Genomic DNA, 221,233 nt, shown 5'->3' on the forward strand with positions numbered 1-221,233 from the left:
TCCCCAAGGGCTACGTCTACGCCGCCATGGGCTTCTCCACGGCCATCGAAGGCCTGAACATGCTGGTCCGCCGCCGCCGCACGGCCGGCGCAGGGCACTGAGCCGGGAAGGTCCCATGCAAGACGGGGCGCGCGCCGCGCCATCCGGTCGCGCCACCGCATTCCAACGCGCCGCGGGCATGGTTATGCTCGCGGGGCGGGCGGATCGGCCCGCGACTCAAAGGGGCGTCGCCGGCAGTCCGCCGCCCCGCATCCTGTGGCCGAGGTCGAGAATGGCTCATTTTTCCGCGTCCCGTTTCGCCGTCGCGCTGGTGCCGGCGCTGGTGCTGATCGCGTCTGCCGCCCCGGCGCGCGCGCAGGCCTGCCTGGAGCAGATCGTTACGGTTCAGGCAGCGCTCAAGGAGCGCCTGCCCCACCCCAAGAAGCCGCCGGAGCAGGACCAGTCCATCGCGGCGCAGACCGACCGCCAGGCCACGCCGGGCTCGCTCGCCGCGGCGGGCCTGACCCAGCCGGACTCCGGCGCCCTCGGCGCGCTCAACCAGGCCATCAACCTGCAGGCGGCGGGCGACGAGGCCGGCTGCCTCAAGGCGCTCGCCGAGGCCAAGCGGCTGGGTGGCCTGAACTGAGGCCTCGCGGGCTCAGAGCCGGTCGCGCAGAGCGTAGTAGCTGAGACCCGCCATCATCAGCGGGGTGCGCAGCAGGGTGCCGCCGGGGAAGGGCGGCACCGGCAGGCGGCCGAGCAGATCAAAGCGCGAGAGCTGGCCCTGCACCGCCTCGGCGAGGATCTTGCCGAACAGCGGCGCCAGCGCCACGCCCTGGCCGCTGTAGCCGGCCGAGACGAGGACGTTCGGGGAAACCCGCCGCACGAAGGGCAGGCGCGTCATGGTGATGGCCAGCACGCCGCCCCAGGCATAGTCGATGCGCGCTTCGCCGAGCTGCGGGAAGATGCGCAGCATGAAGGGCCGCACGAAGTCCGCCACGTCCGGCCGCAGCCCGCGGCGATAGCTTTCGCCGCCGCCGAACAGCAGCCGGCCGTCCGCCGACAGACGGAAATAGTTGATGACGAACCGGCTGTCCGCCACGGCCGCGTCGTTGGCGATGATCTCCTGCGCCAACTCTCCGAGGGGCTCTGTGGCGGCGATATAGTTGCAGATGGGCATGACATGGGCATCCACCCGCCGGTCGAGCCCGTCCATCAGTCCGTTGCCGCATTCCAGCAGGAAGTCGGCGACCACGCTGCCGCCGCCGTCGGTGGAGACGGTCACGCCGGCCTCGTCCCTCACCTTGACCACCCGCGTCCCCTCGTGAATCTCGACCCCGGCCGCGATGGCGGCGGAGCCGAGGCCGAGGGCGAAGTTGAGCGGGTGCAAGTGGCCCGCGCCCTTGTCCAGCAGGCCGCCATAATAGGCCGAGGTGCCGACAAGCGCCCGGATTTCGTCGCGCGAAAGCGGCACGAGGGCGTCGTAGCCGTAGTCCGCCGCGAGCGAGCGGGCATAGTCGTAGCTGTCCGGGACGTAGCGAGCCTTGTGGTCGGCGAGGATCAGGCCGTCGCGCAAGTCGCAGGGGATGTCGTGCCGGGCGATGAGGTTGCGCACCAGCGCCTTGCCCTCCTCTGCGAGGTCCCACAGCTTGCGGGCGTCCTCAAGCCCGACGGCCTTTTCCAGGAAGTCCTGCCCGCGGCGCTGGCCGCTGTGGAGCTGCCCGCCGTTGCGCCCCGAGGCGCCGGAGCCCACCCGCGCGGCCTCCAGCACCACCACCTTGAACCCCGACTCAGCCAGATGCAGTGCGGCGGACAGGCCCGTATAGCCGGCACCGATGATGCACACGTCGGCCCGCACCGCGCCCTTCAAGGGCGAGAAGGCGGGGAACGCGGTGGCCGTCGCGGTATACCAGGACCGGGCGTGGCCGGCCGGATTGAGTGGTGCGGCGACCCGGTGCATGGCGCTTTCCTTCTTCTTGTTCTCTTGGTGCACCGGGACGGCCTCACACGTTGAGCAGAAGGTACTCCCGCTCCCAGGGCGAGATCACCCTCATGAAGGTTTCGAACTCGGCCTGCTTCACCGCCGCGAAGGCGGAGACGAACCGCGCCCCCAGCACCTCGGCCAGGGCCTCGTTGTCCTGGAACGCTGCAACCGCCTCGAGCAGTCCGCGGGGCAGATCGAAATCGAGATTCTTCGCGTCGCCCTCGATCGGGTCCGTGGCGCGCAGGTTCTCGGTCAGGCCGAGATAGCCGCAGGCGAGGGAGGCGGCGATGGCAAGGTAGGGATTGGCGTCCGACGACGGCACCCGGTTCTCCAGCCGCCGCGCCTCGGGGGTGGACGGCGGCACGCGCAGCCCGGCGGTGCGGTTGTCGTAGCCCCATTGCAGGTTGATGGGCGCCATGGAGTCGCGCGTCAGCCGGCGATAGGAGTTCACATAGGGCGCCATGATGCACATGACCGCCGGCAGGTACTTCTGGTGGCCGGCGATGAAGGAGAAGAATTCCGGCGTCGGGTCGCCGTCCTCGTCCGAGAACAAATTGCCCCCGGTGGCGGTGTTGAGGATCGACTGGTGGATGTGCATGGCGCTGCCCGGCTCGTTGGCGATGGGCTTGGCCATGAAGGTCGCATAGATCTTGTGCGCGAGCGCCGCCTCGCGGATGGTGCGCTTGAACAGGAACACCTGGTCCGCCAGCACCAGCGGATCGCCATGGCGCAGGTTGATTTCCATCTGCGCCGCGCCGTCCTCGTGGATCAGCGTGTCGATCTCCAGCCCCTGGGCCTCGGAATAGTCGTAGATGTCCTCGAACAGGGCATCGAACTCGTTGACCGCCTGGATGGAATAGGACTGGCGGCCGATCTCCGGCCGGCCCGAGCGGCCCACCGGCGGCTTCAGGGGGTAATCGGGATCGGTGTTGGGCTCGACGAGATAGAACTCGATCTCCGGCGCCACCACCGGCTTCCAGCCCTTCTTCTCGTAGAGCGAGATGACGTGCCGCAGCACCTGCCGGGGGGCGAGCTCCACCGGGCGCCCGTCGCGGTGATAGGCATCGTGGATCACCTGGGCGGTGGGGTCCTGCGCCCACGGCACCGAGCACAAGGTGGCGAGGTCCGGCTCCAGCACGAGGTCGCTGTCGGCGATCACCGAATCGACCAGCCCTTCGTAATCGGGATACTCGCCGGAAATGGTCTGGAAGAAGACCGATAGCGGCAGGTTCATCACGGGCGAGGAGAAGAACTTGGAGGCAGGCATGATCTTGCCGCGGGCGACGCCGGCCAGATCGGGAACGGTGCATTCGATCTCGGTGATGCCCCGGCTGGCCATCCAGGCCTTGGCTTCCGTCAGCGATGTCACCCCCCGCGGGGCCGTTGCCTGAGCCTTCTGCGCACCCTTGCTGCGTTTCGACATGATGTCCTCGGGCGTGAACCGCTCACGCCCGATCAGGGAACACCTGCGCCGCCGTCAGTGTCAACGCGACGCGGTAGCGGCAAGGCTCACGTTCGGGAAAGATGCAGGTGCGGCGGCGATGTTCCGGTCCGGGACAGGCGCGCGGGCGGCCTCGGAACAGCCATCGAACGAATCACGATCGAATCGCAGCGCCGGCCGTGTTCCCGCTTCTCCCCCTACGAGATGTTGGGCCTCGGCCTCAGTGGTAGCGGATTCGGGGACCGCTCAGCGCGGCGCGTTCACCGGCACCGTGCCGGCCTTCGCCTCGGTCTCCAGCGAGGTGGCTTCCAGCAGGGCGGTGCCGATCATGGTCGCAACGGACACCCTGAACGGCGCCATCAGGCGCGTGCCAGCGATGGGCACCAGCCAGACGTAGATATCTTTGTTTTCTGCCATGTACTTGACCGTGTAGCGGGTGGGCCGGTGGCCGGCGACCGGCTGGTAGCGCACGGAACACACCACGGCCGAGCCGGCGTATCCCGCCACCTTCACCGTCTCGGTGCGCTGATAGGTCAAGACAAGATCGTAGCGCTGGCGGCCATCGAACACGGGGACCGAGCGGGCGCAGGCCGCGGCGGACACCATGTCGCCGGTGCCGGGCACATAGACGAAGGCGCCGCTCATGGGGTCGAGAATGTTCTGCAGCACCGCCTGCTCGATGGGGACGCGGTCGGCGGCCGGCTTGAACGGCGGCTCCACCTCCATCTCCTTCACCGCTCCGGAGGCCATGGCGAGGCGCGCGGTCTCCGCCTTGCCGTCGGCCTCGGCGTTGAGCGCGTAGACCTTCGGCACCAGCTTGCCGCCGGAGATGGTGCCGCGCGAGGCGGCGACGCCCTTACCGGACGACACGGCACGCAGCACGCCCGTGACGCGGGCGGAGCCGGAAATCTCGTAGGTCTGGTCCCCGGCCTCGACCTTGATGGACCCGCGGCCAAGCTCGACCCCGCCCACGGAGAGCACATATTTGGCATTGAACTGTCCGTCCGCACGGGCGGGACCGGCAAGGCCAGCGGCAAGGAAAAGGCCGGCCATGGCGGCACCGGCGCGGCGCCGGAAACGGGGCAAAGGAGCGGTCATCGGGGGCGTCGTCATTGCAGAATCCGGAAGGAGACGTCCGGGGGGCCGGCGGACCCGTGTCCCAGAGGCATGCACAGGGAAGGCGGCTGAACTGTGGCCCATCGCCGGACCGGCTGGCAGCCCCGCCGGACCGCCCGCGGGCGGAACCCGCCGGCAGCCGCCTCGGCAATGCCGCGCGAATCCGCATGGGTCATTGACTTTACGGCGGTTTGTCACGATCTTTCCAGCCTACCCTGAGAGGCGGGTTGCGCAGACGACGGCAAGGACCGGCGCCGCGGCCTGTCTACCTCGGGGGATCGTGTTGATTGCCAAGGAGCTGAAGCCATTCGCCGCCCTATGAGACCCGTCGCGCCGGAGAAGGATGGACCGCGCGTCAATGAGGAAATCCGCATCCGCGAAGTCCAGCTGATCGACCAGGACGGTCAGAACCGCGGCGTGGTAGCAATCCGCGATGCGCTGACATTGGCGCAGGAAGCCGGGCTTGATCTCGTGGAGATCTCCCCCAATTCCGCGCCCCCCGTCTGCAAGATCCTCGATTACGGCCGCTTCAAGTACCAGAACCAGAAGAAGGCCAGCGAGGCGCGCAAGAAGCAGAAGGTGGTCGAGGTCAAGGAGATCAAGCTCCGTCCCGGCATCGACGATCACGACTACGACGTGAAGATGCGGGCGATGCAGCGCTTCTTCGAGGAAGGCGACAAGGTGAAGGTCACCCTGCGCTTCCGCGGTCGCGAGATGGCGCACCAGGACATCGGCTACAAGCTGCTGCAGAAGCTCAAGGAAGAAGTTTCGACCGTCGCCAAGGTCGAGGCCGAGCCCATGCTCGAAGGCCGGCAGATGATTATGATTCTCGCCCCGCGTTGATGCGGGATCGGGGGCATTAAAGAAAAAGCCCGGCGCAGCGCGCCGGGCTTTTCTCGTTTAGGCACCGGGTTTGCGACCCTTGGGCCGTCGGGATCGCGGCCGACAGTGCGGCCGCGCGTCCCTCACGGACAGGGGTGCTGGTACCCGTCGTAGCCGGTGTAGGTGCCGGTCGCCGGGTTGTACGAACGGAACCGCGACATGCAGTAGGCCACCGCATCGTTGGTGTAGACCGGCTCCGCATTGGCCGCCGCCACGGCGCCCAGGGCCAGACCGCTGGCGACGCCGAGTGCGATCCACGCGCCGGTATTGTTGTAGTAGCCCCAACCCCAGCCGGGACGATACCAGCCCCAGCCCGGACGCCACGGACCCGGACCCCAGGCGCCCGGCGGCGGGCGCCAGCCCGGATGACCCCAGCCCGGACCACCGGGACCCCAACCGGGACGGCCGGGACCCCAGCCGGGACGGCCCGGTCCCCAACCGCCGGCGTAAGCGGGACGACCGACATAGCCGGGACGGCCCACGTAACCCGGGCGCCCCACGTAGCCGGGACGTCCCACGTAACCGGGACGACCCACGTAACCGGGGCGGCCCACGAAGCCGGGGCGGCCGACATAACCCCGACCACCATAGCCGACGCGGGGCCCGCCCATGCGCACGGCGCCCACGCGCGGGCCACCGCCGCCGCGCCAAGCCACCTGTTCCACGGTGCCCACATTGGCCATCGCGGGATTGGCAAGGCCAAGGCGCAGCGCTTGTGCATTCGCGACGGGAACCGAAAGCGAAAGCATGCCTCCCGCGACAGCCGCCGCGGCAAACAATGCCACCCTTCTTGTGCCGAACATGATCTTCACTCCCTCAACACTTTTTATCTTCAGCGGTCTTTGTGTCGAATGTTTCGCGGACGTAGCGGAACTTGCGGCTGGAAAGCGGCGAACTGGTGCATTTCCACGCACATCTGCCGTCGACGATCACGCGTGCGTGACGGAAGGCATCCCTCCGTCCTCTGGGGCGTTGACCTGACATCACAAGGAGTTCGGTATGCCCCATCTGTTACGCAAGACCTTCCGGCGGATCACCGTCGGCCTCACCTCCGCGGCCCTCGTCGCTTCCAGCGTCGGTGTGGCCGCCGTGGCGACGGCACCGGCCGCTTCTGCCCAGGCGTTGCGGGCCGGTGCCGCATCGATGAACGTTCAGGCCGCCGCACCGGACGAAGTCCAGGCGCGACGCGGTGGACCCCACCGGGGCCCGGTTGTGCGTGGCCCCGGGCGCGGTCCGGGACACGCCGTGCGCGGCCCGGTTCGGGGGCCTGGCTATGGTCGGCCCGGTTACGGCCGGCCCGGCTGGCATGGCCCCCAGCCCGGCTATCACGCCCGCTGGGGACGGCCCTATTGGCGCAACGGCGGCTGGTACTATCGCAACAACAACGGCGCGTGGATCGCGGCCGGCATCGCGGGCCTCGCGATCGGTGCGGCGGCCGGCGCGGCAGCGGCGAATTCCGGCGGCAATGACGCGGTGTCCTACTGCGCCCAGCGATTCCGCTCCTACAACCCCGCCACCGGCACCTACACCGGCTATGACGGGCTTCAGCACCCCTGCCCCTGAGGCGATAGGCATGTGATAGAGAAGGTCGCCGCCCAGCGCGGCGGCCTTTTTCATGCGCGGCCGGCCTTTCAGGGCTCCCCTCCCCCCGCTTGGGCGGCCTGGCCCTTGCCTTTATGCTCCCGCTCCTGTAACGACTGCCGCCTTCGAACTCGCCGGCGATTAAGGGCTGCCGCGCGGGTCCATACCGCTCAACAGCAACAAGAGGCTGAGCGTCCACCGCCCTCGCGGGCGAGGACCCATGCCACGGAGAGCCAAATGCCCAAGATGAAGACCAAGTCGGGAGCGAAGAAACGCTTCCGTCTGACGGGTACGGGAAAAGTGATCGCGGGTCAGGCCGGCAAGCGCCATGGCATGATCAAGCGGACCAACAACCAGATCCGCAACCAGCGCGGCACGACCATCCTCGCCGAGTGCGACGGCAAGGTCATCCGCAAGTCGTTCCTGCCGAACGGCTGACGCCACTGCGATCTGAAGGAGCTTTTCCATGGCCCGCGTGAAACGTGGCGTTACCTCACACGCCAAGCACAAGAAGGTCTACAAAGCCGCAAAGGGCTTTTACGGCCGCCGCAAGAATACCATCCGCGCTGCGAAGTCGGCCGTCGAACGGTCGATGCAGTATGCCTACCGCGATCGCAAGGTGAAGAAGCGCAACTTCCGCGCGCTCTGGATCCAGCGCATCAACGCCGGTGTGCGCGCGCTCGATCTCGACCTGACCTATTCGCGATTTATCGATGGTCTCGGCAAGGCCGGGGTCGAGGTCGATCGCAAGGTTCTCTCGGATATCGCCATCCACGAGCCCGACGCGTTCAAGGCCCTGGTGGAGAAGGCCAAGGCCGCTCTCGTCTGAGAGGCGGCACTCGCCTGAAAAGCTGCCCTCGCCGGATCGGCGACAGCGCAGCGCTTTCTCCTCCCGTCTTTTCCGAGACCTTCAAGAGCCCCGTGCGGATCATCCGTCCGGGGCTTTTGCCATTGGGCGCGGCCCGTCTATAAGCGGCGCGACCCGACGCCGGCCACCCCGCCGGCCTTTTCGTTTTCCGGGATAGGCCCATGTCCGCGACACCATCCGCCACCGATCCGAGCGCCCTCGAAGACCTTCAGGAGAGCCTCTCCGCCGCCATCCTGCGCGCCCAGGACGAGGCCGGCCTTGAGGAGGTGCGCATCGCCGCCCTCGGCAAGAAGGGATCGGTTTCCGAACTGCTGAAGTCGCTGGGCGGCATGAGCCCGGACGAGCGCAAGGTGATGGGCCCCGCCATCAATGGCCTGCGCGACGCGGTGCAGGGCCTGCTCTCCCACCGCCGCGCGGCGCTGAAGAGTGCTGCTCTGGAGGCGCGCCTCGCCACCGAGCGGGTTGACGTGACCCTTCCCGTGCGCGAGGCCGCCGCCGAGACCGGCCGCGTCCACCCTATCGCGCAGGTGACCGAGGAACTGGTCGCCATCTTCGCCGACATGGGCTTCTCGGTGGCGGAAGGCCCGGACATCGAGGACGACTTCCACAACTTCACCGCGCTGAACTTCCCCGCCGGCCATCCGGCCCGCGAGATGCACGACACCTTCTTCCTGCCCCCCGGCGCGGACGGCGAGCGCAAGGTGCTGCGCACCCACACCTCGCCCGTGCAGGTGCGGACCATGCAGGCGAAGAAGCCGCCCATCCGCGTCATCTGCCCTGGCCGCACCTATCGCTGCGATTCGGACCAGACCCACACGCCCATGTTCCATCAGGTGGAGGGGCTGGTAATCGACAAGGGCGCGCACCTCGGCCACCTCAAGTGGGTGCTGGAGGAGTTCTGCAAGTCCTTCTTCGAGGTTGAAGGCGTGAAGATGCGCTTCCGCCCCTCCTTCTTCCCATTCACCGAGCCCAGCATGGAAGTGGACATCCAGTGCGACCGCTCCCGCCCCGGCGAGATCCGCTTCGGCGAGGGCTCGGACTGGCTGGAAATCCTCGGCTGCGGGATGGTTCATCCCAACGTGCTGAGGAATTGCGGCATCGACCCGGACGAGTACCAGGGCTTCGCCTGGGGCATGGGCATCGATCGCATCGCCATGCTCAAGTACGGCATGAGCGACCTTCGCGCCTTCTTCGAGGCGGACGTGCGCTGGCTCTCCCACTACGGCTTCCGCCCGCTGGACTTCCCCACCCTCGCCGGCGGCCTGAGCGCGTAAGGAGCAGGACCCATGAAATTCACCTACTCCTGGCTCAAGGATCACCTCGAGCCCACCGCCAGCTTCGACCAGATCGTGGAGCGCCTCTCCCTCATCGGCCTTGAGGTCGAGGGCGTTGAGGACAAGGCGAAGCAGCTCGCGCCCTTCGTGGTGGGCGAGGTGCTGACCGCCGAGAAGCATCCGAACGCCGACAAGCTGCGCGTCTGCACCGTCTCAATCGGCAAGGGCGACCCCATCCAGGTGGTGTGCGGCGCGCCGAATGCACGGGCGGGGCTGAAGACCGTCTTTGCCGCGCCGGGCACGGTCATTCCCACGTCGGGGCTGGAACTGAAGATCGGCAAGATCCGCGATGTGGAAAGCCGCGGCATGCTCTGCTCGGCCCGCGAGATGGGGCTTTCGGAGGAGCATGACGGCATCCTGGAGCTGCCGGAGGACGCCCCCGTAGGCGCGCCCTTCGCGGAGGTGCTGGGGCTGAACGACCCGGTGATCGAGATTGCCGTGACGCCCAACCGCGCCGACTGCCTTGGTGTCTCCGGCGTTGCCCGCGACCTCGCCGCCGCCGATCTCGGCGAGCTGATGGCGCCGCGGGTGAAGCCCGTCGAGGGCACCTTCCCCGCCCCGCTGAAGGTGACGCTGGAGTTCGGCGAGACCTCGCCGCTCTGCCCGGCTTTTGCCCTTCGGGTGGTGAAGGGCGTGAAGAACGGCCCCTCCCCCCAGTGGCTGCAGGACCGCCTGCGCGCCATCGGCCTGCGCCCCATCAACGCGCTGGTGGACGTCACCAATTTCATGACGTTCGACCGCAACCGCCCGCTCCACGTGTTCGACCTGAAGAAGGTGACGGGCAACCTCGTGGTGCGCCGGGCCAAGGGCGGCGAGACGCTGCTGGCGCTCGACGGCAAGAGCTACACGCTCGACGAGAGCATGTGCGTCATCGCCGACGACAGGGGCGTGGAGAGCCTCGCTGGCATCATGGGCGGCGAAGACTCGGGCTGCGATGAGAGCACCACGGACGTGGTGGTCGAATCGGCGCTCTGGGATGCGATCAACATCGCTCAGACCGGCCGCAAGCTCGGCATCAATTCCGATGCCCGCTTCCGCTTCGAGCGCGGCGTGGACCCGGCCTTCACCCTGCCGGGCCTCGACCTCGCCACCCACCTCATCCTTGAGCTGTGCGGCGGCGAGCCGTCCGAGATGGTGCTGGCCGGCACCATCCCCGACACCGCCCGTACCATCGCCTTCCCCCTCACCGAGGTGAAGCGGCTGACCGGGCTGGAAGCCTCCGAGGACGAGATTCGCGGCGTGCTGGAGAAGCTCGGCTTCGCCGTCTCCGGCGCGGCGCCGGTGCTCGATGTGGTGCCGCCGTCCTGGCGCGGCGACATCGAGGGCAAGGCGGACCTCGTGGAAGAGGTGGTGCGCATTCTCGGCCTCGAGCGCGTGCCCTCCACCGAGCTGCCGCGCGGGGCGGATGCCCGCAAGGCGGTGCTGACCACGCTCCAGCTGCGCAGCCGCAAGGCCCGCCGCTCGCTGGCTGCGCGCGGCATGGTGGAAGCGGTCACCTGGTCCTTCGTGTCCAAGGAGGCCGCGAGGCTGTTCGGCGGCGGCGCGGATGCCCTCGCCTTGTCGAATCCCATCGCCTCCGACCTCTCTGACATGCGCCCGAGCCTCCTCCCCGGCCTCATCCGGTCAGCCGGCGCCAATGCGGCGCGTGGGGCGGGCGACGTGGCCCTGTTCGAGGTGGGACAGGTCTTCCTCGGCGACGGCCCCGGCGACCAGCGCCAGGCCGCCTCCGGCGTCCGCCGTGGCACGGCCAAGCCCTCGGGCGGCGGCCGCCACTGGGCGGGCAATGCGGCGGCGGTGGATGCCTTCGACGCCAAGGCGGATGCGCTCGCCGCGCTTGCCGCCTGTGGCGCTCCGGTGGCGAATCTGCAGGTCACCACCGATGCCCCCGGCTGGTACCACCCCGGCCGGTCCGGCACGCTGCGCCTCGGCTCCAACGCCATGGCCCATTTCGGTGAGATCCATCCCGCCGTGCTGGAGGCCCTGGACGTGACCGGGCCGCTGGTCGCCTTCGAGATCGTGCTCGACAAGATCCCGGAGCCCAAGGCCAAGGCGACGCGGGTGAAGCCGAATCTCGACCTCTCGCCGTTCCAGGCGGTGAAGCGCGACTTCGCCTTCCTCGTGGACCGGGACGTTGCCGCCGCTGATATCCTCAAGGCCGCACAGGGGGCGGACAAGAAGCTCGTCACCGGCGTCGGCGTGTTCGACCTCTACGAGGGCAAGGGCATAGATCCCGACAAGAAGTCGGTGGCCGTGGAAGTCACGCTCCAGCCGCGGGAGCGCACGCTCACCGACAAGGAGATCGAGGAGGTCGCCGGCCGCATCGTCGCGGAAGTGGCGAAGAAGACGGGCGCCACGCTGCGCGCCTGACGAGAAGCGCCGGCGGCGCGTGTTGTCCCCATGCTTTGGATTGACGCGCGCCGCCGCTGCCCCTATAAGCCGAGCCCGAACTCAGGCGGCTGCGGCGGCCGGAGCCCAGCCTTCATTGCCGCGTGATCCTTAGGGATCGGGCCGCAAGCCGGGCAGCAGCGAACCATCGCCGTCGCAGCGCCGCTGCTGGGGTCCGATCCGCAAGACGGCCTCAAGACATCTGGAGATTTGACCGTGAAGCGCACCTATCAACCCAGCAAGCTCGTGCGCAAGCGCCGCCACGGCTTCCGTGCGCGCATGGAGACCCGCAACGGCCGCAAGATCATTGCCGCCCGCCGCGCCCACGGCCGCAAGCGCCTGTCCGCCTGAGGGTGGACCCTCGCGGAGCTGCCCGACTTCGGGAGCCGTCCAACGTGGAACGCCCCTCGGACTTCAATCCGGATCGTCTCCGCCGGCTGGACCGTCTCAAGAAACGCCGTGATTTCCTCGCTGCGGCCAAGGCCGAGCGTGCCGGCGTCGCCTCCTTCCTCATGCAGGGCCGCGATCGCGGCGATGGGGCAGGTGTGCGCGTCGGCTTCACCGTGACCAAGAAGACCGGCAATTCCGTCGTGCGAAATCGCATCCGCCGCCGCCTCCGCGAGGCCGTGCGGCAGGTGCTGCCGGAAGCCGGGCGACCCGGCTTCGACTATGTGCTGGTGGCCCGCGAGGCCTCGCTGCGCACCCCCTTCGACAGCCTCGTGTCCGAGATGGAGCGCGCCGTGCGCAAGCTGCACGCGCCCAAGGCCCCCAAAGAGAGGGCTCCCAAGGACCGGGCTTCCAAGGATACCCTCCCGAAAGACAAGGCGCGGTCCCGACAGGGCGCGCCGCGGGTCTTAAAAGAGTCGCTGCCGGCGTCTAAGGACGCGGCACGCTCCGCTGGCGATGCCGGCTTGCACACTCCCGATTTGACGATGCCGCCGACGGAGACCCTCCGGCATGAGTGAAAACCGCAACATGTTCATCGCCATCGGCCTGTCGATGGCGATCCTCATCGGCTGGCAGTTCTTCTTCGGCATTCCGCAGGCGGAAAAGCAGCGGCAGGCCGCCGAGCAGCAGCGAATCGTCCAGCAGGCGCAGCAGCAGGCCCAGTCCGACACCACGCCGGCACCGGGTGCCGCTCCGGGAACGACCCCCGCGGGCCTGCCCCAGACGGGCGCGCCGGGCGCCGGCCGGGCGCTGACCCGGGCCGAGGCCATTGCCGCCTCTCCCCGCGCGCCCATCGCCACCCAGCGCCTCAGCGGTTCGATCTCGCTGCGCGGCGCTCGCGCGGACGACCTGCTCCTGACCGAGTATCACGAGACGGTGGACCCCAAGAGCCCGAACATCGTGCTCCTGTCGCCGTCCGGCGGTCCCAATCCCTTCTATGCGGAATTCGGCTGGACCTCGGCCGCCGGCGCCGGCGTCGCCGTGCCCGGCCCGGACACGCTCTGGACCGCCCAGCCCGGCGCCACCCTGACCGAGAAGACCCCCCTCGTCCTCACCTGGGACAACGGGCAGGGCCTGACCTTCCGCCGTACCTTCACCATCGACGACCACTACATGTTCGCGGTGAAGGACGAGGTGGAGAACAAGGGTTCCGCCTCGGCCACCCTCTATCCCTACGCCCTCGTCTCGCGGCACGGCGTGCCGCACGTGGCCGGCTTCTACATCCTGCATGAGGGCCTGATCGGTGTCCTCGGCGACAACGGCCTGCAGGAAGTCACCTACGCCAAGATGGACAAGGAGAAGCCGCTCGCCTTCTCCGCCACCGGCGGCTGGCTCGGCATCACCGACAAATACTGGGCGGCGACCGTCATTCCCGACCAGAGCGTGAAGGTGGACGCCAAGTTCTCCTCCGCCATGATCAACGGCGTTCAGACCTTCCAGACCGACTATCTCGCCCAGCCCCTCACGGTGGAGCCGGGCAGCAAGATCGCCTCCTCCGGCCAGCTCTTCGCTGGCGCCAAGGTGGTTCAGGTGGTGGACGGCTACGCCGAGTCCTACAAGATCGACCGCTTCGACCGGCTGATCGACTGGGGCTGGTTCTATTTCATCACCAAGCCGCTGTTCCTCGTCATCGACTGGATCTATCGCGTCGTCGGCAATTTCGGCGTCGCCATCCTGGTGGTGACGGTGCTGCTGAAGGGCATCTTCTTCCCGCTCGCCAACAAGTCCTACGCCTCCATGGCGAAGATGAAGGCGGTGCAGCCGGAACTCACCTCCATCCGCGAGCGCTACGCCGACGACAAGGTGAAGCAGCAGCAGGCGATGATGGAGCTGTACAAGAAGGAGAAGATCAATCCGGTGGCGGGGTGCCTTCCCATCCTGATCCAGATCCCGGTGTTCTTCGCCCTCTACAAGGTGCTGTTCGTCACCATCGAGATGCGGCATGCGCCGTTCTTCGGCTGGATCCGCGACCTCTCGGCACCCGACCCGACCACGGTGTTCAACCTGTTCGGCCTCATCCCGTGGGATCCGGGCTCCGTGCCGGTCATCGGCAGCTATCTCCTGCTCGGCGCCTGGCCGCTCATCATGGGCGTGACCATGTGGGTGCAGATGAAGCTGAACCCGGCCCCGCCGGACCCGACCCAGCAGATGATCTTCAACTGGATGCCCATCATCTTCACCTTCATGCTGGCGCACTTCGCCGCCGGCCTGGTGATCTACTGGGCCTGGAACAACACGCTCTCCGTCACCCAGCAGGCCGTCATCATGCGGCGCAACGGGGTGAAGATCGAGCTGTGGGACAACATCAAGGGCGCCCTCGGCTTCGGCAAGAAATCGGCGGCCAAGGGATAGCCTCCCGTCACCGCCCGGACGTCAGGACGCCGCGCCCCGCAAGGAGCGCGGCGTCTTTCGTTTCGGGGCGCACTCAGACCGGATCGCGGGCTACAGCCTTCGCAGGGGTGCTGCCGGAGACGTGGTCCGGCAGATAGCAGCGGCCGCCCTCCCCGCCCGGCATCTGCGGCAGGAAGCTCGCGCCTTCGCGCTCGAGAAAGTCCATCAGCGCCTGTCCGGCCGGCAGCAGGCGCTTGTCGCGGGCGCGCACCGCCAGCCACTGGCGCACCACCGGCAGCCCCTCCACCTCCAGCACCCGAAGCCGACCGTCCGCCACCTCCGCCGCCACCGTGTGGGCGGAGATGAATGCGAGGCCGAGGCCGGCCATCACCGACTGCTTGATGGTCTCGTTGGAGCCGATCTCCATGGCGATGGGCGGGTTGGGCGCCCCCGCCTCCTCGAACACCCGCTCCATGAGGATGCGCGTGCCCGATCCCGGCTCGCGCACCAGCAGCGATTCGCGGGTGAGATCGGCCGGGGTGATTCGCTTGCGCCGCTTGAACAGGGGATGGTCCACGGGCGCCACGACGATGTGCGGATGGTCGCCGATCAGCCGCGTCTCCGCCTCCAGCGACGGCGGCGGACGGCCCATGATGGCCACGTCGAAATCAAGGCTCACAATGCCCCGGATGATGTCTTCGCGGTTGCCGATGATAAGCCGCAGCTCGATTTCCGGCCGACGTCGGCGGAAGGCGGCGAGGGCCATGGGGGCGAAGTATTTGGCGGTGGAGACCACCCCCACCACCACCGAACCGCGCTCGGGGCTCTTCAGTGCCGCAATGGCCCGCTCCGCCTCCGACAAGGCACGCGCGATGCGCTCCTGAGCGGAAAGAAGCTCCTGTCCAGCGGCGGTCGGTCGCAGACGGCCGTCCACCCGCTCGAACACCGGGACGCCGATGTCCTCCTCCAGCGCCTTCATCTGAGCAGTGACGGCGGGCGGGCTCAAACCCATGTCCTGCGCGGCTTTGGCATAGGAGCCGGAGGCCGCGGCGAGAGCCACGAGGCGGAGCTGTCGAAGGGTCCAGTGAGGCGCCACTTCAGATTTCCTGAATGCCTACTTCATATCATTTAAATTTACCTGAAATCGGCGCGGGGGCAAGGTCACCTCAACAAACAGGAGGGCCGCCATCATGGGTGCCGACGCCGCCATCGGGCAGATCAAGGACGCCAAGAAGAGGTACGCCGCAGGCGTGCTGAAATATGCCCAGATGGGCTATTGGGATGGCGACTACCAGCCCAAGGACACCGACATCCTCGCGCTGTTCCGCGTCACCCCCCAGGACGGCGTGGACCCGGTCGAGGCCGCCGCCGCCGTCGCCGGTGAAAGCTCCACCGCCACCTGGACCGTGGTGTGGACCGACCGCCTCACCGCCGCCGACATGTACCGCGCCAAGGCCTACAAGGTGGAGCCGGTGCCGGGGCAGCCGGGTCAGTATTTCTGCTGGGTCGCCTATGAGCTCGACCTGTTCGAGGAAGGCTCCATCGCCAACCTCACCGCCTCGATCATCGGCAACGTCTTCTCCTTCAAGCCGCTGAAGGCCTGCCGCCTAGAGGACATGCGCCTCCCCGTCGCCTATGTGAAGACCTTCCGCGGCCCGCCCACCGGTATCGTCGTGGAGCGCGAGCGCCTCGACAAGTTCGGCCGCCCCCTTCTGGGCGCCACCACCAAGCCGAAGCTGGGTCTTTCTGGCAAGAACTACGGCCGCGTGGTCTACGAAGGCCTCAAGGGCGGCCTCGATTTCGTGAAGGATGACGAGAACATCAATTCTCAGCCCTTCATGCACTGGCGTGACCGCTTCCTTTACTGCATGGAAGCCGTCAACAAGGCGCAGGCCGAGACCGGCGAGGTGAAGGGGCACTACCTCAACATCACCGCCGGCACCATGGAAGAGATGTACCGCCGCGCCGACTTCGCCAAGGAGCTGGGCTCCGTGGTGGTGATGGTGGACCTCATCGTCGGCTGGACCGCCATCCAGTCCATCTCCAACTGGTGCCGCGAAAACGACATGCTGCTGCACATGCACCGTGCGGGCCATGGCACCTATACGCGCCAGAAGGGCCACGGCATCTCGTTCCGCGTCATCGCCAAGTGGCTGCGCCTCGCCGGCGTCGACCACCTCCACACCGGCACCGCGGTGGGCAAGCTGGAAGGCGACCCCATGACCGTGCAGGGCTACTACAACGTCTGCCGCGAGGACGTGACCAAGACCGACTACACCCGCGGCATCTTCTTCGATCAGGACTGGGCGGGCCTGCGCAAGGTCATGCCGGTGGCCTCGGGCGGCATCCATGCCGGCCAGATGCACCAGCTCATCGACCTGTTCGGCGAGGACGTGGTGCTTCAGTTCGGCGGCGGCACCATCGGCCATCCCGACGGCATCCAGGCCGGCGCCATCGCCAACCGCGTCGCGCTGGAAACCATGATCCTTGCCCGCAACGAGGGCCGGGACATCAAGAACGAAGGCCCGGAAATCCTGGTCGAGGCCGCCAAGTGGTGCCAGCCGCTGCGCGCCGCCCTCGATACCTGGGGCGAGGTGACCTTCAACTACGCCTCCACCGACACGTCCGACTTCGTGCCCACCGCGTCCGTCGCCTGAGGAGAAGAGACATGCGCATCACCCAAGGCACCTTCTCCTTCCTGCCCGACCTCACGGCGGCCCAGGTCAAGGCCCAGATCCAGTATGCGCTGGACCAGAACTGGGCGGTCTCGGTCGAGTACACGGACGATCCCCATCCCCGGAACACCTATTGGGAGATGTGGGGCCTGCCCATGTTCGACCTGCGCGATGCCGCCGGCGTCTATGGCGAGGTCGAGGCCTGCCGCACCGCCCATCCCGGCAAGTATGTGCGGGTGAACGCCTTCGACTCCAATCGCGGGTGGGAGACGGTGCGCCTCTCCTTCATCGTCCAGCGTCCGGAGAAGGAAGACGGCTTCCGCCTCGACCGCACCGAAGGGCCGGGCCGCACCCAGCGCTACGCACTCCAGCACCGGTCCTACGCGGCCGGCTGATCTGACCACCCATTTCGAGCTTCACCAGCGCGGCCGTTCCCACCGCGCCACTTAACGCCGAGGTTCGAGTCATGCTCGATGTTGCCACATCCGCACCGTCCGCCGCGTTGCCGGCTGAGGCTGCCGAGGGCAGGCTCGACCTCGGCGCTCTCTTCACCGAGAGCGAAGTCCCCGAATTTCTCGCCGAGCTGGACGAGGGCCTGATCGGGCTCAAGCCCGTCAAGCGGCGCATCCGCGAGATCGCCGCCCACCTCGTCATCGGCCGGGCCCGCGAAAAGCTGGGCCTCACCTCCGGCGCGCCGACGCTGCACATGGCGTTCACCGGCAATCCCGGCACCGGCAAGACCACGGTCGCGCTGAAAATGGCGCAGATCCTCCACCGCCTTGGATATGTGCGGCGGGGTCATCTTGTCTCGGTGACGCGGGACGATCTCGTGGGCCAATATATCGGCCACACGGCACCGAAGACCAAAGAGATTCTTAAGAAGGCCATGGGCGGCGTCCTGTTCATAGACGAGGCTTATTATCTGTACCGGCCCGAGAACGAGCGGGATTACGGTCAGGAAGCCATCGAGATTCTGCTCCAGGTGATGGAAAACCAGCGGGACGATCTCGTGGTGATCCTCGCGGGCTACAAGGACCGCATGGACCGCTTCTTCGAGAGCAATCCCGGCTTCCGCTCCCGCATCGCCCACCACATCGACTTCCCGGACTATGAGGACGCCGAGCTGGTGGAGATCGCCAAGACCATGGCGGCCGATGCCGACTACACCTTCAGCCCGGAGGCCGAGGTCGCGATCGAGGAATATGTGGCCAAGCGCCGGCTCCAGCCGAACTTCGCCAACGCGCGCTCGATCCGCAACGCTTTGGACCGCATGCGGCTGCGCCAGTCGCTGCGGCTGTTCGAGAGCGGCGGGCTCGCCGACCGCGCTGCCCTGTCGACCATTTCCGAGGGGGATGTTCGCGCCAGCCGGGTGTTTGCCGGCGGCATCGACGCCCCGGACTACAAACCCCAGACGGAATAATCCGCTTCGGGACCGGAAGACGACCAAAAATAAAACCTGTGACGGCCCGCCGAACGGGCCGCGCGGAGGAGCCCTCAGGGAGATCTGCCATGTTGGAGCCGAACGCAGACCATCGGGCCGCAGTTGCCCAGGCTGCAGGTGTCGCAGCCTCGCGTATCACGCTCACCGTCATGCTCGACGAGTGGGCGGGTGCGGATGCCCGCCGCCGTGCCGTCGCTGATACCGTCTGCGCCCTCGCCACCGGTTGCGCGTCGCTGGCCGCAGCCATCGCCGAGGGGCCGCTCGCCGGCGATCTCGCCCGCACCCTCTCCTCCGGCGAGGCCGGCGAAGGCCAGAAGGCGCTGGACGTCATCTCCAACGACATCGTCATCGGCGCACTGAAGGCGGCGCCGGTCGCGGCGGTGGCGTCCGAGGAGAATGACGCCCCGGTCCTGCTCGATGCCACCGCGCCGCTGCTCGTCGCCATCGATCCGCTGGACGGCTCGTCCAACATCGATACCGACATCTCGGTCGGCACCATCTTCGCCGTCTTCCCGCGTCCCGAAGGCGCCGACGCGTCCGAACCCTCTGCCTTCCTGCAGAACGGGCGGGACATGCTGGCCGCCGGCTATGTGATCTACGGCCCCCACACCGCGATGATGCTGACGCTCGGCGCCGGCACCTGGCACTTCGCCCTCGACCGCGCCGGCCTCTTCCGCCTGGTCAATGCAGAGGTGAAGGTGAAGGAGGGCGCGGCCGAGTTCGCCATCAACATGTCCAACTACCACCACTGGGACGTGCCGGTGCGTGACTATGTGGATGACTGCCTCGCCGGCAAGAAGGGGCCGCGGGAGCGCGACTTCAACATGCGCTGGGTGGCCTCCATGGTGGCGGACGCGCATCGCATCTTCCAGCGCGGCGGTATCTATCTTTATCCGGGCGATGGCCGGAAGGGCTACACCCACGGCCGCCTGCGCCTTCTCTATGAGGCCTTCCCGGTCGCCTTCCTGATGGAGCAGGCGAGCGGTTCGGCCACCGACGGCCGGGGCGCCATCCTGGACCTTTCCGCCACCGGCCTGCACCAGCGCGTGCCGTTCATCTTCGGCTCCCGCGACGAGGTGGCCCGGGTCTCCCGCTATCACCTGGAGCCGAACGGCCATGGCGAGCGCTCGCCGCTGTTCGCGCGGCGCGGACTGTTCATCTGAACCGCGCCCCCTGATCTCCGAGATTCGAGCACACCATGTCCATCAAGCACCCCATCATTGTCGTCACCGGTTCGTCGGGCGCGGGAACGACCTCCGTGAAGCGGACCTTCGAGCAGATCTTCTATCGCGAGAAGGTCAAGGCGGCCTTCGTGGAAGGCGACAGCTTCCACCGCTACGACCGCTATGAGATGCGCGAGCTGATGGCCGCCGAGGCGGCCAAGGGCAACAAGCACTTCAGCCACTTCTCGCCCGAGACCAACCGGCTCGACGATCTGGCCCAGCTGTTCAAGGACTACGGGGCGACCGGCTCCGGCCGCTTCCGGCACTATGTCCACGATGCCGGCGAAGCCAAGCTGTACAATACCGAGCCCGGCCGCTTCACCGACTGGGAAGATCTGGAGCAGGGCACCGACATCCTCTTCTACGAGGGGCTGCACGGGGCGGTCGTCACCGACGAACTGAATCTTGCCCAGCATGCCGACCTGAAGATCGGCGTGGTGCCCGTGATCAACCTGGAGTGGATCCAGAAGATCCACCGCGACAAGGCCACCCGCGGCTACACCACCGAGGACGTGACCGACACCATCATGCGGCGCATGCCCGATTACGTGCGCTACATCTGTCCGCAGTTCACCGAGACCGACATCAACTTCCAGCGCGTGCCGACGGTGGACACCTCCAACCCGTTCGTCGCCCGCTGGATCCCGACGCCGGACGAATCCATGGTCGTGATCCGCTTCCGCGACCCGCACGGCATCGATTTCCCCTATCTGCTGTCGATGATCCACAACAGCTTCATGTCGCGGGCGAATTCCATCGTCATCCCGGGCAACAAGCAGGATCTCGCCATGCAGCTCCTGCTGACCCCGCTCATCATGAAGCTGATGGACAGGAAGCGCCGCGCCGGCTGAGCCGGGCGCGAAGCTCCCCTCCCCCGCGCCGGGGGGAGGGTGAGGGGGGAGGGCGGCACGTTCTTGAGCCCCGAAGCCCGGGCGACCTTGGACGCGTGGCTGCTGCCCTCCCCCCACCCTTTCCGGACCGGAGCCGAGCGCTTCTTCCGGCAAGAGATGGCGCGCGTTTTGCGTAACTGACAATTGGCAGGCCCTTCCGACCACCCGGCGACGCCCGGGGTGTTGCGCGGGGTCACGAGCCGGAGGGAGAAAACAATGACCGCCCACGCCGCTGCACTCGCCGCTGCCGACGCTCCGGCGCCTGTCGACCGTTCTCCCGGCGCGCTCGGCTGGCCGGTGACGGCGGCCCTGCGCGCCCTCGCCATGGACGGCGTGGAGCAGGCGAAATCGGGCCATCCCGGCGCCCCCATGGGCATGGCCGAGATCGCCGCCGTGCTCTGGCGCGAGCATCTGCGGCATAATCCGGCAGACCCCTCCTGGCCCGACCGCGACCGCTTCGTGCTCTCCAACGGGCACGGCTCCATGCTGATCTATGCCCTGCTTCACCTCACCGGCTACGATCTGCCCATCGCCGAGCTGAAGCGCTTCCGCCAGCTGCATTCGCGCACCCCCGGCCATCCCGAACTCGGCATGACGCCGGGCGTGGAGACCACCACCGGTCCGCTCGGCCAGGGCCTTGCCAATGCGGTGGGCATGGCCATCGCCGAGAAGACGCTGGCCGCCCAGTTCAACCGGCCGGGCCTCTCCATCGTCGATCACCGCACCTTCGTCTTCCTCGGCGACGGCTGCCTGATGGAGGGCGTGAGCCACGAGGCGTGCTCGCTGGCCGGGCGCCTCGGCCTCGGCAAGCTCGTCGCCTTCTATGACGACAACGGCATCTCCATCGACGGCAAGGTCGAAGAGTGGTTCCCGGACGACACCCCGGCCCGCTTCGCCGCCTACGGCTGGCAGGTGATCCGCAACGTGGACGGCCACGATCCCGCCATGCTGCGCGATGCGGTCGAGGCGGCGCTGTCCGAGACCGGCAAGCCGACGCTGATCTGCTGCAAGACCACCATCGGCCGCGGCGCGCCCACCAAGGAAGGCCACCAGGACACCCACGGCGCCCCGCTCGGCGCCGAGGAGATCGCCCGCACCCGCGCCGCCATGGGCTGGGACCACGCGCCCTTCGAGGTGCCCGAGGACATCTACGCCTTGTGGGATGCCCGCCGCTCCGGCGCGGCCCGCCAGTCGGCCTGGGACGCGCGCATGGAAGCCTATGAGCGCGCCTATCCGGCGGAAGCGGCCGAATTCCGCCGCCGGCTCAAAGGCGACCTCTCCCCCGCCTTCGCTGAGACCTACGCGGCGGCCCTGAAGGCCACCGTGGAGAAGGCGGAGACGGTGGCCACCCGCAAGGCTAGCCAGCTGGCCCTTGCCGCCCTCGCCCCGGCGGTGCCGGAATTCCTGGGCGGCTCGGCGGACCTCGCCCATTCCAACCTCACCACCTTCCCCGGCGCCGTGCCGATCACCCGCGATCCCGCCGGCAACCAGATCTTCTACGGCGTGCGCGAGTTCGGCATGTCGGCGATCGCCAACGGCATCGCGCTGCACGGCGGGTTCATCCCCTTCGTCGCCACCTTCCTCGTGTTCTCGGATTACGCCCGCAACGCCATGCGCATGAGCGCGCTCATGGGCCAGCGGGTCATCTACATCCTCACCCACGATTCCATCGGCCTCGGCGAGGACGGCCCCACCCACCAGCCGGTGGAGCATGTGGAGAGCCTGCGCCTCATCCCCAACCTCGACGTGTGGCGGCCCGCCGACACGGTGGAGACGCTGGCCGCCTGGCACGCCGCCCTGACCCGCACGAATGGCCCGAGCGCCTTCATCCTGTCGCGGCAGAACCTGCCGTGCTGGCCGCGTGACGCGGCGCAGATCGAAGGTATCGAGGCCGGTGCCTACGTGCTGCGCGAGAGCGAGGGCCTCGCCCGTGCCGTGCTCGTCGCCACCGGCTCGGAAGTGAAGCTGGCAGCGGCGGCGGCGGACCTGCTCGATACCGCGGGCATTCCCACCCGCATCGTCTCCATGCCCTGCCGTGAGCGCTTCGAGGCGCTGACCGAGACCGAGCGCGCGGCCCTCTTCCCCAAGGGCGTGCCGGTGGTGGCGGTGGAAGCGGGCGTCACCCGCGGCTGGCGCGGCCTCTCCGGCACCCGCGCCGACGGCATCATCGCCATCGGCATCGACCGCTTCGGCGAATCGGCACCGGAAAAGGACCTGTGGCCGCTGTTCGGCTTTACACCGGAAGCTGTGGCCGACGCGGTGCGCCGCGCGGTAGGGTAAGCGCCAATGAAGGCCTCTCCCCTGCGGGGGACGGCTGGGCGGGGGCGCCACCGGACGAAACGATCGACCCGGCCCGCGCCGGGTCCGCCGGACCGGTGAAGGCGACGGACAGCAGCCAAGCAGCACCGTGAACCCGGCACAGGCCGGGGATGACGGTGCGGACGGAACCATGGCGCGCGCATCGCGGCGCCGACCTGAACTTTGAAGAGGAGAGGACTATGGCCCTCGTTTCCATGCGCCAGCTGCTCGACCATGCGGCGGAGCATTCCTACGGACTGCCGGCCTTCAACGTGAACAACATGGAGCAGGTGAAGGCGATCATGGACGCCGCCCGCGCCACCGCGTCGCCGGTCATCCTCCAGGGCTCGGCCGGCGCCCGCAAATACGCCGGCGAAGCCTTCCTGCGCCACCTCATCGCCGCTGCCGTGGAAGCCTATCCCGAGATCCCGGTGGTGATGCACCAGGACCATGGCGCCTCCCCGGCCGTCTGCATGGGCGCCATCAAGTCCGGCTTCTCCTCCGTGATGATGGACGGCTCCCTGAAGGAAGACGGCAAGACCCCGGCGGACTACGACTACAACGTCTCCGTCACCGCCAAGGTGGTGGAGCTGGCCCATGCGGTGGGCGTGTCGGTGGAAGGCGAACTCGGCTGCCTCGGCTCGCTGGAGACCGGCAAGGGCGAGGCCGAGGACGGCCATGGCGCCGAGGAGGCCCTCGACCATTCCAAGCTGCTCACCGATCCGGACGAGGCGGCCCAGTTCGTGAAGGCGACCCAGTGCGATGCGCTGGCCATCGCCATCGGCACCTCCCACGGCGCCTACAAGTTCACCCGCAAGCCCACCGGCGACATCCTCGCCATCGACCGCATCAAGGCGATCCACCAGCGCATCCCCACCACCCATCTGGTGATGCACGGCTCGTCCTCGGTGCCGCAGGAGCTGCTTGAGGAAATCCGCACCTATGGCGGCGACATCAAGGAGACCTACGGCGTGCCGGTGGAAGAAATCCAGGAAGGCATCCGCTACGGCGTGCGCAAGGTGAACATCGATACCGATATCCGCCTCGCCATGACCGCCGCCATCCGCCGCGTCGGCGCCAAGAACAAGAGCGAGTTCGATCCGCGCAAGTTCATGGCCGCCGCCATGGAAGAGGCGAAGAAGGTCTGCATCGCCCGCTTCGAGGCCTTCGGCTCCGCCGGCAAGGCCGAGAAGATCCGGGCCATCGAACTGGACGAGATGGCCAAGCGCTATGCGTCCGGCGAGCTGGCGCAGGTGGTGCACTGAGGGGACGGCTGGCGCCCACCCGGCGCCGTGCCTATAGAAGTGCCTGAGGCAGCCACGGCTGCCTCATTCCCCGGACAAGCGACAGCGCAGTTGGAGCGCTGATCCGGGGTCCAGGGAAAGGTCCTGCGCAGCAGGCTCACGTCTGCGAGGGTCATGAAGGGAGCCGCCTTCGGCGCAATATTGCGCTGGGCCCCGGCTCTCCTTCCACTGACGCTCCAGTCGGCCAGGGCACGAGACCGCGCCCCGCCTATCCAGTCGTTAAGGAGAGATCCCCATGGCCCGCGCCTATCCCATCATCGCCCCCTCCATCCTCTCGGCGGACTTCACCCGCCTCGGCGCCGAGGTGGATGCGGTGCTCGAGGGCGGCGCCGAGTGGATCCATTTCGACGTGATGGACAACCATTACGTCCCCAACCTCACCATCGGCCCGCTGATCCTCCAGTCCCTGCGCAAGGCGACCAAGGCGTTCGTGGACGTGCATCTGATGGTGAAGCCGGTGGACGGCATGATCGAGGCGTTCGCAGGCGCCGGCGCCGACCTCATCTCCTTCCACCCGGAAGCGTCCGAGCATGTGGACCGCTCGCTCCAGCTCATCCGCTCCAAGGGCGCGAAGGCCGGCCTGGTGCTGAACCCGGCCACTCCCCTCTCGGTGCTGGACTACACGCTGGATGCGCTGGACCTCGTGCTCGTCATGTCGGTGAACCCCGGCTTCGGCGGGCAGGCCTTCATTCCCTCGGCGCTGGACAAGCTGAAGGCCATCCGCGAGCGCATCGACGCCTCGGGTAAGGACATCCGGCTGGAGATCGACGGCGGGGTGAAGGTGGACAATATCGGCGCCATCGCCGCGGCCGGGGCGGACACCTTCGTCGCCGGCAGCGCCATCTACGGCGCCAAGGACTATGCCGCGACCATCGCCGCCATGAAGCGCGAAATCGCCGCCGCCACGGGCACCGCCGCTGCGGCCTGAGGCTGGCTCAAGCCCGCGCGGCGCCTGAGCGAAGCAATCGGCACCGGTCCAAGACCGGGACCGTCGGTATCAGTGCCCCGGCCGGCGCGGCGCGACGATCTCGCCCCGCGCCCGCTCTGCCCGCTCGATCAGATATTTCGCCACCAGCGTGAACAGGGCGACGCCCGCCAGCACCGTCGCGGCGGCAAAGGCGGCGACGGCGTGGCTGTCCTGATAGAGCAGCTCGATCTGCAACGGCAGGGTGGAGGTCTGGCCGCGGATGTTGCCGGAGACGATGGAGACGGCGCCGAACTCGCCCATCACCCGCGCATTGCACAGGGCAGCGCCGTAGAGCAGCGCGAACTTCACGTTGGGCAGGGTGACGAGCCGCAGCACGTCGAAGCCCGAGGCGCCGAGACTGACCGCCGCCTCCTCCTCGTCCCGCCCCTGCGCCATCATCAGCGGCACCAGTTCGCGCAGCACGAACGGCGCGGTGACGAACAGGCTGGCGAGAATGATGGCCGGCACGGCGAACATGATCTTGATGTCGTGTGCCTGCAGAAACGGCCCGAACAGCCCCTGCGCCCCATAGACGAAGAGATAGGCGACGCCCGCCACGATGGGCGAGATGGAGAAGGGCAGCTCCGCCACCGCCAGCAGCAGGTTGCGCCCGCGGAAGGAGAATTTCGTCACCGCCCAGGCGGCGGCGATGCCGAAGGCGGTGTTGAGCGGCACGCAGATGAGGGCCGTCAGCAGCGTCAGCCCCACCGCGTGCAGCGTATCCGGCCGGGCGAGCGCTTCGAGATAGGTGGGCACGCCGCGCGCGAACGCCTCGGCGAAGATGACGGCCAGCGGCGCGATGAGCGCCAGACCGGTGGTCGCCAGCACCAGCGTGAGAATCACCGCGCGCGTCACCGCGCCGTCGCCGACGCGCAGGCGGTGGCGGTTCACGGGACGGGCCATCAGGCATCCCCCATCGCAAACTTCTGATGCCACGCCTGCACGGCGTTCACGATCAGAAGCATGATGAAGGCGAGGCCCAGCATGGTGACGGCGATCGCCGCGGCGGCGGCGTAGTCATATTCCTCCAGCCGGATGAAGGTGAGCAGCGCCACGATCTCGGTGCGGAACGGCTGGTTGCCGGCGATGAACACCACCGCGCCGAACTCCCCGAGCGAGCGGGCAAAGGCCAGCGACGTGCCGGCGAGGAAGGCCGGGAAGATGGTGGGGAAGATGATGCGGCGGAAAATGGTGAGGTCGCTCGCGCCCAGCGTCGCGCCCGCCTCCTCCAGTTCCGGCTCCATGTCCTCCAGCACCGGCTGCACCGTGCGCACCACGAAGGGGATGGAGGTGAAGGCCATGGCACAGACGATGCCGGCCGGGGCGTAGGCCACCTGTATCCCCCACTGCGCCAGCGGCGCGCCGAACCAGCCGTTCTTGGCGAACAGCGCCGTCAGCGCGAGGCCCGCCACCGCCGTGGGCAGGGCGAAAGGCACGTCCACCATGGCATCCAGCAGGCGCTTGCCGGGGAATTCGTAGCGCACCAGCACCCAGGCGAGGGCGAGGCCATAGATGGCATTGAACAGCGCCGCCAGCGCCGCTGTGGTGAGCGTCACCTGGAAGGAGGCGAGCGTGCGCGGCGAGGTGATGATGGCGATGTAACGCTCGAAGCCCACGTCCGCCGCCTTCAGCAGCAGCGCGCCGATGGGCAGGAGCACAATGAGGCCGAGATAGAGCAGTGCGAGGCCGAGCGAGAGCCGAAAGCCCGGAATGACGCTGCGGCGGGGCTGGCGGCTCAGCATCGGCAGCGCGAAGCGAGGGCGGGGCATGGGCTCTTAAGGGGCATCTTGCGCTGGAAGGTCGGGCCGACGGCGCGGCATAGGGCCGTTATGGCGCGCACAAGCGGAAATGTCATGCTTGGCCGGGATAAAAATTAAACACCGATAAATCGCTGTGATTTCGCCGCACAAAAAAGGGCCGCGAGGCGGCCCCTTCCGTCTTCTCCTTCGGCCGAGGCTCAGAAGCCCGGCAGGTCGAAGGCGCCCGGCAGCGGCCAGCGCAGGCCGGTGATGGGGCCGGGGCCGGCGGCGGTGGGCCCATAGGTCGGGTAGAAATAGCCGGGCGGCAGCGCGTAATCGAGGTACGACTTGGAGCCGGGCTTCACCACCGTGCCGGCATCGAGATAGGAGCGGCGCTCCACCACGATGCGGTTGCGCTTCTTCACCGTCTGCGCCTCGGCGCTGTCGGCGGACGCGATGGAAAAGGCACCGGTGGTCGCCGCAATGGCTGCCGCCGCCAGCGACACCGAGAGCGCCGTCTTCAGGCCCGAACGGGCGAAAGCAGCGAAGGTGGTGAACGACGCGAAACCCATGGCATCCTCCCAGATCGGCGCAGGGCCGACCTTGACTGGATTAATAGACGTTTGTCCCCTGCGCAAGGAAACCCGCCTCCTCGGTGCCATGTTCCCGCCTTCTCGACGCCGGCGCGTTGCGTTGACGCAACAGTTCAATGCGCCGATGCCGTGCCCGATCGCGAATCTTCGATTTGCAAGGCCAGGGGGTTCGGCCTAAAAGCACGGTCTTCGGCCGCATGGGCCGAGACATCCGAGGAACATCATGGGTTACAAGGTCGCCGTCGTCGGCGCCACGGGCAACGTGGGCCGGGAGATTCTCTCGATCCTCGACGAGCGGGGTTTCCCCGCGGACGAGGTCGTCGCGCTCGCCTCGCGAAAGTCGCAGGGCGTGGAAGTCTCCTACGGCGATAAAACCCTGAAGGTGAAGGCGCTTGAGACTTACGACTTCTCCGACACCGACATCTGCCTGATGTCGGCCGGTGGAGCCGTGTCCAAGGAGTGGTCGCCGAAGATCGGCGCGCAGGGCTGCGTCGTCATCGACAATTCCTCCCAGTGGCGCATGGACCCGGACGTGCCGCTGATCGTTCCCGAGGTGAATGCGGACGCCATCGTCGGCTTCACCAAGAAGAACATCATCGCCAATCCGAACTGCTCCACGGCGCAGCTCGTGGTCGCGCTGAAGCCGCTGCATGATGCCGCGACCATCAAGCGCGTGGTGGTCTCCACCTACCAGTCCGTCTCCGGCGCCGGCAAGGATGCCATGGACGAGCTGTTCTCGCAGACCCGCGCCGTCTTCGTCTCCGATCCGGTGGAGCCGAAGAAGTTCCCGAAGCGCATCGCCTTCAATCTCATCCCGCAGATCGACGTCTTCATGGACGACGGTTTCACCAAGGAAGAGTGGAAGATGGTGGCCGAGACCAAGAAGATTCTCGACCCCAAGATCAAGCTCACGGCCACCTGCGTCCGCGTGCCGGTCTTCATCTCCCACTCCGAGGCGGTGAACGTGGAGTTCGAGAAGGAGCTGTCCGCGGACGACGCGCGCAAGATCCTGCGCGAGGCGCCCGGCATCCTCGTCATCGACACCCGTGAGCCGGGCGGCTATGCCACCCCCCACGAGGCGGCCGGCGAGGACGCGACCTACATCTCCCGCCTGCGCGACGACCCGACCGTGGACAACGGCATCGCCTTCTGGTGCGTGTCGGACAATCTGCGCAAGGGTGCCGCTCTGAACGCGGTGCAGATCGCCGAGGTGCTGGTGAACCGCAAGCTCATCACCGCCCGTTCCAAGGCGGCCTGAGCCTTCCGGCATTCTGGAAACTGACGAACGGCCCGCTTCGGCGGGCCGTTTGCTTTTGCGGGATCAGCGCGGCCGGGAGCGGGTCCGCTGCGCCACCGCGACCACCAGCGCCACGCCCGCGGCGAAGGCCACGGTTTCTGCGTCCGGCACCTCGCCATTGATGGGCCAGGCGAGTCCCACCGTCACGAAGGTCTGAAGGAGCTGCATCTGGCCGACGCGGGCGATGCCGCCCATGGCGAGCCCGGCATTCCAGAAGAAGAAGCCGATGAGCTGGCTGAAGAGGCCGAGATAGACCAGTGCCGCCCAGGAGGCGCCTGCCACAGTGCCCGCCCCACCCCATGGAAAGGTGAGGAGCGCGAGCGGCAGCGTCACCGGCAGGCAGAGGATCAGCATGAACGCGATCACCTCCCAGCCCGACATGGTGCGCGCGAGGCCGCCGGAGACCGCGTAGCCGATGGCGCAGGCGATGACGCCGAGGAACAAGAGGCTGTCGCCCATCCCCAGCGCGCCGCCCGCGCCGTTGCGCAAGGCGAAGGCCACCACCAGCCCGGCCCCCACCGCGCTCGCGGCAAACAGGCCGAGGCCCGGCCGCTCGCCGGCCAGCAGCATGGCCGCGATGGCCGTGCACAGGGGCAGAAGGCCGAGCACGATGCCGCCATGGGCCGCCGGCACCGTCTGGGTGGCGACGCCGATGGCCAGCGGGAACACGAAGATCAGGCAGGCGGAGGACACGGCGAGGCGCCACAGCACCTTGGGCTGGCCGAACGGCCACGGCCGGCGCAGCGCCAGCACCAGCCCGAGCGCCGCAAAGCCCGCCAAGGCGGCGCGGCCGAAGCTGATGAACCAGGGGCTGAAATCGTGCAGCGCGAAGCGGGTGAGCGGCAGCGTCGCGCCGAACATCACGACCGCGACGAAGCCGAGAAGAAGCCCGAGGGCCAAGCGTCGATCCATTGGGCTCCCGAGGGCGCGATTCCAAGGCCGCTTCATTAGGGGCTGCGGGGGCGGAAAGACAGCGAAACCGCGTGATATGCCCATCAGCGGCCGTGATGTCGCGAAAATCACTGGTGAAAGGCCACCCCGCCGCCGCTATGGTGGCGCGCCGCGGACCCTTTGCCCTCGAAACGCGCGGCACCAAAGAGCGAGAACATGATCCAGTCCCAGCGTCCCGGCCACGACGTCGACCCCAAGCTGCTCGAAATCCTGGTCTGCCCCCTCACCAAGGGGCCGCTGGAATATGACCGCGAGCGCCAGGAGCTGATCTCCCGCGCCGCCCGCCTCGCCTATCCCATCCGCGACGGCATCCCGATCATGCTCGCCGACGAGGCGCGCCAGTTGGACGAAAGCGAACTCAACCGCTGAGGTCCGCCTCGTCCCGGGCGCTCCGCCTCTTGCAGTTCTGCGGCCGGCATGAATAAATAACAGACACGGCCTGGGGTGCCGCGCATCATGCGCGGCTGAGATCACACCCATCGAACCTGTCTGGATCATGCCAGCGTAGGGAGATGCCGATGAGCGAGAGCTTGTCGCAGTTTACATTCGCACCTTCATCGCAAGCCGGCTCTGCACCGGCGGGAAAGGCGAAACCGCGTGTGGCCCGTCCCCATGTGGCCATCGTGGGCGGCGGCGTCATCGGCCTCGCCCTCGCGTGGCGCCTCGCCGAGGCGGGTTGCCCGGTGGACCTGTTCGACGCCGGTGAGACCGGGCAAGGCGCGAGCCGCGCCGCCGCGGGCATGCTGGCCGCCTGCGCCGAGGCCGAGCCCGGCGAGGAAGGGCTGCTCACCCTCAACCGCGCCAGCCAGACCCTGTGGCCCGCCTTCGCGGCGGAGCTGGAGCATGCCTCCGGACAAGAGGTGGACCTGCGCACCGAAGGCACCATCACCATCGCCCTCACGGCGGACGATCTCGCTAAGCTGCGCCACCTATTCGCCTTCCAGCAGGGCCTCGGCCTGCCCGTCCAGTGGCTCACCGCCGCCGAGGTGCGTCGGCGCGAGCCCTATCTCGCCCCCCGCCTCGCCGGCGGCGTGCTGAGCCCGGAGGATCATCAGGTCGACAACCGCAAGGTTGCCGCCGCGCTGAAGATCGCCGCGCTGAAGGCCGGCGCGACGCTTCACGAACACACCCCGGTCAGCCGGGTTGAGACCGCCGGCGGCCGGGCCACCGGCGTCGTCACCGGCGAGACCCACCATGCCGCCGACGTGGTGGTGCTGGCCGCCGGCGCCTGGAGCCGGGGTGTGGACATTACCCCGGCGACGCCGTTGCCGGTGCGCCCCATCAAGGGGCAGATGCTTTCGCTGCGCATGGACCCGGCGGCACCCATCCTCTCCCACGTGCTGTGGGCGCCGGGCTCCTATCTCGTGCCGCGGCGCGATGGGCGGCTGATCCTCGGCGCCACCACCGAGGAGAAGGGGTTCGACACCGACCTCACGGCCGGCGGCCAGCTCGCGCTCCTCACCCATGCGTGGCGGGCGCTGCCGACGCTGGAAGAGCTGAGCATCGTCGAGCAATGGGTCGGCTTCCGCCCCGGCAGCCGGGACGATGCGCCCATCCTCGGCCCGAGCCCGGAGGTGGACGGCCTCGTCTACGCCACCGGCCACCACCGCAACGGCATCCTCCTTCTGCCGGTGACGACGCAGGTGATCGCCGACCACATTCTCAGCGGCACCATTGCGGACGTGGCCCGGCCCTTCGGCGCGGAGCGCTTCGGCCCGCCGCGCGCGGCGGCGGAGTGAGCGCCATGCTGGCCCTGAAGGTGAACGGCGCCGAGGAAGCGCATCCCGTCGCCACCGTTGCCGACCTGCTCGTCGCCAAGGGGCTTGAGCCGGAGCGCAAGGGCATCGCGGTGGCGGTGAACGGCGCGGTGGTGCCTCGCCGCACTTGGACCGACGCGCGCCTTTCCGCAGGCGACGCCGTGGAAATCATCGAGGCCAAGCAGGGCGGCTGAGCCCCGGCCGAACAGAACAGAGCGCTCGTGCGCGGGCGCCGGGAAGAAGCACCATGAGCGCGTTCGAAAATCCCAACGCCGATCCCCTCGTCATCGCCGGCCGCACCTTCTCGTCGCGGCTGTTCCTGGGCACGGCGGGCTATCCCAACCAGAAGGTCTTCCTCGATGCGCTGGCCGCCTCGGGCAGCGAGATGGCCACGGCCTCCATCCGCCGCATCAGCCTCGCCGGCTACGAGGAGAGCCTGACGGACCTCCTCACCGGCCGCGTGCACATCCTGCCCAACACCGCCGGCTGCCAGACCGCCAAGGATGCGGTGCTCACCGCCGAACTCGCCCGCGAGGCGCTGGAGACGGACTGGGTGAAGCTGGAGGTCATCGGCGACCGCGAGCTGCTCTATCCCAATGTGGAGGAGCTGCTGAAGGCCACCGAGGAGCTGGTCTCGCGCGGCTTCGTCGTCCTGCCCTATTGCAACGACGATCCCGTCACCTGCCAGAAGCTCGCGGACCTCGGCGCCGCAACCGTCATGCCGCTCGGCTCCATGATCGGCACCGGCCTCGGCATCGCCAATCCGCACATGATCGAGCTGATCTGCTCCCGCTCGCCCGTGCCGGTGGTGCTGGACGCGGGCATCGGCACGGCGTCCGACGCGGCACTTGCCATGGAGCTGGGCTGCTCGGCAGTGCTGCTCAACACCGCGGTCTCCAAGGCGCTCGATCCGGTGCGCATGGCGACCGCCTTCCGCCACGCGGTGGACGCCGGCCGCCTCGCCCGCCTCGCCGGCCGCATCCCGCGCAAGCTGCACGCGGAGGCCTCCAGCCCCGAGTTCGGTCTGGTCGGGAGCTGACCCCTGCCCCATCTGCCGACGCCGCCGCTGCTCCTCATCACCGACCGCACGCTGGCGCGGGGCGATCTGGCGGACGTGGTGGCCGCAGCCTGCGCCGGCGGGTGCAGATGGGTGAGCCTGCGGGAGAAGGACCTGCCGGCCGCAGCGCAGATCGCCCTCTTCGCCCGCCTGCGCGCCGTGACAGCCCCCTTCGATGCCCGCCTGACGCTGCATGGCCCGCCCGCGCTGGCGCAGGCCGCCGCTGCGGACGGCGTGCACCTCTCCGGCGGCGGGGATGCGAAGGCCGCACGGGCGCTCCTTGGGCCGGGGGCCTTGATCGGCCTGTCCACCCACACCCTGGCGGAGGCCACCGCCGCCGATCCGGCCGCGCTCGACTACATCACGGCGAGCCCCGTCTTCCTCACAAGATCCAAGCCGGGATACGGACCGGCGCTGGGGCTTGAAGGGCTCTCGGCCTTCGCCCGCACGAGCGCCGTGCCGGTGGTCGCGCTCGCCGGCATCGACGCAGAGACGGCGCCGGCCTGCCTCACCGCGGGGGCCAAGGGCGTCGCGGTCATGGGGGGAATCATGCGCGCGGACGATCCGCGAGCCGCCTTCGCCGCCCTGGCAGCAGCCGCGTCAGCCGCAATCTGATCCATCCCGGAACAGTATCGGCTTTTGCGAGTATCCCCAGCGCTGGTAAGCTTGGCCGCAGCGGAGGAACCGCCATACAAGGGGCAATTCAATGACCATCAATCGTCGCACGCTGCTTGCGGGCCTTGTCGCCTGCCCGGTCTGCGCCAACGCCGCCCGCGCTTCCGAGGGAGCGCACTGGACCTATGAAGGCCACGGCGGACCGCAGGAATGGGGTTCGCTCGAAAAGGGATTTTCGGCCTGCTCGGTGGGCAGCCAGCAATCGCCGATCAATCTCGAAGGCGCCGTCAAGGCGGAGAGCGCCGGCCCGGTGCTTGCCTGGAAGCCGTTCGCCTACAAGGTGGTGAACAACGGCCATACCATCCAGGCCGACGTGACCGGCGACGGGGGCACCGCCACCATGGGCGGCAAGACCTACGCGCTCAAGCAGTTCCACTTCCACGCGCCGAGCGAGCACGCGATCGACGGCAAGCGCACCGCCATGGAAGCCCATTTCGTCCATGCAGCGCCTGAAGGCGGGCTGCTGGTGGCCGGTGTGTTCATGGTGCCCGGCGCCGCCAATGCCGGCTTCTCCTCGATCATGGCTGCCGCGCCGCGCAAGACCGGGGACAAGACGCTGGCTGCGCCGCTTGATCCGGCCGGCTTCCTGCCGTCGGCGCGCGGCACCTATCGCTACGAGGGGTCGCTGACCACGCCGCCCTGCTCGGAAATCGTGGACTGGAACGTGTTCGGGGCGCCCATCGAGGTGGCGCAGGCGGACATCGACGCCTTCCGCGCCATCTTCCCCATGAACGCCCGCCCGCTGCAGGCGGTGAACCGGCGCTTCCTGCTGCGTCTCAACTGAAGCAGCGACTGGGACAAGGAGCGCCGCCACAGCGGCGCGCCTACACGCTTTTCACTGGGGGAGGACGCCACGCCCTCCCCAGCCGCATCAGGCGCGGCGTGCCGTCAGCTTCACTTGGCGATGAGCAGCAGAAGCTGCTGGCCGGCGGGGGAATCCAGCTCGGCCTCGGTCAGCTTGCCGTCCTTGTTGGCATCGGCATCGTTGAAGCGCTTGCGCACGATGATGAGCCACTCGTCCAGCTCCAGGGTCTTGTCGCCGTCCTTGTTCACGGCGGCCCAATCCTCGTCGGTCAGCCGGCCCTTGGTCTCGGCGGCCTCAAGGGTCTTGTCCTTGTCCGGATTGATGGCCTTGAAGACCTTGGTGCCGAGGTCGATGGCCTCGACGATCTCGACGGTGCTGTCCTTGTCCTTGTTGTACTTGCGAAGGAACTCCTTGCCGGTGAGGGCGAAGGCCGAACCCGTGGCGGCGAGCGAGACCGCGGCGACGACGCCGAGGGAAATCATCCTGCGCTTCATGGCAAACCTCCCATTGACAACCAGACTTGGATACTTCTGCGCTGATCCCAGCACAAGGATGCCAGTCGGCGTCTGAATGGCGCATGGGTTGAAAAAAAGGCCGGTGCAATGCACCGGCCCTTCGTTCTTCAGAGAAATCCGATCGCGTGGAGCGATCAGTCTTCCTTGTCCGCCTCCTCGGCGGTGTCAGCCGTGTCGGCGGCGCGCTGCTTCAGCGCGGCACCCAGGATATCGCCGAGCGAAGCGCCCGAATCCTGCGAGCCGAACTGGGCCACGGCCTCACGCTCTTCCGCGATCTCCATCGCCTTGATGGAGACCTGCACCTTGCGCGCCTTGCGGTCGAACAGGGTGACGCGGGCGTCGAGCTTGTCGCCGACCGAGAAGCGCTCGGGGCGCTGGTCGTTGCGGTCGCGAGCGAGCTCGGAGCGCTTGATGAAGGCGGAGAGGTCGGTGCCGGTGAGCTTCACCTCGATGCCGCCGTCCTTCACGTCGGTGACTTCGCAGGTCACGACAGCGCCCTTCTTCACCTCGCCCGCGTCGGCGAAGGGATCGCCGGCCAGCTGCTTGATGCCGAGGGAGATGCGCTCCTTCTCGACGTCCACGTCGAGCACCACGGCCTTTACCATGTCGCCCTTGCGGTATTCGTCGATCACCTGCTCGCCCGGACGGTTCCAGTCGAGGTCGGAGAGGTGGACCATGCCGTCCACATCGCCATCGAGGCCGAGGAACAGGCCGAACTCGGTCTTGTTCTTGACCTCGCCTTCCACCACGGCGCCGGGCGCATACTTCTCGGCGAAGGCCTCCCAGGGGTTCTGGAGGGTCTGCTTGAGGCCGAGGGAGATGCGGCGCTTGGCCGAATCCACTTCCAGCACCTGAACCTCGACCTCCTGGGAGGTGGAGACGATCTTGCCGGGGTGGACGTTCTTCTTGGTCCAGCTCATCTCGGAGACGTGGATGAGGCCCTCGATGCCGGGCTCCAGCTCCACGAACGCGCCGTAGTCGGTGATGTTGGTGACGCGACCCTTGAAGCGGGCCTCCACCGGATACTTGGCCTCGATGCCCTCCCAGGGATCGCCCAGAAGCTGCTTCATGCCGAGCGAGATGCGGTGGGTCTCGTGGTTGATCTTGATGATCTTGACCTTCACCGTCTGGCCGATGTTGAGCACCTCGGTCGGGTGGTTCACGCGGCGCCAGGCGATATCGGTGACGTGCAGCAGGCCGTCGATGCCGCCGAGGTCAACGAACGCACCGTAATCGGTGATGTTCTTGACCACGCCGTCGATGGCCTGACCCTCTTCGAGGTTCTGCACCAGCTCGTGGCGCTGCTCGGCGCGGGTCTCTTCCAGCACGGTACGGCGGGAGACGACGATGTTGCCGCGACGGCGATCCATCTTGAGGATCTGGAAGGGCTGCTGGTTGTGCATCAGCGGGCCGACGTCGCGGATCGGGCGGATGTCCACCTGGGAGCGCGGCAGGAAGGCCACGGCGCCGTCGAGATCGACGGTGAAGCCGCCCTTAACCTGATTGAAGATCACGCCGAAGACCTTCTCGTTGGCCGTGAAGGCCTTCTCGAGCTTGACCCAGCTCTCCTCGCGGCGCGCCTTGTCGCGCGAGAGGACGGCTTCGCCCATGGCGTTCTCGACGCGCTCGAGATAGACCTCGACCTCGTCACCCACCTTGATGGCGTTCTCGCGGCCGGGGCCGGCGAACTCGCGCAGGGCGACACGCCCTTCCGTCTTCAGGCCGATATCGATGATCGCCAGATCCTTCTCGATGGCGACCACGATGCCCTTGACCACCGAACCTTCATTGGTGTCGGCGCGGCCGAAGCTCTCGTCGAGCAGGGCGGCAAAATCCTCACGGGTGGTTTCTACGGCGGACATTCACGCTCCAGACTTGCTGCGCCGGCATCTCGTGTTGCGAGGCCCGAACCGCTCGGATGCCCGCCATTCCGAGGGAATGACGAACGGCCGCCGCAAAAGCGGCGGGCCGGCGCGAAGGCCGGGCGGCACAGGCGATGAATTGAGTGTCGATGCGCGCTCACAGAAAGCCAGGGCGGGCTGCCTCCGACGATCAGGACCGCGTATACCGCCGGTCCCTGCCCACCCGGGCGGCTCCCCGCTTGAGGGAGCGCGGCCACGAACCGGGCTCACATAGGGCAAAAACCCCGCTGGCGCAAGGGCTCGCGCAATCCTGCTCCCACAAGGCTGGCCGTCCGGAAGGCGCGCTCAGCGGCCGGGGGCGAGGAAGGCCGGGCTGGGCTCGGGCCACTCTACGCTGCCCGCGGGCTTGGCCTGGACGGCAGGGGCCACCTCCTCCCGCACCACCAGCACGGGAAGGCCGGAGTGGGTGAGCACCTTGGTGGTCTCGCTGCCCAGGACGACGGCCGACAGGCCCCGGCGGCCATGGGAAGCCATTACGATCAGGTCGCAGCCCTCGGCTTCGGCGGTGGTGATGATGCCGTGGAAGGGCTGGTCGTCCTCCACATGCACCTGCTTCGCCTCGACGCCCGCTGCGGCGGCGGTGGCGGCGGCCCGGGAGAGCACCGCCTCGGCCTTTCGCCCGGTCTGGCGCCGATATTCGGCTTCCGTATCGGCGATCTGGTCGGCTTCGGTGCTGAAGAGGTGGAAGCGCTCACTGGCGGTGACGATCACAAGCGCCGCGTGGAGCGCCGCGGCGAGCGCGACGGCGTGGGAGACCGCAAGGTCCGACAGCGCCGAGCAGTCGGTGGCGACGAGAATCTTCTTGTACATGGCTCCCTCCCGCAACGAGAGCCGAGATCATAGCAGCGGGGGGCGGCATAGCGGCTTGCGCGCCATCAAATCGCCGGGAGCGGAGAATGGGGCACCCGCCCCTCAGTCGGCTATGATCTTGACCTTCTCGCCATACTTCAGCCGGGCATTGGCATCGAGCCCGTTGAGGATGAGGAAGCGCTCCACCGGGCGGTCGGGCACCTGCATCTTGCCGGCGATCTTCTCCACATTGTCGCCGAGCCCCACCTGGACGATTCGCACGCGCAGCGGCTTCACCGTGTCCGCCTCTCCCGAGGAGACGCGGCGGAAGGTATCGGCGGCGGCGCGGAACTGCTTGTCCAGCTCCGGCGTCAGCTCGCGGGCGGCGAAGATGAGGCGGTAGACGTCCGAGCCGAAGCGGATGGCGAACATGCGGAACGACCACTGGTCGCCGCGCGCCACCGCCGTCGCCGCGCTGAAGCCGTTCACGGTGAGCGATTCGACCGTGTTGATCTCCACCCCGTCGATCCAGCCGGAGGAGAGATATTGCCCCAGGGACTGGTCGGCGGGGATGCGCACCGCATCGAGCCGCAGCGCCTCGCGCCCGGTCTGGGTGGCGCCGAGCACCGCCTGGGAGGTGTTCTCCAGCGAGAAGCCTTCCGGCGCCATGAAAGTGAAGCCGAGCTTGGGGTGCAGGAACTTGCGGCCGCGGACGAAGCCTTCCTTGGGATCGTCGCCGTAGACCATGCCGTTGATGACGCTGAAATAGGCGCTGCGGTCCCGCTCGCCGTCCGACGGCCCCGCCGCCGGGGCATATTGGCGGGCATTGGCGATGGCGATGGAGATACGCTCCGGCGTCGCCGGGTGGGACGACAGGAAGTCCATGTCCGGCGTGGTGGAGGACGAGCCGGAGAAGGCCGTGCTCTTCATCTCCGAGAAGCGACCCATATCGGTCAGGAAGCGCGAGGCGCCATAAGGGTCAAATCCCGCGCGCGCGGCGATGCCGACGCCGATGGCGTCCGCCTCCAGCTCCTGCCCGCGATTGAACGAGGCGAGCGTGCGCCGGCTCTTCTGCATGGCGAGGGCGCCGAGATCGGGATCGTTCACCACGTCGGAGATGACGCGGCTCACCAGCACCGCCTGCTTCACCTGGTCCTCGCGGATGGTGGCGTGGCGGGCGATGACATGAGCCATCTCGTGGGCGAGCACCGAAGACAGCTCGGACGTATCGTTGGCCAGCGCCAGCAGGCCGCGCGTCACGTAGAGCGAGCCGTCCGGCAGGGCGAAGGCGTTGATGGCCGGCGAGTTCAGAACGGTGACGCGGTATTTCAGGTCCGGCCGCTCGGAGGCCGCGACAAGGCGCTCCACCACCTTCTGGATCAGCGCCTTGAGCTCGGGATCGTCATAGGCCCCGCCATAGCTCGCCACGAGCTTTTCATGCTCGCGCCGCTGGCTGGGCGACATATCGGCGAATTCGGATGCCGCGCCGGTGGAGGCGAGCGGCACGCTCACCTGATCGAGGTCGATGCCAGCGCACCCGGTGAGCCACAGAGGGAGCGCGACGGCGGCACAGGCGAACAGCGCGCGCAGGCCGGAGCGCCGGGCAAGCGCGCGCGCAGGCGCTTCCGCCCGAACCCGCCTCGCCGCACCCTGCCCTCTCAGCGCCTCACGCACCCAGCACCTCATGCTTCCGTTCACCGCTCCCGGCGCCTCGACGGCAGCGCCTGTGCATCGGGCAGGTTTTCGACCTTGCCCTCGATGCGCAGCACCTCGCCCCGCCGCCGCGGCGCCATGGCCGGCCCACCTTCCTCGCGGACGACGCCCCTTACCTGGATAAGGGCTCCGCGCAAGATGGCAGGATCGAGCCTATCGCCCAAGATTGTGGCGAAATCCTCCCTCGTCAGCATGACAGTGAAATCTTGCTTCCAGCTTGCCCCGAAATTCAGAAAAATCCGGTCGCGTCCGCCGACGGCGAGCACCGTTCCTTCTGTAACGGAAAAAAGGCCGCGCCGTTCCGCCATGGCCTTTTCATCGCCGGCCGGGGCGACCGCCGAGGCCAGGCTCCAGATGCCCCGGCGGGCGATGCGCGCCTCTGCTTCGGCAGAAAGGCGCTGGGCGGCACAGAAGGTATCCCCTTCCGCCGTGGCATAGCCTGCCCCGGCCCGAACCAGCGCCGTGGCAAGATCCTCCCGCCGGGCGTCTCCCGCCGCCGGACAGACGAGCCGCGCCGTCCCGGCAAGACGGCCGTGACGATCGAGCGTGGCCGTGGCCGGCGTAACCGCGCAGCCATCGAGCACCGAAGCCGCCGCATCCGCGGCGACCGCGAGCATCTGCGGGTCGGGCGAGAGCCGGGTCGGCAAGGCGACGCCTTCCGGGGCGAGGCTCCGGCCGTCGGCAAGTGCGAGCGCCCCCGCATCGCTCCAGCGCGCCACGCTCCCGGCCGCATCCGTCCCGCCGCCTGCGCAATCGGTGGCCGCCGGGACGGCAGCCCTCTGCGCCGGGCGGGCGGCGGCAGGAGAGATGGTTTCGAGGATCAGCCCACCGGCAAGGGCCAGACCGCCCACCGCCAGAAGACGCGCCAGCGCCCGCAATGAATGCGTGTGGCTGCGCCCCCCTGCGCGCGCTGATGAATGGCCTAGCGTCATGCGGCAACGATAGCGGCAACCGCCCTCCGGATTGAAGGCCGGCCCGATCAACTGTCCTTACGCCGCCTTACGCCGGCGTCCGGCTCCCGCCTCGGACGGGGGAAGCCGCCATCCGGCCCCTTCCCTCCCGGCGTGCCGCGATTTAGAAGGAGGGCGTGTCCCGGTAGCTCAGCAGGATAGAGCAGCGGTTTCCTAAACCGCAGGTCAGGGGTTCGAATCCCTTCCGGGACACCATAGTTTTCAATGAATTAACCATGCTCTGCGCATCAGCGAACAGGTCGGCCTCGGCATGGCCTATGTCGGCCAGTGCGCAGACAGCGTGACGGTCAATGCCTTCCGGGCCAACCTGGCGCACCGCATCCAGCTGACGATCTGCGCCCTTGCGTCATGCTACTTGGTCGCATAGCTCGCAACGTGCATACCGCTCTGGTTGCAGAGACAAGGTTGGGGGCAAGAATGGGCAGGATCGGGCGCGTGGTGATCATGGCCGTGGTGCTGGCGGCTGTCGGCGGGTGTCAGCTCTCGAACCCGAGAATGATCGTGACTCCGCATGACCGGCCGTCGGGGCCGTTCCCCCAGCCGTGAACTGACGGCCGGGCGCGCCCTCAGAAGGCGACCGTCGTGCGCAGGCCCACCACCCAGGCGTTTTCATTGACGGGCGAGGTGTAGCCGCCGGGATCGATGACGTATTGCAGCGAGGCCTTCAGGTTCAGCCAGCCCGTTGCCTGAAACCCGTAATAGGCTTCCAGCACGTATTCGTTGTGCTGCACATAGCCCGGGCCGAGCCCCAGCCAGTTGGCCTCGGCCTGCGCGGTTGCGAGCCGCGGATTGATGCCGGTCGTTCCGATGGCGAAGCCGATGTCGTCATCGGGGCGGCCTGCGAACGTGCCGTGCTGCTGAAGGCCCCACGCCACCTGATAGAGTTGTGTGGAGGTCCGCGGGTCGGCATAGGTGAAGTTGAAGAAGCTCCACAATCCCTGCTTCGGGTTCGGCCCCTGGGCATTGCCGGTCAGCTGCTGGATGAAGGAAACATAGAAGCCGTAGCGCCCATAATCCTGGGCATAGGGCAGCCCCGAGATAAGCTGGGGCTGCCCGTTGATGCTCGTGACGGCGTTATCCGCGGTCGCGGTATCGAACCATCCCCCGATCTTGTAGGTGCCCGACAGATTCCAGAGCGTCGGCGTCCATTTCAGCTCCAGGGGCACCAGGGCCCCCTCGGAACCGGACGGCCAGCTGGGCAGCAGCGCCCACTTCGCCTGAACCGACAAATAGGTCTGGTTTTCGTCGTAGACGGCGGCTGAAAAGGTCAGGTCATCGGTGAGATGAACCTTCAGGACGCCACCCCACTGGCTCACCGGCCAGTTGAAGATGTAGTTCCCGGCTATATTTCCGGGAACCGAGCCGCAGAAGGTCAGATTGATGAAATCGCAGCGCTCGAAGCCGAAATCGGCGCCGACGGCGAGGCGGCCGACCTTGATGTCAACGGCGCCGTCGAACAAGGCCTGATTGTAGTGGAAGTCCACGAGGCGGACGATGTTGCCGCGGCCATAGACCTCGTTCATCAGCATCAGCGCCGGAATGTTGGCGACTTCCGCGAGGTTGTCGCCCCAGCGGCCCACGAGCGTGATGCCGAAGGTACCGCCGGTGATGTTGGCCAGCTTCTCCATGTCGAAGAGGGCCTGGATGGAGGCCTGGCCCGCATTGGCGCCCGTCTGCTGCGTACCGCCCGACAGGTTTCCGACCGTCTCGTTGACCAGCCCGCCGGAGATGTCGATTCCCTGCTCCTTCAGCCGGCTCCGCCCCAGATCCCCGAAGAGATAGGGTCGGGTCAGGAAATCGTCCGACGCGACAGAGGACGGTGCCGCCGTGCCGGCCGCTGCAAGATCGCCCGCGAGAGCCGGAGCCGCAGCGGATACCAAAAGCGCGGGAATGAGCGCGAGCCGTGTCTGCGCCGTCCGGCCGCAGGCACGGCGGCGTCGATCGTCAGATCGCCTCGGTCGCCTCATCCGCCCTATTCCCATCCAGAGAGCCTACAGAAAACGCAGAATCGCCTGCGTAGAATGCACGTTTCCGCGCCTGTCGGACCTGTCTGAACGAAAAGAAGAGCTAAATACCAACGAAGTCGCCGTCCCGTTACCACTCCGGCCAAGCTTCGATGGTCGACCGCGGGTTCATGCCGCCAAAATCACGGCGAACGGTCCGTCACGCGCCCGTCCGGGGGCATCGTTTCACAGCCGCCTGAGGCTCACCTCGGCCACTTCGTGGCGGCCGGCCTTGCGCAGGATGAGGTCGGCGCGCTGGCGGGTGGGCAGGATGTTGTCCTGCAGGTTGACGAGGTTGATCCGCCGCCAGATGGAGAGTGCGGTCGCCTGCGCCTCGTCGTCGGAGAGCTGCGAGTAGCGGTGGAAGTAGGAGAGCGGGTCAGTAAAGGCGGTCTCGCGCAGGCGCATGAAGCGCTCCACGTACCAGCGCTCGATCACGTCCTCGTCCCCGTCGATATAAACCGAGAAGTCAAAGAAGTCGGAGACGAAGGGGATCGCCTTGCCATCCTTCGGCGGGCGCGTGGTCTGGAGCACGTTCAGCCCCTCCACGATAAGGATGTCCGGCCGGTCGATCTCCACATACTGGTCGGGCATCACGTCGTAGAAGAAGTGCGAGTAGAGCGGCGCGCGCACCGGCCGGCGACCGGCCTTGATGTCGGTGAGGAAGCGCAGCAGCAGCGCGACGTCGTAGCTCTCGGGAAAGCCCTTCTTCTCCATCAGCCCCTCGCGCTCGAGGATGGCGTTGGGCAAAAGAAAGCCGTCGGTGGTCACGAGGTCCACCTTGGGCGTGTTGGGCCAGCGGGCGAGCAGCGCCTGCAGCACGCGCGCTGTGGTGGACTTGCCCACCGCCACCGAGCCGGCGACGCCGATGATATAGGGCATCTTCTGCTCGCCCGCCGCCTCGCCCTCACGGTGGTCGAGGAAGTGGCTCATGGCGCGGTAGAGCTTCTGCGTCGCCGCCACATAGAGCGAGAGCAGGCGCGAGAGCGGGAGGTAGATCTCCTCCACCTCCTTCATGGAGAGGCGGACGCCGAGGCCTTCCAGCCGTGCGATCTCGTCCGGCCGCAACGTCATGGGCGTGTCGCGGCGCAGCTTCGCCCACTCCTCGCGGGAGAAGGAGCGATACGGGGAGAGGCCGGGGTCGATGGGCCGGTCCATGATCGCGATGTCTCTGTCAGGCGGTGGGACGGGCGGCTTTTTCGGCGAGACCGGACTGGGCGGTCCTCCGCGCAAGCTCGGCATGAATGTCGGCGAGGCTCACGCCACGGGCCTTGAGCACCACCATCAGGTGGTAAAGCAGGTCGCTCGCCTCTCCGACGAGGTCCTTCTCGCTGCCAGAGACGGCGGCGATCACGGTCTCCACCGCCTCCTCACCCAGCTTCTGGGCGCATTTGGCGACGCCCTTGTCGAGCAGGGAGCGGGTGTAGGAGGAGCCGGCGTCCGCCGAGGCCCGCGCCGCGACGATGGCTTCGAGGTCGGCGAGGGAGAAGCTGTCGCTCATCGGGTCGGCCCCACAAAAAGGGTCAGGAACGAAGGCACTGAAGCATTTTCAGCGACTTGGGGAGCGGTTCGCATCAAGAAAATGCGAGAAACGGGTTAACCGGAAGCGCTGCGGCACCGCCGTTCCCGGCGCGGCTCAATCGAGCCGTACCGGAAGACCGGCCTCGGCCAGCCGGTCCTTGGCCTCGCGCACCGTGAAGGTGCCGAAGTGGAAGATCGAGGCAGCGAGCACCGCCGAGGCGCCGCCATCCCGGATGCCCTCCACCAGATGGTCGAGGATGCCGACGCCGCCGGAGGCGATGACCGGCACATGCACCGCATCCGCCACCGCCCGGGTCAGCGCGCAGTCGAAGCCCTGTCCGGTGCCGTCGCGATCCATGGAGGTGAGCAGGATCTCCCCGGCACCGAGGTCCACCACCTCACGGGCATACTGGATGGCGTCGATGCCGGTGGGATTGCGGCCGCCATGGGTGAAAATCTCCCAGCGGTCCGTCTCGCCCGGCAGCGACACCTTCTTGGCGTCGATGGCGACGACGATGCACTGCTCGCCGAACTTCTCCGCCGCCTCGCCCACGAAGGCGCGGCGGTTCACGGCAGCGGTGTTGATGGAGACCTTGTCCGCCCCGGCATGGAGCAGGGTGCGCACATCGTCCACCGTGCGCACGCCGCCACCCACCGTGAGCGGCATGAAGCACTGCTCGGCGGTGCGGCGCACCACGTCGAGGATGGTGCCCCGGTTCTCGTGGCTGGCGGTGATGTCGAGGAAGGTGAGTTCGTCGGCCCCGGCGGCGTCATAGGCGCGCGCGGCCTCCACCGGATCACCGGCGTCGCGCAGATCCACGAACTGGACGCCCTTGACCACGCGGCCGTCCTTCACGTCGAGACAGGGGATGACGCGGACCTTCAGCATGGCGCACCTATCGTCCCGCCACCAGCGCGAGGGCCTCGCGCGGGTCCAGTCGCCCGTCATAGAGGGCCCGGCCGGTGATGGCGCCTTCGAGCTTCTTCGCGCCCGGCGCGAGCAGTCCCTCGATATCCGCCAGGGAGGCGAGGCCGCCGGAGGCGATCACCGGCAGCGAGATGGCCTCGGCCAGCGCGATGGTGGCTTCGAGGTTGAGGCCCTTCAGCAGGCCGTCGCGGGCGATGTCGGTGTAGATGATGGCGGCGACGCCCGCATCCTCGAAGCGCCGGGCGATGTCCACGGCGGCAAGCTCGGACGTCTCCGCCCAGCCTTCCACCGCGACGTGCCCGTCGCGGGCGTCGAGGCCCACCACGATGCGGCCGGGATGGGCTTTCGCAGCTGCCTTCACGAAGTCCGGGTCGCGCACTGCGGCGGTGCCGAGGATGACGCGGGTGACGCCCTTCTCCAGCCAGCCTTCCACCGTGCGCATGTCGCGGATGCCGCCGCCGAGCTGCACCGGGATGGAGACCGTCTCGAGGATTCGGTCCACCGCCGCCGCGTTCACCGGCTTGCCGGCGAAGGCGCCGTCGAGGTCGACGAGATGCAGGTAGCGGAAGCCGAGGCTCTCGAACTCCTCCGCCTGGGCGGCAGGGTCGCGGTTGAAAACGGTGGCCCGCGCCATGTCGCCCTGTTCGAGGCGCACGGCGAGGCCGTCCTTGAGGTCGATGGCCGGAAAGAGGATCACGGATGCCACTTCAGGAAATTGGCGAGGAGCGCGAGGCCGAGGGTCTGGCTCTTCTCGGGATGGAACTGGGTGCCGGCGACATTGTCCCGCGCCACCGCGGCGGTGATGGTGCCGCCATAATCGGTGGTGGCGAGGAGGTCGATGCCGTCCGCCGGCTTGAGGTGGTAGGAGTGGACGAAATAGGCATGGAGCCCGGACGCGCCGGTGGGAATGCCGGCGAGCAAAGGGTGCTCGCGCGCGATTTCCAGCGTGTTCCAGCCCATGTGCGGGATCTTGAGGGTCGGATCGTTGGGGGTGATGCGGTCCACCTCGCCGCGGATCCAGCCGAGGCCCTCGGTGACGCCGTGCTCCAGCCCGCGCTCGGCGAGAAGCTGGAGGCCCACGCAGATGCCGAGGAAGGGACGGCCCCTGCCCTTCACCGCCTCGGTCATCGCCTCCACCATGCCCGGCACGGCATCCAGGCCCGCCCGGCAGTCGGCGAAGGCGCCGACGCCCGGCAGCACGACGCGATCGGCGGTGCGCACTACCTCGGGGTCGCTGGTGACGACGACGCTCTGGCCGGCATCATGGGCGAGGCTCTGCGCCGCACGCTCCATGGCCTTGGCGGCGGAATGCAGGTTGCCGGAATTGTAGTCGATGATGGCGACGGTCACGCCTCAGGCTCCCGGAAAGGCGCCGATGACGCCGGATGAGCCGCCCGGAACCGGGAAGGACGGGCGAATGGCCGGAAGGGCGGAGGCGGCGCGGGCCGCGGGAAACAGGCCGTCCCACTCGGCAAAGAAGCGATGTTCCGCCTCGTCCCGGTCGGCGGCGACCACCACGGCGGTCTCCTCATAGCCGAGGCGCTCCAGCTTGCGCTGCCGCAGGCGCGGCAATTCCAGGGCGAGGAGGACATGGAAGCCGATCATCACCGCGTTGCCGACCCCATCGGCGACGCCGACCCAAACTTCCGCGAGGCCCATGAGGACCATCACCGCCACATAGGCGGCGAACACCAGCCACAGGCGGAAGCGCAGCAGCACGATGGGGGCGAAGAACAGCGTCACCCAGGAGAATTTCTCGCGCACGAACACGGTGCGCCCCGCCGCCTGCTCGGCGGTGTCGCCGGGGACGGTGCGGGTCAGAACGGTCCAGCTGGCCATGGCTGCCTCGTCTCCTGCCTCGGTTCCTGCCTCGTCTCAGCCCGCCTCAGGTGCCCAGCGCGCCCTTGGTGGAAGGGATCTCCCCCGCCGCCGCCGGGTCCACCGCCACAGCCGCGCGCAGCACCCGGGCGAGGCCCTTGAAGCAGCTTTCCGCGATGTGGTGCGCGTTCACCCCGTACAGCGTCTCCACATGCAGGGTGACGCCGGCATTGGAGGCGAAGGCCTGGAAGAACTCCCGCACCAGCTCGGTGTCGAACTCGCCGATCTTCGGCACCGCGAACTCGGTGCGGAAGACAAGGAACGGCCGGCCGGAAATGTCGATGGCGACGCGGGTCAGCGTCTCGTCCATGGGCAGGAGCACGTCGGCATAGCGCGTGATGCCGCGCATGTCGCCGAGCGCCTTCTTGACCGCCTGGCCGAGCACGATGCCCACGTCCTCGGTGGTGTGGTGGAAATCGATGTGGAGGTCGCCCACCGCCTTGATATCGAGATCGAAACGGGCGTGGCGGCCGAGCAGGTCCAGCATGTGGTCGAGGAAACCGACACCGGTGGCGACAGACGTCCGCCCCGTCCCGTCGAGGTCGACGGCGAGCGTGACGCTGGTCTCCTTGGTCTCGCGGACGATTTCGGCCTTGCGCATGGAACTCCTCCAAGGCTGCGGCTTCTATCAGCAACCTCGCTGCAACGCCATATGGCGATGAGATGACGGCGCGCGCGACGGAATGCTACGCCTTTCCCAGCGTCACCCGCCTCGCGCCGACGCGCCAACTATGGCATAGCGCACCCGTCAACCCGACGGGGATCGCCGATGCCGACGACGCACAATGACGGGCTGGAGCTTGCGTATCAGGTCAGCGGCGAAGGCCCGCCCCTGCTCATCATCTCCGGCCTTTCGGCCGAGCGCTCCTTCTGGGCCCTGTCGCGCCCGCTGCTGAAGGGCTTCACCCTCATCGAGTTCGACAACCGCGACATCGGCAAGAGCCAGCGGGCCAAGGCGGCCTACACCGCAGCCGACATGGCCCGCGACGCCCTCGCCGTGCTCGATGCCTCGGGCTTCGAGAAGGCCCATGTCATCGGCCATTCCATGGGCGGCATGATCGCGCAGGAACTCGCCATCGCCGCGCCGCAGCGGGTGAACCGGCTGGTGCTCTCCAACACCATCGCCCGCAACGATCTCTACACCACCGAAATCATGCGGCTGTTCAAGGAGCTGCGGCTCCAGCTCGACAACGAGCTGACGTTCGGCGCGGCGCTCACGACCTTCGTGCTCGGCATGCGCACGCTGAACAAGATCCCGCTTTTTGCGGCGGTCCAGCAGTCGCTGGACGCCGGCCTCTACCAGGAGAAGGACGCCTTCATCCGCCAGGTGGGAGTCTGCGTCGGCTTCGACAGCCTTGCCCGCATCGGCACGATCACCGCGCCCACCCTCGCCATCTATTGCGACGACGACCGCCTGTTCTCCCCGGCCATGGTGCGCGAGGTGGCGAACGGCATTCCCGGCGCGAAGCTCGACGAGATCATCGACAGCGGCCACTGCCCCATGGTGGAGGCGCCGGAGAACTTCTGCACCACCGTGCGCACCTTCCTTGACGGAAACTGAGCGGGAAGCGAGTTGCGTCAGCCGCGGAAGCGCATAAGTAAGCCCCAAGCGGAGCACTTCATGCATTCCCCTGATACCATTTACGGCACCACCATCGTCACCGTCCGCAAGGGCAACCGCGTCGCCATCGCCGGCGACGGGCAGGTCACGCTCGGCCAGACCGTCCTCAAGGCCAATGCGCGCAAGGTGCGCCGGCTGGGCCGGGGTGACGTGATCGGCGGCTTCGCCGGCGCCACAGCCGACGCCTTCACGCTATTCGAGCGGCTGGAAGCGAAGCTGGAGCAGTATCCCGGCCAGCTGCAGCGCGCCGCCGTGGAACTCGCCAAGGACTGGCGGACCGACCGCTACCTGCGCCGGCTGGAGGCCATGATGATCGTGGCCGACGCCTCGGTGTCCCTCGTCCTCACCGGCACGGGCGACGTGCTGGAGCCGGATGCGGGCGTGGCCGGCATCGGTTCGGGGGGCATGTATGCCCTCGCCGCCGCCCGCGCCCTCCTCGACCGCGAGGAAGACCCGGAAGCGATCGTGCGCCGCTCGCTGGAGATCGCGGCGGACATCTGTGTCTACACCAACCGGAACATCGTCGTGGAAACCATCGGGTCCTGAGCGCCCCCGGCCCCCGCGATAAGGACTGCTGATTCCATGAGCGACTTTTCCCCCCGCGAGATCGTTTCCGAGCTGGACCGCCACATCGTCGGCCAGGCCAAGGCCAAGCGCGCGGTGGCCATCGCCCTGCGCAACCGCTGGCGCCGGCAGCAGCTGGACGAGAAGCTGCGCGAGGAGGTTCTGCCCAAGAACATCCTGATGATCGGCCCCACCGGCGTCGGCAAGACCGAGATCTCCCGCCGCCTCGCCCGCCTTGCCGGTGCGCCCTTCCTGAAGGTGGAGGCCACCAAGTTCACCGAGGTCGGCTATGTCGGCCGCGACGTGGAGCAGATCGTGCGCGATCTCGTGGAGGTCGGCATCGGCCTGACCCGTGAGGCCAAGCGCAAGGACGTGCAGGCGAAAGCCCACCTCAATGCCGAGAACCGCGTGCTGGACGCCCTCGTCGGCGCCACCGCCTCGCAGGCGACCCGCGACGCCTTCCGCAAGAAGCTCCGTGCCGGCGAGCTGGACGACAAGGAAGTCGAGATCGAGGTACAGCAGGGCGCGCAGGGCATGCCCATGTTCGAGATTCCCGGCATGCCCGGTGCGCAGATGGGCGCCATCTCGCTGGGCGACATGCTGGGCAAGGCCTTCGGCGGCCGCGCCAAGCCGCGCCGCGTCACGGTGAAGGAGGCTCACCCCCTTCTCCTCACCGAGGAGGCGGACAAGCTGCTCGACCAGGACGCCATCACGCAGGAAGCCATCCACGCGGTGGAGAACAACGGCATCGTCTTCCTCGACGAGATCGACAAGATCGCCGGGCGCGAGGGCCGGTCCGGGGCTGACGTCTCCCGCGAGGGCGTGCAGCGCGACCTGCTGCCGCTCATCGAGGGCACCACGGTCTCCACCAAGCACGGGTCGGTGAAGACCGACCACATCCTGTTCATCGCCTCCGGCGCCTTCCACGTCTCCAAGCCGTCCGACCTGCTGCCGGAGCTTCAGGGCCGCCTGCCCATCCGCGTGGAGCTGGAGGCACTGACCCGCGCGGATTTCGTGCGCATCCTCACCGAGACCGAGGCAAGCCTCGTCAAGCAGTCGGTGGCGCTCATGGGGACGGAAGGGGTCACGCTCGACGTCACGGCGGACGCGGTGGAGGCCATCGCCGATGCCGCGGTGGAGGTGAATTCCAATGTGGAGAACATCGGCGCCCGTCGCCTGCAGACGGTGATCGAGCGCGTGCTCGACGACCTCTCCTTCTCCGCGCCCGACCGCTCCGGCGAGACGGTGGTGGTGGATGCGGAGTATGTGCGCTCGCGCGTCGCCGACCTCGCGAAGAACGCCGATCTCAGCCGCTTCATCCTCTAAAGGCGGCTCACGACAGGCGGGTGCGCTCGCCCCAGGCCAGTTTCTTGCGGTAGAGGGTCGAGGGACTGAGGTCGAGAGCGGCGGCGGCAAGGGAGATGTTGCCGTCGAAGGCGGCGATGGCGGCCTCGATGGCGCGCCGCTCGATCACCGCCAGCGGCTCCACCCGGCCGTGCCACGCAAGGCTATCGGACCAGCCCTGGATGAACACCTCGGGGCTCCGGCCGGGGGTGTCTGCCTCGGGCGCGGCAGGCTCGGCGAGGAACCCGGGCGGAATGGTGCCGCCTTCGCTCAGGATCACCACCTGACGCATCAGGTTCTGCAATTCGCGCACATTGCCGGGGAAACGGCGGGCACGCAGCGCCTCCACCACCTCGGGCGTGAAGCGCGGCATGGGCCGGCCCTCCTCTCCGGCGAAGCGGGCCAGGAACGTCTCGGCCAGAAGCAGCACGTCGTCGCCGCGCGCCCTGAGCGGGGGCAGCGCCAGCGGCAGCACCGCCAGCCGGTAATAGAGATCTTCCCGCAGGCGGCCGGCGCGCACCTCCTCCAGCGGATCGCGGCTGGTGGCGCAGACGAGGCGCACGTCGGCCTCCCGCTCCGCCACCTCGCCCACGGGGCTGAACCGGCCGGTCTCGACGAAGTGCATCAGCCGGGCCTGACAGGCCGGGTCCATCTGGGTGATCTCGTCCAGGTGGAGCGTGCCGCTCTGGGCGCGGTCCATGGCGCCGGCGTCCTCGCGGCCGAACAGGGCGATTTCCATCAGTTCGGGGGGAATGACGGCGCAGTTGAGAGCGACGAACGGCGCATCGCGCCGCGAGGACGCGGCATGGACCGCCGCCGCCACCAGATCCTTGCCGGTTCCGCTCTCGCCGGTCACGAACACCGCCGCGCGCGAGGCGGCAAGGCGCTCGATCTGGGCGTAGACCGCCTGCATGGCCGGCGAACGCCCGGAGAGACCGCAGAAATCGCCCCCGCGCGGCAGGGGACGGGCCGCCCGGCGGCGGCGCTCGGGGCGGCGCGCCGGTGTCGCGGCGAGCAGGCGGTCCATCACCTCCTCAATCACGAGCGGCTTCTGCACCACGTCGTCGGCCCCCGCCCGCATGGCGGCGACAGCGTCTGTCACCGAACTTTCGCTCAGCGCCACCACGAGCGTGCCGGCATATCCGCTGGCGCGCACCCGCCGCACCACATCTTCCGGATCCTCCGTCCCGAGGAGGACGGAGGTGCAGCGGGGCAGCAGGGTCAGCGCCGAGGCGATGTCGGTCGCCTCGATCAGATCGAGGGAATCACGTCGGGCAAGCGCCGCACGCACGGCCGCACGTGCGGTCGGGTCAGGATCGCAGATCAGAAGGCGGGCCGGCCCGCCGGTACGCCGGGCGATGGAAAACTGGGACATGGACTGCGGATCGCGGGAAAAGAACATCCCTGGAAGTAGACGCCCGGCAGCGTAAAGGAAGCCTTGCCGCCCGCACAACCCATTCTCACGGTGTCACTTCCGCCCACCCGATCAGGCAGGCTCGCCGGTCAGCCCCGCGGCGGTTTGCCCGCACCAGCATCGGCGGAGAGGCCCGCGCTTTCCAGCGCCGCGAGTGCACGCGAGGCGTGATCCTTGGACGGCAGCAGGCGCGTCACCAGCCGGCGCACGCCATCGGCTCCGTCGGAGGCCTGATGAACCATGAGGTTGACCACCTCCCGCTCCTCGCTGTGGCGCCCGAGGGCGTGAAGGCTGAGGGCGAGCGCGATGCGGTTTTCCACCGTCGGATGCAACGTCAGCTGGGGCAGCATGGCCTGCGCCGCGATCAGGTCGCCGCGCAGGAAGGCGGCGAGCGCCAGATAGGAATCCCGGAACGGGGTCGCCACCGCCCCCTCGCGGCGGGCGTTGGCGAGCAGGGCCTCGCCCTCCGCGATCCGCCCGGCGCCGATGAACACCACGCCCACCGTGGCCGCCACGTCGAAATCGAGCGGATTGAGGCGCAAGGCGCGCTCCGCGGTGGTTACCGCCTCGTCCGGCTCCCCGGCGAAAAGCTGCACCAAAGCGAGCGCGCGGGCGGCATAGGCGCTGGCGGGGGCCAGTTCCACGGCGCGCTCGGCCTCGTCCAGCATCACCTCGAGTTCGGCCTCGGACGGGGCCGGCGTGTCGTCATGCAGCGTGCGCTGGAGCTGGGTCTCGGCGCGCACCGCGTGGCCGAGAGCGAAGGCGGGGTCGCGGCGGGTGAGTTCGGCGAGGCACTCGTCCACATTGATGCCGCGCGTCTCCTGCCGGGTCTCGGCCTTCATTTCCGGCCGCGTCTCCTGGCTGTCGCTGCGTCGCTGGGCGGCCGCGGCGGCGACGCAGCCGTAGCCGGAGGCCGGAGCACGGGCGAGGGCCTGCGCCCGTGCGCGGACCTGCACCACGCCATAGCCTTCCATCACCGCGACGGCCACGTCATGGATCACCCGCTGCTCGCTCTCCGCGAGCTTTCCGGCGCCGGACAGGCCGTCCATCATGGTGGACCAGACGATGGAGCCGTCGCAGCGGTCGGTGAGGCGAACGGCGAGGGAGAAGGTGCCATCCGGCCGGCCTTCGGCGAGGCCGGCGAGGGAGAAGACCGAGCGCGGCACCTTGGCCGCGCACGCTTCGGCGACAGCACTCTCATGGATATCGGCGCCGGCGGCGCGCACCTGGGTGAAATCGAAGCGGGCGAAGGCGTCGCGCATCCGCTCCTCGATGGCGCGCAGCTCGGTCATCGGCGGCGCACCGTCGCCGGACGCCTCGAAGGTGCGGACCTCGACCAGCGGAAGCCGGATGCGGTCCGCTGTCGCGGCGGCGGTTGCCGCATCGCGCGGCGCCTTGATGTCGGCGTCCCACAGGGCGAAGCCTAGGCCGGCCGTCACCACCACCGCGAGCCCTGCCGCCAGGGCCGGCAGCAGCCGGCGGGGGCGGGTGATCTCGGCGGGGACCTCGGTCGATCCCGGCGGCACGGCGGATGTGTCGGGATCGGCCAGCGCCGCATCGTCCGGCCCACGGGCGCGGAACTGAGGCACATAGCCGCCCTTCGGAACATCGATGATGACGGGATCATCGGCGCCGACGGTCGCGTAATACCGATCAAGCGCGCGCCGAAGCCGGGTCGCCTCCACCCGGACGATGGGATCGGACTGGGGATCGAACGATGGCGGGCGGCCCAGGGCCTCGACCGCAATGGTGTAGCCCTTCAGCGCGTCCGCGCGCCCGTCCAGCGTCGATTCGACAACGAACCGCAGAAAGGCGGCGAGGCGGGGCGAGGAGGCGAAATCGGCCGAGGCAAGCACGCGATCGAGAGCGGCGCGCACGCTAGCAGAGGCATCGACCGTCTCGGCCACACCTTCCACGCCGGCTTCCACCGCGCTCTCTTCGCCTGCGTCTGCAGCGCTGCTTACCACGATACCGTCCTAACCTACGGTCACGACCTTTGTCGATCAGAACCCATGCACAAGCAAGAGGGCGGGATCAAGGTGAGCCCGCTCCCTGCGGCAAGCTTCCCGCGACGGTTCCCACCGGCAATGCGGGCTGCTAGCCTTGCCGCGACGCGACCGCACCCGAGGCCGCCGGCCGGCATGTGCCGGCGGCGCGCGACCCGCACTGTGCGCGCTGGCGCGTTGCAAATCGGCGCCAAAGACAAGGCGCGCGGGAGAGGAACCATCATGGCTCTGGACGATCTGGTGACGGACGGCGTGCGCGCGGACAGTGTTCCGAACGACCTCGAAGCCTTCTGGATGCCGTTTACCTCCAACCGGTCGTTCAAGAAGCGACCGCGGCTCGTGTCCCGCGCCAAGGACATGCACTATTACACGCCGGAGGGCCGCCCCATCCTCGACGGCTGCGCCGGCCTGTGGTGCGTCAACCCCGGCCACAACCGCGAGCCCATCGTCGAGGCCATCCGCGATGGCGCCGCCGAGATGGATTTCGGCCCGACCTTCCAGTACGGCCACCCGAGTGCGTTCCGCCTCGCCACCAAGATCGCCGACCTCGCGCCCGGCGACCTCGACCATGTGTTCTTCTGCAACTCGGGCTCCGAGGCTGTGGACACGGCGCTGAAGATCGCCCTCGCCTACCAGCAGACCATCGGCCAGGGCACCCGCACCCGCCTCATCGGCCGCGAACGCGGCTATCACGGCGTCGGCTTCGGCGGCATTTCCGTGGGCGGCATGGTGGCGAACCGTCGCACCTTCGGCACCATGCTGGCCGGCGTCGACCACCTGCGCACCACCTACGACCGGGAGAACCAGGCTTTCTCCAAGGGCGAGCCGGAATATGGCGCGCATTTCGCCGACGAGCTGGAGCGCATTGTCGGCCTGCATGACGCCTCCACCATCGCTGCCGTCATCGTCGAGCCCATGGGCGGCTCCACCGGCGTGCTGCCGCCGCCGAAGGGCTATCTCAAGCGCCTGCGCGAGATCTGCGACAAGTACGGCATCCTGCTGATCTTCGACGAGGTCATCACCGGCTACGGCCGCCTCGGCTATGCCTTCGCCGCCGAGCGCTACGGCGTCATCCCGGACATGATCTGCTTCGCCAAGGGCATCACGGCCGGCGCCGTGCCCATGGGCGGCGTCATCGCCCGCAAGCCCATCCACGATGCGTTCATGAAGGGGCCGGAGCACATGGTGGAGCTGTTCCACGGCTACACCTACTCGGCGCATCCGCTGGCCTGCGCCGCCGGCCTCGCGACGCTCGACCTCTACGCGAAGGAGAACACCTTCACGCACGCCTTGGCGCTGGAGCCCTTCTTCGCCGATGCGGTCATGTCGCTGAAGGACAAGCCCGGCGTGCTCGACATCCGCACCGTGGGCATCACCGGTGCGGTGGACCTCGCCCCGCGCGCCGGCTCGCCCGGCCTGCGCGGATACGAGGCGCTGGAGAAGGCCTTCCACGAGGAAGGCTTCATGATGCGTATCGCCGGCGACACGCTCGTCATCACCCCGCCCCTCATCATCTCGAAGGATCAGGTGGGCGAGCTGGTGGAGAAGCTCGGACGGGTGATCGAAAAGACCGCCTGAAGAACGCCGCGCGCGTCCGCCGCCCCCTGGTGAGCGGCGGACGCCGACGGGCAACGCACACACCCTGGCCGCCGGTCCGCAGCGGGGTGCGGCCGACGGCCAGGCCGTGCGGGCCGCGAAGCAGGGGCGTCAAGCTCGCGGGCCGCACGTTCGCGGTCTCGATATGGAAGCGACTGGACGTGGAGATTTGCGCGCGCCTTACGCGGCCGGCACCGACCGGCCCAGCCAGCCGGCGCCAGCCGGCGCCAGCCGCGAGGCCGCTAGAGCCGTCCCGTGAGTGCCAGCACGATCACGATGATCAGCAGCACACCCACGATGCCGCCGGGCCCATACCCCCACCCGGAGCTGTAGCCCCACCTCGGCAGCGCGCCGATGAGCAGCAGCACGAGAATGATGATGAGGATCGTGGACATCAGCGGCCTCCCAGTCTGTCGGGCGGAGCCACGCTCCGCCTCGCGCATCTGGTAACGCCCACGAGGCCTTGCAGTTCCTTGGCTTGTGGAGGAACGACCGAAGCTCTGGGGGCGGTCCGGCCAACTTGTAGAGCGCGATCCGAGCGGATTGAATCAATCCGCGCGGTAAATCCCCCTCTCACTCTTAGAAGAACGCGTGACCCCATCAGATTGCGATGCAATCTGATGGGCGCGTGCTCTAGAGCGGCGCCGTGGCTCCGGCGAGCCAGTCGACGCTGCCTTCGTCCACCAGCGGCGCGAGGGTCGCGCGGACTTCGGCGTGATAGGCATCCACCTGCGCCCGCTCGGCACCGGTGAGGAGACGAAGATCGATCAGCCGCCGGTCGTAGGGGACCAGCGTGAGGGTCGAGAAGCCGAAGCACGGCCGCTCGCCGGCCTCCACCGGGCGGTCCTCCACCAGGATCAGGTTCTCGATGCGGATGCCGTAGGCGCCGGTGCGGTAGAAGCCCGGTTCGTTGGAGAGGATCATCCCCGCGGCCAGCGACAAGTGGCCGAGCTGGGAGATGCGTGCCGGCCCCTCGTGCACGGAAAGCCCCGCGCCAACACCGTGGCCGGTGCCGTGATCGAAATCGAGCCCGTTCTCCCACAGGAACTGCCGCGCCAGCGGATCGAGCTGGGCCCCCGTGATCCCCTTGGGAAATACCGCGCGGGTGAGGGCCAGATGGCCCTTCAGCACCAGCGTGTAGTGGCGGCACATGTCTTCCGTCGGCGTGCCGACGGCGAGGGTGCGGGTGATGTCCGTGGTGCCGTCAGGATATTGCGCGCCGGAATCGAGGAGGAACAGCTCGCCCGGATGGATCGCCCGGTTGGTCTTGCGGGTGACCCGATAATGCACGATGGCGCCGTTCTCCCCTGCGCCCGCAATGGTCGGGAAGGAGATGTCGGTAAGGCAGCCGGTGGCGCGCCGGAACGTCTCCAGCGCCTCCACCGCGTCGATCTCGGTGAGCTTGCCGGTCGGCGCCTCCCGGTCGAACCAGGCGAGGAAGCGCACCAGCGCCGCGCCGTCGCGCACATGGGCCGCGCGCATCCCCGCGATCTCGGCCGGGTTCTTCGAGGCCTTGATGAGGGAGATGGGGTCGGCGCCCTTGTCGGCGATGCCGCCTGCCGTCTCGATGAGCGTGGCGAGCCGCACAGGCGCGGTGGCCTGATCGACGCGGATGCGCCGGCCCTTCCCGTCGCCCTTGCCCTCGCCTTTGGCGAAGGCGGCGAGCACGCGGTCGAGGTCGCCCACGCCGTGCAGACGGGCATGCCCCGCGAGGGCGGCGCGCACCTCGTGGGAGAGCTTCAGCGCCTCAAGGAAAAGGTCGGGCAATCCCTCGCGCGGGATGATGCACCAGGCGAGCGGCAGCGGCGTGTGCGCCACGTCCCCGCCGCGCATGTTGAACAGCCACGCCGCCCCGTGCGGATCGGAGACGAGCACGCCGTCGAGCTTCTCCTCGGCGAGCTTCTCCTGCACCCGCCGGAGCTTGGTGGCGGTGTCCTCGCCGGCGACGGAGAGGTCGAGCAGGCGCACGGGTTCACGGGGCGGTGCGGGCCGATCGGGCCAGATGGGATCGAACGGATCGGCATCCAGCGGCGCAAGGATGCCGCCCGCTGCCGCCACCGCCTTCACCAGCCGCTCGCGACCATCGATGGTGGTGCGCCACGGATCGAAGCCGAGCCGGGCGCCACGGGGCAGATGGTCCTCGATCCACTTGTCCGGCCGCGTCTGCGACAGGGGCACCACGGTGAAGGCCGCCTCGTCCACCTGCGCCGGGGCCTGGAGGGTGTAGCGCCCGTCCACGAACAACGCCGCCTCCGTCGGCAGCACCACGCAGGTGCCGGCCGAGCCGGTGAAGCCGGTAAGGTAGGCCAGCCGCTCCTCGCAGGCCGGCACATATTCGTTCTGGTGCGCATCCGCGCGCGGGATCACATAGCCGTCGAAGCCGAGGCGGGCGAGTTCCGCCCGAAGCGCCGCCAGCCGCGCCGGCCCCTCGGCGCCGTCAGCGAGATCGTCGAAGGTCTGGAAGTGCGCCTTGAACGGGGGATGGCCGTGGGAGGCCGGATGAACCGGGGAATGGGCGGAAGAAGGGGACGTCATGGGCGGGGCGCCGGGCAATCGTTGAAATCCCTCCGACCATAGGAGCCCCGCCGGGCGACGGCAACGCAGTGGGTATTTCGCGAAACGCCCTTGATGGGCAACCCCGCATCCGATTATGGTCGGCGCCTGCGCGGGCGTAGTTCAGTGGTAGAACGACAGCTTCCCAAGCTGTATGTCGTGGGTTCGATTCCCATCGCCCGCTCCAGTTTCGCGAGCTGTGACAAGAGCTTGTCGGCATACCGTTGAACTCGGCGCTCCCCGTGGAGGTCTACCGCTTGTTCCGGTGAGCTGACCGCATTTGGATCGGCGCCCGTCCTGGCGGTCTCCTTCACCATAAGAAGGTCGCCCGGGATGTGCGACCACGTGAGGCCCCCGGTCCAGCATCGGCCGCAGGGTGCAGCTCCAGCTTCGACCTGCGCCGACCAGGTCGCTTGAATCGGATCTCATCGAGGATGCGGGCCAGCCGTCCGCACTCTGGGGGCTCGGCCATGACGCCATATCCCGGTAGCCGGCGCATCATCGAGACGATGCCCTGCGCCTTTCGGACTCTTTTCGTGCCCCCGGCCTTCTTCGGTCTATTCGCCTTATCGTACCCCCCGGAAGCACACACGCGGCATATGCTGTCGCCAATCGAGTTCGAACGGCAGTACAATGCCAAAGCTGAAGGCGTCTGGAAACTCGGGGCAACTCAGAGACCTGAACGGCAAAGCGCTGGCTCCATCTCGGATGTTTAGCGCAAGTTGACGTGAATCAAGCCTGTTGATTTGGGTTCCGTTGTATCAACTTAAATAAAAATTCGCTGCGATTGGGCGCGCCGCCTCGGGCGGCACGAGGTGATTTCAAGAATCATCGATTCTCGGAGTTTGGTGCAGACCTTGGACCAAATCAGCCCGAATACTTGCCGAACTTCACGAAGTTTGACCGTTACTGAATCGATGAGATCGTAACCATGAGACAAAAACTGAAGCTAGTCCTGTCTTCGCTGACGTTGATTGCGCTTTCGGCGATGCCCGGCGCCGCCCAGCAGTACAAATATGAAACCCCGATTGCGCCCGGCGTTTCCGTACCCGATAAGGTCGACACATCAATCGGCGAACTCAACTTGTCGCATGGCTACCCCGATGCGCCAACCATTCAGACGATCTACGACAATTTGGACCGCTCGCGCGCCCTGCAAGCCTATCTGCTTGGCCTACCCATAGTAAATCAAGTCGGAATGAGAGATGCGCTGCGCGGATTTGGGCCGGTCAACCAGACGAACGTCATCTGGGAGAATTTGGTCGACTCTCGGACCGTGGAACTGACCGCAAACGACAACACCGTCTACAGTTTCATTTGGCTTGACACACACAAGGGCCCGTTAGTCGTCGAAATTCCACCCAAGGTCTTGGGGGCTATCGATGACTTTTGGTATCGCTGGGTTGCCGACGTCGGCATCACCGGTGACGACAAAGGCAAGGGTGGCAAGTACCTTGTATTGCCGCCGGGATATCAGGGCGAAATTCCACCCGGCTATTTTGTCGTACGGCCCAGCACATACGGCAACTGGATGCCGTTCCGATCGTTCCTTGTCGACGGCTCACCCCAGCCCGGGGTCGAATCCGTGAAGAAACATCTGAAGATTTATCAGCTCGCAGACGCCGCCAATCCGCCCGCAATGAATTTTGTCAATGTATCGGGCGTTCCGTCCAATTTTGTTGCCCCTGGTGACTATTCTTTCTGGAGTCTGCTGAACCAAGCGATCCAGGAAGAACCGAGCGAAGGAAGTGATCCAACCACGCTGGGCCTTTTTGCTTCCATCGGGATCGTTAAGGGAAAGCCGTTTGATCCCGATGCGCGGATGAAGAGGATTCTGGAGGACGCTGCGAATATCGGCGCCGTGACCGCGCGCACGATCGCCTTTAAGATTCGCAGCGAAGACGCCTACTTCTATCCGAACAGTTCCTGGCGACTGCCCTTCTTCGGTGGCTACAAATTCGAAGTCGCACCGGGGGTTGCCAACCTGGATGGGGCCGCCTTCTTCTACTATATCGCCACAGGCGTGACACCGGCGATGGCATTGAAGATGGTCGGCCAGGGGTCTCAGTACCCGTGGGCAGCCCAGGACTCGAAAGGCAACCCGTTCGACGGTGCCAAAACCTACAAACTGCACCTGCCTCCAAACATTCCGGTCAAGGATTTCTGGTCGGTCATCGTTTACGACAATCAGACGCGCTCCATGGTGCAGAGCGACCAGCAATTCCCCAGCGTGAGCAGTCAGAACAAAGGCGTCAAGGTCAATGATGATGGCTCCGTGGATGTCTATTTTGGGCCACAAGCTCCCGCTGGCTTTGAACAAAACTGGGTGCAGACGCTTCCTGGCAAAGGCTGGTTTATGATCCTTCGCCTCTATGGACCGTTGGAGCCATGGTTCGACAAAACATGGCGTCCCGGAGAAATCGAGCTGCAACAATAAAATCCAGCACTGCCAAGCCCCGGCCTCAACGCCGGGGCTTTTTGCTGCAGCGCGCGAGTTTGGCGACGCCCGACATGATGCGCGCGCTCCGAGAAAGCGTGGAACTCGGCGAATTCGCGGCCACCCGTGAGGCCATGCGAGATGCTGGTCGCGTGTGACAGCGGCAACATCTGGTATTCGCCGGGCGCCTCAAGGACGTCCGACGCGTCACCACACGATACGCTCCCGCCTTCAGCTTTCTCGCGGCCGTCTGCACCGCTTCGACCGTCAGCGACTGGCCATGAACATCGACCCCAGGATTTTCTGGATCGCGGCCGGGACGGGCTCGACGATCCGGTCGGGAAAACGCAGGCGCAGTCTTGCGGCGGCGGCGCTGAGCGGGCCACCTCCGATCACCACGGTGTCCGCGCCGTCCTGCTCGATGCAGGCGGTCGCCGCCGCGGCCAGGGCCTGGTCCTGCGCGGGAGGATCCGCCGCGAGCGAGAGGGGATCACCATCCGGCACGCGAACCCCCGTAAACTGGCCATGAAGGCCAAGGTCGCGGACGCCGGCCTCGATGGAGCGCACGAGATCCGGCGTCGTTGTGGCGATCCCGAAGCGGTATCCTTTCGCCGCGGCCTTGAGGATGGCCGCTTCACCGATACCAACCACGGGAACCCGCAGGAGCGCACGCAGTGCCCCCACTCCCGGATTGCCGAAGGCCGATACGATGATGGCATCTACGCGCGATGCCTCCGCGAGCCCGATGCGGACGACCTCATCGGCAGCCTCGGCAAGGGCGGCCTCGTCCACGATCATGGCGGCCCCGCTCTTGGCCGTCACCCCTCGCAGGGTGACGGCATCGGGCAGGAGGGGCCCCGCGACCGAGAGCATCATCTCGGTCGAGCGGGTCGAGGTATTGGGATTGATGAGGAGGATCGTTGTCACGGCAAGTTCCTGATACCCGGGCCGGACTTCGGCCCAGGGGAGAGGCGTCAGGCGGTCTGAAGCGGACGTTCGGCCGGCGCCGTCTCCGGCACGGCTTCCATGGACTTTCCGAAGGTCTCCGGTGCGAACTGCACGGCGATGGCGAAGATCGCGTACATGCCCGCCATCATGGTGAACATGCCGGCGACACCGGCCATGTCGAACACCCGGCCGGCAAGCAGTGGCATCCACGCGCCCGCCATGGTCCCGAGCGCGAGGATGAACGCCGTGCCGAAGCCGCGAACCCGGGTGGGGTAGTTTTCCGGCGCGAAAATCCAGATGGTCGTGTTCAGGAGCAGCACGAAAAACTGAAATGCGGCGCCGAACGCGAGGATCAGCGCGTCGGTGGTGGCCAGGAAGCCGAAGCCCAGCCCCGCCGCCACGGCGCACAGAGCACCCGTCGTCAGCACGATCTTGCGCGGGACGCGCGCTGCCAGCACCGCCGCCGTGAGCGCGCCGAACAGGCTGCCGCTCTGCAGGATGATCGTGTACAGGAAGCTCCGCGTGATCGTATGGCCCTGCGAGACGAGGATCGTCGGCATAAGGGTCAGCACGGTGAGCTGCGCGCCGAACGTCATCCAGGACGCGATCCCCACGGCAAGGGTGCGGCGAAGAAGGCCGCGGCGGAAGATATCGGCCACGATCGCGCCGAGCCTGGGTGTCTCGATCACCGGCTGCGAGGTGACGTGATCGGTCACCCTGACGTTCTTGGTCGAGAAGGACCCGGTCGCAAGCTGCGACAACACGCGATTGGCTTCTGCCACCCGGCCTCGTGTGACCAGGAAGCGTGGCGTCTCCGGCACGAAGCGCCGATAGAACACGACGAGGACCGCCGGCAGCACGAGCGCGCCGAACAGCCACCTCCAGCCGTCCCCGCCCGGGAACAGGGTGAAGATCAGGAGGGCGAAGGCCGGGGCCAGCATGTTGCCGAGGCCGCCGCCTCCCACATTGATGAGCCCGACCGCCGTGCCGCGGAACTTGGAGGAGCAGAACTCGGCGAGCAGGGTGACTGCCGTCACGATCTCGCCGCCGAGCCCGAGGCCGACGATGAAACGGCCGATGGCCATCGTGGTATAGCCCGGCGCGAGCGCGCAGATCGCGGCGCCGACCGTGAACAACAGCAGGTTGACGTTCAGCATGAAACGGCGGCCCACCCTGTCGGCCAGGACGCCGGAGCCGAGCCGCCCCATGGCGGCCGCGACGAAGGTCATCGTGTTGAGAAACCCGATATCGGCCGCGGAGAGATGCCACTGTTCTCGCAGGAACGGGGCGATCAGCCCCACGGTATTCTGCTCGAAGACGTCGAACATCACCCCGAACAGCACCAGCAGCACGATGAGCTTGTGCGCGGTGGTCACGCCGATCTTGTCGAGCGCCGTCTCGACCTGCACCGCCGCCTCGGACGCGGGGGCGGAAAGCTGCACGTTTTCCCCAGCCATGGTCAGTCCCTTCGTTGGTCCCCAAACCCGCAGGACGGCTGCGATTGAATTTTCAATATACCCGTTCTGCAAAATTTTTTTCAGCAACTTCCATGCCAGCGCAACGATCCGCATGGTGCCGCGCGGCGCTTTGGGTCATACAGGAGGTGGATCGCATGCCCGCGGCAGGCGGGCCGAACCGCGGTTCGGCTGACGGCACAAGATGATAGGAACAGGTGAGGCGCGGTGAGCACGACGATTTCGGCCAAGGACTCGCTGGTGGCGCGCATCACCCGCCACAGGGATGATCTGTCTCCCACCGAGAGGCGGCTCGCCGAATTCTTGATCGATTTCCCGGGCAATCTGCCTGCTTATACAGCAACCGAGCTTGCCACTGCCGCACGGGTCTCCAATGCGGCGGTGACCCGTTTTTTTCACCGGCTCGGGTATGAAAGCTATAACGACGCGCGGCGGCAGGTGCGGCTGGAGCAGAAGGCCGGCTCGCCGCTGATGCTGCTGAGCGGCGAGAGCCATGCCAGCGACACGCTGCGCGCCCACCTCGAACTCAGTGTCCAGAACCTGTCCGAGACCTACGGCGGATTGTCCGAAGAGATGATCGACCGGATCGCGCGGGCCATGCTCGCGGCAAAGCGGGTCTGGTTCGTGGGCTTCCGCAACAACCAGTCCTTCGCGGCCTATCTGCGCTGGCAGGTCTTCCGCGTCATCGAGACCAGCATCCTGCTGCCGGTTGCGGGGGAGACCATCGCCGAATATGCGGTAACCCTGAACAAGGGCGACGTCCTCATCGTCTTCGCCCTGCGACGTTCGACGCCCGCCTCCTCCCACCTGATCACGCGGGCAGTCGAGGCCGGCGCGCAGGTCCTGTGCGTGGTGGACTCGGCCACGGAGAACCCGGGCCCGGCCACATGGCTCATCACCTGCCAGGCGCGGGCGGCCGGCCCGCTGGACAACCATGTGGCGGTGATCGGGCTTTCGCATTTTCTGGCCACCCGCGTCCTGGAACTAAGCGGCCGTGAAGGCCGGCGCCGCATGGCCGCGATCGAGGCAGCCCACGATGCCTTCGACGAGGAGCCCTAGGGCATTTGAAAGGCAGAAGGCCGGAGAAGGTCCACATGGCCTGACATGGCATCAACATGGCGCCCAACGCACACCAGAACCAGGCGTAGAAATGCTGCCAAGGGCGGACATTCACCTGGATAGAGCCGACAGGAGCACGAGATGCTCCCCCGTGTTCATTGCGGAGGCAGCCCCGGCGGTGATCGAAGCGCCTCAACCAGGCGCATGGCGCGTCGGAATACCGTGATGGCCGAACCGATCGCAATGATCCAGAGCGCCGCTGTCAGCACGTCATCTCGGCCTTTCCAGAGGGGCTCCAACAGACTGAGGAGGCCCGCCGCCGTGATTGTCGCCATGCGATGCTGCTTGGCCAATGGTCCGGAAAAGTCGGCGGCCGCGCCGCAAGCACGACCAAGTTCCCGCGTATAGGCGGTCAGAATGGCAAGAGCTGCCGCTGCCCAGCCGAGCCCGGGCATGCCAATGCCGTATCCCGCACCCACGAAGATCGCGAGATCCGCAATGCGATCGGGAAACTCATTCCAGAAGGCGCCATCGCGCGATTGCTTGCCTCCCTCGATCGCCACCATCCCGTCGAAAAGATTGCAGAGCAGCCGCAATTGGCAAAAGAGCGCCGCTGCAATTAACAGGGGAATGCGCAGCCAACCATCCGCGAGGCCCGCCCCCCAGAACGACGCTCCGGCAAGCACACCCATCGCGATGCTCGCGATGGAGATCTGGTTCGGGGTGATGCCGGCGGAGGTCAGCCGGCGTGCGGCGGCACGTGCCCAGCCCGTGTTGCGGCTTGCAAGGGGACGGCGATCGCTTCCAGTCGTCATGGCTCGCGTTTCCGGCGCTCAGGTGTCGGGGCCGCCCCACGCAGAGAGTACCGCGTGCAGATTTATGAAACCGACCACCAGAAGCGCGTGATGTGAAAGAAGATCGGAGCGGAGAAAAGCACGGAATCAAGCCGGTCGAGGAAGCCGCCTTGACCCGCGATGAGGTGACCCCAATCCTTGACGCCGCGGTCGCGCTTGATCGCCGACATGACGAGGCCGCCGAAGAAGCCCATGACGACAATCACGAACGAGATTCCCGCGGCTTCGATCGGGGAGAACGGCGTTATCCAGAAGAGGGCTGCACCGACCGCGGTTGCGCTCAGCGCGCCCCCAAGGAACCCCTCCAGCGTCTTTGATGGTGAGAGCTTCGGAGCGATCTTCCTGCGGCCGATCAGCTTGCCCCAGACATATTGCAGCACGTCGCTCGACTGGACGACGATAACCAGGAAGGCGATGAGCATCACATTGCGTCCGCCGAAGCCGGCAATGTCGAGGCTGAGCAGGGCCGGCACGTGGGAGGTGCAGAAGACGCAGATCATCAGTGCCCACTGGGTCTCCGCGATGCGCGCGAGAAAATGGTCTGTGTCGCCACGCCATGCGGCAACGATGGGCATCAACAGGAAGGCATAGACCGGAATGAAAATGGCGTAGAGGCCGTACCAGTCGATCCAGATCAGATAGTATTGAACCGGCAGGACGATGAAGAAGGCGATCGCAAGAGCCCAGTGATCGGCCCGGCGGGTGTCGGTCAGCGTGATGAATTCACGCAACGCCGCGAAGGAGCAGAGGGCGAAGAACACGATTACGCCGGCTCTTCCCGTGGCCAGAGCGATCCCCATCAGGATGACCATCATCCACCAGGACCGGACGCGGTCATTCAGGTTTTCAATGACACTGTTGGACCCGTCGGCGGAAAAACGCCGTTTCAGCGCATAGCCGATGATTGACGCGACGCCGAGAAAACCGAGGAGCCCGGCAAGGACCGTCACGAGTTCTGAGGGAGGCATTGTCACGTCAGGGGTGCTTTCGCGGACAGGGCCAACAGGGCGGCTTCGGCCCGGGCGAGGAAGGCCGTCTTGGTCTCGCCGTCGCCAATTCGCAGCGGAGGCCCGAACGTGACGGTGCAGATGAGTGGGATGGGAATGACCTCGCCTTTCGGCAGAACACGGTTGAGGTTGTCGATCCAGGTGGGAACGAGGCTGACGTCGGGGCGCGCTCGGGCGAGATGATAGAGCCCGCTCTTGAACGGCAAAAGAGGCGCGTCACTCAGATTGCGTGTGCCTTCCGGGAAAAGAATGAGCGAACTGCCGTCGTCGAGGGCCTGCACCATCTGCGTGATGGGATTTTCCGATTGCGTGAGCCGGTCGCGGGCAATGAGAACGGCATTGAACACGTCGCAGCCGATGAAACGCCGGATGGCGGATTTGAGCCAGTAGTCGGCACCCGCGACCGGTCGCGTCCGCGCCCGCATCCGGGTCGGCAGAACCGCCCAGATGAGCACGAAGTCTCCATGACTGGCGTGGTTGGCGAAATAGATCCGCTGTTCGTCGATGGGCGCCACGCCTTCCCATTTGGCGCGAACGGCGGTTATGGCGTGGGCGAACAGAAGGACGACCGCGCCGGCCACTCTCGCGAGGGCGCGGTTCGCCGTCGCGCCTTGCGGACGCTTCGGCGCTGTCAGGTTGGACGCTGATTCTGCCACGGGCGCATCTTCCGCAGTCATGTCATCAACGCTGTTCTATCGCAGTGGAGGTCTCTGTCCACGGTGCGGCCGATCGCTCCTCCCTCATGCTCTTCGATCCGATCGACTGGGTCACACCTTTTCGGGTCATCGGGCGACCGGCCGGTCAATGGCGTGTAAAGACGGAGGGAACGTCCCCGACATCGCCCCGAGCTTCTGCGCAGTCCATGGTGATCTTTCGAGACCATCGCGTTCGCGACGCTCACCGGCGTCGGCTGGTTCAGGCATCGCCGGCTGTGCTGGAGCCCATCGGCACCACGGCGCCGGCCGCAGTCGCGGAACCGGGAGCCGCCTGCCAGCGGATCAGCGCCTCGCGCCCCGCCGGCGTGAGGCCGTAGATGCCGCGATCCACGCGGGCAAACCAGCCATAGACATTGTCCAGAAGGATTTTTCCGGCGTTGGGCGCGAACGCACGCAGATCGCGCGGGCGTTTGGGGGCCTCCGCCATGGCCAGGGCACAGGCGAGCGCCTGCTGCCGATAGGCGGTCATGATGGGTGTACGAGAGCCGCCCCCCACCGCCGGATCGCCCAGCCGGCGCCGGTGCTCCTCCACGAGCCGCGACCTGCGGCGCGGATCCTTGCGCGGCATGGGAGACGTGGGGCTGACGAGGACCGTCACCTCGCCCCCAGACGAGACGCCGAGCATGCCGAAGCCGAGGCGCCGACACAGGTTGCGGAAGCGCGCGTCGCTTTCCCGTCCGTTTCCGCGCACCGATGTGCGCGCTGCGAGCCAGACCTCGTCACAGGCGGAGGCACGGTCCACGGCCTGAAGGACGAGCTCCAGATTGAAGCTGAGCTTCAATTCCCCAATGACCACGATCGGGATTCCGTCTCCCGCGAGCGCAACCAGGTCGCAGCCGCCGACCTCGCCTTTGACGGCAAAGCCGAGGCCTTCCAGAAACGCCTTCACGGGCAGATAAAGGGATGTCTCCAGGATCCGCCTCCGTCAGGCCGGCCTGTGCCGGGCGGGGCCGGGAGGGCGGACCTCCGGATTGGTGGCGATCCAGATGATGTGGCGCGCCCCTCCGCGCCCGCCATTGGCCCGCACGCGCGCCTCTTCGACGCCGAACCCGGCCTTGCGAACCCGCTGGGTGAAATTCCGGTCCGGCCTCGACGACCAGACGGCCAGCACGCCGCCAGGCCGCAGCGCGGCCCTGGCCGTGTTGAGGCCGGCACTATCGTAAAGCTGGTCGTTGGCCGCGCGTGTCAGCCCCTCGGGTCCGTTGTCGACATCAAGCAGGATCGCGTCGAAAGCCGCCCGGCCGGCACGGATCAGGCCGACCACGTCCTCTTCGCGGATGCTGACGCGCGGATCGGTCAGGCAACCCGCGAAGATCCCCGCCATGGGGCCCCGCGCCCACGCGACCACCGCCGGCACCAGTTCCGCCACGGTGACACGGGCATCGGGCCCGAGTTCGGCGAGCGCCGCGCGAAGGGTGAAACCCATTCCCAGCCCACCGATCAGCACATGCGGCCTGGGGCGGTCCCGAAGTCTGGCGCAGACCATCGTGGCGAGCGCCTCTTCCGACCCGCTGAGGCGGCTGTTCATCAGCTCGATGGACCCGGCCATGATCGAGAATTCCGCGCCGCGCTGCATCAGGCGGAGGCGGCCGCCGCCATCGGGCACGTCCGCGGTGTCGAGCTGCGACCAGGGGATCACGGGTCACTCTTCGGTTGAGGATCGCGTTTTGCGAGCGGCCTTATATAGGCCAAACCTCCGTCCCCTCGCTACCGGCCAGCAGACGACCCCGTGCCGCCGCGCGACGAGAAGGCTCGTGTCTCAAGTTGAGGGGCAAGGCGGATCTGCCGATAGCGGACACTCGACCTGGCGGCCTTGATCTCAGCCATTGACTGCATGTTTCAATTCAACGGCTTGCACCGAACTCCCTGACTGTATGTCGCGGGTTCGTTTCCCATCGTTCGGTTCGGGCAATCCCGCAGGCAAGCCGTGCGTCAGTCGTCCGCGCCGTCGCCGGAATCGGGAAGGGTGGCTTGCAGCCGTTCCGCCGCTTCCTTGAGGTTGGGCACCAGCGCCCGCGCCTTCTCCAGCGAGAAGCGCGGCAACGGGCCGTGGCAGGCCACCGCTGCCACCACCGTGCCGCGCCGGTCCTTCACCGGGACGGCAATGGCGACGAGGCCCTCCAGAAACTCCTGATCGTCCGTGCTGTAGCCATTCTTCGCGATGCGCTCCAGCTCGGCGTCGAGCGCCTCGACGGTGGTGATGGTGTTCGGCGTCTGCGCCTTCAGGTGCAGCGTTTCCAGAATGCGCCGGCGCTGGACGGGGCGCATGGCGGAAAGGAACAGCTTGCCGGAGGCGGTGCAATGCATGGGCACGCGCGAGCCCACCTCCAGATGCAGGCGCAGGGGCCAGGCCGCCTCCACGCGGTCGAGATAGATCGCTTCCGAGCCCACGCGGGTGACGAAATTGCAGGTCTCGCCCGCCACGTCCACCAGCGCTTCAAGGATGCCGCGCCGCTCGGTGCTCACCGAATTGCGCAGCATGTCGAAGCCCATGCGCAGGAAACGCGGACCCACCGCAAAGCGCCGGCCGTCCGGCTCGCGCAGCAGATAGGATTCCGCCTCCAGCTTCTGGCACAGGCGATGGACGGTGGGTTTGGGCAGCGAGAGCCGCACGCACAGCTCGGGCACGCCGAGGGGCGTTTCGGAGCGGGCGATCTCGCCCAGAAGATCGAGCGCGCGGAGCATGGCCGAGGCGTTGTCCCGCTCCTCGGGCTTCTCCGGCTTCTCCACGCTCTCCAGCTGCTGCTTCGCTGCCTTGGCCATCTGAATCGCCAGCCTCTCGCTGCGTGCAGCCTTAGCGGCTGGCGGCGGGGTGTCAAACGGAACGCAGGTGCACACAGCGCCCCTCGCACTGCACAACATAAATCTCATTAAATGAGACGTTTCAGTTCAAAAAATGCATTGACTCATCTCATCCCTTCGTCGCATCGTCCGTTTCGCAGAGAGGAAACTGCCAATGCAAGGCGAGGAAAACTTCGACTTCGTCGTCATCGGCGCCGGGTCGTCGGGGTGTGTTCTGGCCAATCGGCTGAGCGAAGACGGCAAGAGCCGCGTCGCCCTGCTGGAAGCCGGACCGAAGGACACGAACCCCTGGATTCACGTGCCCATCGGCTATGGGAAGACCATGTGGAATGATCGCCTCAACTGGCGCTTCCACACCGAGCCGGAACCCACCATGGGCGACCGGCGCATCTACTGGCCGCGCGGCCGCGTGCTGGGTGGCTGCTCCTCCATCAACGGCCTCATCGTCATCCGCGGCCAGCAGGAGGATTACGACGGCTGGGCGGCGCGCGGCGCCACCGGCTGGGGCTTCGACGACGTGCTGCCCTATTTCCGCAAGCTGGAGGACAACCCTGCCTTCGCCGGTGATCCGCTCCACGGCACCGATGGCCCTGTGCGCATCAGCTCCATCCCGCGAAAGCACGAGCTGATCGAGGTCATCAAGGAGACCGGCCGCAAGCTGGGCGTGCCGGAGACGGCGGATTTCAACGGCGCCCGGCAGGAAGGCGTCGGCTATTACCAGCTGACCACCCGCAGCGGCTTCCGCATGAGCGCGGCAAAGGCCTATCTTGCCCCTGCCAAGGGCCGCGCCAATCTCTCCATCCTCACCGAGACGCAGGCCCGCCGGGTGCTGTTCGAGAACGGCCGCGCCGTGGGCGTGGAAGTGAGCGTCGCCGGGCGGGTGAAGGTCATCCGGGCGCGGCGGGGGGTGGTGCTGTCGGCGGGCGCGGTGCAATCGCCGCACCTGCTCATGCTCTCGGGCATCGGGCCGGCGGAGCACCTCAAGGCCAACGGCATCGGCGTCCATGTGGACAGCCCCGGCGTGGGCGGCAACCTGCAGGATCACCTCCAGCTGCGCCTGCTCTATCGCTGCACCAAGCCCATCACCACCAACGATGCGCTGAACTCCCTGTTCGGCCGTCTCAGGATGGGGCTGGAATATCTCCTGTTCCGGGGCGGCCCGCTGGCCATCGGCATCAACCAGGGTGGCCTGTTCACCCGCGTGCTGCCGGAATCGAAGACCCCCGACATCCAGTTCCACATCGGCACCCTCTCGGCGGACATGGCCGGCGGCAAGGTGCATGACTATTCCGGCTTCACCCTCTCGGTGTGCCAGCTCAGGCCGGAGAGCACGGGCTGGGTGCGGCTCGGCTCGGGCGATCCGCTCCAGCCGCCGAAAATCACCGCCAATTATCTGGCCACCGACACCGACCGGCGCTGCGCCGTCGCCGCCATGAAATTCGCCCGCAAGCTCGCCGCCACCGAGCCGCTGAAGAGCTATGTGGCGGAAGAGAAGATGCCCGGCCCGGGCGTCACCGACGACGAGGGCCTGCTCGCCTTCGCCCGCGAATATGGCGCCACCATCTTCCACCCCGCCGGCACCTGCCGGATGGGCCCCGACACCGACCGCGATGCGGTGGTGGACCCGCGCCTACGGGTCCGTGGCGTCGATGGCCTGTGGGTGGTGGATTGCTCCGTGATGCCGAGCCTCGTGTCCGGCAACACCAATATTCCCGCGATCATGATCGGAGAAAAAGCCGCCGACATGATCCGCGAGGACGTGATGAACAACAGGAATGGGCGAGACAACGCCCCAAATCAAATCAATGACGGGAGGACACAACAATGGCTGGGCAAGCAGGAGCTTCAAGTCGCGAGCTGAGGCGCGTGGTCGGCGCCAGCGTCATCGGCGCGACCATCGAGTGGTATGACTTCTTCCTGTACGGCATCGTCGCCGGCATCGTCTTCAACAAGCTGTTCTTTCCGGGCGACGATCCGGTCGTCTCCATCCTGCTCGCCTACACCACCTTCGCGGTGGGCTTCGTGGCGCGGCCGGTGGGCGGGCTCATCTTCGGCCATTTCGGCGACAAGCTGGGCCGCAAGAGCATGCTCATCATCACGCTGATGATCATGGGCGTGGCGACGGTGGCCATCGGCCTCCTGCCCACCTATGCGCAGATCGGCGTCGCCGCGCCCATCCTGCTGCTGCTCCTGCGCATCGCCCAGGGCATCGGCATCGGCGGCGAATGGGGCGGCGCGGTGCTGATGGCGTATGAATACGCGCCGGAGGACAAGCGCGGCTTCTTCGCCTCCATCCCGCAGATCGGCCTTGCGCTCGGCCTGTGCCTCGCCTCGGGCGTCACCGCCATCGTCTCCATGCTGCCGGACGAGCAGTTCATGGCCTGGGGCTGGCGCGTGGGCTTCATCGGTTCCATCGTGCTCATCATCGTCGGCATGTATATCCGGCTGAAGGTGCACGAGACGCCGGAATTCGAGCAGGTGAAGGCGGCCAACAAGGCGGAGGCAATCCCCTTCCTCACCATGCTGCGGGAGTATCCGCGCAACGTGTTGCTGGGCATGGGCGTGCGCTATATCGACGGCGTGTTCTTCAACGTCTTCGCGGTGTTCTCCATCGTCTATCTCGCGAACTACGTGAAGGTACCCCGCACGACGGCGCTCTGGCTGGTGACGCTCGCGGCGTTCGTGATGGTGTTCACCATCCCCATGTTCGGCAAGCTGTCCGACAAGTGGGGACGCCCGCGCACCTATGCGATCGGCTCGGCGCTGCTGGCGCTGGTGGCATATCCGGCCTTCTGGCTGTTCTCCACCGGCTCGCTGCCGCTGATCGCCCTCGGCATCGTGTTCCCGTTCGGCGTGCTCTACGCCATGTGCTACGGGCCTGAAGCCGCGCTGTTCTCGGACCTGTTCGACGCCCGGGTGCGCTACACCGGCATCTCGTTCGTCTACCAGTTCTCCGGCATCGTCGCGAGCGGCATCACCCCCATCATCGCCACCTATCTGCTCGCCCGCGGCGACGGACAGCCCTGGCAGGTGTGCGCCTACGTGGTGTTCGCGGCGCTGGTCTCCATGCTCTCGGCGCTGGCGATCCGGGTGCCGGCCCCCGGCGCCCAGTTATCGAAGGCCACGCGCGCCTCGACCGAAACGGTACGCCAGCCAGCGCGCTGACGGGTTCCCGATCCGGAGGCGGCGCGCGGCCGCCGCCTCCCTCCCCCGAATTGCAAGATCTCCAAGGTTCCAAGAGGATTTTTTCGTCATGAAGATGACCACCGAAGAGGCGTTCATCAAAGTCCTGCAGGCGCACGGCATCAACGAGGCCTTCGGCATCATCGGCTCGGCCATGATGCCGGTCTCCGACCTCTTCCCCAAGGCCGGCATCCGCTTCTGGGATTGCGCCCACGAGACCAATGCGGGCCTGATCTGCGACGGCTACACCCGCGCCACCGGCCGCATGGCCATGGCCATCGCCCAGAACGGGCCGGGCGTGACGGGCTTCGTCACCGCCATGAAGACCGCCTACTGGAACCACACCCCCATGCTGCTGGTGACGCCGCAGGCGGCCAACAAGACCATCGGGCAGGGCGGGTTCCAGGAAGTCTCCCAGATGGCCATGTTCCAGGACATGGTGTGCTACCAGGAGGAGGTGCGCGACCCCTCCCGCGTCGCCGAGGTGCTCAACCGCGTGATCGAGAAGGCCTGGCGCGCCTGCGCCCCGGCGCAGATCAACGTGCCCCGTGATTTCTGGACCCAGGTGATCGACATCGAGCTGCCGCAGATCGTGCGCCTCGAGCGTCCCGCCGGCGGCCGCAACGCCATCGCCGAGGCCGCGCAAATCCTGTCCGAGGCGAAGTTCCCGGTGATCCTCAACGGCGCGGGCGTCGTCATCGGCAATGCCATCGGCGAGGCCATGACACTGGCCGAGCGGCTCGATGCGCCCGTGTGCGCCGGCTACCAGCACAACGACGCCGCCCCCGGCAGCCATCCCCTCGCCGTCGGCCCGCTCGGCTACAACGGCTCCAAGGCCGCCATGGAGCTGATCGCACAGGCTGACGTGGTGCTGGCGCTCGGCACCCGGCTCAACCCCTTCTCCACTTTGCCCGGCTACGGCATCGACTACTGGCCGAAGCAGGCGAAGATCATCCAGGTGGACATCAACCCGGACCGCATCGGCCTCACCAAGAAGATCACGGTGGGCATCTGCGGCGACGCCAAGGAAGTGGCCGGCCAGCTGCTCGGCCAGCTCGCCCCCGGCGCCGGCGATGCCGGACGGGCGGAGCGCCGCGCGCTGATCCACCAGACGCGCTCGCGCTGGCTCCAGCAGCTCGCCTCCATGGACCACGAGGACGACGATCCCGGCACCCGCTGGAACGAAGACGCCCGCGCCCGCGACGCCGGCCGTATGTCGCCCCGTCAGGCGTGGCGGGCGATCCAGTCGGCGCTGCCGAAGGACGTCATCATGTCCACGGACATCGGCAACAACTGCGCCATCGGCAATGCCTATCCGAGCTTCGAGATCGGGCGGAAATATCTCGCGCCCGGCATGTTCGGTCCGTGCGGCTACGCCTTCCCGGCCATCATCGGCGCGAAGATCGGCTGCCCGGACGTGCCGGTGTTCGGCTTTGCCGGCGACGGCGCCTTCGGCATCTCCATCAACGAGATGACCTCCATCGGCCGCGAGGAATGGCCGCCGGTGACCATGGTGGTGTTCCGCAATTTCCAGTGGGGCGCCGAGAAGCGCAACACGACGCTCTGGTACGACAACAACTTCGTCGGCACCGAGCTGGACCCCAAGCTCTCCTACGCGAAGATCGCCGAGGGCTGCGGCTTCAAGGGGGTGCGCGTGGACACGCCGGAGAGCCTCAGGGAGGCCATCCACACCGCCGCCGAGGAGCAGAAGAAGGGCATCACCACCTTCATCGAAGTGGTGCTGAACCAGGAGCTCGGCGAACCCTTCCGCCGGGATGCCATGAAGAAGCCGGTGCCGGTGGCCGGCATCGCCCGCGCCGACATGCGCGAGCAGATCGCGCGCTGACCGAGATCCGGGCGGGCACGCTCCTCAGCACGCCCGCCCGGCCTTTTCTGCCCTCGAGCGCGATCCGAGCGGATCGCTCTCTGACGTTTGGAACGAGAACGCGTTATCCGATCTGATTGCGATGCAATCAGATCGGCGCGTGCTCTAGCCCGAGATGACGGCCATGCTCGCCCTCGACCGCATCATCGACGCCGCGCGTGCCGCCCCCCGCAGCATCGTCCTGCCGGAGGGGAGCGACCCGCGCATTGCCGCCGGCGCCCGACGCGCCGCGCGCGAAGGCATTGCCCGGCCGATCCTCCTCGGCCCCAACGAGGAGGTGATGGCGGCCCTCGGTGGTGATGCGCGGGGCATCGCCATCGAGGATCCCGCCACATCGCCGCGTTTCCAGGCCTATGCAGAGGCGCTGCACCTGCTGCGCCACGCCAAGGGCATGGACCTCGCCGCCGCACGGCGGCGCATGCGCGAGCCCCTCGCCTTCGCCGCCATGATGGTGCGGCAGGGGGATGCCGACGGCACGGTCGGCGGCGCGGTGGCCACCACGGCCGAAACGGTGCGCGCCGCGCTCCAGATCATCGGCCTCGCGCCGGGAGCGAAGATCGTCTCCAGCTTCTTCCTGATGATCCTGTGTGAGGACTATCACGAGCAGAAGGGGGCCTATGTGTTCTCCGACTGCGGCCTCGTCATCGATCCCGACGCGGCGGAACTCGCGGACATCGCCCGTGCCGCCGCCCATTCCTACACCGCCATGACCGGCGAGGCGCCCCGGGTGGCCATGCTCTCCTTCTCCACCAACGGCAGCGCCCGGCACCAGCGGGTGGACAAGGTGGTGGAGGCGGTGCGCCTTGTGCGGCAGGCGGAGCCGGATCTGGTGATCGAGGGGGAATTGCAGTTCGACGCCGCCTTCGTCGCCACGGTCGGCGCGGCCAAGACTGCGCCGGGATCGAAGATCCGGGGGGATGCGAACGTCTTCATCTTCCCCAATCTTGATGCCGCCAATATCGGCTACAAGATCGCCCAGCGCATCGGCGGGGCGAAGGCCATCGGGCCGGTGCTTCAGGGGCTGGCCAAACCCGCCAACGATCTTTCCCGCGGCTGCTCGCAGGACGACGTGTTCCACATGATCGCGCTCACCTGCGCCCAGGCCGGACGCACGCTCCCGGTCGCGATGTCTGGAAAGATTGAGGGCGTCTGGCAGAACTCACGGCCCGCCGCAGCCAGCCTCGGCGAGACGCGGGCCGGCTGAAAGGGCGGATCAGTTGCCCATCTGGAGCATGGACTCGGACGCCGCATAGGCCTCGCCCCACTGGGCGAGCGTCTTGGAGACGGCCGACAGCGAGATCGGCTGCCCGGCCGCGCGCGGTGCCGCGGCCGCGAACAGCGCCGCCACCAGCACGAGCGGCAGGAAGACCTTTCGCAGTTCGTCTTGGGTGTTCATCTGGGTCACGAGCGTGGTTTCAAGTGCCCATTATATCCCCAGCCGTGCCCCTCGCCAAATGCGGCGCAACATCGCGCTCTGCTGCGCCGCACAATAACGGAGAAAATCGAGCGGTGCCAAGCCGTAAGGTGGCGCCACCTCTCCCATTTGACGTCACGTCAGCTTCCGGGCTTGCCGTGCACGTTGGGCAGGAAGAGGTCCTTCCAGCTCTGCGCCGTGGCGGCGATCATGCCGGTGCGGGTCATGAAATCCGCATATTTCTGGATCGCCTGCGGCGTGGTGGTGAAGGTCACCTGCGGGTCGTTCAGGATGCCCTCGATAAGCGCCACTTCGCTGCCGTCGGCGGCGAGGCGAACATAGTCCCGTGCGGCAGCCGACTTGTCGCGGTTGATGATGGCGATGGCCTCTTCGAGCGCTGCGAAGAAGGCGGCATAGATTTTCGGATTGTCATTGGCGAAGCGGGTGGTGGTCCACACCACGTTGAAGGTGGAAGGCTGGCCCAGCACATCGAAGGTGTTGAGCACCGTGTGCACGCCGGGCTTCCTGAGTTCCAGTTCCTGGATCGGCGCGGCGGTGAAATGGGCCGTCACCTCATTGCCGGCCAAGAGCGCCGCCATGCCATCGGGATGGGAGAGCGTGACGGTCAACTTGTCGAGGTCGTTGCGGTGGTCCGGACCCAGCTCCTTCTCCGCCGCCATCTGCAGGAACATGGCCTGCACCGACACCTTCACCGCCGGCAGGGCAATCTTGTCCTTCGCGGTGAAGTCCTTCAGCGAGCGCACATTGGGATTGGACGTATTGAGCAGCAGCGGCATGGAATTCATGGCCGCCGCCGCCTTGATCGGATTCGCGCTATCCTTGGTCTTGGCCCACAGCAGCACCAGAGGCGGCACGCCGCCGGCGGCGAACTGGATGGCGCCGGACAGCAGGGCATCATTCATCGCCGCGCCACCGGCGAGCTTGATGTAGCGGGTTTTCAGGTTCGGCACGCCACGCGCCGCCGCCTCCTTTTCCAGCAGGCCACGGTCTTCCATGATCATCAGCGGCAGATGGCCGAGGCTCGGCTGGCGGGCGATGGTCACGTTGTCCACTTCCGCCACCGCAGCTGACGTCATTGCGGCGAGCATCACGAGCGCGCCCGCCAGCTTCCGTTTGAATGCGATCATCCTTGAGCCCTCCGTCTGCGTTTCCTCACCCGTCTTAAGGGCGTCGCCGGGTCTGATGCCCGGATTGGGTCTTGGGCGGCTTCAAGTTCAGCCGCGACGGATCACCGGAGCGGGGACGCCCTCGATCATCACGTTGATCGCTGCGGGAAGCCCGCTCGCGTGGGCCTCGGCGAGGGCATCCGGCAGGTCGGCGGCGTCGGTGACGAGGGCGCCATATCCGCCCAGCGCCCGCACCACCTCGTCATAGCGAGTGGGGAGCAGGTCGCAGTAGCGGGTCCGCCCGGCGCCATAGGTGCGCAGCTGGATCTGGTGCTCGGCGTTCCAGCGGGCGTCGTTTCCGATGACCGCGATGAAGGGCGCCCCAACGCGTAGGGCGGTGTCGAACTCCGCCATGTGGAAGCCGAAGGTGCCGTCCCCCATCACCGCCACCACCGGCGCCTCCGGCCGCGCGAGCCGGGCCGCGATGGCGAAGGGAATGGAGGCGCCGATGGTGCCGGACACGCCGTTGATGATGCGGTTCTGCGTCTTGACGATGGCTTGCGGCCACTGGCCGATCTCGCCGCCGTCGCACACCAGCGTCCCGTCGGGATGGCCGGCGAGGAAATCGCGCACCGCGACGCACAGCTCCACCGGATGGATACGACCCGAGGCAGCCCGCGCATTCGCCCAGGCCGCCGGCAGAAAGGCCAGCGCCTCCCGCGCCCGCGCCAGCCAGGATGCACGGGCCGCTGTGGCGGCGGGCGGGGATACGGCGAGGGCGGCGAGCACCCTGCCGGCCTCTCGTTCCACGCGCTCCACAAGGAGCGGACCTTTCGCCTTGGCGGCACGCGCCAGAAGGTCCGGGTCCGGGTCCACCACCGCGAAACGGCAGGACGTCGCCACCGCGGGCGGCGCGCCGAACTTGAGGGTGAAATCCAGCGCCTTGCCAAGCAGCACCACGAGATCCGCCTCGGCCAGAAGCTCGGCAAAAGCGCCAAGGCCGGGATCGTTCACCCCGCGCGGGCTCTCCATACCGATCACCGGAACGCCCGTGGCGGCTTCCAGCCGCGCCATGGCGCCCCGCCCGCGCGGCGTGCACAAGGCGGGACCGCACAGGATGAGCGGCCGGTCCGCGCTCTCAAGCAGCGCCGCGAGGCGCCCTGCGATGACCTGCGCGTCCGGCGTGGCGGTCGGCTCTCCGATCGTCACGGCCGGCTCCGGCGCGATCAGCCGCTGCTCCAGAAGATCCACCGGCAGCGCGAGATGAACGGGGCCGGGCCGCCCCTCCCGCGCGATGCGAATGGCCCGGGCGATGTCGGTGCCGAGCGCTTCGGCGCTCTCCACCATCCACGAGGCCTTGGTCATGGGCCGCGCGACGGCCGCCTGATCCATCTCCTGAAAGGCGCCCCGGCCCAACTCGCCGATGCCGGCCTGACCGGACAGCAGAAGCACCGGGGATTCCGCCCCCAGCGCCGTGAACAAGGCGGCCGCGCCGTTGGATAGGCCCTGCCCGCCGGTGACGAGCGCCACGCCGATCTCACCGGTCAGGCGCGCATGGGCATCCGCCATGTGCACCGCCGCCGCTTCCTGGCGCACGTGCACAAGGGCGATGTCGGTCTCCAGCAGCGCATCATAGATGGGCATGATGTGGTTGCCGGACAGGGAAAAGATCCGCTTAACCCCATGCGCCTCAAGCGCGCGGACAACGAGGTCCGCACCGCGCGGGGCGAGGTCCCGCTGCACGTTGGGGGGCACGGCGGCATTGGGTGCGGGGCTCATGCGACGTCCTTCAGCAGGCTCTGGCCGGGCGCGACGCGGGTGAAGGCCACCGCGGCCGTGGAGATGTCGAGGCGGCCCGCCGCCTGCCGCACCAGCGTGTAGCGCGAGGTATCAAGGTCCGACGTCTCGGGGAAGTCCTCGCGGAAATGGGCGCCCCGGCTGTCCTCGCGGGCAAGCGCTGCGGCAGTGATGGCCTGGCTGACCAGCACCAGATTTTCGAGATTCAGCCGGTCCATCCAGGTGAGGTTGTAGCGGCGGTCGCCATCCGGCGCGCCGGCGCGGGAGACGGCATCGCCGAGGGCACCCAGCGTCTCCTGGGCGCGCTTCAGCCCCTGCGCCGTGCGCAGGATGCCCACGTCGTTCCACATGGCTTCGTAGAGCGCCTCGCGGATGGCGGGCAGGTCCCGCGCGTCGCGGCCCAGCGGAGAAAAGGCGCGCTCCAGCGCGTGTTCCATGGCCGCCGGGTCAGGATCGGCCAAGGTACGCCCGCGCTCCACCTCCCGCGCCATGGCATCACCCGCAATGCCGCCGAACACGGTGGAGTTGGCGACGCCGTTGCCGCCGAGGCGGTTGGCGCCGTGCACGCCGCCCGTATCCTCGCCGGCCGCGTAGAGACGGGGCATGGCGGTGCCGCAATTGCCGCCGAACACCACGCCGCCCATCATGTAGTGGGCGGTCGGGATCACCTCCACCCGCCCTCCGGCGAGGTCGAAGCCGCAATCGGCGCAGCGCTCCACCATGCCCTTGAAGGTCTTGCGCACATGATCGGGGCCGAGATGCCCCATCTCGATGTGCACGCCGCCATGGGCGGTGGCATAGCCGTCGCGGATGCGGCGCATGATGGAGCGGCTGACGATGTCGCGGGTGGCCCGCTCGCCGCGCGGGTCATAAAGGTGCATGAACCGCGAACCGGTGCGGTCGGTGAGCCAGCCGCCGGCGCCGCGCAGCCCCTCCTCCAGCACGGTGCCCGTCATGCGCGTGCCGGGGCCGGCGAGGAGGCCGGTGGGGTGAAACTGCACCATCTCCATGTCGCGCAGGGCGAGGCCGGCACGCAGGGCCATGGCGAGCCCGTCGCAGGACTTGTCGCCGGAAGGGGTGTGGTACTTGTACATGGTCGGGCCGCCGCCGGTGGCGAGCAGCACCGCGCGCGCCTTGACCAGCACCGGAACGCCGGTGCGCATGTCCAGCATGAGCACCCCGGCGAGGCCGGAGCCGTCCGCGGCGGGGATGAGGTCGAGGGCGCGATGGTCCTCCATGCGGTTCACGTCACGCCGCCACACCTGTTCCATGAGGCGGTTGATGATCTCGATGCCGGTGAGGTCGCCCTTGTGCACCGTGCGGTCGAAGGTCTGGCCGGCGAAGGCCTTCTGGTGGACGCTGCCATCCGGGTTGCGGTCGAAGAAGCAGCCGAATTCCGTCTCCAGCTCGCGGATGCGCACCTGCGCCTCGGTCACCAGCGTCCAGGCGAGGTCCTGGTCGTTGAGCCACTTGCCGCCTTCCACCGTGTCCATGAAATGGCGCTCGACACTGTCGCCGGGGGCAAGAGCCACGTTGTAGCCGCCCTGCACCATGCGCGTGCAGCCGCATTTGCCAATGAGGCCCTTCACCGCCACCGTCACGTCGAGGTCGGGCGCCGCCTTCTTGGTGTGGAGCGCGGCGAACAGGCCGGCTCCACCCGAGCCGAGGATGAGGACGTCCGTCTCGCGGACCGCGACCGAGGGAGTCATTCGGAGGCTCCGATGCCGGCGAGCACAGCGTCGCGGCGACTGGCGACATCCGCCTGCACTTGGGCGAAGAGCGAGCCGCCGTGGGCGTCCATACCCACCAGCAGTGGCCCGAAATCACGGATGCGGAATTTCCAGAGGCTCTCGGGGTGGAGATCGTCCATGTCCACGTCCTCGATCTCCTCGATCCACGTGGTCTCCAGCGCTGCCGCGCCGCCGACGATGGCGAGATAGGCGCCGCCCAGATCGCGGAAGGCCTCCAGCGTCGCCGGACCCATGCCGCCCTTTCCGACGATGAGGCGCACCCCTTCGCGCTCCATGAGCGGGCGGGTGAAGCGCTCCATGCGCATGGAGGTGGTGGTGCCGATGCAGAAGGGGGTGTAGCCGGCGGGCGCGGCGGGGGATTTCTCCACCCGGTGCACGTTGGGCGCGGTGTGGATCACCGCATGGCCCTTGAGATCGAGCCGCGTGGTGCGGCCGCGGTCGAACATGTGGATCTGCGTGGCGTCGCGGATGCCGAACAGGGTGCGCTGGAGCGTCACCGTATCGCCGACCTTCAGGGCGCGGACCTGATCGGCATCAACCGGCATTTCAAGGACATGGTGGGCCATCGGGGCGCTCCGGATCAGCTGAAGGCGATGCCGCCGGGGGTGAAGGTGGCCCGCGCGCGGCGGGCGGAATGGCACTGGATGTTCACCGCCACCGGGTTCTGGGTGATGTGGGTGGCGGCCACTTCCACATGAACGGCGAAGGCCGTAGACCGCCCGCCGAGGCCCTGCGGCCCGATGCCCAGCTCGTTCACCGCGCGGGACAGCTCGGCCTCGATCTTCGCGCCTTCGGCATCCTCGCACACCGTGCGCAGGGGCCGCGTGGCGGCGATCTTCGCGAGGTGCATGCACAGGTCCGAGGTGCCGCCGATGCCGACGCCGACGATGGTGGGCGGGCACACCCGGCCGCCCAGCTCGATCACCCGGTCCACCACGAAGCGCTTCACGGCTGTGATGCCGTCCGAGGGCAGCAGCATCTTGAGGAACGAGCCGTTTTCCGAGCCCGAGCCCTTGGGGATCATCTCGATGGAGACGGTCTCCTCCCGGTCGTCGAAGTCGATATGGATCACCGGCACGCGGATGCCGCAGGAATTCTGGTCGTTCTTGCGGGTGATGGGATGCACCACCGACGAGCGCAGGGAGTTTTCCTTGGTCGAGCGCGCCGCGCCGCGACGCACCGCCGCCTTCAGCCCGGCCCCGTCGAAGGCCACGTTGCGGCCGATGGTGATGTTGTAGATGGGAATGCCCGTGTCCTGGCACAGGATGTTGCGGGTGCGCTCGGCGACCTTGATGTTCTCCACCATGGTGCCGAGGATGGCCTGGCCGGTCGCGTCCGTCTCCGTGCGCTGGAGTTCCGAGAAGCCGGCCTTGATGTCTGGCGGCAGCAATTGGAGCGCGCGCAGATAGAGGTCGGCGCAGATCTTTTCGACTTCGTCGAGGTTGAGGTCCATGGGGTGCTCCTAGAAGACCAGCGCCAGACCCGAGAGCAGGATCATCAGCGACAGCATCTGCTTGAATGCCTTCTCGTTCAGTCGGCCGTAGATCTGGAGGCCGAGCACGGCGCCGATGGCGAGCGGCGGCAAGGCGAGGATGATGAGCAGCCAGGAGCGCCCGTCGATGCCCACCACCCCCACGGCTGCCAGCGTCACCACATGCGCGAACAGGATGAAGGGCTGGTACACCCCGCGCGCCACCTCCTTCGGCCAGCCGCGCAGCTGGGTCCAGATGGTGGGAACGACCCCCGAATAGCCGCCGAGGCCGCCGAGGATGCCGCCCACGAAGCCGATGCCCGCATTGGCCCACCGGCCGCCTCCGCCGATCACCGGAAGGCGCGGGGCGAGGAGCGCGTAGAGGGCATAGGCCGCCATACCGAGGCCCAAGGCGAGCTTCAGCGGGGCGGGGTTCACCGCCGTGAGGACCAGGACGCCCAGCGGCACCCCCACCAGCGCACCGACGAGGAAGGGCGCAAGACGCACACCGTCGATGGACCGGCGGATGGGCCAGACCAGCGTGAGATGCAGGATGCTGCCGCAGGCGACGATCAGAGCGGTGGTCTGGATCGGATCGAGCGCGTGCAGCCAGATGGCGGAGGCGGCGAGGGCGAAGGCAAACCCTGCCCCGCCCGCCGCCAGCGCACCCAGAAAGGCGCCGGCCCAGAGAATGGAAAGGGTCGCGAGCGGAATGCCGAGCATGCTCACCACCCGCTCAGCAGGAAGAGCAGCCCCACGGCGAGCCCTGTCGCGATGGCACCCGCCACCACCCCGGCGGTGTGGCCACGGAAGGAGAACCACTCGATGGCCAGCACCCGGAGGCCGAGGGCCATGTGCACGGCAAGGGCGCTCACGAGGCCCCATTCGGCGATCTTCACCAGCGGGTTGTGGGTGACGGCCAGAAAGCTGTCGAGCGCACCAGCCCCCGAGAGTGCGGTGCCTAGCGCGATGAAATGCATGGGCAAGAACACCGCCAGCGCCACGCCCGACAGGCGATGGAGCAGCGCCGCGATGAAGCCCGGTTTCAGGTGGGCAGCCTCGCGCAGGCCGGGGCGGGTCGTGGAGGTGAGGGTGGACGGCTTCACGGCACCAGTCCTCCCGGCTGATAGACCGCCAGCGCAGCACGCAGCCCCAGCACCAGGATGGCGGCAGCGAAGGCGAGCATGGCCATGTCGAGGGAGCGCGAGCGCCAGCCGGTCCATTCACGGATCACGCTGCGCAGGCCGATGGGGGCATGAATGGCGGCGGCGCAGACGAACACACAGTAGAACGCGAGGAACCAGCCGTTGCCCGCCGTCCGCGACAGGATTTCCGCCGCGCTGAGCCCGCCGCGAACGGCGTGCACCATGGTGGCGAGGTGCAGCGCCACCGCGAGCGCCAGCACCGCGGCCGTGCCGCGCTGGGCCATGTAGAGAAGGGGATTCATGACTTCACCAGCAGCGCGAGGAGGCGGCCGAGGGGCGAGGGCGCGGTGGCGCGCTTGAGGCCCGCGATGGCGTAGGTGGGCGCCAGATCCTTGGGGCAGAACTCGGTGCAGCTCATGTGGCTGTGGCAGGAGTGGCAGCCCACGTCCCCGGACACGGCGGCGAGCCGCGCCGCATTGCCCCGGTCGCGCTCGTCATTCACCAGAGTCCAGGCGCGGTTGAGGGCGGCGGGGCCGAGATAGTCCTTGTTCCAGGCCACCACGTCGCACGCGGAATAGCACACGCCGCAATTGATGCATTCGACGCCGGCGTCGGCGGCCCTCCGCTTCGGGCTGTCGGGCCGCACCGGCGCGAAATCCGCAGGCGGGGCCTCGCCCGGCTCGAAGGCGCCGTGGGCGTCGCGCCATTTCTCGAAGAAGGGGACCATGTCGACGGTCAAATCTTTCACGATCGGCAGGTTGCGCAGGGGCTCCAGCACAAGGATGTCGCCGTCCAGAGCCTCGGAAACCCGGGTGCGGCAGGTCCAGCGCGGCCGCCCGTTCACCACCATCGCGCAGGAGCCGCACATGCCGACCCGGCAGGCGAAGCGATAGGAGAGCGTCGGGTCCTGCGCGCGCTGGATCTCCGTCACCACGTCGAGAACGGTCTGGCTGGCGCGGCGCGGCACCGCGAAGTCCTCGAAGGCGCCGTCGGCCTGGCCGCGCCACACGCGGACGCGCAGGGTCTCCTCGGCCGGCGCTGCCGCCGGCCGCCCGTTCTGGCTCGTGCTCGTCATGTCGTTCGTCCTGAAGGCTTCTTGAGACGCCGCAGGCTGCCGCCCGCGACGGGAAGGCACGCGATGGCCGCGCGCCGGCCAAGGAGATGTTCAGCCCCCCGGCGCACCGTGGATGGCGGGGAAGAAGATGTCCTTCCAGTCCTTGGTGGTGGCCCCGACGAGGCCGGCCCGGTGCATGTAATCGAGATAGGACAGCACCTTCTTCGGGGTGGTGGTCCACTCGTTCTCCGGCGACTTGATGATGGCCACCGCCTCGTCCACGCTCATCTTGGAGCCCTCGGCCTTGATCCACAGCGCCGCCATGGCGGCAGGATCCTTGCGGATCAGGGCATTGGCCTCCTCCAGCGCGGCGAGGACGGCGGCGAGGGCCTTGGGGTTCTCGGTGGCGAACTTCTCGGTGGCCCAGATGACGTTGAAGGTGTGCGGCCCGCCGAGCACCTGATAGCTGTCCAGCACCTTGTGGGCGCGCGGGTCCTTCAGCTCCAGCTCCTGGAAGGGGGAGGAGCCGAAATGCGCGGTGACCTCGGACTTGCCGCCCATCATGGTGAGCTGGGCGTCCGGGTGGCCCATCGAGACGGTCAGGGAATCCAGCTTGTTCTGCTGACCCGCGCCGAAGGCCTGCTCGGCGGCCATCTGCAGCGTCACCGCCTGGATGGAGGTCTTCACCGCCGGCAGGGCGATCTTGTCGGCGGAGGTGAAGTCCTTGATGGTCTTCACGTTCGGGTTCACCGAGACGAGGTAGAGCGGCATGGCGTTCAGCGCCGCGATGCCCTTCACCTTGAGATTGCTGCGGGTGCGAGCCCAGATGGTGAGCATCGGCCCGACGCCGCCGGCGGCGATATCCAGATTGCCCGAGATGAGGGCCTCGTTCATGCCCGAGCCGCCGGTGAAGCGCAGCCATTCGGTCTTCAGGGCAAAGCCCTTGGCGCTCGCCTGCTTCTCGATGAGGTTCAGTTCCTCCATCACCGTCATCGGCAGATAGGAGATGCCGAACTGCTTGGCGAGGCGGACCGTTCCGGTTTCCGCGCGCGCCGTCCCTGCGGCGAGCGACAGCGGAACGAGGGCAAGCGCTGCGGCGGCGAACACAGCCGCGCGTTTGAAGAAGAGACCCATTGCGTTCTCCCTGGTGGCAGACTCCCTGGCGCCTTGCAGCCGGCACGCCTGGGGCTGCCTTTGCCGCGCGCTCAAGGCGTGCGGTCTTGTTTTCGTTTCGGGATCAAAGGCCGATGGACATGTCCGCTCGGCTTCGATCCGGCGCGCGACCATTTTCCGATTGAGTGTCGGCAGGGGCAGAGTACCCTCGGCAAGACAGGTGTCAATAGTCTTAGGTCATATATATGACATCGGAATCTATCACCCCCACGAACGCCCGGGCGGCCGCCATCGAGGCGCGGCCGCTCTACCAGCAGACGCGCGACCTGCTGCTGAAGCGCATCATCGATGGCGTCTGGAAGCCCGGCGGCTACCTGCCGAGCGAGCAGCAGCTCTGCGGCGAGCTGGGCGTGTCCATCGGCACCATCCGCAAGGCCACCGAGGAATTGGTGATCCACGGGCTTCTGGAGCGCCAGCACGGACGCGGCACGCGGGTGGTGCCCCACTCCAGCGCCAAGTCGCGCTTCCGCTTCCTGCGCTTCGTGCATGGGGATGGACGCCCGCTCGATCCGGTTGCGCATCTCCTCACCCAGACCGTTCGCGCGGCGAGCGCCGAAGAGCGCCGGCAGCTCGATCTCGATGCCAACGGCAAGGTGCTGGCGCTCACGCGCATCCGCAGCGAGAAGGACCAGCCGCTGGTCTACGAGCGCCTGGCGCTGCCGGCGCAGACCTTCGCCGCGCTGGGGCTGGAGACCGGCGAGGATATCGTGGAGGAGGTCTACGTCTTCTATCAGGAGCGCTGCGGCGTCACCATCATGCGCACCGAGGACGAGGTGGGCATGGCGGTGGCGGATGCCACCATGGCGCAGCATCTCGGCATCGCGACGGGCGCCCCGGTTCTGGAGGTGCGGCGCGTCGCCCACGCCCTCGATGGGCGGCGCGTGGAATATCGCGAGAGCTTCACCGCCCACCTCAAATACAGGACCGCCCTCGAGTGAGGGCGGTCCGTGCTTCGCACGTCGCGGCGCCGCTCAGGCCTGCATGCCCCAGCGCTGGATGGTGTGGCGCTCGATGGTCTGGAAAATCAGGTTTTCCACCACGAGGCCGATGAGGATGACTGTGAGCAGACCGGCGAACACGTTGGCGATATCCAGCATGTTCTTGTTCTCGAAGATGAACCAGCCGAGACCGCCGGACCCCGACGACACGCCGAACACCAGTTCCGCCGCGATCAGCGTGCGCCATGCAAACGCCCAGCCGATCTTCAACCCGGTGAGGATGGAGGGAAACGCCGCCGGGATGAGGATGGTGGCGATGAAGCGCGGCCCCCTCAGCCCGTAGTTCCGGCCCACCATCTTCAGCGTCCGGCTCACCGAGAGAAAGCCGGAATGGGTGTTGAGGGCGATGGCCCATGTCACCGAATGCACCAGAACGAAGACGAGGCTGGCAGTGCCGAGCCCGAACCAGATCAACGCCAGCGGCAGCAGCGCGATGGCCGGCAGCGGATTGAACATGGAGGTCATGGTCTCCAGGAAGTCCGTGCCGATGCGCGAGGCGATGGCGAGCGCGGTCAGCACCGCCGCCAGCGTGATGCCGATGGCGTAGCCCATCAGCAGCACCCGGAGCGATCCCCACGCGCGTTCCGGCAGCACGCCGTTCATCACGTTGGCGAAGAAGGCGGAGACTGTGGCGCTGAAGGTGGGAAAGAGCAGGTCGTTGTTGAGGACGCGCCCGTAGATTTCCCAGGCCAATGCCAGCGCGGCGAGAATGATGAGCTTGCGGAAGAAGCTCCAGTTGTAGAGCAGCTCCCAGGTGGAAAGCGGCTTTTCCACCACCGTCATGGCGTCGGCCGGCATGTCCTCGCGATAGATTTCCGGACGCGGCTCGGTGATGGGAATGACCTTCAGGGTGGCGACCTCAGGCATCGATGATCTCCTTCGCCTCGTCGGCGAACAGCATGTGCTGGATGCGCTGCTCGAGGAGCGCGGCGTCCTTGGGATCGGTGGTGCTGTTGATCTCGGCCTTCACCCGGCCGGGATGGGGCGAGAGCAGGAGGATGCGGTTGCCGATCTTGATGGCCTCGGCAATGGAATGGGTGACGAACAGCACGGTGAAGCGCGTGTCCGCCCACAATTGCAGCAGCTCGTCCTGCATCTTCCGGCGCGTCAGCGCATCCAGCGCAGCGAAGGGCTCGTCCATCAAGAGGATGTCCGGTTCCATGGCCATGCCGCGGGCGATGGCCACGCGCTGCTTCATGCCGCCGGAGAGCATGTGCGGATAGGTGTCCGCGAACTTGGTGAGGTTGACCTTCTCGATGTAGTGCATGGCCCGCTCGTCCGCCTCCTTGCCCTTCAGCTTGCGGGCGGCGGTGAGGGCGAAGGCCACGTTCTGGCGCACGGTCTTCCAGGGCAGCAGCTGGTCGAATTCCTGGAACACCATCATGCGGTCCGGCCCGGGGGCGCGGATCACCTGCCCCTTGAGGCGCATCTCGCCCTCCGTGGGCGTGATGTAGCCGCCGACGGCCTTCTGCAGGGTGGATTTCCCGCAGCCGGACGGCCCCAAGAGGATGAAGCGGTCGCCCTCGAGAACGTTGAAATCCACCCTGTAGGTGGCGGTGACGAGTAGATTCGGCGTCTTGTACTGCAGCGTTACGCCACTCACCTCCAGAAGAGGTTTCTGCGAACCCATGCATCCCTCCCTTGGGACCTGTCGCCGCGGCCTTTATTGGCCGTTCTGGCGAGGCGTCGTTTCTGCTCCCGGTCTTCATGGGGCCTGACCACCCTTGGCGGGGCGGCAGGCCTTGTCGTGTCTGTTGGGATCCCGCGGTCGGGGCGAGCGAAATGGCGCATCCGCCCCGCCGTTCTTCGGCTCTTCCTGCTGGCCGCGGACGCCTGTCGCGCCGCCTCAGGTGTGATGACGATAGACAAGGCCGGTAGGCCTGTAAAGGTCATCTACTATCATATATAAGACATAAGTTTTGTCGCGCCACGCCCACGGCCGCCTCACGCCGCAAGATCCAACAGGATCAATGATTTGTGAAAATCAGGTCAGGTCGGAGAGATAGTGGAAACCGGCTGTCAGGCAGAAGCTGATGCGCCATTCCACCGGCGTGCCGTCGAGCGAATAGGCGAGGCGGTCGATCAGCAGCACCGGCGCGCCGGGCTCCACATTGAGCATCGCCGCAGTGTCGGAATCCGCGCCGACGGCCTTCAGCTGCTCCCGCGCCCGCGCCACGGTGATGCCGTAGCGCTGCGCGTAGAGGCCGTAGAGATTGTTCGGCACGGGCGCATCGGCGAGGCCTGGGAACATCTGGTCGGGCAGGATCAGGCTCTCGATGATGAGCGGCGCGCCGTCGAACGTGCGCAGGCGGCGGATGCGCAGGACGCGCCCGTTGCGCGGCAAGGCAAGGGCGCCGCATTCGGCGGCCGTGCCCTTGGCCCTCTCGATGCCGAGCACACGGCTTTCGGGAAAGTGGCGCTCCCCGTCATCCCCCACCAGCTTGAAGAACTGGAACAGGATGCGCTCCTCGTCGTGGCGGGCGACGAAGGTGCCCCGGCCCTGCCGGCGCACCACGATGTTCTCCGCCGCCATCTCGTCCAGCGCCTTGCGCACCGTGCCCTGGCTGACCCCAAGTTCCGCGGCGAGCTGGATCTCGCTGGGCAGGGGCTCTCCGGGGGCCCACACGCCATCCACCATGCGGCGGATCAGGGTCTCGCGGACCTGCCGGTAGAGCGGCTTGGATTCGAGTCCTTCGCCCTCGCCGCGATGGGCGGCGCCGGCCGGGCTTCTCTCCTGCGCCCTGCGGGGCTCGGCCCCGGCGGCAATGCTTGGCTTGCTCACGATGGTCTTGCCCCCTGGTCCGGCGCGTCCGTCTCCGACGCTTATAGGTGCGGCTGGCCTGGCTTGCATCTCTCCCCGTGGAGCTTGCAACGCCCGTCAGTCTCATATCTTATATATGATAACGGAATAGAAGCGCACGCAATGCCCTCGTTCCGCGCCCAGAACGACAATATCCGAAAACGACAACCGGAAACGCCCATGCCCGACATCGTCGTCACCGAGTTCATGGACGAGGCGGCGCTCGCCGCGCTGCGCGGCCGTCACAAGGTCCATTACGACCCGGCACTGGTGGACCAGCCGGACGCCCTCCACGCCCTTCTCAAGGACGCGCGCGCCCTCATCGTCCGCAACCGCACGCAGGTGCGCGGGGCGCTGCTCACGGCGGCGCCCCGGCTGGAGGTGGTGGGGCGGCTCGGTGTCGGCCTCGACAATATCGACGTGGAGGCCTGCCGCGCCCGCGGCATCGCCGTGCGTCCGGCCACTGGCGCCAACGATCTGGCAGTGGCCGAATATGTCATCTGCGGCGTGATGATGCTGCTGCGCGGCGCCTACCATGCCTCCGCCGAGGTGGCGGGCGGCGCCTGGCCGCGCACGCGCCTCATGGGGCGGGAAACGTCCGGCCGCATCCTCGGGCTCGTCGGCTTCGGCGCCATCGCGCGGGAGACGGCGCGGCGCGCCGTGGCCCTGGGCATGGACGTGATCGCGAACGATCCCTTCCTCGATGCCGACAATCCCGCCTTCGCCGCGAACGGCGCGCGCCCCGCTTCGCTCGACGCAGTGCTGCGGGACGCCGATGCGGTGAGCCTTCACGTGCCGCTGACCGCCGAAACGCGCGGCCTCATCGGCGCCGACGCCCTCGCCCGCATGCGGCCAGACGCGGTGCTCATCAATGCCGCGCGCGGCGGCGTGGTCGACGAGGCGGCTTTGGCCGAGGCGCTGAAGGCGGGCCGGCTCGCCGGCGCCATGCTGGACGTGTTCGAGACGGAGCCCCTGCCCGGCGGCGGCCCGCTCGAGGGGGTGCCGAACCTCATCCTCACGCCGCACATTGCGGGCGTCACCGTGGAATCCAACGTGCGTGTCAGCGAGGCGGTGGCCATCGCGGTGGCGCAGGTGCTTCAGGAGAAGGCGGCATGAGCGAGCAACTTTACCTCCACGCGGCCCGCGCCCTCGCCCGCGCGGTGCTGATCGCGGCCGGCGCCAGTCGAGCGGCGGCCGAGGCCACCGCCGAGGCCCTGGTCGCGGCAGACGCGGACGGCATCGCCAGCCACGGCCTCTCCCGCCTGCCGGCCTATGCGGACCAGATCCGCTCCGGCAAGGTGAAGGGACAGGCGGAGCCGACGCTCGAATGGACCTCCGTCTCCACCCTGCGGGTGGATGCGCGCGAGGGCCTCGCCTTTCCCGCCATCGCCGCCGGGCTCGATGCCGCCGCAGGCCGCATCGCCGAAAGCGGCATCGTCGCGGTTTCGGTGTTCGCCTCGCACCATGCGGGCGTCATGGGTCATCATGTGGAGCAGATGGCGGAACGGGGGCTGGCCTCCCTCGCCTTCTCCAACTCACCGCAGGCCATCGCCCCGTGGGGCGGGCAGGCCGGGGTGTTCGGCACCAATCCCATCGCCTTCGCCACCCCGCGCAAGGATGCCGCGCCCCTCGTCATCGACGCCTCCCTGAGCAAGGTGGCGCGGGGCAAGATCATGGTGGCCGCCCAGCGCGGCAACCCCATTCCCGACGACTGGGCGCTCGATGCGCAGGGCAACCCCACCACCGATCCCAAGGCGGCGCTGGCCGGCACCATGCTGCCCATCGGCGATGCCAAGGGCGCGGCGCTGGTGCTGATGGTGGAGATCCTCGCCGCCGCCCTCACCGGCGGCCAGTTCGGCTTCGAGGCGGCGTCCTTCTTCACCGCGGAGGGCCCCTCCCCCGCCATCGGCCACCTGTTCCTGGTGATGGACCCGGTGCGGTTGGGCGGGCCGGACTATCTCGTCCGGCTCGAACGGCTGCTCGGTGCCATCCTGGGGCAGGACGGCACGCGCCTGCCCGGCGAGCGGCGGCTGAAGGCGCGAGCGGTGAGCGAGGCCGAGGGCATCACCATCCCCGCCGACCTGCTGGAAGACCTGCAGCGCCGTTCCGCCGCTTGAGACCGGAAACAGAAAAGGGCCGCCGGCAAATCCTGCCGGCGGCCCTTTTTGTGAGCGGAGAAGGCGGCCGCTCCCGGCCGCCCTGCCCTCACGCGCTGCGGTAGAGCTTGGTCATCACGAACTCGCGGTGGCCGAGGGATTCAGCCGCCGTGAGGCGTCCGTTGGCGGTGCGCACGATCATGTCGATGAGCGCGTCGCCGGCCTCCGGAATGGTCATCTCCCGGCGCAGCACGCCCGACACGTCCACGTCGATATGCTCGCCCATGGTGCGGATCGTGCGCGGGTTGCCCGAGATCTTGATGACCGGGACGATGGGATTGCCGATCACGTTGCCCTGCCCGGTGGGGAAGGTGTGGATCACATAGCCCGCCGCCGCCATCAGCGTCACGCATTCGGCCGCCGCGGAGGAGGTGTCCATGTAGTAGAGGCCGGGGCCCTTGGCCGGAGCCTCGGCCGGCTCGAGGGCGTCGATGTAGCGGCACTCGCGGCCGATCTTCTCGAGATTGCCCAGCGCCTTCTCCTCGATGGTGGTGAGGCCGCCGGCGATGTTGCCCTTGGTGGGCTGGCTGTCCGAGAGATCGTCGGTCTTGTGGGCCTCGATCACGTCGTCCTGGTAGGACTTCCACATCTTGAACCACTTCTCGGCCACTTCCGGCGTGGCCGCGCGCTCCTTGCACAGGTGCTCGGCGCCGGTGATTTCCGAGGTTTCGCCGAACACGCCGTAGATGCCGTGCGGGATCAGCTTGTCGTACATGTTGCCCACGGTGGGGCAGGAGGACAGGCCCGTGGTGGTGTCGCTCTCACCGCACTTGGTGGAGATCCACAGGTCGGAGATGGGACAATCCTCCTGCGGCAGCTCGTTGGCCCACTGCACGAAGCGCTTGGCTTCGTAGGAGGCCTTGGCCACGGTGGCGATGTCGCCGTTGAGCTCGATGCCGAAGCCCACCACCGGCTTGCCGGTCTTGGCGATGCCCTCGACCACGCGGTTGGTCCACTGGTCCTCGATGCCGATCACCACCACGGCGGCGACGTTCGGGTTGGAGCCGATGCCGATGAGGGTGCGGAAGTGGATTTCCAGATCCTCACCGAACTGCAGGCGGCCATAGGCATGGGGCAGCGCCATGGTGCCCTTCACATGGGCGGCCACCGCCTCGCAGGCGGCGTTGGAGAGGTCGTCGAGGGGCAGGATGACGACGTGATTGCGCACGCCCACCCGGCCGTTCTCGCGGCGCCAGCCGCGGACGGTGGCGTTGGCATAGTCGGCCGAGGCGAGCGCCTTGGGAGTCGCCTTGGTGATGAGCTGGTCGGGCGCGCCGCCGCGGAAGGGGTTGGGCGCGGTCTGGGCGTGGAACATGGCGATGTTGGACATTTCTTCCCTCACCAGCGCTTGGTCTTGGCATTGTGGATGTGGACGTGCTCGCCCTTGGCGATGTCGGCCTTGGCGATGCCGATGTCCTGGCCGTACTTCCAGATGGTGTCCCCGGCCTTGATGTCCGTGAGGGCGACCTTGTGGCCGATGGGCACGTCCATCTTGGAAGTGAGGTGGAACGCCGAATTGTCGTGCGTCACCACGCACAGCATGTCGGTGCCGGCCTTCAGGCCTTCCACCACGACGACACCCACGGTGTCCTTCTTCTCGTGAACCAACAGTTGCGGCGCACTCACGCTTGCCTCCTCCTTGTCGTCTCGGCCGGCTTGTGTCGGCCAAGTCTTATATAAGATATAGTACATAAAACTGCGAACAAAACCCTGTCAAGCGGCCCGTCGGGTCCCGGCGTTCTTTCTGGTTTTTCGAATGAAGAGCGGGCCTGAATGAAGGGCGGGGCTTGGCCGCGCGGCACCGACGCCTGCACCGGAGCCGCAGACGGGGACAGCATCGAGGGATGAGGAAAGCGCCCCGGACCGGCCGGGGCGCGTCGGCGGTCAGAGCCGCAGGACGATCTTCGCCGCGCCGGTGCGGCCGGCATCGATGTCGGCGAAGGCGGAAATGGCCTCCGCGAATCCGCGCTCCTCGATCCAGCCGAGGGAACCGAGGCGCCCAGAGGCGAGCGCGTCCACCGTCGCCCGGAAGTCGGCGGGCGTGTAGCAATAGGTGCCGGAGACGATGATCTCCTGAAGCGTGATGCGGCGGATGTCGAGCCCCTCCGTGCCGGGCAGAAGTCCGGCATGGACGATGACGCCCCCCGGCCGCACGAGCCGGCAGGCCGCGGCGCGGGTCGCGACCGCGCCCACTGCGTCGATCACAAGATCGATGCTGCCGTCCTTCGGCTCTCCGCCCTCCTCCGGCGCGTAGCAGCGGAAACGGCCGGCGCGCTCCACCGTGGCCCGCCGCGCCGCGTTGGGCTCGGCGACGAAGATCTCGGCGGCTCCCTGCATGGCCATCACTAGCGCCGCAGCAAGGCCGATGGCCCCACCCCCGAGCACGAGGCAGCGGGCGGCGGACAGGGGCATGCCCAGAAGGCGCGCGCCCTGGTTCACCGCGTGGTAGCTCACCGCCACCGGCTCGGCGAGCGCGGCATGGGCGACGGGGAAATCGTCCGGGATGGGCACCAGATTGCGCTCCGGCACCCGCACCAGCTCGGCGAAAGCGCCGGGGCGCGGCGGCATGGAGAGGATCTGCCGGTCGGGGCACAAATGCGCGCGCCCCGCCTCGCAGGCCGGGCAGGTGCCGCAGGTGACAAGCGGATTGACGGTGACACGCTGTCCCGCCCGTGGCCCGGAGGCGATGCGCCCCGCCGCCTCGTGGCCCAGCACCAGCGGCGCCGGGCGCCGCGTGTCGTGCCCGTGATAGGCGTGCATGTCCGAGCCACAGATTCCCACCGCCTCCACCCGCACCAGCACTTCGTCGTTGGCAGGAAGGGGCTCGGGCTCGCTGCGGAACTCCAGCCGGTGCGGGCCGGTATAGACCAGAGCTTTCATGGATGGGGCTTTCATCTTGCGGCGCGCTACTTGGCGGTGAAGCCGCCGTCCACCGCCAGCACCTGGCCGGTGACGTAGGCCCCGGCGTCGGAAGCGAGGAAAACGGCGGGACCCACCAGATCCTCCAGCCGCCCATTGCGGCCAATGGCGGTCTGGGCCGCATTGTGGGCGGCGCGCGCCTCATCCTCGAACACCGCCTGGGTGAGGGCGGTGGGGAAGAAGCCCGGAGCGATGGCATTGGCGGTGATGCCATGCCGGGACCATTCCTCCGCCATGGCCCGCGTGAGCTGGGCGACGGCCCCCTTCGCCGCGCCATAGGGCGCGGAATTGGGAAAGGCACGGAAGGATTGCAGCGACGCGATGTTGAGAACGCGTCCCCACCCCCGCCCCGCCATGGCCGGCGCGAGCTTCTGCACCAGCATGAACGGCGCGCGCACATGCACCGCCATGTGCAGATCGAAGGCCTCCCGCGTCACGGCGCCAAAGGGCTGGCGCAGGTTCATGCCGGCGGCATTGACGAGGATGTCGATGCCGTCGCCGGCCGCTTCAGCCAGACGCTCGGCCCCGTCGTCCGCCGCAAGGTCGGCGACGATGGCCCGGGCGGCGATGCCGTTGCGGGCGAGGTCGGCGCAGGCGGCATCCAGCTCCGCCGCGCGGCGGGCGGCGAGGACCACGCCGGCCCCCGCCTGCCCCAGCCCCGCAGCGATGGCGAGGCCGATGCCGGAGCTTCCGCCCGTCACCAGCGCGGTGCGGCCGGAAAGGTCGAACAGGGAAGACAGATTGAACATGGCTCAGGCGTCCACCGGCACGCCCATGTCGAAATTGTGCCCGGGGAAGTATTTGGCGAGACGGTAATCCCCGGTGCGGGCGTGCGCCTCCATGCCTTCCAGCCGCGAGATGCGGGCCGTGACCTGGGCGATGGTCTTGCAGGCGTCCCGGCTCATCTGCTGCCAGGTGAGCGGCTTCAGGAATTTGTGCACCGACAGCCCGGCCGAATAGCGGGCCGCGAACTTGGTGGGCAGGATGTGGTTGGGGCCGGATGTCTTGTCGCCGAACGCCACCGTGGTCTCCTCGCCGAGGAAGAGCGAGCCGTAATTGGTGAGGGCCTCGCGCCACCAGCCGAGGTCGGCGGCGTGGACCTCCAGATGCTCGGAGGCGTAGCGGTCGGACACCTCCACCAGCTCCTCGCGGGTGTCGCAGACGATCACCTCGCCATAGTCCCGCCAAGCGGCGGCGGCTGCATCACGCGCGGTGGGCGGCAAATCGGCGATGAGGCCGGGCACGCTGCGCATCACCTCATCCGCCAGCGCGCGGGACGAGGTGAAGAGCCATGCGGGGCTCTCGTGACCGTGCTCGGCCTGGCCCACGAGGTCCACCGCCACCATCAGGGGATCGGCGGTCTCGTCGGCGATCACCGCCACCTCGGAGGGGCCGGCGAACACGTCGATGCCCACCTTGCCGAACAGCATGCGCTTCGCCTCGGCGACGAACTTGTTGCCGGGGCCGACGATGATGTCCGCCGGCTTGCCGGTGAACAGGCCGTAGGCCATGGCGGCGATGGCCTGCACGCCGCCCAGCGTCATCACCACATCCGCCCCGGCCACCATCATGGCATAGAGCACGTAAGGGTGGATGCCGCCGCCCCGGTAGGGCGTGGAGCAGGCGACCACGGTGCCGACGCCCGCTGCCTTCGCCGTGGCGACGGACATGTAGGCGGACGCGATGTGAGCATAGCGCCCGGTGGGCACGTAGCAGCCGGCGACATTGCAGGGCACCAGCTTCTGTCCCGCGGTGAGGCCGGGCAGAAGCTCCACCGAGAAGTCCTTCACGCTCTCGCGCTGGGCGTCGGCGAAGCGGCGAACCTGATCGGCGGCGAAGGCGATGTCGCGGCGCACCTGATCGGGCACCTCGCGGGCGCGGCGCTCCATCTCCTCGCGGGTGACGAGGATGGGGCCGTCCCACTTGTCCAGCTTGAGGGCATACTCGCGGACCGCCTCCTCGCCTCGGCGCTCGATCTCGCCCAGCATGGCGGTGACGACCTCGCGGGCCGTTCCCGTCTCGGTCTCGGGGGTCTTGCTCGCGCGCTTCAGGTATTCGATGGCCATTTCAATGCTCCATGGCGCCGGGGAGGAGACGTCCTGCCGTCCGGGCTCTAGTTGGTCGTGTCGAATTCGGTGGCGAAGGCCTTGAGCTTGGGGTCGGCCGCGACCCTCCGCATGAAGCTGTCGTCCACGTAGGACTTGGCCTCGGGCGCCGCGGGAATGGTGCCGACTTCCGCCATGAAGGCGCCGATCCGGCCGAGCCAGCCGTCGAGGGCGGACGGTCCCTTGGCGCGATCCATGAGGCGGAGCTGTTCGGTGAGCGCGAAGGTCGGCCGCAGGGCGAACTCCTGGTCGATGGCGGAATCCGAGGCCTCGACGCCGCCGATGGCATAGAAGGCCTTGGTCATGGCGTGCGCTTCCTTCGGATGCGCCTTGGCCCAGCCCCAGGCCCGCAGATAGACGGCGGCCACCTTGGCCACGAGGTCCGGATGCTCCTTGGCGAAGGCGGGACGCACCACCAGCGCGCCGGGCACGATGGCGCCGGCATCCGCGCCGGAGCACAGCACCTTGGCGCCGGCCTTTTCTTCCAGCGTGTAGGTGTAGGGCGCCCATACCCCCACCACCTCGGAAGTGTTGGCCATGGCGGCGGAGATGATCTGCGCCTGACCGAGATTGACGAACTGCATGTCGGAAGATTTCAGCCCCCATTTCGCGAGGCAGTTGCGCGCCGCATAGTCCGCCGTGGAATTGGTGGTGAGCAGCAGCTTCAGGCCCTTCAGGGCGGACGGATCCTTCTGCAGCGCCGCCACCTTGTCGGCGCGGGTCATCAGCGCGTTGGTCTTGGATTCGTCATTGGTGATACCCACCGTGACGAGCCCGAAGCGCGCCGCGCCCAGCACGGCCGGGACCGAGCCGGTGCCGCCCACATCCCACGAGCCCGCCTGCGCCGCCGCCACCTGCGGCGCACCCGCCGGGAAGGTGACGAAGGTCGCGTCGAGCCCGACCTCCTTCCACCAGCCCTTCTCGGTGGCGATGTAGAAGGGCAGAGCCCAGTAGAGCGAGGGCTGGTAGGAGATGCTGATCTTGGTCAGCCCCTCGGCCCGTGCCGGTGCGGCCGGAGCGACCAGGGTTGCCGAGAGGGCGGCGAACGCCGCCGCGAGGAAGGTGTGCCTGCGCGCGGGGCGTTCGAACGGCGTGTCCTTGACCTTGGTCATGCGTGTCTCTCCCTGGTGCTGCCGGTGGTCCGGCCTGTTCTGGAGCGCGCGCCGGGGCGCCCTGCTCCCTTTTTCGACGCCGTCAGTGCGCGGCACCGGTCTTTTCCTCGCGGAGCGATCGCCAGATGTGGGTGCGCAGGTGGACGAAGGATTCGAGGTCCATCACGTCCTCGATGCGGCTGTAGCGCTCCCAGCCCTCGGCCTCGCGGATCGACTTCACGTCCACGATCTCCTTCAGGCGGCCGGGGCGGCGGGTCATGATCGCCACCCGGTCGGCGAGATAGACCGCCTCTTCCACGCCGTGGGTGATGAACAGCACCGTGCGCGGATTGCGCCGGGCGAGGCGCACCAGCTCTTCCTGCATCACCACACGGGTCTGCGCGTCGAGGGCGCCGAAGGGCTCGTCCATCAGCAGCACCTGGGGATCGAGCACATAGGCGCGGGCGATGGCCACGCGCTGCTGCATGCCGCCCGAGAGCTGGTGCGGATAGGCGCCCTCATAGCCATTGAGGCCGATCAGCTCGACCGCCTCCATGACGCGGATGCGCCGCTCCTCGCGGGGCATGTTCCGGTTGCGCAGGCCCAGCTCGATGTTCTCGACCACCGTCTTCCAGGGGAAGAGGGCGAACTGCTGGAACACCACCGCCCGGTCCGGCCCCGGTTCGCGCACCTCGGCATTGCCCACCAGCACGCGGCCGGAGGTGGGAAACTCGAAGCCCGCGGCGAGCCTCAGGCAGGTGGTCTTGCCGCAGCCGGAGGGGCCGACGATGGCGAGGAATTCCTTGTCGGCGATGGCAAGGTCCACGTCGTCCAGCGCCTTCACCTGGCCGGCGCCGAAACTCTTGCTCACGGCATCGAAGCGGATGGAGCTCATCTTGTCCTCTCAGGCTCGCGCGAGGCGGTTGTGGATGCGCGCCTCGAGGGCACGAAGGGCGATGTCGATGAGGACGCCGACGAGGCCGATGGCCGCCATGCCGACCATCACCGTCGCGGTGGCGACGCCGCTCTGGGCCTGCACCATCATGTAGCCGACGCCGGTGGAGGCCACGATCAGCTCGGCGCCCACCAGAGACTGCCAGCCGAGACCGGCGCCGATCCTGAGGCCCGCCACGATGGAGGGGGTGGCGGCGGGCAGCAGCACTTCCAGGATCAGGCGATGGGTCGGCGTGCCCAGCATCTCGGCGGCCTCGATATAGCGCGGGTCAACCTGGCGGGCGCCGCGATAGGCGTTGAGCAGGCAGGGCGGAAAGGCGCCGGAGAAGATGATCAGGACGGGCCCGCCGAAGCCGGTGCCGAACCACAAGGCGGCGAACGGCACCCACGCGATCGGGGCGATGAAGCGCAGGGCGTCGAACAGCGGCGAGACGATGTCGTCGAGCAGCCGGAAGCGCCCCATCAGCAGGCCCAGCGGCACGCCCACCGCCGCCGCCAGCAGGTAGCCGGCGGAAAAGCGCTGGAGGCTGGAGGCGAGGTGCTGCGGCAGCGTGCCCCCCGCGAACGAGGTGTGGAGCAACGTCACCAGCCGCTCGGCCACTTCCAGCGGGCCGGGAAGGAAGGCCTTGCCCACAAGCCCGCTCGCCGCAACCAGCGCCCACAGGCCGAAGAAGCCGACGAGACCGGCGAGGCCCAGCACCATGCGCCGGGCAGGGTCCAGCGCGCCGGTCATGCCGTCTCTCCCTTGATGCGGACCCAGGTCAGGGTGCGGCGCTCGACAAGGCCCAAGAGAGCGGTGGTGAGCGCGCCGAAGATGGCGACGCAGATCATGCCCACGAGGATCATGCCGGGATAAAGGTCCTGCTGGGCGAGGTTGAGCAGGTGCCCGAGCCCGGCGAGGGCACCCACCAGTTCGGCCGCCACCAGCGTGGTCCAGCTCGCCTGCAACGACAGGCGCAGGCCGGTGAAGATCATCGGCGCCGCGCCGGGCACCACCACCTCGCGGATGAAGCGGCCGTGCGGCGTGCCGAGCATGCGCGCCGCCTCGATGAGGGGACGCTCGATGGTGCGCACGCCGGCCTGGGTGTTGATGACCGACGGAACGAAGGCGGCGAAGAAGATGACCATGATCTTGGCCGTGTCCCCGAGCCCGAACCACAGGATGGCGAGGGGGATCCAGGCCAAAGGTGGAATGGGGCGCAGCAGCATGAACACCGGGTTCAGCACTGCCTCGGCCGTGGCGCTCGTGCCCATCAGGAGGCCCAGCGGCACCCCCACCGCCACCGACACCACGAAGCCCAGCGCCACCAGCTTCAGCGATTGCAGCACATGCACGACCAGCGTCGCGTCGCCGTAGCCCCGCCCCATGGCCTGGAGGCCGGCGGCCCACGTATCGGCCGGCGTCGGGAAGCGTCCCGGTGAGATCAGCCCGTTGGCGCCGGTGGCCATGAACCACGCGAGCACCAGCAAGCCGAGCGTCGTCACGCCGATGGCGGACCTGCGCCCGAGCGGCATTCGTCTCCTCCCGTCATTGCGTGCTCCATCTGCGGGAGCATCGGCACGCTGCTGGTCCGCCTCGTCGGCGGCTTATGCAAGCGCTTACATAAAAGCTATCATCGAGCGTTCGAGTGTCAAGCAGCGATCGGCCAAGATCTGGACTTTCACTGCTGCACTGCGGTGGCTGTCTTGCGCGCACAGGCTGCAAGCGCATTCATCCCTGTTCATCACGACCGCCTGCTGGCATGATGACAACCATGAATCGCAAGGCGCGGGCGACGCTTCAGGATGTGGCTCAGTTGGCCGGGGTCTCCACGGCCACGGTCTCGCGCGCCCTCTCGCGCCCGGATCTGGTGCAGGAGGAAACCCTGGCGCGCGTGAGCGACGCCATCGCGCGGCTGAACTACGTGCCGGGCGGCGCGGCGCGCGCCCTCGCCTCGGGCAAGACGCTGACCATCGGCGCCGTGGTGCCCACCCTCGATCACGCCATCTTCGCCCGCGCCATCCAGGCCATGCAGACCGAGCTTGCGGGCAACGGCTATCAGCTCCTCGTCGCTGCCCACGATTATGCCCCGGCGCAGGAGGCCGCGGCGGTGCGGGCGATGCTGGCGCGCGGCGTCGACGCGCTGATGGTGGTGGGTGCCGACCATCTGGAGGAGACCTGGGCGCTGCTCACCACGGCGTCCGTTCCGGTGGTTCTGTCCTGGTCGTTCGACGCGCGCCTGCCCGCCATCGGCTTCGACAACGAGAAGGCGGGGCGGCTCATCGCCGATCACCTGCTCGACCTCGGCCACCGCCGTTTCGGGATGATCTCCGGCTTCACCCACGCCAACGACCGCGCCCGTTCCCGCGTCGCGGGGGTGCGCGCCGCCCTCGCCGCACGCGGGATCGAGCTGCCCTCGTCCTGCGTGGTGGAGGCCCCCTTCACCCTTGCCGGCGGCCGCGCGGGGTTGGCCGAGCTGATGGCGCGGGCGACGCCGCCGACGGCCGTGGTCTGCGGCAACGATCTTCTGGCGGCCGGCGCGTTGTTCGAGGCCCAGGCGAGCGGCATCGCCGTGCCCGGCGCGCTGTCGGTCGTAGGCATCGACAATCTGGAAGTCGCCGCCCACCTCGCGCCGCCGCTGACCACGGTGCATCTGCCCACCACCGAGCTGGGACGCACGGTGGCGCGCCATCTGCTCGCCCGCCTTCGCGGCGAAGCGCAGCCGCAGCGCGTGGAGCTGCCCATCGAGCTGGTGATCCGCCGTTCGGCCACGGCGCCGGCCATAAGCCCGGCTCTCGCCCGGGAACCGTCATAGAGCCAGCCGGCGGTCCGCGCGCCTAACCGGCCGGTTCGGTCTCTCCCGGCGCGCGGGACGAACATGCGGCCCGCAGTGCCGCGCGCAGCCACCGGTGGGCGGGGTCGGCATCGAAGCGGGGATGCCAGGCAAGAGACACGGCGAGCGCATCCGTCTTCACCGGTAGGTCGAAGGTGTGGAGGCCGGCACGCCCCGGCTCCGTCAGCCGCGCCGGCACCGCGGCAACGTGATCCGAGGTGCGCACGATGGCGAGCGCATCACTGAAATTGGCCACCGCAATGGCCACGAAGCGCTTCAATCCCAGTGCTGCCAGCGCCACGTCAATGGGGCCCGAGAACCGGCCCCTTCGCGAGACGGAGACATGGGGAAAGGCGGCGAACCGCTCCGGCGTCACCTCCCCGGCGAGCGGATGGCCGGGGCGCACCACCCCCACGAAACGATCGTGGAACAGCGCCTGCAAACGGATCTCCGGCCCCATGGCGCCGATGACGCCCACATCGGCGTCGATACGCCCCTCCCGCAGGGCCTCCACATCCTCCTTGTCCTGGTGGGCGAAGCGCAGCCGGACCAGGGGCGCCTCCTGCGCGGCCAATGAGGCCAGCGCCGCGCCGAAGGTGCCGACGAACCCGTCATTGGCGCGGATGACGAAGGTGCGCTCCAGCCTCAACAAATCGATCTCGTCGTCGCCGCGCACCAGCGCCTCGGCCTCGACCACGAGACCGCGCAGCCGCTCGCGCAGGCCCTCGGCACGCGGGGTCGGCACGAGCCCGCGTCCCGCCCGCACCAGCACCGGGTCACCCAGCAGGTGACGGATGCGCGCGAGCTGGCGGCTCATGGCCGGCGCGGAGAGGTTCAGCCGCTGCGCGGCACCCACGACGCTGCCCTCCGAAAGAAGCGCATCGAGCGTCACCAGCAGGTTCATGTCGAGCGGCGGCAAGTGGCGCGGCAAGTGGCGCGCAACTTGGCGCGTAACTTGGCGTCGCGTCGGTTTGGCAGGCAAGGGAGGCGCCTCCGCATCAGTGCATCCGATGCAATCATATAATAGCGACATTGCACTGTATGCAAACAAGTCCGGCCCCTATCGAAAGACCAGTTCAACGCGCCTGCGCGCCGCTTTCGACAGGACCCCACATGACACGACAAACCTCTTCCCCCACCGCCCAGCCGCACGCCGCGGCCGCGCACCGGCCCATCCGGTCCGGCATGGTGCTCACCGGGCTTTCCCTTGCCATCCTGCTGTCGCAGCTCGGCACCAACATCATCAACGTCGCCCTGCCCACCTTGGTGAAGAGCCTCGGCGTGGACTTCGGGGCCGTCCAATGGGTGGTGGTGAGCTATCTGCTCGTCGTCACCGCCCTCATCGTCGGCGTCGGGCGTTTCGGCGACCAGCTCGGCAAGAAGCGGCTTTATCTGTGGGGGCTCGCCGTCTTCATGGCGGCCTCGGTGCTGTGCGCCCTCTCCACCAGCCTGCCGCTGCTGATCGCCGGCCGCGCCGGCCAGGGGCTTGGCGGCGCGATCCTGATGGCGCTCTCCTTCGCCTTCGTCGGCGAGGTGTTCCCCAAGGAGCGCACCGGCTTCGCCATGGGCGTGCTCTCCACCATGGTGTCCTTCGGCATCGCCCTCGGCCCGTCCCTCGGCTCGCTGGCGCTGGCCGCCTTCGGCTGGCAGGCGGTGTTCTGGGTCAACCTGCCGTTCGGGCTTCTCGCCTTCCTTCTGGTCTCGCGCTATCTGCCCAACGCCGTCGATGCACCGAAGCATCCCGTCCCCGCGGCGCGGTTCGACTGGCTCGGCACCATCCTCCTCGCCCTGACGCTGGGCGCCTATGCGCTGGCCATGACGTTGGCCGGCAAGCAGGGCTTCGATGCCCCGCTCGTGCTGCAGCTCGGGCTCGGCGCGCTCGTCGGCCTCGCATTGTTCCTCGCGGTGCAGGTGAAGGCGCGGGCGCCGCTGCTGAAGCTCTCCATGTTCGGCAACGCGCTGCTCTCCACCAGCATGGTCATGAGCGTGCTGGTCTATGCGGTGATGATGGCCACCCTGGTGCTGGGGCCGTTCTTCCTCTCGAAGGCGCTCGGCCTCGACACCCGCATGGTCGGCCTTGTGATGACGGTCGGTCCCCTCGCCGCTGCCATCATGGGCGTGCCGGCCGGCACCCTTGCCGACCGCATCGGCGCGAGGCTCGCCATGGTCATCGGGCTGGCGCTGTTCACCATCGGGGCCTTCGTGATGTCCTGGGTGTCGCGCGATGGCGGTGTCGCCATCTACATCGTCGCCATCCTGTTCATCAGCGTCGGGCTCGCCTTCTTCCAGACGCCGAACAACACCGCCGTCATGACCGATGCGCGCCCCGAACAGCGCGGCCTCGTTTCCGGCCTGCTGGCCCTTGCCCGCAATCTCGGTCTCATCACCGGCGCCTCCCTCATGGGCGCGCTCTTCGCCAGCGTCGCCGGCGATACGGCCACCGCCACCCCGGACCTCGTGACGGAGGCCATGCGCTTCGCCTTCCGCATCGCCGCGTCCATGGCGGCCGCCGCCTTCCTCCTCTCCCTCACCACGCTGCGCCGGCGTCGCGCCTGACCCGGCTGCCAAGGATCCTTACGATGAAACAGCACAACGCACCCCTCGCGGGCGCCGAACGCCCGGTCCCGCCCGAACGCCGCCTGAGGATCGCCGAGGTCCGCAAGGTCATCGAGGTGAGCCCGCACATGCGACGCATCACCCTCGCCTCGGCGGCGCTCATGGATTTTCCCGTCCGCCGCCCCGCGCAATGGGTCAAGGTCTTCGTGCCGACCGCCGACGGCGAGAAACCGAGCGGACGCGCCTACACCATCCGCCATTTCCGCGAGGCGCGGTGCGAGATGGACATCGATTTCGTCCTGCACGGAGACGGCCCCTGCTCCACATGGGCGCAGAACGCGGCACTTGGCGACGTGGTCCAGATCGCCGGCCCGCGCGGCGGCTTCCGGCTCGATCCCGACGTCTCGCATTTGCTGATCGGAGGCGACGAGACCGCGCTTCCGGCCATCGCGTCCATCCTCGAATCCTTGCCGGCCGGACTTCCCGTCGATGCCTTCGTGGAAGTTCCCTGGGATGACGACGCCCAGATCCTCACCTCGACAGCCGACGTGGAAATCACCTGGCTCCCCCGCAATGGCCGGAACGCCGGCACCCGGCTCGCCGAGGCGATGATGGGGGCGGAACTGCCGCCGGATACAGGTGCGGTCTGGTTCGCTGCGGAAGCCTCGATCGTCCGCACGGTCCGCCGACACTTCCAGCTCGACCGCGCCTTCCCGCGCGGCAGGCTCGTGATGTCCGGGTACTGGAAGCGGGGAGAAACCGACTTCAGGGACAGCGAAGGGGATCAATGAGGGCACCGCGCGTGCCGGTGCCGAGATCGACAAGACAGATGTTGACCACTTCGGCGGTTCGGTGAAGTTTGAGTCAGGTCGCCGGCGCAAGGGTGGCGGCCTGTATCGGTGCCAGGAGCGATCTGCCGCCCGTCGGGCTGGACGGAAAAGCTCGGATAACGCCGGACAAAAGCAGATCCCGGACCAACCGGGCTGCAAGGGAAGGGAAACGGGGAATGATCACAAGGCGGCAGGCGTTGCGTTCGGTCGGAGGCATGGCCCTCGGGGCCGGGGCGGGGCTCATGGCGGGGTCCCGTTTCGCGGCACTGGCTGCGGAAACGATCACGCTTCCCTTTGGCAATGGCGAGCGCCCGCTCGTGGTCTATCCCGGCAAACGCGCCCTGATTGGCCTGACCGCGCGCCCCCCGCAGCTCGAAACCCCGTTCTCCGTGTTCAACGACGGCATCCTGACGCCGAACGATGCCTTCTTCGTGCGCTATCACCTTGCCGACATTCCGCTCGACATCGACCCCACCACCTTCCGCGTGGAGGTCAAGGGCAAGGTCGCGACGCCCCTTTCGCTTTCTCTCGATGATTTGAAGACCAAGTTCGAGCCGGTGGAATTCGTCGCCGTGCATCAATGCTCGGGTAACAGCCGGGGCATCTTCCAGCCGCGCGTGGGCGGAGGACAGGCGGGCAACGGACTGATGGGAAATGCCCGCTGGAAGGGCGTGCCGCTGAAGGCCGTGCTGGAAAAGGCGGGCATCGCAAGCGGCGCCGTCGAGGTCGCCTTCAGCGGGCTCGACCGTCCCGCCATGCCGCAGACGCCGGCCTTCGCCAAGTCCCTGAAGCTTGATCATGCGCTCGATGGCGAGGTGATCCTGGCCTACCAGATGAACGGCACCGACCTGCCCTGGCTGAACGGCTTTCCCCTGCGCCTCGTCGTGCCCGGCTACTTCGGCACCTACTGGGTGAAGCACCTCAACCAGATCACCGTGCTCGACAAGCCGCTCGACAATTTCTGGATGGCCACGGCCTATCGCATTCCCGACAACGAATGCGCCTGCGTGCCCCCCGGCGGGAAGCCGGAAAAGACCGTGCCGATCGGCCGCTTCGTCGTGCGGTCCTTTCTCACGAACGTTCTCGACGGCGCGAAGGTCGCGGCGGGCAAGCCCCTGCCCTTGCGCGGCATCGCCTTCGATGGCGGCTCGGGCATCGCGCGCGTCGAAGTCTCCGCCGATGGCGGCAAGTCCTTCGCGCCGGCGACGCTGGGCGAGGATCTCGGCAAGTACTCGTTCCGTGAATGGCGGACGAGCGTGACCGTGCCGCCGGGAGACCACGCGATCCTGGTGCGGGCCACCAATGTGCTCGGCAAGAGCCAGCCCATGGAGGCGACCTGGAACCCCTCCGGCTATATGCGCAACGTCGTCGAAACCACCCGTATCGTGGCCGCGTGAGGGAGATTCCGATGACCAGCCATCCCAAGACCCTCGCCGCCGCCCTCGTCACCACCGCCGCCCTGGCCTGTGCCGGCACCTTCGCCGGCTTCGCTGTGGCGCAGCCCATGTCTTATGTGCTTCCGCCGGAGACCGCCGTCTTCAAGCCGGGGCCGGGGGTCGAGGCCGCGGAGAACAATTGTGCCGCGTGCCATTCGGCCGACTACATCCTCACGCAGCCACCCAAGATGGGGCGGCCGTTCTGGGATGCCGAGGTTCACAAGATGATTTCCGTCTACGGCGCCCCGATCGACGAGAAGGACGCCAAGGCGATCGTCGACTATCTGGCGGCGACCTACTAGCAGGCGAAGCCGCGGGCCTCTTGCGCCTGCGGCCGCCTCGCGCCCCGGTGCACCGCTTTGCAGCAGTCGGTGGCCCGCCGGATCCTTCGGGAGCCCGGGCCATTCATTGACAATGGCAGATCATGTCAATCGGACGTGTCCGGCAAAGACGTGCCCGGCACCGACTGGCGTTTCAGGTTTGGCCGACGCAGCCACGCTGATCCCGGCCCCTTCCGTTCAGGCAAACCATCCGGCGGGGCGAGGCCCCCGCCGGATGGTCTCAGGTTTCATCGCTTCCCGGATGAGCCTCCCGAAGTCGCCCGGATCCGCATGGGCTTCATCACAAACAGAATGATGAAAGCCGCGGCGATCATCCGCGTTGCGTCGGCCGAGGATGCGATCGCCCACGCCAACGACACCGAGTTTGGCCTCGGCGCGGCGATCTGGACGCGGGACGTGGCGAAGGCCGCCGTCTACGCCCGCCAGATCGAGGCCGGCGCGGTCTTCATCAACGGCATGGTCGCCTCGGACCCGCGCCTGCCGTTCGGCGGCATCAAGCGTTCGGGATACGGCCGGGAACTGGGATCCTACGGCATCCGCGAGTTCACCAACACCAAGACGGTGTGGACCGGCCCCGCCCGCTAGGGCCCGACGTTACAGACGTCTACATGCCATCCTGGCGCAGGGCCGCGCGGACCAGCCGCGCGGTCAGCCGGAAATGCTCCATCAGCAGTTCGACGGCCTCGTTCTCGCGCCGGGCGATAGCGGCCTGCGCGATGGCCCGGTGCTCGTCCTGCTCGTTGCGGCCGGCGCGCGGGACGGTCCGCGCCGCATGGCGGTAGCGTTGCGCCGCGACATACAATTGCGTGCAGAAATCGTTGATCCAGGACGATCCCGACGCCGCCACCAGCGCCGCATGGAAGGCGCCGTGGGCCTGCTCCCATGCGGGATTGCGCTCGGTGGTGTCGTCGGAGAGATAGCGCGGGATGGCTTCCAGCCGCTGGAGTGCCGCGGTCACGCCCTCTTCCCAGGCGAGCCCCCCGCTGCGGATCGAATTGCGCAGCCCGACCTCGTTGGCCCAGCACCGCGCAAGGATCAGCTCGTCGAGGTCCTGGAGGGTGACCGAGTGGACCCGGAACCCGCGCTGGTCGCGATGATCGAGCAGCCCTTCGCTGGCGAGCCGGTTCAGCGCCTCGCGGACCGGGCTGGCACCGATGCCATACTGATCGCAGATGGTGCGAATCTTCAGCTTGGCGCCCGGCTTGATCGCCCCATCGATGATGTCGCTCCGCAGCCGTCCATAGGCCTCGCTGGCCAGGGTTGCGCTCTTCGTCATCAACAGTGCCGCGCTCCGTTCTTCGCCTGCGAACCTTGGATGATCATAGCCGCTTCGTAAAGCCTGAATGATCGATAATATTGCAATGCACAATCAAAAAATCGATATTTAAGTTGACCGACTCGGAAAATCGATATTTTTTGACGGCAGGAGAACTGCCGATGAAACTGGTCACCTTTGTTCGCAAGCCGTCCGCCGATCAGCACCTGGGTGTGGTGCTCGATGACGCCGTGTTCGACCTCACGGCAACCGGCAAGCCGGAATTCGAGAGCATGCTCTCGCTGATCCGCGCCGGCGCCGTCGATGCCGCGAAGGCTCTGGCCGAGGCCGCCCGGGGGGCGGGTAGCGGCGGGCCTGGTCTCGTGCCGCTGGAAGACGTCACGCTGCTGGCGCCGATCCCGCGCCCGGCCAAGAACATCTTCTGCGTCGGCCGCAACTACATCGATCACGTCACCGAGGGCTACAAGGCGCGCGGGCTGGACCTGAAGCTGCCGGAATTTCCCCAGTTCTTCTCCAAGCCGCCGACGACCGTCATCGCCACCGGCGACACCATTCCGCTTCACGAGGGCATCACCAACCTGCTCGACTACGAGATCGAGCTGGCGATCGTGATCGGCCGCGACGGCCGCGATATTCCGGCTGCCGACTGGCGCAAGTACGTGTTCGGCTACACGGTGCTCAACGACATTACCGGCCGCGACCTGCAGCGGCGCCACGATCAGTGGTTCAAGGGCAAGGGCCTCGACGGCAGCTGCCCCATCGGCCCCTGCATCGTCACCGACGACGCCATCGCCGATCCGCAGAAGCTCGACCTGTGGCTGGAGGTGAACGGCGAGCGCCGCCAGGCCGCCAACACCTCGCAGATGATCTTTGACCTGCCCCGCATCATCGAGGACCTCTCGCGCGGGATGACGCTGGAAGCGGGCGACATCATCGCCACCGGCACGCCCTCCGGTGTCGGCTATGCCATGACGCCGCCCCACCCGCTTCAGCGGGGCGACCTCGTGACCTGCCACATCGAGGGCATCGGCACGCTCCAGAACCGTATCGGCTGAACGAACCGCGACACTTGAAAGGGCGCGCCGCATGACCGCAGCAACCTCCACCCCCGTCGCCTGGCCCCTGGACCGTCCGCTTGCCCTTTCGGTCAGCGTGATGCTCGAAGCCTGGAGCGACGATTCCGCGCCGGGCATCGGCCCCATGGGCAACCCGCTCAAGGCCGGCGTGCTCGACCTGCAGGGCCGCTCCTGGGCGGACTACGGCCCCAAGGTGGGCACCTGGCGCATCCTCGACGCGCTCGCAGCCGCCGACGTGAAGGCGGTGTTCTACGTCAGCGGCATCCTCGCCGAGCGCTATCCGGACCTGATGAAGGCCATCGTCACGGCCGGGCACGACATAGCCGCCCATGCCTGGGCGCAGAACATCGTGCCGGCCTACCAGACCGAGGCCGAGGAGCGCGCCGACCTCCTGCGCTGCATCTCCACCATCGAGGCGACCTCGGGCCGCCGCCCGGCGGGCTGGATCAGCCCACGCTGCACCCCCAGCGCCGTCACCTCCGCTTTGCTGGCGGAGCAGGGCTTTGCCTGGCATTCGGACATCTTCGACACGGACGTGCCCTACAAGCTGGAAACGCCGCGGGGCAGCGTCGTCGGCGTCCCGTTCACCATGGAGGTGAACGACATGCCCCTCTACATCCGCTACGGCAACGAGCCGCGCGCCTTCACCCAGATCCTGGAGCGCCTGCTCGCGAACTGGCCGGACGCCCCCAAGCGCCCCTGCTGCCTGGACATCACCGTGCACGCGCACGTGTTCGGCCGGCCCTACGGGATCATCGAGCTGATCGAGTCGCTGCGCCTCGCCCGCCGCTACGAGGCGCTGGCGCGTCTGACCACCCACGCCGAACTCGCCGCTCTGTGTGCCTGAGCCACGCCCCTGCGCCGGCACCGCCGGCGCAGGGGATGGCGGGCCAGAGCTTTTGACACGCACCCGAGCAGCAGGAGGCGCGCCATGGCGGCGCCAGGGCCGGTCGTTGCCATCGAGGAGCACTATCTCGATGCGGAGGTGTACGCCATCGCCGGCGGTGCCGGCGGGAGCCTCGCCACCCGCATGCGCGATCTCGGTGCCCAGCGCCTGCGTGAAATGGACGAGGCGGGCGTCGATATCCAGGTGCTCTCCCATGCGCCGCCCGGGCTTCAAAGGGTTCCGGCGGCATCGGCGGCCGACGTTGCCCGGCGCGCCAATGACCGGCTCGCCGAGGTGGTGGCGGCGCACCCGACCCGCTTCGCCGCCTTCGCCTCGCTGCCCACGTCCGTGCCCGACCATGCAGCGGGGGAACTGGAACGCGCCGTGCGGGAGCTGGGCTTCAAGGGCGCCATGATCCACGGGACGACGGACGGGCTGTTTCTGGACGACGCCCGCTTCTGGCCGATCCTGGAACGCGCCGAGGCGCTGGATGTGCCGCTCTACATCCATCCCGCCTTGCCGATGGCTGCGGTGCGGCAGGCCTACATGGGGAAATACGCCGAAACCCACCCGACCTTCGCCACGGCCGCGTGGGGCTTCACCATCGAGACCGGCACCCATGCCATGCGCCTCGTTCTGTCGGGGGCGCTGGAGGCGTTTCCCCGTCTCCAGCTCATTCTCGGGCACCTCGGCGAGGGGATCCCGTTCCTCATGGCCCGCATCGACGAGGCCCTGAGCCGCGACACGCCGACGAAGACCTTCCGCAAGCTGTTCACCGACCATTTCCACGTGACGACGAGCGGCTTCTTCTCCGACCCCGCGCTTGCCTGCTGCATCGCGGAGATGGGCGTGGACCGCATCCTGTTCTCCATCGACTGGCCCTTCGTGGAGAACGCGCCGGGCGTGGACTGGCTGCGGACGTTCGAGCTGGGCGACGCCGACAAGGCAAAGATTTTCGGCGGCAACGCCAAGAGGCTGCTGAAGCTGGCGTGAGACCGGCCGCGGCGAGGACGCGTGCCGGTGATCGGTACGCTCCCTCATCAAGAACACAGATCAAAGCAATGCCGGGGAGGTGATTGGATGACGAACATCAGTATGGGCAAGTCCGACAGCGCGCATGCGGAGGTGATCCGCGACGTCGCCGCGCGCATCGAGCGCCTGCCGTTCTCGCGCTGGCACCTGAAGGCCCGCATCCTGATCGGTACGGCCACCTTCTTCGATGCGTTCGACGCGCTCACCATCGCCCAGGTGCTGCCGGTGCTGCGGCCCCTCTGGAAGCTCAGCGGGCCGCAGGTCGGCTTTCTCATCTCGACCGGCTATCTCGGCCAGCTTGTCGGCGCGCTCGTGGCCGGCATGTGCGCCGAGCGCTTCGGCCGCCTGCCGACCATGATCGGCGCCATCTGCATCATGTCGGCGATGAGCCTCGCCTGCGCGTTTGCCTCCGACTACGAGACGCTCCTTGTCTTCCGCACCATCCAGGGCCTGGGCCTCGGCGCGCAGGTGCCGATCGCGGCGGTGTACATCAGCGAGATCGCCAAGGCGCACAAGCGCGGACGTTTCTTCATCCTCTACGAATGCGTCTTCACCTTCGGGCTGTTCGCCTCCGGCCTGATCGGCTCCTTCGTGGTGCCGCACCTGGGCTGGCAGGCCATGTTCTTCATCGGCGTCCTGCCGATCATCATCGGCGTGAGCCTCGGCTTCCTGCTGCCGGAATCGCCCCGCTGGCTCGCGAGCCGCAACCGCGTGGCCGACGCGACGGCCGCCATGGCGCGCATCGAGAGCGAGATCGAGGCCTCCACCGGCCAGAAGCTCGCCCCGCCCACCGAATGGGTCCCCGCGGACCCGCGCAGGTCGTCCTGGCGTGACCTGGTCGGCCCCGACTACATCAAGCGCACGGTGGTGGTGTGGGTGATCTGGTTCTCCACCTTCCTCATCACCTACGGCCTCGGCACCTGGCTGCCGACCCTGTACCGGAGCGTGTTCAACCTGCCGCTCGAAACCGCGCTGCGCTTCGGCACCATCGGCAGCCTGATGCAGCTGGCCGGAGGATTGACGGCGGGCTTCGTCATCGACCGGATCGGCCGGCGCAGACTGTTCATGGTCGCCCTGTTCGGGGCCGCGGCGGCGCTCCTCTCCATCTGGTACGTCGGCCTCACGTCGGTGCCCCAGTTCGTGGTGCTCAGCGGCATCGCCTACTACTTCGCCGGCCTGTCGGTTCTCGGCATCTATCTCTACACGCCGGAGATCTACCCGACCCGCGCCCGGGCCATCGGCACCGCCCTCGGCACCGCCTGGCTGCGGCTGGCCTCCATGGTCGGCCCGCTGATCGTGGGTTTCTTCGTGGCCGACGGCATCGGCATGGTGTTCCTCGTCTTCGCATCGGCCGCGATCGTCGCCGGCATCGTCGTCTCGGCTCTGGCCATCGAGACCACCAACCGGTCGCTGGAAGACATCTCCCGCTGAAACCGGCACCGGCCAGCCCGTGATGGGGCTGGCCGGTGCACTGCCGTGTCCGGCTTCCTTCGGGCATGGCCACCGATGAGGAAGACCCGCCATGGGAACAGCACCGCTCGATCTCGTCACCTGCCGCTGGTCCTCGACGAACGCCGAGGACCGCTTTCCCGTCGACAATCCCGCCACCGGCGAGATCTTCGCCGTGGTCCAGGGCGGCGGAGTGGCGGAAGTGGACGCGGCGGTGCGGTCGGCCCACGCAGCCTTTCTCGGCTGGCGACGCGTCCCTGCGCGCGAGCGCGGGCTCGCCCTTCTCCAGGCCAGCCGCAAGCTCTCCGAACATGCCGACGAACTTTCCGAACTGCTCTGCCGCGAGAACGGCAAGCCGGTCCGTGACGCCAAGGCCTTCGACGTCTCCGCCCTGATCCACGCCTTCGCCTATTTCGGCAGCCTCGCCGACAAGATGAGCGGCGAGACGCTGGACATGGGCAACGTCTATTCGGTCACGGTGCGCGAGCCCTATGGCGTGGTCGCGGGCATCATTCCCTTCAACTGGCCGCCCATCCACACCGGCGCGAAGATCGCGCCGGCGCTGGCAGCCGGAAACACCATCGTGCTGAAGCCGGGCGAGCAGGCGCCGCTCACCATCATGCGCATCGTCGAGATCATCAACACGGTGCTGCCGCCCGATCTCGTCCATGTGGTGCCCGGCCCCGGCGCGACCGGCCGGGCGCTCACCGCGCATCCTTTGATCCGCAAGATCTCCTTCACCGGCGCCCCCTCCACCGGCACGGCGGTGCTCAAGGCGGCGGCGGAGCGGCACGTCCCGGTGCTGCTGGAACTCGGGGGCAAGAACCCCTTCATCGTGTTCGAGGACGCGGATCTCGACCGGGCTGTGCGCGATGCGGTCGATGCGGCCTTCTTCAACAAAGGCGAGGCCTGCACCGCGGGCTCGCGCATCCTCGTTCACGCCGACATCCACGATGCCTTCGCCGCGCGGCTCGCCGCCTTCGTCCGTCGGCTCCGGCTGGGCGAGGGAACGGACCCGAAGGTCCATGTGGGTCCGCTGATCTCGAAGCCCCAGCAGCAAAAGGTCCTGGACTATATCCGCATCGGCCTGGAGGAAGGCGCCACCATCCTCGCGCAGGCCCCGCTGCCGCAGGAAGAGCGGCTGCGGAACGGCTATTTCGTCCAGCCCACCGTCTTCACCGGCGTCGCGCCGCATATGCGCATCGCGCAGGAGGAGATCTTCGGCCCCGTCACCGCGCTGATGAGTTTCCGCACCGAGGAGGAGGCCATCGCCATCGCCAACTCCACCGATTTCGCGCTGGTGGCCGGTATCTATTCACGCGATCAGGCCCGGGCGAACCGGGTGGCCCGGGGGGTGGAGGCGGGGATCGTCTTCATCAACAACTACAACCGCGGCGGCAACGGCACCCCCTTCGGCGGCACCAAGTCCAGCGGCTACGGGCGCGAGCGGGCGGCCATGACGCTGAACGAGTTCACCTATGTGAAGGCCCTGCGCATCCCCACCGGGTTCGGCGACGTGCCCCAATGGAGCGCGCTCGACGACATCGCCGAGAAGATCTGAACGGCGTTCCCCGGGTTTTTGTCGGTGCTCCTGACTGAACGAGAGGCTGAAGTCGTCATCCCTCCGACCCGTGCCCGACCTCTCTGTGTCATGGCGGGTGTCAGATTTGGACGAGTCTGGACCGCCCCTAGGTTCCCGGACGCCTTCTTCCCCAAGTTCGAGGCAAGGAGGCCCCGATGGGCAAAGCGAACTTCACCGAGGACTTCAAGCGCACCGCGCTCTACAGTTCAGATACAGAGAGATAGCGCTCGCCCGCCGGCTACGGCGAAAACCGTTTCAAAAGCCGTTTCAGATCAGGAATCCGAAACGGTGAAACCGCCGTAAGTTTTGATTTTAATGGTGGGCGCACTAGGGCTCGAACCTAGGACCCGCTGATTAAGAGGAGGGACTGCGCTTCTTCCCATGAAATGTCACAAGGCGTCAAGAGCCTTGATTATGAAAGTCTTCGGAGGATATACCCGCTGAGTTTCGAGGCGATAGCGGCCACGAAATGTCACGATCTATCTTCCCATAGTCTTCCCAGCGAGCCGTCTCCATGCGCTTCACCAAGCCCACCGTTGCGGGGCTCCAACTGCCCGCCGGGAAGTCAGAAGCGCTGTTCTGGGACGACGACCTGCCCGGGTTCGGCATCCGCCTTCGTGTGGGAGGATCACGCACCTGGGTGTTCCAGTACAAGCTCGGCACCAAGCAGCGACGGATCACCATCGGCCGCGCCGACGTGATCGAGCTGAACCAGGCGAAAAAGGCCGCCACCGAAATCCACGCCAAGGTGAAGCTTGGCGGCGACCCACAAGGAGCGAAGGCCACAGCCAGGGTATCGGCTTCGCGCACTCTCGGATCGGTCATCGAATCGTATTTGGAGGCCTACGAGCCGACGGTGCGAGCCAGCACGTTTCGGAATGCTCGGCTCCACCTCAGGACGCACCTCAAACCTCTTCACGGAATGGCGCTCGACAAGATCGGGCACGGGGATATCTCAGCCCGCCTGACGGTACTGCGAAGGGAGATCGGCACCTCGACCGGCGACCACACCCGCGTCGCCCTGTCCGGCCTCTACGGCTGGGCGATCAGCGAGGGGTTGGTGAACGACAACCCCGTCATGCGCACCCGCTCCAGCCGGCTTGTGAAGGCCAAAGCCGGCGAGAGCCCGACCGGCGGCCGAGCGCGCACCCTCTCAGCGGAAGAGCTCGGCGAGGTGTGGAGAGCCTGCCTGGACGACGACTTCGGGCGAATTGTGCGGCTCCTCATTCTCACGCTGCAGCGGCGCGAAGAGATTGCCGCCCTCAGTTGGGACGAGGTCGACTTGACGAAGGGCATCATCTCCCTGCCGCCGGCACGCACCAAGAACGGCCGCGAGCACCTGGTGCCAATCTCCACCGCCGCGGCTCAGATCCTCGCTGGCGTGGAGCATCGCGACGAGCGCGACTTCCTGTTCGGCGAGGGCAAGGGATCGTTCTCCGGCTTCTCCAAGGCGAAGCGCATGCTGGAGGATCGCGTGCATAAAGCCCGGCTCAAGGCAGACCCCACCGCCAAGCCGATGCCGCATTGGACACTGCACGACCTTCGGCGCACCGGCGCGACCATGATGAACGAGAGCCCTCCCCTCGGCCTCGGCATGCAGCCGCACATCGTTGAAGCGATCCTGAACCACGTCAGCGGCACCCGCGCCGGCGTGGCCGGCATCTACAACAGAGCGCTCTACCTCGCGGAGAAGACAGCAGCTCTTGAAGCTTGGGGCGAGCACGTGATCAAAATCTGTCGCGGAAGATGAAGTCGCCCACCTCCTCCTTACGGCGGGTCGAGGCGCGCCCGCACCTGGACGCATGGTCCGAAAACGAACCCATGACCATCGCAGAAGCAGCTATGCTGCTGGGCCCCGATTCACCCATCACCGCTTCAACCCTTAGAAGGGCAATAGCGCGCGGCGAGCTGGCGGCGATCAGGCTTGCGGGAAAGATTTTTGTCACCAAGGCCGCGCTCCGCGAAGCGCTTACCCCTCGTCTGCAGAGAAAGGGCGGCATCGCCGCTCGATCCGGCCAAGACAGCCTTCCCCCCGGGACCGTACAGCCAGCCAGCTCGGATCGAGCGCGTATGCAGGCCGCCCAAGCAGCTGCCCTAGAAGTCCTGCAAGAACGGCGGAGGAGGCTTCGAGAGCGGAAATAAAAGGCCCCGCGCACGGCGGGGCCTGACGTTAAAAGGAGAAGAGCCGCTCCTACCGGCCGTAGGCGACTTTCAACACGTCGTCCCTCACCTGTCCCATCCGGCGCATCGCATCCGCAATGGCAAAGTGGAGACGCTCAAGGCGACCAGGATCCACCATGAAGCAGTGGTCATGACCCGTCAGCTCCTTGCTGGCCGATGCGGTACCGCCATCGAACATCTCCGACATGAGATCCCACGCGATGCCCGCCATATAGGCGGCGGCATGCAGGTCGTCCTCCATGTCACGGAGGCGATCTACCGCTTCTCCCGCCGTCGGGCTGCTCTTGCGAGGCGGAATCATGAGTGCACCTCCTCTCCAGATTCGCGGGCACCTTCGAGGATGGCCAGGAACCGGCCTTCCATTGCCCTGACCATCTCGTGGGCATGGAACGCCGAGAACTGGATGCGCTCCAGCTGGCGCGCGGGGATGAACCACGTGCCCGGGCCGCCGCCCGTGACCTCCCTGTGGCTTTCGGGATTCTTGAAGGCGTCTTCCAGAAGGTCCGCCACGATGTCCGTCATGATGGTGATGTCGTGGAGGTCGCCCTCCAGACCCTTGAGGGCTGCCAGCTTGGCTTCGTCGGCGGGACTCATGCGGCACCGCCTTTCTGGTGCCGGGTCACGGCAACGGCGAGACGCCCGCGGGCATAGCGTTCCGCCCGCTTCGCCTTCTCCAGCGCATCGAACGGCGCCTTGGTGGCGACCATCATGCGCGTCCAGTCGAGGGTGTCGCGGTCGACGTGCTCGATGCTGTGCTTGTTCTTCCAGGCATTGTAGGCGAAGCCCAGCTGAAGCTGCGCCTCTTTCCGCCGCTGCCCCGCCTCATGAAGCTTGATGGCCTGATCGGCGATGGCGAGGATGGACGTGAGGTTGGGGATGTCCATCAAGCCCTCCCAGCAAGGAAGCTGCGGAGGGTCTCGACCATGGACAGGGGCCAGCGGACCTGCTGGTACATGCCCAACTTATTGCTGTAGGCGCCGGCATCGAGCGCGCCGCCGGCATCCTTGCCCTTCTGCGTCAGGGCCCACCGGCTCTTGCCCTTGTGGGTCTGCTCCTGCATCTGGAAGCCGAGCTGCTGCAAGTGGAGGTTCACCGTCTGGGCCGAGAGGCCGTTCAGCCGCTGACCAAGCTCGGTCGCGTTGAGCAGGATGTCCTCGGCGCTGTCGTGCAGCCGGGGGATGCCGAGGGCTTCCAGGTGGTCGAAGCCCGTAAGGCGGGTCGTCGCGAGGTTCGCCGCGATCAGGGCGCGGGAACCCTCGAAGCCGGCCATCTTCATGAGCTTCAGGTTGTGCGCCATGGTGAGGCGCACCTCCTTCGCGCTCGCGTCGCCGGCCGGCGACGGCGCCGGCAGAACGACGCCGGACTTCACCATGAAATAGGTGTCCTCCAGCTTCGAGAACACCTCCCACGCCTTCGGGCTCTCCAGCAGCTTCGCGTGGCGGAGGGCGCCTGGCTCAGCCCAGAGGATCAGGTGGGCCGCGAACTTGTGAGCCACCCGGCTATTTTCCGGTTGGCTCCGAAAGGTCTTCAGATCGGCGCCGGTGAGCTTGTGGAAGTGGTAGCCCTCTTCGAATTTGTCCGGGTTCTTACGCTGGCCGTCGTAGATGTGGTCGGGCGTGACCCCGTAGGCCTTCGCCAGTTGCTCTGTCGTCATGACGGGCTTGCCGCGGTACTCGATGCGGGGCGCGGGGTCTTCCCCATCGCCGCCGTTTCCGGTATACGTCAGGTCGTTCACTGCTGATCTCCATCGGTATTGACGCTGGACCGGCGACGGGGCGCGCCTGCAAAACACTCCCCGTTGCCGTCCACTCCTTTGGCCCGCTCGGGGCCGACCATCCGATCCATCCGTTCCCGAATGCACCGGAGCACCTCGCTGTTGAGCGAGGCGCCGTTGCGCTTCGCCTGATCCTCGACCCAGCCCTTCATCTCGGCCGGGATGCGGATCATCATTTTCGGATCGCCACTCGCCATCCGTTTATCCTTTCGTAACCAAGATATGGCATTGTGCCACCATGACCGTCAACTCGAATGTGGCACTGTGCTATCATTTTCTTTGTAGCACTGTGCCAGTATGGAGTTCGGCATGGCTGAAGAAACGCCGGTACGCGACTTTGACAAATTCATGCTCCGGATGCCCGAAGGCATGCGGGACAGGATTACTCGCGAGGCCAAGGCCAATGGTCGATCGATGAACGCAGAGTTGATCGCCCGCATCGAGAAGACATTGGAAGACGATTCCGCGTTGGTGAAGCTTACTGATCGTGTGCAAGAGCTTGAAGCCGACTTCGAAAAGCGCCTCCAAGACATAGAACTTAAGCTATACGACGTGATAGAGCATGTGATGCCGCCCCACATGAGGCGGGACTAGCCAGACGCCGCCCGCTCATGGGCGACGGCCTCCAGGCCTTTTTTTAGAAGCTCCCGGATGGTCGCCGTGCGGCTCGGCATTCCCGCCGGTACGCCCCAGCCATCCACGGCCTCCAATTCCTCCTTCGGCAAATTGAGAACCACCCGCTCGCCCTTCGGCGGCCGGTAGAGCGCTCGCGTCTTGTGCTCCATGCTGACACCACGTTCTCGTTATGAACCACCCGTTAACTACATCGCAATGTACATCACAATGTCAATCGCCTTTCCATAGAAGCTGTGGAAAAACTCCGTCCGACGACCATCGGAGGGTGACAGCCATGGCTGAGAAAGAAGCGACAGAGCGCCGGGTTTATGTGCTTCCGGTGGAACTGGTCGAGAGGATTCGTCAGTTTCAAAAGGACAATCTGATTGCATCGGAAGTGGAGGCTGTCCGCCGGCTGCTCGACACTGCTCTGCACATGAGAGACGATGTACATACGATCTTAAAGAAAATGTCTGGAAGATTCGAAACGGAAAAAGACATAAGAATAATATCTCGCGATATTCTGGCAGCTCATCCTCTTGTTGAGCACATAAAGATTTCAAATAATGCTATTGAATTTACTCTGAAAGATGGGATGCGCGGGAGATTTAATAACAGCGGGAAGCTGATGACGGCGGTTCCTGGCGGCAGATGGGCAGATGATTTGGACGACGAAATCCCGTTCTGACGCAAAAAGCCCCGCCCTCCGGAGAGAGCGGGGCACGATGTGCGACTGCAGCCTGATGGACAAGCTCGGCCGTCCAGGCGAGGATCGATGCTCGTGGGGGTCCATCATTAATATATGCGCAGGAAGCGAACAGCGCACGGTGCAATGAGGCAATCGAGCGAGCATGACACCGATCGCGGCAGCGCTGCAGTTGATTGCACACGGACGATGGGAGGCTGTACAGCAGCGCTGTACTACCGGAATGTCCGCCTATTGAAAGGTTGACATTAGTGCGTATTTTACGCAGCATGTCGTTATGCACAGCGTCTCCCAAACTCCTGCCTTCGTGAAGGCCGCCGAAGACGAAGGGATGAGTGAAGCCGAGGTCGACGACCTGGTGGAGCACATCGCGCGGAACCCGATGGCCGGGGATGAAATTCCCGGTACAGGCGGATGCCGCAAGTTGCGGTGGGCCGGCAAGGGGAAAGGGAAGCGAGGCGCATTCCGGATCATCACATTTTACAGCGGCCAGCAGATCCCCGTCTATCTGCTAACCGTTTTCGCCAAAGGCGACAGGGTGAACCTGTCGCAGGCGGAGAAGAAGGCTTTGGCGTCATTAACCAAGGAGATCGTTCGAGCCTACGAACGACGGGTAGTCTCAGTAGGAGAAAGAGCATGAGCAGGAAGGCATTTGACAAGATCGCAGAAGGGCTTCGTGAAGCCGTCGCGATTGCTCGCGGCGAAGCTACGCCCGCGAAGCTCTATGTCCCTGCTGAAATTGACGTGCGCGGCATTCGGTCGAAGCTCGGCATCTCGCAAGAGGATTTTTCTGCCGCGTTTGGCTTCACCGTGCATCAAATTCGTCAGTGGGAGCAGGGTCGCGCCCGCCCTACCGGGGCAGCGCGCGCATATTTAATGATTATTGACGAGAATCCAGACGCCGTTCGTGAGATGCTGCGAGCTGCGACGACTAAGGCCCTCAAGGCCGCGTGATTTAGCCCCTTCTTTCAGATTGCCCCGCTTCGGCGGGGCTTTTTGATTCCAGGGTTGTATATGGTCCGTTTCATTGCGGAATGAACCATATTGAAGCCCCTAGACCCAAGCCCGCCCTAACCGGGTCGGATCTCGGTGCGCTCACGCCGAGCCGCACCAAGATCCGACCCCGACCGTGGCGGTGTCGGACCTCGCGCTCTCTGACTATGCCGCGCGCTTCGCCGGCTTGAACTTGCGGCTCAGGTGCTTGCGGATCCGATCGGCAATCTCCGGAACGACCGGCTGGCACAGATGCGAAGTCGCGCTGACCATCACCTCGTCCCACGTGACGATGAAGTCGAAATCGTCCATGGCTTCGAACAGAGCCGACCCGGCATCCCGCCACTGCGGATTCTCGGTAAGCACCAGGCAGAGAGCCTCGACGATCTTGCCACGGACCGAGCCGGCATTTCCGTCACCGGTTTGGGTGATGCACTGCAAGGCCGTGATGAGGGTGTCGCGACCGAATTTGTCGAGGCATTGCTGAAGAGCGGCAACCGACTGTGTCTGCCCCTTCCTCACCCGATGACGCCCCAGACTCTTGCGCGAAATTGATACCTCTGCCGCCGCGCACACCTCAGCGATGGCGAGAGCCTGGGGATCACCGGCGGTCAAACGGGCATAGAAGATCTGCTGCGGCTGGATCTTCGTCACATGACCGTTCACGGCCGCGAAGGCTTCAGCCTGCTTGGCGCGATCCGCCTGAACAACCTGGCACGGGACGGTCTCGAACCCGCGAAGCATCGCGGCCGTGGTGCGGTGCTGCCCGTCGACCACGGCAAAGCGCCCACCCTCGACAGGCGCGACGATGACGGGAGCGAACTTGGACCAGTCGAAGCCCTCGGCGATGCGGCGGACATTCGATTGCCCCCGCGTACTCATCTCGCGCTGATATCCGGAATCGACCACGAGTTTCTCGACCTCGATCCATTGCAGCATCGGGACCGGCCCCGCATTTAGCTCGGACTTCAGGGCCGAGAATTTAGCGGTAGATAGAGCATTGAGCATAACGTCCTCCCAGGTTGTTAACCATGAAAGGACGCGCCCTGAGCCTCGAACTGTCATGCTGTGGTGGCGAAATATCCCCGGTATCCCGATGCGCGCTGCACCAACGGGGCGCGGTGATCCGAGCGCCAGCGCATCATACCGCCGTAACCTATAGTTCACAGATCGGTTGACACCTCGCCCCATGTGAACTACAGTTCACACATGATCGATGTCCGCCAGACCGACGAATTCAAGGCCTGGATCGAGGCCCTCCGCGATGAGCGTGCGGCCAAGAAGATCGCCCAGCGGATCGTGCGGGTGGCGTCTGGACTGCTCGGCGACGTGAAGTTCTTCGACGGCATTGGAGAGATGCGCGTCGATTTCGGCCCCGGCTACCGGGTCTATTTCGTCAAGCGTGGGGAGACGTTGATCATCCTGCTCTGCGGCGGAGACAAGTCCTCGCAGGACCGGGACATCAAGAAGGCCCTCAAGATGGCAGAGGAGGTCTGAGATGGCACTCAACACCACCCCATTCGATGCAGCGGAATTTCTCGACGACGCCGAGTCCCAGGCTGAACTGCTGACCGATGCGTTCGAGACCGGAGACCCGGCCTATATCGCCAATGCCCTAGGCGTGGTGGCGCGCGCCCGCGGCATGACACAGATCGCCAAGGACGCTGGCGTGACCAGAGAGGCGCTCTACAAGGCACTGAGCGCGGAAGGCGATCCCAAGCTCACCACGCTCATGGGGGTTATGAAGGCGCTCGGCCTACGGCTGTCGGTCTCACCTGACCAAGCCGCGGCCTAAGACTTCCTTCCGGGGTGGTCCCGCCCATGGAGATCGAGGGTGACGTTCCCCACCGACCGTGAGCGAGCCCGGGACGCGCTGATCCTCGCGGCGCTGATCGTCGTCGGGTTCTTCCTCGCCGTCGTCATCCTGCTATTGCACGTGCTCGCGTAGTCGTCATGACCGGGCGAGCGCAAGACATCGGCAGAGAAGGGAAACCCGCGATATGAGCCGCCGAGCCGCTCGCTTCACGCAAGCAGACCTGGCCCGGGTCTTCAAAGCAGCTAAAGCCGCCGGCATGGTAGTGCGGGTGGATCTAGAACGCGGCATCACAGATGTGATGCCCCCGGAACTTTTTCCTCAAATCCGTAATGATGAGGAGAACAAACCCGCCACTCCAAAAAGGGTGATCGTGATGTAGGTCTAGCCCTGCATCGGCATCAAATCACTCAAGATTTCAACAGTTAGACTCGAACAGGTCGGCATCAGATCCGATGGGAAGCGTGACGCCGAGGGCACCTCCGAGCTGGCGAAGCCGGCAGAGATGCGGTGTATGCCAATGGCCAAGCGCGGCGCGCCTTGTATAGGGTACCCCCCTATGCTATTTGGCGGCCATGGCCCATACGATCAAAAACAAGGCGAAGCTTCTCGCCCGCGTCCGCCGCATCAAGGGACAGGCCGAGGCCGTGGAACGCGCTCTGGAGGCCGAACTCGGCTGCACCGACGTGCTCATGCTGGTCGCGTCCATGCGGGGAGCCATCAGCGGCCTGACGGCCGAGTTGATGGAGGACCACATCCGTCATCACGTGGTGAACCCGGACGCGGAGCCTGATCCCGAGCGCGCCAAAGGCGCTGCCGACCTCATCGAGGTTGTCCGCACCTACCTGAAATAGCCTCCAGGCAAGCAATGACCTCGTTCACCGACCTCATGCAGCAGGGCGTGGCTCACGCCTGGCTGTTCATCCCCTCGGCCATCTTGCTCGGCGCTCTGCACGGGTTGGAGCCTGGCCATTCCAAGACGATGATGGCAGCCTTCATCATCGCCATCCGCGGAACCGTTGCGCAGGCGGTGCTACTGGGCCTCGCCGCGACAGCCTCCCATACCGCAGTCGTCTGGATCATCGCCCTGGGTGGGCAGTATTTCGGCCAGCAATGGGGTGGCGAAGCGAGCGAGCCCTATTTCCAATTGGCGTCGGCCGCAGTGATCGTCGCCATTGCCGTCTGGATGGCCTGGCGCACGTGGCGCGAGCAGTCGTGCGAACGTCATCACCATCATGACGATGAGGCCCAAATCATCCCGACCGGCGAGGGACCGATTGCGCTTGGCATCTTGGAGGACGGGGTGCCGCCGCGCTGGCGGGTATCGAGTCCCTCCGGAGACAAGCTTCCAGATCCGGGCCAAGTTCACGTCGAGACGCTCCGTCCCGGCAATATCCGGCAGGCATTTTCCTTCACGGGCCGAGGCGGCTTCCTGGAAAGCTGGCAGGAGATTCCCGAACCGCATGCCTTCGCGGCAACGCTGCGGCTACAGCGCGCCGACGGCAGGACGGAGGAGCACAAGCTCACGTTCGAGGAGCACGATCATTCCCACATGAGCCTGGGCGAGGAGGATGACGACCATGCGCGCGCCCATGCCGACGACATCCGCAGGCGGTTCGCCGGCCGGGAGGTGACAACCTGGCAGATCGTTGCCTTTGGGCTGACGGGTGGCCTGATCCCTTGCCCCGCGGCCATCACCGTCCTGCTGATCTGTATGCAGCTCAAGCAGTTGAGCCTCGGCTTCGTGCTGGTGGTGTGCTTCAGCATTGGCCTTGCTCTCACGCTGGTATCGGCCGGCGTGCTCGCCGCGCTCAGCGTCCGGCATATCTCGCGGCGGTGGTCCGGCTTCAGCAGTTTCGCTCGCCGTGCTCCCTATGCGTCCGCCGCGCTTATCTTGATGGTCGGGCTATACACCGCCTGGCTTGGCTGGCATGGGCTCGGGCTGCATCACGTCTCCACTATGGCCATGGCGCCCCACCTCTCCTGAAGAGAGGTATGGCCTAGGGCAGTTCTCTCACGTCCATCCTTCGTCGTCTCCCATCGTCGATCGACACGCTGACGACGGCGCTTCGGCGCCGGTGGCGTGCCATCGTCGCCACATGCGTCTCGTTCAGCCCAAAACAGAGAGCACCATTCCCGCCAAGCCGCATATCGCAAGAGTAGGAAGCATCCCGAGCCTGAGCCGGAACATTGCGATCATAGCCATCGCGGAGAGCGCGGCCGCCCGCCAGCCCATGGAGGAGAGCACGGGCAGGTCCGGCCCGATGCCGTGCCAGTCCACGCTCACCACCTGCCGGAAGACGACGTGGATGGCGAACCACAAGGCGAGGTTCAGGATCACGCCCACCACCGCCGCCGTGATCGCGGACAGGGCTGCCCCGAGCGCGCGGTTGCCGCGGAGCGCCTCCACATAAGGCGCCCCGAGGAAGATCCAGAAGAAACACGGGACGAAAGTCACCCAGAGCGTCAGCAGGGCGCCGAGGCACCCCGCCAGCATCGGGTTGAGAATGCCAGGCGCCCGATAGGCGGCGAGGAAGCCGACGAACTGGAGCACCATGACGAGCGGGCCGGGTGTCGTCTCGGCAAGTCCGAGACCGTCGAGCATCTCGCCGGGCGCGAGCCAGCCGAAGCCGTCCACCGCCGCCTGTGCCACATAGGCGAGCACCGCATAGGCCCCGCCAAAGGTAACGACCGCCATCAGGCTGAAGAAGGAGCCGATCTGCGTCCACACGCTCCCGCTGCCGAAGGTCGCCCACAGCACCGCGACCGGGCCGAGCCACAGGGGCAACCAGACGGCGATGATGCCGGCCGCGCGCTGCAGCGATGGCTCGGCATGGGTCAGTTCCCCCCGCTCGAACATCTGGTCCACCACGCCGTGGGTGTCGGCCTTCGCGCCGCCGTAGCCCGCGCTCTGGAACAGGTCCGGCGCGGCCCGGCTGCCTGCCCATCCGGCGAGGCCGGCGGCAAGGATGATCAGCGGGAACGGTATGTGCAGGACATAGATGGCCAGGAAGGCGAGGCCGGCAATCACCACCATGAGGCGGTTCTTCAGCGCGCGGCGGCTGATCCGCAGCAGTGCCTCCACCACTACAGCCAGCACGGCGGCCTTCACGCCGAGGAAAGCCGCATCGATGAGCGGCACGTGGCGATACAGGGCATACAGAATGCTAAGGGCAAGCATCACGACAGCGCCGGGCAGCACGAAGAGCAGCCCGGCCGCCAGCCCGCCCGCGGTGCGGTGCATCAGCCAGCCGATATAGGTGGCGAGCTGCTGCGCCTCGGGACCGGGCAGGAGCATGCAGTAGTTCAGGGCGTGCAGGAACCGCTGCTCGCCGATCCAGCGGCGCTCCTCCACGAGTTCCCGGTGCATGAGGGCGATCTGCCCGGCGGGGCCGCCGAAGCTAAGGCAGCCGATCTTCGCCCAGACTTTCATGGCCTCCCGGAAGGTCGGGCGCGCGGGTGCTGCGGCGGTGCCGCTCGTTTCGAACGTGATGGCCATGGCGCGCCCCTCACCCCTGCCTCTGGTGGCCGGCGGGCCAGTTGTGGGTTTCCTCCACGGCGTCACGGCACCAGCGATAGAAGGCGTCGTAGAGCATCATGCCGGCATCGAGCTGCTGCAGGTCTTCCCGATACATGCGGGAGAGGCCAAGAGAGGCCGCGAGGAAGCCGGCCGCCTGGGGCGACAGGTCGAGCCGTGCCGTATCCGCGGCGCGGACGATGACTGCGAGGTGGTCGAGCACGGGTGACCTGAGCCCGAATTCCTCGATCATGGTATCGAAGGTGCAGCCCTCGCCGCGGTGGCTCCAGAATGCGCCGTCGATATCGAAGGGCGCGGCACCGAAGGCCGCCGCGACGCCCTCCACCTCGGAGGCGCCGACAAAGAGGAAGGCGGCGTCGGGATCGATGAAGCGGCGGATCAGCCAGGGGCAGGCAATGCGATCCACCTTCGGGCGGGCGCGCGTGACCCAGACGGCCCGCCCCGCCGCATCGCGCGGCGGCAGGGCTGCTTCAGAGAAGAGCAGGCCGCCGCTATCCCGCCACGCCGCGAAGCCGCCTTCTAGCGTTTCCGCCGCAACGCCCTGGACCCGAAGCCACGCGGCCGCGCCCTGGCTGATCTTGTGGCCCTTCTGGCAGACCACGACGACGGATCGCCCCGCCAGTGGAGGCCCCCATTCGGCGACGGCGGAGTGGGCACGCCGGCGGGCTGCCGGCAGCATTCGCCGGTCCGCGGCGAAATCATCGTCGGTGCGAACATCGATGATGACGGGTGCGGTCGGCAGGCCGACGAGGCGGCCGAGCTGCGCCACGGTGATTTCGGTGTTTGAAGGCACGAGCGTCCATCCCTGGGCAGAGGGGAGAAAGGACGCGATTTCAGGCTGGCGCCTCACGGGGCAATCGCGGGAGCCCCTTGAGCGCAGATTAGACGGATCGGCGATCCGCGCGCAACCCCCGAGGATTTCCTCTCAGGTTTCGAGGTCCGCAGAGGCTGAACTTCACCGAATCGACGGCTCGATGCTCAGCGAGCGAGCAGAAGACACGCGAGACCAGCCTAGTCGATATGATGCAATGCCAAGAGTCTATAGTCTATTTAGCGCGGCGTCAGGATCGGCCGGCCGACTGTCGCGCAGCTCTCAAGCGGGCCGGGTAGGCGGCTGCGGCCACCACATGGGAGTTCACCAGCTTCAGTGCGCGAACGATGTCAGCGCTGATAGCTCTGCAATCGGCGGCGGCCGGGATGTTTGAGGCAAAGACGGGCTTCCGGAGACTGAAACCTATCGTCAACTCCCGGCTCTCCGTCGCGCGTCGAATACTTGCAATGGTAGAGCTCAACGTCGAACGTCCGGCCCTGCCGCCTGAGGGCAACGACATGGGCGGACTTGTTCGGCGATAAACGTCACTACCGCTCGCTTGCGGGCGGGAATACCCATTTGCCGTCCTTGAATGGCAAGAAGCTGCCATCGTCCACGCCAACCTCCGCGGCGATGAGGCCGTTGAGCTTGGCATTCAGCTCCATGATGAGATCGCCCGCTGCCCGCCCCTTCATGGCGAGGTTGTTCACCTCGTCGGGGTCGTTCTGCAGGTCGTAGACTTCTAGATCGTTCTTCCCTGTCAGCTCCTCCCAGGTGTCGGGCGTGTTGAAGCCCAGCGGGGAGAAGTAGCGGGAGAAGCGGTAGCGGCCATCGAACACGCTGCGGATGGAGCAGCGCAGCCGGAAGTCGGGGGGCTGCTTTTCCATGGCGGCGATGCGTTGGGCGAGCGGGACCGAAGTGTCCGACTTCACGTCGAAATGGGCCGCCCAGCGCGCGTCCTGATAACTCAGCATGTTGTAGCAGAACAGCGACCCCGGCCGCAGCGTGTCCGCCTTGGCGGCGCCCGGCGCGGTGAGCAGGGATGAGAAATCATGCCCCGGCAACCCTTCGCCCACGTGCTTCAGCTTGTCGGGCGGCGCGCCCGTGAGGGCGAGGATGGTGGGGGTGAGATCGACCTGCGAGGTCACCGCGTTGCAGGCGAGCCCGCCGGGATAGGCGGGGTGGACGATCATCAACGGCAAGTGATTTTGCTGGCGGTAGGTGGAATTGCCCTTGCCGCGCATCTGGTGATGGCCGCCCAGCTCGCCGTGATCGGCGGTGAAGACGATGATGGTGTCATCCGACATGCCGTTGGCCTTGATGGCCTCCAGCATGCGGAAGACCTGCAGGTCACAGTCGCGGATGCAGTTGAAGTAGTAGTTCTGCAGCACCCGCCAGCGGCGGTCCTCGTCCGGCCACTGGCCGACCAGGAAGTCGATGACCTCCTGATAGATCTGCTGCGCCTTGGGGCGGCCGGGAGCGTCGAAGGCTTGGGTGCGCGTGGACGGTAGGGGCACGTCCCACGTGGCCTTGTAAAGGTCGTTTTCCGGTGCGCGAGCGATGGGCATGGAGGACTGCTTGCCCTGTACCGTCTGGCCCGGAAGGTCGGAATTGATGAACATCACGTCATGCGGATTGACGAAGTTCACCGCCAGATACCAAGGTTTCCCGGCCGCCTTCAGTTCCTGGCCGCGGGTGCGCAGCCAGCGGGTGGCGAAGGCCGTGGTGGTGTCGTCGTAATTATAGCCGCCGAGCGTGCGGTCGTTGATGTCGCCGACGCCGAAGAAGTCGTCGAAGCCGTAGCTTTCGATGATCTCGCGATATTTCGCGAACGGCGCGTCGATGGCCTCGTTCACCTGGTCGAGATTGATCGAAAGGTGCCACTTGCCCTGATAGGCGGCGTGATAGCCGAGTTGGGCGAGGCGGTGGCCTACCGTCTTCACATCCGTCGACATGTCAGGCTGCCACAGGGCATTGGCGTTGTCGAAGACGCCGGTATGGGGAATGTGGAGCCCGGTATAGAGCGTCGAGCGCGCCGGCGAACACACACAGGACGCAGCCTGGTGGTTGGTGAAGGTGATGCCGTTGGCCTTGATCCATTCGCGGCCCGGCACCGGAAACGGCCATGCGTCGAAGAAGTGCTCCTGATCGACCAGGATGAACAGGAGGTTGTAGCCGCCGGGCGGTGCGTCGGGCGCCTTGATCGGGGAAGGTGCCCGGGACGGCAGGCCCCCGGCCTGTGTCTCCTTCGGCAGAAGGCTAGCAGCCACCAAAGCGGCGCCGGAGGTGAAAATCTCTCTTCGGGATGCCACAACGGTGCCCTCAGGCTTCTTCTCGCCCATTTTTGTTCCTCCGGCCATGCGTCGAGAATTATCAGGCTTGAATGTATCGTTCCATAAGAGAAACAATTGTGTGAACGTCGCCACCTGCAAGCAAGATTTCTTTGAAAGTTGAAGAGGGCGGGCGCCCGGCCGATGTGACGCCCCGATCTATCGCCCGGTAATTTCGGTGCAATCGGAAGCAAAGGGCGATGCTTAAACGTAGCTAAATTCAGCGCGCACGGATCTTTGCACGGCAATCTCCCTTCTCATCCAATGTCCGGCGCTGTAGATTGCGGCGTCCTCGCTTGCGCCCGCAGCCGTCAGCCCCGGAGCCCCCGTGAAAAAGATCGCCCTTGAGGAGCACTTCATCACGCCGGGGTTGGAGCCCCATATGCGGGCGGCGATGCCGCGCGTATCGGCGGAGGGCGCGGATCACCTGAGCCAACTCATGTTGGATTTCGGCGAACGCCGGCTTGCCGCCATGGATGAGGCCGGCGTGGATATCGCCGTGTTGTCCATATCCGGGCCGGGCGTGCAGGCCGAGCCTGACGCCGCCGTGGCCGTGAAGCTCGCCCGTGACGCCAATGACCGGCTGGCGGCCGAGGTCGTCAAGCAGCCGGCCCGGTATCGGGGCTTTGCCCATTTGCCCATGCAGGATGTGCCGGCGGCTACCGCCGAGCTGGAGCGCTGCGTGAGCCAGCTTGGGTTCGTCGGCTCCATGGTCAACGGCCACACAAACGGCGCCTATCTCGACGATCCGAGATACGATCCGTTCTGGGAGCGTATGCAGGCCCTCGATGCGCCGCTCTATCTGCACCCGACGGATTCCTTCGTGCTGCCCTACGTGCTTGAAGGCGCCCCGGAGCTCGTGAAGCCGACCTGGGAGTGGAACTTCGAGACCTCCTCGCATTTCCTGCGGCTGCTCTTCTCCGGCGTGTTCGACCGTTTTCCCGGGCTGAAGATCATCGTCGGCCACATGGGCGAGACCTTGCCCTACCATCTGTGGCGCTTTGACAGCCGCGCCGCACTCATCGTGGGCAAGCGCCCCCTCAAGGAGGTGCCGTCCTTCTATCTGAAGCGGAACATGTTCGTGACCACGTCCGGCCAGTTCGACGACGTCCCGCTGATCGCGGCGCTCTCAGCGCTCGGGGCCGACAAGGTGCTGTTCTCCATCGATTATCCGTACGAGGATTCCGCAACGGCAGGCCGCTTCCTCGACGCCGCGCCGCTCGACGAGACGACGCGTGCGAAGGTCGCGCGCGGCAATGCGATCGACGTCATGCGCATCAAGGCATGAGGCGGCTGGCGCGCCGGCACCAGAACAGCGCCGCGCTCCTCTGTCATTGACCGACGGCATCCTTCACGCACTTCGTGGTGAAGCTCGTCTGCGCGGCGCCGTGCAGCTTCTTGTCGGCCGCCTGCGTGTTGCAGGCCGCCGTCGCGTCCTTCTGGCACTTGGTGAGGAAGCTGGTACGCGCCGCGCCGGCGAGCTTCTTCGCGTCGGCATTGGCAACACAGGTGTCAGCCGAGGCGGCGACAGCCGAAAGCGACAGCAGGGCGAACGCGATTGCGAGCGTCTTCATGATTCCCTCCCACAGGTGGTCACGGGAGGCTATCACCGGCCGAGGCTCCGTTCGATGGTGCCGCAACCTCAGACACCAAACCACCAGTGCCAAAGCCGGACGATGGGGTCGAGGAGAAGCAATATCCACGCCCCAACGATGCAGAGGGTCAGGATCACGCTCCCGGCCCATCGCTTCCAGCGCGGCGCGTCTGGCGATGTCCAAGGCTGGTCGTTCATCTTTTTTCCTGAAACTGGTTGCCTCCCGGATAGGTCCACTTGAGATCAAGGAATCTGCCCGCCGCGTTCACCGCTTCCATGAGGTCCGAAAGCGCACGGTATTCCGGAGATCCGATAGGGCAAGTGCTCATCAGGGCAATGATGCGATGTCGGACCGTCCCCACAGCCTCGATGAAGGCTTCTCGGTCGGCTGGGCTCCAATACCGCGTTGATCGGCGGCCCACCTCAATCACCAAGAGCGTGGCGGCGCCGGCGGAAGCCAGATGATGCGTCCGCCTGGATGCGGGACATCTCGTGCTCAAGGTAGGCTTGCCCGACGAGGAGCGCGCGGATCGTGGCGCGAGGGTCGCCGTCGCAGGCCGCCAAGGCCTCCTCAATCTCCGCATCGCTGACGTCAAAAGGGGTTCGCTCGGCGGGCTGCGGCTCGCTCGACATGGTCAATCTCCGGCGCTGATCTGCGCCTATGGATTCCATGAGAACGAAAAGAGAACAAGCCACGAGATATAGGGGCTGGTGCCGGCCCGGCGCTGTGCCGTAGCCTCCTGCCATGTGCAACCTCTACAGCCACACCTCGAACGTCCAAGCGATCATCGATCTGGTGCGCGCGACGCGAAACCTCGCGGGCAATTTGCCGCCGCAGCCGGGCATCTTCCCGGACTATGAGGCGCCCATCGTGCGCACAGGCGCCGACGGTGCGCGCGAGATTGCGATGGCAAGATGGGGCATGCCGTCCTCACAGCTGGCGCTCATGGAAGCTGCAAAGAAGCGCGCGGCGAAGCTGGAGGCCAAGGGCCAGCCTGTCGATTTTAAGGAGCTGCTGCGCCTGGAGCCGGACAGCGGCACCACGAACATCCGCAACACGTCGAGCAAGCACTGGCAGCGATGGCTCGGCCCGGACAACCGTTGCCTTGTGCCCTTCACGAGCTTCAGCGAGTTCAACAAGGCCGCCGGTGGGGACGTGTGGTTCGCCTTCTCGGGGGAACGCCCCCTGGCCGTGTTCGCGGGGATCTGGACGCCGGGATGGACCTGCGTCCGCAAGATGAAGACGGGCGTCGAGACCGCGGACCTGTTCGGCTTCCTCACCACGGAGCCCAGCGAGCCCGTCGCCAGCATCCACCCGAAAGCGATGCCAGTGATCCTGACAGAGCCGCAAGAGATCGATGTCTGGATGCGTGCTCCGTGGCAAGAGGCGAAGGTGCTCCAGCGCCCGCTCCGGGCTGACGCGCTGCAGATCGTGGCGCGGGGTGCGAGGGAGGATAGCGTGTAGACCGCGCGCCATCCAAGCCGAGCCTTTGCTATTGCAACCCCTCGCTGTCTCATGGAAGGGTTGCACAATCAGGCGGCGGGCCGGGAGTAGGACTGTGCTGAGAAGGGCTCACCCCATTCGGTTCGAAAGAGGAACATCATCGGGCAGGACGGAGCCGTCCCTCGTCACCTGCGAGCTCGATAGCGGGGAGGAGGTCGAAGTAGTGGCGAAGTTCTCCGCCGGCTGCTTTGAGGGGGAGGTCAGCCTCGCGATGGAGGTTCTTGCAGCATGTTTGGCCGCAGACCTCGGCCTGCCTATCCCCGAGCCGTTTGTCTTGGAAGTGAGCCCCGAGTGGGCGAATACGATCCCGGACGCGGCAAGACGAGCAAAAATCCTTGCCGGCTCTCCTGTCGCGTTTGGCTCTCGCCTAGCAGTGGGACAATTTGCAGCTTGGAACTCGGGAAATCAGATTTTGGACGCGATGCGGCCTAAAGCAGCCGGCATATTCGTTTTCGACGCAGCGATCCAAAACGTTGACAGGCGAACCAGCAATCCCAACTGCCTCGTTCGCGGCGACGATCTGATAATCTTCGACCACGAGTTGGCGTTTTCGCATCGCCTGCCGCTGTTCGGGTGGATACCTCCTTGGCGGCTGGGGGGACTGACGTGCTTTGAGCACGGCGGGCATATTTTCTGGTCAGGCCTAAAAGGGAGTAATGTCGACCTGTCGCCAATCGGGGCCACATGGGCGGGCTTGTCTGACGGTCGGATCGCAGATTATGAGGCTGCGGTTCCGCCCGAGTGGGCAAATGCAGCTCCCGCCGTGTCGGTAGCTGCGAAGCTCATCCGAGATGCGCGGGACAACATCGACGGGGTGCTGGCGGAAGTGAGGCGGGTGCTCTCATGACAGACAGAACGACCTACACCTACACGGTGCTTCGGTACGTCCACGACGTGCTAACGGGCGAGTTCGTGAACGTCGGCGTCGTGCTGTTCCTCCCTTCGTCCGGCACCGTCAAGTTCAAAACCCGATCCACAATCGGGCGCCTAAAGGGCGTGTTTCCAGACATCGACCGCAAGGCCTTTGTCCGCGCAATGCACGCCGTGCGCCGCGCTCTCCAGGGCGTCGCACGGAACGAAGGCCCGCCAGACCTCTTCACCGATGTTCAAGATGCCGCGACCATCGCTCGTAAGGCGCTGCCCCTCGACGATAGCTCCTTGCAATGGTCGCCCAGCGGATCGGGTGTGACTGCCGACCCCGGGCAGGCGCTGGAGCGTATCTATGCGCGCTTCGTCTCCCGCTATGATTGCCCCCCACGCCACCGTCGCTCGGATGAAGACATCTGGCGCCCAGTCCGGCGCAAACTTGAAGAAAAGAACCTCGCCCAGCGTCTCCAGGAAAAATCCATTCATGGAGAAGTGGACGATATTATATTCAAGCATGCGTGGAAAAATGGTCAATGGCATGTCTACGAGCCCCTATCCTTTGACCTAGCAGACGCCGACGGAATTAAAGTAAAGGCGCGCGAGTGGCTCGGACATCTTGCTGCCGTGGTGGCTGGGGGCGATGCTGAGAGGTTCAAGCCTCATTTTATTGTTGGCGCGCCGACGGATCCAAAGTTAACAGACGCATACAGGACAGCGTTGGCCATTTTGGAGCGTGCCCCGAATAGCCCGGAAGTGTTTGAGGAGACTGAGCTGGACACCTTCGTTGCCCGCATTGAGGACGAGGTTAGAGCCCACGACGCAGAACAGGATTCACGTCGACATGACGGATCGCGTTCATATTGACCGCCCTCTCTAGATCGGACGTATCGCGGTCAGAACGCCCGGCATGGCACTTGGCGGCGTTACAGCCGGCACCCAAATGCCTCCTCCGCCCAGCCGTGGCGGGGGCGGCTCACGAGGCGGAACTGATTTAATCACCTCGGCCGGCGTCGGGTAAACCGGGGCCGGCCACTGATGTAAGTTCAAGTCGCGGTAACCAGGCAGCGTTTTACGCTTGCCATCGGGGCTAGTCGTCGTCTGCTGCCGGCGAAGTGTCGCCCTCCAGGACGATGTCTATTGGGGCGGGCGGTCCGTACCCCATCGCACGAAAGACCATCGTCGCCCCGACACCCACCGTCAGGACAAAGATGGCCACTATCATTGCCATGAGCGCGAGCTCTGCACGGCGCAGGCGAACGCTTGCGTAGCTGCTGGATCCCGCAAAGGTGGCCGTTCTCGTCCTGGGCATCGGTTCCTCGCCGCTCATGCCCTAAGGCAGATCAATCTAAACGTTTCGATAGTGGCGAGAGCCGGCCCCCACCAGCGCAATTAGATCCAGATCGGAACGATGTGCGCTGGGCGCCGACGCTTGAAGCGAAGGCTGGTGTCATGGTAGCCCTGCCCATCATGATGTTCGCTTCCACATTTTTCCCCCTGATCTGAGCACGCCGGTGCAGCGCGGCACAGTTGTGCCGATCAGATCGAGGCGCGTCGCGCAGGCGACCGCCGAGCGGAGATATGTGACATGCCCAATGATCATGCGGCCGGCCTGACTGCCAGTCAGGTGCGGACCTTTATCGACTATGGCTACGTGAAACTTGATCACGCCTTTGGCTGTGACCTTGCGCGGCGATGCAGGGACGAGTTGTGGGCCGATATCGGCCTGTCTCCGGATGAGCCAGAGACCTGGACGAAGCCGGTCATTCGGGTGCCTTTCAAGTCGTCGGCGCCCTTCGTCGAAGCCGCGAACACACCGCGCCTCCACGCGGCCTATGATCAGCTCGTCGGAGAAGGGCGCTGGTTGGCTCCCGCCGGCCTTGGCACCTTCCCGATAAGGTTTCCCTCGCCGGATGCCCCGGGCGATGATGGCTGGCACGTGGACGTGAGTTTCAGCTTGGAAAACCCTGACTTCATGGAATGGAGAGCAAACGTCAAAAGCAGCGGAAGAGCGCTGCTGATGCTCTTCCTCTTTTCTGATGTGAGCCCCAGCAATGCGCCGACAAGGATTCGTAGAGGCTCGCATCTCGCGATAGCCAGAGAGCTCCTGCCTTATGGCGAACGGGGAGCGACGCTTCGACAGCTTTCGGCGCATGGCTATCGTTCGACGGAGGAGTGTCCGGTCGATCTGGCCGTCGGGGCAGCAGGCACGGTCTATTTGTGCCACCCCTTCCTCGTCCATGCAGCACAACCTCACCGAGGTCAGCAGCCCCGTTTCATGGCGCAGCCTCCGCTATTGCCGCGCTCCGAATTCGACCCCTCGCTGCCGCCGTCGCCGGTCCAGCTTGCAATTCGACGGGCTTGCTGTCTCGCGGTGTAACTATGATCCGGGGCCAGCTTTTCGGCCCTGGATACTTCTCCGGCCGACCCACTGCACGACTTCGCGCTTCCCAAGGCGAGCGGCCAAGTTGGCCCCCCATGAATTGGCGACCGAAGCAGCCTCCCGCCGGCGCCCCGGCGGTCTCGGTTAGCCGCTGCGCGGCGGAAGCGGCGGAAGCCCAGGCGGAGGCCCATCGCGCCAGATCCGCGCCCAGCGCATCAGCGCCTCACACAGCGACATCCCGATTAGGCCGAGCACGAACCCCACCATTCCCTCCATGGAGGCGACAGGGATATCCGGCACCCCCAGATATCGGGCGGTCACAGCCGCCGCGGCGGGCGTGCCGTAGCCCGCCACGATGGTGCCGACGATGGCCGTCGTGATGTGGCGCATGATCGACCCTCCTGGATTGGTCAGGGATCACCCGAGGCTCTGGAATGCCGCCTAGCCGAGCTTCTGCTCTTGCCGGCGCCGCTCTTCGCTTTCCGCTATTCGGCCCTTATTCTCAAGGATCAGCATGTCCAGCAAGTAGACACTGGTCATCAGCCCCGCACGCAGCGCTATTTCTCGGAGTTCGACCGCCAAGCTGGCGATGTACCTCGATGCCTCGTTGTCCATGTGTGCCCCCCAAGGCCCTGAACTCGGGTTGCATCAGCATGCCTTGAACAGCTTTGGATTGTAAGTATTCTGCGGTCAGATACGCAAATAAAGCCCGCGGCCCCGAAGGACAGCGGGTCGCGAGAGCGTCCAGGGAGGTGTCGGCGACCGAAACGGCGCCCCAGCGCTTCAATTGACGACGGGCTATTTCACCGGCCAGCCGAAGATCGTGCCGAGTTTCACGAGGAAGCCTCCGGCCGCGCCGATCACCATTGCGATTCCGACCAAAAACCAACGTGCGCCGCGCGCCTGCTGGAGAAGGGCGTGCATGGAGTCGACTTTAGTGGACATGCTCGCCAGGGTTTTTTCCATGTGCTCCATCTGGGTCTCCAGGCGGATCACCCGGTCGCGCGTATCGGTGTCGACGTCGCCCATAGGCTACCCCTTCGCGAACTGAGCGCGCACCGCCTCGTACCAGTCGCGGCACGCGGCGAGATGGCCATTGGCCTGAAGGAAGGCCGCCCCCACCTTGGCGAGCGCCACCCGCGCGTCCGTCCCGCGCGGGATGGCCGGCGGTTCGACAGGCTTGCAAACGGCCGGGAGCGGCGGGAGGGCGCGCCTAAGGCCGGCCACCCCATCCTGGCAGCCGGTCAAGGACATCATCAGCAGAGCAGCCGGGACGGCCGGCAAGAGCTTCCAGCGCATCGGTCGCCTCCTTGAGCTTTCGCGCCTGTTGATCGAGCTGGGATTGAAGGGCGGAGGCGTGGGCGTCCGCTGCGCTGGCGGCCGCAGCATCGGCGTCCGAGACTGCCATCTGACCGCCCTCGCGCAACCACGCCTCGCGGGAGTCGCCGCCATAGTCCATCGCCACCCAGGCCGCGGCGGCGATGGCGTAGCCGAGGGCGATCTTCTCGCCGAGGTAGCGCCGGGCCGCGACGTAGGCGGCCACGGCACCGATGGCGTAGAGCCACCAGGGGATGATGGAGAGCACCCACTGGGTCATGCCGTGACCCCGGCAGCCGGAGCCGCCTCACCGCCGAGCCACGACGGCCACCACTTCGGGAGCCTTCCTGCAGCCTTGGCCCGCGAGTAGGCGGCATAGGCGAGGCCGCAGAGGACCACGAGGCCGGCAATGAACCCGAGCACCGTCCCCGCCTGGATCCGGTCGATGCCGCCCTGCGCCTGGTCGATCACCTCCAGCGCCTTGTCGGCGGTGAAGCCGCCAGCGGGGACCGAGGCCGCGGCGGTGCCCTGGATGACGCCTGAACTGGAAAGCGGCTGCTCCTCCACCGGGGTGTCAGGCACGACGGTGCCTGTGGGGACGCCCGCGCCGGCGGCGACCGGCTCCACGACCCGAGCCACGGCCTTCCGGGTGAACAGCGCGCCTTCGGCCTCGCGACGCCGCTCCAGGCCGCGGAGCGTCTTCCCCTTGGACTTCACCCACTGCATCAGCCCGGGGCGCACGGCGTCATAGTCGCCGCGGTTGAGGGCGCGCACGAAGGAGGCCTGCTTCTCGCCGGCGATGGCGCCGGTGTTGAAGTCGAAGGACACGAGCGCCGCGAACTGGTTGTCCGTCAGCGGCACCTTCACCGTGCGGGCCACACGGTCCTCGCATTCGTCGAGGTCCGCATCAAGGATCGTGCAGGCCTCCGGCTCGGTGATGCGCAGGCCCTTCCTTATCTTGAGGGGGTGCTGGGCATCATCCGTGTGGCCGTAGCCGATGGTCAGCGTTCCCGTGGGCTTGCTGCCGTCCCACTCCCGGTAGCCGTAGGGCGCCCCCTTCACCGGGCGCAGGTCGTCGTAAACGAAGGGGACGAAGCTCTCGTAGGACTTCACGAGCGCCAGCCCCGCCGCGTTGATATCGCGTCGTGCCATGAGTCACCTGTTGATGTGGTGGGAAATGAAAAAGCCGCCCGAAGGCGGCCGTGGTAAAAGGGTGTGTCTGCCCTTGCCCTGACACTAGGGTGGACACGAGCCGGGCGGTCTGCACGCCCGTAGGCCGCCCGGCTCACCCTCAAGGCATGAAAAGGCCGCCCGGAGGCGGCGTGGATGGTGGGGATGTGGGAAGCGTCAGGCCAGCGTGTAGCCGAGGGCGGCGAGGGCCGCGGCGGGTGAGGATTCTTGGCCGGGCGGCAGAAGAGGGGCCGGGTGCTCCCGGCCATCCTCGCTTACGCCGAGCACCAGCAATCCGACCTCAGGGCTAGCCTCGCGGATGACGACAGCCGAGAAGCAAAGCCCATCGCTGAACGGGGCCATAGGTTCGGAAAGGCCGTAGGTTCCGTCTTCGCGGATGGTGGCAGTCTTGCTCATGGTTTTGCGCCTCGCGTCAGGCCGCCAGCCGGGGCAGCATCGAGTTGAACCAGCGGTCCACCATCACGTCCCTCGTGTACATGGTGCCCTTGTCCACGGGGTGAGTAAGATCACCGCCCAAGTAGATCGTGCTGTTGTTGGACCATGTGATGCCGGCGTTGTTCGCCCCATGCGTGAACAGCGGCATGGGCGCAGCCATCAGGGACTCGAAGATTGCACCCTGAGCCGCGCAGGCGTCGGCGATCGCACCATCGACCGTCTGAAGCTGGCTGTAGGTGCCCGCGGCAATGGGCGGCACGCCAAACCAGAACATGGGTGCTGGCGTGTTGTCGTTCCAATATTTGAGGTAGTCAGTGGCCGCCGCGAAGATGGTGGCATAGCTCTGCCCCGCATCGTTGGACGATCCCATGGTGATGCCCAGGTCGGGCTTGGACGCGATGACCTGAGGCAGCCGCTCCCTGAACGTGTAATTGCCGCCATTGGTGGCAGTCAGGCCCGTGCCACCCTTGGCGAAGCGCCGCATGTTCGGGACACCGATGCGCCGCCCAAAGGACGCGGACAACACGTTCCCGGGCACCCACGGACCATAGGCGGACCCATCAAAATAGCTGTCGGACATGAGGGCCGCATAGAGATCGTCGACGATGGACCAGATATGGGCCCCGGCTGGGACGGCGAGGCCGTAAAGGGATGCCGTGTCCTTACCGGTCAGGATCTCCCATTTGCGGGGCTGGCGCTTCCCGAAATCGATGATGTTCCAGCCCCAGACGCCCACATTGTTGGTATCTGGCTGGACGCCGAGAGCCCCCATTGTGACGAGACGGTCATTCACCGCCACCACGATGCCTTGGCCCGATGAGGATACCTGAAAGGCATGCCCCGGCGCATCGGAGCCGAAGACGATGCTCCCCCCGCCAATGTTCAGCGAGCCATCGGACTTGGACGTATAATCGACGAGATTGACGCCGCCCGAAGCGACATGCTGCTGCGGGTCGCAGCCTCGGAACCCGAGCAGAGCCCGGTTGACCCAAGGCGGAGCCGATGTGTATCCGCCCGGGAGGGACGCGGAGCGCGTTTCCGTCACGGTCGGTGCGAACGCATCATCCACCATGCTCCATGGCGCGGTGAACACATGGGACCAGAGCACCGACTGGCTGGCCGTCCCGTCCCATGCATTGGTCACCCCGCCCGAACCGTCATGGGAGGGCTCGTTTGGGCCGCTTTTGTACCCTGCCGGGGTGCTCATCGCGACGTAGACACCGCCGGTGCTCGTGCGAACCACATTGCCCTGATAATAGCGGGTGTCGGTTTGCCAGGGCGGAGGGGCCTTGTAAGGCTGCTGGCCATGCAGGTTGTGACCGCGCAGGGCCGCCCGCACCAGGCGGGTCTTGAGGGCGGAACGGCTTTGCGCCCACGTGTCACCGATATTGCCGGGGTCGGTCGCCAGCCCCTGCGAAAGGATGCCCATCGCGCTCATCACGAAAGCCTCACGTTCGCGGTTCCGGAGAAGTTTGCGCCAGCGGTCCACCTCCAGCTGACCCCCGCCTCAATCTCCTCGGCCGGCGTGCAGCCGATGCGCTTGGCGAGATAGAGCTGCGTGTTGCCCACGACGATGGGCACCCACGTGGTGCCGCCATCCGGCGAGCGCTCGAGGTAGAGCGGGCCGGACCATGAAGAGCCAAGCAGCACCCAGGCCGAGAACGGCCACGCGAGGAGCCACGGCCGCGCCTCACTTGGCGTGAAAGGCGCAGTGCTTCCTGGCCCTGTCAGGGTTTCTTGGACAATGGCCATCGTTGATTTCCTTTCAGCCGCAGGTTTCGATCAGGCCGCGAACACGCCGGCCGGCGTCGCGGGCGTCACCACAGCCGCGCCGAAGTCGGGCGGCTCGGCGCCCCACCACAGGACATTGACGTGGTAGCCCGGCAGGGGCGCGGTGACGGGGGACGGGCCAAAAGGTGTGTCGATGGTCTCGCCCGTGGGCGCGCGGATCTCACCCATGAACACCAGATCGAAGCGCGTGCCGGCAGCGAAGCCGGTGGAGGGCCACGTCTCGCCGCCTTCGGGGTCGATGGCGGGGCCATAGCCGAGCCCGGCGGCAAGCGCCGCCAGCGCCGCGGCACGGTCGCCGAAGCGCAGATAGATCGTCTGCATGAGGATCAGTCCCAATCGCGGGCCTGCACCTGCACCGCCGCCGCGCTGCCGGCGATGGACCACACGTCGATCTCGTCGATGTACTGCGCAGTGCCGGGCGAAGGGCCGCCGGCACCGCCGAAATTGACCGAAGAGATCACGCCGGCGCCGCTGCCGGCCGCCGACACCGGGGCGGAGCCGTTGGCGGACATGCGCCAGCCCGCAGAGTCCCAGCAGCCGCAAATAGCGATCTTTCCAAGGGGGACAGGCGACACCGATATGCCGGAGGACGGGGCGCCGGGTGCGGTGAACCATGCCGATGTGGAGTCTGCTCGGTAGGCCATCATCCAGAGCGCATTGGCGTTGGCCGTCAGCATGAGGGTCCAAGTCTCTGTCGCGCCCGAGAGCATGCCGCGCCAGGCAATCGTCGTGGTGCCGGTGTTGAGCACGGCAACCGCCGCCGCCGTCCACGTCACCACGTCCGCCACGCGCGAGGCCGGCGAGCCCGATGTGGGAATGAGCGAGGTCGCGACCGGCCCCTTCTCGGTCTGCGGCTGCCAGACGTGATAGTCGCCCGCGCCCAGCACCAGCCGATAGTTGGAGGTGGTCGCCAGAGCCGTGCCGGTGATCGTCACCCGCTGCCACTGCGGCGTTATGGCGACAGTCTTGGACGCCACCACGGTGAAGGGCGGGCCGTCATCATTGACGGTCAGGGGCACATTCTGGTTGGCGCCCGTGGCGCTCTTGATCCAGATGGAATTCGTGTAGAGCGTCGATGCCGCGACGCCAGACGTAGGGATCGCCGTCCATTCCGTCGCCTGGATGCGCGCCGCCGTGGTGGTGCCGTCCGGCGCCACCGCCGCGTTGGCGGTGATGGTCGTGGTTCCCGGTTTGCTCCACGTGGTGGGGGTGCTGGAGTTCACCACCTGGTTGGTCGTGGAACCCTCATTCAGCAGGCGCCGGCGGCCCGTCGAATAGTCGATGGCGAGCACATTGGCCGCGACCGTCTCCAGCAACCCGCTCGCGCCAATGACGCGCTTGGTGCCGCCGGAGCGCGTGAACAGGTCGCTTGCCGCCACGCCCGAGCCGTTGAGCCGGTACTGGTCGCGCACGAAGTCCGCCACCAGCATGGGTGTGCGGCCGTTGAGGGCGAGCCGATCGCCCAGCGCCCACATGCTCCAACCGGCCGCCGTGCGCCGCCACATCATGTCGGTGTCGAGCGCCACCACCTGCATGCCCTGCGCGGGCGGGGTGAAGCGCCACGCGATGCCGCTCCAGATGGCGAGATAGCCCGCATAGCCGACCCACGCGCCCGTGGGCGACGTGCCCACCACATAGAGGTCGCTTTCCAGCGGCGAACCGGGGGGCGTGTCGAGGCCGACCGAAACCGCCGCATAGGTCGCCACGGCATCGTCGAGCACGCGCTGGCGCTCGATCAGCTCGCGCACCCGCTCGGCCACATAGGTGCCGGTGGCGCGGTCGGGCGAGTTGTAGACGATCATGTAGCCGGAGCCAGCCAGCGCCGTCGAAGGCCAGCCATAGGCGAGCGTCAGGTGGGAGTCGTCCGTCACCGAGAGGACGCGCACCGCCCGGCCGCCGGCCTCCAGCGTGTCGCCCGGCATGACCAAGGCGCTCCAGAGCGTGCCGACCCCGGTCACGGCGGTGCCGTTGGCGGACACCGAGATGGTGCCCGTCCCGTAATAGTTCGCGAAGTCCATGAGCGATCCTCAGGGCAGCGGCCCCCAGGCGGGCCGGCCCGTGGTGCAGACGCTGAAAAAGTCGAGATAGGCGTAGGGCGTCGTGGTGGAGCCCCATTGCGTGAGGCCGACATAGCCGGAGGCGGAGCCGGGACCGACGAAGGAGAGGTTCCAGAACGTCGGCTCCGCGCTCCCGCGCGGCCAGATCTTCAGCCGGCGCTGGTCGCCCTTGATGTTGAGCCGGAGCCAGTACCATGTGTCATAGGCCCACGCGAAGTCGGCGGCGCCGGCCGCCGCGTCATAGGTCGGCCCGAACCACAAGCGTTGGCCGGAGGCAACGCCACCTGATACGTCGCAGACGACCCCCGCCGCCTGGTGCGTGGACGAGGCCGAGCGGCGGAACATGATCTCCATCGGGAACACGATGGGGCCATTGACCATGCGGATGCCGGCCAGAATCTCGCAGTCCGTCACGGCGCTTCCCGGCGCATCGAACGTGATTTCGGCATAGGTGGACGCCGACGGCGTGCCGAAGCCGCCGGTGACGCGTATCGCCTTGCCGGTAAGCGCTGAGGCGACGGCGTTCGTCACCACCGCCATGCCCGTCGTCGCCTGATAGCGGCGGGTCCAGCCCGGCGGGGCGGAACCTACCGTCGCGCCGGAGAAGTCGTCATAGGTGCTCTCGGCCTGCAAGGCCGGCCCGCTGTAGAGGTCGCTGTCGTCCAGCAGCGTGGCCGAGTGGTCGACGATGGCGACGCGCAGGTTGGGCGTGGAATTGCTCGCCGCCCACGCCGCCCGGAGCTTCTTCTCCTGGTTGATGGTGGCGAACAGCTCGTAGTTGATGGCGCCAGACGACGGCAGGGAGCTGGGCGCCCCAAGCGCGAAGTTCTCCATGTCGATCCCGCCCGCCGCGCTCCACCAGCGGCCCAGCCGGTAGGCGCCGAAAAAGGCGATGGGCGGCCCCACCGGGTTGGTGGTGAGCGCCGTCTTGCTGATGACGGCGACGCCGGCGTTGTTCACCGCCTTGCGCTCGGCCACGTGCAGCACCGGGCGGGAGGCGCGGAACAGCAGCTGCGAGTCCGCCGCGAACTCCACGTTCACATTCCGCTGGCTGATTGCCAGCCCTGCCGACGCGTCCATGAGCACGCGCGGCGTGGAGACAGCATCCGGCCCATGCACATAGGCCGGGTCATAGGCCGGGATGATGTACTGCAACGCCTGCGCATTGGTGCTGGTGATCGTGATCTGGATCGTGCTGGCGTTGACCCACGTGACTGTTGGTCCGGCTGCAACGGATGGCGCCGAGCCCCGGTCCTCGCTCGCCATGATGATAACGGGCGGGAAATCCGGGTAACTGCCGCGCAGGTTGACCGTCATGGTCGCCGAAGCCGGACGCCACACCGCGCCAGCTTCGGCAATCTGGAATGGCGGGCGCTCGATGGTCAGCCGCAGGTCTCGGTCGGGACACGTATAGGCGTCGGCGCCGCGGCGCGGGACGAATAGTCCCGGCCCGCGGGTTGGATGAACTCCGGCGATGAGATTATAGCTCCCGCCGTTATCCGCCTCGCGGCTGTCTGCCTGCGTCAGCGGGTTGGCGAAGATGATGTAGGCGGTGTCGACGCCGCTGCTCGCTCCAACCGTGAAGGTGCAGTGGTCCACATAGGACGCGCTCGGCGTCTGCGTGTATGTGACCTGCCCCGAGCCGTTGATCTGGCGCGCCCATCCGATGCAGATCGGCTCCCACGGCAGGGTGGCAAAGGTCACGGTGCGGTAGCGCCGCGTGTAGGTGACGCCGCCGTCCGCCGTCCATGTCTCGACCGAGACTGTGCCGGTGAGCTGCCAGCTGGCGGCGAGGACGGAAAGGATCTCCGGCCACGAACTGTCGAAGACGATCTGCTCACCACCAAGGGTCAGGTCGCTGGCGTCGAAACCGGGACGCGACGCGCGGATGGCCAGCTTGCCGCCTGTCTCCGTCAGCACAAACCGGGGGCTCATGAGCTGATGACGATCCGGGCGTTGTCGAAATCGATGCGCAGGCGGTTGTCAGCCGAGCGCGCCACGCCAGCCGTGATCTCGCCGAGGTTGGCCACGATGGCCGAGAGGGTCGCGACGTTGAGCTTGCCGGCGGTGATGCTCTCGGGGGCAACCACGGCGCCGTTGAGCACGATGACCGGAGACAACGGGTCAGAGGTGTCGATGAGGAAGACCGGCGTGGGGTCGGCCCCGGTTCCTGTGACCAGAAAGCGGGTGGCGTCGATCCACACCTCGCTATAGTTGACGCCGCCCGGGCCGGACTTGGCGACGATCAGCAACCCACCCTCGGCGTTCTGCGCGGTTGCCTTCACGCGGAAGGCCGCCAGCGCGCCGGCGGGCGTCGCCTCTGCCACGAAGCTCACGTTCAGGGACGCGCCGATGTCTCCGATCTGCGCCTGCAAGGCGGTGATCTGCGCCACGATGGCGCTATCCGGCCCGACCGCCGCCGTGATCTGCTCGCTGAAGCTGGCGACGGCCGCGCCCAGCTGGATGGTGAGCGAGCGCGCCAGCTCGCGCTTGTTGAGGTCGCCGGCCGAATCCACGTCGGCGACGATGAGGGCCAGCTGCGCGACCGATGCCTGAAGCGAGGTGAGCGCCGTCTGCGTCAGCGTCACCACCAATTCACGGGTGGCGGCCGTCATCTGCGCCGGCGTGATGGAGTTGGGCACCACGCCACCGGCCAGCTGCTCGCCGGTGCTGACGGTGCTCCAGTCGGTCCATTCGGTGGCCCGCACCGGGACGGTGACGATGGTGGCGCGCAACTCATAGGAGGTGTTCGGCACCAGGCCGGCGCTGATGAGATATTCGCCGTTGCCGACCGAGGACGTGCTGATGGAAAGCGCATCCGTGGTGCCGGCGATGCGATATTCGATGAGGACCGCAGTGATGGTCGGGTCGGAAATCGGGCTCCAGAACACGCGGATGGCCGGTGTCTTGGCCCCGCCCGCGCCGGAGAGCGTGAGGGCGGAGAGGGAAAAGCCGGTCACACCCGTGGCAAGGCCGGAGGTGTCGCCCTCGATGCCGGGGGCACCGGCCGGCAGTTCGTCGCCCGCCGACCAGTCATAGGCCGAGGCCGCGATCTCCCGCAGGTTCACGGTGACCGTCTGGTCGGTGTTCTGCGTCAGCGACAGGATGATGTAGGTGCGGTCGCCATAGCGGGCCGAGTTCCAGCGCACCCAGTCGCCGGGCTCGAGCACGATGGCACGGAAGCCGAGGGTGATGGTGGCTGTCGCCTGCAGGCGCGCCAGCTTCAGGCGGATCTGCGCCAGCCGCTGCGCCATGCCGGGCGATGTGATGGTGGGCTCATCCTGCTGGATGCGCCGGATCTCGGTGTCCTCGGCCTCGGCCCCGGAATCGGTGCGGGCCGGATAGGACACCATCTGGTACTGGTCGTCCGGCGAGACATAGGAGCCGAAGACCCCGTTGATGAGGTCGGCCCGGCTCAGTTTCGCGGTGAACTTGACCGGCCGCCCCACCACCAGGTCGCCGTCGGTGATGGTGGGGTAGACGACGCTCTGCGGCGCGCCGGCGATGGGGCCATAGGCGCCGACGCGCTCGTAGAGGGAGCCGGCGCAGCTGTCGAGGAAGCGCTGGATGACCGAGCCGTATTCCTCGTTCGCGGAAACGACCGTGTTGCAGGCGAAGGCCGGCCCCATGACGCCGTCCGGGTCTGCCACCAGCGTGTCGCAGACGTTGGCCGCCGCCGTGTACATGTCGAGCCTGAGGTCGATGGGCGGCACGCCCATGCCGACGATCAGCTCGCCGCCGAGAGTGAGCCCGCGCTGGAAATTGTAGAGCTGCACGATGGAGTTGGCGGAGTATTCCCATGTGTGGGGGTCGCTCCAGCGATGCACGCCGCTTCCGCCGTTCGTCGAATCCTTGCGCCAGTCGTAGAGGCGGCGCCCGCGCACCCCGAACAGGAAGGTGGGCACCCCGCCGGTGTCGAAGGCAGTGTCGATGTAGAAGGCGCGCACCTTGGCATAGCAGATGCCGGCCAGACGGTCCGAACTGGTCCAGCGGTCGGATGGCTTGGCCCATTCGACGAGATCAGCGTCGACGGGCTGGTCCTCATAACCGTGGTAGAAATCCACATAGAGCACGGGCACGCCGCTCGAAGTGGCGAAGCCGGAGACGCGATAGGTCTTGGACCACGCGGTCGAGGCCGTGAGCGTGAGGGTGCGCTCCTTGCCGTTGACCCAGATACGGGTCAGGTCTTCATGGGGCCCCTCCCCCAGGGCGAACACCATCTGGAGGTAGTTGTTGTTCTCGTTTGCGGTGTTCCAGTAGATCAGCTGGCCCGCCGTGCCGGTCTCACCGAAGATGCAGCCGCGCGGCTGGTTCCCGCCCAGTTCGATATTGGTCTTGATGCCGGTATCGGTCGTCGCCGTGGCGCCCAACATCGAGCGGGACAGGTAGGACAGGCCGGCCGCGACGCCGAGATTGATGAGCGCGCTGGTGGCGGTTGCGACGAATCCGCTGAGGCCGATGGCCCCGACGATGGCGGCTCCGATGAAGGGCATGGGTCAGCCCACCGCGAAGGCACGCACGAGGCGCGCGCGGGGCAGGAGGGTGAGGCCGCCATCGGGAGCCATGCCGGCGATCTCGGCGCCGAGCACCACCACGCCCGCCTGTGCGCCCGCTTCCAGCACCATGCCCACGTCGCCGCGCCGCGCCTGGGCGGGCGGCACTTCCGGCAGCACGGCGGCGAGCGCGTCGCCAACACCGGAGAATCCATGGCGGGCCAGCCGGATGGCAGCGCCCCGTGCGGTGCAGTAGGGCCGAACATCGGGCCAGATGGCGAGGCCGGCAACCGCGCGGGCCACGTCCTGCGGCAGGCGGAAGCAATCGCGCACGCCCCAAATGAAACCGCCGCCCTGATAGGCGGCGATGAGGTCGGCGAGGCGCTGATCCCAGCCCGGCAGTCGCATGGTGTCGCGGCTCATTTCTTCACCGTCCCCGGGTACTTGCCCCAATAAATGACCTGCGAGCCGGCGATCGTGGCGTGCCGCATGCCGCCATCCGAGGCATTGATGCGCTTCTGGTCGGCATCCGAGCGGATGCGCCAGCCCTTTCGGGTGTTGTCGCGGGCGCGGCTTTCCGCGAGGCAGTTCAGAACCGAGGTGCCCCCTACGGTGTATTCATGGGGCATCTGGTCGACGTAACCGCGGAACACCCGCTCCACCGAAATGAGGGCGCGGGTGTCGGGGTCGATATATGCCCGGCTCAGGGTGACGGGGCGCTGGTGATAGGCCTCGGCCTCGATGGTTGCCAGCACGTCCGGATCGAGCCCCGCGTCGGGAATGGCGGAGAGCGTGAGGGTGATGGACGAGGCCGAGAGGTCGCCCACCAGGCCGATGGCATCGGCCGAGATCAGCCGGCCGGCGCCGACATAATTGACGCCCGAATAGGTCAACGTGCCCACCCCATCCCAGAAACCGTAGAGGCCCGAGGGGAAGTCGAATAGGAGTAAGCCGCGCGTGACGATGGCCCCGGCATCGAGCTTGGCGAGGGTGGCGGCGTTGAAGGACCGCATCAGACGTAATCCGCAGTGCTGGCGCCGGTGATGTCCTGCACCGCCTCGAAGGTGACGGACTGCGGCTGGAAGCCGGCCGGCGCCGAGAATGTGCCGGGCTTGAGCTTCATGACGCAGACGGGCTGCACGAGCTGCACCGTCGAGGAGATGCTCGGCAACGGGCTGAGGCGCACGGGCGGCGCCACGGTGAGGGTGACGCCGCCGCTGCCACTCGCCGTCGCGTCCTCCACCACCATGTGCAGGGCGGTGCCGCCGTTCCACGGGAAAGAGAGCATGTCGCCGGCCGAGGCCTTGTAGCCGTTTGGCAGGCCGGTCAGCTGCACGGTCTTGGCGGTGACGGCCGCGAGGGTGGCCGTGCCGTCATAGGCGCCGCCGCCGGCCCGGGTGAGGTTCAGCACGGAGGCGCCATAGGCGGTCGGATAGACCTTCTCCGGATCGTAGGCATAGAAGGGCTTTCCGAGGCGCAAAGTGAGCGCCCAGGCCTGCCACCGCTGCCGGTCGGCCATGGTCATCTCGAAGGTGGTGAAGGTGGCGGACCAGAGCGCCTCCCCCATCTCCATCACCTGGATGGCGCCGTTTTCCAGCGTGTTCTGGACGGAGAGGTCGCCCAGCTTGAAATCGACGGTGATGAAGCCCGCGCCGGCGGGAAAGGACCGGGGATAGCTGATGGTCATGTCACACCCCCGGCACGCGGCGCGAGCGGGCATCGCGGACAACATTCAGCACATCGGCGCGCTGCGTTTTCCACCATTGCTGCAACGTCACTATCAGCTCCTGCGGGGAGACCCCGCCGCCGCCCTGCCCGGCTGCGCCCATGTTGATGACCGGGGCGAAAACCGGGGCGATGGTGTCGCCGCCGCCCATGCGCGCGCCGAGCGCCCGCATCTGGGCCGGGGTGAAGATGCCTTCGTCCTTCTTGATGATGGCCCGCTCCTCACCGGCGAGAAGGCCGAACGGGTCGCGCCCGGTGTGGTAGCGCGGCGCACCGGAATAGAGGCCCGGATGATCGGCGCGAACGAAGGTCGCCTCCCCTGCCCCAAGCACACCGCCGCTATGAGCACCCGCCACATAGACCGCGCCCGTGGTGGTGCCGACCGTGCCGAGGGATCCGCCGCCGCCGAGCCCGCTGATGCCGAACAGCCCCGACATCAGGCTCGAAATGGCTTGGTTGCTCGCCATCTCGATGAGCTTGTCGAGCAGCTTGTTCATGGCGTTGGTGAGCGCGTCGGTCAGCGACTTGCCGTTTCGCAAGTCCTGGATGAAGCCGGAGAGGGCCGAGTCCGCTGTGGTCGACATGTCCGACAGCGTCGCGTTGAGCCGCAGCGCCGCCGAGTCGGCGGAATTGAGGTCCACGGCGACGCCGGACGAGCGCAACGTGGAGGCAATCGCTTGGTCCTGCGAGGAGCGGCCGAGCTGGGCGCGCTGGAAGGCGATCTCGTCCTGCAGCTTGAGTTCGGCGGTGAGCTGGGTGCTGCGGGCCAGCTCCTCGTTTTTCTTACGCAGGGCATCGGCTTCGGCCTCGCTGGCCTTCACGCCGGTCTGAATCTCTTCCTTGCGCAGATCCCAATAGGTCTGGAAATTGGCGCGCAGCAGCGCGGTCTCGCCCGCCGTCTTGCCGATAAGCTGGGCTTCCAGCCCCTGCTGGGCGATGGTCTCGTCCGCTGTATCGAGGCGCTGGCGGGCGGCCTGTGAAAGCTGGGCGTAGACCTCGGCGAGGGCCTTGATCTTGGTGTCTTCCGCCTGAGCCGCCGCAACGGCATTGGTGGCGCCGGCGGCCTTGGCGCGGAAGGCATCGAGGGCTGCCTGCGCTTCGATCTTGCCCGCTGTCGTGGTGGCACGGGTGACGGCCAGTTCCAGCTCGCGCTCGCGGCGCAGCTTCTCCTGCACCGAGATCAGCGTTGTGCCATTGGCGGAGAGCGCCGCGATCTCGTTCTTGACGCCCTCCAGCGCGTCTCGCTGTTCCTGCGTGCCTTTGGTGCCGCCGTCGGTCGCCTTGTTCAGCAGGGCCTGCTGCTCGCGCAGCTGCCGGAGCTGCTCAAAGCGCGGGTCACGGCCCTCGGCCACCTGCTGCGCGGCCATGGAGGCAGAGCGCGCATCGGCCGCCGCGACCTCGGCCGCGAGCCGCGCGCGCTCCTGATACTTCTTGTTCAGTTCCGCTTCGTCGCGGATAAGGTTCGCCGCCGCGACGCCCTGCGTCCGCCCCTTGGGGCCTGCGGCAGCAACGCGCTCCGCCGCAACCTGCTTTTCCAGCGCTGCGATCTGCTGGTCGAGGCTCGGGCCCTTGAAGGCCGACGAGACCGCCTTGCCCATGGCGTCATAGGCGCCGGTAGCGAAGTTCGCGACTTCCCGCCAAGCCCAGCCGAGCTTGGTCACGTTGGCCGTGGCGGCGGGCAGGTTCTTGTTCAGGGCATCGGTGAGCGCCTGCTGCGCCTTGGTCTTCTGCCCCGAATATTCGAGGTCCTGAATGTACTTTAGCGTCGCGACGTCGAGGAAATTGAGCTTCTGATTGAGATCGACGGCGCCCTTGGCCGGATCGCGGAAGGCCTGTGCCATCTCCTTCCCGGCGTCGGCGAGGTCGGCGCCGGTGAGGGTCGCATAGCGGTTGGTGACGTCGATGAGGCCGGTGAAGACCTCGGTGCCGATCTTGCCGGTGCTGGCGAAGCTCGCGGTCAGGTCGCGGGCGGACGACACCGAAATGCGGCTCGCAGAAGCCGAGACCGATACTATGGTCTCAAGCTGCGCGACCGTGGCATCGGTCGACCGCCCCAGCCCTTGCAGCGAATTGGTCAGCTGGCGCTCGCCCGCCGAATAGGACGAATAGGCCAGGGCGGCGGCGACCGCGATACCGGCCACGCCGGCGGTGACGAGGCGCGCCGGGGTGAGCAGGCCCAGAAGCCCGGTTCCGAGCTGCTTGATGCTGCCGACGACGCCCGCCTGCGAACCGGCGAGTACCTGATAGACCTGCCCGCCCTGCTGGGCCATGACCATGAAGGGCGAGGCGCCGGAGGCCAGCGAGGTGGCGACGTCGTTCAGCTGGTAGCCGAGGTTCGTCATCTCGTTGGCGGTGAGCTTCGTGCCCTTGGCCGCGCTCTGACTGAAATTGTCGTTGGCGGTCTGCGCAACGCCGTACTTCACCCGCAACATATCCAGCAGGCGTGCGTGGTCCTGCTGGCTGAGGTTGCCCTGAGCGAGATTGCGGTCGAGCGTCCGCTGGCCGGCGGCAAAGGCCTGCTGGGCCTTGTAGGCATCATCCACGGTCTTGCGTAGGCGATCGAGCGCGACGGAGGCGTCCACTTGGCGCCTGATCGCCTTGTCGGTCGCGGTCGCCATGACCTCGCCCGAGGCCGCCACACGCTGCTGGGCATCGGCCACCTTGTTCAGATCGGACTCCGCGCGGGCGAGGCTTTCGGTCTTCGCTTCGATGCGGAGTTCGTTGATTTCGGTGGTCATGCGGACCTCATGAAAAAGGCCGCCCGGAATGGGGCGGCCTTTGGGGGCGGAAGCTCAAAAAGTGGTCACATCGCCGCGACAGTGCTATCGGAAGGACGGAGCCAAATTGGGGGGCATTTCGTGGGACAAAACCCTGATCGGATCGGCGGGTTTATCTTGCTCTTTGTCTTGTTCGCACTCGGAGCAATTATCTATTTTATTCCATCATTTGTGGCCAGAAACAGAAATCATGCTCAGAAATCAGCAATATTCTGGCTAAATTTCTTTACTGGATGGTCTTTTATTGGGTGGGTTGCCGCTCTTATTTGGGCGCTTACAAACCCAACCGTTGTATCAACCGAGCCCACTGGCACACGAGAAAAATATATCTCGGACACGCCCCGATCACGAATTTCGCAGAATGAAAAAATATGCCCGCGTTGCGCTGAAAGCGTCAAAGCCGCAGCATTAGTATGTAGATATTGCGGACATGAGTTTGCAGCAGAAGCACCAAAATCGAAATCTATACTCGAAACAAACGTATATCGTGGAGTTCCATATACGCAATATGATGACTATTCGGTTACGGCAATAGTCAATTCAGAAATTCGAGCGTGGGGTAATGCCCTCGAGTTCCGCGCTGCCATCGACGCGATGATTGAGCGCGGCCAGATTGATCGGTCCTGACATCACCCCGCTTGCTTCGCCGCCCATTCTACAAACGCCACGTCCATCGCGCGGATCAGGAACATGAACCGCTCAAAATCGTCGCGCGCATCAATGCCGAAGCGAGTGGCGTAGCGGTCGATGGCGGTGAAGGGGATGCGGCCGACCGCCATCCCAACCGGGCGGTCGCCGGACAGGTCGTGGAAGGCCCGCCATGTAAAAGCAAGGTCGGGCCTGGGCTCGACCTTGTTCCGCATGAACGGCAGCGTGGAGATATCCCGCCCTGCCGCCCGGTGCGCGGCGCAGATGGCTTCAGCCCTGCCGCCCCAGTCCAGCCGCCAGACCAGGGCGGCGGTCAGTTTCCCGCGGCGGCCTCGAGCTCGGCGAGGCCCTTTTCCGCCACCTGGTCGGAGGCCCAGCTCACAGCCTCGCGCAGTAGGATGCCAAGATCGGGATCGGCGAGGAACTCCGCCACCTTCTCCGGCGTGCAGGGCACGCGCGCGCCGGCATCGGTGATGTTCCAGTCCTGCAGGATGGTCTCGGTGATGAGCCGGTCGTTGATGGCGGTGAGCTTTTCCGGCGGGAGAGGTCCCGCAACTTCGGTGACTGCGGCGGCCACCAGCGTCTCACGCAGCTTGCGCAGGTCGGGATTGCTGGTGCCGCGCACGCGCAGGGCAACACCGCGAAAGCCGGCAACGGGGATGTCCTTCACCCAGGCGCCGGTGCGTATGCGGGCGCCGGCTTCCTTGATCTTGGCGAGGTCCATGGTCTGTCCTTGTGGGGCTGGGAGGAGTGCGCGCCGGAGGCCCGGCGTGGTGATGTGGCAAGGGGTGAGAAATCGGGGCCGGGCGATCAGCTCGGCAGGTACCAAAACCGGCCGATGCTGATGGTGTAGCCGAGCGTCGGGTGGCGGGAGGCCTGGAAGGTCGCCTTGATGGACACGTCCTGGTTCTTGCCGCCGACCTCGGGCGAGCCGCCGGAGAGCTTGATGCGCGGCAGATCGAAGACGTAGGTGGAGCGGTTGCCGTCCGCCCGGCCGACACGGAAATCGACGCTGGTGGCGGTGTTGTTGATGACGGCCTGATAGATGGACGGGTCGCCGAAATAGGTGTCCAGCGTGCCGGTGACCGAGAATTCACCGTTGCGGGTGCCCACAGCGCCGACGGAGCCGATGGCGGGCTGGCGACCGAGGTTGTTGTTGATGTCGATCTCGGCCGAGATGATGTAGTTCGGCCCGGTGACCTCTGTGCCGCCAAAGCCGATGCGGCCAACGTTGGACGAGGTGTTGAGGACGTCCGTGGCAGGCGCAGCGATGTCGGTGGCGCCCGAGACGCGGGCCGAAAGCACCTGCCCTGCCTTGCCCATATAGGTCATGGAATAGGTGGCGATGGCCTGGGTGGCCAGCGACAGCTTCATCTGGTCGGCGGTCTGGCCGGTCAGGTACTCGTAGGTGACGGGGGAATGGTCCAGATACTGGCGCTCGAAGGTGTTGGAGCGCTTGGTGGAGCCGTTGACGAGGAAATCGCCGGTGTAGACCTCGACCGTCTTGCCGGTGCCCGTGTCCGTCGTCCAGCCGGTCGGCACCACGTCGAAGGTGAGCGCGTGGGCCACCACGGCGGAGATGCGGCACCAGCCGTTGCAGGCCGCCGTCGCGAACTGGCTGCCGGCGGAGGCGCCGCCGAGGCGCACCCACTCGCCCACGGACAGGCCGAGGGTGGTGAAATCCAGCGCGGTCGAGGTGAGGCCGGACGCGGCGGCGACCAGATCGCCGGAGGCGCCGGCGAAACCCACCACCCGCACGCTGGCGCCGACCGGGATCGGCCCGCTCTCGGCGGTGAAGGTGGAGGCGGGGAAGACGATGGTAGTGCTGGTGGAGGACGCCACCCGGGCCACCTTGTTGTTGCCGGAGGTGGGGAAGCCCGACAGCAGCCCGAGCATGCCCGCCACGAAGGCCGCGCCGCCGGCGGAGACGGTGAGCGTGGTGGTGGTGAGGTCGCTGATCTCGGTGTCCGACGTCACGACGGTGATGGCCGGGTTGCTGGACCAGGTGCCCTGCACCACCTCCTCGAAGTCGTCGTCGGGCACGTTGAAGGCCAGTTCGCCGCCGATGTCGCCGCCGGCTTCCTGGGACACGAGGATGAGGTCGCGCACCTGACGGTCGCTGCGGATCTCGTTGGAGACCACGGTCTTCGGGTTGGCGGCGAGCGAAGAGGAGGTCTGGCGCCGGGTGGTGAAGGCCGGCGAGGTGGGGATCACGCCGAAGGTGGTCTCGCGCACCTTGGACAGCGTGACGCGGTTCGTCGTCTGGAGTTCAGCCATGGAAGGGCTCCGGAATGGATCGTCAGGGGTGCGTAAGGGGGAATGCGCGGCGCACGGCGGCGCCGGATCAGCCGAAGAGGTCGAACTTGTAGGGAACGGCGCAGGACAGGGCCCAATAGCCCCCGTCCTCGTTGCGATCGTCGAGGGTGGCGGGCGAGGCCGCATAGGTGGTGACGCCGCCGAACTGCTTGCCGCGGAAGGCGGCGCGGAGCTCGTCGAGCCAGCCTGAATACTCCTCGACCCCAGCGCCGCGCGGGATCTGGAGCACGAAGCGGATCACGCCCTCTTCGCGGAACACGTTGTGGCCGGGCGCGCCGACGGTGATCTGCTCCTCATCGGCCAGCGGGTACTGCACGGCGAGGAAGGGGCTCTTGTCCGCGGGCACCTGTATGCCGTCCGCCGCGTCCGCCGCATTGGGGTAGCGCACAAGCGTGCGGCTCCAGACGGCGTCGAGCCGGGCGTTGACGGCGGCCATGACGGCGAAGGAGGCCACAGGATCACCTCGTGATGACGATGGCGGGCTGGCGGTTCAGCCAGGCGCGGCGCTGGGCGCCGGGGCGGTTGCGGGAGGGCTGCGACGACTTCATGCCGGTGCGTGAGGCCCAGGCGTCGATGTCGCCGAACAATGGGGAGCGGAAGCCGAAACGGATGCGGGCGACATTGCCGAAACGCTTCGATGCCAGCGCCGCCACGGCCTCATAGACGCCGTCCGGCGCCTGCCGGGACAGCCCGCGCTCGATCTTGCGGGCGTAGGGCTGGGTGTTCACGAACACATATTCCGACGCATCGGGGATGGGCCCTTCCGGGTCCACTGCGGTGCCGTCGGCGATGAGCACGTGCGAGCGTTGGTAACGTCCGCTGCGCACCGGCGAGTGGGCCTGCAGCGTCTTGTCGATCCAGGCGAGCAGGTCGGTGACGAGCTCGAAGCGGAAGACGATGACGCCATTGTCCGGGTTGACGCTCTCCAGCGGCGCGCCCTCGCGGCCATCGACGAAGGTGGTGTGTTCCGGCACGCCGCCCGTGGCCTGCCGGTTCGTTTCCTGCGCCTCCGCCAGCGCCGTGCGGGCATAGTCCGCGATGCGGCGGGAGCGTTCCTTCGGGTCGAGCGTCGGACACAGGCGCAGCATCACGTCGCGATTGATGGGCGTGACGCGGGTGCGGATGGCCATCAGCCGCGCACCACCATGTCGATGCGCACGACCACGCCGTTCAGCACCTGCGGCGGCGCCGAGATGATGTCGCGCTCGCGGCCGGCGATGACGATGGCGTCGCCATTGCGGGGCCAGCCCTGCGGGCCGGGCCAGCCGGCGGCGACGATCTGCGTGGGCGAAAGGACGACGCGGGTGTCGCCCTGCTCGATGCCGCCCACGAGCTCTTCCACCCGATAATCCTGCGCACGGACGCGCACCGCCACGTCGATGGGCGTGCGGGCGCTGCCGCTGCCGGTCCAACGTCGGAGGATGGCGTCCTGACCGCGAGCGTCCAGGGCGCGGTCGAGCATCGAGATTGCCTGCGCGGGCGTCATGCTAGTGGCCAGCAGCGGAAATTCTGCAACAGGGCCTCGACCGCCCTGCCCTGCGCGCCCGTGACCTCGACAATGCCTCCGTAGGTCGTGGAGCCGACGCCATCGACCGTCTCAGATCGCACGATCAGATCGCGCCCACCGAGTGCGCATGCTGCACCGGCATGCAGCACCAGGGCGAACACGATGTCGTCGGGAACGCTTGCCGGATCGGGGAAACCCGTTGCGGCCGTGACGGTGATCCGCGAATCGCGTCTGACCCCAGGCCATTGCTGGCAATAGGCAAGCCCGATTGACGCGCTGAGGCCGTCCGGGTGCAATTCGTAGCACCCTGTCGGCAGCGTATTGGCGAGGCCTTCTGCCGTCACATAGCCGATGCCGACGACGGATCGGACCGGTGCGACAGGCACCCGCTCCATATCTTGGAAGCTAGTGCACTGCACCTCCACGGTCCGAGGCAGGATGTGGATCGAGCAATACCGTTCGGCGAAGGAGAGCGCGGAAGAGAGCGCTGCCGCCAGATCGTCATCGCGGGAAAGGTCGATCCCGGACAGCCCGATCTGCCTGCGAAGTCGCTTGGCCCAAGCATCGAATGCGGCTTGAGTATCCGGCGCCACGGTCACCTTATCAGGGAACCACATCAGCCCGTCGCCTTCGCCCGGGCCGCTTCAATCTCAGCGTTCAGGCGAGCGACACCCCAGCGCTTGTCCACGTCGATCTCGAACGTCTCGGCTTCGGATTGCAGGGCCGCCTTAACGTCGCCTTCGCCAGCCTCGCCATACGCAGCGGAGGGCGCCTCACTGACGCCGGCGAGCGGCTCTATGGCCGCGGCATTGGGCGAGGGCTTGCCCTCGCCGGGAGGCGGGTCTGCAGCGGGCGTGGCGGCAGTAGCCGCAGGCTCGCCTCCTCCGCTCCTCACCTCGCCCACGGGCGCCTGCACGGCAGTCTCGGCACTACTCGCGATAACGACGGCGTAATCGGCCAGCACCAGCCGGGTCGCCTCCTCATCGCCGAAGCGCTCCGTCACCTCGCCCGGGGCCAGAGCGAATCCGACGCCCGCCATACTCACCAGCATCCTGACCTTCATGGGATCACCTACTAGGAATGAGCGGCGGGCGCCTTAAGAACGCCCGCCGCAGAGGTCACGCCTGGATGAGGTGCTTCACCGCAGCACTGTCGCCCAGCTCGCCGTCGAAGCGGATCAGGCCGGCGATGCCGAGGTCCGGCCAGAAACGCTCCCGCAGCACGCCGATGGCTGGAGCGCCCACCTTGCGGACGAAGTACTTGCCGAAGTCGCCGAACAGCATGGTCTTGTTGCCGGTGGCGATCGACGCCATGGCCTGGTTGACCTCGTAGCGATAGCCGAGCAGCGTGCCGGGCTGGCCCTTCGTCACGTCGCCCATCTGCCAGAGGTAGTTGCCCTGCCCGTCCTTGAGCTTGCGGATGGCGGCCAAGGTCGTGTCGTTGAACATGAACCGGACCTTCGGAGACTGCCGATAGGCGGGGTCGACCGAGTGGAGCAGATCGATGATCTCGTCCGACGCAATGGCCGTCGCGGATGCGGCGGTCTTGCCGAGAGTGGACGCGGTGACGACGCCGCTCGGCGCCGAGGCGCCGCTGCCGGTGGTCAATTGGGTGTTGGCGATGCGGCCGAGGCGCTCGCCCAGTAGACTGGCAAGGAGGGTCTCGACATCGAGAATTGAGTCAGTCTGGAGCTCCAAAGACCAACGGACGAACTGCGTGTCGAACACGTAGCTATCGAGGGACTTCTGGCCGAAGGTCACGTCCTTCGCACCGGTGTCGGTCAGCGCCGTGCCCTCGGTGTGTGCCACGGCGGTGACGGCGGTATCGTCGACAGTGGGGATTTTGATCGGGTTGCCGCTCGTCGTCTGGAACACCGTGGAGACGTCGCCGTCATACATCGGGCCCCAGGCTTTCATCGACACCACGATCATGTCGGCGAGTTCGGTCGGGACCGTATAGCCGCCGGCAGTGGTGGTCCCCACCGTCTGCGCCCGGGTCTCCATGCTCACCACACCGGCACGAAGGATCGCCCGCTCTTCCGAGCTCAGTTCCGCGAGATCGGCACCGCGGCGAAGAAACTGGTGGAAGACCTCCCGATACTCGGGTGCATCACCATCTTCCTGACCCCGCGCCTCGGCGTCCCCACGGCCGGGACGCTGCCGGGCCCTCTCCTCTTCGGCGCGCTGCTCAGCAGCCTTCTCGATGCTCGCCATACGCTCCTCGCGCTCGATGAGCTTCTCGAGGCGGTCATACTCGGCCATCGCCGCGTCGTGCTGGGTCTCCAGCTCTTTCGCGCGGGCCTCGTCAGCCTTGTCGATCTGATCCAGGCGCTCACGGGCCTCGGTGACGATCGTGGCCTGCTTTTCACGCAGTTCCTTGATGCGATTGGTCATCGCTCAGCTCCTCAGAATGTTCGGGGTGCTTGGGCGGGGGCCGACGGCCTCAGGCCTTACTCCTCGCCCGCACCTGCAGGTCGAGGGTGACTTTCATGCCGACGCGACGGGCGGCGGCGCTGAAATTGTGCTGGCGGCGCTCTTGGCGTGCGGCCTCAAGGCTGCGCAGCGCCACGGACGTGCCGTCATAGGCGGGCTCGGACACCACCGACACCTCGTAGAGCTCGGCCGCCATTATGGTGCGCAGCGGCACCTTCAAGGTTTCGTCCCACTCCTCGCGTGTGGCACGGAACCGAAACGACATGCCCGTCACGTCCCCGCGGCGGATCAGCTCCTGCACGTCGTTTCCGTCACTGGTGGCGGGAAGGTCGATCTCCACCGCGAGCCCCTTGGCATCCTCTTTCAGCCTCAGGGTGCCGGCCGATGAGCGGCCAAGCACGCGGCCGGTGTCGTGATCGAAATAGGCCCGCACGTCCGCTGTCTTCAGCGTCTCAGTAAAGGCGCCGCGCGCGAACTTCTCCCGGAAGAACCCGCCAATGTCCGCCTCCTGATCGAACACAGCGGCGTAGCCGGCGACGACAGGGCCAGAGCCCTCGGACCGGCATTCGACCGGGGCGACAAGCGCCCGCTTCTCAGGGCTGTCCGGCATTGTCCTGGCCTTTGTTGGGTGTGGGCGCGGGGGCAGTGGCGCCAAGCGGCACAGTTGCCCCCTGAAGCAGCAGATCATTGCCTTCGGGATGCGCCGGCAGATCTTCCAAAGCGCGAACCTCGTTCGGCGTGCGCACCGCGTTCTGGATCGACGTGGCATAGCCGGTCATGCGGGAGGCAAAGTCGCCGCGTAGCAGGCCGTCCAGATTGTGCTTCACATACCGGCCGTTGTTCATGCGGCCGAAGACTTTCAGGTTCATCTCGCCTTCGAGCGCCGCGGCCCACTGGCCGATCAAGTGCTTCACCAAGTGCAGATCCTGTTGCTCCGCATTCGAGAACGTTGCGCGCGTGAGATCCTGCAGGAAGACGGGCGGCAGCTGGTAGGCGCGAGCGATCTCCTCGATCTGGAAGCGCCGCGCCTCGATCATCTGCCCCTTGGCCGGGTCGAAGCCGATCGGCTTCAGTTCGTGGCCGGGCGGCAACGGGAACAATGGCTTGTCGCTGTTCTTGGCGGCCTCAATGGCACGATGTACGTCCGCCAGCGCCCGCTTCATTCCGTCCGCTCCCTGTGGCAGCGGCCCAGTCAAAGCAAGGGGAGGCACGCCGCCGCCGGCGAAGAAATTGCTGCCATAGCTGTTCATCGCCAGCGCGAGCTGGATCGCCTTGCCCGCCATGGTGATCGGTCCGTAGTGCTTCAGGCCGCAGGCCCGGAGCATGAACGGCACGTCGATCACGTCCGCTGCTGGGTACTCCTTGTCCTCGAACCTGTAGAGCGTCCTTCCCGCCGTCCGCTTCACTGTCGTCTTGCGGGGGTCCATAGGCCAAAGAGCCTCGACATTCTGGCCGTTCCGCTCGATCCATGCGAGGCCGCGCCCTCCGGTGAACACCTGCTGCCAGAACCATTGCCGGAACTTGAATGCATCCATTTCCGGGTTCGGGTTCTCGTGCACGACGATGGAGAGCTTGCCCCTAAGCTTCTCGGGTCCTTTGTCCGTCCGCCGGAATGGATGGAGCGGAGTTGCCGCCAGTGTGCGCGACAGAAACGCCACCGCCGCCCACACCGCAGGCACAGTCAGAGCACTGTCGATGGAGACGTTCGGCAGGTTTCCCGAACTCACGCCGAAGAACGCGAGGAAGTTCTCCGCGCTCACCGGGATCGTCGGGTTCTCGATATTCTCGCTCATGCGCCCGCCAAGCTGAACTCGGGGTCATCCCAGGGCGAGGTTGCGGGCGGAGGCTCCTGCATCGCAGTATCCGCGGCGCCAACGCCCATCGCCAGTGTCACGATTCCGTCGATGCGCCCCCGCGAGCGCTTCTTGTCGAAGGCACGGTTCTTCATCCCGTCGGCGATCAGCTGCGCGTTGCCGGCGCACCAGTAGGTGACAGGTGACGCCTCCACGAGGATGTCGCGCTTCAGGATCCGGTCCTCGAGGCGCTCCACGGAACGCGGCATGCAAAGCTGCCGATCCTCGAAGATCACCCGCGTGCCCTGCGCATGCGCGACCAGCTTGAGCCCAACGCCCTCGGGCTCAGCCGCTCCTTTGAACCGCCACGCCGGAAATCCGACCGTCTCGCAAGCCGCCATGAAGTCGGCCATGCCGGCCGTATCGAAGGCGAGAAACTGGACATCGTGGGTGGCGCAGATCTCGGCGACCTTGGCGGCGACGAAAGTCTTGTCGATCGTGGCGCCGGGGACCGCCTCCAGCCAACCCTCATCCACCCATTGCTCATAGGGCGCCTGATCCGCCCTGCCGCGATCGGCGAGCCCGGCCCGCGTCGTCCAGTACCAGGTCTTCGCGTAGAGCCTGCCCGCCTTCAGCCATACCGCCGTCAGGGCCGTGAGGTCGTTCTTCTGCGACAGATCCAGAGACAGCCAGCACGGGCAGCCGCGCATGTCCTCGACGTCGAGCTCACCTTGAACCGCCGCCCACGCCTCCTCAGCAATCCAGAAGTCGGTCGAGCCGACGGGGATCCCGAAATAGAGCCGCTTCACCGACATGGCGGTGGATAGCAGCACCTTCGCCGTCGCCACCTCGCCGCGGATGTTCTCAACCGGAAAGGTGATGCCGAGAGCCGGTAGCGACTTCTGCCAGGCCGTTTCGTTCTCGAAAATCGTCTCCCGGTCCGCCTTGTCCACCCTGGCGATGAATGCGAAAGCCTGATCATCTCGCACCTCGCCCCGGGCGACCTTCTGGAAGAAATCGCTGAAGGCCGTGCCCACCGGCTGGGTCGACGCCGGCGTGTTGGTGCCGAGCATCATCAAAGCGTCGCCCGGCATCTTCGCGATAGCGCGCTGCCAGGTCTCGATCGCGTCCGCCGACTTGAACTCGTGGATCTCATCCGCCGCCACCAGCGTCGGCCGCGGGCCCGAGATGGCCTCGCCGTTCGCCAGTGCCTGGAATTTCGAGCTGGTGGCTGGGTGTTCGATCTTCCAGGCGTTGTCGCCCTCACCTCGGATCAGCACATCGCCGCGGCTTTCGAGCGTCTCCCGCAGCTCCTCCGGCTCATCATCCTGACCGGGGATGGCCGCCCGGCACATGGCAACCGCATCCGAGAACAGCACGTTCGCCGTGCGCCGGTCCTGCCCGATGGAATAGACCTCCGAGCGCGCAATGCCGTACCAGCCCATCATGTAGAGCCCGATGGCCGCCATGAACGGGCTTTTTGCCTGCCCCTTGCCGGTTTCCAACCAGGCTCGGCGGAATCGCATTCGCCCGCTGTCCATCCTCCAGCCGAACAGCGACCCCGCGCAGAACACCTGCCACGGCAGCGGGTGAAACGGCTGACCGGCTTTCGCCCCCGCCGTGATGGGCAAGACCGCCGGAAGGAAACGCAGGACGTGGCCGGCTTTCTCCGGCCGCCAGTGCAGGTCTCGGTCGGCCCGGTCCACGATGTCCCGGAGGTGCCGCTCAGCGGCCGCTCGGACGATCTCCCCGACGACGATCCGCCCCTCTACCGCGTCCCGCGCCCACCGGGTCGTCGGGTCATCGGGCAGCTTTGCCGAGGAATTCGTCCGACGCACGGGCCGCCCTCGCCTTCTTCTCCACCTTCGTCGCGGCCGCTCGACGGCGCGGCGCTAAGCCCAGCTCCGCCTCGAGGGTCGCCGCGTCGGACCCAGCCTCGCGCATGGCGGTGAAGTGCGGGTTCAGCCGCGCGATGGCCTTCGCATTTCCGCGCTTCGGCTTCGTCACGGCGCCCTGCTCTGCGACGATGCGAGAGGAGCGGTCATAGATCACGTAGGCCAGCACCAGCCGCTGAATTGCGTGACGATTCGCCGGTGCCAGCAGGCTGCGATCGCGGAGCTCGGTCGTGACCGCCCGCCAATAGTCGGCAGCCGCTTCAATCTCGATCTCGTCCGTGAGCAGCATCTGCCAATGAGGCTCGGCGACGATCAGCCCGGTGCCTTCTACGACATTCATGCGTTTTCACCCCTCTGGGGTGGTCCCAACTTTTTGTTCTGGATCAGCTCTCGGTGCGAACGGGGGACCCTGAGCGGTGCAGCCTCCCACCGCCTGAGGGATCTGCCCCCCCCCATTGCCCGCTCGCGGCTCGGTCCCCGTCAGCGTCCGCGGTTCCACGGGTGCGCCGGGTCTCGGGGCCGACCAGTGGCGTCGCATCCCTTCACGTAGCCTCTGGCCTCCTCGGACTGCTTTGCGCTGTCGTGGCAGGGCTTGCAGAGGGACTGGAAAGGGCCGGACCAGAACAGCGTCTCGTCACCCTTGTGCGGCGTGATGTGGTCGCAGACCGTGGCCGGCGTGACCCGGTCCATTTCCTTGCACTTTCGGCAGAGAGGCTCGGCGCCCAATTGGGACTTGGCGATCTTCCGCCACCGCGCCTTCCAGTACCAAGACCGCCATGGTCGGGTCTCGGGACGACGCCTATCCATTTCCTCCGTGTCGTGACAGCCGAATAAGGCGCGCCCTGCCATCGTTCCCCTCGCACGCCGCAGCGCTCCGTTCCCGCTAAGCGGTGCTGCAGATCCGTCGGCTGTGCGACGTCGCCGAGATCGCCCGGGGTGTTGCAGGTGCGTGGGCACCTCGATTGCGATACCTATCAGGTGGTGTGGCAGGACTCACCACGAGGAACGGGAAAATGAAGGATGGGTTGCAAGCGGCGCTTATCTGCGGCCTAGGCGTCGTGATCGGCGTCGTGCTTGGGTTTGCCTTGGCAGCCACCTTCTGGGATCAGCTGGTCGGGGCCATCAACGAGAACCAGCTTTCGAACTGGCTCGGCTTTACCGGCGCGGTGTTGGGAGCTATCGCCACGGTGACCGCCGGCGCGCTTGCCTATGTGGGGGTCCTTTACGGCCACGCTGCGAGCAATCGCGACGCAGCCGTTCACCGTATCACCGGGTACCTCGCGACCATCCGCAACCTCTATTCCACCTGGATGGAGATGCGCGACACCACGGATACCGATCCCAACCGCTTGATGAAGATCGACACGTTGCGGAGCCAACTCCAGCGGCCGGATATCACCGTCGCCCTCTATGACTCAATTCTGCAGGAGGACCAGGTCGCGGTCTTCGTGTTCTGCAATACGCTGAGGGTCGCTCTCACGCATGGCCATCCGCACCAGCACAATGCCGCGGATATTGCCCTCTACATCTTCGAGGACGTGACACGGGCTCTGACGATCCGGAAGCGGCTCCTCGAAGAAGGCAAGCCGCTTCGGGAGGTCCAATCCACGAAGTTCCTGCGGCCCGATCCCTATATCAAGGCGCTGTCCTCGGGACAGACCGAAGAGCTGGCTGCGCACAAAGCATGGGTCAATTTTGCGCCGGCGGAAACCGCCGACCCGCTGCCAGCTCAGCTGACTGCTGGGGGATAGACGCTAAGGATTTGGCGCTTCAAAAGCAAAACCCCCGCCGAAGCGAGGGTTTCAGGTTCAGGGCGCAGGACGGCGTCTACGAAGAATGGGCCATATGATCGGGTCCATGTCAAGGTGGATGCGTCCAAAATATCGCCGCCTACAGCATTCGAACTTCACCTGGCCTGATATTCAGAGCATCGATGGTGCTTTGCCGAAGTGGTGCTGGATCACAGACGTTCGAGTTGTCGGGTTCACCGAGGTGCTTCAGGACGGCTTCAACCGCATCTTCGAGATCAGAGAAGCCCGCCGCATAGCCCACGAGTACCTTCATTCCATTTTTGTTCAGGTCGGTCCAAACGAGTACGATCCATGCCTTTGGTTCGGTCATATCCTGCCCTTGAATCGGTGGCGGTACGAGATTAGCCCACCATTCACGTGGATTTGGCAAGGCTAGGCAGGTGCATCAGCTTGTCGACAGCGCGGGCCGGCCGCACGAGATCGTGCTCGACCTGCGGGCCTGAAATGGAGATCGGTCCGCTGCCTCGGGCCTGGGGCTTAAGCTGACCCTCTGCGATCAACCCCCAACGGTCCACGAGCTGATCCAGCGCCTCGATGAGCCGGCCGGTGACGTACCCTTGGGCCCGCTTGTCCTGCAGGTGCGGGTATCGTTTCGCCATCTCGTCCAGGGTGACGCCCTCGCCCACCACGTCGATCAGCAGCGCCGCGGCAACTCGACCAACGCTCCGGTTCGTGGCGGCGAGCTCGCGGGCTGCATCCAGCATCCCGTCACTGAAGGCATCCCCAGAGCCGCCTCCGTCCAGCTTCTCCTTGGCCGGGTCCATGGCGCGCAGCGGCCCCAGCTGGGCGCGCTCGTACACCGCCCGATATCGATCCGCCGCCGCCTTCTGAGCCGCGTCGATGCGCTTCCGCGCCGCCATGTGCTCGATCGGGCTTTCCCGGGTGTTGCAGGGCACAGAGATGCGGGCGCCGGGCTCCCACGGATCCGGGACTTCCTTGCGGCCGCGCGCCACCTTGCCGTCCTCGCCTTCGGCCTTCACTCCCCGCCGCCGCCGGCGGAGATCAGCAACGCGAGCCTTTTCCCTATCCGCCGCCCACCCTGCCGCCGCCACCGGCGCCGAGGCGGCCACTCGCTCCGCGAGCTTCACCCCACCGCGGACGGCGCGCTTCACGGCCTGCTCCCGCTTCAGCGCCTTCGGCAGGCCCTCGCGCAGGTGCACGAGCCGCACCTCGGCGGCGGCAAGCCGGTCCTTCAGCCGCTCCAGCTTGTCCAGGATGGACACCACGCGGTTATGGTCGCCCCTGTCCGCTGCGCGCAGCTTGTCCGCCTCCGCCGCGGCGATGGACTTCCGCCAGCGCGCCACCGCGGCTTCAGCGGAGGCGAGGCGGGCCCGGGCGTCCAGCTTCGGTTTCGTCGTCATGTCAGGCCTCGTAGTCGACGGAAACGTAGGTGCGCCGGGCGGTATCGAACCGCATCAGCAGCTTGCAGGGGTAGCCCAGCTCCTCGAACCGGGATTTCTTGTAGAGAAGCTCGGCGTCGGTGCAGCGCTGGCCGCCTTCGAACAGCTTTGGCCGGTGCACGACGAAGCCCTGATCGACGCGATTGTCCCAATGCTTCGAGCCCGCGATGTCATCCAGCTCTGGCGCCTTGCCCTTCCGTGGACCGTCCATCTTGGACGGGTGGGCAAGTACCTGGACATGAACATTCATCTGCTGGGCGAACACATACAGGCTGGTGAGGCAGCGGCCGATATAGTCGGTCTCGGTCTCGTTCGGCCCCCGCTGGCTCTCCAAGCGATTCCAGGGGTCAATCTGGACGATGCGGGCGCCGTGGCGGATCACGGCCACCTCGGCCATGTCCAGCAGCCAGCCAAGGGTCGGCTTCTGGTCCGGATGGATGATCCAGCGATATCGGTCATCGATCCAGTAGTCGGCCCGGGCCTTCTCCTCCGGCGACATGTCGCATTCGAGCTTGCCCCAGAACAGGGTGCGCAGGGTGCGGCGCATGTGCGGGACCGGCCTCGTCTCGAACGTCGCCATGCAGGCGCCGACGCCGTACTTCCGCACAATGCTGAACCAGATCTGCGCCCAAAGCGCCGTCTTGCCGTGGCCGGGGTGCCCCGTGACGACGCTCATGGTCCCCGGGGCGAGCTTCACCTTGCCCTCCCATTCGACGAACCCCGGCGTCCACAGGGTGAGCGGTGGAGGCTCGGGGATCTCCGAGATGCGATAGACGCCCTGCACCGGCCATGGGCGGCACCCATTGACCACGAGGTCGCGAAGGTCCTCCGGGCCATCGGTCATGAGCATCTGGTTCGGGTCTTTGATGCCCTCGGGCCAGTCCACGAACCAGAAGCGGGCGAAGCCGAATATCCGCGCCATGTTCTGGCGCAGGGCCAGGCCATTGGCGTCCCCGTCGCCGCACCAGACGAACCGCTTCACCCTGCTCAGGCCGGCCCTCAGCGCGTCATCCACAAAGCCGTAGCCGCTGATCGGCTCATCATCAGGGATCGGCTTCTCCGGTGCACCCGTCGGTACGCTGAGCACCTGGTTCAGCCCGATCCCAGCCTCGACGAGCGCGGCGCAGTCGAACTCGCCCTCGGTGATGAACACCGTCTCCGGGATATCGGCGAGGACGTTTTCGAGGTTGTAGAACGCGACCTCTCCGCCCTTCTGGGCCACGAAAGCCTTGTCCGGAAAGGCTCGACCCTTCCAGAAGGTCCGCTTCCCGCCGACGAAGTACTGGAAGATGATCGCTTCGGAACTGCCCTTCAGCTCAGGGAAGAAGACCGTAGCGGAGACGACGCCGAGCTGCTCCAAAGTCGTCCGGCTTATGCCTCGCTCCCGGGCGTACGCTTCCGCTCGCTGGCCGAGGCTCGCTACCGACGCCGCCTGACCATCCGCAGTGCCAACAGTGCCAACATGCGCCATCTTGTTCGACCTTCACAGCAAGGCAGCGGTCGGTTTTCTTTCGCCGCGTCGGTGAGCATTGGGGGCAGCGGACGCGGAACTCACCGCGGGCGCCGGGGACCGCGATCCCTTTTCGGCGGAGTTCGTCGATTACCATCCGACCTCCCGCCCTTCGTCGTCGTGAAGGATGCCGCAGTCGCGCCAGCGGTTCGGACCCTCGCGCTCGACGAAGGCGCCCTCGGCCCGGCGTCGCGCGACCCACTCGGGCTCACCCTTGGCGCGCTTCGGAGGCGCGGCGCCGCTGGTTTCCGCCGTCATGTCCCGGATGATCGCGCCGAGGTAGGCAGATGGCGTCTTCGCCTTCGCCACGGCATCGATAATCACGAGCCCGCGCTCGAAGTCGCCGTTGAGCAGGTTCGCAAGCTGGCCGAACCGGCTGCGCGCGACCCGCGTCCCGGCGACCACAAGCCCGACCCGATGCCAGTACTGATCCTCCAGGCTGCCACGCGGGTCGCCGCCATCATCGGACATATCCGCCGGGACAGGCGTCGGGCTGGGGGGCGGAAGATCATCGAAAGAAGGGACATCGGCGGGCGCCGGAGGCGGATCGGCGCGAAGCGCACCAGATTCTTTTTCTTTCTTCTCCTTCTCCTTCTCCTTCTCCTTCTCCTTAGTATACCCGTGGTATTCCTCAGGAGGGGTGTCCGGCTTACCCTCGGTATACCCGTGGTATTCCTCAGGAGGGGTGTCCGGCTTTACAGGCGCAAGCTTTCCCATATTAGGGCTGTGCAGAACGCGCGCCGAAGGGTTCAGAGACCGCAGCAAGCCCACCGCAATTCCGATTTCCGCCTCGATGGAAGTGGTGTCGGCCTCCTTCTTCCATCGTTTCGCGATTGCGACCGCTCCTTTCAGCCGCAGACTGAGCCTTCCGATCCACGCCTCCAGCGCTTTCTCGGCGACGACGGGGTGATAGATGCGACCGTCCTCGCACCGGACCCAGCCCCAAAGTGCCTTCTCCTTGACCTTCTTCCAGCCCCGAACATCGCGACCGAACTCGGCCAGCCGAGCCAGTTGCACATCGTCGGAAGGAAGGGAGGCGGCCGGTACCTGGTGATAGCTCTTCAGCCACAAAGTGACCGCCGCCCGCCACTCGGCGTCATTGGCCTGTCCATTGAACTCGCTGCCAAACAGCCGGCCGATATCGACCGGCATGTACGGAAGATCCCGCAGATCAACGTCGGCGGGCACGAGTGGCGCAGGCATGTCCCTTCGCAGCTCCGTCACGGACGTTCTCCTGGTGCACCGCGGACACAGCGTTCGTTGAAGACGACACCGTCAGCGATCCGTACCTTCCCGCCCTGTACCAAGGCGGCCAATGCCCTACGGAAGTGGTCGAGACGCATGTTGCAGCGGCCCGCGATACCCCTCTCGTTGAAAGAGATCGGCCCGTCGTTCAGATGGATGAGCTGGCAGATCACGTGGTAGGCGCGGTATTCGAGGTGCCCAAGCGCCTCCGTCCCGTCCATCCATCCGGGGATGTCATGGCGATAGAAAGCGACCATCAGGGGGCCTCGCTGGGCTCTTGCTTCACCGCCGGCTCATAGGCCTCGATCTCGCCGGCCAGCGTGCGCAATTCCTCTGCCGTGACCTCGCGGCCAACAGCACCAAGGAGAAGATGCGCGGCCGACGACAGGCAATTCACCGCCACGGCGACTGCCATATGCTTCCCACCATCACGGTGGGCCGCCATGAAGGCCTCGGTCACGGCTTCGCTCGCGAGCCTGATGGTGGCGATGTCAGAATGGGCAAGGGTCATGAGCCTCCCCGCTGTCGGAGACGGGGGATGCTTGGACGGGCTTCTCTTCCGCGAGGTTCGGTCTGCGGAAGCAGAGGATGTAGTCGGCGCCAAAACGGACGCGCTCGGCATCGGGCGTCGGCTTGAAGGCGCGGTGAGGCCTCCTTGTGCCGTGCATGCCGACAGTGCCGTGATCTTCGGCCAGGAACGCACGGCCGTCCGCCGTCAGGTAGTGCGTCACGTGGGATCCGAAGTCGATCATCCCGTCGAAGCGGGCCCCCTCATAGGCGCAGGCGACTGGCCTCACCGTCTCCGGTTCAGGGCCATCGACCCAGCACACGTCTATGGAGCCGCCACCGCCGACATATCGGCACACGCGCACACTGAACCGCACCCCTGGAAACTCGCGTTTCAGGGCCGCGCGCACCAGCTTCGCCGTATCGGTACAGGAGATGTAGCGATCCGTGCGCCAGCTGGGCGGCTCAAACTTGGTGGATTGCTCGGATTTCGCCGATGTCGGAGCCGGGCCGGCGCTCATACGACTCCTCCGTCTCGGCTATGGTTGTAGGAATGAGTCGTGGTAGCCGGCCTATCCCCTTCAATCCCCGCGCCACCAGCGAACGGAATCGAGCCGATGAAAGAACCGCGGCCGGCCATGACGCCGGATGAATTGCAGCGCAACGTTTCGCGGATCGCAGACGCTGCAGAAAAGCTTTTGTTCGAGACAGAGCGGTTGCGGCGCGATGTGGCCCGGTTAGCCGGGCGCATCGAACCATTCGAGGGCGAGCCCCAGATCCCTGAGCCGCCTCCTTTTGTTACGCCGCTCTTCACGAAGAAGTCAGACTTGCGGGACGCGGTCATCGTGATCGACACTGCTCGAAAATTCATCGTGGCCTGTGAGCATGAGCTCTCCGCGATCCGAGGGCGCATGGATGCCATTGAGGCGGACGCGATCTCGCGGGATGAAATGAAGCCCTGGCTGAAGAAATGAGCCCTCATGGCTGGGCCTCGCCGGCCGGCGCCGCGACCTTGGCGTTGCGCACACGGGCCGCGATAAGGCGCTCCGCCGCGTCGCGCGCAGCGTACCAGTTGTCGAGCCGAGGCACGGTGGCCCCCCTACGCCACCGCGTCCACATCGAGCGGTCGATATGCGCCTCCGCCAGCATCTCGCCGATGGAGATGCCGAATTCGGTCAGGCGGGCTTGGAGCGAAGCAATTTCGTGCTGGATCGTCATGGCTCGGTAACCATGATGCAGAAAAGCTCTGAATGCAAGCTTTAATGCATGATGCAAATATGCACAGAGAAGTGCATAACTGCGGCTATGAGCACAAACGAACCCGCCGCCACCGCCTATCTTCGCTTCGTTCTGAAGGAGATGGGGATATCTGCCACCGAGCTTGCGAAGCGCGCCGGGGTGGCCGCGACCACGCTCACGCGCCCGCTGAACGACCCTGGTCACAAGTTCACGCTGACCACGAAGACCATCAGCCGGATCGCGGAGGCCAGCGGCATTAGCCCCGGGCCGTTCTTCTCCGCCCCCGACTTAGCGACGGCCAGCCTCGCGTCCGTCTTTGACGATCGGGTCTATGACCCCAAGCGCTGGGGCGAACCCGGTTCCGCGCCAGGGCTTACCGCGATAGTCGGGGAGGCTGAAGCAGGTGCGTGGCGAGAGCCAGAAATCGCTGACGTTGGCCTATATCCACCACTTCTCCTGCGTTCATCGAACTATGAACCGAAAGATTGTTTCGGCCTTGTCATGCGCGGCCGCAGCTTGGAAAAAATAGCCAACGACGGCGACGTGCTATTCTGTGTGCGACTTGAAGCGTCTGGCCGCGCGCCTATAGCAGGCGATGTCGTGATCGTCGAAAGGAGAACTCCCGATGATCGATGGATTGAGGTTTCCGCGCGTGTGATTGCCCGTGGCGCTCATGGGCCTGTCCTGCACTTTGCATCCCGCGACTATCGTTTCGTTGATGAGATTCCCTATCCACCCGAGGGCGACGACAAGTCTGTGAAAATAATCGGAGAAGTGCTCTACGTGGTGCGTGCCGCCCATTTGAAATGAGCATTTAAGCAATTTCACGATTGACCAAAAATAGCATTAATGCATTATTACTCCATCGCCACCCGATGGAGCGCCCGCCATGCTCGCCAAGAGCCCAGCGACTGAGACCTCTGAGCTCGCCCTGCCCGAGATCGACCCCACCGTTGACGACTTCGTCGATCCCATCTTCGCTGCCATCGCCGAGAACATCCGCTGCTACAGCGCATGGGACGCGGCACTTACCCGTCGCAGCCGGATAGAGGGCAAGCTCGGAAAGGACAGTGCGGAGGTCGACGCCGCCGAGGCGTTCGCCCACCACCAGGGCAAGCAGGCTGAAGAGGCGCTGGCCTGCCTGATCGCCACCGTCCCCACCAGCCGCGAAGGCTTCTTCGCCCTCCTGGAGCATCTGCCCACTCGCGCCTGCTATGGGGCGGCGGGCGGAGCTGGCCCCGAGGAGGAGGATTTCTCGACCATCTGTCAAACCTTGTCCGCCAGCCTCCGCGAAATCGGCAGGAGGTCTGCGCGATGAACGTCGTGACCAAACTTCCGTGCAAGGCCAAGAAGGTGCATCACGGGCCCGCCGCCAAGTCCCGCCTTATGGTCCTGCAGGAGGAGTGGGAGGCGCTCCTTGCGCGCGATAGAGATATCCAGCAGCGCCGGGAACCGCTGGAAGATCGCCTCTTCGACCTGCGGACACCGAGGCTCAGCGATCCCGACTGGCTGTATCGAGCGAGCGACGCGGCTCTGCGCCTGACCTGCGGCGTCCCGCGGGAGCGTGAAATCGGCGACGACCCCGCCTGGTACCATGGAGGTTACGCCGACGACCTCAGGTGCACCCCGCAGATCACTCCCGCGGCTCAGAAGCGCGCCTTCGAAATCATCGGCGCATGGGAACGCTACCGCGGCGAAGAGCTCGGCATCAAGCGCGCCATCGGGCTCGATCTCCTCGATGCCGAAGATGCTCGCCTCGGGCAAGAGATGGTCGCGAAGCGGCGGGAGATCATGGCCGAGAAGGCCGCCACCGTCGACGAAGTCCTCTTCAAGGCCAGGGTGACGCTGTATAGCTCTGGTGAAGAGACCCCCGACGGCCTTTGCACCGACATCCCCGAAAACGTCAGCGATGTGGACCTCGCGCTCTCCATCGTCCGCGACCTCCTGCTGATGGAGGGTGGCCAGTGAGCAACGTCATCCCGATGAAGCGCCGGGCCCGAGCGGAGCGAAAGCAGCCCCACCTGCACACGCTCTGCTATCACCCGCTCGCGCGCAGCCAGGACGAGAACAGTCTTCTCGGCGAAATCACCCACTACGACGATTGCGTGGTGGTGCATGCTCTCCTCGAAGAGCGGCACTGGCGCAAGATCCGCGGCGAAAGCCGGATGGTGCGCAAGACGCGGAAATATGTGGTCGACACCGCCATCGAGGGCGTGCGGCTGCTGCTTCGCGTTAACGGCCTCCACCACGCCACCGTGCAGCACACGCCGGACGGCTTCCGGGTCGACGTGCCGGCGCTTCCGGCCGGGGAGGCGTCGTGATGGCGATCAACACTGCTATCTCGCCCGCCGCTCCCGCGTCCACCAGCCCTGCGGCGCGGGGCGTGCCCATTTACCACTTCACCAGCACCGCGCACCTGCCGTGGATCATCGAAAGTGGCGAGCTGCGCGCCGGCCGCAACAAGATCGGCGGATTCCCCGACCCCGACTTCCTGTGGGCGACCTCGAACCGATATGGGGACAGGACCGCCACCGCTATGGCCAGCCCAGCCTATAGGGACGGAAAGACATGGGCCGTCCGGCTCACGCTCGATCCCGTCGGGTTTGCCCATTGGTCAATCATCCCCGGCCTCTTCGCGCAATGGACAGGAGACCAGGTCGAAAGGCTGGAGCGGCTCGCCGCAGGGAAATCTGACCCTCGCGACTGGTGGTGCGCACCCGGCCCGATGCCCCTCTCCTGCGTCACCGTCATGGAGACGCGCAGCTACCGGGACAGCTCCTGGAAGCGGATAGAACCCGAAGTCACCACCATCTGGCAGGGCGGCACCAAGTGGCTCGGCGTCCAGATCGGCGACCGCCAGTTCTTCTCCGCAAAGTGCATCGGGCCGCACGGGCAGGACGCATACGAGATGGGGAGGGTGCTGTGAATCAGCAAACGGTCGCGTCCAGCCTAGACGACATGCGCGTCATCGACCTTCCAGAGTGCGCGCGCATCGCGGGCGTGAGCCTGTCAACCTTCCGGCGCCGGATCGATGCTGGTGATGGTCCGCCTCTCGTGCGGATGTCGCCCCGCCGAATCGGAGTTCGCTCCGGTGACCTAAGGCGGTGGATCGAGGGAAGGCTCAGCTGACTGGGAAGCTGGGAAGATTGGAGTTGAGAGGTCAACTTCCCATAGGCTTCCCAGCCGCACGATCTGGGAAGATCGGAACCACCTAAAATCGACCTAAGTGTTTGGGAAGATTTGGTGGGCGCACTAGGGCTCGAACCTAGGACCCGCTGATTAAGAGTCAGCTGCTCTACCAACTGAGCTATGCGCCCGTCCGGGGTGGCCCCCGAAGGAGGCGTTCGTGTAGCAAATGAGTTCCGGGCTGGCAAGGGCCTCGTTCGGCGCGGCGGGGAAGATTTCCACAGGTCCTTTCCGCCGCCGCGTCGTCGCTTGAAGATTTACTCCTTGAACGCCTCCTCGCGGCCCTTCTGCACCGAGGGCAGCAGCACCACCACCAGAGCGGCCAATGCGAGCAGCAGCAGCACGGCCGAGATGGGGCGGGTGACGAACACGGTGGGGTCGCCGCGCGAGATCAGCATGGCCCGGCGCAGATACTCTTCCAGCATGGGGCCGATAACGAAGCCGAGCAGCAGCGGGGCGGGCTCGCAATCGAGCTTCACCAGCGCGTAGCCGAGCAGGCCGAACAGGGCCATGGTGTACACATCGAACGTGTTGTTGTTCACGCTGTACACGCCGATGCAGCAGAACGCGATGATGGCCGGGAACATCACGTGGTAGGGCACGGTGAGCAGGCGCACCCACATGCCGATGAGCGGCAGGTTGAGCAGCACCAGCATGAAGTTGCCCACCCACATGGAGGCGATGACGCCCCAGAACAGGTCGGGCTTCTCCGTCACCACGTTGGGACCGGGCGTGATGCCCTGGATGATGAGGGCGCCGATCATCAGCGCCATCACCGGGTTGGAGGGGATGCCCAGCGTCAGCATGGGAATGAAGGAGGTCTGCGCGCCGGCGTTGTTGGCGCTCTCCGGCCCCGCAACGCCCTCGATGGCGCCGCGCCCGAACTCGCGCGGGTACTTCGAGATTTTCTTCTCGATGGAATAGGAGGCGAAGGAGGACAGCATGGCGCCGCCGCCCGGCAGGATGCCGAGGAAGGAGCCGATCACCGTGCCGCGCAGGACGGGCGCGATGATGCGCTTGAACTCCTCCTTCGTGAGCATCAGGCTCTTCACCTTGGCCGCCACCAGCGAGCGCTGGTGTTCGTCCTCCAGGTTGCGGATGATCTCGCTGATGCCGAACATGCCCATGGCCAGCGCCACGAAGTCGAAGCCGTCGGAGAGTTCCTGCATGTCGAAGGTGAAGCGCGGCGTGCCGGTGTAGATGTCCTGGCCGGAGAGGCCAAGGATCAGCCCCAGCACGATCATGGCGATGGCCTTGACCACCGAGCCCGAGGCCAGCGTCACCGAGGCGATGAGGCCGAGCACCATCAGCGAGAAATATTCCGGCGGCCCGAACTGCAGCGCGAGGTTGGCGAGCGGCGGCGCGAACAGGGCCAGCAGGAGGGTCGCCACGGAGCCGGCGAAGAAGGAGCCCAGCGCGGCGGTGGCGAGCGCCGCGCCCGCCCGGCCCTTGCGGGCCATCTGGTGGCCGTCGATGGCGGTGACCACGGACGAGGATTCGCCCGGCAGGTTGATGAGGATGGCGGTGGTGGAGCCGCCATACTGCGCGCCGTAATAGATGCCGGCGAGCATGATGAGGGCGGAAACCGGCGGCAGGCCGAAGGTGAGCGGCAGCAGCATGGCGATGGTCGCCACCGGGCCAAGGCCGGGCAGAACGCCGATCAGCGTGCCGAGCAGCGCGCCGACGAAGCAGTAGAAGACGTTTTGCAGCGACAGCGCGACGGAGAAGCCGAGGGCGAGGTTGTCGAGAAGGTCCACGGGCGCCTCCTCAGTATCCGCCGAGCCACGGGCCGAGCAGCGGCAGCGGCAGGCCGAGGCCCTTGATGAAGACGGCCCAGGCGAACACCACCATCACGGCGGTGTTCAGCAGCGCCGTCCGGAAGGTGAACAGGCGCGAGGCCAGCGCCGAGACGAACACCGAGATGCCGAGGGCGGGCAGGAAGCCGAGGGGCCGCACGCCGAAGCCGAAGAACACCACCGCGCCGGTGATGATGAGCACCGCCCGCCAGGCGATGCCGCTCGGCATCTCGCCGGGGAAGCGCAGGCCGTTGATGAGGATGATGAGCCCGAGCAGGCCGAGCAGACCCGAGAGCACCAGCGGGAAATAACCCGGCCCCATGCGCACCGCCGTGCCCATGGGCAGGTCCTGGGTCTGCCAGCCGAACAAGAGCCCGAGGGCGATGAAGAGGAGGCCCGAGAGGACGTCCTTCGGATTGCGGATGATGTTCATGTCCCCCCTCGGTGCCGGCGCGTTTTGGTTGCGCTCTGACAGATGGCCTGCTGTGGGAAGGCCCGCGCGGCGGGCGCCGGCCGCGCGGGATGCGTTCCTGAAGGCTCGCCGGCGCGGTCGTAAACCCCGCCGATATCAGCTGGGGCGTCGGGCCGGCATGCTGCGGCCGCGACGCTGGATACCGCGGAGGGGGGTCAGTCGGCGTAGACGCCGGCGCCCTGGATCACCGGCTTCCACTTGGCGATCTCGGCGATGACGAAATCCTTGTGGAAGGCCGGGCTGCGGCGGTCCTTCGGCTCCGGCTCGGTGCCGAGGTCGGCGAAGCGGGCGATCACCTTGGGATCGTTGAGGGCGACGTCGAGGGCGGCGTTCAGCTTGTCGACGATGGCCTTGGGCGTGCCCTTGGGGGCGTAGATGCCGTGCCACACCGCCACTTCGAAGTCCTTGAGGCCGCTCTCCTGCATGGTGGGCAGGTCGGGCAGCGACTTCACGTGGCCCTTGGTGGTGACGGCATAGGCCTTCACCTTGCCGCCCTTGATCTGGCCGGTGGTGTTGGTGGTCTGGTCGCACATGAGGTCGATCTGGCCGCCGACAAGGTCGTTCATGGCCGGACCCGTGCCCTGATAGGGAACGGTGGTCATCTGGGTGCCGATCGAGGACATGAACAGCATGCCGCACAGGTGCGAGGCGGAGCCGACGCCGGCATTGCCGTAGGTCACCTTGTCCTTGTTCGCCTTCACATAGTCCACGGCCTCGGCCATGGTCTTGGGGGCGAAGCCGGGCTTGGCGATCATGGTCATCGGCACGGCGGTGACGAGGCCCACCGCCTCGAAGTCGGTCGCGGGATTGTAGGGCAGCTTGCGATAGAGCGTCGCCGCGGTCGCCTGGCCGATATGGTGGAGCAGGATGGTGTAGCCATCGGGCGCGGCCTTCGCCACCTGGCCCGCGCCGCGGGTGCCGCCGGCGCCGCCCACGTTCTCCACGACCACCTGCTGGCCCAGCGTCTTCGACATGGATTCGGCGACGAGACGCGCCACCGTGTCGGTCGGGCCACCGGCCGCGAAGGGAACCACCATGGTGATCGGCCGCGTAGGATAGTCCTGCGCCGTCGCCGTCGCAGACAATCCGATCGCCGCGGCGAGCGCGAGGGCGGCCGAGAGCATTCGCATGGGCATTCTCCTCCTTGAGGGATCCTTTGGCGTCCCCTTCTGAACCCTTTTGAAGGTCGCGGCGGCCGCTGCGTCAAGCCCGAACTTCCGTAGGGTTGTCGGCAGCATGGCACCTCACCTGCGCCCGCCTCGCCACCTTCTGGCCGCACCACGGCCACGCTGGGTCACGCAAGCATCTGGCAAAGAACGATTTTTCCAGGCGATTTCCGCGAGGAACAAGCGCGGGCCGGGCCGGTTCTCTTGAGACGACTCTTGAAAGGAGACGCCATGAGAATCTCGCGCTCGCCCCTCACCCGAGCCCTGCTCTCCACGGCGGCGCTCGCGCTCGCGGTTCCCGCCGTCGCTTCGCTCGCCGTTGCGACGCCGGCAACCGCGCAGCAGGCGCAGAAACGGAGCCAGGGCCAGCCGCAGCAGGCCGGCCGTGAGCGGGTGGACATCAACATTTTCTACGAGCCGCTGGCCGAGCACGGCAGCTGGGTGCGCCATCCCGACTATGACTACGTCTTCGTGCCCTCGGGCCTCGACGCGTCTTGGCGGCCCTATCAGGAGGGGCGCTGGCTTTGGACGGACGATTACGGCTGGTACTGGGATTCGGCCGAGCCCTTCGCCTGGGCCACCTACCATTACGGCCGCTGGGGGTATGAGCCCGCCTATGGCTGGTTCTGGGTGCCCGGCGACACCTGGGCGCCGGCCTGGGTGACGTGGCGCAGCGGCGGCGGCAAGACCGGCTGGGCGCCCATCGCCCCCGACTCCAGAGGCTATGCCTATGGCGCGCCGCGGGTGATGGACCCGCCGGTGGCGGAAAGCTGGGTGTTCGTGGACAACCGCTACCTCGCCGCGCCGGAGCTGGCGCTGCATGTGGCGCCCATCGCGCAGATTGCCGTGTGGCTGTCGCGGGACAACCCGCGCATCTACCAGCCGGTCTATCGCGACGGGGTGGTGACGACCCGCTTCGTCGACCGTCGCGACTATGCGAGCGTGATCGAAGGCGGCATCCCCTCCCGCCGGGTTGTGTTCGTGGACAACTACCGGGACGAGTTCGTCGATCGCGGCGGCTATGTGGGCATCTACGGCCCGCGCGTCGCCCGTGCCAACCGCGTTCCCCCGCCGCCGCGCTTCGAGCGCGAGCTGCCGCAGGACCGACGCATCCTAGTGCGCAACTATGTGGGTGAGCGGGTTCCGGGGCTTGCCGCGCCTTCGGCCGCGCTGCTCTCGGTCATCGACGACAGCCAGCGGCGCCAGCTGCGCGAGCAGCGCTGGTCGGGCAACAACCGCGCCTATGAACGGGAGATCGACCAGTTGCGCGAGCGCCAGCGCGATCGCATCCAGAAGACCGTGGAGGAGGCCAACCGCAACGCGACCGAGATTCAGGAGAAGCGCCTGGAAGCCATCAAGGCGCGGAACGAGAAGCTGCAGCAGCGCGTGGAGCAGCGCCAGGAGCGGGCGCAGCAGGTGATCGACAAGATCCGGCAGGAGCGGCCGAACACCGTGCCCGCCCGCGCCACCGACGACAACCGGCCGGGCGCCCCCGGCGCTCGCCCCGGCATGCCGAACATGCCGCCCCCCGGCGCCGGCGAGGCCGCCCGGCCCGGCGCGCCCGGTACCCCGCCGGGCTCCCCGCAACGCAATCCCGATGCGCCGACCACGCCGCCGGACCGCACGCCGCCCAATGCGGCGCGTCCTGACACGCCGCGCAGCGGCCAGCCGGAGCGCAGCGAGCGGCAGGCCGAGCCGGACCGCGCCCGTCAGCCGGATGCAGCGTCGCCGGCGAGCCCCGCCGAGCGTCAGGACAGGCAGGCCCAGCCCGATCAGGGCCGCCAGCCGGAAACGCCGCCCAACCGGCCGGGCACCCCGGCGCAGCCAAGGCCAGACGGCAACGCGCGTCCGGAGCAGAACAGTGCGCCGAACCGTCCTGCCGTGCCCACCAATCCGGATCGGGGCCGCGAGGATCGCCCGTCTCCCGGCCAGATGGACCAGCCGAAGAACGCCCCCTCCCCACGTGCTGACCGGGAGCGGCCGGAGCGGCCCAGCCGCGATCAGCCCCGCCCGGTGGATCGGGCGGTCACGCCCGACCGTGCGGCCCCCGAACGCGCCGCCCCCGAGCGTCCCGCGCCCCAGCGCGCCGCGCCAGCCGAGCGGCCGGCCAACCGGGTGCAGGGCGATGGACCGGCGCGCGAGCCCGCCGCCCCGGCCGCCCGCGAGCGCGCCCAGCCCGGCCCGACGCCGGGCGGAGCCGCCGCAGGTGCTGCGCGCCCCGGTCCCGCGACGCCGGCCGCCCGGCCGGGCGGCGCAGGTGGTCCCGGTGGGGCCGCGGGGGCTCCCGGCGACGGACCGGGCCGCAACTGATCCCGCAACGAAAAAGGCCGCCCCATGGGGCGGCCTTCATTTTATGACTAGTCGGAAGCCTCAGCCGGCAGCGCTCAGCCGGCAGCGCTCTGGGCGTTCATGCTCTGGCGCTTCATCTGCAGCTTGTTGAGCGCGGTGATGTAGGCCTGCGCGGAGGCCACCAGCGTGTCGGGATTGGCGGCGCGGGCGGTCACCACCTTGCCGTTCTCCTCGAGGCGCACGGACACCTCGGCCTGCGCATCGGTGCCCTCGGTCACGGCATGGACCTGATAGAGGTCGAGCTTGGCCTGATGCGGCACCAAAGCCTTGATGGCATTGAAGGTAGCATCCACCGGGCCGTTGCCCTCGGCCTCCTCGGTGATGACGCGGCCATCCACCTCGACGCGCATGGTGGCGCGCTGCGGGCCGTGGGTGCCGGCGATGACCGACAGGGACAGGAGCTTGATGCGGTCGTGGGAGACCGCGATCTCCTGATCCACCAGCGCCTCGATGTCCTCGTCGTAGACCACCTTCTTGCGGTCGGCGAGGTCCTTGAAGCGGGTGAACGCATCGTTGAGCGCGTTCTCGCCCAGCTCGTAGCCCATGGCCTTGAGCTTGTCGCGGAAGGCGGCGCGGCCGGAATGCTTGCCCATCACCAGCGAGGTCTTGGAGACGCCCACGCTCTCCGGCGTCATGATCTCGTAGGTCTGGGTGTGCTTCAGCATTCCATCCTGATGGATGCCGCTCTCATGGGCGAAGGCGTTCCGGCCGACGATGGCCTTGTTGTACTGCACCGGGAAGGACGTCACCGCCGAGACCAGCTTGGACACGCGGGTGAGCATCTTGGAATTGATGCCGGTGCGATAGGGCAATACGTCCGAGCGGGTGTCGATGGCCATCACAATCTCTTCGAGCGCGGCGTTGCCCGCCCGCTCGCCGATGCCGTTGATGGTGCATTCGATCTGGCGCGCGCCGCCGGCGAGGCCAGCCAGCGAATTGGCGACCGCCATGCCGAGGTCATTGTGGCAATGGACGGAGAAGATGGCCTTGTCCGAATTGGGCACGCGCTCGCGCACGGTGCGGAACAGCGCCTCATACTCGGCCGGGGTGGTGTAGCCCACCGTGTCGGGGATGTTGATGGTGGTGGCGCCGGCCTTGATCGCCGCCTCCACGCACCGGCAGAGGAAATCGATCTCGGTGCGGGTGCCGTCCTCGGACGACCACTCCACGTCCTCCACGTGGTTGCGGGCGCGGGTGACGGAAGCCACCACCATCTCCAGCACCTCGTGCGGCTCCTTCTGGAGCTTGTACTTCATGTGCACGGGCGAGGTGGACAGGAAGGTGTGGATGCGCCCGCGGCGGGCATGCTTCACCGCCTCGGCGCAGCGGTCGATGTCGTTCAGGGCGGCGCGGGAGAGGCCGGCGATGGTGGCGTTCTTGGTGCGGCGGGCGATCTCCGCCACGCTCTCGAAATCACCGATGGAGGCGATGGGGAAGCCGGCCTCGATCACGTCGACGCCCATCTCGTCCAGCACCTCGGCCACCTCGAGCTTCTCCTCGAAGGTCATGGAGGCGCCGGGGCACTGTTCGCCGTCGCGCAGGGTGGTGTCGAAGATGATGACGCGGTCGTTGGCGCCGACGGTGGTGCTGGCAGTCATGGGAGCGGTCCTTCTCGCATCCGGCGCGGCCCGTCTGGGGGCATGTTGTCCGGATCATAAGCCGAAAACAGGCGCCGGGTCTTCAGGCCCGGCGGCGGCGGTTCCCCTGAGTGCCCAGGCGCAAGCCCGGCCGGCCCTCAGGGGCGGCTAAGGAGAAGAAGCGCGCGCAGAATAAGAGCGTTGCCCGGAACCTTGATGGTCCGGGGCTGAGAGGCGGCGGTCTTGGTCGTGCGGGACGACACGGGGCGCTCTGCTCTTCGCTCACGAGTACGGGAGGCTGCTCATAGCCGAACGGAACGGCTGAAGCAAGGGGGTGTGGAGTGAGGTGGGATGCCTCCCGCCGGCTCCCCCTTCTCCTACTGCACCGGCAGGATGCGCTTTCCGGTCCGCGCAGCCTCGTCATAGATGCGGGTATCGCCCGGCTTCAGGGAATAGCAGGTCTGGGCGATCACCGGCGTGCCGGCGGCGAGCAGCTGGCCCACGGTGGCGAAGCGGTAGCCCTTGGCGCGCAGCGCGGGGATGAGGATCTTCAGCGCCTCGGCGGTGTGCTTGCCGCGGCCGTTGGCGTGCATGAGCACGATGGAGCCGGGCTTGATGCCGCGGAGCATGTCGTCGGCCATGCCCTTGGCGCCGATGAAGGCGGGATCGCCGGAATCAACATCCCACTGGATGGCGAGGTGGCCGGTGTCGTTCACATAGTTCAGCGACTCGGCGCTGCACGAGCCATAGGGAAAGCGAAACAGGCTGATGGCCTGCGGCTTCGGCAGCATGCAGCCCTTCGCCTCCGCCTGCTTGCGGCCGAGGGCGAGGCCGATATCGGCATCGTCCACCTGCCGGCGCATGGCTTCGCCGGTCTTCACGGTGAGATTGGCGTGAGACCAGGTGTGGTTGCCCATCTCGAAGCCGGGATCTGCGGTGAGCTGGCCGCCGCGCTCGGGATGGCTCACCATCCACTTGCCGCCGGCGAAGAAGGTGGCGGCGATGCCCTCGCTGCGCAGGTAATCCACGAGGGCGCCGTCATAGCCCGAGGTCTCGCTGGAGGCCTCGCAGAGGTCGAAGGTGAGGGCCACCATCTTCACCCCCGGCGGCAGATCCACCCGGCGGATGGAGCCGCGCAACGCGGCCGGCACCGGCGACGAGGCCGGCACCGAGATATCCGGCAGTTGGCCCGGCCCGCCCGTGTGCGGCCGCACGATCTCCTCGCCCGGCTTCGCCGCCAGCGCCTGGGGCGGATAGCAGGCCGGGCCGGCGGCGTGCGCAGGCGCGACAAGGCCGCCGAGCATCAGCGCGGCAAGAAGGAAACGGAGCGGCAGTCGGGTCGAGGGCAAGGCGTCACCGGCACAATGCGCCGCCATCGGGCGGCGGCGCTCCGGCTTAGTCTCCTGCGCGGCGCATTTCCAGTGGCCGAAAGGTCCGGTTGCGGTCACTTGCTGTTGCGCGGGGAAACATCAGCGGGGCCGTGGGGCCGCATCAACAGATTCCATTTGTCGGCGGAGGCTGCATGGGGTTAACCGGCTGTTCAGCGCCCCCCGGAAATGGCCCCATGAACATCCTCTCCATCCAGTCGCACGTCGCCTACGGCCATGTGGGCAACGCCTCCGCCGTGTTCCCGCTGCAGCGGCTGGGAGTGGAGGTGTGGCCCATCAACACCGTGCAGTTCTCCAACCACACCGGCTACGGCGCGTGGCGCGGGCAGGTGTTCGAGGCCTCCGTCATCGGCGATCTGGTGGAGGGCATCGCCGAGCGCGGCGTGCTGGCGCGCTGCGACGGCGTGCTCTCCGGCTACATGGGCTCCGCCGACATCGGCGCCGCCATCCTCGATGCAGTGGCGCGGGTGCGCGCGGCGAACCGCAACGCCGCCTATTGCTGCGATCCCGTGATCGGCGATGTGGGCCGCGGCATCTTCGTGCGGCAGGGCATCCCGGAATTCATGCGCGAGCAGGCGGTGCCGGCGGCGGATGTCATCACCCCCAACCAGTTCGAGCTGGAGCTTCTCACCCGCCGCACCTGCACGACACTCCCGGAGGCCATCGCCGCCTGCGACGCCCTGCACGCGCTGGGGCCGAAGGTGATCCTCGTCACCAGCCTGCATGTCAGCGAAACACCCTCCGATTCGATCGACCTCCTCGCCTCCGGGCCGGACGGGCGCTTCCTGGTGCGGACGCCGCGCCTCGCGGTTTCGCTCAATGGCGCGGGCGATGCCATCGCCGCCTTGTTCTTCTTCCACGTGCTGCGCACCGGCTCCACCGCGCAGGCGGTTTCCCTTGCCGCATCCTCCATTTACGGGGTGCTGACCCGGACCGAAAAAGCACAGTCTCGGGAATTGCTGCTGGTGGAAGCGCAGGACGAGTTCGTGACCCCCTCGCGGCTCTTCCCGGCCTCGGCGATCTGAGGCTAAATTGTGGCAAGCAGAGGTAAGAGGCCGGCGTGGGGGCGCGGGTGCTCTTGTAGCGTTCGAGAGCTGAGATGCCGCGCCGGTACGTGACCCTGGACGTGTTCACCACCCGCCCCTTCGGCGGAAACCCGCTCGCCGTGGTGCTGGATGCCCAGGGGCTCGACGACGCGGCCATGCAGCAGATCGCGCGGGAGTTCAACGTCTCCGAGACGGTGTTCGTGCTGCCGCCGAAGAACAAGGCGAACCGCGCCCGCATCCGCATCTTCACCGTCGCCCATGAGATGCCGTTCGCCGGTCATCCCACCGTCGGCGCCGCCGTGCTCCTCGCGCTGGAGGACAAGCTCGCCACGGGCACCCTGCGCATCGAGGAGACCATCGGCACCATCACCTGCGAGGTGGCGGCGCAGGGCGCCACGCCGGCCGGCGCGCGCAAGGGCTCGGCCGTGTTCACCGCGCCGCGCAAGGGCGAGATCGAGGAGGTGAACATCTCCCGCGCCGCCTGCGCCGAGGCGCTGAGCCTCGACGAGAGCGACATCGGCTTCGACGCCCACCGGCCCATCGTCGCCAATGCCGGCGTGCCCTTCCTGTTCGTGCCGCTGGCCGACCTGACGGCGCTCGCCCGCGCGCGGCCGGACGAGGCGGCCTTCATCGCCTCCCTCGGCGGCTTCGGCGAGGCGCTTTACCTCTACACGCTGGACGAGGAAGGCGACGCGGACTTCCGCGCCCGCATGTTCTCCCCCGGCCTCGGCACGGAGGAGGACCCGGCCACCGGCTCCGCCGCCGCCGCCTTCCCCTGGGTGCTGCTCGATGCCGAGAACCGGGTGGACGGCCACCATAAGGTGCGCATCGACCAGGGCTTCGAGATGGGCCGGCCGAGCCGGGTCGACCTCGGCTTCACGGTGAAGGGCGGGCAGGTCACGGGCGCCACCATCGGCGGCGGTGCGGTGGTGATCGCCGAGGGCGTGCTGCATATCTGAAAGACGCCAATGGGTAAGGTGCCATACTTGAGCGCGGCCAATAGGTGGCATTGAAACAACTCACGCTCGTGGGCCGGATTTGAGCCTGCTTTCGCGTGCGGCCGGGCTTGGCAGTGGCTTGATCGCGCCTATGTCTGCCGCATCGCAGCACTCCCGGCCCCACGCCAGAGGACACCCTTCATGAGCGCGACGTCCCTGTTCGAACCCTTCCGCCTCGGCAACCTGACGCTGCCGAACCGCATCGTCATGGCCCCCCTCACGCGCAACCGCGCCGCCGCCGGCTTCGTGCCCGGCGACCTCGCGCCGCAATATTACGCCCAGCGCGCCGACGCCGGCCTGCTCATCACCGAGGCCTCGCAGATCTCCCAGCAAGGCCAGGGCTATCAGGACACCCCCGGCATCTATTCCGACGCCCAGGTCGAGGGCTGGAAGAAGGTCACGGACGCCGTCCACGCCAAGGGCGGGCGCATCTTCATCCAGCTCTGGCATGTGGGCCGCGTCTCCCACACCTCGCTGCAGCCCAACGGCGGCGCGCCGGTGGCGCCTTCCGCCCTCACCGCGGCCTCCAAGACCTTCGTGAACAACGGCTTCGCCGAGACCTCCGCCCCGCGCGCGCTGGAGCTGTCCGAGATCCCCGGCATCGTCGCGGATTATCGTCGCGCCGCCGCCAACGCCATCAAGGCCGGCTTTGACGGCGTTGAGGTGCACGGCGCCAACGGCTACCTCATCGACCAGTTCCTGAAGGACGGTTCGAACCAGCGCACGGACGCCTATGGCGGCTCCATCGAGAACCGCGCGCGCTTCCTGCTGGAGGTGATGGACGCGGTGATCGCCGAGATCGGCGCCGCCCGCACGGGCCTGCGCCTCTCGCCGGTCTCGCCGGCCAACGGCATCTCTGAGAGCAACCCGCAGGCGCTCTTCAACCACGTGATCGACGAGCTGGAAAAGCGCCACCCCGTCTATATCCATGTGGTCGAGGGCGCCACCGGCGGCCCGCGCGACGTGGCGCCGGACTTCTCCTTCGAGGAGCTGCGCAAGCGCTACAGCGGCGCCTGGATGGTGAACAATGGCTACAACCTGGCCCTCGCCAATGCCGTGCTGGCGCAGGGCAAGGCCGACCTCGTGGCCTTCGGCAAGCCGTTCATCTCCAATCCCGACCTCGTGGAGCGCCTGCGCCGCGATGCGCCGCTGAACGAACTGGACCAGAACACGCTCTATGGCGGCGGCGCCAAGGGCTATGTGGACTACCCGACCCTGAAGGACGCCGCTGCGTGAGCGGCGGTTGGGGTCAGGACTGGACCGTGGACCGGCGCATCGCGCCGGTCCATCGGCTTGATCTTGCCTTCGAGCCCGGCGGCTGGACCGAGATGGCCCCCCGCCGCGCCGAGATCGAGGCGTATTTCGCCCGCCGCGCGGCCGACAATCCGCATCTGTGGAACGGGCCGATCCTGCTCCTCGCCCGCCATGGCTTTGCGGACGGCGTGCTCTCCGGCGCTTTCCGCCAGACGGATTTCGCCGCCTTCACCTTCTGGCGCGACGAAGGCTGGAAGGATGAGGGCATGGTCAACGCCTTCGCCCTTGCCGCCATCGAAGGCTCGGATGGCGGCTTCGTGCTGGGTGTCATGGGGCCGCATACGGCCTCGGCCGGCCGCATCTACTTTCCCGGCGGCACGCCCGACCCGTCCGACATCACGGCAGACAACCGCGTGGACCTCCACGCCTCCATGCTGCGCGAGCTGACCGAGGAGACCGGGCTCCGGCCCGCCGACATCCTGCGCGACGAGGGCTTCACCGGCCTGTTCGACGGGCCGCGCGTCGCCCTCATGGGCCGCCTCGTGTTCGATGCCCCGGCCGAAGACCTCGCCGCCCGCATCCGCACTTTCCTCGCCTCCGAGACGCACCCGGAGCTCGCCGATGTTGCGGTGGTGCGGAGCGAAGCCGACCTCACGCCCGCCATGGCCCCCTTCGCGGTGGACTACATGCGCTGGCGCTGGGCGGGAAACTGAGAGCGCGGCAGCGTCGGGCGGTGCCCTCGCGGGAGGCCTGTCCGCCCGCGCCATTAACGTCCGGTTCACCAAACGTTAAGCTTCACGCAACCATAAGGACCACAGTGACGTTGTGATCACGGCTCTCGATGGAGGATCAGGGGCATGAACACGGTCATTGCGTTTCCCGATACGGCCCGCCAGCCGGCGCGGCGCGGATCGTCCCGTGCGGATCGCGGCGGAAGCCGGCCGGAGGGGGCGGAGATCGTCATCCTGCCGGTGGTGCGGATCGAGCGCCACGTCTCGGCCCTGCCCGGCCCGACACCCGAGGTCGAGCCCGTCTTCCGGCCGCGCCGCAGCCACTGACGTCAGGCGAACGCGTGATCAGTTCGACGGCGTGCAGGTCGCCGCCTCGAGTTGCCGGCGCACGAGTTCCCGCATCCCGCGCTCGCGCACGAAGGCGCGCACCGCCACGATCCCTTCCCGCGAGGGGGATTCGATCACCAGCCGGTCGGCGGCGGTGATTTCCTCGTCTTCCGGCAGGGCCGCCTTCTGCTTGCTGGTCATCAGATCCAGCTCGATCACCTTGCCCGCCGCCTGGTCGCTCAGCGCGTAGAAGGCGAGCGCTTCAGAGGTGTAGAAGGAGACGGAGGTGTAGTCGGCGGTGGCCGGCACACGCACCTTCAGCGGCGCCCCCGACAGATCATAGAGGCAGATGGCCGAGATGAAGGCCGGGTCCGTCATGGGCAGCGTCTGCTCCTGCGGGGTCGGGTCCGGCAGCAGAGTCAGGACATTGGAATCCATCAGCTCCGAGAGCCGCGCATAGGCATTGCGCTCGGCGAGCGCCGGCATGGCGAGGATGGACACGATGTGGGCGATCGCGCCCAGCACCACCGAAAAGGCGATGAACAGCAGCAATTGCCCCGGCGTGCCCAGGCGCGGCCGCACGAAGCGGGGACGCGCGACGTGGGGGCGCGGCAGCCGCGAGAAGAACCGGCCCAACAGCCGCCCGCCGCGCGCCGCGACCTCGGATGCCTCCCCGCGCAGATCGTCGAGGGTGGTCACAGGCAGGCCTCCCGCGTGATGCGGGGCAGCACGGCGGCATCCGCGCCCGAGGTGAAGGAGAAGGGCGCGTCATAGAGCCGGAGCGCCACCTTCAGCCGCGGCCGGGCGCCGGTGGGGAGCCAGTTTCCGGTGCGCGCGCGGGGCGAAAGGCGCACGTCGATGGCGCCATTGTCGCGATAGACCACCTCGGCGCTGGTGAAGCCGAAGCGTCCGGCGTCGTTGGGGATCAGGTTGCCGTCCTGGTCGGTGACGGTCAGCGTCCACAGCCGCGCCTGCGGCAGCACGCCGACGATGCGCGTCTCGCAGCGCCCGTCCAGCGGCTTTCCGGCATCATCCGTGGTGGCGAGAAAGACAAGGCCGTCGGCCAGCTCCAGCGGCAGTTCTCCCGAACGCGCGACGAAGGCACGGGCATAGGGATCGGCCTTTGCGGTGCCGGACCGCGGCCAGCCTTCCCAGGCGCCCACGCGCACGCTGTCGAGCCCCCGCGAGTGGGTCACGGAAAACCACGTGACGCCCAGCCCGAGGATGGTGGCGATGAGAAGCGTGAAGGCGAGCGGCAGTAGGCGCACGGGAGGTCCGAAGCTATCCGCCTCTATCTAGCCCACAAAGCCGGCGCGGGCAAAAGCCGGCGCCGGGATGGCCCTCGAGGCCTTACTTGCCGTCGAAGCTCATTTGCCCTCGAAGCGCGGCGGCGTCTTCTGCACGAAGGCCTTTGCGCCGGCGGCGAAATCCTCGGTGCGGGCGCTGGCGATGAAGGCGTCGCGCTCGGCATTGAGCTGCTCGGAGAGGCTGTGGCCGAAGGAGGAGCGCAGAAGGTGCTTGATGCGGCCATAGGCCAGCGTCGGCCCCTCCACGAGGCGCTTCGCCAGCTTGTCCGTCTCCGCCGCGAGTTCGGCCGCAGGCACCACCTTGTTCACGAGCCCGAGCCGCAGCGCCTCCTCCGCGTCCACGGTATCGGAGAGAAGCGCGATCTCCATGGCCTTGCGCAGCCCCACCACGCGCGGCAGCGAGAAGGTGGAGGAGCCGTCCGGCGAGGTGCCGATGCGGGTGTAGGCCAGGGTCATCTTCATGTCGTCGGCGGCGATGGCGAGGTCCGCCGCCAGCGCCACCGAGACGCCCGCCCCCGCCACCGCGCCGTGCAGGCTGGCGATCACCGGCGCCGGCATGGCGGCCAAAGCCAGAATGGCGTGGTGAAATGGATCGATGATGGCGCTCACCACCTTGGGCGCATCCGGACCGGCAGCGTGGAATCGCGCCACATCGCCGCCGGCGAGGAAGGCCCGCCCCTCCCCCGAGAGGACCACGACGCGCACGGTCTCGTCCCGACTCACCTTGTCCACGGCCGCCGCGAGGGCCAGCACCGAGGCCTCGTCCAGCGCATTCAACACGTGCGGACGGTTGAACCGGATGCGAGCGGTCCCGTCCGCGATGTCGAGGCGGACCGGGCTGTTCTCGGGGGTCATGGGCGTTCCTCGCGCGATTCTTGAGCGGCCGCGGGGGACGCGGTCCATGCCGCCAAGCTGCCAAAGGTATCAACGCGCAGCAAGCCGGGCCGGCGCTCCGGAACGGAGCACCTTTTAAGTCTACTAATTCAGTCGAATTTACAATGTCGTGTGTGGGTTATTTCCCTATTGCGCATCAAAACGCGGTAATTTAGATTAAGACATAAGTTTTCTGGATAATTAGCGCTCTCCCGCTGTGAGTTGGGAATATGGGCGCACGGAGATCGCCATGACCTCGCCTTTGCAGCGCAAGCTGAAGATCGCCGGCCCCACCGTCGTCACCGCCAACCGGCTCGCCGATGGCGCAGTCGTGTGGCTGAGCGCCACGGGCGGCTGGACCGACCGCATCGGAACTGCGGCCGTGGGCGCCACCAGCGATGAAGTGCTGCGCCTGCTCGACATCGCCCATGGCGATGAGAATACCGCCGTGGGCGCCTACCCGGCCCCGGTCCGCATCGGTGCGGACGGCAGGATCGAGCCGGCGAACCTGCGCGAGCGCATCCGCGCGGGCGGCCCCACCGTGGCGCTGCCCACCGGTGTCCTCCCGGCGGCTGCCGCCAAAGCCGCCTGACGCCCGTTCCCCGCGCCTGCCGATATCGAGCCCCGAGCCCCATCATGTATGTCTATGACGAGTTCGATCGCGCCTTTCTTCAGGAGCGCGTCGCCGAGTTCCGCGACCAGGTGGAACGCCGCCTCGCGGGCGAGCTGAACGAGGAGGAGTTCAAGCCGCTCCGTCTCATGAACGGCGTCTATCTCCAGCTCCACGCCTACATGCTCCGGGTGTGCATTCCCTACGGCACCCTCTCCGCGCGCCAGTTGCGCGCGATGGCGGCGGTCGCTCGCAAGTACGACCGGGGCTACGGCCATTTCACCACGCGGCAGAACATCCAGTTCAACTGGATCAAGCTCGCCGAGCTGCCGGATGCCATGGCCGACCTCGCCGAGGTGGGCATCCACGGCATCCAGACCTCCGGCAACTGCATCCGCAACACCACCACCGACCCGTGGGCCGGCGCCGCCGCCGACGAGGTGGAGGACCCGCGCCTCTATGCCGAGGTGATCCGCCAGTGGTCCACGCTGCACCCGGAATTCACCTACCTGCCCCGCAAGTTCAAGATCGCCATTACCGCCGCCAAGCACGACCGTGCGGCGATCCGCGTGCATGACGTCGGCCTGCGCCTCTACAAGCGCGACGGCAAGACCGGCTTCGAGGTGAGCGTGGGCGGCGGGCTCGGGCGCTCGCCCTATATCGGCAAGACCATCCGCGACTTCCTGCCCGAGGAGGACCTGCTCTCTTATCTGGAAGCGATCCTGCGCACCTACAATCTCGGCGGCCGACGCGACAACATCTACAAGGCGCGCATCAAGATCCAGGTGCACGAGATGGGCGCCGAGGCCTTCGCGCAGAAGGTCGAGGCCGAATGGGCCGAGATCCGCGACGGCGCGCTGAAGCTGGACAAGGCGGCGCTCGACGCCATCCGCGACCGCTTCCTCAATCCGGCGCTGGAAGATCTGGAAGACGCCCCGGCCGTGCTCGCCACGGCGCTGGCCGATTCCGATTTCGCCCGGTGGCACGCCAATTCCGTCGCCCCGCACAAGGCGAAGGGCCATGCCATCGTCACCCTGTCGCTGAAGCCCGTGGGCGCCCCGCCCGGCGACGCGACGGCGGACCAGATGGACGCCATCGCCGACCTCGCGGACCAGTACGCCTATGGCGAGATCCGCGTCGCCCACGAGCAGAACCTCACCTTCCCCTATGTGCGCCAGAAGGACCTTCCGGCCCTGTGGGCGAAGCTGAAGGCCATCGGCGTCGCCACCCCCAATGTCGGGCTCATCTCCGACATCATCGCCTGCCCCGGCCTTGATTACTGCTCGCTGGCCAATGCGCGCTCCATTCCGGTCGCGCAGAAGCTCACCGAGCGGTTTGCGGACGATGCCCGCATCGCCGACATCGGCCGGCTGCACCTCAACATTTCCGGCTGCATCAATGCCTGCGGCCACCACCATGTGGGCCACATCGGCATCCTCGGGGTGGAGAAGAAGGACGAGGAGTTCTTCCAGATCACCCTCGGCGGCAAGGGCAATTCCAAGGCCCGCATCGGCGAGCTGATTGGTCCCGCCGTGTCCGAGGGCGAGGTGGTGGACGTGGTGGAGCGGCTCGTCGAGACCTATCTCGACCTGCGCACCTCGCCCGCCGAGACCTTCATCGCCGCGGTCCAGCGGCTCGGCACCGACCCCTTCAAGGAGCGCGCCTATGCCCCTCGTTAAGAACGGCGCGCCCACCGAGGACCTGTTCACCGCCATCGCCGACGACGCGGCCCTGCCCGACGGGCCGGTGCTGGTCTCCGCCGAGCGCTTCCTGAAGGAGGCAGACACCCTCGTCGCGCGCAACGGCGAGATCGGCGTGCTGTGGCCAAACGCCCGGGACGTGGCGGAGCTGAAGCCCTACCTTTCCCGCCTCTCCGTGGTGGCGCTGAACTTCCCAAAGTTCCGCGACGGCCGCGCCTACAGCCAGGCGCGCCTGCTGCGCGAGCGTTACGGCTTCAAGGGCGAGCTGCGGGCGGTGGGCAACGTGCTGCGTGACCAGGCGCTGATGATGGCCCGCGCCGGCTTCGATGCCTTCGCCTTCGAGAAGGCGGCGGATGCCGAGGCCTTCAACACGGCGCTCGCCACCTATTCCCATTTCTACCAGCCGACCGGCGACGGGCGGGCCACGGCCCGGGACGTGCGGGTCGCGCATGCGGGCGTTTCGCCCGTGGAGGGATGACCCGAGATGAACGCCCTTGAGCGGGCCGCTCCCCGCCTCGACATCGACGCGCTGAATGCGCGGCTGGAAAACGCCTCGCCGCTGGACGTCATCGCCGCCGGCCTCGCTGCCTTTCCCGGCCGCATCGCCGCCGTGTCCTCCTTCGGCACCGAATCGGCCGTGCTGCTGCACATGATCGCGCAGGTGGATCAGGCGACGCCTATCCTCTTTCTCGACACCGGCCACCTGTTCGAGGAAACGCTGGCCTATCGCGACACGCTGGCCGGCCATCTCGGCCTCACCAACGTGCAGACCTTCTCGCCCGATCCCGCAGCGCTCGCCGCGCGCGATCCGGAGCGGGGACTGTGGTCCGACAATGCGGACGCCTGCTGCGCCCTGCGCAAGGTGGAGCCGCTGGCCCGCGCCCTCGCGCCCTATGGCGCGTGGTTCAATGGCCGCAAGCGCTACCAGGCGTCCACCCGCACGGCGATCGGCCTGGTGGAACAGGACGGGGAGCGGGTGAAGTTCAATCCCCTCGCCGCCATGGGCCGGGAGGAACTCGTCGGCTACATGGACGCCCACGGCCTGCCGCGGCACCCGCTGGAAAAGCACGGCTTCGCCTCCATCGGCTGCATGCCCTGCACCTCCCGCGTCCAGCCGGGCGAGGACCCGCGCGCCGGCCGCTGGCGGGGCAAGGCCAAGACCGAATGCGGTATCCATTTTGGCGAGGGCATTTGAATTTAATTCCATAGAACTTGTGATATATGGGTTGACCAGTCGTCAGGCGGCTGCGATTGTTCGCTATATCGAACGATTGATCTGATTGACGAACGAACTCGCCGGAGGTCTTCCCATGTCGTCTCGCCGCACGTTCCTGCGCGCCGGCCTTGCCGCCGCCACCGCGCTCGTGCTTTCGGCCGGCGCCGTCGCCGCAGCCGACATCACGCTGCTGAACGTCTCCTACGACCCCACCCGCGAGCTGTATGTGGACGTGAACAAGGCGTTCGCGGCCGAGTGGGCGAAGGCGCACCCCGGCGACACGGTGAAGATCAACCAGTCGCACGGCGGCTCCGGCAAGCAGGCGCGCTCCGTCATCGACGGCCTCGAGGCGGATGTGGTGACGCTGGCCCTCGCCTACGACATCGACGCCATCGCCGAGAGGGGCTACCTCGCCAAGGACTGGCAGAAGCGCCTACCGGATAACGCCTCGCCCTACACCTCCACCATCGTCTTCCTCGTCCGCAAGGGGAACCCGAAGGGCATCAAGGATTGGGACGATCTGGTGAAGCCCGGCATCAAGGTCGTCACCCCCAACCCGAAGACCTCCGGCGGCGCCCGCTGGAACTATCTCGGCGCCTGGGGCTATGCCCTGAAGAAGAACGGCGGCGACGAGGCCAAGGCCAAGGACTTCGTGAAGGCGCTCTACAAGAACGCCCCCGTGCTCGACACCGGCGCCCGCGGCTCCACCGTTACCTTTGTGGAGCGCAACATCGGCGACGTGCTCATCGCCTGGGAGAACGAGGCCTATCTCTCGGTGAACGAACTCGGCCCCGACAAGTTCGACATCATCACCCCCTCCGTCTCCATCCTCGCCGAGCCGCCCGTGGCGGTGGTGGACAAGGTGGTGGACAAGAAGGGCACCCGCGCCATCTCGGAAGCCTACCTGAAGTTCCTCTACACCCCGGCCGGCCAGGAGATCGCGGCGAAGAACTATTACCGCCCCCGCGACGAGCAGGTGGCCGCCAAGTACAAGGACAAGTTCGCCAAGGTGGACCTCTTTACCATCGATCAGGTGTTCGGCGGCTGGCAGAAGGCGCAGAAGACCCACTTTTCCGACGGCGGCGTGTTCGACCAGATCACCGGCAACTGATCCGCCCCTCAATCCACCCTGCGGCCGCCGCCCTCGGGAGCCTTCCTGACGGCGGTGGCCGCGGCCTTTAGAGCGAGCGACGCAGAAGCGTCGCCGGACTATAAACCTTCCATGAGCGCCTCATCGTCCCGCCTCAGATTCCGGCAGCCGAGCGTGATCCCCGGCTTCGGCCTCACGCTGGGCCTTACCCTGACGTGGCTGGGGCTCATCGTCCTGCTGCCGCTGTCGGCGCTGTTCATCAAGACGAGCGAGCTGTCGCTGGAGCGCTTCATCGCCATCGTCACGGCGACGCGCACGCTCCATGCGCTGCAGGTGTCGTTCGGCCTCGCCTTTGCCGCCGCGCTGGTCAACATGGTGTTCGGCGCCATCGTGGTGTGGGTGCTGGTGCGCTACGACTTCCCCGGCAAGAAGATCGTCGACGCGCTCATCGACATCCCCTTCGCGCTGCCCACGGCCGTGGCCGGCATCGCGCTGACCTCGCTCTATGCGGAGAACGGCTGGGTCGGCTCGCTGCTCGCGCCGCTGGGCATCCAGGTGTCGTTCACGCCGCTCGGCATCCTCGTCGCCCTCGTCTTCATCGGCCTGCCGTTCGTGGTGCGGACCGTGCAGCCGGTGCTGGCGGACCTCGACCAGGAGTTGGAGGACGCCGCCGCGAGCCTCGGCGCCACGCGTGGCCAGACCCTCGTGCGGGTGGTGCTGCCCTCGGTATGGCCGGCGCTGCTCACCGGCTTCGCCCTCGCCTTCGCGCGGGCGGTGGGCGAATACGGCTCCGTCATCTTCATCGCCGGCAACCTGCCCGGCATTTCCGAGATCGCGCCGCTGCTCATCGTCATCCGGCTGGAGGAGTTCCGCTATGCGGACGCGACCGCCATCGCCACGGTAATGCTGGTCGCCTCCTTCGTCCTGCTGCTCATCATCAACCGCCTCCAGCGCTGGGCGGAGCTGCGCGGGAGCAAGCACGGATGAACGCCCTCGACCAGACGTCGGGTCATACCGTCGCCCACGGCGCCAGTGAGGGCCTGCCCTCCGCGCTGGAGCAGTCCCACACCTATGCGACGCACCGCGGCCGGCCGGTGCGCACCGAGCCGCGGGCCGTGCGCATCGTCCTGACGGTAATCGCCCTCGCCTTCGTCGGCCTGTTCATCGGCCTGCCGCTGGTGACGGTGTTCTACGAAGCCTTCAAGCGCGGCTGGCAGGCCTATGTTGCGGCGTTGGTGGCCCCCGATGCGCTGGCCGCGATCCAGCTCACCCTCATCGTCGCGGCCATCTCGGTGGTGGCGAACCTGCTGTTCGGGCTCGTGGCGGCATGGTCCATCGCCAAGTTCGAGTTTCCCGGCAAGACCTTCCTCATCACCCTCATCGACCTGCCCTTCTCGGTCTCGCCTGTCGTGGCGGGCCTCGTCTATGTGCTGCTGTTCGGCTCGCAGGGCCTGTTCGCCGCATACCTGCAGGCGTGGGACATCAAGATCATCTTCGCGCTGCCGGGCATCGTGCTCGCCACCATCTTCGTCACCTTCCCCTTCGTGGCGCGCGAACTGATCCCCCTGATGCAGGAGCAGGGCACGGCGGAGGAAGAAGCGGCCATCTCGCTCGGCGCCTCGGGCCTCTCCACCTTCTTCCGGGTGACGCTGCCCAACGTGAAATGGGCGCTGCTCTACGGCGTGCTGCTGTGCAATGCGCGCGCCATGGGTGAATTCGGCGCGGTCTCGGTGGTGTCCGGCCATGTGCGCGGGCTCACCAACACCATGCCGCTGCACATCGAAATTCTCTATAACGAGTACCAGTTCGTCGCCTCCTTCGCGGTGGCGTCCCTGCTGGCGCTGCTGGCGCTCGTGACGCTCATCGCCAAGACCATTCTCGAACACCGCCTCGCCGAGGAAGACAGATGACCATCGACGTCGTCGGCGTCACCAAGCGCTTCAAGACCTTTGCCGCGCTCGACAATGTGAGCCTCACCATCCGCACCGGCGAGCTGGTTGCCCTGCTCGGCCCCTCGGGCTCGGGCAAGACCACGCTCCTGCGCATCATCGCCGGCCTCGAATGGCCGGATTCCGGCGAGGTCCGGTTCGACGGCGAGGATGCGCTCTCCCGCTCCGTGCGCGAGCGCAATGTGGGCTTTGTGTTCCAGCACTATGCATTGTTCCGGCACATGAACGTGTTCGAGAATGTGGCCTTCGGCCTGCGCGTGCGCCGGGGCGCGGACAAGCTGCCCGAGGCCGCCATCCGCGCGAAGGTCAACGAGCTGCTGCACCTCGTGCAGATCGACTGGCTGGCCGAGCGCTATCCCGCCCAGCTTTCCGGCGGCCAGCGCCAGCGCGTGGCGCTCGCCCGCGCGCTCGCCATCTCCCCCAAGGTGCTGCTGCTGGACGAGCCGTTCGGCGCGCTCGATGCGAAGGTTCGCAAGGAGCTGCGCCGCTGGCTGCGCCACCTGCACGAGGAACTGCCCGTCACCTCCGTGCTCGTCACCCACGACCAGGAAGAGGCGCTGGAGCTGGCCGACCGGGTGGTGGTGATGGGGCATGGCAAGATCGAGCAGGTGGGTTCGCCCGGCGAGGTCTATGACAATCCGGCCACCGCCTTCGTGCACGACTTCATCGGCGAGACCATCGCGCTGCCCGGCGAGGTGAAGGGCGGCGCCCTCTATCTCGGCGGCCGTGCGCTGGGGCTCGATCCGCAAGGCGTGGCAGACGGGCCGGCCCGCATCCTCGCCCGGCCCCACGACGTGGACCTCGCAGATCCGTCGGCGAGCGCCATCTCCGGCAAGGTGCTCTCGGTGCGCACCTTCGGCCCCACCCGCCGCGCCGACGTGCAGCTCAACGGCAGCGCCGGCCCGGTGGTGGTGGAAGCCGCCGTGCCCCACGGCCAGGACCTCGCGCCGGGCACCGAGGTCGGCCTCAAGCCGCGGCGCTACAAGGTGTTCGCCGCCTGAGCAGGCGGCCGTGGCACGTTTTCGCCATCACCGCGTGGTGACGTACCGTGCATGGGGCGCGCAATCGCGCCCCGCTGACCGGAGTTTGCCGCCGTGCCGCCGTTCGTCGTCGTTGCTCTGGGCGCCCTCGGCGCCGTGGCGCTTGCAAAGCTGATCTCGTCGGAAACGCGGCGCGTCAACGAGGCGCTGGACCGCCGCCGCAAGGCGGAGGCCGGCGACCTGAAGACGGTGCGGCTGGAGCGCGACCCAGCCACCGGCGAATACCGCCCGCGCGGCTGACACGCCGCGCCGTCATCCTGTCCTGATCTGAGGTCAATCCCGCGAGGGCGCGCAGGCCGCGGCCGGCTGGCAAGTCCCGGTGGCGCGCGAACCCGTGGCGAGTCCGACGACACCGGTCTTCCGGTCGTCCCGCGCCGCGCGCCGCGCCGCTCGGCTCTTCGCGTGCTCGCGCTGGATGGCGTAGAGGCCCGCCCCCACCACCAGCGCCATGCCGACGCTGGTCCAGGCATCCGGCAGATCCCCGAACACGAAATAGCCGGAGATGAGCGCCCCGAACACCAAGAGGTAGCGCATGGGCGAGAGCGAGGCGATGGGCGCGTTGCGGAAGGCGAACACCAGCAGCAGCGTGCCGCCGCCGAACGACACGGCGGACGCGACCACATAGGCGAGCACCGGGGTCGAAGGCACCTTCCAGCTCTCGAAGGGCGCGATCAGAGTCGCGGCGAGGCAGAAGACGACCGAGCCGGTGAGGCCCACCACCGCGCCGGGAATCTCCGGCCCGATGCTGCGGGTGGAAATGTCCCGCGCCGCGCCGGTGAAGGCGGCCATGAGCGGCAGCAGGGCGATGAGGCTGAAGGTGGCCGGATCCGGCCGCGTCACGATCACCGCGCCGCAGAAGCCGATGATGATGGCCGACCAGCTGCGCCAGCCCACCTTCTCGCCCAGGAGCGGCACGGCCAGGGCGGTCGTGATGAGCGGCGTCGCCATGTAGATGGTGGTGGTGGACGCGATGGGCATGGCCGCCAGCGCGGCGACGTAGACGAAGGTGGTGACGGTATCGAGCGAGGAGCGCACCAGCACGCTGCGGCGGAACATGTGGCGTAGCGCGAGGAGATCACCGGACGCCACGATGAGGCCGAGGAACAGGAAGCTCACCATCACGGTGCGCAGGCCGAGGCCCTCGCTGAGGGGCACCTCGCGCAGCGCAAGCTTCATGAAGGTGTCGTTGGTGATGAACAGGGCCATGGAGCCAACCATGGCGACGAGGCCCTTCACCGCCGAGACCGGCACATGGGCGACAGGCCGCTGCGCGGCAGCCTGGATGCTCATGCCGTTGCTCCTGCGCCGGAAAAGCGAAGGGAACGAACGATGGCGCCGGCGCAATCCCGGGGCAGTGTCACGTCAAACCTCGTAGATGTCGGGCGTCGCGGTGCGCGCCAAAACCGGCTTCAGGCCGTTGATTGATCTTCTGGGCCAGATGTAGCTGATTTCGGGTAAAGACGCCCTGCGCTTTGCGCCGGCTCTCGCGCGCGAGCCCCCCGCCTGCGGCATGGCCCGGCCACGCCTTCGCCTCAATCTCCGGGCCGCGCGCCGCCCCGCTTCAGCCGCCGGTGGTGCTCATGTGCCGCCCAACCGCCGGCTGGCGGGTCTTGCGGTCGATCACGAAGTCATGGCCCTTGGGCTTGCGGAAAATGGCGTCGTCGATGGCCCGGTGCAGCAGGGCATCGTCGGAGGAGGCGCGCAGCGGCGCCCGCAGGTCCGCCGCGTCCTCCTGGCCGAGGCACATGTAGAGCGTGCCGGTGCAGGTCACGCGCACCCGGTTGCAGCCCTCGCAGAAATTGTGCGTCAGCGGCGTGATGAAGCCCAGCCGTCCGCCGGTCTCCTTCACCTCCACATAGCGGGCGGGGCCGCCGGTGCGATAGGCGATGTCGGTGAGGGTGAAACGCTCGGCGAGCTGCTCGCGCACGGCGGAGAGCGGCAGATACTGGTCCACCCGCTCCTCGCCCACCTCGCCAAGGGGCATCACCTCGATGAGGGAGAGGTCGTGGCCCTCGCCGTGGGCCCACTCCATCATGGAGGCGATTTCGTGCTCGTTCACGTCCTTGAGCGCGACGGCATTGATCTTCACCCGGATGCCGGCCGCCTGCGCGGCCTTCACGCCCTCCAGCACGCGGGCGAGATCGCCCCAGCGGGTGATGGCGCGGAACTTCGCCGGGTCCAGCGTGTCGATGGAAACGTTGATGCGCTTCACCCCGCAAGCGGCGAGGTCCGCCGCGTGGCGGGCGAGCTGGGAGCCGTTGGTGGTGACAGTCAGTTCGTCCAGCCGGCCGCTTTCCATGTGGCGGGAGAGGCTGCGGAACAGGGTCATCACGTCCCGCCGCACCAGAGGCTCGCCGCCGGTGAGGCGCAGCTTGCGCACGCCGCGCAGCACGAAGGCGCTGCACAGGCGGTCCAGCTCCTCGAGCGACAGGAGATCCTGCTTGGGCAGGAAGGTCATGTGCTCGGACATGCAATACACGCAGCGGAAGTCGCAGCGATCGGTGACGGAGACGCGCAGATAGGTGACGGCGCGGCCGAACGTATCCACGAGCGGGCCGGCCTGCTGTGCGGCGGCGACACCCGGACGGTCGATCAGATCCCTGGGAAGATCACTCACCACACCACTCCCGCAGCAGCCTTGCGTCTCCCGCGCCTTTCCCCGTCCGCCGGCTTGGGCCGGTCTTGAGGCAAGCCCAGCGCCCCGGATGCGGCAGACGGCGGGCTTCGACGCTCGCCCTATATATCGTATGCAAGAGGAAGATGGATAGGGCCGCCGCCCGAACACGATGCCGTGTGAAATCAAAAGGCTCGGCCTTTCGCCCGATCGAAAAAGGACATCACGAAATGGCTCCCGCGTCTGCCCCCGCCGCCGCCCCCTGGCCCACCGAGCTGCGCGTCATCGATGATCGCCACACGCTCTCCGTGACCTTCGAGGACGGGGCGAAATTCACCCTCCCCGCCGAGTATCTGAGGGTGGAAAGCCCCTCCGCCGAGGTGCAGGGCCACCAGCCGGAGGAGAAGATCACGGTGCCCGGCAAGCGGCAGGTGCGCATCGCGCAGGTGGAGCCGGTGGGCAATTACGCCGTCCGCCTCATCTTCGACGACGGTCACGGCACTGGCCTCTACACCTGGGACCTGCTCTACAGCTACGGCGTGAACCAGGAGCAGAAGTTCAGCGCCTATCTCAAGGCGCTGGAGGCGCAGGGGCTCGCGCGCGGGTGAAAGCCGCCCGCACGATGCCGTGAGCGCGTAACCCGCGCGCGCCGCGACACGAAGGAGGACCGGGAGCGCCCGGTGGAAGCCTCATGCGGGCGGCATCCCGCAGGAGCCCCGCGCCATGGCCGAAACCCCGTCCGCCGCCTCGCCACCCGCGCGCGAGCCGCGCCGTTCACCGCACACGAAGTGGACTGCCCTCGCCGCGGGCGCGGCCGTTCTGGCGCTCCTTTCGGGCGGCCCCGCCGCCGCCGAGCCGCGCCAGAAGCTCACGGTGGTGGAGCTGTTCACCAGCCAGGGCTGCTCCTCCTGTCCGCCGGCGGACGCCAACCTGATCGCTCTCACCCGCCGCCCGGACGTGCTCGCCCTGAGCTTCAGCGTGACCTACTGGGACCGCCTCGGCTGGCGCGACACCTTCGGCAAGCCCGAATTCACCCAGCGCCAATACACCTACGAGCCCAGCCTCGGTGAGCATGGGCCGTTCACGCCGCAGATGGTGGTGAATGGCCGCCTCAGCCGCGTCGGCTACAGCCTGTCGGACATCGAGCGGGCGATCTCCGCCGCCGGTCCCGTCGTCGGCCCCGAAGTCGTGATCGGCGCGCACGAGGTGGCGATCGGGTCGGGGACCGCCCCCGCCGCAGCCGCGGACGTGTGGCTCGCGGAATACGAGCCGGGCGTCATCGAGGTGCCCGTCCGACGCGGCGAGAATGCCGGCCGCACCCTGCCCCACGCCCGCGTGGTGCGACGCCTGGAGCGGCTCGGCGGCTGGACCGGCACGCGCGCCCATTACCCCCGGCCGGAAGCCGCGCCGGGCCTGCGCACCGCCATCCTCGTACAGGCGCCGGCCGGCGGACCCATCCTCGCCGCCGCCACCGAATGAAAACGGGCGGCCCCAAGGCCGCCCGCTGCATCGTTCAGACCGGAAAACCGCGCCTCACTTCACCCGTTCGAGGATGGAGACATAGTTGGCCACGGCGGCGCCGCCCATGTTGAAGACGCCGGCCACCTTGGCCCCGTCGATCTGCATGTCGCCGGCCTCGCCCATGAGCTGCATGGCCGAGAGGACGTGCATGGAGACGCCGGTGGCGCCGATGGGGTGGCCCTTGGACTTCAGGCCGCCGGAGGCGTTCACCGGCAGCTTGCCGGTCTTCTCGGTGATGCCTTCGCGCACCACCTTGTAGGCTTCCCCGGGCTTGGCGAGGCCCATGGCCTCGTACTCGATCAGCTCGGCCACGGTGAAGCAGTCGTGGGTCTCGACGAGGCTGAGATCGTCCAGCGTCAGGCCGGCCTTCTCCAGCGCCTTGGCCCAGGCGCGGCGGGCGCCCTCGAAGGCGATGGGATCGCGGCGCGACAGCGGCAGGATGTCGTTGACGTGGGCGCGCGCGCGGAAGGTGATGGCGCGGCCGAGCGTCTCCGCCACGTCCGCCGAGGCGATCACCAGCGCCGCGGCGCCGTCGGAGACCAGCGAGCAGTCCGTGCGGCGCAGGGGGCCGGCCACGTAGGGGTTCTTCTCCGAAATGGTGTTGCAGAACTCGAAGCCGAAATCCTTGCGCATCTGCGCATAGGGATTGGAAACGCCGTTCTTGTGGTTCTTGGCGGCGATGCGGGCGAGCTCTTCCGAGCGGTCGCCGTAACGCTGGAAATAGGTCTGCGCGATGCGGCCGAACACGCCGGCAAAGCCGCCTTCGATGTCCGCCTCTTCCTTGCGGTAGGAGGCATTGAGCAGGATGTCGCCGACCTCAGCGGTGGGCTTGGCCGTCATCTTCTCGGCGCCGACCACGAGGGCGATGCGGCCCTGCCCGCTCTCGATGTAATTGAGCGCGGAATGGATGGCGGCGGAGCCGGTGGCGCAGGCGTTCTCCACGCGCACCGCCGGTACATGGGCCAGTTCAGGCACGGAGAGGGCCGGCATGGCGCCCTGGAAATCCTGCTTCTGGAAGCCGGCGTTGAACACGCCCACGTGGATCGAATCCACATCCTGCGGGGAGAGGCCCGCATGCTCGATGGCAGCGCCGGCCACCCGGCTCATCAGGGCCTCGGTGTCCGCATCCTCGAGCTTGCCGAATGGCGAGTGCGCCCAGCCTACGATGGCGGCCTTGCTGTCCATGTTCGTCTCCCGCGGCGTGACACCGCTCTGGTTTTGATGGCGTTCAGATGGGAATGCGCGGCGCCTTGTGCCACCGCCGCGTGTATCAGGACAAGCCGGCGATGAAACCGTCCGGCATGACGAAAATGTCCTGGGCGGCCGGCGCTGAGGGCAGGCCCGGCATGGTCATGATGTCGCCGGCGAGCGCCACCACGAAGCCCGCTCCGGCGGACAGGCGCACCTCGCGGATGGGCAGGGTGTGGCCCGTGGGCGCGTTGCGCGCGGTGGGATCGGCGGAGAAGGAATACTGCGTCTTCGCCATGCACACCGGCAGGTCACCGAAGCCCGCCAGTTCGTATTCCTTGAGCTTCGCGGTCGCGGCGGAGGAGAAATCGACCCGCTCCGCGCGGTAGATCTCGCGGGCGATAGTCTCGATCTTCTCCCTGAGCGGCAGTTCGGAGGGGTAGAGATATTCGAACTTCGGACGGCGGGCGACGAGGTCGAGGACGGCGCGGGCGAGGTCCATCGCCCCCTCCCCGCCCCGGGCCCAGTGGCCGCAGGGGAAGACATCGACGCCCTCGGGCGCCAGAGCCGCACGCACCGCTTCCAGTTCCTCCGGCGTGTCGCCGGTGAAATGGTTCAGCGCCACCACCACCGGCAGACCGAACTTCTTCAAATTCTCCACGTGCCGCTTGAGGTTGCCGCAGCCGAGCGCCACGGCCGCCGCATCCGGCGTGCCGAGTTCCTTGAGCGGGACGCCGCCATGCATCTTCAGCGCGCGCACCGTCGCCACCACCACCGCAGCCGAGGGCACGAGCCCGGCCTGCCGGCACTTGATGTCGAGGAATTTCTCGGCCCCGAGGTCCGCGCCGAAGCCGGCCTCCGTCACCACCACGTCGGCAAGGCCAAGGGCGGTGCGCGTCGCCATTACCGAATTGCAGCCGTGGGCGATGTTGGCGAACGGGCCGCCGTGCACGAGGGCGGGCGTGCCCTCCAGCGTCTGCACCAGGTTCGGCTGGAACGCGTCCTTGAGCAGCGCCACCATGGCGCCGATGCCGCCGAGCTCCTCCGCGCGCACCATGCGGCGGCCGCGGGTCTGGCCGATCACCATGCGGGACAGGCGCGCCTCCAGATCGGAAAGGCTGTCGGCGAGGCACAGGATGGCCATCACCTCGCTCGCCACCGTGATGTCGAAGCCGTCCTCGCGCGGATAGCCGTTGGCCGGGCCGCCGAGGCCGATGGTGATCTGGCGCAGGGCGCGGTCGTTCAGGTCCATCACCCGCCGCCAGCTGATGCGCCGGGCGTCGAGGTCGAGGGCATTGCCCCAGTGGATGTGATTGTCGATCAGCGCCGACAGCAGGTTGTGGGCGGCGGTGATGGCGTGCAGGTCGCCGGTGAAATGCAGGTTGATGTCCTGCATGGGGATGATCTGCGCCCGCCCGCCGCCGGTGGCGCCGCCCTTGGCGCCGAACACCGGACCGAGAGAGGGCTCGCGCAGGCAGACCGCCGTCCTGGTGCCGAGCCGCGAGAGGGCGTCGCCGAGGCCGATGGTGGTGGTGGTCTTCCCCTCCCCCGCCGGGGTGGGATTGATGGCGGTGACCAGGACCAACTGGCCGCGCGGCCGCGATTCGGCCTCGGCCACGAAATCGAGGCTGATCTTCCCCTTGTGCGGACCGTAGCGATAGAGCGCGTCCGCCGGAATGCCGAGGTCCGCCGCCACATCCTCTATGGGGCGCGGCGTGACGCTCGCGGCGATGGCCGCATCGGATGTGGGATCGAGCGGTCGAGCGCTTCTGTCATGCATGGATTGGTTCCCGAACGGGCGCCGACCCTAGCTGCTCGGCCCGCGGCTGAAAAGCGCGGGCCGGGGCAAAATTGCCTTGCTTCGACGCTTCAGAAGGTGCCGAAGCGCCATTTCGGGGAGATTCAGGCGGCCTCAGCCGCCTTTCTGCTGCTCCTCGGCCTTGCTGACCGGCGGCGGCTGATCGACCGAATCAAGACCCTTGTCGATCTTCTGCACGATCTTGGCGAGGTCGTCCGGCTCGGGCTTCAGGTCGCGCGCGTGGTTCCACTGGAACCCCGCCTCGAGCTTGCGGCCCACCTTCCAGTAGGCATCGCCCAGGTGGTCGTTGATGACCGGGTCCTGTGGCATCAGTTCGATGGCGCGCTCAAGCTGCACCACGGCGTCCTCGTAGCGCCCGGTGCGATAGTAGGCCCAGCCGAGGCTGTCCACGATGGGCCCGTCGTCGGGCCGCAGCTTGGCCGCCTTGCGGATCATGTCGAGGCCCTGGTCCAGGTTGGTGCCCTGGTCCACCCACGAATAGCCGAGATAGTTCAGCACATGGGGCTGGTCGGGGTTGAGCTCCAGCGCCTTCTTCAGGTCCGCCTCGGCGGCCGGCCAGTTTTTCGAGCGCTCGTTGCACACGCCGCGGAAGTAGAACAGGGCCCAGTTGCCACGCGTGGGCTGCGGGATGAGGGCAATCGCCTTGGAATAGGTACCCGCGCACTCGGAGAACATCTTGCGCGTCTGCTGGATCTTGCCCAGCGCGATGATCGCCTCGATGTCCTTGGGATCGGCGGCGATCATCTTCTCGAGCTGCTTGCGGGCCTCATTGTAATGGTCCGTGGCGTCGAGGTTGACGGCCAGCTGCACCTGCGCGTTGCGCTTCAGCGGAGAGGAGTCCGGCACGGTCTCGTAGACCTCGATGGCCTTCGCCGGCTGCTTCAGCTGCTCGTAGAGGTCGGCCAGCGTCAGGCTGGCGAAGGGGTGCTCGGGATAGAGCCAGATGGCGAGCTGGAGATAGACGAGGGCGAGGTCTTCCCCGCCCTGCCGTCCGAGTGTCGCGCCGAGGCCATAGAGCACCTCGGAGGAGCCCTCCTGTGCGGTCTTCACCAGCGGCGGCAGCTGCTTTCCGGCCTTCAGCTCCTTGATGGCCGCAAGCACGATGGGGTGGTTCGGCAGTTGCTTGTCGAACGCAGCGTAAGCGGCGAGCGCCGCCTCGGTATTGTCGTTGCGCGAGGCCCAGCGGGCATAGGCATCGATGGCGCGCAGGGAGCCGGGATCGGCCTTCATGGCCGCCTCAAGACGGCGCCCGGCCTCCTTCTTCTGCCCGGCGGCGTCGAGGATGAGGCCGGCGTGCAGCTCCTTCATGGGCGCGTACCAGTCCGGCCCCTCAAGCCGGTCGATCAGTTCCACCGCGCCCTTGGTGTTGCCGGAGCCGAAGAAGGTCCAGGCGGCGAGCAGCGTGGCCGTGAGATCGCCGATGGGACCGCGCACCGAAAGCGCGAGGTTGGTGCGCGCCGTCTGATAATGGGCCTTCTTGATGGAGCGCACGGCGAGCGCGAGGCGGGCGACGCGATGGGTGCGGTCGATCTTCACCAGACGATCGGCGAGCTTCATCGCGTCGTCGATCTGGCCGTCCATGAGCATGGCGAAGAAGGTCCGTTCCAGGATCTCCTCGTTGCGCGCATCGAGCTTCATCAGGTTGCGCAGATAGACGACGGCCGCGTCCTGGTCGCGCTCGGTGCTCGCCAGCCGGGCGGCGAGGTAGTTACCCGCGAGCGAGGTATCGAAGTCAGGCACGGCCTCGGCCCGGGCGAGGCCCGGCGACAGAGTGAGCACCGCAGCAAGGCCGGCCGCCAGGGCCGCGGAGAAGGTGGGGCGTCGTGTCGTCACCGATGATCTGTCCTGAAAGCCGGGCCCTGCGGGCGTGGTAACGCGAAATCCAAACGGGGCGAGATGGCGTGAGGATGGCGGCTTTCCTGTGGCACCGCAAGTTACGTGGGAGTCATGAATCACCGGTGTTCGCGAGGGCCGGTTGCGGCGACGTGTGCGGCGCGGCATAAGCCGCCGTATGGAAACCTTGCGGACGCGCGCTCCGGCGAAGATCAACCTGACCTTGCGCATCGTCCGGCGGCGCACGGATGGGTTTCACGATCTCGCGAGTCTCGTGGTCTTTTCCGGCGCGGCAGATCTCCTCTCGCTCACGCCTGACGCTGCGCTATCGCTTGCCGTGAAGGGGCGTACCGCCGCGGCAGCAGGACCGGATGCGGACAATCTGGTGCTGCGCGCGGCGCGCGCCTTCGCCGCCGAGGTGCCGGGGGCGCGGCTCGGTGCCTTCCTTCTGGAAAAGCGGCTGCCGGTGGCGGCGGGGCTCGGCGGCGGCTCGTCCGATGCCGCTGCGGCACTACGCTTGCTGGGCCGCCTCAACGGCCTCGCCCCCGATGACCCGCGCCTGTTCGCCGCAGCCCGCGCCACGGGGTCCGACGTCCCGGTGTGCCTCGATCCGCGCGCGCGGCTGATGGAAGGGGTCGGCGATGTGCTCTCCCCGCCCCTCGCCTTGCCGCCGCTCGCCGGAGTGCTGGTGAATTGCGGCGTGGCGGTGCCCACGGCCGCCGTGTTCCGCCAGCTCGGGCTTTCGCCCGGCGCGGCATTCGACGGGCCGTCCCTGCCTGCCGTTTTGCCCTCTGGCCGGGCGGAGCTGATGGCCGCCATCGCCGCCGTGCCCAACGATCTGGAGCCACCGGCCGTGGCCGTCGCGCCGAAGATCGCCGAGGTCATCGACCGCCTTGCGGCCCAACCGGAGGCGCGGCTGGTGCGCATGTCCGGCTCGGGCGCCACGGTCTTCGCCCTGACGGACGATTGCCGCGCGGCCGCGGCGCTGGCACGGCGGGTGCTTGCCGCACAGCCGGACTGGTGGGTGAAGCCCACCATCCTGCGATGACGGTTCGGAGAGGGTGAAAACCATGGCGCTGCCGCTGTCGACGCTCATCGCCTTCGTGGTCGCCGCCTTCTGCGAGATCGCCGGGTGCTTCGCCTTCTGGCAGGTGGTGCGCCATGGCGTGACGCCGCTCTGGCTGCTGGCGGGGCTCGTGAGCCTCGCGGCCTTCGCCTGGGCCCTCACTTTCGTGGATTCGGAGGCCGCCGGGCGCGCGTTCGCCGCGTATGGCGGCATCTACATCATCGCCTCTCTGGCGTGGCTGTGGAGCGTCGAGGGCGTGCGGCCGGACCGCTGGGATGCCGCCGGCGCGCTCATCTGCCTCGCGGGGGCGGCGGTGATCGTGTTCGGCCCGCGCGGGTGAGGCTGCGCGGCACGGGCGCCGGTTGAAGCCCGCGCGGCGTTTGAGTGAAGCACCGCGCCGAAGCAGCCCATCACGCCGAAGGCGGTCCCCCCGGCGCCGGCGCCACCTTCTCCCGCGCCAGCAGGCGCTGGTAGACCCATCCCATGGCCACCAGCACCAGCCCGAGGCCGATGAAGGAGACGGCGCGCAGCACGCCTTCCAGATCCGCCATGTCGGAGAGGAAGACCTTCAGCACGGTCGCCACCATCACCGCGGCCGAGGCGAGGCGCAACGTGCGCGAGCCGCGCCACAGGCCCAGCGCCAGCAGCACCATGCCGAACACCAGCCACGCCGCCGACCACGCATACCATTCGGCGGAGGAGATGGCGTCGCCCGCCAGCACAGGCCCCTGGAACAGGCGGCTCACCTCCAGCGTGACATAGGCGAGCGCAAGCACCCCGGCGATCACCCATCCCGCCGTCCGCACGCGCGGCCGCGTCACGGGCTGGCCGGCCGCGAAAGCCACGGCGAGCCCGGCCGGCAGGGCATAGGCGATGAGGAGATCGTTGAAGACCGGCCCACCCACGGCCTCGCCGGTGGCGAACGGGTTGGTCTCGATGAGGCCGTTGAGCGCGCAGACGGTCGCCGCCGCAGCCACGATGTCCGAGAACAGCCGGTAGAAGCCACGCCCGGTGACATTGGCGAGGCGCGAGAGGCCCACCGCATAGGCGCCATAGACCACTGCCAGCAGTCCGGTCTCGAACAGCCGGGTGCCGACCGCATAGATGTCGCCGCCATGGGCGAGGTGGCGCACTTCGGTCGCCGCCAGCAGCATGGCGAAGATCAGGGCGAGGCATTCATGCACCCGCCGCGCCCAGTCGTCCCTGCTCCTGGCGAGGAAGAAGGCGGCCGCGGCGAATGCCAGCGCCGGCACGCCATAGCCCCACAGCAGCCAGTTGAAGATGGGCGTCGCGCCCGGATCAACGGCAATGGTGGGCAGCCAGACGATGCGGGAGAGCACCACGACGCCCAGCGCCGCCGAGAACTGCCGCAGCCCCGGCAGTGGGCGGATGGTGGAAACCCAAGCGACGCCGCAGGCGGCGAGCGCGAGGCTCACCGTGAGCCAGCCCTTTTCGAGCGCGAAGGTCAGCGCCAGCGACAGGCTCACCACACCGGCCGCGGCGAACACGGTGGCCGCATGGGTGCGCGCCCCCTTCAAGAGCCGCTCGGCACCAAGGGTGAAGAGGAAGGCAAGCGCCAGCGCCAGCGCCGCAAACGGCAGGCTGCGTTCCAGCTCCGTGAGTCGCGCATAGGCGGCGATCAGCATCAGCACCGGGCCGACCGTTCCCGTCACCGCCCAGCCGAGCACGGTGCGGCTGCGCCCGCCCCGCCCGGCGCCCAGCGCACCGGCGGATAGCATCAGTGCGCCCATGGCGAAGGCGAAGACCATGAAATGGCCGATGGAGAGACGCTCCGGCTCGGCCACCGCACCGGCCATGGGGCCGGCCGGCGCGAGGGTGGAGCCGGCATCGGGCGGGAACACCCATTGGGTGAGGATGGCCGGGGCCAGCAGCGCCACCGCGAAGGTCGCGAACGTCATCGGCCGCACCCGCCACGCCAGCGCGAGCACGCCCACGGCGCCAACGACGAACACGGCCAGCGGCCCGGCGGCGACATTCCCGTCCACCGCTGCGGCGGCCATGACGGCAAGCGCACCCACCGCGCCGAGAATGGAGACCGGCTCCGGCCGCTCCCCCGCCTCCGGCCCCCACAGGAAGCCCGGCGCCAGAAGCGCGGCGGTGAGCGCCAGCAGCACGAGGCCGAGCGCGCCGGAAGCCGTCACCGCCTGCGGCACCTCGAAGGCGATGAGGGTGAGCCCCCAGGCCACCATGCCAGCGATGGCGAGGAGCGCGAGCCCCTTCCAGCGGCGGATGCGCGCGACGCCCAGCGCACTCGCCCCGACCACGGCGATGAGCAGAGCCACGCCCCAGGCGTTGGGCGAACTGGTGGTGACGAGGAAGGGCGTCAGCGCCGCGCCGACGAAACCGAGCGCGCCCAGCGCCGGCCCATGCAGCAGGGCCGCCAGCAAAGTGGCGACACCGGTGGCGGCGAGCAGCAGGAAGGCGGCCTGCGGCGGAATGAGATGGTAGAGCTCATAGGCGGCGAAGATGCTGCCGAAGGCGGTCATGGTGCCGGCGGCGGTGAGGATGCTCGGCACATCCGGCACCAGCTCACGCAGGCTGGTGATGGGCGCGGCGGGGTCCTTGCCCTCGCGACGGCGCAGCCATTCGCCGGCACCGAGCAGGAAAAGAGCCAGCAGCAGGCCAAGGCTGACCCGCAAGCCCGGCCCGATCAGATCCTGCTCCACTGCGAAACGCACGAGGAACACGCCGCCCAGCGCCAAGGCGAGGCCGCCGACCCACACCGCCCAACGTGCGCCGACCTTCTCCTCGAAGCCGGCCAGCCGCTCCTTGAGCCTGGCGGCATCGATGGCAGGCGGGGGCGGCGCGGGGGGCGCGGCCGGGGCTTCCGCCTCGGGCGCGGGAAACAGAGGCGACGGCGCAGCGGGCGGCTCGCTTCCCGCATCGATCGGCTCGGGCGGCCGTGCGAGGCGCGCCAGCGGACTTTCCTTCGCCTGCGGCACGGCGGCCGGTGGCGTATGGGTCCAGGCAGGAGCGGACGCAGCGGCCGGCGCCAGCCCTGCTTGAGCCTCCAGCGCCGCGACCCGCGCCTCCAGCACGCGAATGCGGCCCCGGCTCTTCAGCGCCATGATGAAACCCACCAGGGCCATCACCGGAAAGGCGAGAACCACCAGAACAAGAAGCGCCCACTCATCCATCGCGACCAGCCCGGTTGTATCCGGCGCAACCGTAACGTCAGCGCCGCCCCGTGGCTAGACACCTCCGGCTAAGTCCGCACAAGGAAAAGAAAAATCTGAAAGACCATGAGGGCGGTAGGATTGCGCCTCCTGTCGCGGCTCAGGCGGCGAGGAAGGCGAGCCGCGGGTCCGTGCGGCCGGGTGCGATCTCGATGATCTCGGCCGCGACCACGCCCTCGGCGACGAACGGGTCTTCCGCGATCCGGGCCTCGACCTCGGCGCGGGAGGCGGCGGTGGCGAGGATGGCGCCGCCGGCCTTGGGCTCGATGCCGCCCGCGAGCAGGAAGCTTCCCTCGTCGAAGCCCTTCCGGAGCCAGACATTGTGCCCGTCCATCAGGCGCGGAGCGGCAGCACGGTTGGCGGCAAAGCGCAGCAGGACGACGAACATGGTTTCCCCTCTTCAGGCGTGGACGGCGGGATGGCGATGGGCGGCGACGAAGCCGCGCATCTCGGCAACCTCGGCGTCGATGAACGCCTCGTCGCCGATGGAACTGGCGAGCGTCGCCACCCCCTGGCTGCGGGCGAGGAGGTGCATGGCGAGGCGGGCGGCCTCGTCTTCCCCGTGCCCGAGAGCGCGGAACTGGCGCGCGAGCCAGTCGCGGAAAAGCTCGAAGAGCCGCGCGGCGTCGGCGCCGGCGGCATGATCGAGCTTCGCCAGCTCGTTGCAGAGCGTGCCCACCGGGCAGCCGAAACGCATGATCTTGGCGCGATTGGTGATGAGGATGCCGACGAAGCTGAGGATGCGCGCCTCCGCATCGTCTCCCTCGTCTTCCCACTGCGCGAGGAGCTTCCGGGTACGCTCCAGCCGCAGCGCGATAACGGCCGCGAGGATCTCGTCCTTGCTCTTGAAATGATAATAGAAATTGCCGCGCGAGAGCTTCACTGCTGCGGCAATGTCGGCGAACGAAGTGGAGGCGAAGCCGGTCTCGTAGAACAGCCGGTCCGCCGCCTCGACGATGGCGGCGCGGGTGTCGCTCGCAGGCATGGGAACCGCCTAGGTCAATTGTCCTATTTCCAGAATTTGGACGACTGACCTACACCCGTCAAGCGCCGGTCGGGCTATTCCTCACGGAAACGGTTGGTGATGGGATAGCGGCGGTCGCGGCCGAAGTTGCGCCCCGTCACCTTCACCCCCGGCGCGGCCTGACGGCGCTTGTATTCGGCACCGGTGAGCAGGCGCGACACGCGGGCCACGATGGCGGCATCGAAGCCGTCGGCGACGATCTCGTCCACCGAACTCTCGCCCTCCACCAGCCGGGCGAGGATGGTGTCGAGCATCGGATAGGGCGGCAGCGCGTCCGCGTCCGTCTGGCCCTCGCGCAGTTCCGCGCTCGGAGGCTTGTCGATGAGGTGATCGGGGATGACGATGCCGTCCGGCCCCAGCGCCTCGGCCGGCTTCCAGCGGTTGCGCAGGCGGGCGAGGCGCACGACCTCGATCTTGTACAGATCCTTGATGGGATTGAAGCCGCCGTTCATGTCGCCATAGAGCGTGGCATAGCCGGTGGACATCTCCGACTTGTTGCCGGTGGTCAGCACCATGGCGCCGAACTTGTTGGAGACGGACATGAGCAGCGTGCCGCGCACGCGGGCCTGCAAATTCTCCTCCGTCACGTCGCGTTCGGTGCCCGCGAACAGCGGCGCCAGCACCGCTTCCAGCCCCTCCACCGCAGGCCCAATGGGCACGACCTCGTAGCTGACGCCCAGCGCTTCGGCCACGGCTGCGGCGTCCTTGAGGCTGTCTTCCGACGTGAAGCGGTAGGGCAGCATCAGGCAGCGCACCCGCTCCGGCCCCAGCGCATCCACCGCCACGGCCGCGCACAGAGCGGAATCGATGCCGCCCGACAGGCCCAGCACCACGCTGGGGAAGCCATTCTTGTTCACATAGTCCCTGAGGCCGACGACGCAGGCGGCGTAATCAGCCTCGTCGCCCTCCATGGCCTCCACGAGATTGCCGCCGAGGCAGCGCCAGGTGTCCTCGAAGCGCTGCCAGCGGGAGAGGCGGACGCGCTCGACGAAGCCGGGGAACTGCAAGGCAGGGAAGCGGTCGGCGTTGAGGACGAAGGAGGCGCCGTCGAACACCAGTTCGTCCTGCCCGCCCACCTGGTTCACGTAGAGCAGCGGCAGGCGGCTCTCCACCACACGGGCGACGGCGATGTTCTCGCGCTCCGCATAGACCGAGCGGCGATAGGGCGAGCCGTTGGGAACGATGAGGATTTCCGCGCCCGTCTCGGCGAGGCATTCCACCACGTCCGCCCCCCAGATGTCCTCGCAGATGGGCACGCCGAGCCGCACGCCCTTGAACGGGATCGGTCCCGGCAGAGGGCCTGCGGCGAACACGCGCTTCTCGTCGAACACGCCGTAATTGGGCAGATCCACCTTGTGCCGCACGGCGGAGATTTTCCCCTCCTCCAGCAGCAGCACGGAGTTGAAGAGCCGCCCTTCCTCCACCCACGGCGCGCCGATGAGCACGGCCGGGCCGGTGGCGGTCTCGGCGGCGAGCGCCTCCACCGCCTCCTGGCAGGCCGCGAGGAAGGCCGGTTTCAGCACCAGATCCTCGGCCGGATAGCCGGCGATGAAGAGCTCGGGAAACACCACGAGGTCCGCCCCCGCCTCGCCCGCTGTCTGCCGGGCGCGGCGGGCGATGGCGAGATTGCCGGAGACATCGCCGACCGTCGGGTTGAGCTGGGCGATGGCAATGAGAAGGGTATCGGCGGGCTCGGTCATGCTTCGGATGTAACCCCGCCCCGCACAAGGCGAAAGGGCAAGAAACGGGCATGCGCCCGTTCTGCCTGATCAATCGGCAACCAGCCCCTCGCCCCGGCCGCCGGACAGACGACAGCTAAAGCCCGAGCCGGCTCCACAGCGCGCGTTCCTCCACCGCAGCTGCGGCGCCCAGCGCCGCTTCGCGGGCGAGCGCGCCGGCAAAGCCAGTGGGGCGCTTGGGCAGGAAGCCCGTGGACCCCTGCACCAGCTTCAGCGTCGTGTCCGTGCCGTAGCGGGCTTTCAGGATGCCGCGCACGTCGCCGAGGCCATCCACGAGGCCGAGGCCCACGGCCTGCGTGCCCAGCCAGAACTCGCCGGAGAACAGCGTCTCGTCATCGCCCATCAGCGCATCGCCGCGACGCGACTTCACGAGATCGGCGAATACGGTGTGCAGCTCCTTCAGCAACTGGTCGAGCCGCTCCACGTCTTCCGGCTGGGTGGGGCGGAAGGGGTCCAGCGTCACCTTGCGCTCGCCGGCGGTGTAGACGCGCCGCTCGATGCCCAGCTTCTCGATGGCCCGGTCGAAGCCGAAGCCCGCCGTGACAACGCCGATGGAGCCGACGATGGAACAGGGATCGGCGAATATCTCGTCGGCCGCGCAGGCGATCATGTAACCGCCGGAGGCCGCCGCATCCTCCACGAAGGCAAAGACGTGCTTCTCCTTCTCCTCCGCCAGCGCGCGGATGCGGCGGAAGATGAGGTGGGACTGCACCGGCGAGCCGCCCGGCGAATTGATGAGCAGCGCCACGGCGGGCGCCTCCTTCATGCCGAAGGCTTTCTCCAGCGCCTGCGCCGTGCTGGCGAGCGACATGCTGCGCGAGAAGGGCGAGGTCATGCCGATGGGGCCGGACAGCTGCACCACCGGCACGAGGGGCGCATCGGTGCGCCATTTTCTGGGAAGGAGACCGCGGGCGCGGCGCGACAGGGAGGAAAGAAATTCGGCCATACCCGAGATGTAGGGCCTCCCCATGGCGCCCTCAAGGCGCCATTCCTTGTCGAGACCGCGCCCTCAAGGCGCCATTCCACGGAAGGACCGCGCCCTCTAGGCGCCCCCGACGCCAAGGGCAGCGCCCTGATCGCGCGTCAGCGCAGCGCGCCGCCGTCGCGCAGAACCGCCTCGGCCTGCGGCGTCGGTACGCCGTCCGCCCCGGCCAGCACGAGGCCGGGCAGGAGCGCGGGCGGCGTACGCCGCCCCTTCACCGCCCGCACCAGCAGCCGCACCGCCGGCCGATCGGCACGCGGATGAACGGGCAGGATCTCGATGGCCCCGAATCCTTTCGCCAGCGCGGCGAGAATGTCCGCCAGCGCCTCGGGGCGATGGATCAGGCAGAGCACGCCCTTCGCGCCAAGGCAGCGGTCGGCGGCGCGCACCCATTCGGCGAGAAGGTCGGCATCCGCCATGTGGGCACGGGCGCGGGCCTCATCGGGAGAGGTGCGGTGGCGGGTGTCGGCATTGAAGGGCGGGTTGGCGAGCACCAGGTCCGCCGCGCCCTTCCCCGGCGCATCCGGCCCCGCAGGCCGCCCGAGGGTGGCCACATCCGCCGTCACCACCTGCGCCCGCCCGTCCAGGCCGTTGAGCGCCGCATTCTCCGCCGCCAGCGCAGCAAGGGCGGGATCGATCTCCACCAGCGTGGCGCGCGCTTCGGGAACACGGGCGAGGAAGGCGAGGCCGGCACTGCCCACTCCCGTCCCGAGGTCCACCGCGGTGCGCCGATCCGCCGGCGCGAAGGCGGCGAGCAGCAGCGCGTCGTGTCCGACGCGGTGGCCCGAAACCATTTGCCGCAGCGTCAATCTCCCACCGAGCACGCTGTCGGTGGACAGGGCGGCGGCTTCAGCCGGCATCACGCAGGGCCGCGCCGAATCCCGCCTCCACCAGCAGGCGGCGTGCGCGCGGCACGTCCTCGTCCACAACCAGCAGGCGACGGGGAAAGACGCCGATGGAGCCTTCCAGGACGCTCATATGGGCATCCGCGACCATGTGACCGATATCGGCCGACGTGAGCAGCGCCTCTATGGCGCCGAGCAGCACCAGATCGTTGGTCCGCACCATCTCCTGCATCGTACAGACCTCCGATCGCGGCGACTGGCGCGCCCGGTGCAACCAAAGGCGATCTGCCAGAGCTTGCACGGAACCCATCCGCATCCCTATGGTGCGCCCCAAAGATTGACAAGCGGGAGCGTTTCTTGGCCGTCGTCCTTCCGTTCGAGCCCAACGAGCCGTCGCTCGAGGCACTGGTCGCCTTGGTGAAGACGGACATGGAGCGGGTCAACGCCGTCATCCTGGCGCGGACCGGCTCCGACGTGGCCATGATTCCCGAGGTGGCGAACCACCTCATCTCGTCCGGCGGCAAGCGTCTGCGGCCGATGCTGACGCTCGCCTGCGCCGCGCTCGCGGGCTACCGGGGCGACGGCCACGTGAAGCTCGCCGCCTCCGTGGAGTTCATGCACACAGCCACCCTCCTCCATGACGACGTGGTGGACGAGAGCGACATGCGCCGGGGCAAGCTCGCCGCGCGCAAGCTCTGGGGCAACGAAGCGAGCGTGCTGGTGGGCGACTTCCTGCTCGGCCAGGCGTTCAAGATGATGGTGGAGGTGGGCTCCATGACCTGCCTCGACATCCTCTCCACCGCCGCCTGCGTCATCGCCGAGGGCGAGGTGATGCAGCTCGCCGCGGCCAAGAACACGGCCACCTCCGAGGACGACTATCTCGCCGTCATCCGCGGCAAGACGGCCGAACTGTTCGCCGCCGCCTGCGAGGTCGGCGCCGTCCTCGCCCAGCGCCCGAAGGCCGAGCAGGCGGCCTGCCGCTCCTACGGCATGAATCTCGGCATCGCCTTCCAGCTGGTGGACGACGCCCTCGACTATGGCGGCTCGCAGGCCAAGCTCGGCAAGAACGTGGGCGACGATTTCCGGGAGGGGAAGATCACCCTGCCGGTGCTGCTCGCCTTCCGCCGCGGCGACGAGAAGGAGCGGGCCTTCTGGCAGCGTTGCCTGGAAAACAGCGAGGCGAGCGCCGCGGACCTCGACCAGGCCATCGGCCTGATGACCAAGCATCGCGCCATTGCCGACACGGTGGAGCGCGCCCGCCACTATGGCGCCATCGCCAAGGATGCCCTCGCGCTCTTCCCCGCCGGCCCCGCCAAGGCGGCGCTGATGGAGGCAGTGGACTTCTGTCTCTCCCGCGCCCACTGAGAGCGGCACCATTCACGCAAAAAGGCCGGCCCCTCGCGGAGCCGGCCTTTTTGTTGGACCTGGAATGTCAGGCCACCACGGCACGGCGGGTGGGCAGGAGCGCGGCGGGCTTCACCGCGAAGGCGCCTTCACCGGCCAGCGCCAGCACGACCTGACCGACCACGAGGAAGGCGGGATATTCCCAGCCGCCGCCGGGCGCGGAGAACACCCAGCCGTTGGGCAGGTGATAGCTGAGCGCGCCGAGCATCATGGGGATGAGCAGGATGGCGACCTGCCGGGCATAGACGCCGCCGATGAGCAGCAGGCCGCCGACGATTTCCACGGCGATGAAGGGGATGGCGAGGGCGCCGGGCAGGCCCATCTTACTGGACAGGAAGCCGGCGAAGCCCGGAACGGTGAAGATGAAGATCTTCATCAGGCCGTGCGACAGCCACATGATGCCAAGCGCGAGGCGCAGGATGAAGAGGCCGTAGGGAGCGGTGCGGGTGTCAACCATGGGAGTGAACTCCGGTTTGAGGTGACGCCACATCTAGCTTTCGCGCTCATGCACGGCCATACTCATCAAATCCAGATCGAGTTTGCATCTGCGCAAATCACTTTCCCGAGGGTCGCCTCTCCATGATACCGTGGGACGATTTCCGGCTGGTCCGGGCCATCGCTGAAACCGGCTCTCTGGCGGGTGCCGCCGAGCAACTGGCGGTCAACCACTCCACCGTCTTCCGCCGCCTCGGCACGCTGGAGCAGCAATTGGGCGCCCGGCTGTTCGAGCGCGCGCGCGCAGGCTACGTGCCCACCCCCATGGGCGAGGAGATGGTGCGCCTCGCCGAGCACATGGCGGACGAGGTGCTGGCGGTGGAGCGCCGCATCACGGGCCAGGATCTGCGCCCCTCCGGCGAATTGCGCGTGACCACCAACGACACGCTGCTGGTGCACATGCTCACGCCCATCTTCGCCTCGTTCCGCGCGGCCTATCCGGAGATTCGCCTCGACGTGGTGATCTCCAACCAGTCGCTCAGCCTTTCCAAGCGCGACGCGGACGTGGCCATCCGCGCCAGCGACCGGCCGGGCGACACGCTGGTGGGGCGGCGCATGGCCTCCATCGCCTGGGGCATCTATGGCAGCGCAGCCCAAGGCATAGCCGGCCCGCTCGATCCGGCGGACCTGCGGCGCTACGACTGGATCGGCTTCTCCGACAATCTCGGCGCCATCAAGCCCGCCAAATGGCTGCGCGAGCGCGTGGGCGAGGAGAAGATCATCTATCGGGTGAATACGGTGCTCGGCCTTGCCGAGGCGGCGGCGACGGGCATGGGGCTGGCGCTACTACCCTGCTTCATCGCGGCGGTCACGCCGGGTCTGGTCCAGCTCATGGGCCGGCAGGGAGAGCTGGAATCCGGGCTGTGGCTGCTCACCCATCCCGACATCAAGGCCACGGCGCGGGTGCGCACCTTCATGGAGCACGCGGGCCGGGAGATCGGCAAGCTCAGAGGACGGATCGAGGGGATGGAGGATCAGCCCGCGACGGCGGGCTGACGGGAAAAGGCTCAGTCCGCGGAGGCTTCCGTGGTGCGCTTGGACTTGGAGCGGCGCGAGGCCACCTGCTGGCCTTCGCCGCTGGCGCCGACGAATTCGCACCACATGGTCTGAATGCCGGCCAGCGAGCCGCGGAAGGAGTTCTGCCCGGTCTTCACCAGATCGAAGCAGGGCTCGAAGGTCATGCCCTTCACGAAGCCGCACACATTCTCGCCGCGCACGCGCAGGGTGTTCGGCGGCAGGCGCACGAAGCGCGGCGGCGCGTCGCGCAGGGTGATCATGCCGGCGACCGAGCCATCGGCATAGACGCGCCCGGCGCCCTTGGAACCTTCAAAGCAGGTGAACGAGAAGGTGCGTCCGACCACGAACTCGCGCGCCTGGTCGGCCGAGAGCTGCTGGGCGGCTGCGGGCGCCGGCGCCAGAGCGGCCGGGATGAGTGCGGCAAAGCCCAAGGCCGCGACGAGAATGCTGCGCATGGCTTGTTCGCGATTATCCATCTGATCTTCGTTCACGTTGCGCAGACACCACCGGCCATTGTCAAGAGCAGGAACAGCTAGGGAACACCGGCGCCGTGCGCACGATGCCGAATCTTCCGGCACCGTGCTCTGAGAGTCGCGCTCATACGGTTACCGGCCGATGAACAGGACGTTCCCTTATGGGCAGATTGATGGCCGCGGAGGCAAAAGACAGCGCGACGGACAGCCACCACAGCCAGTCGTAGCTCTTGGTCGCCTCATAGATCTCGCCGCCGAGATAGACGCCGAGGAAGCCGCCCACCTGATGGGAGAAGAAGGCGAACCCATAGAGCATGGCCATGTAGCGCGTGCCGAACATGAGCATCACGAGGCCCGAGGTCGGCGGCACGGTGGAGAGCCACAGGAAGCCCATGGCGGCGCCGAACATGTAGCAGCTCGTGGCCGTGATCGGGGTCATCACGAACAGCGCGATGACGACGCCGCGCGCGGCGTAGATGACCGACAGCAGCACCTTGCGCGGCATGCGGTTGGAGAGATAGCCGGCGGTCAGCGAGCCGAGGATGTTGAACAGGCCGATCAGCGCCAGCGTATAGGCGCCCACCGACAGGCTCATGCCCTTGTCCACCAGGAAGGCCGGCATGTGGACGGTGACGAAGGCGAGCTGGAAGCCGCAGGTGAAGAAGCCGAGCACCAGCATCACGTAGCTCGGATGCCGGAGCGCCTCGCTCAGCGCCGCGCCGATGGTCTGCTGCGGCGCCTGTGCGGCACCGGTGGCGGACGATGCGGACGCGCGGGTGGCGAGCGCCAGCGAGAACGGCAGCACGATGAGCAGCGAGGCGCCGAACACCAGCAGGGTCTGGTGCCAGCCGATGGTGTCCATCAGCCCGCGGGTGAGCGGCGGGAACAGGAACTGGCCGAACGATCCGGCCGCGGTGGCGAGGCCGAAGCCGATGGACTTCCACTCGTTCGGCAGGAGCTTGCCGAAGGCCGCGAGCACGAGATTGAACGACGCGGCGGACAGACCGAAGCCGATGAGCACGCCGGCGGACAGGTGCAGCAGGCCGGGCGTCGTCGCATAGGCCATCAGCGCGAGGCCGGCGGCATAGATGAGCGCGCCGCAGCACAGCACCCGTACCGTGCCGAAGCGATCGGCCAGCGCGCCGGCAAACGGCGAACCCACGCCCCACAGAAGGTTCTGGATGGCCACGGCGAAGCCGAACACGTCACGGCCCCAGCCGAACTCCTGCGACATGGGCAGCAGGAACAGGCCGAAGACGGAGCGCGGACCGAAGGTCAGCAGCGCCACCGCCGAGCCGGCAATGAGAATGAGGATGGCCGGAACGGTGCCGCTCCGGCCAGGATTGGCCGTCGGTGAGGATGGGGCGGACATGAGGGTCGTCTCGCGTTGGGAGATGCACCCACGGGTGCATGTTGAACCCATTCTACGAGCAGCCCACGTCCTTTGGAAAATCAATAATCGTCAACGGCTCCATGAGCAACTCTCATGGATCGGTCACATATTCCCTCAACGCAATCGCAAAGCGGGGCGGCCAAGGCCGCCCCGCCGTGTCTGCCGGAGGTCCCCAGCGTCAGCCGCGACGCGGGCCATCCCCATTCGGCCCGCCGTGCGGGCCGTGATGCCAACCGCCCATTCCGCCACCCATGCCGCGGAACTGCTGGTGCAGCACCATGTTGAGGCGCTGCTTCTGCGCCGTGTCGAGGGTCTTGTAGAGCGGGTCCGCCGCATCGGCGATCTTGCGCAGGTCGTTGGCGCGGGCGTCCATGCGGTCGGCGGCGGTGCGCATGCGGGCGATGGGATCAGCCGGCGTGCCGGCCTGCCGCGCCTCGCGGGCGGCCTTGCGGTCGGCGGCCATCTGCTCGCGGCGCTGGGCCGCATCCTTGGCGACGGACTTCAGCGTCTGCTCCACGCCCGGCCACAGCTTCTCCTGATCAGGCGTGAGCTTCAGCGCGGTCTTGAGCGCGACGATGCGGGCATCGGTGAGGATGGCGCGATCCTCGGCGGTCGGCTGCCAGCGGTGCGGCGCATCCCCCGCGGCGGGGGTGTTCGCGGCATAGGTGGCCGCGGAACCGGCGATCAGCGCAGCGGCGGTTGCGGCGAAAAGAGCGCGTTTCATGTCGTGGGTCCTCCTTCAGGGACGAAGGAAGCATCGTCCCCAAACCCACGTCCGGCAACTTAAACTTCGGTAATAGACATCTTGATACAACTTGTTGCAAATAGATTTTTCGCGCGACCTCGCGCGCAACAATACCACCATTTCGCCACGACTTTCAGGCAACACCTTCCGAACCGACAAGTACTTTCATCTCCAGGCTCGAAACTCCCTGCCTATCCCGGGAATATCCGCGTCGCTCCATCTCGCAGCGCCATGCACCGGGTCCGCCGGAGATCCGGTAGAGGCAATAGCCGCCGGCGCCGCGCTCATCCTGCGGCCCGGCCGAGGCGGAGGGCACGCCCACCACCGGGATGCGGCCGGCTGCCGACGGGATGTAGCCGAGGGAGGCGCGATGGTCGTGCCCGTGCAGCACCAGTTCCGCCCCCGCCTGCGCGAGCACCCCCCGCACCTCCTCCGCATCGCGCAGGTCGCGGTGGAAGGGGCGCTCGCCCACGGGGGGATGATGGATCATCACCACCCGGAACAGCCCTTCCGCCTTCAGCCGCTCCAGCAGCGCCGAGAGCCGGCCGAGCTGCGCCCGCCCCGCCTTGCCGCTGGCGAGGAACACCGCCGTGGGAATCGCCGTCGAGACGCCCACGATCGCCACCTCGCCCCGCCGCCGGACGTAAGGGAAGGAATCCACGTCCACCGGCGTATGGGGATGGCTGTCGTCTCCGGCGAGGAAGGGCGCCCAATGCTCCAGATGGTAATGCATGGCGGAGCGCACATAGGCGTCATGGTTGCCGGGCACGACGCTCACCATGCCCGGCTCCCCGAGGGAGGCGAGGAAGGTGGCGCCGGTGTCGAACTCGGCCGGCAGGCTCACATTCACGAGGTCGCCGGTGACGCAGATATGGTCCGGCTGCTGGGCGAGGAGGTCTTCCGTGAGCGGCGCCAGCGTCGATGCGCCGAAATTGCGCCGCCGCGCGCCGATCCAGTTCATCATTCCGAAGAAGCGCTTGCCCAGAAGCTCGGAGATGCGCGCCTCCGGGATCGGGCCGAGGTGCGGGTCGGAGAGATGAGCGATCACGGGCATGGAGCGGACCTTGATGCGGCAGGACGTGCGGCAAGGAATGCGACAGGAACGCGGCGCTTATAGCAGATCGCGCCGCGTCCGCTCCGGTTCCCCGTTTGCGATGCGGCAAGGCGCGCGGGGCAGGCCGGGTTGATGTTGCCGAAGCCATCCCCCACGCTGCATGCTGCAATGCATCGATGTCCTCAGGCCAATCGCGAGTGAAGTCCGTGCGTCACGTTTTCGTCCTCCTGCTGCTTGCGCTCGCGCTTTCCCCTGTCCTCGTGCGACAGGCTCATGCCTCCCAGGTGGCGGTGCGCGGAACCGAGATCCTGGTGGACGGCAAACCCTTTGTTCCCCTCGGTGCCAGCGGCGAGACGCGCTTTCCCGATCTGAAGGTGCTGGGCGCCAACACCATCCGCACCTATGGGCAGGAGCCGGGGGAGATCCTCGACGCGGCGCAGCGGGCGGGGTTGAAGGTGATCGTGGGCTTCTGGCTCGGCCATCCCCGCCTCGGCTTCAATTATGCCGACCGTGCGGCGGTGACGGCCCAGCTGGAGGCGCTGCGCCACATGGTGGAGCGCTATCGCACCCATCCGGCTCTGCTCATGTGGGGCATCGGCAACGAGGTGGAGGTCGAGCTTTCCCCGGAGGAGGCGCAGGCCGTGTGGCCGGCCATCGAGGAGGCCGCGCGGCTGGTGAAGACACTGGACAGCCAGCACCCCACCATGGCGGTGCTCGCCGAAGTGGGGCAGGACAAGGCTGCCATCCTGAAGCGCAATGCGCCGGACATCGACGTGCTCGGCATCAACGGCTATGGCGACGGCCTGCTCACCGCCGCCGGCCGCGCGCGAGCGCAGGGCTGGACCGGCCCCATCATCCTCACCGAGCTCGGCGCGCAGGGCCATTGGGATGCGCCCAAGGCACCGTGGGGCGCGCCCATGGAGCCGACCTCCTCGGACAAGGCTGCCCGCGTGCGGCGCTATCTGATGGGGGCGAAGCAGGCGGGCGTCGGCGCCATGCCATTCCTGTGGGGACAGAAGCAGGAGGTGACGCCCTCCTGGTATTCGCTGCTGCTGCCCACCGGCGAATGGACCGAGACGGTGGAGGTCATGGCCGATCTGTGGGGCGGGAAGGTGCCCGGCGGCCCCAACCGGGCGCCGCGCATCCTCGCCCTCTCCCTCGTCGGACCGGCCCGATTCTCCACCGACGGGCAGACCCTGGTGCGCCTCTCCGCCACCGATCCCGACGGCGACCCGCTGAAGGCCGAATGGCAGATCATGGCCGAGACCACCGCCCGCAGCGTCGGCGGCGATCCCGAGCCGGTGCCGCCGAGCTTTCCCGAGGGCCTGCACGATCCCGCTCCGACAGGCGTGCGCATCTTCGGCCTGCCGCCAGGCCGCTACCGCGTGTTCGTCACCCTGCGCGACGGGCGCGGCGCGGCGGCCACCGGCAACATCCCTTTCGAGATCCAGTAGCGCTTTTCAGCACGCCTTTTCAGCACAGCATTTTGCGGAGGATTTCATGCCCAGGATCGACCGTCTTCTGGTGGGAGAGGCCCTGGTGGGCGACGGCAACGAGGTCGCGCACATCGACCTCATCATGGGTCCGCGCGGCTCGTCCGCCGAGATCGCCTTCGTCAACGCCCTCACCAACAACAAGGACGGCTTCACCGCTTTGCTCGCCGTGGTCGAGCCGAATCTGATGGTGAAGCCCGCCACCGTCCTCTTCAACAAGGTGACGATCAAGGATGCCCGCCAGGCGGTGCAGATGTTCGGGCCGGCGCAATATGCGGTGGCGAAGGCGGTGGCGGATTGTGTGGCGGACGGCCTCATCCCCATCGAGGAGGCCGACGACATTTTCATCTGCGTGGGGGTGTTCATCCACTGGGACGCCAGCGACGATGCGCGCATCCAGGCCTTCAACCACGAGGCCACACGCCTTGCCATATCGCGGGCCATCAGCGGAACGCCGAGCCCGGCGGAGGCCATGACGCGCCGGGAAACGGCGCGTCACCCCTTGGCTGTAGACTGACCGCGGGACGCGCTATTGCGCGCCGTCCCCGCTCTCATTCGACAGATCGAGGGAGAGGCCACGGGCGAACCAGGCGCCGGTGCCGGCGATCGCGGCGCCGGCCATGAAGGCCAGACCGGGCCAGTGCGCTGCGGCGAGGCAGAGCCCTACCAGCAGGCCCGAGAACGAGCAGGCCATGGCCACGATCATGACCGAGGCACGCTCCCGCGCGCCCGCGTCCCGCGCCGCCATGCTTTGCGCGGCCAGCTGGCTGTGTGCTGTGAACTGCCCCAGAGGGCCCCCCGCAGGGCCCGCAGAGGGCGGGCGCGACCGACCCTTCGCTTGAAATGCCACGATGTTCCTCCCGCGCCGCCGACTGTCCGGCGGTCATTTGGAGTGAGAGTAAAGCAGAAAAGCTTGACCTCTTCATCAGGCTGAGACGGTGCTGGCTAAATTTTTCTTGCCGCAGCGTCATTGCACTGCAGCGAAGGCCCGAGTTGTGCCCGAAAAGCGAGCATGAGCAAACCGGCGGCGAGCACGATGGCCGCCAGCGCCATGAAGCCGACATCGAAGCGGCCGGTCGCCTCCCGCACGAAGCCGACGAGATAG

231 protein-coding genes, 3 tRNA genes and 1 riboswitch (2 of these 235 cut by a window edge) are annotated in these 221,233 nt (G+C 67.3%); of the genes, 98 read left to right on the forward strand and 136 right to left on the reverse strand.

Annotated features, from left to right (window positions below; genetic code table 11):
- Positions 1-101, forward strand: the final stretch of a protein-coding gene (locus tag V5F74_RS06355) for a TerC family protein (RefSeq protein ID WP_250167143.1). 643 nt of this gene lie to the left of the window's left edge; the window shows 101 of its 744 coding nt (coding positions 644-744); the start codon falls outside the window, past its left edge; it ends in the stop codon at positions 99-101.
- Between the two features lie 170 nt (positions 102-271).
- A complete protein-coding gene (locus tag V5F74_RS06360; protein WP_024280407.1) occupies positions 272-625 on the forward strand; it encodes a hypothetical protein in 354 nt (117 codons plus the stop codon).
- Positions 626-637: 12 nt separating this feature from the next.
- On the opposite strand, the gene V5F74_RS06365 is transcribed toward V5F74_RS06360, so the two are convergent.
- From V5F74_RS06365 to V5F74_RS06375, 3 genes are all read right to left on the reverse strand, one after another.
- Positions 638-1,939 carry an NAD(P)/FAD-dependent oxidoreductase gene (locus tag V5F74_RS06365; protein WP_029555329.1) on the reverse strand — a complete coding sequence of 434 codons (1,302 nt, stop codon included), beginning with the start codon at positions 1,937-1,939 and terminating at the stop codon, positions 638-640.
- Between the two features lie 43 nt (positions 1,940-1,982).
- The gene (locus tag V5F74_RS06370; RefSeq protein WP_029555330.1) at positions 1,983-3,386 is read right to left on the reverse strand and encodes a glutamine synthetase family protein; all 1,404 of its coding nucleotides are present in this window, start codon (positions 3,384-3,386) and stop codon (positions 1,983-1,985) included.
- Between the two features lie 264 nt (positions 3,387-3,650).
- Positions 3,651-4,517, reverse strand: coding sequence for a DUF3108 domain-containing protein (locus V5F74_RS06375; protein ID WP_394006885.1), 867 nt, complete (start codon positions 4,515-4,517; stop codon positions 3,651-3,653).
- A gap of 321 nt (positions 4,518-4,838) precedes the next feature.
- Between V5F74_RS06375 and infC the strand changes: the two genes are divergently transcribed.
- The gene (gene infC, locus V5F74_RS06380) at positions 4,839-5,363 is read left to right on the forward strand and encodes a translation initiation factor IF-3 (RefSeq protein ID WP_024280411.1); all 525 of its coding nucleotides are present in this window, start codon (positions 4,839-4,841) and stop codon (positions 5,361-5,363) included.
- 122 nt (positions 5,364-5,485) lie between these two features.
- On the opposite strand, the gene V5F74_RS06385 is transcribed toward infC, so the two are convergent.
- The gene (locus V5F74_RS06385; RefSeq protein ID WP_394006887.1) at positions 5,486-5,902 is read right to left on the reverse strand and encodes a BA14K family protein; all 417 of its coding nucleotides are present in this window, start codon (positions 5,900-5,902) and stop codon (positions 5,486-5,488) included.
- Between the two features lie 499 nt (positions 5,903-6,401).
- Here V5F74_RS06385 and V5F74_RS06390 point away from each other — a divergent pair, with 499 nt between their 5' ends.
- The 8 genes from V5F74_RS06390 to yidC all read left to right on the forward strand — a co-directional run bounded on the left by V5F74_RS06390 (position 6,402) and on the right by yidC (position 14,369).
- On the forward strand, positions 6,402-6,965 hold the full coding sequence (locus V5F74_RS06390; RefSeq protein WP_394006889.1) for a BA14K family protein: 564 nt from the start codon (positions 6,402-6,404) through the stop codon (positions 6,963-6,965).
- A gap of 255 nt (positions 6,966-7,220) precedes the next feature.
- Entirely contained in the window at positions 7,221-7,421 is a 201-nt protein-coding gene (gene rpmI / locus V5F74_RS06395; protein ID WP_024280413.1) for a 50S ribosomal protein L35, read from the forward strand.
- 28 nt (positions 7,422-7,449) lie between these two features.
- On the forward strand, positions 7,450-7,812 hold the full coding sequence (gene rplT / locus V5F74_RS06400; protein ID WP_394006891.1) for a 50S ribosomal protein L20: 363 nt from the start codon (positions 7,450-7,452) through the stop codon (positions 7,810-7,812).
- 200 nt (positions 7,813-8,012) lie between these two features.
- The gene (pheS, locus tag V5F74_RS06405; protein WP_029555333.1) at positions 8,013-9,125 is read left to right on the forward strand and encodes a phenylalanine--tRNA ligase subunit alpha; all 1,113 of its coding nucleotides are present in this window, start codon (positions 8,013-8,015) and stop codon (positions 9,123-9,125) included.
- Between the two features lie 12 nt (positions 9,126-9,137).
- Positions 9,138-11,552: a phenylalanine--tRNA ligase subunit beta gene (gene pheT / locus V5F74_RS06410; protein WP_394006893.1), complete on the forward strand. Its 2,415-nt coding sequence runs from the start codon at positions 9,138-9,140 to the stop codon at positions 11,550-11,552.
- 234 nt (positions 11,553-11,786) lie between these two features.
- A complete protein-coding gene (rpmH, locus tag V5F74_RS06415) occupies positions 11,787-11,921 on the forward strand; it encodes a 50S ribosomal protein L34 (RefSeq protein ID WP_024280417.1) in 135 nt (44 codons plus the stop codon).
- Between the two features lie 44 nt (positions 11,922-11,965).
- Positions 11,966-12,535, forward strand: coding sequence for a ribonuclease P protein component (rnpA, locus tag V5F74_RS06420; protein ID WP_394006895.1), 570 nt, complete (start codon positions 11,966-11,968; stop codon positions 12,533-12,535).
- Positions 12,528-14,369: a membrane protein insertase YidC gene (gene yidC / locus V5F74_RS06425; protein ID WP_024280419.1), complete on the forward strand. Its 1,842-nt coding sequence runs from the start codon at positions 12,528-12,530 to the stop codon at positions 14,367-14,369. Before rnpA ends, yidC begins: the two co-directional genes overlap by 8 nt.
- 73 nt (positions 14,370-14,442) lie before the next feature.
- Here yidC and V5F74_RS06430 read toward each other — a convergent pair whose 3' ends face one another.
- Positions 14,443-15,444 carry a LysR family transcriptional regulator gene (locus V5F74_RS06430; protein ID WP_250167134.1) on the reverse strand — a complete coding sequence of 334 codons (1,002 nt, stop codon included), beginning with the start codon at positions 15,442-15,444 and terminating at the stop codon, positions 14,443-14,445.
- 94 nt (positions 15,445-15,538) lie between these two features.
- Between V5F74_RS06430 and V5F74_RS06435 the strand changes: the two genes are divergently transcribed.
- From V5F74_RS06435 to rpe, 8 genes are all read left to right on the forward strand, one after another.
- Complete coding sequence (locus tag V5F74_RS06435; RefSeq protein WP_029555337.1) at positions 15,539-17,005, forward strand: form I ribulose bisphosphate carboxylase large subunit; 1,467 nt, start codon at positions 15,539-15,541, stop codon at positions 17,003-17,005.
- An 11-nt stretch (positions 17,006-17,016) separates the two neighbouring features.
- Entirely contained in the window at positions 17,017-17,418 is a 402-nt protein-coding gene (locus tag V5F74_RS06440) for a ribulose bisphosphate carboxylase small subunit (RefSeq protein WP_024280422.1), read from the forward strand.
- Between the two features lie 71 nt (positions 17,419-17,489).
- Positions 17,490-18,443 carry a CbbX protein gene (gene cbbX / locus V5F74_RS06445; RefSeq protein ID WP_024280423.1) on the forward strand — a complete coding sequence of 318 codons (954 nt, stop codon included), beginning with the start codon at positions 17,490-17,492 and terminating at the stop codon, positions 18,441-18,443.
- An 89-nt stretch (positions 18,444-18,532) separates the two neighbouring features.
- Positions 18,533-19,627: a class 1 fructose-bisphosphatase gene (locus V5F74_RS06450; protein ID WP_374253846.1), complete on the forward strand. Its 1,095-nt coding sequence runs from the start codon at positions 18,533-18,535 to the stop codon at positions 19,625-19,627.
- Between the two features lie 35 nt (positions 19,628-19,662).
- Positions 19,663-20,538 (forward strand): phosphoribulokinase, encoded by an 876-nt coding sequence (locus tag V5F74_RS06455; protein WP_024280424.1) that lies wholly within the window; start codon positions 19,663-19,665, stop codon positions 20,536-20,538.
- A gap of 255 nt (positions 20,539-20,793) precedes the next feature.
- Positions 20,794-22,857, forward strand: a complete 2,064-nt coding sequence (gene tkt / locus V5F74_RS06460) for a transketolase (protein WP_394006899.1) — start codon at positions 20,794-20,796, stop codon at positions 22,855-22,857.
- Between the two features lie 218 nt (positions 22,858-23,075).
- Positions 23,076-24,140 carry a class II fructose-bisphosphate aldolase gene (fba, locus tag V5F74_RS06465; RefSeq protein WP_394006901.1) on the forward strand — a complete coding sequence of 355 codons (1,065 nt, stop codon included), beginning with the start codon at positions 23,076-23,078 and terminating at the stop codon, positions 24,138-24,140.
- 274 nt (positions 24,141-24,414) lie between these two features.
- The gene (rpe, locus tag V5F74_RS06470; RefSeq protein WP_394006903.1) at positions 24,415-25,107 is read left to right on the forward strand and encodes a ribulose-phosphate 3-epimerase; all 693 of its coding nucleotides are present in this window, start codon (positions 24,415-24,417) and stop codon (positions 25,105-25,107) included.
- A 69-nt stretch (positions 25,108-25,176) separates the two neighbouring features.
- On the opposite strand, the gene cysW (V5F74_RS06475) is transcribed toward rpe, so the two are convergent.
- The 3 genes from cysW (V5F74_RS06475) to V5F74_RS06485 all read right to left on the reverse strand — a co-directional run bounded on the left by cysW (V5F74_RS06475) (position 25,177) and on the right by V5F74_RS06485 (position 27,457).
- The gene (gene cysW / locus V5F74_RS06475; RefSeq protein WP_394006905.1) at positions 25,177-26,049 is read right to left on the reverse strand and encodes a sulfate ABC transporter permease subunit CysW; all 873 of its coding nucleotides are present in this window, start codon (positions 26,047-26,049) and stop codon (positions 25,177-25,179) included.
- Positions 26,049-26,915: a sulfate ABC transporter permease subunit CysT gene (cysT, locus tag V5F74_RS06480; RefSeq protein WP_081837430.1), complete on the reverse strand. Its 867-nt coding sequence runs from the start codon at positions 26,913-26,915 to the stop codon at positions 26,049-26,051. The genes cysW (V5F74_RS06475) and cysT (V5F74_RS06480) overlap by 1 nt, the downstream gene beginning before the upstream one ends.
- Before the next feature lie 188 nt (positions 26,916-27,103).
- Positions 27,104-27,457: a hypothetical protein gene (locus tag V5F74_RS06485; RefSeq protein ID WP_024280430.1), complete on the reverse strand. Its 354-nt coding sequence runs from the start codon at positions 27,455-27,457 to the stop codon at positions 27,104-27,106.
- 244 nt (positions 27,458-27,701) lie between these two features.
- Between V5F74_RS06485 and V5F74_RS06490 the strand changes: the two genes are divergently transcribed.
- Positions 27,702-28,736, forward strand: coding sequence for an aspartate-semialdehyde dehydrogenase (locus V5F74_RS06490; protein ID WP_029555345.1), 1,035 nt, complete (start codon positions 27,702-27,704; stop codon positions 28,734-28,736).
- 63 nt (positions 28,737-28,799) lie between these two features.
- Here V5F74_RS06490 and V5F74_RS06495 read toward each other — a convergent pair whose 3' ends face one another.
- On the reverse strand, positions 28,800-29,687 hold the full coding sequence (locus tag V5F74_RS06495) for a DMT family transporter (RefSeq protein WP_029555346.1): 888 nt from the start codon (positions 29,685-29,687) through the stop codon (positions 28,800-28,802).
- A gap of 195 nt (positions 29,688-29,882) precedes the next feature.
- Here V5F74_RS06495 and V5F74_RS06500 point away from each other — a divergent pair, with 195 nt between their 5' ends.
- The 6 genes from V5F74_RS06500 to V5F74_RS06525 all read left to right on the forward strand — a co-directional run bounded on the left by V5F74_RS06500 (position 29,883) and on the right by V5F74_RS06525 (position 33,999).
- A complete protein-coding gene (locus tag V5F74_RS06500) occupies positions 29,883-30,095 on the forward strand; it encodes a Trm112 family protein (RefSeq protein ID WP_024280433.1) in 213 nt (70 codons plus the stop codon).
- A 61-nt stretch (positions 30,096-30,156) separates the two neighbouring features.
- Positions 30,157-30,256, forward strand: a riboswitch (TPP riboswitch).
- A 69-nt stretch (positions 30,257-30,325) separates the two neighbouring features.
- On the forward strand, positions 30,326-31,465 hold the full coding sequence (thiO, locus tag V5F74_RS06505; protein ID WP_374253837.1) for a glycine oxidase ThiO: 1,140 nt from the start codon (positions 30,326-30,328) through the stop codon (positions 31,463-31,465).
- A gap of 5 nt (positions 31,466-31,470) precedes the next feature.
- Positions 31,471-31,677, forward strand: coding sequence for a sulfur carrier protein ThiS (thiS, locus tag V5F74_RS06510; RefSeq protein WP_250167128.1), 207 nt, complete (start codon positions 31,471-31,473; stop codon positions 31,675-31,677).
- Between the two features lie 53 nt (positions 31,678-31,730).
- Entirely contained in the window at positions 31,731-32,522 is a 792-nt protein-coding gene (gene thiG / locus V5F74_RS06515) for a thiazole synthase (protein WP_029555349.1), read from the forward strand.
- 36 nt (positions 32,523-32,558) lie between these two features.
- Positions 32,559-33,155 carry a thiamine phosphate synthase gene (locus tag V5F74_RS06520; protein WP_394007480.1) on the forward strand — a complete coding sequence of 199 codons (597 nt, stop codon included), beginning with the start codon at positions 32,559-32,561 and terminating at the stop codon, positions 33,153-33,155.
- 91 nt (positions 33,156-33,246) lie between these two features.
- Positions 33,247-33,999 carry a carbonic anhydrase gene (locus V5F74_RS06525; protein ID WP_374253835.1) on the forward strand — a complete coding sequence of 251 codons (753 nt, stop codon included), beginning with the start codon at positions 33,247-33,249 and terminating at the stop codon, positions 33,997-33,999.
- Between the two features lie 110 nt (positions 34,000-34,109).
- On the opposite strand, the gene V5F74_RS06530 is transcribed toward V5F74_RS06525, so the two are convergent.
- The 5 genes from V5F74_RS06530 to V5F74_RS06550 all read right to left on the reverse strand — a co-directional run bounded on the left by V5F74_RS06530 (position 34,110) and on the right by V5F74_RS06550 (position 39,942).
- Positions 34,110-34,514: an EF-hand domain-containing protein gene (locus tag V5F74_RS06530; protein ID WP_024280438.1), complete on the reverse strand. Its 405-nt coding sequence runs from the start codon at positions 34,512-34,514 to the stop codon at positions 34,110-34,112.
- A 155-nt stretch (positions 34,515-34,669) separates the two neighbouring features.
- Positions 34,670-36,397 (reverse strand): 30S ribosomal protein S1, encoded by a 1,728-nt coding sequence (gene rpsA, locus V5F74_RS06535; protein WP_024280439.1) that lies wholly within the window; start codon positions 36,395-36,397, stop codon positions 34,670-34,672.
- A 345-nt stretch (positions 36,398-36,742) separates the two neighbouring features.
- Positions 36,743-37,267, reverse strand: a complete 525-nt coding sequence (locus V5F74_RS06540) for a universal stress protein (protein ID WP_394006911.1) — start codon at positions 37,265-37,267, stop codon at positions 36,743-36,745.
- A 102-nt stretch (positions 37,268-37,369) separates the two neighbouring features.
- The gene (locus tag V5F74_RS06545; RefSeq protein ID WP_029555352.1) at positions 37,370-38,920 is read right to left on the reverse strand and encodes a M48 family metalloprotease; all 1,551 of its coding nucleotides are present in this window, start codon (positions 38,918-38,920) and stop codon (positions 37,370-37,372) included.
- A 20-nt stretch (positions 38,921-38,940) separates the two neighbouring features.
- A complete protein-coding gene (locus V5F74_RS06550; protein WP_394006913.1) occupies positions 38,941-39,942 on the reverse strand; it encodes a hypothetical protein in 1,002 nt (333 codons plus the stop codon).
- Between the two features lie 106 nt (positions 39,943-40,048).
- Between V5F74_RS06550 and V5F74_RS06555 the strand changes: the two genes are divergently transcribed.
- Positions 40,049-40,125: transfer RNA gene (locus V5F74_RS06555), tRNA-Arg, on the forward strand.
- A gap of 371 nt (positions 40,126-40,496) precedes the next feature.
- Here V5F74_RS06555 and V5F74_RS06560 read toward each other — a convergent pair.
- From V5F74_RS06560 to hisB, 8 genes are all read right to left on the reverse strand, one after another.
- Positions 40,497-41,897, reverse strand: a complete 1,401-nt coding sequence (locus V5F74_RS06560) for a carbohydrate porin (protein WP_394006914.1) — start codon at positions 41,895-41,897, stop codon at positions 40,497-40,499.
- A gap of 222 nt (positions 41,898-42,119) precedes the next feature.
- A complete protein-coding gene (gene coaA / locus V5F74_RS06565) occupies positions 42,120-43,091 on the reverse strand; it encodes a type I pantothenate kinase (protein ID WP_024280444.1) in 972 nt (323 codons plus the stop codon).
- Positions 43,092-43,107: 16 nt separating this feature from the next.
- Positions 43,108-43,434 (reverse strand): phosphoribosyl-ATP diphosphatase, encoded by a 327-nt coding sequence (locus V5F74_RS06570; RefSeq protein ID WP_029555356.1) that lies wholly within the window; start codon positions 43,432-43,434, stop codon positions 43,108-43,110.
- 135 nt (positions 43,435-43,569) lie between these two features.
- The gene (gene hisF / locus V5F74_RS06575; RefSeq protein ID WP_029555357.1) at positions 43,570-44,343 is read right to left on the reverse strand and encodes an imidazole glycerol phosphate synthase subunit HisF; all 774 of its coding nucleotides are present in this window, start codon (positions 44,341-44,343) and stop codon (positions 43,570-43,572) included.
- 7 nt (positions 44,344-44,350) lie between these two features.
- The gene (hisA, locus tag V5F74_RS06580) at positions 44,351-45,088 is read right to left on the reverse strand and encodes a 1-(5-phosphoribosyl)-5-[(5-phosphoribosylamino)methylideneamino]imidazole-4-carboxamide isomerase (RefSeq protein WP_081762729.1); all 738 of its coding nucleotides are present in this window, start codon (positions 45,086-45,088) and stop codon (positions 44,351-44,353) included.
- Positions 45,076-45,675 carry an imidazole glycerol phosphate synthase subunit HisH gene (hisH, locus tag V5F74_RS06585; RefSeq protein ID WP_245279424.1) on the reverse strand — a complete coding sequence of 200 codons (600 nt, stop codon included), beginning with the start codon at positions 45,673-45,675 and terminating at the stop codon, positions 45,076-45,078. Before hisH ends, hisA begins: the two co-directional genes overlap by 13 nt.
- 60 nt (positions 45,676-45,735) lie before the next feature.
- The gene (locus V5F74_RS06590) at positions 45,736-46,221 is read right to left on the reverse strand and encodes a DUF2628 domain-containing protein (RefSeq protein ID WP_051678757.1); all 486 of its coding nucleotides are present in this window, start codon (positions 46,219-46,221) and stop codon (positions 45,736-45,738) included.
- 46 nt (positions 46,222-46,267) lie between these two features.
- Complete coding sequence (gene hisB, locus V5F74_RS06595) at positions 46,268-46,861, reverse strand: imidazoleglycerol-phosphate dehydratase HisB (RefSeq protein WP_024280450.1); 594 nt, start codon at positions 46,859-46,861, stop codon at positions 46,268-46,270.
- Positions 46,862-47,029: 168 nt separating this feature from the next.
- Between hisB and V5F74_RS06600 the strand changes: the two genes are divergently transcribed.
- Genes V5F74_RS06600 through hslU form a run of 3 tightly spaced genes read left to right on the forward strand, consistent with a single transcriptional unit; the run spans position 47,030 to position 49,771 of the window.
- Entirely contained in the window at positions 47,030-47,821 is a 792-nt protein-coding gene (locus V5F74_RS06600) for an alpha/beta fold hydrolase (RefSeq protein ID WP_394006918.1), read from the forward strand.
- Positions 47,822-47,881: 60 nt separating this feature from the next.
- Positions 47,882-48,427, forward strand: a complete 546-nt coding sequence (hslV, locus tag V5F74_RS06605; RefSeq protein WP_024280452.1) for an ATP-dependent protease subunit HslV — start codon at positions 47,882-47,884, stop codon at positions 48,425-48,427.
- Between the two features lie 36 nt (positions 48,428-48,463).
- Positions 48,464-49,771 (forward strand): ATP-dependent protease ATPase subunit HslU, encoded by a 1,308-nt coding sequence (hslU, locus tag V5F74_RS06610; protein WP_029555361.1) that lies wholly within the window; start codon positions 48,464-48,466, stop codon positions 49,769-49,771.
- A gap of 7 nt (positions 49,772-49,778) precedes the next feature.
- Here the strand turns inward: hslU and V5F74_RS06615 are convergent, their stop codons facing one another.
- Both V5F74_RS06615 and V5F74_RS06620 read right to left on the reverse strand, forming a co-directional pair.
- Positions 49,779-51,164 carry a sigma-54-dependent transcriptional regulator gene (locus V5F74_RS06615; RefSeq protein WP_394006921.1) on the reverse strand — a complete coding sequence of 462 codons (1,386 nt, stop codon included), beginning with the start codon at positions 51,162-51,164 and terminating at the stop codon, positions 49,779-49,781.
- Positions 51,165-51,292: 128 nt separating this feature from the next.
- Positions 51,293-53,170 carry a hypothetical protein gene (locus tag V5F74_RS06620; RefSeq protein WP_156026232.1) on the reverse strand — a complete coding sequence of 626 codons (1,878 nt, stop codon included), beginning with the start codon at positions 53,168-53,170 and terminating at the stop codon, positions 51,293-51,295.
- A 261-nt stretch (positions 53,171-53,431) separates the two neighbouring features.
- On the opposite strand from V5F74_RS06620, the gene V5F74_RS06625 reads away from it, so the two are divergent.
- Positions 53,432-54,787, forward strand: a complete 1,356-nt coding sequence (locus tag V5F74_RS06625; protein ID WP_394006923.1) for an aspartate aminotransferase family protein — start codon at positions 53,432-53,434, stop codon at positions 54,785-54,787.
- A gap of 260 nt (positions 54,788-55,047) precedes the next feature.
- Here V5F74_RS06625 and V5F74_RS06630 read toward each other — a convergent pair whose 3' ends face one another.
- Together V5F74_RS06630 and V5F74_RS06635 are read right to left on the reverse strand one after the other, a co-directional pair.
- Complete coding sequence (locus V5F74_RS06630) at positions 55,048-55,203, reverse strand: DUF3309 family protein (RefSeq protein ID WP_197023048.1); 156 nt, start codon at positions 55,201-55,203, stop codon at positions 55,048-55,050.
- Between the two features lie 235 nt (positions 55,204-55,438).
- Positions 55,439-57,340, reverse strand: coding sequence for an aminopeptidase P family protein (locus tag V5F74_RS06635; RefSeq protein ID WP_394006925.1), 1,902 nt, complete (start codon positions 57,338-57,340; stop codon positions 55,439-55,441).
- Between the two features lie 130 nt (positions 57,341-57,470).
- Here V5F74_RS06635 and V5F74_RS06640 point away from each other — a divergent pair.
- Both V5F74_RS06640 and V5F74_RS06645 read left to right on the forward strand, forming a co-directional pair.
- Positions 57,471-57,545, forward strand: a tRNA-Gly gene (locus V5F74_RS06640).
- 744 nt (positions 57,546-58,289) lie between these two features.
- Positions 58,290-59,795, forward strand: a complete 1,506-nt coding sequence (locus V5F74_RS06645; RefSeq protein WP_449361625.1) for a DUF1254 domain-containing protein — start codon at positions 58,290-58,292, stop codon at positions 59,793-59,795.
- 267 nt (positions 59,796-60,062) lie between these two features.
- Here V5F74_RS06645 and V5F74_RS06650 read toward each other — a convergent pair whose 3' ends face one another.
- Together V5F74_RS06650 and V5F74_RS06655 are read right to left on the reverse strand one after the other, a co-directional pair.
- The gene (locus V5F74_RS06650; protein WP_394006927.1) at positions 60,063-60,722 is read right to left on the reverse strand and encodes an aspartate/glutamate racemase family protein; all 660 of its coding nucleotides are present in this window, start codon (positions 60,720-60,722) and stop codon (positions 60,063-60,065) included.
- A 47-nt stretch (positions 60,723-60,769) separates the two neighbouring features.
- A complete protein-coding gene (locus tag V5F74_RS06655) occupies positions 60,770-62,314 on the reverse strand; it encodes an MFS transporter (RefSeq protein ID WP_394006929.1) in 1,545 nt (514 codons plus the stop codon).
- Positions 62,315-62,425: 111 nt separating this feature from the next.
- On the opposite strand from V5F74_RS06655, the gene V5F74_RS06660 reads away from it, so the two are divergent.
- Positions 62,426-63,277 carry a MurR/RpiR family transcriptional regulator gene (locus tag V5F74_RS06660; protein WP_394006931.1) on the forward strand — a complete coding sequence of 284 codons (852 nt, stop codon included), beginning with the start codon at positions 62,426-62,428 and terminating at the stop codon, positions 63,275-63,277.
- A 155-nt stretch (positions 63,278-63,432) separates the two neighbouring features.
- Here the strand turns inward: V5F74_RS06660 and V5F74_RS06665 are convergent, their stop codons facing one another.
- From V5F74_RS06665 to V5F74_RS06690, 6 genes are all read right to left on the reverse strand, one after another.
- Positions 63,433-64,092, reverse strand: coding sequence for a CDP-alcohol phosphatidyltransferase family protein (locus V5F74_RS06665; RefSeq protein WP_029555369.1), 660 nt, complete (start codon positions 64,090-64,092; stop codon positions 63,433-63,435).
- A gap of 62 nt (positions 64,093-64,154) precedes the next feature.
- Positions 64,155-65,099 (reverse strand): phosphatidate cytidylyltransferase, encoded by a 945-nt coding sequence (locus tag V5F74_RS06670; RefSeq protein WP_394006933.1) that lies wholly within the window; start codon positions 65,097-65,099, stop codon positions 64,155-64,157.
- Between the two features lie 2 nt (positions 65,100-65,101).
- The gene (locus V5F74_RS06675; RefSeq protein WP_394006935.1) at positions 65,102-65,815 is read right to left on the reverse strand and encodes a lysophospholipid acyltransferase family protein; all 714 of its coding nucleotides are present in this window, start codon (positions 65,813-65,815) and stop codon (positions 65,102-65,104) included.
- A gap of 238 nt (positions 65,816-66,053) precedes the next feature.
- On the reverse strand, positions 66,054-66,767 hold the full coding sequence (locus V5F74_RS06680) for a DUF2161 domain-containing phosphodiesterase (RefSeq protein WP_394007482.1): 714 nt from the start codon (positions 66,765-66,767) through the stop codon (positions 66,054-66,056).
- A 12-nt stretch (positions 66,768-66,779) separates the two neighbouring features.
- On the reverse strand, positions 66,780-67,493 hold the full coding sequence (locus V5F74_RS06685; protein ID WP_394006937.1) for a spermidine synthase: 714 nt from the start codon (positions 67,491-67,493) through the stop codon (positions 66,780-66,782).
- Positions 67,494-67,786: 293 nt separating this feature from the next.
- On the reverse strand, positions 67,787-68,617 hold the full coding sequence (locus V5F74_RS06690; RefSeq protein ID WP_250168367.1) for an IclR family transcriptional regulator: 831 nt from the start codon (positions 68,615-68,617) through the stop codon (positions 67,787-67,789).
- Positions 68,618-68,810: 193 nt separating this feature from the next.
- Between V5F74_RS06690 and V5F74_RS06695 the strand changes: the two genes are divergently transcribed.
- From V5F74_RS06695 to pta, 4 genes are all read left to right on the forward strand, one after another.
- The gene (locus V5F74_RS06695) at positions 68,811-70,517 is read left to right on the forward strand and encodes a GMC family oxidoreductase (protein WP_394006939.1); all 1,707 of its coding nucleotides are present in this window, start codon (positions 68,811-68,813) and stop codon (positions 70,515-70,517) included.
- Positions 70,481-71,821 carry an MFS transporter gene (locus V5F74_RS06700; protein ID WP_394006941.1) on the forward strand — a complete coding sequence of 447 codons (1,341 nt, stop codon included), beginning with the start codon at positions 70,481-70,483 and terminating at the stop codon, positions 71,819-71,821. Before V5F74_RS06695 ends, V5F74_RS06700 begins: the two co-directional genes overlap by 37 nt.
- A gap of 88 nt (positions 71,822-71,909) precedes the next feature.
- Positions 71,910-73,685: a sulfoacetaldehyde acetyltransferase gene (gene xsc / locus V5F74_RS06705; protein ID WP_029555377.1), complete on the forward strand. Its 1,776-nt coding sequence runs from the start codon at positions 71,910-71,912 to the stop codon at positions 73,683-73,685.
- A 163-nt stretch (positions 73,686-73,848) separates the two neighbouring features.
- Positions 73,849-74,928: a phosphate acetyltransferase gene (gene pta / locus V5F74_RS06710; protein WP_394006943.1), complete on the forward strand. Its 1,080-nt coding sequence runs from the start codon at positions 73,849-73,851 to the stop codon at positions 74,926-74,928.
- Between the two features lie 9 nt (positions 74,929-74,937).
- Here pta and V5F74_RS06715 read toward each other — a convergent pair whose 3' ends face one another.
- From V5F74_RS06715 to V5F74_RS06765, 11 genes are all read right to left on the reverse strand, one after another.
- Positions 74,938-75,120, reverse strand: coding sequence for a hypothetical protein (locus V5F74_RS06715; protein WP_169124533.1), 183 nt, complete (start codon positions 75,118-75,120; stop codon positions 74,938-74,940).
- A 158-nt stretch (positions 75,121-75,278) separates the two neighbouring features.
- The gene (locus V5F74_RS06720; RefSeq protein WP_029555380.1) at positions 75,279-76,286 is read right to left on the reverse strand and encodes an ABC transporter substrate-binding protein; all 1,008 of its coding nucleotides are present in this window, start codon (positions 76,284-76,286) and stop codon (positions 75,279-75,281) included.
- Positions 76,287-76,373: 87 nt separating this feature from the next.
- Positions 76,374-78,044 carry a thiamine pyrophosphate-binding protein gene (locus V5F74_RS06725; protein ID WP_051678762.1) on the reverse strand — a complete coding sequence of 557 codons (1,671 nt, stop codon included), beginning with the start codon at positions 78,042-78,044 and terminating at the stop codon, positions 76,374-76,376.
- Positions 78,041-79,771, reverse strand: coding sequence for an L-aspartate oxidase (locus V5F74_RS06730; RefSeq protein ID WP_394006946.1), 1,731 nt, complete (start codon positions 79,769-79,771; stop codon positions 78,041-78,043). Before V5F74_RS06730 ends, V5F74_RS06725 begins: the two co-directional genes overlap by 4 nt.
- On the reverse strand, positions 79,768-80,379 hold the full coding sequence (locus V5F74_RS06735) for a fumarate hydratase C-terminal domain-containing protein (protein ID WP_029555383.1): 612 nt from the start codon (positions 80,377-80,379) through the stop codon (positions 79,768-79,770). The genes V5F74_RS06730 and V5F74_RS06735 overlap by 4 nt, the downstream gene beginning before the upstream one ends.
- A gap of 14 nt (positions 80,380-80,393) precedes the next feature.
- Complete coding sequence (locus V5F74_RS06740) at positions 80,394-81,266, reverse strand: fumarate hydratase (RefSeq protein ID WP_029555384.1); 873 nt, start codon at positions 81,264-81,266, stop codon at positions 80,394-80,396.
- Positions 81,267-81,275: 9 nt separating this feature from the next.
- Positions 81,276-82,007 carry a TSUP family transporter gene (locus tag V5F74_RS06745; RefSeq protein ID WP_029555385.1) on the reverse strand — a complete coding sequence of 244 codons (732 nt, stop codon included), beginning with the start codon at positions 82,005-82,007 and terminating at the stop codon, positions 81,276-81,278.
- A 2-nt stretch (positions 82,008-82,009) separates the two neighbouring features.
- Positions 82,010-82,390 (reverse strand): succinate dehydrogenase, cytochrome b556 subunit, encoded by a 381-nt coding sequence (locus V5F74_RS06750; RefSeq protein WP_394006948.1) that lies wholly within the window; start codon positions 82,388-82,390, stop codon positions 82,010-82,012.
- Positions 82,387-82,731 carry a succinate dehydrogenase gene (locus tag V5F74_RS06755; RefSeq protein ID WP_250168380.1) on the reverse strand — a complete coding sequence of 115 codons (345 nt, stop codon included), beginning with the start codon at positions 82,729-82,731 and terminating at the stop codon, positions 82,387-82,389. Before V5F74_RS06755 ends, V5F74_RS06750 begins: the two co-directional genes overlap by 4 nt.
- The gene (locus V5F74_RS06760; RefSeq protein ID WP_394006950.1) at positions 82,728-83,504 is read right to left on the reverse strand and encodes a succinate dehydrogenase/fumarate reductase iron-sulfur subunit; all 777 of its coding nucleotides are present in this window, start codon (positions 83,502-83,504) and stop codon (positions 82,728-82,730) included. Before V5F74_RS06760 ends, V5F74_RS06755 begins: the two co-directional genes overlap by 4 nt.
- Positions 83,505-83,594: 90 nt before the next feature.
- Positions 83,595-84,617, reverse strand: a complete 1,023-nt coding sequence (locus V5F74_RS06765) for an ABC transporter substrate-binding protein (protein WP_394006952.1) — start codon at positions 84,615-84,617, stop codon at positions 83,595-83,597.
- Positions 84,618-84,841: 224 nt separating this feature from the next.
- Here V5F74_RS06765 and V5F74_RS06770 point away from each other — a divergent pair, with 224 nt between their 5' ends.
- On the forward strand, positions 84,842-85,594 hold the full coding sequence (locus V5F74_RS06770; RefSeq protein WP_394006953.1) for a GntR family transcriptional regulator: 753 nt from the start codon (positions 84,842-84,844) through the stop codon (positions 85,592-85,594).
- A 33-nt stretch (positions 85,595-85,627) separates the two neighbouring features.
- Here V5F74_RS06770 and V5F74_RS06775 read toward each other — a convergent pair whose 3' ends face one another.
- From V5F74_RS06775 to V5F74_RS06785, 3 genes are all read right to left on the reverse strand, one after another.
- Positions 85,628-86,452: an ABC transporter permease gene (locus V5F74_RS06775; RefSeq protein ID WP_245279425.1), complete on the reverse strand. Its 825-nt coding sequence runs from the start codon at positions 86,450-86,452 to the stop codon at positions 85,628-85,630.
- A 61-nt stretch (positions 86,453-86,513) separates the two neighbouring features.
- A complete protein-coding gene (locus V5F74_RS06780) occupies positions 86,514-87,284 on the reverse strand; it encodes an ABC transporter ATP-binding protein (RefSeq protein ID WP_024280486.1) in 771 nt (256 codons plus the stop codon).
- 354 nt (positions 87,285-87,638) lie between these two features.
- Entirely contained in the window at positions 87,639-88,436 is a 798-nt protein-coding gene (locus V5F74_RS06785; protein ID WP_245279264.1) for a GntR family transcriptional regulator, read from the reverse strand.
- Between the two features lie 198 nt (positions 88,437-88,634).
- Between V5F74_RS06785 and V5F74_RS06790 the strand changes: the two genes are divergently transcribed.
- Positions 88,635-89,570 (forward strand): hydroxyacid dehydrogenase, encoded by a 936-nt coding sequence (locus V5F74_RS06790; protein ID WP_394006954.1) that lies wholly within the window; start codon positions 88,635-88,637, stop codon positions 89,568-89,570.
- Complete coding sequence (locus tag V5F74_RS06795) at positions 89,567-90,571, forward strand: Ldh family oxidoreductase (RefSeq protein WP_394006955.1); 1,005 nt, start codon at positions 89,567-89,569, stop codon at positions 90,569-90,571. Before V5F74_RS06790 ends, V5F74_RS06795 begins: the two co-directional genes overlap by 4 nt.
- 88 nt (positions 90,572-90,659) lie before the next feature.
- Here the strand turns inward: V5F74_RS06795 and V5F74_RS06800 are convergent, their stop codons facing one another.
- The 9 genes from V5F74_RS06800 to V5F74_RS06840 all read right to left on the reverse strand — a co-directional run bounded on the left by V5F74_RS06800 (position 90,660) and on the right by V5F74_RS06840 (position 99,194).
- A complete protein-coding gene (locus V5F74_RS06800; protein WP_081837441.1) occupies positions 90,660-91,940 on the reverse strand; it encodes a UxaA family hydrolase in 1,281 nt (426 codons plus the stop codon).
- Between the two features lie 8 nt (positions 91,941-91,948).
- Positions 91,949-92,236 (reverse strand): UxaA family hydrolase, encoded by a 288-nt coding sequence (locus V5F74_RS06805; protein ID WP_029555396.1) that lies wholly within the window; start codon positions 92,234-92,236, stop codon positions 91,949-91,951.
- Between the two features lie 258 nt (positions 92,237-92,494).
- Positions 92,495-93,490 carry an alcohol dehydrogenase catalytic domain-containing protein gene (locus tag V5F74_RS06810; RefSeq protein WP_029555397.1) on the reverse strand — a complete coding sequence of 332 codons (996 nt, stop codon included), beginning with the start codon at positions 93,488-93,490 and terminating at the stop codon, positions 92,495-92,497.
- A gap of 26 nt (positions 93,491-93,516) precedes the next feature.
- A complete protein-coding gene (locus V5F74_RS06815) occupies positions 93,517-94,278 on the reverse strand; it encodes an SDR family NAD(P)-dependent oxidoreductase (RefSeq protein ID WP_029555398.1) in 762 nt (253 codons plus the stop codon).
- Positions 94,279-94,281: 3 nt separating this feature from the next.
- Positions 94,282-95,595 (reverse strand): sulfopropanediol 3-dehydrogenase, encoded by a 1,314-nt coding sequence (locus tag V5F74_RS06820; RefSeq protein WP_029555399.1) that lies wholly within the window; start codon positions 95,593-95,595, stop codon positions 94,282-94,284.
- A 47-nt stretch (positions 95,596-95,642) separates the two neighbouring features.
- Positions 95,643-96,746 (reverse strand): ABC transporter substrate-binding protein, encoded by a 1,104-nt coding sequence (locus V5F74_RS06825; protein WP_250168389.1) that lies wholly within the window; start codon positions 96,744-96,746, stop codon positions 95,643-95,645.
- An 82-nt stretch (positions 96,747-96,828) separates the two neighbouring features.
- Positions 96,829-97,620 (reverse strand): ABC transporter ATP-binding protein, encoded by a 792-nt coding sequence (locus V5F74_RS06830; RefSeq protein ID WP_029555401.1) that lies wholly within the window; start codon positions 97,618-97,620, stop codon positions 96,829-96,831.
- Positions 97,621-97,629: 9 nt separating this feature from the next.
- The gene (locus V5F74_RS06835; RefSeq protein WP_250168390.1) at positions 97,630-98,412 is read right to left on the reverse strand and encodes an ABC transporter permease; all 783 of its coding nucleotides are present in this window, start codon (positions 98,410-98,412) and stop codon (positions 97,630-97,632) included.
- Positions 98,409-99,194, reverse strand: coding sequence for an ABC transporter permease (locus V5F74_RS06840; protein ID WP_029555403.1), 786 nt, complete (start codon positions 99,192-99,194; stop codon positions 98,409-98,411). Before V5F74_RS06840 ends, V5F74_RS06835 begins: the two co-directional genes overlap by 4 nt.
- A 239-nt stretch (positions 99,195-99,433) precedes the next feature.
- Here V5F74_RS06840 and V5F74_RS06845 point away from each other — a divergent pair, with 239 nt between their 5' ends.
- On the forward strand, positions 99,434-100,474 hold the full coding sequence (locus V5F74_RS06845; protein WP_394006959.1) for a LacI family DNA-binding transcriptional regulator: 1,041 nt from the start codon (positions 99,434-99,436) through the stop codon (positions 100,472-100,474).
- Between the two features lie 22 nt (positions 100,475-100,496).
- Here the strand turns inward: V5F74_RS06845 and V5F74_RS06850 are convergent, their stop codons facing one another.
- Entirely contained in the window at positions 100,497-101,396 is a 900-nt protein-coding gene (locus V5F74_RS06850) for a LysR family transcriptional regulator (protein ID WP_029555405.1), read from the reverse strand.
- Between the two features lie 209 nt (positions 101,397-101,605).
- Here V5F74_RS06850 and V5F74_RS06855 point away from each other — a divergent pair, with 209 nt between their 5' ends.
- The 5 genes from V5F74_RS06855 (at position 101,606) to V5F74_RS06875 (ending at position 106,240) form a co-directional block, all read left to right on the forward strand.
- The gene (locus tag V5F74_RS06855; RefSeq protein WP_394006961.1) at positions 101,606-103,048 is read left to right on the forward strand and encodes an MFS transporter; all 1,443 of its coding nucleotides are present in this window, start codon (positions 101,606-101,608) and stop codon (positions 103,046-103,048) included.
- Positions 103,049-103,071: 23 nt separating this feature from the next.
- Positions 103,072-103,839 (forward strand): siderophore-interacting protein, encoded by a 768-nt coding sequence (locus tag V5F74_RS06860; protein WP_394006963.1) that lies wholly within the window; start codon positions 103,072-103,074, stop codon positions 103,837-103,839.
- Positions 103,840-104,054: 215 nt separating this feature from the next.
- On the forward strand, positions 104,055-105,275 hold the full coding sequence (gene sorA, locus V5F74_RS06865; protein ID WP_394006965.1) for a SorA family sulfite dehydrogenase catalytic subunit: 1,221 nt from the start codon (positions 104,055-104,057) through the stop codon (positions 105,273-105,275).
- A gap of 11 nt (positions 105,276-105,286) precedes the next feature.
- Complete coding sequence (gene sorB, locus V5F74_RS06870) at positions 105,287-105,616, forward strand: SorB family sulfite dehydrogenase c-type cytochrome subunit (protein ID WP_029555408.1); 330 nt, start codon at positions 105,287-105,289, stop codon at positions 105,614-105,616.
- A 330-nt stretch (positions 105,617-105,946) separates the two neighbouring features.
- Positions 105,947-106,240, forward strand: coding sequence for an aldehyde dehydrogenase family protein (locus V5F74_RS06875; protein ID WP_449361626.1), 294 nt, complete (start codon positions 105,947-105,949; stop codon positions 106,238-106,240).
- Between the two features lie 19 nt (positions 106,241-106,259).
- On the opposite strand, the gene V5F74_RS06880 is transcribed toward V5F74_RS06875, so the two are convergent.
- On the reverse strand, positions 106,260-106,931 hold the full coding sequence (locus V5F74_RS06880; protein WP_051678766.1) for a GntR family transcriptional regulator: 672 nt from the start codon (positions 106,929-106,931) through the stop codon (positions 106,260-106,262).
- Between the two features lie 161 nt (positions 106,932-107,092).
- Between V5F74_RS06880 and V5F74_RS06885 the strand changes: the two genes are divergently transcribed.
- From V5F74_RS06885 to V5F74_RS06910, 6 genes are all read left to right on the forward strand, one after another.
- A complete protein-coding gene (locus V5F74_RS06885; protein WP_394006968.1) occupies positions 107,093-107,986 on the forward strand; it encodes a fumarylacetoacetate hydrolase family protein in 894 nt (297 codons plus the stop codon).
- Positions 107,987-108,017: 31 nt separating this feature from the next.
- Positions 108,018-108,854: a polysaccharide deacetylase family protein gene (locus V5F74_RS06890; RefSeq protein ID WP_051678767.1), complete on the forward strand. Its 837-nt coding sequence runs from the start codon at positions 108,018-108,020 to the stop codon at positions 108,852-108,854.
- Between the two features lie 84 nt (positions 108,855-108,938).
- Entirely contained in the window at positions 108,939-109,886 is a 948-nt protein-coding gene (locus tag V5F74_RS06895; RefSeq protein ID WP_029555413.1) for an amidohydrolase family protein, read from the forward strand.
- An 87-nt stretch (positions 109,887-109,973) separates the two neighbouring features.
- Positions 109,974-111,356, forward strand: a complete 1,383-nt coding sequence (locus tag V5F74_RS06900; protein ID WP_029555414.1) for an MFS transporter — start codon at positions 109,974-109,976, stop codon at positions 111,354-111,356.
- A gap of 91 nt (positions 111,357-111,447) precedes the next feature.
- The gene (locus V5F74_RS06905; RefSeq protein WP_394006971.1) at positions 111,448-112,935 is read left to right on the forward strand and encodes an aldehyde dehydrogenase family protein; all 1,488 of its coding nucleotides are present in this window, start codon (positions 111,448-111,450) and stop codon (positions 112,933-112,935) included.
- A 535-nt stretch (positions 112,936-113,470) separates the two neighbouring features.
- Positions 113,471-114,706, forward strand: coding sequence for a tyrosine-type recombinase/integrase (locus V5F74_RS06910; protein WP_394006973.1), 1,236 nt, complete (start codon positions 113,471-113,473; stop codon positions 114,704-114,706).
- 441 nt (positions 114,707-115,147) lie between these two features.
- Here V5F74_RS06910 and V5F74_RS06915 read toward each other — a convergent pair whose 3' ends face one another.
- The 5 genes from V5F74_RS06915 to V5F74_RS06935 are packed head-to-tail and all read right to left on the reverse strand — an operon-like array spanning position 115,148 to position 117,108.
- Positions 115,148-115,438: a hypothetical protein gene (locus V5F74_RS06915; RefSeq protein ID WP_394006975.1), complete on the reverse strand. Its 291-nt coding sequence runs from the start codon at positions 115,436-115,438 to the stop codon at positions 115,148-115,150.
- Positions 115,435-115,731 (reverse strand): hypothetical protein, encoded by a 297-nt coding sequence (locus V5F74_RS06920; protein WP_394006977.1) that lies wholly within the window; start codon positions 115,729-115,731, stop codon positions 115,435-115,437. Before V5F74_RS06920 ends, V5F74_RS06915 begins: the two co-directional genes overlap by 4 nt.
- Complete coding sequence (locus tag V5F74_RS06925) at positions 115,728-116,021, reverse strand: hypothetical protein (RefSeq protein ID WP_394006979.1); 294 nt, start codon at positions 116,019-116,021, stop codon at positions 115,728-115,730. Before V5F74_RS06925 ends, V5F74_RS06920 begins: the two co-directional genes overlap by 4 nt.
- The gene (locus V5F74_RS06930) at positions 116,021-116,872 is read right to left on the reverse strand and encodes an ORF6N domain-containing protein (RefSeq protein WP_394006981.1); all 852 of its coding nucleotides are present in this window, start codon (positions 116,870-116,872) and stop codon (positions 116,021-116,023) included. Before V5F74_RS06930 ends, V5F74_RS06925 begins: the two co-directional genes overlap by 1 nt.
- Positions 116,869-117,108, reverse strand: a complete 240-nt coding sequence (locus tag V5F74_RS06935) for an Arc family DNA-binding protein (RefSeq protein WP_394006983.1) — start codon at positions 117,106-117,108, stop codon at positions 116,869-116,871. The genes V5F74_RS06930 and V5F74_RS06935 overlap by 4 nt, the downstream gene beginning before the upstream one ends.
- A gap of 112 nt (positions 117,109-117,220) precedes the next feature.
- Between V5F74_RS06935 and V5F74_RS06940 the strand changes: the two genes are divergently transcribed.
- Positions 117,221-117,505: an Arc family DNA-binding protein gene (locus tag V5F74_RS06940; protein ID WP_394006985.1), complete on the forward strand. Its 285-nt coding sequence runs from the start codon at positions 117,221-117,223 to the stop codon at positions 117,503-117,505.
- Here V5F74_RS06940 and V5F74_RS06945 read toward each other — a convergent pair.
- A complete protein-coding gene (locus tag V5F74_RS06945; RefSeq protein WP_394006987.1) occupies positions 117,502-117,696 on the reverse strand; it encodes a hypothetical protein in 195 nt (64 codons plus the stop codon). The genes V5F74_RS06940 and V5F74_RS06945 overlap by 4 nt on opposite strands.
- A 125-nt stretch (positions 117,697-117,821) precedes the next feature.
- Here V5F74_RS06945 and V5F74_RS06950 point away from each other — a divergent pair, with 125 nt between their 5' ends.
- From V5F74_RS06950 to nadS, 3 genes are all read left to right on the forward strand, one after another.
- Complete coding sequence (locus V5F74_RS06950) at positions 117,822-118,214, forward strand: hypothetical protein (protein WP_394006989.1); 393 nt, start codon at positions 117,822-117,824, stop codon at positions 118,212-118,214.
- A gap of 295 nt (positions 118,215-118,509) precedes the next feature.
- A complete protein-coding gene (locus V5F74_RS06955) occupies positions 118,510-118,872 on the forward strand; it encodes a type II toxin-antitoxin system RelE/ParE family toxin (protein WP_394006991.1) in 363 nt (120 codons plus the stop codon).
- Entirely contained in the window at positions 118,869-119,186 is a 318-nt protein-coding gene (gene nadS, locus V5F74_RS06960; protein WP_394006993.1) for a NadS family protein, read from the forward strand. The genes V5F74_RS06955 and nadS overlap by 4 nt, the downstream gene beginning before the upstream one ends.
- Before the next feature lie 204 nt (positions 119,187-119,390).
- Here the strand turns inward: nadS and V5F74_RS06965 are convergent, their stop codons facing one another.
- On the reverse strand, positions 119,391-120,233 hold the full coding sequence (locus tag V5F74_RS06965) for a DUF6551 family protein (protein WP_394006995.1): 843 nt from the start codon (positions 120,231-120,233) through the stop codon (positions 119,391-119,393).
- Between the two features lie 201 nt (positions 120,234-120,434).
- Between V5F74_RS06965 and V5F74_RS06970 the strand changes: the two genes are divergently transcribed.
- From V5F74_RS06970 to V5F74_RS06990, 5 genes are all read left to right on the forward strand, one after another.
- Entirely contained in the window at positions 120,435-120,722 is a 288-nt protein-coding gene (locus V5F74_RS06970) for a type II toxin-antitoxin system RelE/ParE family toxin (protein WP_394006996.1), read from the forward strand.
- A gap of 1 nt (position 120,723) precedes the next feature.
- Entirely contained in the window at positions 120,724-121,020 is a 297-nt protein-coding gene (locus V5F74_RS06975) for an addiction module antidote protein (protein WP_394006998.1), read from the forward strand.
- A gap of 205 nt (positions 121,021-121,225) precedes the next feature.
- Positions 121,226-121,420, forward strand: coding sequence for a hypothetical protein (locus V5F74_RS06980; protein ID WP_394007000.1), 195 nt, complete (start codon positions 121,226-121,228; stop codon positions 121,418-121,420).
- Between the two features lie 193 nt (positions 121,421-121,613).
- Positions 121,614-121,892 carry a metal/formaldehyde-sensitive transcriptional repressor gene (locus V5F74_RS06985; RefSeq protein ID WP_394007002.1) on the forward strand — a complete coding sequence of 93 codons (279 nt, stop codon included), beginning with the start codon at positions 121,614-121,616 and terminating at the stop codon, positions 121,890-121,892.
- Between the two features lie 14 nt (positions 121,893-121,906).
- Positions 121,907-123,025: a nickel/cobalt efflux transporter gene (locus V5F74_RS06990; RefSeq protein ID WP_394007003.1), complete on the forward strand. Its 1,119-nt coding sequence runs from the start codon at positions 121,907-121,909 to the stop codon at positions 123,023-123,025.
- Between the two features lie 123 nt (positions 123,026-123,148).
- Here V5F74_RS06990 and chrA read toward each other — a convergent pair whose 3' ends face one another.
- The 3 genes from chrA to V5F74_RS07005 form a co-directional block, all read right to left on the reverse strand.
- Complete coding sequence (chrA, locus tag V5F74_RS06995; RefSeq protein ID WP_394007005.1) at positions 123,149-124,537, reverse strand: chromate efflux transporter; 1,389 nt, start codon at positions 124,535-124,537, stop codon at positions 123,149-123,151.
- A gap of 10 nt (positions 124,538-124,547) precedes the next feature.
- The gene (locus V5F74_RS07000; protein WP_394007007.1) at positions 124,548-125,369 is read right to left on the reverse strand and encodes a chromate resistance protein ChrB domain-containing protein; all 822 of its coding nucleotides are present in this window, start codon (positions 125,367-125,369) and stop codon (positions 124,548-124,550) included.
- Positions 125,370-125,935: 566 nt separating this feature from the next.
- Complete coding sequence (locus tag V5F74_RS07005) at positions 125,936-127,729, reverse strand: sulfatase-like hydrolase/transferase (RefSeq protein ID WP_394007009.1); 1,794 nt, start codon at positions 127,727-127,729, stop codon at positions 125,936-125,938.
- 316 nt (positions 127,730-128,045) lie between these two features.
- Here V5F74_RS07005 and V5F74_RS07010 point away from each other — a divergent pair, with 316 nt between their 5' ends.
- Positions 128,046-129,005 (forward strand): amidohydrolase family protein, encoded by a 960-nt coding sequence (locus V5F74_RS07010; protein ID WP_394007010.1) that lies wholly within the window; start codon positions 128,046-128,048, stop codon positions 129,003-129,005.
- A gap of 43 nt (positions 129,006-129,048) precedes the next feature.
- On the opposite strand, the gene V5F74_RS07015 is transcribed toward V5F74_RS07010, so the two are convergent.
- Both V5F74_RS07015 and V5F74_RS07020 read right to left on the reverse strand, forming a co-directional pair.
- Positions 129,049-129,291, reverse strand: coding sequence for a hypothetical protein (locus V5F74_RS07015; protein WP_394007012.1), 243 nt, complete (start codon positions 129,289-129,291; stop codon positions 129,049-129,051).
- 443 nt (positions 129,292-129,734) lie between these two features.
- Positions 129,735-129,944 (reverse strand): hypothetical protein, encoded by a 210-nt coding sequence (locus V5F74_RS07020; protein WP_394007014.1) that lies wholly within the window; start codon positions 129,942-129,944, stop codon positions 129,735-129,737.
- A gap of 112 nt (positions 129,945-130,056) precedes the next feature.
- Here V5F74_RS07020 and V5F74_RS07025 point away from each other — a divergent pair, with 112 nt between their 5' ends.
- From V5F74_RS07025 to V5F74_RS07040, 4 genes are all read left to right on the forward strand, one after another.
- Positions 130,057-130,776 (forward strand): SOS response-associated peptidase, encoded by a 720-nt coding sequence (locus tag V5F74_RS07025; RefSeq protein WP_394007016.1) that lies wholly within the window; start codon positions 130,057-130,059, stop codon positions 130,774-130,776.
- On the forward strand, positions 130,670-131,662 hold the full coding sequence (locus tag V5F74_RS07030) for a HipA family kinase (protein WP_394007018.1): 993 nt from the start codon (positions 130,670-130,672) through the stop codon (positions 131,660-131,662). The genes V5F74_RS07025 and V5F74_RS07030 overlap by 107 nt, the downstream gene beginning before the upstream one ends.
- Positions 131,659-132,546, forward strand: coding sequence for a DUF3037 domain-containing protein (locus V5F74_RS07035; protein ID WP_394007020.1), 888 nt, complete (start codon positions 131,659-131,661; stop codon positions 132,544-132,546). Before V5F74_RS07030 ends, V5F74_RS07035 begins: the two co-directional genes overlap by 4 nt.
- A 721-nt stretch (positions 132,547-133,267) precedes the next feature.
- Positions 133,268-134,059, forward strand: a complete 792-nt coding sequence (locus V5F74_RS07040; protein WP_394007022.1) for a phytanoyl-CoA dioxygenase family protein — start codon at positions 133,268-133,270, stop codon at positions 134,057-134,059.
- Positions 134,060-134,206: 147 nt separating this feature from the next.
- Here V5F74_RS07040 and V5F74_RS07045 read toward each other — a convergent pair whose 3' ends face one another.
- From V5F74_RS07045 to V5F74_RS07120, 16 genes are all read right to left on the reverse strand, one after another.
- Positions 134,207-134,452: a hypothetical protein gene (locus V5F74_RS07045; protein WP_394007024.1), complete on the reverse strand. Its 246-nt coding sequence runs from the start codon at positions 134,450-134,452 to the stop codon at positions 134,207-134,209.
- 51 nt (positions 134,453-134,503) lie between these two features.
- A complete protein-coding gene (locus V5F74_RS07050; RefSeq protein ID WP_394007026.1) occupies positions 134,504-134,677 on the reverse strand; it encodes a hypothetical protein in 174 nt (57 codons plus the stop codon).
- 183 nt (positions 134,678-134,860) lie between these two features.
- The gene (locus V5F74_RS07055; protein WP_394007028.1) at positions 134,861-135,091 is read right to left on the reverse strand and encodes a hypothetical protein; all 231 of its coding nucleotides are present in this window, start codon (positions 135,089-135,091) and stop codon (positions 134,861-134,863) included.
- A gap of 184 nt (positions 135,092-135,275) precedes the next feature.
- Positions 135,276-135,659, reverse strand: a complete 384-nt coding sequence (locus V5F74_RS07060) for a hypothetical protein (protein WP_394007030.1) — start codon at positions 135,657-135,659, stop codon at positions 135,276-135,278.
- Positions 135,656-136,531 (reverse strand): lysozyme, encoded by an 876-nt coding sequence (locus V5F74_RS07065; protein WP_394007032.1) that lies wholly within the window; start codon positions 136,529-136,531, stop codon positions 135,656-135,658. Before V5F74_RS07065 ends, V5F74_RS07060 begins: the two co-directional genes overlap by 4 nt.
- Positions 136,532-136,726: 195 nt before the next feature.
- Complete coding sequence (locus tag V5F74_RS07070) at positions 136,727-136,966, reverse strand: hypothetical protein (protein WP_394007034.1); 240 nt, start codon at positions 136,964-136,966, stop codon at positions 136,727-136,729.
- A gap of 16 nt (positions 136,967-136,982) precedes the next feature.
- Positions 136,983-138,443 (reverse strand): hypothetical protein, encoded by a 1,461-nt coding sequence (locus V5F74_RS07075; protein WP_394007036.1) that lies wholly within the window; start codon positions 138,441-138,443, stop codon positions 136,983-136,985.
- Positions 138,443-138,757 carry a hypothetical protein gene (locus tag V5F74_RS07080; protein ID WP_394007038.1) on the reverse strand — a complete coding sequence of 105 codons (315 nt, stop codon included), beginning with the start codon at positions 138,755-138,757 and terminating at the stop codon, positions 138,443-138,445. Before V5F74_RS07080 ends, V5F74_RS07075 begins: the two co-directional genes overlap by 1 nt.
- A 30-nt stretch (positions 138,758-138,787) precedes the next feature.
- Positions 138,788-139,117, reverse strand: coding sequence for a hypothetical protein (locus V5F74_RS07085; RefSeq protein WP_394007039.1), 330 nt, complete (start codon positions 139,115-139,117; stop codon positions 138,788-138,790).
- A 5-nt stretch (positions 139,118-139,122) separates the two neighbouring features.
- Complete coding sequence (locus V5F74_RS07090) at positions 139,123-140,814, reverse strand: phage head spike fiber domain-containing protein (RefSeq protein ID WP_394007041.1); 1,692 nt, start codon at positions 140,812-140,814, stop codon at positions 139,123-139,125.
- Positions 140,815-140,823: 9 nt separating this feature from the next.
- On the reverse strand, positions 140,824-142,788 hold the full coding sequence (locus V5F74_RS07095; RefSeq protein ID WP_394007043.1) for a hypothetical protein: 1,965 nt from the start codon (positions 142,786-142,788) through the stop codon (positions 140,824-140,826).
- Positions 142,785-145,346, reverse strand: a complete 2,562-nt coding sequence (locus tag V5F74_RS07100) for a phage tail protein (protein WP_394007045.1) — start codon at positions 145,344-145,346, stop codon at positions 142,785-142,787. Before V5F74_RS07100 ends, V5F74_RS07095 begins: the two co-directional genes overlap by 4 nt.
- A gap of 3 nt (positions 145,347-145,349) precedes the next feature.
- Positions 145,350-145,769, reverse strand: a complete 420-nt coding sequence (locus V5F74_RS07105; RefSeq protein ID WP_394007047.1) for a DUF6950 family protein — start codon at positions 145,767-145,769, stop codon at positions 145,350-145,352.
- A complete protein-coding gene (locus tag V5F74_RS07110) occupies positions 145,766-146,359 on the reverse strand; it encodes a DUF2163 domain-containing protein (RefSeq protein WP_394007049.1) in 594 nt (197 codons plus the stop codon). The genes V5F74_RS07105 and V5F74_RS07110 overlap by 4 nt, the downstream gene beginning before the upstream one ends.
- A complete protein-coding gene (locus V5F74_RS07115; RefSeq protein WP_394007051.1) occupies positions 146,359-147,033 on the reverse strand; it encodes a hypothetical protein in 675 nt (224 codons plus the stop codon). Before V5F74_RS07115 ends, V5F74_RS07110 begins: the two co-directional genes overlap by 1 nt.
- Before the next feature lies 1 nt (position 147,034).
- Positions 147,035-149,809, reverse strand: a complete 2,775-nt coding sequence (locus tag V5F74_RS07120; RefSeq protein ID WP_394007053.1) for a phage tail length tape measure family protein — start codon at positions 149,807-149,809, stop codon at positions 147,035-147,037.
- A 9-nt stretch (positions 149,810-149,818) separates the two neighbouring features.
- On the opposite strand from V5F74_RS07120, the gene V5F74_RS07125 reads away from it, so the two are divergent.
- Positions 149,819-150,475 (forward strand): superinfection immunity protein, encoded by a 657-nt coding sequence (locus V5F74_RS07125; RefSeq protein ID WP_394007055.1) that lies wholly within the window; start codon positions 149,819-149,821, stop codon positions 150,473-150,475.
- Between the two features lie 2 nt (positions 150,476-150,477).
- On the opposite strand, the gene V5F74_RS07130 is transcribed toward V5F74_RS07125, so the two are convergent.
- From V5F74_RS07130 to V5F74_RS07190, 13 genes are all read right to left on the reverse strand, one after another.
- The gene (locus tag V5F74_RS07130; protein WP_394007057.1) at positions 150,478-150,711 is read right to left on the reverse strand and encodes a phage tail assembly chaperone; all 234 of its coding nucleotides are present in this window, start codon (positions 150,709-150,711) and stop codon (positions 150,478-150,480) included.
- A 98-nt stretch (positions 150,712-150,809) separates the two neighbouring features.
- Positions 150,810-151,220, reverse strand: coding sequence for a hypothetical protein (locus tag V5F74_RS07135; protein ID WP_250168602.1), 411 nt, complete (start codon positions 151,218-151,220; stop codon positions 150,810-150,812).
- Between the two features lie 86 nt (positions 151,221-151,306).
- Positions 151,307-152,773, reverse strand: coding sequence for a phage tail tube protein (locus tag V5F74_RS07140; RefSeq protein ID WP_394007059.1), 1,467 nt, complete (start codon positions 152,771-152,773; stop codon positions 151,307-151,309).
- Between the two features lie 67 nt (positions 152,774-152,840).
- Entirely contained in the window at positions 152,841-153,266 is a 426-nt protein-coding gene (locus V5F74_RS07145) for a phage tail terminator-like protein (protein WP_394007061.1), read from the reverse strand.
- Positions 153,267-153,270: 4 nt separating this feature from the next.
- A complete protein-coding gene (locus V5F74_RS07150) occupies positions 153,271-153,942 on the reverse strand; it encodes a hypothetical protein (RefSeq protein WP_394007062.1) in 672 nt (223 codons plus the stop codon).
- Complete coding sequence (locus V5F74_RS07155; RefSeq protein WP_394007064.1) at positions 153,942-154,274, reverse strand: hypothetical protein; 333 nt, start codon at positions 154,272-154,274, stop codon at positions 153,942-153,944. The genes V5F74_RS07150 and V5F74_RS07155 overlap by 1 nt, the downstream gene beginning before the upstream one ends.
- Before the next feature lie 20 nt (positions 154,275-154,294).
- The gene (locus tag V5F74_RS07160) at positions 154,295-154,936 is read right to left on the reverse strand and encodes a hypothetical protein (RefSeq protein ID WP_394007066.1); all 642 of its coding nucleotides are present in this window, start codon (positions 154,934-154,936) and stop codon (positions 154,295-154,297) included.
- On the reverse strand, positions 154,936-155,382 hold the full coding sequence (locus V5F74_RS07165) for a hypothetical protein (RefSeq protein ID WP_394007067.1): 447 nt from the start codon (positions 155,380-155,382) through the stop codon (positions 154,936-154,938). Before V5F74_RS07165 ends, V5F74_RS07160 begins: the two co-directional genes overlap by 1 nt.
- A 55-nt stretch (positions 155,383-155,437) precedes the next feature.
- A complete protein-coding gene (locus tag V5F74_RS07170) occupies positions 155,438-156,712 on the reverse strand; it encodes a phage major capsid protein (RefSeq protein WP_394007069.1) in 1,275 nt (424 codons plus the stop codon).
- Positions 156,713-156,761: 49 nt separating this feature from the next.
- On the reverse strand, positions 156,762-157,361 hold the full coding sequence (locus V5F74_RS07175; protein ID WP_394007071.1) for an HK97 family phage prohead protease: 600 nt from the start codon (positions 157,359-157,361) through the stop codon (positions 156,762-156,764).
- Positions 157,345-158,544, reverse strand: coding sequence for a phage portal protein (locus tag V5F74_RS07180; RefSeq protein WP_394007072.1), 1,200 nt, complete (start codon positions 158,542-158,544; stop codon positions 157,345-157,347). The genes V5F74_RS07175 and V5F74_RS07180 overlap by 17 nt, the downstream gene beginning before the upstream one ends.
- On the reverse strand, positions 158,541-160,382 hold the full coding sequence (locus tag V5F74_RS07185; RefSeq protein WP_394007074.1) for a terminase large subunit: 1,842 nt from the start codon (positions 160,380-160,382) through the stop codon (positions 158,541-158,543). Before V5F74_RS07185 ends, V5F74_RS07180 begins: the two co-directional genes overlap by 4 nt.
- Entirely contained in the window at positions 160,345-160,779 is a 435-nt protein-coding gene (locus V5F74_RS07190) for a P27 family phage terminase small subunit (RefSeq protein WP_394007076.1), read from the reverse strand. Before V5F74_RS07190 ends, V5F74_RS07185 begins: the two co-directional genes overlap by 38 nt.
- Positions 160,780-161,452: 673 nt before the next feature.
- Here V5F74_RS07190 and V5F74_RS07195 point away from each other — a divergent pair.
- The gene (locus tag V5F74_RS07195) at positions 161,453-162,190 is read left to right on the forward strand and encodes a hypothetical protein (RefSeq protein ID WP_394007077.1); all 738 of its coding nucleotides are present in this window, start codon (positions 161,453-161,455) and stop codon (positions 162,188-162,190) included.
- Positions 162,191-162,329: 139 nt separating this feature from the next.
- On the opposite strand, the gene V5F74_RS07200 is transcribed toward V5F74_RS07195, so the two are convergent.
- The 7 genes from V5F74_RS07200 to V5F74_RS07230 all read right to left on the reverse strand — a co-directional run bounded on the left by V5F74_RS07200 (position 162,330) and on the right by V5F74_RS07230 (position 167,433).
- Positions 162,330-162,560, reverse strand: coding sequence for a hypothetical protein (locus tag V5F74_RS07200; protein ID WP_394007079.1), 231 nt, complete (start codon positions 162,558-162,560; stop codon positions 162,330-162,332).
- Positions 162,561-162,603: 43 nt separating this feature from the next.
- Positions 162,604-163,611, reverse strand: coding sequence for a hypothetical protein (locus V5F74_RS07205; RefSeq protein WP_394007081.1), 1,008 nt, complete (start codon positions 163,609-163,611; stop codon positions 162,604-162,606).
- A gap of 1 nt (position 163,612) precedes the next feature.
- Entirely contained in the window at positions 163,613-165,121 is a 1,509-nt protein-coding gene (locus V5F74_RS07210) for a DnaB-like helicase C-terminal domain-containing protein (RefSeq protein ID WP_394007083.1), read from the reverse strand.
- 129 nt (positions 165,122-165,250) lie between these two features.
- Complete coding sequence (locus tag V5F74_RS07215; protein ID WP_394007085.1) at positions 165,251-166,384, reverse strand: DUF1376 domain-containing protein; 1,134 nt, start codon at positions 166,382-166,384, stop codon at positions 165,251-165,253.
- Positions 166,381-166,662 (reverse strand): YdaU family protein, encoded by a 282-nt coding sequence (locus V5F74_RS07220; protein ID WP_394007087.1) that lies wholly within the window; start codon positions 166,660-166,662, stop codon positions 166,381-166,383. The genes V5F74_RS07215 and V5F74_RS07220 overlap by 4 nt, the downstream gene beginning before the upstream one ends.
- Positions 166,662-166,916, reverse strand: a complete 255-nt coding sequence (locus V5F74_RS07225) for a hypothetical protein (RefSeq protein ID WP_394007089.1) — start codon at positions 166,914-166,916, stop codon at positions 166,662-166,664. Before V5F74_RS07225 ends, V5F74_RS07220 begins: the two co-directional genes overlap by 1 nt.
- Complete coding sequence (locus tag V5F74_RS07230) at positions 166,897-167,433, reverse strand: LPD29 domain-containing protein (protein WP_394007091.1); 537 nt, start codon at positions 167,431-167,433, stop codon at positions 166,897-166,899. Before V5F74_RS07230 ends, V5F74_RS07225 begins: the two co-directional genes overlap by 20 nt.
- Positions 167,434-167,529: 96 nt before the next feature.
- Between V5F74_RS07230 and V5F74_RS07235 the strand changes: the two genes are divergently transcribed.
- Positions 167,530-167,886, forward strand: coding sequence for a hypothetical protein (locus tag V5F74_RS07235; RefSeq protein ID WP_394007093.1), 357 nt, complete (start codon positions 167,530-167,532; stop codon positions 167,884-167,886).
- A gap of 4 nt (positions 167,887-167,890) precedes the next feature.
- Here the strand turns inward: V5F74_RS07235 and V5F74_RS07240 are convergent, their stop codons facing one another.
- Positions 167,891-168,130, reverse strand: a complete 240-nt coding sequence (locus tag V5F74_RS07240) for a hypothetical protein (RefSeq protein WP_394007095.1) — start codon at positions 168,128-168,130, stop codon at positions 167,891-167,893.
- Between the two features lie 87 nt (positions 168,131-168,217).
- Here V5F74_RS07240 and V5F74_RS07245 point away from each other — a divergent pair, with 87 nt between their 5' ends.
- From V5F74_RS07245 to V5F74_RS07265, 5 genes are all read left to right on the forward strand, one after another.
- Positions 168,218-168,961 (forward strand): helix-turn-helix domain-containing protein, encoded by a 744-nt coding sequence (locus tag V5F74_RS07245; RefSeq protein ID WP_394007097.1) that lies wholly within the window; start codon positions 168,218-168,220, stop codon positions 168,959-168,961.
- A gap of 79 nt (positions 168,962-169,040) precedes the next feature.
- Entirely contained in the window at positions 169,041-169,469 is a 429-nt protein-coding gene (locus V5F74_RS07250) for a hypothetical protein (protein WP_394007098.1), read from the forward strand.
- Complete coding sequence (locus V5F74_RS07255) at positions 169,466-170,119, forward strand: hypothetical protein (protein ID WP_394007100.1); 654 nt, start codon at positions 169,466-169,468, stop codon at positions 170,117-170,119. The genes V5F74_RS07250 and V5F74_RS07255 overlap by 4 nt, the downstream gene beginning before the upstream one ends.
- Positions 170,116-170,472 (forward strand): hypothetical protein, encoded by a 357-nt coding sequence (locus tag V5F74_RS07260; RefSeq protein WP_394007102.1) that lies wholly within the window; start codon positions 170,116-170,118, stop codon positions 170,470-170,472. Before V5F74_RS07255 ends, V5F74_RS07260 begins: the two co-directional genes overlap by 4 nt.
- On the forward strand, positions 170,472-171,077 hold the full coding sequence (locus tag V5F74_RS07265) for a hypothetical protein (protein ID WP_394007104.1): 606 nt from the start codon (positions 170,472-170,474) through the stop codon (positions 171,075-171,077). Before V5F74_RS07260 ends, V5F74_RS07265 begins: the two co-directional genes overlap by 1 nt.
- A 315-nt stretch (positions 171,078-171,392) precedes the next feature.
- Here the strand turns inward: V5F74_RS07265 and V5F74_RS07270 are convergent.
- The 4 genes from V5F74_RS07270 to V5F74_RS07285 form a co-directional block, all read right to left on the reverse strand.
- Positions 171,393-171,468, reverse strand: a tRNA-Lys gene (locus tag V5F74_RS07270).
- A gap of 126 nt (positions 171,469-171,594) precedes the next feature.
- Positions 171,595-173,094, reverse strand: coding sequence for a tripartite tricarboxylate transporter permease (locus tag V5F74_RS07275; protein WP_250168497.1), 1,500 nt, complete (start codon positions 173,092-173,094; stop codon positions 171,595-171,597).
- A 10-nt stretch (positions 173,095-173,104) separates the two neighbouring features.
- Positions 173,105-173,566 (reverse strand): tripartite tricarboxylate transporter TctB family protein, encoded by a 462-nt coding sequence (locus V5F74_RS07280; RefSeq protein ID WP_029555417.1) that lies wholly within the window; start codon positions 173,564-173,566, stop codon positions 173,105-173,107.
- 194 nt (positions 173,567-173,760) lie between these two features.
- Positions 173,761-174,735 carry a tripartite tricarboxylate transporter substrate binding protein BugD gene (locus V5F74_RS07285; protein ID WP_024280513.1) on the reverse strand — a complete coding sequence of 325 codons (975 nt, stop codon included), beginning with the start codon at positions 174,733-174,735 and terminating at the stop codon, positions 173,761-173,763.
- A gap of 267 nt (positions 174,736-175,002) precedes the next feature.
- Here V5F74_RS07285 and V5F74_RS07290 point away from each other — a divergent pair, with 267 nt between their 5' ends.
- Positions 175,003-177,081 (forward strand): DUF6600 domain-containing protein, encoded by a 2,079-nt coding sequence (locus V5F74_RS07290; RefSeq protein WP_394007106.1) that lies wholly within the window; start codon positions 175,003-175,005, stop codon positions 177,079-177,081.
- Positions 177,082-177,155: 74 nt separating this feature from the next.
- Here the strand turns inward: V5F74_RS07290 and V5F74_RS07295 are convergent, their stop codons facing one another.
- Together V5F74_RS07295 and V5F74_RS07300 are read right to left on the reverse strand one after the other, a co-directional pair.
- Positions 177,156-178,718, reverse strand: a complete 1,563-nt coding sequence (locus V5F74_RS07295; RefSeq protein WP_029555420.1) for a 2-isopropylmalate synthase — start codon at positions 178,716-178,718, stop codon at positions 177,156-177,158.
- A gap of 356 nt (positions 178,719-179,074) precedes the next feature.
- Entirely contained in the window at positions 179,075-180,046 is a 972-nt protein-coding gene (locus V5F74_RS07300; RefSeq protein ID WP_394007108.1) for a polysaccharide deacetylase family protein, read from the reverse strand.
- 215 nt (positions 180,047-180,261) lie between these two features.
- On the opposite strand from V5F74_RS07300, the gene pdxY reads away from it, so the two are divergent.
- From pdxY to V5F74_RS07325, 5 genes are all read left to right on the forward strand, one after another.
- Positions 180,262-181,110 carry a pyridoxal kinase PdxY gene (pdxY, locus tag V5F74_RS07305; protein WP_029555422.1) on the forward strand — a complete coding sequence of 283 codons (849 nt, stop codon included), beginning with the start codon at positions 180,262-180,264 and terminating at the stop codon, positions 181,108-181,110.
- A gap of 74 nt (positions 181,111-181,184) precedes the next feature.
- Entirely contained in the window at positions 181,185-182,090 is a 906-nt protein-coding gene (locus V5F74_RS07310; RefSeq protein WP_029555423.1) for a PhzF family phenazine biosynthesis protein, read from the forward strand.
- Positions 182,091-182,270: 180 nt separating this feature from the next.
- A complete protein-coding gene (locus V5F74_RS07315; RefSeq protein WP_394007110.1) occupies positions 182,271-183,365 on the forward strand; it encodes an alkene reductase in 1,095 nt (364 codons plus the stop codon).
- Entirely contained in the window at positions 183,362-184,096 is a 735-nt protein-coding gene (locus V5F74_RS07320; RefSeq protein ID WP_394007112.1) for an NUDIX hydrolase, read from the forward strand. Before V5F74_RS07315 ends, V5F74_RS07320 begins: the two co-directional genes overlap by 4 nt.
- A 144-nt stretch (positions 184,097-184,240) precedes the next feature.
- Complete coding sequence (locus V5F74_RS07325) at positions 184,241-184,441, forward strand: hypothetical protein (RefSeq protein ID WP_029555426.1); 201 nt, start codon at positions 184,241-184,243, stop codon at positions 184,439-184,441.
- Between the two features lie 18 nt (positions 184,442-184,459).
- Here the strand turns inward: V5F74_RS07325 and V5F74_RS07330 are convergent, their stop codons facing one another.
- The 3 genes from V5F74_RS07330 to V5F74_RS07340 form a co-directional block, all read right to left on the reverse strand.
- Complete coding sequence (locus tag V5F74_RS07330) at positions 184,460-184,993, reverse strand: DUF1254 domain-containing protein (RefSeq protein WP_051679360.1); 534 nt, start codon at positions 184,991-184,993, stop codon at positions 184,460-184,462.
- Between the two features lie 143 nt (positions 184,994-185,136).
- Positions 185,137-185,709 carry a DUF1214 domain-containing protein gene (locus V5F74_RS07335; RefSeq protein ID WP_250167953.1) on the reverse strand — a complete coding sequence of 191 codons (573 nt, stop codon included), beginning with the start codon at positions 185,707-185,709 and terminating at the stop codon, positions 185,137-185,139.
- A gap of 99 nt (positions 185,710-185,808) precedes the next feature.
- Positions 185,809-186,603, reverse strand: a complete 795-nt coding sequence (locus V5F74_RS07340; RefSeq protein ID WP_394007115.1) for an enoyl-CoA hydratase/isomerase family protein — start codon at positions 186,601-186,603, stop codon at positions 185,809-185,811.
- Positions 186,604-186,871: 268 nt separating this feature from the next.
- Between V5F74_RS07340 and V5F74_RS07345 the strand changes: the two genes are divergently transcribed.
- The 9 genes from V5F74_RS07345 to V5F74_RS07385 all read left to right on the forward strand — a co-directional run bounded on the left by V5F74_RS07345 (position 186,872) and on the right by V5F74_RS07385 (position 194,466).
- Positions 186,872-187,213: a DUF2849 domain-containing protein gene (locus tag V5F74_RS07345; RefSeq protein ID WP_051678771.1), complete on the forward strand. Its 342-nt coding sequence runs from the start codon at positions 186,872-186,874 to the stop codon at positions 187,211-187,213.
- A gap of 44 nt (positions 187,214-187,257) precedes the next feature.
- Positions 187,258-188,910 (forward strand): nitrite/sulfite reductase, encoded by a 1,653-nt coding sequence (locus V5F74_RS07350; RefSeq protein ID WP_394007117.1) that lies wholly within the window; start codon positions 187,258-187,260, stop codon positions 188,908-188,910.
- Positions 188,897-189,409, forward strand: coding sequence for a DUF934 domain-containing protein (locus V5F74_RS07355; protein ID WP_029555432.1), 513 nt, complete (start codon positions 188,897-188,899; stop codon positions 189,407-189,409). Before V5F74_RS07350 ends, V5F74_RS07355 begins: the two co-directional genes overlap by 14 nt.
- A 6-nt stretch (positions 189,410-189,415) precedes the next feature.
- Entirely contained in the window at positions 189,416-190,126 is a 711-nt protein-coding gene (locus V5F74_RS07360) for a phosphoadenylyl-sulfate reductase (protein WP_029555433.1), read from the forward strand.
- Positions 190,127-190,241: 115 nt separating this feature from the next.
- Positions 190,242-191,258 (forward strand): sulfate ABC transporter substrate-binding protein, encoded by a 1,017-nt coding sequence (locus tag V5F74_RS07365; protein WP_029555434.1) that lies wholly within the window; start codon positions 190,242-190,244, stop codon positions 191,256-191,258.
- Positions 191,259-191,369: 111 nt separating this feature from the next.
- Entirely contained in the window at positions 191,370-192,224 is an 855-nt protein-coding gene (cysT, locus tag V5F74_RS07370; protein WP_024280530.1) for a sulfate ABC transporter permease subunit CysT, read from the forward strand.
- Positions 192,221-193,147, forward strand: a complete 927-nt coding sequence (cysW, locus tag V5F74_RS07375; protein WP_029555435.1) for a sulfate ABC transporter permease subunit CysW — start codon at positions 192,221-192,223, stop codon at positions 193,145-193,147. The genes cysT (V5F74_RS07370) and cysW (V5F74_RS07375) overlap by 4 nt, the downstream gene beginning before the upstream one ends.
- Positions 193,144-194,187: a sulfate/molybdate ABC transporter ATP-binding protein gene (locus V5F74_RS07380; protein WP_024280532.1), complete on the forward strand. Its 1,044-nt coding sequence runs from the start codon at positions 193,144-193,146 to the stop codon at positions 194,185-194,187. Before cysW (V5F74_RS07375) ends, V5F74_RS07380 begins: the two co-directional genes overlap by 4 nt.
- A 93-nt stretch (positions 194,188-194,280) precedes the next feature.
- Positions 194,281-194,466, forward strand: coding sequence for a hypothetical protein (locus V5F74_RS07385; protein ID WP_029555437.1), 186 nt, complete (start codon positions 194,281-194,283; stop codon positions 194,464-194,466).
- A 33-nt stretch (positions 194,467-194,499) separates the two neighbouring features.
- On the opposite strand, the gene V5F74_RS07390 is transcribed toward V5F74_RS07385, so the two are convergent.
- Together V5F74_RS07390 and moaA are read right to left on the reverse strand one after the other, a co-directional pair.
- A complete protein-coding gene (locus V5F74_RS07390; protein WP_394007121.1) occupies positions 194,500-195,516 on the reverse strand; it encodes a DMT family transporter in 1,017 nt (338 codons plus the stop codon).
- 271 nt (positions 195,517-195,787) lie between these two features.
- Complete coding sequence (gene moaA, locus V5F74_RS07395) at positions 195,788-196,822, reverse strand: GTP 3',8-cyclase MoaA (RefSeq protein ID WP_029555439.1); 1,035 nt, start codon at positions 196,820-196,822, stop codon at positions 195,788-195,790.
- A 248-nt stretch (positions 196,823-197,070) separates the two neighbouring features.
- Between moaA and V5F74_RS07400 the strand changes: the two genes are divergently transcribed.
- Both V5F74_RS07400 and V5F74_RS07405 read left to right on the forward strand, forming a co-directional pair.
- The gene (locus tag V5F74_RS07400; RefSeq protein WP_394007123.1) at positions 197,071-197,448 is read left to right on the forward strand and encodes a gamma-butyrobetaine hydroxylase-like domain-containing protein; all 378 of its coding nucleotides are present in this window, start codon (positions 197,071-197,073) and stop codon (positions 197,446-197,448) included.
- A 115-nt stretch (positions 197,449-197,563) separates the two neighbouring features.
- The gene (locus tag V5F74_RS07405; protein WP_394007125.1) at positions 197,564-198,319 is read left to right on the forward strand and encodes a DUF1223 domain-containing protein; all 756 of its coding nucleotides are present in this window, start codon (positions 197,564-197,566) and stop codon (positions 198,317-198,319) included.
- Positions 198,320-198,373: 54 nt separating this feature from the next.
- On the opposite strand, the gene V5F74_RS07410 is transcribed toward V5F74_RS07405, so the two are convergent.
- The 3 genes from V5F74_RS07410 to V5F74_RS07420 all read right to left on the reverse strand — a co-directional run bounded on the left by V5F74_RS07410 (position 198,374) and on the right by V5F74_RS07420 (position 203,201).
- Positions 198,374-199,546, reverse strand: a complete 1,173-nt coding sequence (locus V5F74_RS07410) for an acetyl-CoA acetyltransferase (protein ID WP_024280538.1) — start codon at positions 199,544-199,546, stop codon at positions 198,374-198,376.
- A gap of 85 nt (positions 199,547-199,631) precedes the next feature.
- Positions 199,632-201,329 carry a formate--tetrahydrofolate ligase gene (locus V5F74_RS07415; RefSeq protein WP_081837444.1) on the reverse strand — a complete coding sequence of 566 codons (1,698 nt, stop codon included), beginning with the start codon at positions 201,327-201,329 and terminating at the stop codon, positions 199,632-199,634.
- A 132-nt stretch (positions 201,330-201,461) separates the two neighbouring features.
- Positions 201,462-203,201 carry a tetratricopeptide repeat protein gene (locus V5F74_RS07420; protein WP_038192551.1) on the reverse strand — a complete coding sequence of 580 codons (1,740 nt, stop codon included), beginning with the start codon at positions 203,199-203,201 and terminating at the stop codon, positions 201,462-201,464.
- Between the two features lie 178 nt (positions 203,202-203,379).
- On the opposite strand from V5F74_RS07420, the gene V5F74_RS07425 reads away from it, so the two are divergent.
- Together V5F74_RS07425 and V5F74_RS07430 are read left to right on the forward strand one after the other, a co-directional pair.
- A complete protein-coding gene (locus V5F74_RS07425; protein ID WP_029555444.1) occupies positions 203,380-204,249 on the forward strand; it encodes a 4-(cytidine 5'-diphospho)-2-C-methyl-D-erythritol kinase in 870 nt (289 codons plus the stop codon).
- Between the two features lie 22 nt (positions 204,250-204,271).
- A complete protein-coding gene (locus V5F74_RS07430) occupies positions 204,272-204,607 on the forward strand; it encodes a YnfA family protein (RefSeq protein ID WP_029555445.1) in 336 nt (111 codons plus the stop codon).
- Positions 204,608-204,677: 70 nt separating this feature from the next.
- On the opposite strand, the gene V5F74_RS07435 is transcribed toward V5F74_RS07430, so the two are convergent.
- From V5F74_RS07435 to V5F74_RS07465, 7 genes are all read right to left on the reverse strand, one after another.
- Entirely contained in the window at positions 204,678-207,425 is a 2,748-nt protein-coding gene (locus V5F74_RS07435; RefSeq protein WP_051678773.1) for a DUF2339 domain-containing protein, read from the reverse strand.
- A 139-nt stretch (positions 207,426-207,564) separates the two neighbouring features.
- Positions 207,565-207,852 (reverse strand): YciI family protein, encoded by a 288-nt coding sequence (locus V5F74_RS07440; RefSeq protein WP_029555447.1) that lies wholly within the window; start codon positions 207,850-207,852, stop codon positions 207,565-207,567.
- A 12-nt stretch (positions 207,853-207,864) separates the two neighbouring features.
- On the reverse strand, positions 207,865-208,449 hold the full coding sequence (locus tag V5F74_RS07445) for a TetR/AcrR family transcriptional regulator (protein ID WP_029555448.1): 585 nt from the start codon (positions 208,447-208,449) through the stop codon (positions 207,865-207,867).
- A 74-nt stretch (positions 208,450-208,523) separates the two neighbouring features.
- On the reverse strand, positions 208,524-210,188 hold the full coding sequence (locus tag V5F74_RS07450) for an NAD+ synthase (RefSeq protein WP_029555449.1): 1,665 nt from the start codon (positions 210,186-210,188) through the stop codon (positions 208,524-208,526).
- A gap of 115 nt (positions 210,189-210,303) precedes the next feature.
- The gene (locus V5F74_RS07455; protein ID WP_394007129.1) at positions 210,304-211,197 is read right to left on the reverse strand and encodes a S49 family peptidase; all 894 of its coding nucleotides are present in this window, start codon (positions 211,195-211,197) and stop codon (positions 210,304-210,306) included.
- 113 nt (positions 211,198-211,310) lie between these two features.
- Positions 211,311-212,069 carry a tRNA1(Val) (adenine(37)-N6)-methyltransferase gene (locus V5F74_RS07460; RefSeq protein WP_029555451.1) on the reverse strand — a complete coding sequence of 253 codons (759 nt, stop codon included), beginning with the start codon at positions 212,067-212,069 and terminating at the stop codon, positions 211,311-211,313.
- Positions 212,059-212,286 carry a putative signal transducing protein gene (locus V5F74_RS07465; protein ID WP_029555452.1) on the reverse strand — a complete coding sequence of 76 codons (228 nt, stop codon included), beginning with the start codon at positions 212,284-212,286 and terminating at the stop codon, positions 212,059-212,061. The genes V5F74_RS07460 and V5F74_RS07465 overlap by 11 nt, the downstream gene beginning before the upstream one ends.
- 125 nt (positions 212,287-212,411) lie before the next feature.
- Here V5F74_RS07465 and V5F74_RS07470 point away from each other — a divergent pair, with 125 nt between their 5' ends.
- Positions 212,412-213,419, forward strand: a complete 1,008-nt coding sequence (locus tag V5F74_RS07470) for a polyprenyl synthetase family protein (protein WP_024280549.1) — start codon at positions 212,412-212,414, stop codon at positions 213,417-213,419.
- Positions 213,420-213,486: 67 nt separating this feature from the next.
- Here the strand turns inward: V5F74_RS07470 and V5F74_RS07475 are convergent, their stop codons facing one another.
- Positions 213,487-213,915, reverse strand: a complete 429-nt coding sequence (locus V5F74_RS07475; RefSeq protein ID WP_051678774.1) for a DoxX family protein — start codon at positions 213,913-213,915, stop codon at positions 213,487-213,489.
- A 122-nt stretch (positions 213,916-214,037) separates the two neighbouring features.
- Between V5F74_RS07475 and V5F74_RS07480 the strand changes: the two genes are divergently transcribed.
- Positions 214,038-214,949 carry a LysR family transcriptional regulator gene (locus tag V5F74_RS07480; protein ID WP_029555454.1) on the forward strand — a complete coding sequence of 304 codons (912 nt, stop codon included), beginning with the start codon at positions 214,038-214,040 and terminating at the stop codon, positions 214,947-214,949.
- An 11-nt stretch (positions 214,950-214,960) separates the two neighbouring features.
- Here V5F74_RS07480 and V5F74_RS07485 read toward each other — a convergent pair whose 3' ends face one another.
- From V5F74_RS07485 to V5F74_RS07500, 4 genes are all read right to left on the reverse strand, one after another.
- Positions 214,961-215,425: a hypothetical protein gene (locus V5F74_RS07485; RefSeq protein WP_029555455.1), complete on the reverse strand. Its 465-nt coding sequence runs from the start codon at positions 215,423-215,425 to the stop codon at positions 214,961-214,963.
- A gap of 142 nt (positions 215,426-215,567) precedes the next feature.
- A complete protein-coding gene (locus V5F74_RS07490; RefSeq protein WP_394007132.1) occupies positions 215,568-216,815 on the reverse strand; it encodes an MFS transporter in 1,248 nt (415 codons plus the stop codon).
- 199 nt (positions 216,816-217,014) lie between these two features.
- On the reverse strand, positions 217,015-217,560 hold the full coding sequence (locus V5F74_RS07495; RefSeq protein ID WP_051678775.1) for a Spy/CpxP family protein refolding chaperone: 546 nt from the start codon (positions 217,558-217,560) through the stop codon (positions 217,015-217,017).
- 154 nt (positions 217,561-217,714) lie between these two features.
- A complete protein-coding gene (locus V5F74_RS07500; RefSeq protein WP_029555458.1) occupies positions 217,715-218,635 on the reverse strand; it encodes a metallophosphoesterase family protein in 921 nt (306 codons plus the stop codon).
- 206 nt (positions 218,636-218,841) lie between these two features.
- Between V5F74_RS07500 and V5F74_RS07505 the strand changes: the two genes are divergently transcribed.
- On the forward strand, positions 218,842-220,089 hold the full coding sequence (locus tag V5F74_RS07505; RefSeq protein ID WP_245279266.1) for a glycoside hydrolase family 2 TIM barrel-domain containing protein: 1,248 nt from the start codon (positions 218,842-218,844) through the stop codon (positions 220,087-220,089).
- A gap of 46 nt (positions 220,090-220,135) precedes the next feature.
- Positions 220,136-220,645, forward strand: coding sequence for a formaldehyde-activating enzyme (gene fae / locus V5F74_RS07510; protein ID WP_029555460.1), 510 nt, complete (start codon positions 220,136-220,138; stop codon positions 220,643-220,645).
- Positions 220,646-220,657: 12 nt separating this feature from the next.
- Here fae and V5F74_RS07515 read toward each other — a convergent pair whose 3' ends face one another.
- Positions 220,658-220,834 (reverse strand): hypothetical protein, encoded by a 177-nt coding sequence (locus V5F74_RS07515; RefSeq protein WP_156026234.1) that lies wholly within the window; start codon positions 220,832-220,834, stop codon positions 220,658-220,660.
- A 239-nt stretch (positions 220,835-221,073) separates the two neighbouring features.
- Positions 221,074-221,233: the 3' end of an MFS transporter gene (locus V5F74_RS07520; protein ID WP_245279267.1), read on the reverse strand. 1,181 nt of this gene lie beyond the right edge of the window; only the last 160 of its 1,341 coding nucleotides appear in the window; its start codon lies beyond the right edge, outside the window — the gene reads right to left on this strand; its stop codon occupies positions 221,074-221,076.

It is taken from the genome of Xanthobacter aminoxidans (assembly GCF_043193615.1).
Taxonomy (GTDB): domain Bacteria; phylum Pseudomonadota; class Alphaproteobacteria; order Rhizobiales; family Xanthobacteraceae; genus Xanthobacter; species Xanthobacter aminoxidans.

Excerpts from the sequence above, each read along its gene's own strand:
- V5F74_RS06360 (WP_024280407.1), top strand. The coding sequence starts at position 272 with ATGGCTCATTTTTCCGCGTCCCGTTTCGCCGTCGCGCTGGTGCCGGCG.
- V5F74_RS06365 (WP_029555329.1), bottom strand. The coding sequence starts at position 1,939 with ATGCACCGGGTCGCCGCACCACTCAATCCGGCCGGCCACGCCCGGTCC.
- V5F74_RS06370 (WP_029555330.1), bottom strand. The coding sequence starts at position 3,386 with ATGTCGAAACGCAGCAAGGGTGCGCAGAAGGCTCAGGCAACGGCCCCG.
- V5F74_RS06375 (WP_394006885.1), bottom strand. The coding sequence starts at position 4,517 with ATGACGACGCCCCCGATGACCGCTCCTTTGCCCCGTTTCCGGCGCCGC.
- infC (WP_024280411.1), top strand. The coding sequence starts at position 4,839 with ATGAGACCCGTCGCGCCGGAGAAGGATGGACCGCGCGTCAATGAGGAA.
- V5F74_RS06390 (WP_394006889.1), top strand. The coding sequence starts at position 6,402 with ATGCCCCATCTGTTACGCAAGACCTTCCGGCGGATCACCGTCGGCCTC.
- rpmI (WP_024280413.1), top strand. The coding sequence starts at position 7,221 with ATGCCCAAGATGAAGACCAAGTCGGGAGCGAAGAAACGCTTCCGTCTG.
- rplT (WP_394006891.1), top strand. The coding sequence starts at position 7,450 with ATGGCCCGCGTGAAACGTGGCGTTACCTCACACGCCAAGCACAAGAAG.
- pheS (WP_029555333.1), top strand. The coding sequence starts at position 8,013 with ATGTCCGCGACACCATCCGCCACCGATCCGAGCGCCCTCGAAGACCTT.
- pheT (WP_394006893.1), top strand. The coding sequence starts at position 9,138 with ATGAAATTCACCTACTCCTGGCTCAAGGATCACCTCGAGCCCACCGCC.
- yidC (WP_024280419.1), top strand. The coding sequence starts at position 12,528 with ATGAGTGAAAACCGCAACATGTTCATCGCCATCGGCCTGTCGATGGCG.
- V5F74_RS06435 (WP_029555337.1), top strand. The coding sequence starts at position 15,539 with ATGGGTGCCGACGCCGCCATCGGGCAGATCAAGGACGCCAAGAAGAGG.
- V5F74_RS06440 (WP_024280422.1), top strand. The coding sequence starts at position 17,017 with ATGCGCATCACCCAAGGCACCTTCTCCTTCCTGCCCGACCTCACGGCG.
- cbbX (WP_024280423.1), top strand. The coding sequence starts at position 17,490 with ATGCTCGATGTTGCCACATCCGCACCGTCCGCCGCGTTGCCGGCTGAG.
- V5F74_RS06450 (WP_374253846.1), top strand. The coding sequence starts at position 18,533 with ATGTTGGAGCCGAACGCAGACCATCGGGCCGCAGTTGCCCAGGCTGCA.
- V5F74_RS06455 (WP_024280424.1), top strand. The coding sequence starts at position 19,663 with ATGTCCATCAAGCACCCCATCATTGTCGTCACCGGTTCGTCGGGCGCG.
- tkt (WP_394006899.1), top strand. The coding sequence starts at position 20,794 with ATGACCGCCCACGCCGCTGCACTCGCCGCTGCCGACGCTCCGGCGCCT.
- fba (WP_394006901.1), top strand. The coding sequence starts at position 23,076 with ATGGCCCTCGTTTCCATGCGCCAGCTGCTCGACCATGCGGCGGAGCAT.
- rpe (WP_394006903.1), top strand. The coding sequence starts at position 24,415 with ATGGCCCGCGCCTATCCCATCATCGCCCCCTCCATCCTCTCGGCGGAC.
- cysW (WP_394006905.1), bottom strand. The coding sequence starts at position 26,049 with ATGGCCCGTCCCGTGAACCGCCACCGCCTGCGCGTCGGCGACGGCGCG.
- cysT (WP_081837430.1), bottom strand. The coding sequence starts at position 26,915 with ATGCCCCGCCCTCGCTTCGCGCTGCCGATGCTGAGCCGCCAGCCCCGC.
- V5F74_RS06485 (WP_024280430.1), bottom strand. The coding sequence starts at position 27,457 with ATGGGTTTCGCGTCGTTCACCACCTTCGCTGCTTTCGCCCGTTCGGGC.
- V5F74_RS06490 (WP_029555345.1), top strand. The coding sequence starts at position 27,702 with ATGGGTTACAAGGTCGCCGTCGTCGGCGCCACGGGCAACGTGGGCCGG.
- V5F74_RS06495 (WP_029555346.1), bottom strand. The coding sequence starts at position 29,687 with ATGGATCGACGCTTGGCCCTCGGGCTTCTTCTCGGCTTCGTCGCGGTC.
- V5F74_RS06500 (WP_024280433.1), top strand. The coding sequence starts at position 29,883 with ATGATCCAGTCCCAGCGTCCCGGCCACGACGTCGACCCCAAGCTGCTC.
- thiS (WP_250167128.1), top strand. The coding sequence starts at position 31,471 with ATGCTGGCCCTGAAGGTGAACGGCGCCGAGGAAGCGCATCCCGTCGCC.
- thiG (WP_029555349.1), top strand. The coding sequence starts at position 31,731 with ATGAGCGCGTTCGAAAATCCCAACGCCGATCCCCTCGTCATCGCCGGC.
- V5F74_RS06525 (WP_374253835.1), top strand. The coding sequence starts at position 33,247 with ATGACCATCAATCGTCGCACGCTGCTTGCGGGCCTTGTCGCCTGCCCG.
- V5F74_RS06530 (WP_024280438.1), bottom strand. The coding sequence starts at position 34,514 with ATGAAGCGCAGGATGATTTCCCTCGGCGTCGTCGCCGCGGTCTCGCTC.
- rpsA (WP_024280439.1), bottom strand. The coding sequence starts at position 36,397 with ATGTCCGCCGTAGAAACCACCCGTGAGGATTTTGCCGCCCTGCTCGAC.
- V5F74_RS06540 (WP_394006911.1), bottom strand. The coding sequence starts at position 37,267 with ATGTACAAGAAGATTCTCGTCGCCACCGACTGCTCGGCGCTGTCGGAC.
- V5F74_RS06560 (WP_394006914.1), bottom strand. The coding sequence starts at position 41,897 with ATGAGGCGACCGAGGCGATCTGACGATCGACGCCGCCGTGCCTGCGGC.
- coaA (WP_024280444.1), bottom strand. The coding sequence starts at position 43,091 with ATGGACCGGCCCATCGACCCCGGCCTCTCCCCGTATCGCTCCTTCTCC.
- V5F74_RS06570 (WP_029555356.1), bottom strand. The coding sequence starts at position 43,434 with ATGAGCGACAGCTTCTCCCTCGCCGACCTCGAAGCCATCGTCGCGGCG.
- hisF (WP_029555357.1), bottom strand. The coding sequence starts at position 44,343 with ATGCTGAAGGTCCGCGTCATCCCCTGTCTCGACGTGAAGGACGGCCGC.
- hisH (WP_245279424.1), bottom strand. The coding sequence starts at position 45,675 with ATGGAGCGTGCGGCGCAGAGCCTCGCCCATGATGCCGGCCAGAGCGTC.
- V5F74_RS06590 (WP_051678757.1), bottom strand. The coding sequence starts at position 46,221 with ATGGCCAGCTGGACCGTTCTGACCCGCACCGTCCCCGGCGACACCGCC.
- hisB (WP_024280450.1), bottom strand. The coding sequence starts at position 46,861 with ATGCGCAAGGCCGAAATCGTCCGCGAGACCAAGGAGACCAGCGTCACG.
- V5F74_RS06600 (WP_394006918.1), top strand. The coding sequence starts at position 47,030 with ATGCCGACGACGCACAATGACGGGCTGGAGCTTGCGTATCAGGTCAGC.
- hslV (WP_024280452.1), top strand. The coding sequence starts at position 47,882 with ATGCATTCCCCTGATACCATTTACGGCACCACCATCGTCACCGTCCGC.
- hslU (WP_029555361.1), top strand. The coding sequence starts at position 48,464 with ATGAGCGACTTTTCCCCCCGCGAGATCGTTTCCGAGCTGGACCGCCAC.
- V5F74_RS06615 (WP_394006921.1), bottom strand. The coding sequence starts at position 51,164 with ATGTCCCAGTTTTCCATCGCCCGGCGTACCGGCGGGCCGGCCCGCCTT.
- V5F74_RS06625 (WP_394006923.1), top strand. The coding sequence starts at position 53,432 with ATGGCTCTGGACGATCTGGTGACGGACGGCGTGCGCGCGGACAGTGTT.
- V5F74_RS06635 (WP_394006925.1), bottom strand. The coding sequence starts at position 57,340 with ATGACGTCCCCTTCTTCCGCCCATTCCCCGGTTCATCCGGCCTCCCAC.
- V5F74_RS06645 (WP_449361625.1), top strand. The coding sequence starts at position 58,290 with ATGAGACAAAAACTGAAGCTAGTCCTGTCTTCGCTGACGTTGATTGCG.
- V5F74_RS06655 (WP_394006929.1), bottom strand. The coding sequence starts at position 62,314 with ATGCGGATCGTTGCGCTGGCATGGAAGTTGCTGAAAAAAATTTTGCAG.
- V5F74_RS06665 (WP_029555369.1), bottom strand. The coding sequence starts at position 64,092 with ATGACGACTGGAAGCGATCGCCGTCCCCTTGCAAGCCGCAACACGGGC.
- V5F74_RS06670 (WP_394006933.1), bottom strand. The coding sequence starts at position 65,099 with ATGCCTCCCTCAGAACTCGTGACGGTCCTTGCCGGGCTCCTCGGTTTT.
- V5F74_RS06675 (WP_394006935.1), bottom strand. The coding sequence starts at position 65,815 with ATGACTGCGGAAGATGCGCCCGTGGCAGAATCAGCGTCCAACCTGACA.
- V5F74_RS06690 (WP_250168367.1), bottom strand. The coding sequence starts at position 68,617 with ATGGCCAAGGCAGCGAAGCAGCAGCTGGAGAGCGTGGAGAAGCCGGAG.
- V5F74_RS06695 (WP_394006939.1), top strand. The coding sequence starts at position 68,811 with ATGCAAGGCGAGGAAAACTTCGACTTCGTCGTCATCGGCGCCGGGTCG.
- V5F74_RS06700 (WP_394006941.1), top strand. The coding sequence starts at position 70,481 with ATGGCTGGGCAAGCAGGAGCTTCAAGTCGCGAGCTGAGGCGCGTGGTC.
- xsc (WP_029555377.1), top strand. The coding sequence starts at position 71,910 with ATGAAGATGACCACCGAAGAGGCGTTCATCAAAGTCCTGCAGGCGCAC.
- pta (WP_394006943.1), top strand. The coding sequence starts at position 73,849 with ATGCTCGCCCTCGACCGCATCATCGACGCCGCGCGTGCCGCCCCCCGC.
- V5F74_RS06715 (WP_169124533.1), bottom strand. The coding sequence starts at position 75,120 with ATGAACACCCAAGACGAACTGCGAAAGGTCTTCCTGCCGCTCGTGCTG.
- V5F74_RS06720 (WP_029555380.1), bottom strand. The coding sequence starts at position 76,286 with ATGATCGCATTCAAACGGAAGCTGGCGGGCGCGCTCGTGATGCTCGCC.
- V5F74_RS06725 (WP_051678762.1), bottom strand. The coding sequence starts at position 78,044 with ATGAGCCCCGCACCCAATGCCGCCGTGCCCCCCAACGTGCAGCGGGAC.
- V5F74_RS06730 (WP_394006946.1), bottom strand. The coding sequence starts at position 79,771 with ATGACTCCCTCGGTCGCGGTCCGCGAGACGGACGTCCTCATCCTCGGC.
- V5F74_RS06735 (WP_029555383.1), bottom strand. The coding sequence starts at position 80,379 with ATGGCCCACCATGTCCTTGAAATGCCGGTTGATGCCGATCAGGTCCGC.
- V5F74_RS06740 (WP_029555384.1), bottom strand. The coding sequence starts at position 81,266 with ATGGACCTCAACCTCGACGAAGTCGAAAAGATCTGCGCCGACCTCTAT.
- V5F74_RS06745 (WP_029555385.1), bottom strand. The coding sequence starts at position 82,007 with ATGCTCGGCATTCCGCTCGCGACCCTTTCCATTCTCTGGGCCGGCGCC.
- V5F74_RS06755 (WP_250168380.1), bottom strand. The coding sequence starts at position 82,731 with ATGAATCCCCTTCTCTACATGGCCCAGCGCGGCACGGCCGCGGTGCTG.
- V5F74_RS06760 (WP_394006950.1), bottom strand. The coding sequence starts at position 83,504 with ATGACGAGCACGAGCCAGAACGGGCGGCCGGCGGCAGCGCCGGCCGAG.
- V5F74_RS06765 (WP_394006952.1), bottom strand. The coding sequence starts at position 84,617 with ATGGGTCTCTTCTTCAAACGCGCGGCTGTGTTCGCCGCCGCAGCGCTT.
- V5F74_RS06770 (WP_394006953.1), top strand. The coding sequence starts at position 84,842 with ATGACATCGGAATCTATCACCCCCACGAACGCCCGGGCGGCCGCCATC.
- V5F74_RS06775 (WP_245279425.1), bottom strand. The coding sequence starts at position 86,452 with ATGCCGGCCGACGCCATGACGGTGGTGGAAAAGCCGCTTTCCACCTGG.
- V5F74_RS06780 (WP_024280486.1), bottom strand. The coding sequence starts at position 87,284 with ATGGGTTCGCAGAAACCTCTTCTGGAGGTGAGTGGCGTAACGCTGCAG.
- V5F74_RS06790 (WP_394006954.1), top strand. The coding sequence starts at position 88,635 with ATGCCCGACATCGTCGTCACCGAGTTCATGGACGAGGCGGCGCTCGCC.
- V5F74_RS06795 (WP_394006955.1), top strand. The coding sequence starts at position 89,567 with ATGAGCGAGCAACTTTACCTCCACGCGGCCCGCGCCCTCGCCCGCGCG.
- V5F74_RS06800 (WP_081837441.1), bottom strand. The coding sequence starts at position 91,940 with ATGTCCAACATCGCCATGTTCCACGCCCAGACCGCGCCCAACCCCTTC.
- V5F74_RS06810 (WP_029555397.1), bottom strand. The coding sequence starts at position 93,490 with ATGAAAGCTCTGGTCTATACCGGCCCGCACCGGCTGGAGTTCCGCAGC.
- V5F74_RS06815 (WP_029555398.1), bottom strand. The coding sequence starts at position 94,278 with ATGTTCAATCTGTCTTCCCTGTTCGACCTTTCCGGCCGCACCGCGCTG.
- V5F74_RS06820 (WP_029555399.1), bottom strand. The coding sequence starts at position 95,595 with ATGGCCATCGAATACCTGAAGCGCGCGAGCAAGACCCCCGAGACCGAG.
- V5F74_RS06825 (WP_250168389.1), bottom strand. The coding sequence starts at position 96,746 with ATGACCAAGGTCAAGGACACGCCGTTCGAACGCCCCGCGCGCAGGCAC.
- V5F74_RS06830 (WP_029555401.1), bottom strand. The coding sequence starts at position 97,620 with ATGAGCTCCATCCGCTTCGATGCCGTGAGCAAGAGTTTCGGCGCCGGC.
- V5F74_RS06835 (WP_250168390.1), bottom strand. The coding sequence starts at position 98,412 with ATGACCGGCGCGCTGGACCCTGCCCGGCGCATGGTGCTGGGCCTCGCC.
- V5F74_RS06840 (WP_029555403.1), bottom strand. The coding sequence starts at position 99,194 with ATGCCGCTCGGGCGCAGGTCCGCCATCGGCGTGACGACGCTCGGCTTG.
- V5F74_RS06845 (WP_394006959.1), top strand. The coding sequence starts at position 99,434 with ATGAATCGCAAGGCGCGGGCGACGCTTCAGGATGTGGCTCAGTTGGCC.
- V5F74_RS06850 (WP_029555405.1), bottom strand. The coding sequence starts at position 101,396 with ATGAACCTGCTGGTGACGCTCGATGCGCTTCTTTCGGAGGGCAGCGTC.
- V5F74_RS06855 (WP_394006961.1), top strand. The coding sequence starts at position 101,606 with ATGACACGACAAACCTCTTCCCCCACCGCCCAGCCGCACGCCGCGGCC.
- V5F74_RS06860 (WP_394006963.1), top strand. The coding sequence starts at position 103,072 with ATGAAACAGCACAACGCACCCCTCGCGGGCGCCGAACGCCCGGTCCCG.
- sorA (WP_394006965.1), top strand. The coding sequence starts at position 104,055 with ATGATCACAAGGCGGCAGGCGTTGCGTTCGGTCGGAGGCATGGCCCTC.
- sorB (WP_029555408.1), top strand. The coding sequence starts at position 105,287 with ATGACCAGCCATCCCAAGACCCTCGCCGCCGCCCTCGTCACCACCGCC.
- V5F74_RS06875 (WP_449361626.1), top strand. The coding sequence starts at position 105,947 with ATGATGAAAGCCGCGGCGATCATCCGCGTTGCGTCGGCCGAGGATGCG.
- V5F74_RS06880 (WP_051678766.1), bottom strand. The coding sequence starts at position 106,931 with ATGACGAAGAGCGCAACCCTGGCCAGCGAGGCCTATGGACGGCTGCGG.
- V5F74_RS06885 (WP_394006968.1), top strand. The coding sequence starts at position 107,093 with ATGAAACTGGTCACCTTTGTTCGCAAGCCGTCCGCCGATCAGCACCTG.
- V5F74_RS06890 (WP_051678767.1), top strand. The coding sequence starts at position 108,018 with ATGACCGCAGCAACCTCCACCCCCGTCGCCTGGCCCCTGGACCGTCCG.
- V5F74_RS06895 (WP_029555413.1), top strand. The coding sequence starts at position 108,939 with ATGGCGGCGCCAGGGCCGGTCGTTGCCATCGAGGAGCACTATCTCGAT.
- V5F74_RS06900 (WP_029555414.1), top strand. The coding sequence starts at position 109,974 with ATGACGAACATCAGTATGGGCAAGTCCGACAGCGCGCATGCGGAGGTG.
- V5F74_RS06905 (WP_394006971.1), top strand. The coding sequence starts at position 111,448 with ATGGGAACAGCACCGCTCGATCTCGTCACCTGCCGCTGGTCCTCGACG.
- V5F74_RS06910 (WP_394006973.1), top strand. The coding sequence starts at position 113,471 with ATGCGCTTCACCAAGCCCACCGTTGCGGGGCTCCAACTGCCCGCCGGG.
- V5F74_RS06915 (WP_394006975.1), bottom strand. The coding sequence starts at position 115,438 with ATGATTCCGCCTCGCAAGAGCAGCCCGACGGCGGGAGAAGCGGTAGAT.
- V5F74_RS06920 (WP_394006977.1), bottom strand. The coding sequence starts at position 115,731 with ATGAGTCCCGCCGACGAAGCCAAGCTGGCAGCCCTCAAGGGTCTGGAG.
- V5F74_RS06925 (WP_394006979.1), bottom strand. The coding sequence starts at position 116,021 with ATGGACATCCCCAACCTCACGTCCATCCTCGCCATCGCCGATCAGGCC.
- V5F74_RS06935 (WP_394006983.1), bottom strand. The coding sequence starts at position 117,108 with ATGGCGAGTGGCGATCCGAAAATGATGATCCGCATCCCGGCCGAGATG.
- V5F74_RS06940 (WP_394006985.1), top strand. The coding sequence starts at position 117,221 with ATGGCTGAAGAAACGCCGGTACGCGACTTTGACAAATTCATGCTCCGG.
- V5F74_RS06945 (WP_394006987.1), bottom strand. The coding sequence starts at position 117,696 with ATGGAGCACAAGACGCGAGCGCTCTACCGGCCGCCGAAGGGCGAGCGG.
- V5F74_RS06950 (WP_394006989.1), top strand. The coding sequence starts at position 117,822 with ATGGCTGAGAAAGAAGCGACAGAGCGCCGGGTTTATGTGCTTCCGGTG.
- V5F74_RS06955 (WP_394006991.1), top strand. The coding sequence starts at position 118,510 with ATGCACAGCGTCTCCCAAACTCCTGCCTTCGTGAAGGCCGCCGAAGAC.
- nadS (WP_394006993.1), top strand. The coding sequence starts at position 118,869 with ATGAGCAGGAAGGCATTTGACAAGATCGCAGAAGGGCTTCGTGAAGCC.
- V5F74_RS06965 (WP_394006995.1), bottom strand. The coding sequence starts at position 120,233 with ATGCTCAATGCTCTATCTACCGCTAAATTCTCGGCCCTGAAGTCCGAG.
- V5F74_RS06970 (WP_394006996.1), top strand. The coding sequence starts at position 120,435 with ATGATCGATGTCCGCCAGACCGACGAATTCAAGGCCTGGATCGAGGCC.
- V5F74_RS06975 (WP_394006998.1), top strand. The coding sequence starts at position 120,724 with ATGGCACTCAACACCACCCCATTCGATGCAGCGGAATTTCTCGACGAC.
- V5F74_RS06980 (WP_394007000.1), top strand. The coding sequence starts at position 121,226 with ATGAGCCGCCGAGCCGCTCGCTTCACGCAAGCAGACCTGGCCCGGGTC.
- V5F74_RS06985 (WP_394007002.1), top strand. The coding sequence starts at position 121,614 with ATGGCCCATACGATCAAAAACAAGGCGAAGCTTCTCGCCCGCGTCCGC.
- V5F74_RS06990 (WP_394007003.1), top strand. The coding sequence starts at position 121,907 with ATGACCTCGTTCACCGACCTCATGCAGCAGGGCGTGGCTCACGCCTGG.
- chrA (WP_394007005.1), bottom strand. The coding sequence starts at position 124,537 with ATGGCCATCACGTTCGAAACGAGCGGCACCGCCGCAGCACCCGCGCGC.
- V5F74_RS07005 (WP_394007009.1), bottom strand. The coding sequence starts at position 127,729 with ATGGGCGAGAAGAAGCCTGAGGGCACCGTTGTGGCATCCCGAAGAGAG.
- V5F74_RS07015 (WP_394007012.1), bottom strand. The coding sequence starts at position 129,291 with ATGAAGACGCTCGCAATCGCGTTCGCCCTGCTGTCGCTTTCGGCTGTC.
- V5F74_RS07020 (WP_394007014.1), bottom strand. The coding sequence starts at position 129,944 with ATGTCGAGCGAGCCGCAGCCCGCCGAGCGAACCCCTTTTGACGTCAGC.
- V5F74_RS07025 (WP_394007016.1), top strand. The coding sequence starts at position 130,057 with ATGTGCAACCTCTACAGCCACACCTCGAACGTCCAAGCGATCATCGAT.
- V5F74_RS07030 (WP_394007018.1), top strand. The coding sequence starts at position 130,670 with ATGTCTGGATGCGTGCTCCGTGGCAAGAGGCGAAGGTGCTCCAGCGCC.
- V5F74_RS07035 (WP_394007020.1), top strand. The coding sequence starts at position 131,659 with ATGACAGACAGAACGACCTACACCTACACGGTGCTTCGGTACGTCCAC.
- V5F74_RS07040 (WP_394007022.1), top strand. The coding sequence starts at position 133,268 with ATGCCCAATGATCATGCGGCCGGCCTGACTGCCAGTCAGGTGCGGACC.
- V5F74_RS07045 (WP_394007024.1), bottom strand. The coding sequence starts at position 134,452 with ATGCGCCACATCACGACGGCCATCGTCGGCACCATCGTGGCGGGCTAC.
- V5F74_RS07050 (WP_394007026.1), bottom strand. The coding sequence starts at position 134,677 with ATGGACAACGAGGCATCGAGGTACATCGCCAGCTTGGCGGTCGAACTC.
- V5F74_RS07055 (WP_394007028.1), bottom strand. The coding sequence starts at position 135,091 with ATGGGCGACGTCGACACCGATACGCGCGACCGGGTGATCCGCCTGGAG.
- V5F74_RS07060 (WP_394007030.1), bottom strand. The coding sequence starts at position 135,659 with ATGACCCAGTGGGTGCTCTCCATCATCCCCTGGTGGCTCTACGCCATC.
- V5F74_RS07065 (WP_394007032.1), bottom strand. The coding sequence starts at position 136,531 with ATGGCACGACGCGATATCAACGCGGCGGGGCTGGCGCTCGTGAAGTCC.
- V5F74_RS07070 (WP_394007034.1), bottom strand. The coding sequence starts at position 136,966 with ATGAGCAAGACTGCCACCATCCGCGAAGACGGAACCTACGGCCTTTCC.
- V5F74_RS07075 (WP_394007036.1), bottom strand. The coding sequence starts at position 138,443 with ATGAGCGCGATGGGCATCCTTTCGCAGGGGCTGGCGACCGACCCCGGC.
- V5F74_RS07080 (WP_394007038.1), bottom strand. The coding sequence starts at position 138,757 with ATGGCCATTGTCCAAGAAACCCTGACAGGGCCAGGAAGCACTGCGCCT.
- V5F74_RS07085 (WP_394007039.1), bottom strand. The coding sequence starts at position 139,117 with ATGCAGACGATCTATCTGCGCTTCGGCGACCGTGCCGCGGCGCTGGCG.
- V5F74_RS07090 (WP_394007041.1), bottom strand. The coding sequence starts at position 140,814 with ATGGACTTCGCGAACTATTACGGGACGGGCACCATCTCGGTGTCCGCC.
- V5F74_RS07095 (WP_394007043.1), bottom strand. The coding sequence starts at position 142,788 with ATGAGCCCCCGGTTTGTGCTGACGGAGACAGGCGGCAAGCTGGCCATC.
- V5F74_RS07100 (WP_394007045.1), bottom strand. The coding sequence starts at position 145,346 with ATGCCCTTCATCGGAGCCGCCATCGTCGGGGCCATCGGCCTCAGCGGA.
- V5F74_RS07105 (WP_394007047.1), bottom strand. The coding sequence starts at position 145,769 with ATGAGCCGCGACACCATGCGACTGCCGGGCTGGGATCAGCGCCTCGCC.
- V5F74_RS07110 (WP_394007049.1), bottom strand. The coding sequence starts at position 146,359 with ATGCGGTCCTTCAACGCCGCCACCCTCGCCAAGCTCGATGCCGGGGCC.
- V5F74_RS07115 (WP_394007051.1), bottom strand. The coding sequence starts at position 147,033 with ATGACCATCAGCTATCCCCGGTCCTTTCCCGCCGGCGCGGGCTTCATC.
- V5F74_RS07120 (WP_394007053.1), bottom strand. The coding sequence starts at position 149,809 with ATGACCACCGAAATCAACGAACTCCGCATCGAAGCGAAGACCGAAAGC.
- V5F74_RS07125 (WP_394007055.1), top strand. The coding sequence starts at position 149,819 with ATGAAAAAGGCCGCCCGGAATGGGGCGGCCTTTGGGGGCGGAAGCTCA.
- V5F74_RS07130 (WP_394007057.1), bottom strand. The coding sequence starts at position 150,711 with ATGCGGAACAAGGTCGAGCCCAGGCCCGACCTTGCTTTTACATGGCGG.
- V5F74_RS07135 (WP_250168602.1), bottom strand. The coding sequence starts at position 151,220 with ATGGACCTCGCCAAGATCAAGGAAGCCGGCGCCCGCATACGCACCGGC.
- V5F74_RS07140 (WP_394007059.1), bottom strand. The coding sequence starts at position 152,773 with ATGGCTGAACTCCAGACGACGAACCGCGTCACGCTGTCCAAGGTGCGC.
- V5F74_RS07150 (WP_394007062.1), bottom strand. The coding sequence starts at position 153,942 with ATGGCCATCCGCACCCGCGTCACGCCCATCAATCGCGACGTGATGCTG.
- V5F74_RS07155 (WP_394007064.1), bottom strand. The coding sequence starts at position 154,274 with ATGCTCGACCGCGCCCTGGACGCTCGCGGTCAGGACGCCATCCTCCGA.
- V5F74_RS07160 (WP_394007066.1), bottom strand. The coding sequence starts at position 154,936 with ATGTGGTTCCCTGATAAGGTGACCGTGGCGCCGGATACTCAAGCCGCA.
- V5F74_RS07165 (WP_394007067.1), bottom strand. The coding sequence starts at position 155,382 with ATGAAGGTCAGGATGCTGGTGAGTATGGCGGGCGTCGGATTCGCTCTG.
- V5F74_RS07170 (WP_394007069.1), bottom strand. The coding sequence starts at position 156,712 with ATGACCAATCGCATCAAGGAACTGCGTGAAAAGCAGGCCACGATCGTC.
- V5F74_RS07175 (WP_394007071.1), bottom strand. The coding sequence starts at position 157,361 with ATGCCGGACAGCCCTGAGAAGCGGGCGCTTGTCGCCCCGGTCGAATGC.
- V5F74_RS07180 (WP_394007072.1), bottom strand. The coding sequence starts at position 158,544 with ATGAGCGAGAATATCGAGAACCCGACGATCCCGGTGAGCGCGGAGAAC.
- V5F74_RS07190 (WP_394007076.1), bottom strand. The coding sequence starts at position 160,779 with ATGAATGTCGTAGAAGGCACCGGGCTGATCGTCGCCGAGCCTCATTGG.
- V5F74_RS07195 (WP_394007077.1), top strand. The coding sequence starts at position 161,453 with ATGAAGGATGGGTTGCAAGCGGCGCTTATCTGCGGCCTAGGCGTCGTG.
- V5F74_RS07200 (WP_394007079.1), bottom strand. The coding sequence starts at position 162,560 with ATGACCGAACCAAAGGCATGGATCGTACTCGTTTGGACCGACCTGAAC.
- V5F74_RS07205 (WP_394007081.1), bottom strand. The coding sequence starts at position 163,611 with ATGACGACGAAACCGAAGCTGGACGCCCGGGCCCGCCTCGCCTCCGCT.
- V5F74_RS07210 (WP_394007083.1), bottom strand. The coding sequence starts at position 165,121 with ATGGCGCATGTTGGCACTGTTGGCACTGCGGATGGTCAGGCGGCGTCG.
- V5F74_RS07220 (WP_394007087.1), bottom strand. The coding sequence starts at position 166,662 with ATGGTCGCTTTCTATCGCCATGACATCCCCGGATGGATGGACGGGACG.
- V5F74_RS07225 (WP_394007089.1), bottom strand. The coding sequence starts at position 166,916 with ATGACCCTTGCCCATTCTGACATCGCCACCATCAGGCTCGCGAGCGAA.
- V5F74_RS07230 (WP_394007091.1), bottom strand. The coding sequence starts at position 167,433 with ATGAGCGCCGGCCCGGCTCCGACATCGGCGAAATCCGAGCAATCCACC.
- V5F74_RS07235 (WP_394007093.1), top strand. The coding sequence starts at position 167,530 with ATGAAAGAACCGCGGCCGGCCATGACGCCGGATGAATTGCAGCGCAAC.
- V5F74_RS07240 (WP_394007095.1), bottom strand. The coding sequence starts at position 168,130 with ATGACGATCCAGCACGAAATTGCTTCGCTCCAAGCCCGCCTGACCGAA.
- V5F74_RS07245 (WP_394007097.1), top strand. The coding sequence starts at position 168,218 with ATGAGCACAAACGAACCCGCCGCCACCGCCTATCTTCGCTTCGTTCTG.
- V5F74_RS07250 (WP_394007098.1), top strand. The coding sequence starts at position 169,041 with ATGCTCGCCAAGAGCCCAGCGACTGAGACCTCTGAGCTCGCCCTGCCC.
- V5F74_RS07255 (WP_394007100.1), top strand. The coding sequence starts at position 169,466 with ATGAACGTCGTGACCAAACTTCCGTGCAAGGCCAAGAAGGTGCATCAC.
- V5F74_RS07265 (WP_394007104.1), top strand. The coding sequence starts at position 170,472 with ATGGCGATCAACACTGCTATCTCGCCCGCCGCTCCCGCGTCCACCAGC.
- V5F74_RS07280 (WP_029555417.1), bottom strand. The coding sequence starts at position 173,566 with ATGAACATCATCCGCAATCCGAAGGACGTCCTCTCGGGCCTCCTCTTC.
- V5F74_RS07285 (WP_024280513.1), bottom strand. The coding sequence starts at position 174,735 with ATGCGAATGCTCTCGGCCGCCCTCGCGCTCGCCGCGGCGATCGGATTG.
- V5F74_RS07290 (WP_394007106.1), top strand. The coding sequence starts at position 175,003 with ATGAGAATCTCGCGCTCGCCCCTCACCCGAGCCCTGCTCTCCACGGCG.
- V5F74_RS07295 (WP_029555420.1), bottom strand. The coding sequence starts at position 178,718 with ATGACTGCCAGCACCACCGTCGGCGCCAACGACCGCGTCATCATCTTC.
- pdxY (WP_029555422.1), top strand. The coding sequence starts at position 180,262 with ATGAACATCCTCTCCATCCAGTCGCACGTCGCCTACGGCCATGTGGGC.
- V5F74_RS07310 (WP_029555423.1), top strand. The coding sequence starts at position 181,185 with ATGCCGCGCCGGTACGTGACCCTGGACGTGTTCACCACCCGCCCCTTC.
- V5F74_RS07315 (WP_394007110.1), top strand. The coding sequence starts at position 182,271 with ATGAGCGCGACGTCCCTGTTCGAACCCTTCCGCCTCGGCAACCTGACG.
- V5F74_RS07325 (WP_029555426.1), top strand. The coding sequence starts at position 184,241 with ATGAACACGGTCATTGCGTTTCCCGATACGGCCCGCCAGCCGGCGCGG.
- V5F74_RS07340 (WP_394007115.1), bottom strand. The coding sequence starts at position 186,603 with ATGACCCCCGAGAACAGCCCGGTCCGCCTCGACATCGCGGACGGGACC.
- V5F74_RS07345 (WP_051678771.1), top strand. The coding sequence starts at position 186,872 with ATGACCTCGCCTTTGCAGCGCAAGCTGAAGATCGCCGGCCCCACCGTC.
- V5F74_RS07350 (WP_394007117.1), top strand. The coding sequence starts at position 187,258 with ATGTATGTCTATGACGAGTTCGATCGCGCCTTTCTTCAGGAGCGCGTC.
- V5F74_RS07355 (WP_029555432.1), top strand. The coding sequence starts at position 188,897 with ATGCCCCTCGTTAAGAACGGCGCGCCCACCGAGGACCTGTTCACCGCC.
- V5F74_RS07360 (WP_029555433.1), top strand. The coding sequence starts at position 189,416 with ATGAACGCCCTTGAGCGGGCCGCTCCCCGCCTCGACATCGACGCGCTG.
- V5F74_RS07365 (WP_029555434.1), top strand. The coding sequence starts at position 190,242 with ATGTCGTCTCGCCGCACGTTCCTGCGCGCCGGCCTTGCCGCCGCCACC.
- cysT (WP_024280530.1), top strand. The coding sequence starts at position 191,370 with ATGAGCGCCTCATCGTCCCGCCTCAGATTCCGGCAGCCGAGCGTGATC.
- cysW (WP_029555435.1), top strand. The coding sequence starts at position 192,221 with ATGAACGCCCTCGACCAGACGTCGGGTCATACCGTCGCCCACGGCGCC.
- V5F74_RS07380 (WP_024280532.1), top strand. The coding sequence starts at position 193,144 with ATGACCATCGACGTCGTCGGCGTCACCAAGCGCTTCAAGACCTTTGCC.
- V5F74_RS07390 (WP_394007121.1), bottom strand. The coding sequence starts at position 195,516 with ATGAGCATCCAGGCTGCCGCGCAGCGGCCTGTCGCCCATGTGCCGGTC.
- V5F74_RS07400 (WP_394007123.1), top strand. The coding sequence starts at position 197,071 with ATGGCTCCCGCGTCTGCCCCCGCCGCCGCCCCCTGGCCCACCGAGCTG.
- V5F74_RS07405 (WP_394007125.1), top strand. The coding sequence starts at position 197,564 with ATGGCCGAAACCCCGTCCGCCGCCTCGCCACCCGCGCGCGAGCCGCGC.
- V5F74_RS07410 (WP_024280538.1), bottom strand. The coding sequence starts at position 199,546 with ATGGACAGCAAGGCCGCCATCGTAGGCTGGGCGCACTCGCCATTCGGC.
- V5F74_RS07415 (WP_081837444.1), bottom strand. The coding sequence starts at position 201,329 with ATGCATGACAGAAGCGCTCGACCGCTCGATCCCACATCCGATGCGGCC.
- V5F74_RS07425 (WP_029555444.1), top strand. The coding sequence starts at position 203,380 with ATGGAAACCTTGCGGACGCGCGCTCCGGCGAAGATCAACCTGACCTTG.
- V5F74_RS07430 (WP_029555445.1), top strand. The coding sequence starts at position 204,272 with ATGGCGCTGCCGCTGTCGACGCTCATCGCCTTCGTGGTCGCCGCCTTC.
- V5F74_RS07435 (WP_051678773.1), bottom strand. The coding sequence starts at position 207,425 with ATGGATGAGTGGGCGCTTCTTGTTCTGGTGGTTCTCGCCTTTCCGGTG.
- V5F74_RS07440 (WP_029555447.1), bottom strand. The coding sequence starts at position 207,852 with ATGTTCGTCGTCCTGCTGCGCTTTGCCGCCAACCGTGCTGCCGCTCCG.
- V5F74_RS07445 (WP_029555448.1), bottom strand. The coding sequence starts at position 208,449 with ATGCCTGCGAGCGACACCCGCGCCGCCATCGTCGAGGCGGCGGACCGG.
- V5F74_RS07450 (WP_029555449.1), bottom strand. The coding sequence starts at position 210,188 with ATGACCGAGCCCGCCGATACCCTTCTCATTGCCATCGCCCAGCTCAAC.
- V5F74_RS07455 (WP_394007129.1), bottom strand. The coding sequence starts at position 211,197 with ATGGGGAGGCCCTACATCTCGGGTATGGCCGAATTTCTTTCCTCCCTG.
- V5F74_RS07460 (WP_029555451.1), bottom strand. The coding sequence starts at position 212,069 with ATGCCGGCTGAAGCCGCCGCCCTGTCCACCGACAGCGTGCTCGGTGGG.
- V5F74_RS07465 (WP_029555452.1), bottom strand. The coding sequence starts at position 212,286 with ATGCAGGAGATGGTGCGGACCAACGATCTGGTGCTGCTCGGCGCCATA.
- V5F74_RS07475 (WP_051678774.1), bottom strand. The coding sequence starts at position 213,915 with ATGGTTGACACCCGCACCGCTCCCTACGGCCTCTTCATCCTGCGCCTC.
- V5F74_RS07480 (WP_029555454.1), top strand. The coding sequence starts at position 214,038 with ATGATACCGTGGGACGATTTCCGGCTGGTCCGGGCCATCGCTGAAACC.
- V5F74_RS07485 (WP_029555455.1), bottom strand. The coding sequence starts at position 215,425 with ATGCGCAGCATTCTCGTCGCGGCCTTGGGCTTTGCCGCACTCATCCCG.
- V5F74_RS07490 (WP_394007132.1), bottom strand. The coding sequence starts at position 216,815 with ATGTCCGCCCCATCCTCACCGACGGCCAATCCTGGCCGGAGCGGCACC.
- V5F74_RS07495 (WP_051678775.1), bottom strand. The coding sequence starts at position 217,560 with ATGAAACGCGCTCTTTTCGCCGCAACCGCCGCTGCGCTGATCGCCGGT.
- V5F74_RS07500 (WP_029555458.1), bottom strand. The coding sequence starts at position 218,635 with ATGCCCGTGATCGCTCATCTCTCCGACCCGCACCTCGGCCCGATCCCG.
- fae (WP_029555460.1), top strand. The coding sequence starts at position 220,136 with ATGCCCAGGATCGACCGTCTTCTGGTGGGAGAGGCCCTGGTGGGCGAC.
- V5F74_RS07515 (WP_156026234.1), bottom strand. The coding sequence starts at position 220,834 with ATGATCGTGGCCATGGCCTGCTCGTTCTCGGGCCTGCTGGTAGGGCTC.